At 68.9% G+C, this 230,686-nt stretch carries 215 protein-coding genes, 1 tRNA gene and 2 pseudogenes (2 of these 218 only partly in view); 110 read left to right on the top strand and 108 right to left on the bottom strand.

Annotation, left to right across the window (positions count from 1 at the left end):
- Together BOX37_RS12825 and BOX37_RS12820 are read left to right on the top strand one after the other, a co-directional pair.
- Positions 1–62 carry the final stretch of a YciI family protein gene (locus BOX37_RS12825; protein ID WP_071927849.1) on the top strand. The gene continues 652 nt to the left of window position 1, outside the view, so only the last 62 of its 714 coding nucleotides appear in the window; the start codon falls outside the window, past its left edge; the stop codon is at positions 60–62.
- Between the two features lie 2 nt (positions 63–64).
- Positions 65–1,300 (top strand): RNA polymerase sigma factor, encoded by a 1,236-nt coding sequence (locus tag BOX37_RS12820; RefSeq protein WP_071927848.1) that lies wholly within the window; start codon positions 65–67, stop codon positions 1,298–1,300.
- A gap of 51 nt (positions 1,301–1,351) precedes the next feature.
- On the opposite strand, the gene BOX37_RS12815 is transcribed toward BOX37_RS12820, so the two are convergent.
- Positions 1,352–2,065: a TetR/AcrR family transcriptional regulator gene (locus tag BOX37_RS12815; protein ID WP_240505327.1), complete on the bottom strand. Its 714-nt coding sequence runs from the start codon at positions 2,063–2,065 to the stop codon at positions 1,352–1,354.
- 152 nt (positions 2,066–2,217) lie between these two features.
- Between BOX37_RS12815 and BOX37_RS12810 the strand changes: the two genes are divergently transcribed.
- A complete protein-coding gene (locus BOX37_RS12810) occupies positions 2,218–3,633 on the top strand; it encodes a lipase family protein (RefSeq protein ID WP_084759582.1) in 1,416 nt (471 codons plus the stop codon).
- Positions 3,634–3,659: 26 nt separating this feature from the next.
- On the opposite strand, the gene BOX37_RS12805 is transcribed toward BOX37_RS12810, so the two are convergent.
- The 7 genes from BOX37_RS12805 to BOX37_RS12780 all read right to left on the bottom strand — a co-directional run bounded on the left by BOX37_RS12805 (position 3,660) and on the right by BOX37_RS12780 (position 8,505).
- The gene (locus BOX37_RS12805) at positions 3,660–4,220 is read right to left on the bottom strand and encodes a hypothetical protein (RefSeq protein ID WP_206045815.1); all 561 of its coding nucleotides are present in this window, start codon (positions 4,218–4,220) and stop codon (positions 3,660–3,662) included.
- A 27-nt stretch (positions 4,221–4,247) separates the two neighbouring features.
- Positions 4,248–4,397 (bottom strand): hypothetical protein, encoded by a 150-nt coding sequence (locus tag BOX37_RS34890; protein WP_206045814.1) that lies wholly within the window; start codon positions 4,395–4,397, stop codon positions 4,248–4,250.
- A gap of 60 nt (positions 4,398–4,457) precedes the next feature.
- Positions 4,458–4,946 (bottom strand): carboxymuconolactone decarboxylase family protein, encoded by a 489-nt coding sequence (locus BOX37_RS12800; protein WP_240505326.1) that lies wholly within the window; start codon positions 4,944–4,946, stop codon positions 4,458–4,460.
- Complete coding sequence (locus BOX37_RS12795; protein WP_071927846.1) at positions 4,943–6,217, bottom strand: glutaminase; 1,275 nt, start codon at positions 6,215–6,217, stop codon at positions 4,943–4,945. The genes BOX37_RS12800 and BOX37_RS12795 overlap by 4 nt, the downstream gene beginning before the upstream one ends.
- Before the next feature lie 162 nt (positions 6,218–6,379).
- Positions 6,380–7,036, bottom strand: a complete 657-nt coding sequence (locus tag BOX37_RS12790) for a GntR family transcriptional regulator (protein ID WP_071927845.1) — start codon at positions 7,034–7,036, stop codon at positions 6,380–6,382.
- On the bottom strand, positions 7,023–7,754 hold the full coding sequence (locus BOX37_RS12785; RefSeq protein WP_071927844.1) for a maleate cis-trans isomerase family protein: 732 nt from the start codon (positions 7,752–7,754) through the stop codon (positions 7,023–7,025). The genes BOX37_RS12790 and BOX37_RS12785 overlap by 14 nt, the downstream gene beginning before the upstream one ends.
- A 10-nt stretch (positions 7,755–7,764) precedes the next feature.
- On the bottom strand, positions 7,765–8,505 hold the full coding sequence (locus BOX37_RS12780) for a maleate cis-trans isomerase family protein (RefSeq protein WP_071927843.1): 741 nt from the start codon (positions 8,503–8,505) through the stop codon (positions 7,765–7,767).
- Positions 8,506–8,591: 86 nt separating this feature from the next.
- Here BOX37_RS12780 and BOX37_RS12775 point away from each other — a divergent pair, with 86 nt between their 5' ends.
- From BOX37_RS12775 to BOX37_RS12765, 3 genes are read left to right on the top strand one after another with little or no spacing between them, the layout of a single operon-like run.
- Positions 8,592–9,557: a D-2-hydroxyacid dehydrogenase gene (locus BOX37_RS12775; protein WP_071927842.1), complete on the top strand. Its 966-nt coding sequence runs from the start codon at positions 8,592–8,594 to the stop codon at positions 9,555–9,557.
- A gap of 12 nt (positions 9,558–9,569) precedes the next feature.
- Positions 9,570–10,970: an amidase gene (locus tag BOX37_RS12770; protein WP_071927841.1), complete on the top strand. Its 1,401-nt coding sequence runs from the start codon at positions 9,570–9,572 to the stop codon at positions 10,968–10,970.
- A gap of 42 nt (positions 10,971–11,012) precedes the next feature.
- Positions 11,013–11,354, top strand: coding sequence for a hypothetical protein (locus BOX37_RS12765; RefSeq protein WP_071927840.1), 342 nt, complete (start codon positions 11,013–11,015; stop codon positions 11,352–11,354).
- Between the two features lie 16 nt (positions 11,355–11,370).
- Here BOX37_RS12765 and BOX37_RS12760 read toward each other — a convergent pair whose 3' ends face one another.
- Complete coding sequence (locus BOX37_RS12760) at positions 11,371–11,568, bottom strand: hypothetical protein (protein WP_071927839.1); 198 nt, start codon at positions 11,566–11,568, stop codon at positions 11,371–11,373.
- An 18-nt stretch (positions 11,569–11,586) separates the two neighbouring features.
- Between BOX37_RS12760 and BOX37_RS12755 the strand changes: the two genes are divergently transcribed.
- Together BOX37_RS12755 and BOX37_RS12750 are read left to right on the top strand one after the other, a co-directional pair.
- Complete coding sequence (locus BOX37_RS12755; protein ID WP_206045813.1) at positions 11,587–12,243, top strand: hypothetical protein; 657 nt, start codon at positions 11,587–11,589, stop codon at positions 12,241–12,243.
- Between the two features lie 375 nt (positions 12,244–12,618).
- Complete coding sequence (locus BOX37_RS12750) at positions 12,619–13,557, top strand: hypothetical protein (protein WP_084759580.1); 939 nt, start codon at positions 12,619–12,621, stop codon at positions 13,555–13,557.
- 179 nt (positions 13,558–13,736) lie between these two features.
- Here BOX37_RS12750 and BOX37_RS12745 read toward each other — a convergent pair whose 3' ends face one another.
- Genes BOX37_RS12745 through BOX37_RS12735 form a run of 3 tightly spaced genes read right to left on the bottom strand, consistent with a single transcriptional unit; the run spans position 13,737 to position 16,234 of the window.
- Positions 13,737–14,396, bottom strand: coding sequence for an HD domain-containing protein (locus tag BOX37_RS12745; RefSeq protein WP_338039866.1), 660 nt, complete (start codon positions 14,394–14,396; stop codon positions 13,737–13,739).
- A 53-nt stretch (positions 14,397–14,449) separates the two neighbouring features.
- Positions 14,450–14,944 (bottom strand): DUF3830 family protein, encoded by a 495-nt coding sequence (locus tag BOX37_RS12740; RefSeq protein WP_071927837.1) that lies wholly within the window; start codon positions 14,942–14,944, stop codon positions 14,450–14,452.
- A 48-nt stretch (positions 14,945–14,992) separates the two neighbouring features.
- Positions 14,993–16,234, bottom strand: coding sequence for an aspartate aminotransferase family protein (locus BOX37_RS12735; RefSeq protein ID WP_071927836.1), 1,242 nt, complete (start codon positions 16,232–16,234; stop codon positions 14,993–14,995).
- A gap of 106 nt (positions 16,235–16,340) precedes the next feature.
- Between BOX37_RS12735 and BOX37_RS12730 the strand changes: the two genes are divergently transcribed.
- The 3 genes from BOX37_RS12730 (at position 16,341) to BOX37_RS12720 (ending at position 19,786) form a co-directional block, all read left to right on the top strand.
- Entirely contained in the window at positions 16,341–17,834 is a 1,494-nt protein-coding gene (locus BOX37_RS12730; RefSeq protein ID WP_206045811.1) for an NAD-dependent succinate-semialdehyde dehydrogenase, read from the top strand.
- Between the two features lie 9 nt (positions 17,835–17,843).
- Positions 17,844–18,917, top strand: coding sequence for a tartrate dehydrogenase (locus tag BOX37_RS12725; RefSeq protein WP_071927835.1), 1,074 nt, complete (start codon positions 17,844–17,846; stop codon positions 18,915–18,917).
- Positions 18,918–19,375: 458 nt separating this feature from the next.
- Entirely contained in the window at positions 19,376–19,786 is a 411-nt protein-coding gene (locus BOX37_RS12720; protein WP_071927834.1) for a hypothetical protein, read from the top strand.
- A 196-nt stretch (positions 19,787–19,982) separates the two neighbouring features.
- Here BOX37_RS12720 and BOX37_RS12715 read toward each other — a convergent pair whose 3' ends face one another.
- Positions 19,983–20,438, bottom strand: a complete 456-nt coding sequence (locus tag BOX37_RS12715; protein ID WP_071927833.1) for a response regulator — start codon at positions 20,436–20,438, stop codon at positions 19,983–19,985.
- 228 nt (positions 20,439–20,666) lie between these two features.
- Here BOX37_RS12715 and gdhA point away from each other — a divergent pair, with 228 nt between their 5' ends.
- Positions 20,667–22,016: an NADP-specific glutamate dehydrogenase gene (gene gdhA, locus BOX37_RS12710; protein WP_071927832.1), complete on the top strand. Its 1,350-nt coding sequence runs from the start codon at positions 20,667–20,669 to the stop codon at positions 22,014–22,016.
- A 21-nt stretch (positions 22,017–22,037) separates the two neighbouring features.
- Here gdhA and BOX37_RS12705 read toward each other — a convergent pair whose 3' ends face one another.
- Entirely contained in the window at positions 22,038–22,676 is a 639-nt protein-coding gene (locus BOX37_RS12705) for an alkaline phosphatase family protein (protein WP_071927831.1), read from the bottom strand.
- Between the two features lie 692 nt (positions 22,677–23,368).
- Between BOX37_RS12705 and BOX37_RS12700 the strand changes: the two genes are divergently transcribed.
- The 3 genes from BOX37_RS12700 (at position 23,369) to BOX37_RS12690 (ending at position 25,381) form a co-directional block, all read left to right on the top strand.
- Positions 23,369–24,154, top strand: coding sequence for a helix-turn-helix domain-containing protein (locus BOX37_RS12700; RefSeq protein ID WP_084759578.1), 786 nt, complete (start codon positions 23,369–23,371; stop codon positions 24,152–24,154).
- A 299-nt stretch (positions 24,155–24,453) separates the two neighbouring features.
- A complete protein-coding gene (locus BOX37_RS12695; protein WP_071927830.1) occupies positions 24,454–25,011 on the top strand; it encodes a flavodoxin domain-containing protein in 558 nt (185 codons plus the stop codon).
- A gap of 211 nt (positions 25,012–25,222) precedes the next feature.
- Positions 25,223–25,381 (top strand): hypothetical protein, encoded by a 159-nt coding sequence (locus tag BOX37_RS12690; protein WP_156910370.1) that lies wholly within the window; start codon positions 25,223–25,225, stop codon positions 25,379–25,381.
- A 469-nt stretch (positions 25,382–25,850) separates the two neighbouring features.
- Here the strand turns inward: BOX37_RS12690 and BOX37_RS12680 are convergent, their stop codons facing one another.
- Entirely contained in the window at positions 25,851–26,801 is a 951-nt protein-coding gene (locus BOX37_RS12680; protein ID WP_071927827.1) for an LLM class F420-dependent oxidoreductase, read from the bottom strand.
- Between the two features lie 341 nt (positions 26,802–27,142).
- On the bottom strand, positions 27,143–27,673 hold the full coding sequence (locus tag BOX37_RS12675) for an anthrone oxygenase family protein (RefSeq protein ID WP_071931440.1): 531 nt from the start codon (positions 27,671–27,673) through the stop codon (positions 27,143–27,145).
- Positions 27,674–27,797: 124 nt separating this feature from the next.
- On the opposite strand from BOX37_RS12675, the gene BOX37_RS12670 reads away from it, so the two are divergent.
- Positions 27,798–28,472 carry a TetR/AcrR family transcriptional regulator gene (locus tag BOX37_RS12670; protein WP_276207251.1) on the top strand — a complete coding sequence of 225 codons (675 nt, stop codon included), beginning with the start codon at positions 27,798–27,800 and terminating at the stop codon, positions 28,470–28,472.
- 512 nt (positions 28,473–28,984) lie between these two features.
- The gene (locus BOX37_RS12665; RefSeq protein ID WP_240505324.1) at positions 28,985–29,683 is read left to right on the top strand and encodes a histidine phosphatase family protein; all 699 of its coding nucleotides are present in this window, start codon (positions 28,985–28,987) and stop codon (positions 29,681–29,683) included.
- Positions 29,684–30,656: 973 nt separating this feature from the next.
- On the opposite strand, the gene BOX37_RS12660 is transcribed toward BOX37_RS12665, so the two are convergent.
- Positions 30,657–32,156: an alpha/beta hydrolase gene (locus BOX37_RS12660; RefSeq protein WP_071927825.1), complete on the bottom strand. Its 1,500-nt coding sequence runs from the start codon at positions 32,154–32,156 to the stop codon at positions 30,657–30,659.
- A 227-nt stretch (positions 32,157–32,383) separates the two neighbouring features.
- Between BOX37_RS12660 and BOX37_RS12655 the strand changes: the two genes are divergently transcribed.
- Complete coding sequence (locus BOX37_RS12655; protein WP_071927824.1) at positions 32,384–33,568, top strand: sensor histidine kinase; 1,185 nt, start codon at positions 32,384–32,386, stop codon at positions 33,566–33,568.
- Positions 33,569–34,246, top strand: coding sequence for a response regulator (locus BOX37_RS12650; RefSeq protein WP_071927823.1), 678 nt, complete (start codon positions 33,569–33,571; stop codon positions 34,244–34,246).
- Positions 34,247–34,636: 390 nt separating this feature from the next.
- Here the strand turns inward: BOX37_RS12650 and BOX37_RS12645 are convergent, their stop codons facing one another.
- The gene (locus BOX37_RS12645; RefSeq protein WP_071931436.1) at positions 34,637–35,779 is read right to left on the bottom strand and encodes an epoxide hydrolase family protein; all 1,143 of its coding nucleotides are present in this window, start codon (positions 35,777–35,779) and stop codon (positions 34,637–34,639) included.
- 63 nt (positions 35,780–35,842) lie between these two features.
- Here BOX37_RS12645 and BOX37_RS12640 point away from each other — a divergent pair, with 63 nt between their 5' ends.
- A complete protein-coding gene (locus tag BOX37_RS12640) occupies positions 35,843–36,814 on the top strand; it encodes a helix-turn-helix transcriptional regulator (RefSeq protein ID WP_071931435.1) in 972 nt (323 codons plus the stop codon).
- Between the two features lie 114 nt (positions 36,815–36,928).
- On the opposite strand, the gene BOX37_RS12635 is transcribed toward BOX37_RS12640, so the two are convergent.
- On the bottom strand, positions 36,929–37,231 hold the full coding sequence (locus BOX37_RS12635) for a hypothetical protein (protein ID WP_071927822.1): 303 nt from the start codon (positions 37,229–37,231) through the stop codon (positions 36,929–36,931).
- A 106-nt stretch (positions 37,232–37,337) separates the two neighbouring features.
- A complete protein-coding gene (locus BOX37_RS12630; protein WP_240505322.1) occupies positions 37,338–37,976 on the bottom strand; it encodes a transposase in 639 nt (212 codons plus the stop codon).
- A gap of 842 nt (positions 37,977–38,818) precedes the next feature.
- Here BOX37_RS12630 and BOX37_RS12620 point away from each other — a divergent pair.
- Positions 38,819–39,184, top strand: a complete 366-nt coding sequence (locus BOX37_RS12620) for a WS/DGAT domain-containing protein (protein ID WP_071927820.1) — start codon at positions 38,819–38,821, stop codon at positions 39,182–39,184.
- 89 nt (positions 39,185–39,273) lie between these two features.
- Here the strand turns inward: BOX37_RS12620 and BOX37_RS12615 are convergent, their stop codons facing one another.
- Both BOX37_RS12615 and BOX37_RS12610 read right to left on the bottom strand, forming a co-directional pair.
- Positions 39,274–39,723, bottom strand: a complete 450-nt coding sequence (locus tag BOX37_RS12615; RefSeq protein ID WP_240505321.1) for a hypothetical protein — start codon at positions 39,721–39,723, stop codon at positions 39,274–39,276.
- 121 nt (positions 39,724–39,844) lie between these two features.
- Positions 39,845–40,327 (bottom strand): nuclear transport factor 2 family protein, encoded by a 483-nt coding sequence (locus tag BOX37_RS12610; RefSeq protein ID WP_071927819.1) that lies wholly within the window; start codon positions 40,325–40,327, stop codon positions 39,845–39,847.
- 391 nt (positions 40,328–40,718) lie between these two features.
- Here BOX37_RS12610 and BOX37_RS33910 point away from each other — a divergent pair, with 391 nt between their 5' ends.
- The gene (locus BOX37_RS33910) at positions 40,719–40,868 is read left to right on the top strand and encodes a hypothetical protein (RefSeq protein WP_156910369.1); all 150 of its coding nucleotides are present in this window, start codon (positions 40,719–40,721) and stop codon (positions 40,866–40,868) included.
- Positions 40,869–40,922: 54 nt separating this feature from the next.
- On the opposite strand, the gene BOX37_RS12605 is transcribed toward BOX37_RS33910, so the two are convergent.
- The gene (locus BOX37_RS12605; RefSeq protein ID WP_071927818.1) at positions 40,923–41,885 is read right to left on the bottom strand and encodes a LysR family transcriptional regulator; all 963 of its coding nucleotides are present in this window, start codon (positions 41,883–41,885) and stop codon (positions 40,923–40,925) included.
- A gap of 148 nt (positions 41,886–42,033) precedes the next feature.
- Here BOX37_RS12605 and BOX37_RS12600 point away from each other — a divergent pair, with 148 nt between their 5' ends.
- A complete protein-coding gene (locus BOX37_RS12600) occupies positions 42,034–43,281 on the top strand; it encodes a glutamate dehydrogenase (RefSeq protein WP_206045809.1) in 1,248 nt (415 codons plus the stop codon).
- Positions 43,282–43,460: 179 nt separating this feature from the next.
- On the opposite strand, the gene BOX37_RS12595 is transcribed toward BOX37_RS12600, so the two are convergent.
- Both BOX37_RS12595 and BOX37_RS12590 read right to left on the bottom strand, forming a co-directional pair.
- Positions 43,461–43,545: transfer RNA gene (locus BOX37_RS12595), tRNA-Leu, on the bottom strand.
- A 103-nt stretch (positions 43,546–43,648) separates the two neighbouring features.
- Positions 43,649–44,926 carry a glycosyltransferase 87 family protein gene (locus BOX37_RS12590; RefSeq protein ID WP_167659925.1) on the bottom strand — a complete coding sequence of 426 codons (1,278 nt, stop codon included), beginning with the start codon at positions 44,924–44,926 and terminating at the stop codon, positions 43,649–43,651.
- Between the two features lie 413 nt (positions 44,927–45,339).
- On the opposite strand from BOX37_RS12590, the gene BOX37_RS33905 reads away from it, so the two are divergent.
- Positions 45,340–46,905: an SEL1-like repeat protein gene (locus BOX37_RS33905; RefSeq protein WP_156910368.1), complete on the top strand. Its 1,566-nt coding sequence runs from the start codon at positions 45,340–45,342 to the stop codon at positions 46,903–46,905.
- Here BOX37_RS33905 and thpD read toward each other — a convergent pair.
- From thpD to BOX37_RS12545, 5 genes are all read right to left on the bottom strand, one after another.
- Entirely contained in the window at positions 46,902–47,819 is a 918-nt protein-coding gene (thpD, locus tag BOX37_RS12565) for an ectoine hydroxylase (RefSeq protein WP_071927813.1), read from the bottom strand. The two genes, BOX37_RS33905 and thpD, sit on opposite strands and share 4 nt — an antisense overlap.
- Positions 47,812–48,213 carry an ectoine synthase gene (locus BOX37_RS12560; RefSeq protein ID WP_071927812.1) on the bottom strand — a complete coding sequence of 134 codons (402 nt, stop codon included), beginning with the start codon at positions 48,211–48,213 and terminating at the stop codon, positions 47,812–47,814. Before BOX37_RS12560 ends, thpD begins: the two co-directional genes overlap by 8 nt.
- Positions 48,210–49,478: a diaminobutyrate--2-oxoglutarate transaminase gene (ectB, locus tag BOX37_RS12555; RefSeq protein WP_084760799.1), complete on the bottom strand. Its 1,269-nt coding sequence runs from the start codon at positions 49,476–49,478 to the stop codon at positions 48,210–48,212. The genes BOX37_RS12560 and ectB overlap by 4 nt, the downstream gene beginning before the upstream one ends.
- The gene (gene ectA / locus BOX37_RS12550) at positions 49,478–50,029 is read right to left on the bottom strand and encodes a diaminobutyrate acetyltransferase (protein WP_084759575.1); all 552 of its coding nucleotides are present in this window, start codon (positions 50,027–50,029) and stop codon (positions 49,478–49,480) included. Before ectA ends, ectB begins: the two co-directional genes overlap by 1 nt.
- A 71-nt stretch (positions 50,030–50,100) precedes the next feature.
- A complete protein-coding gene (locus tag BOX37_RS12545; RefSeq protein ID WP_071927809.1) occupies positions 50,101–50,811 on the bottom strand; it encodes a response regulator transcription factor in 711 nt (236 codons plus the stop codon).
- 269 nt (positions 50,812–51,080) lie between these two features.
- Between BOX37_RS12545 and BOX37_RS12540 the strand changes: the two genes are divergently transcribed.
- Complete coding sequence (locus BOX37_RS12540) at positions 51,081–52,028, top strand: threonine/serine dehydratase (RefSeq protein WP_071927808.1); 948 nt, start codon at positions 51,081–51,083, stop codon at positions 52,026–52,028.
- Positions 52,029–52,050: 22 nt separating this feature from the next.
- On the opposite strand, the gene BOX37_RS12535 is transcribed toward BOX37_RS12540, so the two are convergent.
- The 9 genes from BOX37_RS12535 to BOX37_RS12495 all read right to left on the bottom strand — a co-directional run bounded on the left by BOX37_RS12535 (position 52,051) and on the right by BOX37_RS12495 (position 63,407).
- Positions 52,051–52,905, bottom strand: a complete 855-nt coding sequence (locus BOX37_RS12535; RefSeq protein ID WP_071927807.1) for an SDR family oxidoreductase — start codon at positions 52,903–52,905, stop codon at positions 52,051–52,053.
- Between the two features lie 34 nt (positions 52,906–52,939).
- Positions 52,940–53,614: an FHA domain-containing protein gene (locus tag BOX37_RS12530; protein WP_071927806.1), complete on the bottom strand. Its 675-nt coding sequence runs from the start codon at positions 53,612–53,614 to the stop codon at positions 52,940–52,942.
- A 1-nt stretch (position 53,615) separates the two neighbouring features.
- The gene (locus BOX37_RS12525; RefSeq protein ID WP_071927805.1) at positions 53,616–54,905 is read right to left on the bottom strand and encodes a VWA domain-containing protein; all 1,290 of its coding nucleotides are present in this window, start codon (positions 54,903–54,905) and stop codon (positions 53,616–53,618) included.
- Positions 54,902–55,834 carry a PP2C family protein-serine/threonine phosphatase gene (locus BOX37_RS12520; protein ID WP_084759573.1) on the bottom strand — a complete coding sequence of 311 codons (933 nt, stop codon included), beginning with the start codon at positions 55,832–55,834 and terminating at the stop codon, positions 54,902–54,904. Before BOX37_RS12520 ends, BOX37_RS12525 begins: the two co-directional genes overlap by 4 nt.
- Before the next feature lie 80 nt (positions 55,835–55,914).
- Positions 55,915–58,317, bottom strand: coding sequence for a serine/threonine-protein kinase (locus tag BOX37_RS12515; RefSeq protein WP_071927803.1), 2,403 nt, complete (start codon positions 58,315–58,317; stop codon positions 55,915–55,917).
- Entirely contained in the window at positions 58,314–59,486 is a 1,173-nt protein-coding gene (locus BOX37_RS12510) for a hypothetical protein (protein WP_071927802.1), read from the bottom strand. The genes BOX37_RS12515 and BOX37_RS12510 overlap by 4 nt, the downstream gene beginning before the upstream one ends.
- Entirely contained in the window at positions 59,483–60,463 is a 981-nt protein-coding gene (locus BOX37_RS12505; RefSeq protein WP_071927801.1) for a glutamate ABC transporter substrate-binding protein, read from the bottom strand. The genes BOX37_RS12510 and BOX37_RS12505 overlap by 4 nt, the downstream gene beginning before the upstream one ends.
- On the bottom strand, positions 60,460–61,731 hold the full coding sequence (locus tag BOX37_RS12500; RefSeq protein ID WP_240505320.1) for a hypothetical protein: 1,272 nt from the start codon (positions 61,729–61,731) through the stop codon (positions 60,460–60,462). The genes BOX37_RS12505 and BOX37_RS12500 overlap by 4 nt, the downstream gene beginning before the upstream one ends.
- Positions 61,732–61,907: 176 nt before the next feature.
- Positions 61,908–63,407 (bottom strand): flavin-containing monooxygenase, encoded by a 1,500-nt coding sequence (locus tag BOX37_RS12495; protein ID WP_071927800.1) that lies wholly within the window; start codon positions 63,405–63,407, stop codon positions 61,908–61,910.
- Between the two features lie 539 nt (positions 63,408–63,946).
- Between BOX37_RS12495 and BOX37_RS35255 the strand changes: the two genes are divergently transcribed.
- Positions 63,947–64,138: a hypothetical protein gene (locus BOX37_RS35255; protein WP_240505319.1), complete on the top strand. Its 192-nt coding sequence runs from the start codon at positions 63,947–63,949 to the stop codon at positions 64,136–64,138.
- A gap of 1 nt (position 64,139) precedes the next feature.
- Positions 64,140–64,721 (top strand): class I SAM-dependent methyltransferase, encoded by a 582-nt coding sequence (locus BOX37_RS12485; protein WP_071927799.1) that lies wholly within the window; start codon positions 64,140–64,142, stop codon positions 64,719–64,721.
- A 40-nt stretch (positions 64,722–64,761) separates the two neighbouring features.
- Here the strand turns inward: BOX37_RS12485 and BOX37_RS12480 are convergent, their stop codons facing one another.
- Together BOX37_RS12480 and BOX37_RS12475 are read right to left on the bottom strand one after the other, a co-directional pair.
- A complete protein-coding gene (locus tag BOX37_RS12480; RefSeq protein ID WP_071927798.1) occupies positions 64,762–65,013 on the bottom strand; it encodes a hypothetical protein in 252 nt (83 codons plus the stop codon).
- A gap of 16 nt (positions 65,014–65,029) precedes the next feature.
- Positions 65,030–66,094 (bottom strand): NAD-dependent epimerase/dehydratase family protein, encoded by a 1,065-nt coding sequence (locus BOX37_RS12475; protein ID WP_071927797.1) that lies wholly within the window; start codon positions 66,092–66,094, stop codon positions 65,030–65,032.
- 120 nt (positions 66,095–66,214) lie between these two features.
- Here BOX37_RS12475 and BOX37_RS12470 point away from each other — a divergent pair, with 120 nt between their 5' ends.
- The 11 genes from BOX37_RS12470 (at position 66,215) to BOX37_RS12420 (ending at position 76,125) form a co-directional block, all read left to right on the top strand.
- Positions 66,215–66,838 carry a TetR/AcrR family transcriptional regulator gene (locus BOX37_RS12470; protein ID WP_071927796.1) on the top strand — a complete coding sequence of 208 codons (624 nt, stop codon included), beginning with the start codon at positions 66,215–66,217 and terminating at the stop codon, positions 66,836–66,838.
- A gap of 98 nt (positions 66,839–66,936) precedes the next feature.
- Positions 66,937–67,254, top strand: coding sequence for a nuclear transport factor 2 family protein (locus tag BOX37_RS12465; protein ID WP_071927795.1), 318 nt, complete (start codon positions 66,937–66,939; stop codon positions 67,252–67,254).
- Positions 67,251–68,405, top strand: coding sequence for an alkaline phosphatase family protein (locus tag BOX37_RS12460; protein ID WP_084759572.1), 1,155 nt, complete (start codon positions 67,251–67,253; stop codon positions 68,403–68,405). Before BOX37_RS12465 ends, BOX37_RS12460 begins: the two co-directional genes overlap by 4 nt.
- Positions 68,406–68,472: 67 nt before the next feature.
- On the top strand, positions 68,473–68,793 hold the full coding sequence (locus tag BOX37_RS12455; protein WP_071927794.1) for a hypothetical protein: 321 nt from the start codon (positions 68,473–68,475) through the stop codon (positions 68,791–68,793).
- A 140-nt stretch (positions 68,794–68,933) separates the two neighbouring features.
- Positions 68,934–70,187, top strand: a complete 1,254-nt coding sequence (locus BOX37_RS12450) for a winged helix-turn-helix domain-containing protein (protein WP_071927793.1) — start codon at positions 68,934–68,936, stop codon at positions 70,185–70,187.
- Between the two features lie 87 nt (positions 70,188–70,274).
- Positions 70,275–71,792, top strand: coding sequence for an acetaldehyde dehydrogenase ExaC (gene exaC / locus BOX37_RS12445; RefSeq protein WP_071927792.1), 1,518 nt, complete (start codon positions 70,275–70,277; stop codon positions 71,790–71,792).
- A complete protein-coding gene (locus BOX37_RS12440) occupies positions 71,792–72,187 on the top strand; it encodes a DUF779 domain-containing protein (RefSeq protein ID WP_071927791.1) in 396 nt (131 codons plus the stop codon). Before exaC ends, BOX37_RS12440 begins: the two co-directional genes overlap by 1 nt.
- A gap of 214 nt (positions 72,188–72,401) precedes the next feature.
- On the top strand, positions 72,402–74,744 hold the full coding sequence (locus tag BOX37_RS12435; protein ID WP_071931426.1) for a sensor histidine kinase: 2,343 nt from the start codon (positions 72,402–72,404) through the stop codon (positions 74,742–74,744).
- A gap of 1 nt (position 74,745) precedes the next feature.
- The gene (locus BOX37_RS12430) at positions 74,746–75,153 is read left to right on the top strand and encodes a roadblock/LC7 domain-containing protein (RefSeq protein WP_071927790.1); all 408 of its coding nucleotides are present in this window, start codon (positions 74,746–74,748) and stop codon (positions 75,151–75,153) included.
- An 11-nt stretch (positions 75,154–75,164) separates the two neighbouring features.
- Positions 75,165–75,539, top strand: a complete 375-nt coding sequence (locus tag BOX37_RS12425) for a DUF742 domain-containing protein (protein ID WP_071927789.1) — start codon at positions 75,165–75,167, stop codon at positions 75,537–75,539.
- Positions 75,520–76,125: a GTP-binding protein gene (locus BOX37_RS12420; protein ID WP_071927788.1), complete on the top strand. Its 606-nt coding sequence runs from the start codon at positions 75,520–75,522 to the stop codon at positions 76,123–76,125. The genes BOX37_RS12425 and BOX37_RS12420 overlap by 20 nt, the downstream gene beginning before the upstream one ends.
- Positions 76,126–76,232: 107 nt before the next feature.
- Here BOX37_RS12420 and BOX37_RS12415 read toward each other — a convergent pair whose 3' ends face one another.
- Complete coding sequence (locus tag BOX37_RS12415; protein WP_206045808.1) at positions 76,233–76,739, bottom strand: hypothetical protein; 507 nt, start codon at positions 76,737–76,739, stop codon at positions 76,233–76,235.
- Positions 76,740–77,088: 349 nt separating this feature from the next.
- Between BOX37_RS12415 and BOX37_RS12410 the strand changes: the two genes are divergently transcribed.
- The 4 genes from BOX37_RS12410 (at position 77,089) to BOX37_RS12395 (ending at position 79,868) form a co-directional block, all read left to right on the top strand.
- Positions 77,089–77,403, top strand: coding sequence for a WXG100 family type VII secretion target (locus BOX37_RS12410; RefSeq protein WP_167659924.1), 315 nt, complete (start codon positions 77,089–77,091; stop codon positions 77,401–77,403).
- Positions 77,400–77,609, top strand: a complete 210-nt coding sequence (locus tag BOX37_RS12405; protein ID WP_084759569.1) for a hypothetical protein — start codon at positions 77,400–77,402, stop codon at positions 77,607–77,609. Before BOX37_RS12410 ends, BOX37_RS12405 begins: the two co-directional genes overlap by 4 nt.
- A 904-nt stretch (positions 77,610–78,513) precedes the next feature.
- Positions 78,514–79,389 (top strand): hypothetical protein, encoded by an 876-nt coding sequence (locus BOX37_RS12400; protein WP_071927787.1) that lies wholly within the window; start codon positions 78,514–78,516, stop codon positions 79,387–79,389.
- Positions 79,386–79,868 carry a hypothetical protein gene (locus BOX37_RS12395; RefSeq protein WP_071927786.1) on the top strand — a complete coding sequence of 161 codons (483 nt, stop codon included), beginning with the start codon at positions 79,386–79,388 and terminating at the stop codon, positions 79,866–79,868. The genes BOX37_RS12400 and BOX37_RS12395 overlap by 4 nt, the downstream gene beginning before the upstream one ends.
- Positions 79,869–79,899: 31 nt before the next feature.
- Here the strand turns inward: BOX37_RS12395 and BOX37_RS12390 are convergent, their stop codons facing one another.
- The 6 genes from BOX37_RS12390 to BOX37_RS12365 are packed head-to-tail and all read right to left on the bottom strand — an operon-like array spanning position 79,900 to position 83,960.
- Entirely contained in the window at positions 79,900–80,397 is a 498-nt protein-coding gene (locus tag BOX37_RS12390) for a hypothetical protein (protein WP_071927785.1), read from the bottom strand.
- Complete coding sequence (locus tag BOX37_RS12385) at positions 80,394–80,807, bottom strand: NUDIX hydrolase (RefSeq protein WP_071927784.1); 414 nt, start codon at positions 80,805–80,807, stop codon at positions 80,394–80,396. Before BOX37_RS12385 ends, BOX37_RS12390 begins: the two co-directional genes overlap by 4 nt.
- Positions 80,808–80,826: 19 nt before the next feature.
- Positions 80,827–81,306, bottom strand: a complete 480-nt coding sequence (locus tag BOX37_RS12380; protein WP_071927783.1) for a carboxymuconolactone decarboxylase family protein — start codon at positions 81,304–81,306, stop codon at positions 80,827–80,829.
- A complete protein-coding gene (locus tag BOX37_RS12375) occupies positions 81,303–82,382 on the bottom strand; it encodes an NAD(P)H-dependent amine dehydrogenase family protein (protein WP_071927782.1) in 1,080 nt (359 codons plus the stop codon). Before BOX37_RS12375 ends, BOX37_RS12380 begins: the two co-directional genes overlap by 4 nt.
- Before the next feature lie 60 nt (positions 82,383–82,442).
- Positions 82,443–83,555, bottom strand: a complete 1,113-nt coding sequence (locus tag BOX37_RS12370; RefSeq protein WP_071927781.1) for a winged helix DNA-binding domain-containing protein — start codon at positions 83,553–83,555, stop codon at positions 82,443–82,445.
- A 9-nt stretch (positions 83,556–83,564) separates the two neighbouring features.
- Positions 83,565–83,960, bottom strand: a complete 396-nt coding sequence (locus tag BOX37_RS12365; RefSeq protein ID WP_071931423.1) for a BlaI/MecI/CopY family transcriptional regulator — start codon at positions 83,958–83,960, stop codon at positions 83,565–83,567.
- Between the two features lie 170 nt (positions 83,961–84,130).
- Between BOX37_RS12365 and dinB the strand changes: the two genes are divergently transcribed.
- Together dinB and BOX37_RS12355 are read left to right on the top strand one after the other, a co-directional pair.
- The gene (gene dinB / locus BOX37_RS12360; RefSeq protein WP_071927780.1) at positions 84,131–85,366 is read left to right on the top strand and encodes a DNA polymerase IV; all 1,236 of its coding nucleotides are present in this window, start codon (positions 84,131–84,133) and stop codon (positions 85,364–85,366) included.
- Between the two features lie 117 nt (positions 85,367–85,483).
- Positions 85,484–85,837 carry a PLD nuclease N-terminal domain-containing protein gene (locus BOX37_RS12355; RefSeq protein WP_071927779.1) on the top strand — a complete coding sequence of 118 codons (354 nt, stop codon included), beginning with the start codon at positions 85,484–85,486 and terminating at the stop codon, positions 85,835–85,837.
- Here the strand turns inward: BOX37_RS12355 and BOX37_RS12350 are convergent, their stop codons facing one another.
- Genes BOX37_RS12350 through BOX37_RS12330 form a run of 5 tightly spaced genes read right to left on the bottom strand, consistent with a single transcriptional unit; the run spans position 85,838 to position 90,676 of the window.
- On the bottom strand, positions 85,838–86,716 hold the full coding sequence (locus BOX37_RS12350; protein ID WP_071927778.1) for a phosphoribulokinase: 879 nt from the start codon (positions 86,714–86,716) through the stop codon (positions 85,838–85,840).
- A gap of 8 nt (positions 86,717–86,724) precedes the next feature.
- Positions 86,725–87,813, bottom strand: a complete 1,089-nt coding sequence (locus BOX37_RS12345; protein WP_071927777.1) for a class 1 fructose-bisphosphatase — start codon at positions 87,811–87,813, stop codon at positions 86,725–86,727.
- The gene (locus tag BOX37_RS12340; RefSeq protein WP_071927776.1) at positions 87,798–88,811 is read right to left on the bottom strand and encodes an AAA family ATPase; all 1,014 of its coding nucleotides are present in this window, start codon (positions 88,809–88,811) and stop codon (positions 87,798–87,800) included. Before BOX37_RS12340 ends, BOX37_RS12345 begins: the two co-directional genes overlap by 16 nt.
- Positions 88,801–89,223: a ribulose bisphosphate carboxylase small subunit gene (locus BOX37_RS12335; protein ID WP_071927775.1), complete on the bottom strand. Its 423-nt coding sequence runs from the start codon at positions 89,221–89,223 to the stop codon at positions 88,801–88,803. The genes BOX37_RS12340 and BOX37_RS12335 overlap by 11 nt, the downstream gene beginning before the upstream one ends.
- Before the next feature lie 10 nt (positions 89,224–89,233).
- The gene (locus tag BOX37_RS12330; protein ID WP_071927774.1) at positions 89,234–90,676 is read right to left on the bottom strand and encodes a form I ribulose bisphosphate carboxylase large subunit; all 1,443 of its coding nucleotides are present in this window, start codon (positions 90,674–90,676) and stop codon (positions 89,234–89,236) included.
- A gap of 124 nt (positions 90,677–90,800) precedes the next feature.
- Between BOX37_RS12330 and BOX37_RS12325 the strand changes: the two genes are divergently transcribed.
- A complete protein-coding gene (locus BOX37_RS12325) occupies positions 90,801–91,679 on the top strand; it encodes a LysR family transcriptional regulator (protein WP_240505318.1) in 879 nt (292 codons plus the stop codon).
- 24 nt (positions 91,680–91,703) lie between these two features.
- Here the strand turns inward: BOX37_RS12325 and BOX37_RS12320 are convergent, their stop codons facing one another.
- Positions 91,704–92,291 (bottom strand): TIGR02452 family protein, encoded by a 588-nt coding sequence (locus BOX37_RS12320; RefSeq protein WP_084759568.1) that lies wholly within the window; start codon positions 92,289–92,291, stop codon positions 91,704–91,706.
- 315 nt (positions 92,292–92,606) lie between these two features.
- Between BOX37_RS12320 and BOX37_RS12315 the strand changes: the two genes are divergently transcribed.
- The 16 genes from BOX37_RS12315 (at position 92,607) to BOX37_RS12240 (ending at position 112,616) form a co-directional block, all read left to right on the top strand.
- On the top strand, positions 92,607–93,701 hold the full coding sequence (locus BOX37_RS12315) for a hypothetical protein (RefSeq protein WP_071927772.1): 1,095 nt from the start codon (positions 92,607–92,609) through the stop codon (positions 93,699–93,701).
- A gap of 230 nt (positions 93,702–93,931) precedes the next feature.
- The gene (locus BOX37_RS12310) at positions 93,932–94,333 is read left to right on the top strand and encodes an Rv3143 family two-component system response regulator (RefSeq protein WP_071927771.1); all 402 of its coding nucleotides are present in this window, start codon (positions 93,932–93,934) and stop codon (positions 94,331–94,333) included.
- Between the two features lie 372 nt (positions 94,334–94,705).
- On the top strand, positions 94,706–95,086 hold the full coding sequence (locus BOX37_RS12305; RefSeq protein WP_071927770.1) for an NADH-quinone oxidoreductase subunit A: 381 nt from the start codon (positions 94,706–94,708) through the stop codon (positions 95,084–95,086).
- A gap of 10 nt (positions 95,087–95,096) precedes the next feature.
- Positions 95,097–95,651, top strand: a complete 555-nt coding sequence (locus BOX37_RS12300; RefSeq protein WP_084759567.1) for a NuoB/complex I 20 kDa subunit family protein — start codon at positions 95,097–95,099, stop codon at positions 95,649–95,651.
- A complete protein-coding gene (locus BOX37_RS12295) occupies positions 95,648–96,403 on the top strand; it encodes an NADH-quinone oxidoreductase subunit C (RefSeq protein ID WP_071927768.1) in 756 nt (251 codons plus the stop codon). Before BOX37_RS12300 ends, BOX37_RS12295 begins: the two co-directional genes overlap by 4 nt.
- Positions 96,403–97,716, top strand: coding sequence for an NADH dehydrogenase (quinone) subunit D (gene nuoD / locus BOX37_RS12290; RefSeq protein ID WP_071927767.1), 1,314 nt, complete (start codon positions 96,403–96,405; stop codon positions 97,714–97,716). The genes BOX37_RS12295 and nuoD overlap by 1 nt, the downstream gene beginning before the upstream one ends.
- Positions 97,713–98,438 carry an NADH-quinone oxidoreductase subunit NuoE gene (gene nuoE / locus BOX37_RS12285; protein ID WP_071927766.1) on the top strand — a complete coding sequence of 242 codons (726 nt, stop codon included), beginning with the start codon at positions 97,713–97,715 and terminating at the stop codon, positions 98,436–98,438. The genes nuoD and nuoE overlap by 4 nt, the downstream gene beginning before the upstream one ends.
- The gene (gene nuoF, locus BOX37_RS12280) at positions 98,438–99,763 is read left to right on the top strand and encodes an NADH-quinone oxidoreductase subunit NuoF (RefSeq protein ID WP_071927765.1); all 1,326 of its coding nucleotides are present in this window, start codon (positions 98,438–98,440) and stop codon (positions 99,761–99,763) included. The genes nuoE and nuoF overlap by 1 nt, the downstream gene beginning before the upstream one ends.
- Positions 99,760–102,273 (top strand): NADH-quinone oxidoreductase subunit G, encoded by a 2,514-nt coding sequence (locus BOX37_RS12275; protein WP_084759566.1) that lies wholly within the window; start codon positions 99,760–99,762, stop codon positions 102,271–102,273. Before nuoF ends, BOX37_RS12275 begins: the two co-directional genes overlap by 4 nt.
- Complete coding sequence (nuoH, locus tag BOX37_RS12270) at positions 102,266–104,050, top strand: NADH-quinone oxidoreductase subunit NuoH (RefSeq protein WP_071927764.1); 1,785 nt, start codon at positions 102,266–102,268, stop codon at positions 104,048–104,050. Before BOX37_RS12275 ends, nuoH begins: the two co-directional genes overlap by 8 nt.
- Entirely contained in the window at positions 104,047–104,886 is an 840-nt protein-coding gene (locus BOX37_RS12265; protein ID WP_071927763.1) for an NADH-quinone oxidoreductase subunit J, read from the top strand. Before nuoH ends, BOX37_RS12265 begins: the two co-directional genes overlap by 4 nt.
- Complete coding sequence (gene nuoK, locus BOX37_RS12260; protein ID WP_071927762.1) at positions 104,883–105,182, top strand: NADH-quinone oxidoreductase subunit NuoK; 300 nt, start codon at positions 104,883–104,885, stop codon at positions 105,180–105,182. Before BOX37_RS12265 ends, nuoK begins: the two co-directional genes overlap by 4 nt.
- A gap of 1 nt (position 105,183) precedes the next feature.
- Positions 105,184–107,070 carry an NADH-quinone oxidoreductase subunit L gene (gene nuoL, locus BOX37_RS12255; RefSeq protein ID WP_071927761.1) on the top strand — a complete coding sequence of 629 codons (1,887 nt, stop codon included), beginning with the start codon at positions 105,184–105,186 and terminating at the stop codon, positions 107,068–107,070.
- The gene (locus tag BOX37_RS12250; RefSeq protein ID WP_071927760.1) at positions 107,067–108,689 is read left to right on the top strand and encodes an NADH-quinone oxidoreductase subunit M; all 1,623 of its coding nucleotides are present in this window, start codon (positions 107,067–107,069) and stop codon (positions 108,687–108,689) included. The genes nuoL and BOX37_RS12250 overlap by 4 nt, the downstream gene beginning before the upstream one ends.
- Positions 108,686–110,308 carry an NADH-quinone oxidoreductase subunit NuoN gene (gene nuoN, locus BOX37_RS12245; RefSeq protein WP_071927759.1) on the top strand — a complete coding sequence of 541 codons (1,623 nt, stop codon included), beginning with the start codon at positions 108,686–108,688 and terminating at the stop codon, positions 110,306–110,308. The genes BOX37_RS12250 and nuoN overlap by 4 nt, the downstream gene beginning before the upstream one ends.
- Positions 110,309–110,420: 112 nt before the next feature.
- On the top strand, positions 110,421–112,616 hold the full coding sequence (locus tag BOX37_RS12240) for a molybdopterin oxidoreductase family protein (protein ID WP_071927758.1): 2,196 nt from the start codon (positions 110,421–110,423) through the stop codon (positions 112,614–112,616).
- Positions 112,617–112,766: 150 nt separating this feature from the next.
- Here the strand turns inward: BOX37_RS12240 and BOX37_RS12235 are convergent, their stop codons facing one another.
- Positions 112,767–113,168, bottom strand: coding sequence for a PaaI family thioesterase (locus BOX37_RS12235; protein ID WP_071927757.1), 402 nt, complete (start codon positions 113,166–113,168; stop codon positions 112,767–112,769).
- 50 nt (positions 113,169–113,218) lie between these two features.
- Between BOX37_RS12235 and BOX37_RS12230 the strand changes: the two genes are divergently transcribed.
- Positions 113,219–116,509 carry a hypothetical protein gene (locus BOX37_RS12230; protein WP_156910367.1) on the top strand — a complete coding sequence of 1,097 codons (3,291 nt, stop codon included), beginning with the start codon at positions 113,219–113,221 and terminating at the stop codon, positions 116,507–116,509.
- 129 nt (positions 116,510–116,638) lie between these two features.
- Here BOX37_RS12230 and BOX37_RS12225 read toward each other — a convergent pair whose 3' ends face one another.
- Positions 116,639–117,241 (bottom strand): TetR/AcrR family transcriptional regulator, encoded by a 603-nt coding sequence (locus tag BOX37_RS12225; protein WP_240505317.1) that lies wholly within the window; start codon positions 117,239–117,241, stop codon positions 116,639–116,641.
- Between the two features lie 64 nt (positions 117,242–117,305).
- Between BOX37_RS12225 and BOX37_RS12220 the strand changes: the two genes are divergently transcribed.
- Positions 117,306–118,307: a saccharopine dehydrogenase gene (locus BOX37_RS12220; RefSeq protein WP_071927754.1), complete on the top strand. Its 1,002-nt coding sequence runs from the start codon at positions 117,306–117,308 to the stop codon at positions 118,305–118,307.
- Between the two features lie 6 nt (positions 118,308–118,313).
- Here BOX37_RS12220 and BOX37_RS12215 read toward each other — a convergent pair whose 3' ends face one another.
- A complete protein-coding gene (locus BOX37_RS12215) occupies positions 118,314–119,360 on the bottom strand; it encodes a fused (3R)-hydroxyacyl-ACP dehydratase subunits HadA/HadB (RefSeq protein ID WP_071927753.1) in 1,047 nt (348 codons plus the stop codon).
- A gap of 118 nt (positions 119,361–119,478) precedes the next feature.
- Here BOX37_RS12215 and BOX37_RS12210 point away from each other — a divergent pair, with 118 nt between their 5' ends.
- Together BOX37_RS12210 and katG are read left to right on the top strand one after the other, a co-directional pair.
- Positions 119,479–119,919 carry a Fur family transcriptional regulator gene (locus tag BOX37_RS12210; RefSeq protein WP_420811595.1) on the top strand — a complete coding sequence of 147 codons (441 nt, stop codon included), beginning with the start codon at positions 119,479–119,481 and terminating at the stop codon, positions 119,917–119,919.
- An 11-nt stretch (positions 119,920–119,930) separates the two neighbouring features.
- Positions 119,931–122,159, top strand: coding sequence for a catalase/peroxidase HPI (katG, locus tag BOX37_RS12205; RefSeq protein ID WP_071927752.1), 2,229 nt, complete (start codon positions 119,931–119,933; stop codon positions 122,157–122,159).
- A 147-nt stretch (positions 122,160–122,306) separates the two neighbouring features.
- Here the strand turns inward: katG and BOX37_RS35245 are convergent.
- Positions 122,307–122,486, bottom strand: a pseudogene (locus BOX37_RS35245) (nitroreductase/quinone reductase family protein); the annotation flags it as partial.
- 83 nt (positions 122,487–122,569) lie between these two features.
- Here BOX37_RS35245 and BOX37_RS12195 point away from each other — a divergent pair.
- Complete coding sequence (locus BOX37_RS12195; protein ID WP_084759564.1) at positions 122,570–123,385, top strand: metal-dependent hydrolase; 816 nt, start codon at positions 122,570–122,572, stop codon at positions 123,383–123,385.
- Here the strand turns inward: BOX37_RS12195 and rox are convergent.
- Positions 123,331–124,755, bottom strand: coding sequence for a rifampin monooxygenase (gene rox, locus BOX37_RS12190; RefSeq protein ID WP_071927751.1), 1,425 nt, complete (start codon positions 124,753–124,755; stop codon positions 123,331–123,333). The two genes, BOX37_RS12195 and rox, sit on opposite strands and share 55 nt — an antisense overlap.
- Positions 124,756–125,121: 366 nt before the next feature.
- On the opposite strand from rox, the gene BOX37_RS12185 reads away from it, so the two are divergent.
- Complete coding sequence (locus tag BOX37_RS12185; RefSeq protein WP_071927750.1) at positions 125,122–126,378, top strand: lipase family alpha/beta hydrolase; 1,257 nt, start codon at positions 125,122–125,124, stop codon at positions 126,376–126,378.
- Complete coding sequence (locus BOX37_RS12180) at positions 126,375–127,175, top strand: HugZ family pyridoxamine 5'-phosphate oxidase (protein ID WP_071931420.1); 801 nt, start codon at positions 126,375–126,377, stop codon at positions 127,173–127,175. Before BOX37_RS12185 ends, BOX37_RS12180 begins: the two co-directional genes overlap by 4 nt.
- 33 nt (positions 127,176–127,208) lie before the next feature.
- Here BOX37_RS12180 and BOX37_RS12175 read toward each other — a convergent pair whose 3' ends face one another.
- Both BOX37_RS12175 and BOX37_RS12170 read right to left on the bottom strand, forming a co-directional pair.
- Positions 127,209–127,559: a hypothetical protein gene (locus tag BOX37_RS12175; protein ID WP_071927749.1), complete on the bottom strand. Its 351-nt coding sequence runs from the start codon at positions 127,557–127,559 to the stop codon at positions 127,209–127,211.
- Between the two features lie 82 nt (positions 127,560–127,641).
- On the bottom strand, positions 127,642–128,226 hold the full coding sequence (locus BOX37_RS12170) for an HdeD family acid-resistance protein (protein WP_071927748.1): 585 nt from the start codon (positions 128,224–128,226) through the stop codon (positions 127,642–127,644).
- Between the two features lie 173 nt (positions 128,227–128,399).
- Here BOX37_RS12170 and BOX37_RS12165 point away from each other — a divergent pair, with 173 nt between their 5' ends.
- The gene (locus BOX37_RS12165) at positions 128,400–129,374 is read left to right on the top strand and encodes a glycosyltransferase family 9 protein (protein ID WP_071927747.1); all 975 of its coding nucleotides are present in this window, start codon (positions 128,400–128,402) and stop codon (positions 129,372–129,374) included.
- Here the strand turns inward: BOX37_RS12165 and BOX37_RS12160 are convergent.
- Positions 129,356–129,697 carry an ArsR/SmtB family transcription factor gene (locus BOX37_RS12160; protein ID WP_071927746.1) on the bottom strand — a complete coding sequence of 114 codons (342 nt, stop codon included), beginning with the start codon at positions 129,695–129,697 and terminating at the stop codon, positions 129,356–129,358. The genes BOX37_RS12165 and BOX37_RS12160 overlap by 19 nt on opposite strands.
- A 268-nt stretch (positions 129,698–129,965) precedes the next feature.
- On the opposite strand from BOX37_RS12160, the gene BOX37_RS33275 reads away from it, so the two are divergent.
- Positions 129,966–130,640 carry a M23 family metallopeptidase gene (locus BOX37_RS33275; RefSeq protein WP_240505315.1) on the top strand — a complete coding sequence of 225 codons (675 nt, stop codon included), beginning with the start codon at positions 129,966–129,968 and terminating at the stop codon, positions 130,638–130,640.
- Positions 130,641–130,643: 3 nt separating this feature from the next.
- Here the strand turns inward: BOX37_RS33275 and BOX37_RS12150 are convergent, their stop codons facing one another.
- A complete protein-coding gene (locus BOX37_RS12150; RefSeq protein WP_071927745.1) occupies positions 130,644–131,549 on the bottom strand; it encodes a LysR family transcriptional regulator in 906 nt (301 codons plus the stop codon).
- 89 nt (positions 131,550–131,638) lie between these two features.
- Between BOX37_RS12150 and mqo the strand changes: the two genes are divergently transcribed.
- From mqo to BOX37_RS12135, 3 genes are all read left to right on the top strand, one after another.
- Positions 131,639–133,093, top strand: a complete 1,455-nt coding sequence (gene mqo, locus BOX37_RS12145; protein ID WP_071927744.1) for a malate dehydrogenase (quinone) — start codon at positions 131,639–131,641, stop codon at positions 133,091–133,093.
- 49 nt (positions 133,094–133,142) lie between these two features.
- Complete coding sequence (locus BOX37_RS12140) at positions 133,143–133,982, top strand: SDR family oxidoreductase (RefSeq protein WP_420811621.1); 840 nt, start codon at positions 133,143–133,145, stop codon at positions 133,980–133,982.
- A gap of 112 nt (positions 133,983–134,094) precedes the next feature.
- Positions 134,095–135,159, top strand: coding sequence for a hypothetical protein (locus BOX37_RS12135; protein ID WP_071927742.1), 1,065 nt, complete (start codon positions 134,095–134,097; stop codon positions 135,157–135,159).
- 65 nt (positions 135,160–135,224) lie between these two features.
- Here BOX37_RS12135 and BOX37_RS12130 read toward each other — a convergent pair whose 3' ends face one another.
- Positions 135,225–135,551, bottom strand: coding sequence for a hypothetical protein (locus tag BOX37_RS12130; RefSeq protein ID WP_071927741.1), 327 nt, complete (start codon positions 135,549–135,551; stop codon positions 135,225–135,227).
- A 306-nt stretch (positions 135,552–135,857) separates the two neighbouring features.
- On the opposite strand from BOX37_RS12130, the gene BOX37_RS12125 reads away from it, so the two are divergent.
- Positions 135,858–136,193 (top strand): RNA polymerase-binding protein RbpA, encoded by a 336-nt coding sequence (locus BOX37_RS12125; protein WP_067453486.1) that lies wholly within the window; start codon positions 135,858–135,860, stop codon positions 136,191–136,193.
- A 65-nt stretch (positions 136,194–136,258) separates the two neighbouring features.
- Here the strand turns inward: BOX37_RS12125 and BOX37_RS12120 are convergent, their stop codons facing one another.
- The 9 genes from BOX37_RS12120 to BOX37_RS12080 all read right to left on the bottom strand — a co-directional run bounded on the left by BOX37_RS12120 (position 136,259) and on the right by BOX37_RS12080 (position 157,985).
- On the bottom strand, positions 136,259–137,059 hold the full coding sequence (locus BOX37_RS12120) for an ABC transporter permease (protein WP_071931419.1): 801 nt from the start codon (positions 137,057–137,059) through the stop codon (positions 136,259–136,261).
- An 86-nt stretch (positions 137,060–137,145) separates the two neighbouring features.
- Entirely contained in the window at positions 137,146–138,135 is a 990-nt protein-coding gene (locus BOX37_RS12115; protein WP_071927740.1) for an ATP-binding cassette domain-containing protein, read from the bottom strand.
- Positions 138,132–151,796: an amino acid adenylation domain-containing protein gene (locus BOX37_RS12110; protein ID WP_071927739.1), complete on the bottom strand. Its 13,665-nt coding sequence runs from the start codon at positions 151,794–151,796 to the stop codon at positions 138,132–138,134. Before BOX37_RS12110 ends, BOX37_RS12115 begins: the two co-directional genes overlap by 4 nt.
- Before the next feature lie 203 nt (positions 151,797–151,999).
- Positions 152,000–153,568 (bottom strand): apolipoprotein N-acyltransferase, encoded by a 1,569-nt coding sequence (lnt, locus tag BOX37_RS12105; RefSeq protein ID WP_071931418.1) that lies wholly within the window; start codon positions 153,566–153,568, stop codon positions 152,000–152,002.
- A gap of 130 nt (positions 153,569–153,698) precedes the next feature.
- The gene (locus BOX37_RS12100; RefSeq protein ID WP_084759560.1) at positions 153,699–155,291 is read right to left on the bottom strand and encodes an amidohydrolase; all 1,593 of its coding nucleotides are present in this window, start codon (positions 155,289–155,291) and stop codon (positions 153,699–153,701) included.
- A gap of 30 nt (positions 155,292–155,321) precedes the next feature.
- A complete protein-coding gene (locus tag BOX37_RS12095) occupies positions 155,322–155,525 on the bottom strand; it encodes a hypothetical protein (protein WP_071927736.1) in 204 nt (67 codons plus the stop codon).
- A 45-nt stretch (positions 155,526–155,570) separates the two neighbouring features.
- On the bottom strand, positions 155,571–156,062 hold the full coding sequence (locus BOX37_RS12090) for an FxsA family protein (protein ID WP_071927734.1): 492 nt from the start codon (positions 156,060–156,062) through the stop codon (positions 155,571–155,573).
- A 72-nt stretch (positions 156,063–156,134) separates the two neighbouring features.
- Complete coding sequence (locus tag BOX37_RS12085; RefSeq protein ID WP_071927733.1) at positions 156,135–156,794, bottom strand: response regulator; 660 nt, start codon at positions 156,792–156,794, stop codon at positions 156,135–156,137.
- 21 nt (positions 156,795–156,815) lie between these two features.
- Entirely contained in the window at positions 156,816–157,985 is a 1,170-nt protein-coding gene (locus BOX37_RS12080) for a sensor histidine kinase (protein WP_071927732.1), read from the bottom strand.
- A gap of 56 nt (positions 157,986–158,041) precedes the next feature.
- On the opposite strand from BOX37_RS12080, the gene BOX37_RS12075 reads away from it, so the two are divergent.
- Positions 158,042–158,809, top strand: a complete 768-nt coding sequence (locus BOX37_RS12075; protein WP_071927730.1) for a TSUP family transporter — start codon at positions 158,042–158,044, stop codon at positions 158,807–158,809.
- On the opposite strand, the gene BOX37_RS12070 is transcribed toward BOX37_RS12075, so the two are convergent.
- On the bottom strand, positions 158,806–159,456 hold the full coding sequence (locus BOX37_RS12070; protein ID WP_240505314.1) for a TetR/AcrR family transcriptional regulator: 651 nt from the start codon (positions 159,454–159,456) through the stop codon (positions 158,806–158,808). The genes BOX37_RS12075 and BOX37_RS12070 overlap by 4 nt on opposite strands.
- Before the next feature lie 179 nt (positions 159,457–159,635).
- On the opposite strand from BOX37_RS12070, the gene BOX37_RS12065 reads away from it, so the two are divergent.
- From BOX37_RS12065 to BOX37_RS12055, 3 genes are read left to right on the top strand one after another with little or no spacing between them, the layout of a single operon-like run.
- Positions 159,636–161,165 carry a TldD/PmbA family protein gene (locus tag BOX37_RS12065; RefSeq protein ID WP_071931416.1) on the top strand — a complete coding sequence of 510 codons (1,530 nt, stop codon included), beginning with the start codon at positions 159,636–159,638 and terminating at the stop codon, positions 161,163–161,165.
- 11 nt (positions 161,166–161,176) lie between these two features.
- Positions 161,177–162,556 carry a TldD/PmbA family protein gene (locus BOX37_RS12060; protein ID WP_071931415.1) on the top strand — a complete coding sequence of 460 codons (1,380 nt, stop codon included), beginning with the start codon at positions 161,177–161,179 and terminating at the stop codon, positions 162,554–162,556.
- Positions 162,557–162,599: 43 nt separating this feature from the next.
- On the top strand, positions 162,600–163,436 hold the full coding sequence (locus BOX37_RS12055) for an HAD family hydrolase (protein ID WP_071927729.1): 837 nt from the start codon (positions 162,600–162,602) through the stop codon (positions 163,434–163,436).
- A 260-nt stretch (positions 163,437–163,696) separates the two neighbouring features.
- Here BOX37_RS12055 and BOX37_RS12050 read toward each other — a convergent pair whose 3' ends face one another.
- Positions 163,697–164,851 (bottom strand): erythromycin esterase family protein, encoded by a 1,155-nt coding sequence (locus tag BOX37_RS12050; RefSeq protein WP_071927728.1) that lies wholly within the window; start codon positions 164,849–164,851, stop codon positions 163,697–163,699.
- A gap of 82 nt (positions 164,852–164,933) precedes the next feature.
- On the opposite strand from BOX37_RS12050, the gene BOX37_RS12045 reads away from it, so the two are divergent.
- Together BOX37_RS12045 and BOX37_RS12040 are read left to right on the top strand one after the other, a co-directional pair.
- Positions 164,934–165,746, top strand: coding sequence for a MerR family transcriptional regulator (locus tag BOX37_RS12045; protein WP_084759559.1), 813 nt, complete (start codon positions 164,934–164,936; stop codon positions 165,744–165,746).
- A gap of 139 nt (positions 165,747–165,885) precedes the next feature.
- On the top strand, positions 165,886–166,290 hold the full coding sequence (locus BOX37_RS12040; protein WP_071927727.1) for a VOC family protein: 405 nt from the start codon (positions 165,886–165,888) through the stop codon (positions 166,288–166,290).
- A 7-nt stretch (positions 166,291–166,297) separates the two neighbouring features.
- Here BOX37_RS12040 and BOX37_RS12035 read toward each other — a convergent pair whose 3' ends face one another.
- Together BOX37_RS12035 and BOX37_RS12030 are read right to left on the bottom strand one after the other, a co-directional pair.
- Positions 166,298–167,587 carry an acetyl-CoA C-acyltransferase gene (locus BOX37_RS12035; RefSeq protein ID WP_071927725.1) on the bottom strand — a complete coding sequence of 430 codons (1,290 nt, stop codon included), beginning with the start codon at positions 167,585–167,587 and terminating at the stop codon, positions 166,298–166,300.
- An 88-nt stretch (positions 167,588–167,675) separates the two neighbouring features.
- Complete coding sequence (locus BOX37_RS12030) at positions 167,676–168,056, bottom strand: PPOX class F420-dependent oxidoreductase (protein ID WP_071927724.1); 381 nt, start codon at positions 168,054–168,056, stop codon at positions 167,676–167,678.
- 120 nt (positions 168,057–168,176) lie between these two features.
- Between BOX37_RS12030 and BOX37_RS12025 the strand changes: the two genes are divergently transcribed.
- Both BOX37_RS12025 and BOX37_RS12020 read left to right on the top strand, forming a co-directional pair.
- A complete protein-coding gene (locus BOX37_RS12025) occupies positions 168,177–168,926 on the top strand; it encodes a VOC family protein (protein ID WP_071927722.1) in 750 nt (249 codons plus the stop codon).
- A gap of 213 nt (positions 168,927–169,139) precedes the next feature.
- On the top strand, positions 169,140–169,490 hold the full coding sequence (locus tag BOX37_RS12020; protein ID WP_084759557.1) for a 2-phosphosulfolactate phosphatase: 351 nt from the start codon (positions 169,140–169,142) through the stop codon (positions 169,488–169,490).
- Between the two features lie 112 nt (positions 169,491–169,602).
- Here the strand turns inward: BOX37_RS12020 and map are convergent, their stop codons facing one another.
- From map to BOX37_RS34885, 4 genes are all read right to left on the bottom strand, one after another.
- Positions 169,603–170,370: a type I methionyl aminopeptidase gene (gene map / locus BOX37_RS12015; protein ID WP_071927720.1), complete on the bottom strand. Its 768-nt coding sequence runs from the start codon at positions 170,368–170,370 to the stop codon at positions 169,603–169,605.
- Positions 170,371–170,435: 65 nt separating this feature from the next.
- Positions 170,436–171,245 (bottom strand): mycofactocin-coupled SDR family oxidoreductase, encoded by an 810-nt coding sequence (locus tag BOX37_RS12010; RefSeq protein ID WP_071927719.1) that lies wholly within the window; start codon positions 171,243–171,245, stop codon positions 170,436–170,438.
- 81 nt (positions 171,246–171,326) lie between these two features.
- Positions 171,327–171,806 carry a nuclear transport factor 2 family protein gene (locus tag BOX37_RS12005; protein WP_071927718.1) on the bottom strand — a complete coding sequence of 160 codons (480 nt, stop codon included), beginning with the start codon at positions 171,804–171,806 and terminating at the stop codon, positions 171,327–171,329.
- Between the two features lie 27 nt (positions 171,807–171,833).
- Positions 171,834–172,436, bottom strand: coding sequence for a hotdog family protein (locus tag BOX37_RS34885; RefSeq protein ID WP_206045806.1), 603 nt, complete (start codon positions 172,434–172,436; stop codon positions 171,834–171,836).
- A gap of 198 nt (positions 172,437–172,634) precedes the next feature.
- On the opposite strand from BOX37_RS34885, the gene BOX37_RS11995 reads away from it, so the two are divergent.
- The 6 genes from BOX37_RS11995 (at position 172,635) to BOX37_RS11970 (ending at position 178,894) form a co-directional block, all read left to right on the top strand.
- Positions 172,635–173,810, top strand: coding sequence for a 3-ketosteroid-9-alpha-monooxygenase, oxygenase component (locus BOX37_RS11995; protein WP_071931414.1), 1,176 nt, complete (start codon positions 172,635–172,637; stop codon positions 173,808–173,810).
- A gap of 33 nt (positions 173,811–173,843) precedes the next feature.
- Positions 173,844–175,022, top strand: coding sequence for an acyl-CoA dehydrogenase family protein (locus BOX37_RS11990; RefSeq protein ID WP_071927716.1), 1,179 nt, complete (start codon positions 173,844–173,846; stop codon positions 175,020–175,022).
- A gap of 25 nt (positions 175,023–175,047) precedes the next feature.
- Complete coding sequence (gene bphC / locus BOX37_RS11985) at positions 175,048–175,953, top strand: biphenyl-2,3-diol 1,2-dioxygenase (protein ID WP_071927715.1); 906 nt, start codon at positions 175,048–175,050, stop codon at positions 175,951–175,953.
- A 179-nt stretch (positions 175,954–176,132) separates the two neighbouring features.
- On the top strand, positions 176,133–176,990 hold the full coding sequence (locus BOX37_RS11980; protein ID WP_071931413.1) for an IclR family transcriptional regulator: 858 nt from the start codon (positions 176,133–176,135) through the stop codon (positions 176,988–176,990).
- A gap of 129 nt (positions 176,991–177,119) precedes the next feature.
- Positions 177,120–178,271, top strand: coding sequence for a threonine synthase (locus tag BOX37_RS11975; RefSeq protein ID WP_071927714.1), 1,152 nt, complete (start codon positions 177,120–177,122; stop codon positions 178,269–178,271).
- Positions 178,268–178,894: a helix-turn-helix transcriptional regulator gene (locus BOX37_RS11970; RefSeq protein ID WP_071927713.1), complete on the top strand. Its 627-nt coding sequence runs from the start codon at positions 178,268–178,270 to the stop codon at positions 178,892–178,894. Before BOX37_RS11975 ends, BOX37_RS11970 begins: the two co-directional genes overlap by 4 nt.
- Here the strand turns inward: BOX37_RS11970 and BOX37_RS11965 are convergent.
- Positions 178,882–179,517: a Dabb family protein gene (locus BOX37_RS11965; protein WP_071927712.1), complete on the bottom strand. Its 636-nt coding sequence runs from the start codon at positions 179,515–179,517 to the stop codon at positions 178,882–178,884. The two genes, BOX37_RS11970 and BOX37_RS11965, sit on opposite strands and share 13 nt — an antisense overlap.
- Positions 179,510–179,857, bottom strand: a complete 348-nt coding sequence (locus BOX37_RS33900; protein ID WP_071927711.1) for a hypothetical protein — start codon at positions 179,855–179,857, stop codon at positions 179,510–179,512. Before BOX37_RS33900 ends, BOX37_RS11965 begins: the two co-directional genes overlap by 8 nt.
- Positions 179,858–179,990: 133 nt before the next feature.
- On the opposite strand from BOX37_RS33900, the gene BOX37_RS11955 reads away from it, so the two are divergent.
- A complete protein-coding gene (locus BOX37_RS11955; protein ID WP_240505312.1) occupies positions 179,991–181,016 on the top strand; it encodes an alpha/beta hydrolase in 1,026 nt (341 codons plus the stop codon).
- Here BOX37_RS11955 and BOX37_RS11950 read toward each other — a convergent pair.
- The 3 genes from BOX37_RS11950 to BOX37_RS11940 are packed head-to-tail and all read right to left on the bottom strand — an operon-like array spanning position 180,949 to position 183,954.
- Entirely contained in the window at positions 180,949–181,749 is an 801-nt protein-coding gene (locus BOX37_RS11950; RefSeq protein ID WP_071927710.1) for an ABC transporter ATP-binding protein, read from the bottom strand. The genes BOX37_RS11955 and BOX37_RS11950 overlap by 68 nt on opposite strands.
- Positions 181,750–181,786: 37 nt before the next feature.
- Positions 181,787–182,881, bottom strand: coding sequence for a FecCD family ABC transporter permease (locus BOX37_RS11945; RefSeq protein ID WP_071927709.1), 1,095 nt, complete (start codon positions 182,879–182,881; stop codon positions 181,787–181,789).
- Positions 182,878–183,954 carry a FecCD family ABC transporter permease gene (locus tag BOX37_RS11940; protein WP_071927708.1) on the bottom strand — a complete coding sequence of 359 codons (1,077 nt, stop codon included), beginning with the start codon at positions 183,952–183,954 and terminating at the stop codon, positions 182,878–182,880. The genes BOX37_RS11945 and BOX37_RS11940 overlap by 4 nt, the downstream gene beginning before the upstream one ends.
- 66 nt (positions 183,955–184,020) lie before the next feature.
- Between BOX37_RS11940 and BOX37_RS11935 the strand changes: the two genes are divergently transcribed.
- Complete coding sequence (locus BOX37_RS11935; protein WP_240505311.1) at positions 184,021–184,956, top strand: ABC transporter substrate-binding protein; 936 nt, start codon at positions 184,021–184,023, stop codon at positions 184,954–184,956.
- A 35-nt stretch (positions 184,957–184,991) separates the two neighbouring features.
- Here the strand turns inward: BOX37_RS11935 and BOX37_RS11930 are convergent, their stop codons facing one another.
- Positions 184,992–185,681 carry a PadR family transcriptional regulator gene (locus BOX37_RS11930; RefSeq protein ID WP_071931410.1) on the bottom strand — a complete coding sequence of 230 codons (690 nt, stop codon included), beginning with the start codon at positions 185,679–185,681 and terminating at the stop codon, positions 184,992–184,994.
- Between the two features lie 106 nt (positions 185,682–185,787).
- Here BOX37_RS11930 and BOX37_RS11925 point away from each other — a divergent pair, with 106 nt between their 5' ends.
- Positions 185,788–186,294: a flavin reductase family protein gene (locus BOX37_RS11925; RefSeq protein ID WP_071927707.1), complete on the top strand. Its 507-nt coding sequence runs from the start codon at positions 185,788–185,790 to the stop codon at positions 186,292–186,294.
- 45 nt (positions 186,295–186,339) lie between these two features.
- Here the strand turns inward: BOX37_RS11925 and BOX37_RS11920 are convergent, their stop codons facing one another.
- Positions 186,340–187,962 (bottom strand): flavin-containing monooxygenase, encoded by a 1,623-nt coding sequence (locus BOX37_RS11920; RefSeq protein ID WP_071927706.1) that lies wholly within the window; start codon positions 187,960–187,962, stop codon positions 186,340–186,342.
- Between the two features lie 196 nt (positions 187,963–188,158).
- Between BOX37_RS11920 and BOX37_RS11915 the strand changes: the two genes are divergently transcribed.
- The 5 genes from BOX37_RS11915 (at position 188,159) to BOX37_RS11895 (ending at position 193,032) form a co-directional block, all read left to right on the top strand.
- Positions 188,159–189,694 carry an FAD-binding protein gene (locus tag BOX37_RS11915; RefSeq protein ID WP_071931409.1) on the top strand — a complete coding sequence of 512 codons (1,536 nt, stop codon included), beginning with the start codon at positions 188,159–188,161 and terminating at the stop codon, positions 189,692–189,694.
- 89 nt (positions 189,695–189,783) lie between these two features.
- Positions 189,784–190,155 carry a nuclear transport factor 2 family protein gene (locus BOX37_RS11910; protein WP_071927705.1) on the top strand — a complete coding sequence of 124 codons (372 nt, stop codon included), beginning with the start codon at positions 189,784–189,786 and terminating at the stop codon, positions 190,153–190,155.
- A gap of 7 nt (positions 190,156–190,162) precedes the next feature.
- On the top strand, positions 190,163–191,827 hold the full coding sequence (locus BOX37_RS11905; protein ID WP_071927704.1) for an FAD-binding protein: 1,665 nt from the start codon (positions 190,163–190,165) through the stop codon (positions 191,825–191,827).
- Positions 191,828–191,841: 14 nt separating this feature from the next.
- Positions 191,842–192,099, top strand: coding sequence for a hypothetical protein (locus tag BOX37_RS11900; protein WP_071927703.1), 258 nt, complete (start codon positions 191,842–191,844; stop codon positions 192,097–192,099).
- A 60-nt stretch (positions 192,100–192,159) separates the two neighbouring features.
- Positions 192,160–193,032, top strand: a complete 873-nt coding sequence (locus BOX37_RS11895) for an alpha/beta fold hydrolase (RefSeq protein WP_071927702.1) — start codon at positions 192,160–192,162, stop codon at positions 193,030–193,032.
- Positions 193,033–193,289: 257 nt separating this feature from the next.
- On the opposite strand, the gene BOX37_RS33265 is transcribed toward BOX37_RS11895, so the two are convergent.
- The 3 genes from BOX37_RS33265 to BOX37_RS11875 all read right to left on the bottom strand — a co-directional run bounded on the left by BOX37_RS33265 (position 193,290) and on the right by BOX37_RS11875 (position 195,409).
- A complete protein-coding gene (locus tag BOX37_RS33265) occupies positions 193,290–193,694 on the bottom strand; it encodes a Fic family protein (protein WP_338039865.1) in 405 nt (134 codons plus the stop codon).
- A gap of 88 nt (positions 193,695–193,782) precedes the next feature.
- Entirely contained in the window at positions 193,783–194,610 is an 828-nt protein-coding gene (locus BOX37_RS11880; RefSeq protein WP_071927699.1) for a mycofactocin-coupled SDR family oxidoreductase, read from the bottom strand.
- A 1-nt stretch (position 194,611) separates the two neighbouring features.
- Complete coding sequence (locus tag BOX37_RS11875; RefSeq protein ID WP_071927698.1) at positions 194,612–195,409, bottom strand: mycofactocin-coupled SDR family oxidoreductase; 798 nt, start codon at positions 195,407–195,409, stop codon at positions 194,612–194,614.
- Between the two features lie 164 nt (positions 195,410–195,573).
- On the opposite strand from BOX37_RS11875, the gene BOX37_RS11870 reads away from it, so the two are divergent.
- The 5 genes from BOX37_RS11870 to BOX37_RS11850 all read left to right on the top strand — a co-directional run bounded on the left by BOX37_RS11870 (position 195,574) and on the right by BOX37_RS11850 (position 200,061).
- Positions 195,574–196,614 carry a ferredoxin--NADP reductase gene (locus tag BOX37_RS11870; RefSeq protein ID WP_071927697.1) on the top strand — a complete coding sequence of 347 codons (1,041 nt, stop codon included), beginning with the start codon at positions 195,574–195,576 and terminating at the stop codon, positions 196,612–196,614.
- 101 nt (positions 196,615–196,715) lie between these two features.
- Complete coding sequence (locus BOX37_RS11865; protein WP_071927696.1) at positions 196,716–197,501, top strand: 2-keto-4-pentenoate hydratase; 786 nt, start codon at positions 196,716–196,718, stop codon at positions 197,499–197,501.
- 214 nt (positions 197,502–197,715) lie between these two features.
- A complete protein-coding gene (locus BOX37_RS11860) occupies positions 197,716–198,624 on the top strand; it encodes an acetaldehyde dehydrogenase (acetylating) (protein ID WP_071927695.1) in 909 nt (302 codons plus the stop codon).
- A gap of 13 nt (positions 198,625–198,637) precedes the next feature.
- Positions 198,638–199,660, top strand: a complete 1,023-nt coding sequence (gene dmpG / locus BOX37_RS11855; RefSeq protein WP_071927694.1) for a 4-hydroxy-2-oxovalerate aldolase — start codon at positions 198,638–198,640, stop codon at positions 199,658–199,660.
- A gap of 137 nt (positions 199,661–199,797) precedes the next feature.
- The gene (locus BOX37_RS11850) at positions 199,798–200,061 is read left to right on the top strand and encodes a helix-turn-helix domain-containing protein (protein ID WP_071927693.1); all 264 of its coding nucleotides are present in this window, start codon (positions 199,798–199,800) and stop codon (positions 200,059–200,061) included.
- A 17-nt stretch (positions 200,062–200,078) separates the two neighbouring features.
- Here the strand turns inward: BOX37_RS11850 and BOX37_RS11845 are convergent, their stop codons facing one another.
- On the bottom strand, positions 200,079–202,487 hold the full coding sequence (locus BOX37_RS11845; RefSeq protein WP_071927692.1) for an MFS transporter: 2,409 nt from the start codon (positions 202,485–202,487) through the stop codon (positions 200,079–200,081).
- 289 nt (positions 202,488–202,776) lie between these two features.
- Complete coding sequence (locus BOX37_RS11840) at positions 202,777–203,628, bottom strand: Sir2 family NAD-dependent protein deacetylase (RefSeq protein WP_071927691.1); 852 nt, start codon at positions 203,626–203,628, stop codon at positions 202,777–202,779.
- Positions 203,629–203,742: 114 nt separating this feature from the next.
- Here BOX37_RS11840 and BOX37_RS11835 point away from each other — a divergent pair, with 114 nt between their 5' ends.
- The gene (locus BOX37_RS11835; protein ID WP_071927690.1) at positions 203,743–204,198 is read left to right on the top strand and encodes a hypothetical protein; all 456 of its coding nucleotides are present in this window, start codon (positions 203,743–203,745) and stop codon (positions 204,196–204,198) included.
- A gap of 69 nt (positions 204,199–204,267) precedes the next feature.
- Here BOX37_RS11835 and BOX37_RS11830 read toward each other — a convergent pair whose 3' ends face one another.
- The gene (locus BOX37_RS11830; protein WP_071927689.1) at positions 204,268–204,774 is read right to left on the bottom strand and encodes a GNAT family N-acetyltransferase; all 507 of its coding nucleotides are present in this window, start codon (positions 204,772–204,774) and stop codon (positions 204,268–204,270) included.
- A 27-nt stretch (positions 204,775–204,801) separates the two neighbouring features.
- Positions 204,802–205,996 (bottom strand): annotated as a pseudogene (locus BOX37_RS11825) (IS110 family RNA-guided transposase).
- 307 nt (positions 205,997–206,303) lie between these two features.
- Between BOX37_RS11825 and BOX37_RS11820 the strand changes: the two are divergent.
- A complete protein-coding gene (locus BOX37_RS11820; protein ID WP_156910365.1) occupies positions 206,304–206,732 on the top strand; it encodes a hypothetical protein in 429 nt (142 codons plus the stop codon).
- Here BOX37_RS11820 and BOX37_RS11815 read toward each other — a convergent pair.
- The 4 genes from BOX37_RS11815 to BOX37_RS11800 form a co-directional block, all read right to left on the bottom strand.
- Positions 206,710–207,570 (bottom strand): acyl-CoA thioesterase domain-containing protein, encoded by an 861-nt coding sequence (locus BOX37_RS11815; RefSeq protein WP_071927687.1) that lies wholly within the window; start codon positions 207,568–207,570, stop codon positions 206,710–206,712. The genes BOX37_RS11820 and BOX37_RS11815 overlap by 23 nt on opposite strands.
- 63 nt (positions 207,571–207,633) lie before the next feature.
- Complete coding sequence (gene cobN / locus BOX37_RS11810) at positions 207,634–211,458, bottom strand: cobaltochelatase subunit CobN (protein ID WP_071927686.1); 3,825 nt, start codon at positions 211,456–211,458, stop codon at positions 207,634–207,636.
- Between the two features lie 312 nt (positions 211,459–211,770).
- Entirely contained in the window at positions 211,771–213,399 is a 1,629-nt protein-coding gene (locus tag BOX37_RS34880; RefSeq protein WP_071927685.1) for a MerR family transcriptional regulator, read from the bottom strand.
- A gap of 44 nt (positions 213,400–213,443) precedes the next feature.
- Positions 213,444–214,112 (bottom strand): hypothetical protein, encoded by a 669-nt coding sequence (locus tag BOX37_RS11800; RefSeq protein WP_071927684.1) that lies wholly within the window; start codon positions 214,110–214,112, stop codon positions 213,444–213,446.
- Between the two features lie 312 nt (positions 214,113–214,424).
- Here BOX37_RS11800 and cobG point away from each other — a divergent pair, with 312 nt between their 5' ends.
- On the top strand, positions 214,425–215,678 hold the full coding sequence (cobG, locus tag BOX37_RS11795) for a precorrin-3B synthase (RefSeq protein WP_071927683.1): 1,254 nt from the start codon (positions 214,425–214,427) through the stop codon (positions 215,676–215,678).
- Positions 215,679–215,809: 131 nt separating this feature from the next.
- On the opposite strand, the gene ddaH is transcribed toward cobG, so the two are convergent.
- Positions 215,810–216,721, bottom strand: coding sequence for a dimethylargininase (gene ddaH / locus BOX37_RS11790; RefSeq protein ID WP_071927682.1), 912 nt, complete (start codon positions 216,719–216,721; stop codon positions 215,810–215,812).
- Between the two features lie 136 nt (positions 216,722–216,857).
- Between ddaH and BOX37_RS11785 the strand changes: the two genes are divergently transcribed.
- The 4 genes from BOX37_RS11785 (at position 216,858) to BOX37_RS11770 (ending at position 220,279) form a co-directional block, all read left to right on the top strand.
- The gene (locus BOX37_RS11785) at positions 216,858–217,295 is read left to right on the top strand and encodes an Lrp/AsnC family transcriptional regulator (protein WP_071927681.1); all 438 of its coding nucleotides are present in this window, start codon (positions 216,858–216,860) and stop codon (positions 217,293–217,295) included.
- 45 nt (positions 217,296–217,340) lie between these two features.
- Positions 217,341–217,976, top strand: a complete 636-nt coding sequence (locus tag BOX37_RS11780) for a precorrin-8X methylmutase (protein WP_071927680.1) — start codon at positions 217,341–217,343, stop codon at positions 217,974–217,976.
- Positions 217,973–219,619 carry a precorrin-3B C(17)-methyltransferase gene (gene cobJ / locus BOX37_RS11775; RefSeq protein WP_071927679.1) on the top strand — a complete coding sequence of 549 codons (1,647 nt, stop codon included), beginning with the start codon at positions 217,973–217,975 and terminating at the stop codon, positions 219,617–219,619. The genes BOX37_RS11780 and cobJ overlap by 4 nt, the downstream gene beginning before the upstream one ends.
- A 99-nt stretch (positions 219,620–219,718) precedes the next feature.
- Positions 219,719–220,279 carry a PadR family transcriptional regulator gene (locus tag BOX37_RS11770; RefSeq protein ID WP_071927678.1) on the top strand — a complete coding sequence of 187 codons (561 nt, stop codon included), beginning with the start codon at positions 219,719–219,721 and terminating at the stop codon, positions 220,277–220,279.
- Here the strand turns inward: BOX37_RS11770 and BOX37_RS11765 are convergent.
- The 4 genes from BOX37_RS11765 to BOX37_RS11750 all read right to left on the bottom strand — a co-directional run bounded on the left by BOX37_RS11765 (position 220,262) and on the right by BOX37_RS11750 (position 223,773).
- Positions 220,262–221,014: a cobalt-precorrin-6A reductase gene (locus BOX37_RS11765; RefSeq protein ID WP_071931408.1), complete on the bottom strand. Its 753-nt coding sequence runs from the start codon at positions 221,012–221,014 to the stop codon at positions 220,262–220,264. The genes BOX37_RS11770 and BOX37_RS11765 overlap by 18 nt on opposite strands.
- Complete coding sequence (locus tag BOX37_RS11760) at positions 221,011–221,604, bottom strand: DUF8020 domain-containing protein (protein WP_071927677.1); 594 nt, start codon at positions 221,602–221,604, stop codon at positions 221,011–221,013. The genes BOX37_RS11765 and BOX37_RS11760 overlap by 4 nt, the downstream gene beginning before the upstream one ends.
- 187 nt (positions 221,605–221,791) lie before the next feature.
- Positions 221,792–223,045, bottom strand: coding sequence for a precorrin-6y C5,15-methyltransferase (decarboxylating) subunit CbiE (gene cbiE, locus BOX37_RS11755; protein ID WP_071927676.1), 1,254 nt, complete (start codon positions 223,043–223,045; stop codon positions 221,792–221,794).
- Positions 223,024–223,773 (bottom strand): decaprenylphospho-beta-D-erythro-pentofuranosid-2-ulose 2-reductase, encoded by a 750-nt coding sequence (locus BOX37_RS11750; RefSeq protein WP_071927675.1) that lies wholly within the window; start codon positions 223,771–223,773, stop codon positions 223,024–223,026. The genes cbiE and BOX37_RS11750 overlap by 22 nt, the downstream gene beginning before the upstream one ends.
- A gap of 301 nt (positions 223,774–224,074) precedes the next feature.
- Here BOX37_RS11750 and BOX37_RS11745 point away from each other — a divergent pair, with 301 nt between their 5' ends.
- On the top strand, positions 224,075–224,473 hold the full coding sequence (locus tag BOX37_RS11745; protein ID WP_071927674.1) for a TIGR03618 family F420-dependent PPOX class oxidoreductase: 399 nt from the start codon (positions 224,075–224,077) through the stop codon (positions 224,471–224,473).
- Between the two features lie 16 nt (positions 224,474–224,489).
- Here BOX37_RS11745 and BOX37_RS11740 read toward each other — a convergent pair whose 3' ends face one another.
- A complete protein-coding gene (locus BOX37_RS11740) occupies positions 224,490–225,617 on the bottom strand; it encodes a M24 family metallopeptidase (protein ID WP_071927673.1) in 1,128 nt (375 codons plus the stop codon).
- Between the two features lie 134 nt (positions 225,618–225,751).
- Here BOX37_RS11740 and BOX37_RS11735 point away from each other — a divergent pair, with 134 nt between their 5' ends.
- The gene (locus BOX37_RS11735; protein ID WP_071927672.1) at positions 225,752–226,726 is read left to right on the top strand and encodes a 5'-3' exonuclease; all 975 of its coding nucleotides are present in this window, start codon (positions 225,752–225,754) and stop codon (positions 226,724–226,726) included.
- Between the two features lie 56 nt (positions 226,727–226,782).
- Here the strand turns inward: BOX37_RS11735 and BOX37_RS11730 are convergent, their stop codons facing one another.
- The 3 genes from BOX37_RS11730 to tatC form a co-directional block, all read right to left on the bottom strand.
- Positions 226,783–227,541: a DUF4333 domain-containing protein gene (locus BOX37_RS11730; RefSeq protein ID WP_071927671.1), complete on the bottom strand. Its 759-nt coding sequence runs from the start codon at positions 227,539–227,541 to the stop codon at positions 226,783–226,785.
- 119 nt (positions 227,542–227,660) lie between these two features.
- On the bottom strand, positions 227,661–230,357 hold the full coding sequence (locus BOX37_RS11725) for a DEAD/DEAH box helicase (protein ID WP_071927670.1): 2,697 nt from the start codon (positions 230,355–230,357) through the stop codon (positions 227,661–227,663).
- 3 nt (positions 230,358–230,360) lie between these two features.
- On the bottom strand, positions 230,361–230,686 hold the final stretch of the coding sequence (gene tatC, locus BOX37_RS11720; RefSeq protein WP_071927669.1) for a twin-arginine translocase subunit TatC. It continues 628 nt past the right edge of the window; only the last 326 of its 954 coding nucleotides appear in the window; the start codon falls outside the window, past its right edge — the gene reads right to left on this strand; the stop codon is at positions 230,361–230,363.

Raw genomic sequence — 230,686 nt, 5'->3', positions numbered from 1 at the left:
CGATCCCGCTCGGGGACGGTGGGCGCGCCGAGGTGCGTCAGATCGTCGACCTGGACGCCTGAGCGTGCGCCACGGCTCGACCGCGACAATCGACGCGGTCTACCGCGCCGAGTTCGGGCGGGCCGTGGCGACGGTGGCGGCGCTGACCGGGGACATCGGACTCGCCGAGGACGCGGTGCAGGAGGCCTTCGCCGACGCGGTACGCACCTGGCCCGAACGCGGGTGGCCGACGAACCCGGGCGCGTGGATCACCACCGGCGCCCGCCATCGCGCCCTCGACCGGCTCCGGCGCGAATCGGCGAGGGCGGACAAGGAGCACGGCGCGGCACTGCTGCGCCCACCGGTCGAGGAGGCCGAGGTGTCCCCGGTGACCGACGACCAGTTGCGGATGATCTTCACCTGCTGCCATCCGGCGCTGTCACCGCCGTCCCAGGTGGCATTGACGCTGCGCCTGGTGTGCGGGCTGCGCACCGCTGAGATCGCACGTCTGTTCCTGCAACCGGAACACACTGTCGCGCAACGTCTCTCCCGAGCCAAGGCGAAGATCCGGCAGGCCGGCATCCCGCTGCGGGTGCCGCCGCCACACCTGCTGGCCGACCGTGTGCCGGTGGTGCTGGCGTGCGTGTACCTGGTGTTCACCGAAGGATATTCGGCGACCTCGGGCCAGGTCGCCGTTCGAGCCGAACTGTGTGACGAGGCGATCCGGCTCGGCAGACTGGTGTGTGGGCTGCTGCCCGGCGAATCGGAGGCGCGGGCCTTGCTCGCGCTGATGCTGTTGCAGGACAGCAGACGCGCCCAACGACTTTCCGATGACGAGGAGTTGGTACCCCTGGAAGACCAGGACCGCACACGGTGGAACCGCCCGGCCATCGCGGCCGGTCTGTCCTGCCTGAATGCGGCCACTGACGCAACCGGGCCGTACCTGGCGCAGGCTCGGATCGCCGCAGCACACGCGAGCGCGCCGAGCTGGTCCGAAACAGATTGGCACGCCGTGCTTTCCGGGTACGACGAACTACTCGAACACATCGAGTCGCCTGTGATTCGCGTGAACCGCGCCGTGGCCGTCGGTTTCGCGCACGGCTTCCCCGCTGGGCTCGCGGCCCTCGACGAAGTCGCTACCGATCCGCGCCTGGCCGGCACCCACTTGGTCAGCGCCACTCGCGCCGACCTGCTGCGTCGCGCTTGCCGCCCGCGCGAGGCAGCCGAACACTACCGGGCCGCGCTGGCGTCGGTCGGCAACGAGCAGGCGCGCCGCTTTCTGACGCGCCGCCTCACCGAGGTCGAGAACCGAATCCTCTGACGCTTGGCTCTGCGCGGGCCAAGACGACGACAGCTGATCGGTTCGATCGCATCACTGCTGTTCACCATTGGCCAGTGACGCCGAATAGACCGTCAGCATGTCCTCGATCAGGGTGAGCACCGCCTCGTCGACGCGCGGATTCGGAATGACCCCCCGGACGATCGCCTGGCCCGAGAACAGGTGCAGCACAAGGTAGAACAGGGGTTCTCGGATCGCTTCCGGGAACTGGCCGAGGACTTCGGTGCGCTCGACCTCGGCGACCATCGCGTCGTAGTAGTTACTGCCGGTGGCGGCGATCCGGTCTCGGAGCTCGGCATCCGAGCGCGCGGCCAGGTAGATCTCCCGCAGTGCGTGGGTGGTCGGTGAGAACTGTGCCTCACGCAGGTACCGGAGTGCGGCGCTGATGCCGTTCGCGTGCGTGTCCAGCTGGTCCATGAGCAGACCGAATCCGGCCAGCTGGCGAGCGAATATCTCCTCCGATGCCCGCACGACCAGATCCAGCCTGCTGTCGAACTGCCGAAACATCGCACCCACCGACAGTTCCGCGCGCCCACAGATTTCCTGCACGGTGGCCCGCTGGTAACCGACCTCGCCGATCGCCGCGATGGTGGCCTCCACCAGCTTGGCGACGGTCGCCGCACGACGCTCCTGCTGGGTGCGCCGCGGCCGGGCGTGCTCGGTGGAATGGGTCATGGCCGCGCCGTCGTCGAGGCGGCGGTCGTGCACACAGCCGTGCTCCTCGTTCTCTCGCTCATGACTACCCATCCTGCCGTGCCGTCACCTTTCCGGGTGGCACCGGTATGTGGTGATCGTTGACACAGTGATGTACCGCACTTTACAGTCAGTCCACAACTTAGGAAATAAACACTCTCTATCTAAGAATGGCGGGTGTCCCCAGCGCTGTGGAGGTACGAGAAATGACGAAGACCAGGGCAGGGGGCACCAGCAGGGTGTTCGCGCGGGCGTGTCTGGCGTTGACCGCCGGGCTCACCGTCGCGGTCTGTCCGGCCATTGCCGATCAGGCGGTCGCGGAACCGGTTCCGGTGGCGCCCGCGTTGCCGTTTCCGGTGCCGCCCGCGCCGCCGTTCCTGGATCCGGCGTTCTACAACCCGGACCCGGCCAGGGTCGACGCCGCACAACCCGGCGAAATCCTGGCGGCCCGCCAGGTGAACCTGGCCAATTTCTGGCTGATCCCGCTCAACACCCGGGCCTGGCAGGTGTCCTATCGCAGCAACAACACTCGTGACGAACCGATCCCCGCGGTCGCCACCATCATCGTCCCGCACCGCCCCGCGCCGACCGATGATCGCGGCCTGCTCGCCTTCCAATTCGCCGAGGACTCGCTGTCGATCAACTGCGCGCCCTCCTACGCCTTGCAGATGGGGACCCTGCCGAACCCGACGAACAGCGTGATCCCGCTGGAGTTCGTCGAGCTCCAGGCGATGCTGCAACTGGGTCACGCTGTGGTGGTGCCCGATCACCAGGGCCCCAACGCCGCCTACGCGGTCGGCCCACTCGGTGGCCGGATCACCCTGGACGCGATCCGCGCTGCCCAGAACTTCGAACCCGCCGAGCTCGGCCCGGACACCCGCACCGCCCTGTGGGGCTACTCCGGCGGCGCCATCCCCACCGCGCACGCCAACGAGCTGGCGCCGCGGTACGCGCCGGAACTACATCTGGTCGGCGCCGCGACCGGCGGGCTGCTCGCCGATATCCGGGCGGCCGTGGACTACAACAACGGCACCTCGACCTTCGCCGGCGCGGTGTTCGGCGGGTTGCTCGGCGTCGCCCGCGAGTACCCCGAGGTGGACCAGTTCATCGAGCGGTACATGAACCCGGTGGGCAAGGCGCTGCGGGTGGCACACGAGGAACAGTGCGTGGCACTGCAATTCGCGACGTTCCCGTTCCTGAACATCAAGGGCCTGTTCGACTACCCCGGTGATCCGCTGGGCGCGCCCGAGATGCAGCCCGTCCTGCGGGAACTCACCCTCGGCCATCGCGGGACACCCGCCGCACCGCTGTACATCTACCAGGCGCCCTTCGACGAGGCCATGCCGATCAACTCGGTGAACAAGCTCTACGACACCTACTGCAAGGATCCGAACGCCCAGGTCGCCTACACCCGTGACATCATCGCCGAACACGGCATCGCCGCCGTGGCGGGCGCCGGATCGACGGTGATGTGGCTCAACGACCGGCTCAACGGCATCCCCGCCGCACCCGGTTGCCACAACCGCGACGTCGCGAGCCAGATCCTCGACCCCGGCGCCTTCGACGCTTTCGTCAACGCGATCGGCCAGACCCTGGCATCGGCCCTGGGCATGCCGGTCTGAGCAAAGCCGCACCGTGTGCGGACGGGTCAGCGTCCGTTCCGGCGGAGCGTGGTCACCGCGCGGACGGTCGCGTAGCCACGCCACTCGAGTGCGGCGATCGCGGAGTAACTGGTGAAGTCGACAGCCCATCCGCCGTCGGGCTGTTGACCTCGCTCGAGTCGGTCGAGGTCGGTTTCGACGGCATCAGTGGTGAAGTAGTCGCGGATCGGGCGGCCGGGTTCGGGTGCGTAGTCCAGCAGGTGGATCGTCTCCCCTTCCGCGGCTCCCGTCACGGCGAGCGCTCCGTCGGCGGGAACGAACTGGGCCAGGTGATCGAGAAGCCGTCGAGCCCGCGGGTGGGTGCGGAGCCACTCGTCGGCTCGGGCGGCACGCATCGCCTGGGCGGTGACGGCGGCCGTGATCTGAAGTGAGGATTCGTTCGGGTCGGCCTGGGCCCAGAACGGTGCGCAGGCGGTCGGGTCGGCGATCGGCAACGCGAAAGGAAGCCCGCCGTCTTCGAGCGCGGTGTGCTGCAGCCAGGTCAGGAGCGGCGCGGCGCGGTCGGGGGCGGCGGTCCCGGCGTCGGCGATGGCTTCCCACGCGTGCAACGCACCGCTGGGCTGGCTCTCCGGAGCTCACAGGTCCGATTCCAGCCCCCACCCGTATCCGCCGTCCGGGTTCCGAAAGGCGCCGAGGCTACTGATGACGGCAGCGCGTGCCACGGGGTTGTCGGCGACTGCGACCTCGAAGCGGTGACGGTCGAGTGCACGGGTGTTCGCGGTCATGAACGCGCGATACCCGTACTCATCCGGTGGCCGGGGGCTCCCCCGCCGAAACCCAGTTGATCATCGGATGACCTTTCCTTCCGCATCGCGCGGACGCACCGGATGTCGGCTGAGGATCGAGACCCGGTTCAAGGCGTTGATCGTGATCGCCACCCATTCGGCGGCGACGAAGGTCTCCTCGCCGAGGACCACACGGGCGCCGAAGAGATCGGCCTCCGATTCCTCGGTGGTGGGCAGCGACGTGGCGGCCTCGGCCACCGCGAGCACCGCCTTGTCCCGATCGTCGAACACCGCGGTCTCCCGCCAGGCCGGCAGCAGATCGAGCTTCTGCTGCGGTATTCCGGCTTTCCTCGCCTCGCGCGAATGCAGATCCATGCAGAACGCACACCCGTTGAGCTGTGAGGTGCGCAGCTTGATCAACTCGGACTCCTGTGCCGAGAGCCCCCGGCGCAACACCGCCGCCCGGATCACCGAGGTGAACTCTTCCGCGGCCTGCCATGCCTCGGGCATGATCTTGTCCACGAACGGGCGCATCGAAACGCTGCTCATCGCACGAGTTCCGCGACGTCGTCCAGGACCGTGACCCGGCCACCATCTCCGGGATCCGGTTCGGGGACAACCGATTCCGGGTCGACGAGGTAGACCTCGTGGCCGTCGAGTGTGAGCCGACGCGCGACCTCCAGCAGCATGCGCCGCGCCACGTCGTCGATCGACGAGACCATCGTGAGGTCCACGACCACCGTGGGCTCCTCGGGCGCGGTGTCCACCAGCTCTCGAACGATTCGCTCGGCTGCGGCGAAACCGACCCCACCCTGCAGTTGCAGGACGCGGGTCGCCTCCGTTCCGGCGCCAACGACGTGGTTGGACCGCACGACCGCGCGCGCCGCGGGTGGGACCTCCATCACGTGCAGGCCCATGTCTGCGGAGAAGCGTTCGAACAGCGACACCCCACGCACGCTGTTCCCGTGGACGTCGAGGCGAGGCGAGAACGTGGCCATGCCGATCTGACCGGGCAGCGCACCGATCAGACCCCCGGCCACGCCGCTCTTGGCGGGGATGCCCACCTGGGTCGCCCAGTCGCCGGCCGCGTCATACATGCCGCAGGTGGCCATGACACTGAGCACCTGACGCACCACCGGTTCGCGAATCACCCGCTCACCCGAGACGGGATTCACCCCGCGGTTGGCCAACGTCGCGGCCATCATGGCCAGATCCCGCGCGGTGACGAGCACGGAACACTGGCGGATGTACCCGTCGACGACGGCTCTCGGGTCCTCGGTGAGGATGTCGTGGCTGCGGAGCATGTGCGCGATGGCGAGGTTGCGGTGTGCGTGCTCCATCTCCGACGCACACACCGCCTCGTCCACCCTCAGCCGACGACCGGCGAACGCCGAAAGTCCCTCGACCACCCGCGCCACGCGCTCTGCGGCATTCAGATCCGCCGCACCGGCCAGCGAGTGGGTGGTGATCGCGCCGGCGTTGATCATGGGGTTGCGGGGACGCCCGGTGTCGCGTTCGAGGGAGATCTCGTTGAACGCCTCACCGGACGGCTCGACACCGACTTTGGCCAGCACCGGGTCGAAGCCACGATCGGACAGCGCCAGTGCGTAGGTGAACGGCTTCGAGATCGACTGGATGGTGAACTCGGTGTCGATGTCTCCGGCACCATAGACCTCGCCGTCGACGGTGGCGAAGGCCGCGCCGAGCCGCTCGGGATCCGCCGCGGCGAGTTCGGGGATGTAACCCGCCAGCTCTCCGGAGGTATCCGACTCCACCGCCGCAAGGACCTCGGCCAGGTAGTCGGGAATCATTGATTGCATTCGTTGCTCTCCCTCGGTTGCCGATCGGCTCTCATGATCCACCCTGGGCAACACGGGTGACCACAGCGAGGTCGGCAGGTGTCGGACGGAACACACTGCCGTTCCTGGTCCACCTCGGCGTGGCAGACCCGTACCCGCCCCGTCGGGCGAGCACTGGGCCACCTAACGGCCGCGCAGGCGGCGCACCGCGTCGTCCATGTGCTCGACGAGCAGAGCACGGGCACGGTCCGGAGAACCACTGCCGATCGCTTCGTGCAACTCGACGTGTTCGCGCGCTTGTTCGCGCAGGTCTGGGTAGGTGGTTTGCAGCGCCCCGAGGCACATACGGGTTTCGATGAGCAGGGTGCGGGCGGCGCGGACCAGGCGAGGACTGTCGGCGGCGGCGACGAGGGATTCGTGGAAGGCCTGGTCGGCGTCGGAGACTCCGGTGGCGTCACCCGCTTCGGCCGTCACGCGCATGGCGGTGACGCTGGGTTGCAGCGCGGCGTAGGCGATCTCGCGACGACCATCGAGGATGAGTTCGAGTGCGCCGCCTTCCAGGGCGGTGCGGGCGCGGTAGATGTCGATGACATCGTCGGTGGTGAGTTCGATGACGAAGATGCCGCGGTTGCGGATGCTGAAGAGCAGCCCTTCCTGGACGAGGCGCTGCATGGCCTCGCGGACGGGTCCGCGCGAGACGCCGAAGCTGGTCGCCAGATCGGCCTCGCCGAGTTGGGCGCCGGGTGCCAGCGCACCGCGCATGATCGCCTCGCGCAGCCGGTCGGCGATCATCTCCGCGGTGGACTGCTGGTTGACCGGCTCGAAGTCAATGATCGACATGTCGGCTCTCCTGCGCGAACAACGCGCCGAGTTCGGGCGCGAACGGGGTCACCCCGGCCAGCCGCAGACCTTCCCAGATGGTGACCTGGTTCGCCGTGAGTACCGGCTTGCCGAGCGCGGCTTCGAGTTTCGGGAGCACTTCGAGAGTATGCATGGCGGTGTCGGGGATGAGCAGCGCTTGGGCATCGGCATGGTCGTTGGTGACTGCCAGAGTGAGAACCTGGTCGGGGGTGAGGGTGCCGACCTCGGCGGCGGTGTCGATACCGGCGCTCGACATCGACACCACCTCGATGCCCGCGTCGGCGAGGAAGTCGACGAACAACCGCGCGACGTCCTCGGGGTAACTCGCGACGACGGCGACACGCCGCACCCCGAGAGCCCGCGCCGCCTCGACGAAGGCGAAACTCGTGCTCGACGCGGGCACACCGGCCGCTTCGGCCAGGCTCTCGACCTGTCCGCGCGCCCCGTGCGGGCCATAGACGAAACTGCCCGAGGTGCAAGCCCAGACGACGGCGGCGGGTTCGTCGGGCGCGAGCAGTTCGGCGCCACGACGCAGTTTCTCGGGACTGCCGAGGTCGAGCAGTTCGGGGATCGCGTGCAGGTCGGTGCCGTAGATGTGCGCCACCGGCAGTGCGGCGCCGAGCAGGGCCGCGGCGCGCGGGTAGTCGTCCTCGGCCGCATGGTCGGGATAGATGAATCCTATTGTCGGACTGTGCATCTCACTCCATTCAGAAGACATCGAGGAGCCATTTCCCTGGCCCCATCATCGGCAGTTTCATTCGGCCGAGGCAGGCCCACATGGTCAGTTGGTTGGCAGTGAGGACGGGTTTGCCGAGCGCCTGTTCGAGGGGTTCGATCACGTCGTAGGTCGGCAGATTGGTGCAGCTGACGAAGATCGCTTCCGAGCGCGGGTCGTCGGCGCGCAGTATCCGTTCGGCGATGGTGCGGTAGTTGACCTTCCAGATGCCGCCGCCGAGCCCGAGGTGATCGGACCTGATCGTGGTGCAGCCGGCCTCGTCGAGGAACTCGCGCAGCTTGCCGGTGAGAATCTCGTCGTAGGGGGTGATGACCGACATGCGGGTGATGTTGAGGTGCTTGATCGCTTCCACCAGCGCGCCCGAGGTGGTCACCGCGTCGGGTGCCCCGGCCAGGCAGATCGTTTCCCGCAGTGACCGTTCGTAGGCGAGGCCGTTGATGAAACTGCCCGAAGTACACAGGTAGGCGACGACTTCCGGTTCCACGTGCAGCACGTCGTGGGTGGCCGCGGTCAGGTGCAGCGGGTTCGACACCAACTCGGCCATGGCCAGCGACACCGGCACGGGTTCATAGGGGGTGCGGGCCAGGTGCAGACTCACCTCGAGGGGCGCCCACCGCCACAGTTCCCGTTCCAGGGCGAGGTCGAACGGCGCGATCACGCCGATGCCTCGTTGGGCTACCGGCCCGTCGATGTCCGGGAAGCTGAACTCCACAGCGGCCCCTCTCGCGCTCAGCCGGGCGGACCTCCGAACACGATCGGATTGTTGACAATCATACGATCTGAACTTACGGTGTCAATGTGGAAAACGGGCCGATTGTCACCGTCCTACATCGTGACAGTGTGCCCGCATCGGACCTCATGGCCCCGGTCGCCCAGCGCGCCGCCGTGCGCTACACAGAGGCCGACGGGCTCGCCGATGCGCTGCGTGGCGCCGATGTGTTGTTCGTCTACGACTTCCAGACCCGCGCCGTACCGGGCGCCTGGCACGCCGCCGACCGGCTGCGCTGGTTGCACATGGGCGGCGTCGGCGTGGATCCGGTGATGTTCCCGGAGCTGCGCGCCTCCGAGGTGGTGGTCACCAACACCCGCAACGTGTTCGACTCCGCCATCGCCGAATATGTGCTCGGGCAGATCATCTCGTTCGCGAAGGATCTGCCGGGCTCGATCCGGTTGCAGCAGCGGCACGAGTGGCGCCACCGCGAATCCGAACGCGTGCACGGGGCGACGGCACTGATCGTCGGCACCGGCGCGATCGGGCGCACCATCGCACGACTGTTGCGCGCCGTGGGGATGACAGTGCGCGGGGTCGGGCGTCGCGCCCGCACCGGCGATCCCGATTTCGGCACCGTCAGCGACGATCTGCTCGCCGAACTGCCCGGCGCCGACTACGTGATCTCGATCGCGCCGCTCACCGCGCAGACCAGGCACATGTTCGACGCCGCCGCGTTCGCGGCGATGAAACCGCATGCCATGTTTGTCAACGTCGGGCGCGGGGAATCCGTGGTTACCGACGATCTCGTGTCCGCCCTCACCGACGGCTCGATCGCCGGGGCCGCGCTGGACGTGGTCGACCCGGAACCGCTACCTGTCGGTCACCCGCTGTGGGATCTGCCGAATGTGGTTCTCACACCACACAATTCGGGGGATTTCCGTGGCTGGCGCACCGAGATCGTGCGCACGTTCACCGAGAACTTCGGCAGGTGGACAGCGGGTCTGCCACTGGACAACGTTGTCGACAAAACGCTCGGGTACGTGCCCGGCTGAAGGAGCCCCGCCATGACACAGCCCGATCCCGGTCGCCCCACCGACCCCACCGCGATGACCGCGGTGCAATTGGTCTCGGCCTACGCGGCCGGGCTGCTCTCCCCCGTCGAGGCCACCCAAGCCTGCCTGGACGCCATCGCCGCCCGCGATAGCGCGCTCAACGCCTTCTGCCTGGTCGACCCCGATCGTGCGCTCGTGCAGGCCAAGGATTCCGAGGCGCGCTGGCAGTCGGGCAATCCGCGCGGCTTGCTCGACGGTGTGCCGATCTCGATCAAGGACATCTTTCTGACCGAAGGCTGGCCGACGCTGCGCGGCTCCACGTGCGTCGATGCGGGCGGGCCGTGGACGGTGGACAGTCCGGTCGCCGCCCGGCTGCGCGAGGACGGGATGGTGTTCGTCGGGAAGACGACCACCCCGGAGATCGCGTGGAAAGGCGTCACCGACAGCCCGCTCACCGGGATCACCCGCAATCCGGCCGATCCCACGACGACGGCAGGCGGTTCGTCCGGTGGCAGTGCGGCGGCGGTGGCGGGCGGGATGACGCCGGTGTCGGTCGGCACCGACGGCGGCGGCAGCATCCGGATTCCCGCTTCGTTCTGCGGCATCGTCGGCTTCAAACCGACGCACGGACGGGTACCGCTCTACCCGGCCAGCCCGTTCGGACCGCTCGCGCACGCCGGGCCGATGACGCGCACCGTCGAGGACGCGGCCCTGCTGATGGACATCCTCTCGCTGCCCGATCCGCGCGACCCGACCGCACTGGCGCCCACTTTCACGACGTTCCGCAGCCAGATGCAGCGGGATGTGCGCGGGCTGTCGGTCGGCTACTCCGCCACGCTCGGTTACGCGCGCGTCGATCCCGAGGTCGCCGCCATCGTCGAGGCCGCCGTCGGTCGGCTGGCCCAGGCCGATCTCACCATCGACGCCGTCGATCCCGGATTCGCCGATCCGCGTGCGGCATTCGAGACACTGTGGGCCGCGGGCGCGGCGACCATGCTGTCGAAGTTCCCGGCCGGGTCCCGCGAGCGGGTGGATCCCGGTCTGGCCGAGGTGTGGGCCCGCGGTGACTCCGTGAGCGCCATCGACTATCTCGATGCCCGCCACGTCGCCGCCGAAATGGGCATCACGATGGGCAACTTCCACATGGCTTACGACGTCCTGATCACCCCGACCATGCCGATCACCGCGTTCGAAGCCGGCCACGATGTGCCACCCGGCAGCGAGCTGACCGGCTGGCCCGACTGGACCCCGTTCACCTACCCGTTCAACATGACCCAACAGCCCGCCATCAGCATCCCGGTCGGCACGACGCGCGCCGGGCTGCCGGTCGGCTTGCAGATCGTTGGGCCGCGCCACTCCGACGACCTGATCCTCGCGGTCGCCCGGCACGCCGAGTTCGTGCTGAACAGCTGAAAAGGGTTCGCGCACACTTCTGTGGCTGCGTACGCTCCCCGCGTGACCGAGCAAGAGGCGCACGCCAGGTACCTCGACGATTCGAACGTGCTCGCCGCAATCGGTGCGTGGATTGCCCCTCGGGTCCAGCGGGTCTCCATTCGCCTGCCCATCGCGTTGGCCGAGGCAGCCGTCGCCGCCTGGAATCGCGACGAAACCGGTGAGACCGGTGAGGAAACCCCCGACCAATACGCCATACGAGACCGCGCCGCGGAGCTGGCCCTCATCGGGTTGGCGATCTCTGAACGCGGCCACCTCGACGGCGACGACGTGGTGGTGGTGGAGCTCCATCCCACATCCGTCGCGGCCGCGATACTCGCAGCGCAGTCACGAGACCATCAGTAATGGCGCACTCTTTCGTTCAGTAGTGCTCGCTGCCGTCGTCGACTGGCGTGGTGGAGTTCGGCCGGTTGGATTTGTCGCCGAGGCGCGCGTGCAGCCGCTCGCGGACCTGGTCCGGGGTGTATGCGCGACGTTTGCGTTCGGCCCGCACGATGACCACCCCGGTCGCCGCGACACCCGCGGTCCCGGCCAGACCCAATATCTTCCACCAGCGCATGCGCCTAGGCTAGTCGCTGTGCCAGACGAAACGCCGATAAGTATCGGCTTGGACGAAGCAGCAGAGCTGACGCGAACGGGGGATCTATGGTTGTTTCGCGGGCATTCTCGCGCCGATCGCGCGATCCGGGGATTGACCAACAGTCCGGTGAACCACGTCGGCATGGCAGTGGTCATCGATGACCTACCGGCGCTGATTTGGCATGCCGAGCTCGGTCGGGCACTACCGGATATCTGGTCGGGTAGCCACCATCGCGGAGCCCAGCTACACGACCTGCGGGCTGCGGTCATCCGGTGGAGCCAGGAGTACGGGCAACAGGCGTGGATGCGTCAGTTGGATCGGCCGGTGACCCGCGAGATGGAGGATGCAGCACTGCGGGTGGTGGCAAGGCTGGACGGTATGCCCTTCCCCTCCACCGGCGCGCTGGCGGGGCGCTGGTTGCTGGGCCGGGTGCCGGTACCGAAGCGGTCGAAACAGCGCGAATCCGAACAAGCCGGTCTGGAGAACGCCTACTGCGCGGAGATCGTCGCCATGACGTATGAGGCCATGGGCTTGTTGCCGAACAGACGTCCGAATTGGTATGACCCGGGCAGGTTTTGGAGTGGCGACAACCTGCGCTTGGCCGGCGGGTATCACCTCGGCGGGGAGATCACGGTGCACTTTCCCGAACACTGACCTCGGCGACTTCCGCCACGAGTGACACCTCATCGTGCACGGACCACGACCCATGGACGCGCCGTAGTGCCGATCTTCCGTGCATGGTTGTTCGATTGCCCGGGCAATCGAATTGTTCTATCCAATGGACGAATTCACTGCGGACACGCTGCGCACGCTCGTCACCGCAGGTGCCGGAACCTGCCCCTGACCGCTCGCATCGTGGTGGAGTCCGCCAGGTGCGGGGAGGCTGGAATCATGAGCCCGCGCTGGACGCCTCGCGCATGGATCGAACACATGGCCAACACACGCTCATGCCGCTGGTTGTGCGTCTGGTCGGCGCAATTCACTGTCAGCGGTTGCCGTGCGCGCCGGTGGTGGTGAAACCTCTCGGGAATGGAAGAACCGATCGAGCCTTCGGTGTTCGAAATGATCAGCAGGGTTGAACCTGAGCCGATCCGCGAGCATTGGGTGATTGTCGCGAACAGACGCTATCCGCCCAAGCAGGTGTATCAGCTGATCACCGGGTTGCCACGCTCGGCATATACGTCGCATCGTGCCCTCGCGGAGCTGCGCCGGTTGGGGCTGTCCACCAGCGTCTACACGCCGCCGCAGGCCGAGGGTGATCGGGCGGAATCCTCCGCCCGATCCGGTGGCATCGATGAATTGGCCGGGTCATTCGCGACGCTGTCGCGGTTTCTCGCCGACCACGACCTGACAGCGCACCTCGCTGCCGCGGAAGCTGATCTCCAGCATGCTGGATCTGAGGCGAGTCGTGACGTGACCACCAGGTACGGATTCAGCGACGACCTTCTTGACGCCGCGCTGGCTGTGCGCGCACACGTCGGGCGCCTCAACGACGTCATTCATGCGACCGTCATCGCACGCGTGCTACCCGCCATCTTGGAAGAAGGAGAGGCTGTCATCCGACGGCCCTCCCTGGGAGCGGGAAATGATCCGTCGCGGCCGTTCGATCTGGAAACAGATCGTCGGATCGCCGAGTTCAAAGTCGCGCAGTGGAAAGGGGCCGACACCATGCGCAAGCGAGGTGTCGTCTCCGACCTGGTCCACTTGGCACTCGATGAAAGTGGTCGGCGCGCTCAGCTTTTCGTCGTCGGTGCGTTGCCTGTCAAGTTTCTTACGGCCTCCAAGTCGACGATCGCGTGGGCGCTCGGCCGGTCGTCTCCGCACACCAGAGCCCGGTTCGAGCAACATTTCGGACCTGCGAGCGATTTCACCGTCGCGGATTTCGTTCGTGTTCACGGCCGACGCATCGAGCTGGTCGACCTGGCAGCACTCGTCCCGTCGTTGGCACTTCCGCCGGAGCTGATCTGACGGCACCAGCATCGCCAATGCCCCGTCACTGCACCGCACCCTGCCGCAGCCCGTAGAAGGTCTCAGGCTTGGTGCAACGACGACGTAGGCAGACCGGCGCAAGACGATATCCTGTACTGCCGATTATGTGTTGTCCGCCAGCTGCGCCACTCGCGAAGCCGAATCCCTGCCTGGATAGATCATGGAGCTGAAGGTAGCCAACACCGCGAACTTTGGCGATGGAGTTGGCGCTCTGCGGGATCCCAAGGGCCGCCGCACCAGCCGCCACCGCACTCCTCTGCCGACGAGGGCGCGCTGTGTGTGGCTATCCGCCGGTAGTCTGTCATAGGTTCCGGCTTGGCTGTCGTGATCGGGTAGGCGGCCTGGAAGGCCAATCGCTGATCGGCCTCGGCCGCGATCCTGTCGAGTTCTTCGTCGAGCATCATGAAGACCTGCCAGGGTTCTTGCCCGCTGACCGCGGCCACCCGCTCCACGATGAGCTGTTCGAGCTCGGGAACCCGCTTGGCCTTCCAGATCTTGTCGGCGAGACCGACAAGGAGGTCGTCCATGCCGATGTCGGGTTCGGTCCAGGCGGCATGGGTACGCGCGAACCGCGCAGCGCTGTCGTGCACTCCAAGGTCGAGCAGAAGTTGGTGCCCGTCGGCTTCGTGCGCTGAGCCCGGGCCGGACAGTTCGGCAGGGTGGAGGATCTTCCCGATGTCGTGGGTGGCCGCACCGAACAACACCGCATCGGCATCGAATTGCACTGTGTCGTAAGTGGTCTTCAGCCACTCGGCCAGCTGGCAGGCCACGTCATGAACCGCCCGCAAGTGTGCAGCCAGCCGCGGCGGGGCGTCCACCCGGCCGCTGACAACGCACTGGAAAGCCACGACCGGCGCATCTGGTTCCGGATTCACGCGCGGGCGAAGGACAGGGTCTCGCCCTCGACGCCGCTGAGCCACAGTCCGTTGCAGGCGGTGGCGAGGTCGGGTAAGCCATCTTCGATGGTGGCGAAGACGCTGCCGGGGACCCAGCCGAGGTCGCCGTTGATCAGGAGGTTGTTGCGGCCGTAGAACAGGGCCAGGTCGGTGGCGCCCTGGGCGTGGTGGGCGGCGGAACCGGGTTCGTAGCCGTAGGCGGGGTTGCCGATTTCCCAGGGTTCGAAGTCGAAGAGGCAGACGTCGCCGGGAATCGGTGTGACGGTGGGGTTTTCGCGATGTGGGGCCGCGGTGATGCGGGGTACCAGGGTGTAGACCTCGTTGCGGGCGTATTTGGCGTGGAAGGCGTCGCCCTCCTGTGGGAGCGCGTCCCAGACGGCGGCGCAGGTGAGCGGTGCTTCGTCGTCGAGGAGGCGGGCGCGGCAGGTGATGCCGGCTTTGGTGAGGGTGATGCTCATGTAGCGGGCCATCGGGTCCTGCTTCCTGTGCGGTGCGAGGGCGCGGGGTCGGTGCGAGCGCTACAGCTCGGCGAGGACTTCCGACCAGATCGCCAGCGCATCGTCTACTTGGGTATCGGTGACGATCAGCGGCGGGATCATCCGCACGACGTTCATGTGGGCACCGCAGGTGAGCAACAGCAGCCCCTTGTCGACGGCAGCCTTCTGGGCGGCCGTTGCCGTCGCGGTGTCGGGTTCACCGGTCGCCGTGGTGAATTCGGCTCCGACGAGCAGCCCGAGACCGCGAACATCCCCGATTGCCTTGGTGGCCAGCTGTTCGACGCCGCTGCGCAACTGCGCTCCGCGGACCGCCGCGTTGTCGACCAGGCCCTCGGCCTCGATGACGTCGAGTGTCGCCACGGCGGCGGCACAGGCCACGGCGTTGCCGCCGTAGGTGCCCCCTTGGGAGCCCGGCCAGGCCTTCGCCATCAGTTCCCGCGATGCCGCGATGCCCGACAGCGGGAACCCGCTGGCCAGACCTTTGGCGATGGTGATCACGTCGGGACGAACGTCGAAGTGCTGATGGCCGAAGAACTTTCCGGTGCGGCCGAAGCCGGTTTGGATCTCGTCGAAGACCAGCAGGATGCCATGCCGGTCGGCGCGTTCGCGCAGACCCTGGAAGAACCGGGTGTTGCCGGGGATGTAGCCGCCCTCCCCGAGCACCGGTTCGACGATGAACGCGGCGGTCTCCGCGGGCGAGGTCAGGGTGGCGAGCAGATAGTCGAGCTCGCGCAGCGCGAAGTCGGTGGCCTCGGCTTCGCTCCAGCCATAGCGGTAGGCGGTCGGGAACGGGGCCACGTGCACACCCGACATCAGCGGACTGAACCCCGCTGAGAACCGGGTCCCCGAGGTGGTCATGGTCGCGGCGGCGACGGTGCGGCCGTGAAAACCGCCGTGGAAGACGACCACATTCGGGCGCCCGGTGGCCTGGCGCACCAGGCGCAGTGCCGCCTCGACCGCCTCACTGCCGGAATTGGCGAAGAACAGCGTGTCCAGACCTTCGGGCAGTACGGCGCCGAGTCGCTCGGTGAGCTCGAGCAGCGGCTTGTGCATCACCGTCGTGTACTGGCCGTGGATCAGGCGGGCGACCTGGGCCTGAGCCGCCGCCACCACGGTGGGATGGCAGTGCCCGGTGCTGGTGACGCCGATCCCTGCGGTGAAATCCAGGTAGCGGCGACCGTCGGCGTCGTAGAGGTAGCAGCCCGCGCCGTGGTCGACCCGCACGGGCGTGGCCTGCTTCAGGATGGGAGACAGCTCGGTCATCAACGACTCCCCAGATTGTCCATTGTCGGATTGTTGACAATATGCATAACATGGCGGGAGGGGTCACAGCAATGGGTGATCCACCGCGTCGGGAGGCAGGCACCGCATGGACGAGTCCGGGGGCAGCGCACAACTGCTCGAGAACCTGAGCGCGGCCGAGCGAGCCGCCATCGACAGCGTCCCCACGGGGTTGTTCATCGGCGGCCGATGGCGCGACTCCCCCGCCGCACTGCCCGTCCTCGATCCCGCGACCGGTGCCCGGCTGTGCACGGTGGCGGACGCGACCGCCGCCGACGGACTCGACGCGCTCACCGCCGCGGCCGACGCCCAAGCGGACTGGGCGAACACCCCTCCACGCACGCGCAGCGACATTCTCCTGCGCGCCCACCACGCGCTGCTGGCCGACACCGAACGCCTCGCCCTGATCATGACGCTCGAGATGGGCAAGCCGCTGCCCGAGGCGCGTGGCGAGGTCGCCTATGCCGCGGAGTTCTTCCGCTGGTTCGCCGAGGAAGCCGTTCGGCTCGACGGCGGGTACATGCAGGCACCGACGGGCGGTTCACGTTTTCTGGTCACCAAGCAGCCGGTGGGGCCGAGCCTGCTCATCACGCCGTGGAACTTCCCGATGGCGATGGGCGCGCGCAAGATCGCGCCCGCGTTGGCCGCCGGATGCACCTGCGTCGTGAAACCGGCTGAGCAGACGCCACTTTCGATGCTCGCCCTCGCGGCAGTACTCGCCGAAGCGGGCGTTCCCGCCGGTGTGGTCAATGTGGTCACCACGGCTGACCCGGGCGCGGTCACGGCACCGATCATCGCCGATCCGCGCTCGCGCAAACTCTCCTTCACCGGGTCGACCGCCATCGGGAAGCTGCTGCTCGAACAGTGCGCTCGCACCGTCATGCGGACCTCCATGGAGCTCGGCGGCAACGCGCCGCTGCTGGTGTTCGACGACGCCGATCTCGACGACGCGGTCGAGGGCGCGCTCGCGGCCAAGATGCGCAACATCGGTCAGGCGTGCACGGCGGCGAACCGAATCCTGGTGCAGCGCGGGATCGCCGAGGAGTTCGCGCAGCGGCTGGCGGCGCGGATGGCGGCGCTGCCGATGGGTCGCGGCACCGAGGCGGGTGTCGTTGTCGGGCCGCTCATCGACGCCGACGCGGTGGCCAAGGTCGAGCATCTCGTGGCCGACGCACGACAGCGCGGCGCGACGGTGTTGCTCGGCGGCACGGCGATCGACGGTCCCGGAACGTTCTACCCCGCGACCGTGCTCACCGGTGTGCCCGACGACGCCGAGTTGTGCCACACCGAGATCTTCGGGCCCGTCGCCGCGATCGGCACCTTCGACACCGAGGACGAGGCGATCACCCGAGCCAACGACACCCCCTACGGACTGGTCGCCTACGTGTTCACCGAGAACCTGCGGCGCGGGCTACGCGTCTGTGAAGCGCTCGAGACCGGGATGGTCGGCCTCAACCAGGGCGTGGTCTCCAATCCGGCCGCGCCGTTCGGCGGGGTGAAGGAGTCCGGTCTCGGGCGCGAGGGCGGGTTCACCGGGATCGACGAATTCCTCGAGACCAAATACATCGGCGTCAAGGTTTAGGGAGACAGCGTGCGCACATACCGGATCGCGACCATTCCGGGCGATGGGATCGGCGTCGACGTGACCGCCGAGGCGGTCAAGGTGCTCGACCGAGTACTACCGGGAATCAGCTGGACCGAATTCGACTGGTCCTGTGAGAACTACCTGCGAACCGGCGCGATGATGCCACCGGACGGGCCCGAGCAGCTCGCCGGGTTCGACGCGATTCTCTTGGGTGCCGTCGGATTTCCGGGCGTGCCCGACCACATCTCCCTGTGGGGCTTGCTGATTCCGCTGCGCCGAGCTTTCGGGCAATACGTCAACCTGCGGCCGGTGCGGCTGCTGCCCGGCACGGAATCGGCCCTGCGCGACCGCACCGCCGACGACCTCGACATTCTCATCGTGCGCGAGAACTCCGAGGGTGAGTACTCCGAGATCGGCGGCATCCACAATCCAGGGCGGCCGGACGAATTCGTACTCCAGGAATCGGTGTTCACCCGCACCGGCTGTGAACGAATCATCCGCTATGCCTTCGACCGCGCCACGGAACGCTCGGGAAAGCTCTGCTCGGCGACGAAGTCGAACGGACTGATCCACTCGATGCCCTACTGGGACAGCGTCTTCGAACGCATCGCCGTGGAGTATCCGTCGGTGCAGACCCGGCAGATGCACGTCGACGCCCTCGCTGCCGAAATCGTGCTGCATCCCGACCGACTCGACGTGATCGTCGGCTCGAACCTGTTCGGCGACATCCTCTCCGATCTCGCCGCCGCCGTCACCGGCGGACTCGGCCTCGCACCCTCGGGCAACATCAACCCCGACGCGGACGCACCGTCGATGTTCGAGGCCGTCCACGGCAGCGCCCCCGACATCGCGGGCCTCGGCATCGCCAACCCGGTCGCCCAGATTCTCGCCGGCGCGATGCTGCTCTCCCACCTCGGCGAGGACACCGCGGCCACCGCCGTCGATCGGGCAGTCCGCGATGTCCTCGCCGCGGGCACCGTCCGCACCCCGGACCTCGGCGGCCCCGCAACCACCGCCGACCTGGGCACCGCCATCGCCGCCCGCGCCGCCGAACTCGCGCACACCCTCACCGAAGCGTGACCCGAATTCGCCGGACCCTTCGACGCCGCCGCTGGTGACGTCCAACGCCCGGACTCAGGCTTGGCCGAAGGCATCAGATCGCCGACGTGGGCCCGGACCTCGCTGACGTGCGCTGTCCGTGCCGGGCGCCGTGGCGCTGCCCTCGGCGTGTACGGATTCCGGCCTAGTGCGCGACGGCGGTCAGGAGTTCGGGGCCGTGCGCAACATCAGCAACTGACCTATCTCGGCCTTCACCGTCACCCGAGTGCCGAGTTGCGAATCTGCCGAGCCGCCATGGACCTGTCGGACGGATTCGCCATGGTGTATTCCCCTCGTGTTCTCGACGCTACCGATGCCCGGGTACCCGACCGACGGGTCTCTGAACCGTGAGCAATGGTACCGAGGGCGCTGATTGGTCACGCGAACCGCGGGAATACGCGCAACAGATCCAGTCGTCCAGCGCCGATCAAAGGAAATCCATGACACGCCAGCGCCATTCCCTTTCCGCCGCGTCCCGTCTCGCCGCACTCACCGCCCTCGCGGCGATCGGTGTGCTCTCGTGCGCCACCACCACCGATCCACAGGGGCCGGGCAAGGACCCCGGTCCGACCGAGGAACCGATGATCGGCACCGCCGCGGCGATCCAGCTGTGCGACATGCTGCGTGCCGATGTCGGCAACTGGGACCAGCAGAACACGACGTTGGCCAAGGCGACATTCAATGGCGTGGTCCATAACTGGGCCCTGCGCAACGGTGCGGTCAACGTTTCGGTTGCCCGGCATCGGCAGGTCGTCGACGCCGCGGCCGCGCAGCACTGCCCCGACGTGCGTGACCAGGTCACGCACGTGCTCGACATCCCGGATCTGGCCTCGGGACTGGCCGGGTTCTGACGGCCACGAACCAGCGAACCGCCGTCGGCGACCTCCGATGAATTCGAACACCTTTCATCCTCGCCATCGCCGCGGCGGGCCGCGCGCGGTGGTGCCCGACGTTTGACCGGCCCGCCGGAAGGCATTTCTGCAGCCACCGGACAGACCAATCGAACGCCAGGATCTGAGCAGCTGTCGCCGTCCACCGCAGGTCGTTTCACCGCCGAACCCACCGTGACCTACGACAGACCGAACCGCTGGCGGAGAACATCGCCCGACAGTTCACCCGCAACGCCACCCCGGTCGCGGCGGCATCGGGCCCGTGGCCGGAGACATCGCCGATGATGGCGTGCACCAGGCCGTTCGGATCCTGCATCACGTCGTAGAAGTCGCCGCCGAGCAACGACTCCACCCAACCTTTCACCAGGTAGTCCTGGGCTCCCGACGCCAATGCGGCGAGCCCGATGTGCTCCCGGTCGAAGACGGTCATCACCACGATCGCGACCCGGTCGTTGTCCTCGCGGATCCGTGCCAGCGCTTCGAGCCCGTTGGCATCGGTCAGGTGCAGGTCACACAGCACACAGTCGGGGACGTCGGTGCGCAGGAGCAGACCCGCTTCGGCCAGCGTGCGCACCCAGCCCAGTCGCGGGCTCGGAGTGAGGTCGACGCCCATGAAGCGACGGCAAGGCATCCGGTCTGGCGGACCGACAGCGCACGCAGGATCAGCCTGGGTCGTAGCGGGTACCGATGTGCGGTCCGGGGGACTCACTGCCGGCGCAGCTACCGTGTGAGGTGCGGCCGGGACTTCCCCAGGGTTGGCATCCCTGAAATGACGGTCCGTGCTCGGGTATCCGCAGGCGGGCAGGCCGCGGAGGCAACGACGACGACAAGGAGACTGCGAGTGGCCGTCCTGGACGCGAAACTGAGCGACATCTACGACGAAGTGTTGCGCCGCAACCCCGGGGAAACCGAGTTCCACCAGGCCGTCCACGAGGTCCTCGACAGCCTCGCCCCCGTCGTCGCCAAACACCCGCACTACGCCGACGCGGCGGTGATTCGCCGGTTGTGCGAGCCCGAACGCCAGATCATCTTCCGGGTTCCGTGGGTCGACGATTCCGGCGCGGTGCAGATCAATCGTGGCTTCCGGGTGGAGTTCAACTCCGCGCTCGGCCCCTACAAGGGCGGACTGCGCTTCCATCCTTCGGTGTACCTGGGCATCGTGAAATTCCTGGGGTTCGAGCAGATCTTCAAGAACGCGCTGACCGGGCTACCCATCGGTGGCGGCAAGGGCGGTTCGGATTTCGACCCGAAGGGCCGCTCCGACGGTGAGGTGATGCGGTTCTGTCAGGCGTTCATGACCGAGCTCTACCGGCATCTCGGCGAACACACCGACGTCCCCGCCGGTGACACCGGTGTGGGTGGCCGTGAGATCGGCTACCTGTTCGGCCAGTACAAGCGCATCACCAACCGATACGAGTCCGGTGTGCTCACCGGCAAGGGCCTGACCTGGGGCGGTTCGCAGGTGCGCAGGGAGGCCACCGGCTACGGCACGGTCTACTTCGTCAACGAGATCCTGGGCGCGGCGGGCCGTTCCTTGGAGGGCCAGCGGGTGGTGGTGTCGGGCTCGGGCAACGTCGCCATCTACGCGATCGAGAAGGTCCACGCGCTCGGCGGCACCGTGGTCGCGTGCTCGGATTCCAGCGGCTATGTCCTCGACGAGCAGGGCATCGATCTCGAGGTGCTCAAGGAGATCAAGGAGGTCCGGCGAGGTCGGATCGCCGACTACGCCGAGAACCGGACGGAGACCGCGCGGTATGTGGCGGGCCATTCGCTGTGGGAGGTGCCCTGCGACATCGCACTACCGTGCGCGACCCAGAACGAACTCGACGGTGTCGCCGCGGGCAAACTCGTCGCCAACGGCTGCCGGATCGTCGCCGAGGGCGCCAACATGCCGTGCACGCCGGACGCGGTGCGGCTGTTCGACGAGGCGGGGGTGACCTTCGCGCCCGGCAAGGCGGCCAACGCGGGCGGCGTGGCGACCAGTGCGCTGGAGATGCAACAGAACGCCTCCCGCGACTCGTGGAGCTTCGAGCACACCGAGGAGCGGCTCGCCGAGATCATGCGCGGCATCCACGACCGTTGCCTGGCCACCGCCGACGAATACGGTGCGCCGGGCAACTACGTGGCGGGCGCCAACATCGGCGGCTTCATCCAGGTCGCGGATGCGATGTTGGCCCTCGGCGTCATCTGAGCCGGACCACGGCGGTGCGCGTCATCTCCCGGACGAACCGCTCGCCGATCCACTCCCCAAGAGGCACAACGGATTCGCCACCATGGCCGCCTGTGCCGAACCTGACGAGGAACCGGTGATCCCGGAGTCGACCGGTGGCGTGTTCGGCACCGGTGCCGTCGGGTTGCCAGAGCCGCCCGTCACCATCGACGCGCCGTCGAGATTCGCGGGAGCCGAGACATCGAGCAGGTCGAGAACTGTCGGTGTGATGTCGGCGAGGGTGTATCCGTTGTTCTCCGTTCCCGCCGCGAACCCTGATCCGCGCGCGATGACGAAACTGGCTGTCTCGTAAGCGCTCTGCCCGACCAGGCCGTCCACTCGGCCGATGGCATCGCGATACGCCTGCGGCCAGATTCCGCGCAGCGTGTGGCCCACGATGTCCACCTGATCGAGGTGCGTGAACGGCAAATCGGTCCCCTCGGTGATGGCCGAGACAACCTGTGCGGTGGCATTGGCGTCGGCGGTGGTCTCACAGACGCCCGCACCGGTGGGATCGATCTGGGCGACGGTCACCCGGTCGGCCTGGGGGCTGCCGGTGCGCGCGATCATGCCGATCTTGTCCCAGGTCCCGATGGAGGCCGTCGACAACGACGGACGCGCCAGCTCCACCTGCGTGAACACCGTGGGATACTGCGCGAAAGGCCCTGCCTCGCAAGTGGACCCGTTGTCCTGCCACGCAGCAAATTGGACAATTGACCGACACAGTCCCGTTCACCGGGAAATCCTGGGATGCAGCTCGCTCATCAGTCAACCTCACGATAGGTGAACTTTTGCCGTTCGCCGTGGCACACGCGGTGGCGTGGCCGTCGCATCCATACTCTCGCGTGAGGATCGGTGGCGGTTGGAGGCGAAGGTACGCCGCCGAACGACCGAACTACTCTTCGATTCCTCCGCGCGGTCGAGCCAAACCCTGACACGCCCTGGCTCGCGCCCGCGGTCAGCGGCCGACATCGCGGCGCCGAATGCCTGCCTGAGCGACGCCGGTCAGGACAACCGTCACGGCGAGCCCGGCAATGGCGTTGACGTTGGCGGGATCGTGGGTCATGGTCCGATCGTCGCGCGGGTCCGGCCCGTCAGGGAGAGCCGAAGGTCACGCCACCGACCCCATTTCTCGTCAGGAAAGACGACAAGAGCGTCGAAGCCGGTGAAGCCGACGCTGTCCTGCGCCCGCCCCGGCACGAATACACCCCCCCAACCCCTCGCCTCTGTCCCCCGTCTTCGAGAAGTCGCCGATCGCGGATGACGACCACCGAGGCGCTGATCCGAATCACTGTTCGCGGCGCACCCGGCGACACGTCGATACCCTGGTACGGGTGAGCCACGACGTCCATCCGAAGATCCGCGGTTCCGCGCGGATGCCGACCGCGTGGGCACGGCCGGGGCACATCGGGTACGTCGGACCGGACCTGCGGCCCGATACGCACGCGCCGCCGGTCGCGATGCTCACCGTCGGCCTGGACGGGCCGCTGATCGTGCACACCGCCCGCGGTCTGATTCGCACCGGCAGCTCCTTCGCGCCAGCCCGCACTCCCCACCGTGTCGTTGCCACGCAGGGGTGGATTCTGGTGCTGTTCATCGACCCGTCGAGTGCGCCCGCGACCATGATCGCCGACGAGATGACCGCTGCGGAAGGCACTTTCGGCCTCAGCCACCGGCGCGAGCGCGAACTGGTCGAGCTGTGCGGCGAACCCGTCGTCGACCCTGATCTGCTCTACCATCGCGCGATCGCGGGCCCGCACCTCGGCACCGACGCACGCATCGCCAGGCTCACCGCCGCAATCCGCGACCAGCCCGCCAACGCTTTGCGCGCCGACCAGATCGCCGCGAACCTCGGCCTGTCCACCGGCCACTTCCTGCACCTGTTCACCCAACACTGCGGAACCACCTTCCGCGGCTACCAACGCTGGAACCGCATGGTCACCGCGATCACCAACGCCGTCAACGGCCACGACCTCACTCGCTCCGCCATCGACGCGGGCTTCGCCACCCCCTCCCACTTCAGCGAATCGTTCCGCGCCATGATCGGCCTGCCCGCCACCACAATGCTCGGAGCCGGCATCCACTTCGACCTCGGCAGCGGAATCGCCCAGCGCGGGTGAACGGCCCAGGACCGGCTCGGCGCGCATCGCGCCCTGCCACCGCTCGCCACAATCGTCAAACATCTCGAGATCCTTGCCGGGTAGTTCGGCCTACCGAAATCCCCGTTCCGCCGTACGAACGTCATGCCGGTGCGCTGCTACCGAATCCGCACCACCGGCTCTCAGTGGCAGGCCCCTCGCCGCGGTGGTGGAGGCGTTGCCGACCGTGGTCACGGTATGTCCCGGTGAGGCCCTTGGTCCTTCGATTGGAGGCATCCCGCCTCTGATCGGCGACCGTCGTCTCGAGCGACGCTGACACCATGACTACGAGTTCCTCGCCCCGTATCGCCGTCCTGTACGCCACCGCCCAGGGCTCGACCCGTGACATCGCGGAATTCCTCTGCGACAACCTGGTAGCACGCGGTGCCACAGCCGCACTGCACGACATCGCACACGCGCCCGATCTGTCCACCATCGACACCGTGGTCATCGGCAGCGCGATCCACGACATGGACCTGCTCCCCGAAGCCACCGCCTACCTTCGCCACAACCTGAACACGTTGGCGGGCAAGGACGTCTGGCTGTTCAGCGTCGGGCTCGGCCCGGCACTGCGCGGACCGCTCGGGCGCTGGGCGGGCCGTCAGGTCCCGCGCAAGATCGCCGCGGTGCTCGGCATGCTGCACCCACACGACTACATCCCCTTCGCCGGACGGTACGAACGCGAGGGCGTCTCGTGGCGAGCCAGGACCATGTACCGGATGCTCGGAGGGGCTCGCTACGGCGACCTGCGTGACTGGCAGGCCGTGCGCGAGTGGTCCACCAGAATCGGCGATGCCCTCGCGCTGCCGCACGCTCCGGCCAGTGTCGTCCAGCCCTGATACCGCGGTGAACCCCGCCGTTGATCTGTGGCATCGGCCACCTACCCCGCCGACCGGCGGGGTAGGGATCGTTATGGAGGATGCGCTGTGAAGAAGACAACGGCATTCGCGACAGGACTCGGCGCCGCTTTCGTCGGTCATGGGCTACCGATACCTGCTCCGCGAACGGTGCTTGAACTGGGGAGCGACACCGGAAGGAGCAACCCGCGAGATGCCCGGTGACGACCTCCTGCCCCGAGCCGACATCGTTTCCACTCGCGCCGTGACCATCGATGTCGACGCGGCCGCGATCTGGCCGTGGCTGGCCCAATTCGGTCCCGGCCGCGGCGGCGCCTACACCTACGACTGGATCGAAACCTCCTCGGACTGAACTTGCACAGTGCCGACGACATCATGCCCGAGTTCCAAAACCTCTCCGTCGGTGATACTTTCACGCTCGGCGACAATGGGCCGACCATGCGCGTGGCCATCCTCGACCCTGCTCGCGCACTGGTGTTCAACTCGACAGACGGCCATTGGATTTGGGCTTTCGCCCTGTACCCCGACGGCAACGGCACCCGACAGAACCAGCGCCCAATCTCCGCGTTCGTGTACGAAGCATCGACGACCGGGCCCGGGTGCTCATCGGTGATCTACCGAGCGGACACGGCGTGCTCGGTGTCCTCATCCAGGAGCCCCAGCCGATCCGGTTGTCGACGCTGACACCGGGCTGCGCACAACCGTCGCCTCGCCGGACCGGTCACCGTGCTGGCACCGCCGCTGTCCGACCACGTCGAAGCGGTCCTGCGCGAGGCGGTCAGCAACGTGGTCCGCCGCGGGTATGGCGCAACAGTCGCGCCTCAGCGGTGCACCAGCGGTCTCAGCGCCTTGCCTGCCAGTTCGAGGATGCCCGGCTCGTGACCGTTGGCGACCATGTTCACGATGATGCCGTCGACCCCGTGATCCAGGATGCGGCGCTGGACCTGCTCGGCCACGTCGTCGGGGGCGCCGGCGAACACACTGTCCGGCGAGATCACCACCACGAGATCCCGCTGCACGAACTCCCGCGCCAGCCTGCGCGCCCGGTCACCATCCTCGTCGACGACGACCACGGCTCGAACGCTGGTCTCCAGGGTCTGTGGGTCGCGCCCGGCCTCCTCACAGCGCTGGCGCAATGTGGTCAATTTGTGTGGCAGGTCGGTGGTGTGGCAGAGGATGTTCAGATGGTCCGCGTACCGCGCGGCCAGGCCGAAGGTTCTTTTCTCGCCTCCGCCGCCGAGCAGGATCGGCAGGTCGGCGCGCACCTGCGGCTCGTTGATCGCGTTCTCAGCGCGGTACCACTTGCCCTGGAAGGTTGGCCGTTGCCCGCGCAGCATCGGCGAGATGATCTGCAGGGCTTCGTCCAGCCGCTGGAACCGCTCGGTGAAGCTACCGTATTCGAAGCCGTAGCCGATGTGCTCCTGCTCGAACCAGCCCGCGCCGATGCCGAGGGCCGCGCGGCCGCCGCTGATCACGTCCAGCGTCGTGACGATCTTGGCCAGCAGCGCCGGATTTCGGTACGTGTTGCAGGTCATCAGGGTGGCCAGCTGGATTCGCTCGGTGACGGTGGCCAGCCCGGCCAGGGCAGTGTAGGCCTCGAGCATCCAGTCCTCGGGCTGCCCATAGACCTGATAGAAGTGGTCCATGAGGAGCACAGCGTCGAATCCGGCCGCCTCCGCCTCCTGCGCCTGCGCGATGACCTGCGGGAACAGCTCGCGCGGCGAGGCCGCGTAGCCGAAATAGGGCATCTGATATCCGAGACGAATACTCATGCCCCACGACCCTACGGACGTTTCCCTCGTCGACCGGGAGCGATAATCCCTGGCAATCAACCGGACGCCACAGGCAATGGCTCGGAAGTTCACCGCACTCTCCTACCCGCACGAGCGACGGCGGGTCGAGCGAACCATCACTCCATGAGCGCTGACTCGACTTCGGTGAGCGCCTCGAATGGGCCGTGCCGGTCTTGGACCAGCAGTTGCGATCGGCCACGCACAGCAGTCCAAGGCCTTCCGCGGTTCCTTCCCGTGTTCGGAGTCGAGCTCTGTCAATGCGATGTGGCGGTCGCGGTCGGCTTCGAAGTCCGCGATTGCCGGGAATGAGTCGGGTCGTCCTAGACTGCCGCATCGCGGTGCGCATCCGGTGTTGCGCTCGCACGGCTGTGCACGATCAGCGCGCGAATCATGCAGGCAAATGCCGCGATCGCGGCGAGCGTACGGTTCAGGTTCCAGGTATTCCAGTCGCCCTCATAGGCGGCGCGCACCGCGGCCGGGTCGGTGACAGCATCGGGATCACCTGCCGCGGCCAACTCCTCATTGAGCGGCACGCTGATCCCCATGGTGATCCCGAACGCGATCAGATACAGCACGAAACCAGCCACAGCCCACGGAAACACGCTACGAACCGACCGGTGCAACAGCACGAGCACGCTCGCCGCCGTGAGCAGGAGAGCCCCGAAGAAGCTGATCCCGAACCACGGGTTGCGCACGGTGGCATTGATCGACTGCATCGTGTCGATGAACGCCCGGTCCCCTACCAGATCCAAGCCCAGCATCACCGAACACGAATAGGTGTAGAAGAACCCGGCCATCAATCCGGTTGTCACCGTGGCGGTGCCGAGCAACCAGGTGCGCGTCAGCACCATCCGCCGGTCCACCCCCGTAGCCGCGGTCGCGGGGGCGGTCGGCGTTGTGACGAAGTGGGGCATGCTAACTCCGATATAATCGAACTAGAAGGTACGTTTAAAATCGTACGTACAGGTTCGATTAATGTCCAGGAGTCAATCTGTGACCTCGCCACCGCCGTCCACTGGTCGCAGACGTGGACGTCCCCGTTCAGGGGAGCAAGCCCATCGTCGAGGCGCGGCGCTGGACGCGGCCTTGGATTTGCTGATCGCTGACGGCGCGGACGGCACGACGATGCAGGCGGTGGCGACCCGTGTGGGCAGTTCGAAAGAGAGCCTCTACACCTGGTTCGGTAGTCGCCAAGGGCTACTGGCAGCCCTCATCGAACGACAATCCGACCGCACGAACACTGCGGTCGCCGCCGCGCTCGAACAAGCGGCCGACCCTCGTGAGACTCTGACCGGGATCGCCACCAATCTCCTGACTCTGCTGGTCGGGCGAGCATCGGTAGCGCTGAATCGAGCAGCGATGACCAATCCGGAACTCGCAGCCCTGCTCCTACAACACGGACGGCACACCACCGGGCCACTGGTCGAGCAGTATCTGACCCGCTTGATCCGAGAGGGCGTGCTGGCGGCCGAAGCCGATCCCGCCGAAACCTTCCAGCTCTTCTACGGTCTGGTAATCCGAGATTGGCAGATCCGGGTCCTCCTCGGCGAAGCCCCTCCGGACAGCCGACGAGTCGCGACCGAAGCTCGGACCGCAGTCGATCGTCTGTTCACCCTCGCTGCGGCCACCTCGGGCCTCGACCCCGGGTGATGGACACGTTTGACCCGCGTCCCGCGCTGATGATCACGTGAAGGCCTATCACTTCTGGGTTACTGAGCGCTCCGGCTCCCGCGCACGCCGCGAGGTCGCGGTCCGCCGGCCGATGATCGCCGCGCCGAGGCAGATGAACCCATGCGGTCGTCGTGCACGATCTGCCCGTCAAGCGTTGATTCCGGCAGACAGCACACTCGGTGGGCCGCGTTGTCGTCGGAGTTCGGGGCTCGCCTGACGGGATCGGCGGCACCGAAACGGCCGGGTGAGCGGGTCGCGTCAATCGGCATGCCGCTCGCACCTCCGCTACCGGTGGTTTCGCCTGCGCGCGGTCCAATGCGCGAAAGGTCCCGATGAATGGGATACCCCGCATTCGATTGGGGCAAATAACTGATTCTGTGAGACACGCCACCTCAAATTCCGGTTCTTCGGCATCCCTGAAGTGGCGTTCGCCACGATGAAAGGCATTCCCACCCATGCGAATCCGATCTCTTCGATTGTCCTTTACGGTGATGGCGGCCGCGGTCGCGGCCACCACCGCCACCACCGGCGTCGCGTCCGCCGATATCGACTTCGGAAGCTCCGGCAGCAGCTCCGGCGACATGGTCATCACCCTGGTGCGCCATGCCGAGTCCGCCGGCAACGCCTCCGGCCTGATCGACACCAAGGTGCCCGGACCCGACCTGACCTCCCGCGGCCGGACGCAAGCAGACAATCTGGCCATCCAGTTGGCCGACAAGAAGTACGACTGCGCCTTCGCGTCCAACATGGTGCGTACCGAGCAGACTGCGGCACCGACCGTCGCCGAGCAGGACCTGAGCCTCGACATTCAGCCCGGTTTCCGGGAGATCGAGGCAGGCGACTACGAGGGCACCCCGGAGGACCAGGCGCTGTCCGGATACCTACAGGCGCCGATCAAGTGGCTCTCCGGCGACCTGAACGCCCGGATTCCAGGCTCCATCGACGGCAACGAGTTCGACAGCCGCGTCGATCAGGCACTGCTCGATGTGCAGCGCCGCGGCTGCGCCAACCCGGTGATCTTCTCGCACGGCGGCACCATCATGTTCTGGTCGATGATGAACGCCGACAACGCCGACCCGAACAAACTCGGCACCGATCCGGTGCGCAACGGCGGCCGCGTCGTCCTCGAGGGCAGCCCGCAGAAGGGCTGGACGATCATCGAGTGGGTCGGCCACCCGGACCTGGGCTGATTCACCCTTCCGCGCCCCGGATGTCACCGACACATTCGATGGCACCGGGGCGCGGTTGTCTCTCAGCGAAGGGTCCACAGGACCCCAAACCCGACAACGCGGATCCTGAACGGCCCCAGTCACAACGAGATCCAGGCAGGGTCCGCCCGGCTGCGTCTACCCCACTGCCAAGACCGTCAGCACCGAAACTGCGACTGCGGCGGTCAGCACGAAAATACACAGACGAACTGGGAGTCCACGGCGATCGACTGCGTGGCGTTCCTTGTCGGCGAGCTCTTTCTCGACAATCAGCTGAGCAACAGCGCCGCCGAACAGCTCTCGGGACAGCATGTCAGGCGGACAGCACTACAGCGGCTTCGTTGGCGTTCCGTCCTGTTGACAATCTTCGAAACTGCATGTTCGATGCCCGGCATCCGAATCATCAATTCGAGCATCCCGAACCTGCGCTTCATGAACAGTCAATTGGACCGCGTGCGCGAGTTCCACTTCGGGACCGGATGGAGCAGGGAGAACCACAATGACCAGGCCCCTCGACGGCGTGCGAATTATCGACCTCACATCGAATTTCATGGGGCCGTTCGGCTCCCTGTTGCGATGATGGCACACGAGCGTCACACAGACCGCTCTGGCGTAGTGATCGGTGCGGCGAGGTGAGGATGACGGGCACCGTCGAGAGATGCGGCTCATAGCCGTGAGCATGTCCCGCGGTCGATGACTACTCGTCCAGCGCTGGACGGAGAATTGGGTTGCTCATGAACACATTCTTCCCGCGACCACGACGGGAGGTCCATCGACTTCCTGCCGAGCCAGGACTCACCCGCAGTATCAGGGTGACCCAGCTATCAGATGCGCTCCAATATTCCAGCAGCACTTGGCTACATTGCGAGGAATGCTGTTGTCCGGCAGCACGATCCGCCCCACGTGCTGTGGCCTGGCCCGCTGCGCTCATGCGGCGGCGTTCGTCACGCGCCTGCTAGCCCGCGCGGCAGGTCAGGTCATGTTCGGGCATGGTGCCGTTCACCAGGTAGCCGGTGACGACGTCGGAGGCGCAGGGGTTGGTGCCGAGAACATAGACCCCGTGCCCACTCCCGTCGACGGTGACCAACCGGGACCGCCCACCGAACTTCTCATCGAGCAGCTCGCCGCCGCGTAGCGGGGTGACCGGGTCGCGCTGATTCTGCACGATCAGCACATCGGCCGGTCCGGTGTCATCGATCCGCACCGGCGGCTCGGACGGCCCCAGCTTCCAGTAGGCGCAGGGCATGAGGTTCGAGGCGGCCGCGCCGTAGAGGGGGTACCGTTCCCGGTCCTCGGCGACAGCACGGTGGTAGGTCTGGATGTCCTCCGGCCATTCGGCATCGTTGCAGGTCACAGCCAGAAAAACCGACCAGGCGTTGTCGTTCGGCGAAGGTGCCCCGGTACCCGGCGGGCGGCCGCCCCCTGGCCCGGGACGTCCGGTTTCGAGCAGCGATTTCCAGCTCTCGGCCGCCGGCGCGTACAACGCCGGGCGATAGAGCGTGAAGAAGGTGCCGAACCGGAAGAGGCTGCCGTCCATCCCGTCCACCGGGTTCGCGTCGAGTCGCTCGGCGAGGGTGAAGTACGTCCGCCGCACCTCTTCCGGTGTGCCGCCCAGGCCGTAGGTGTCGTGGCGGCCGGCGGCCCATTCAGCGAAGTCGGGAAACGCCTCTTCCATTCCGCGTCCGTACCGGCGCATCCCATCGTGGTCGAGGTAGGTGTCGCCGATATTGCTGTCGAGCACGATGCGGTCGGCCTGCTGCGGGAACATCGAGGCATAGGCGGCGCCCAGCGCCGTACCGTAGGAGTAGCCGAGGAAGCTGACCTTGTCCTCACCCAGCGCCGCCCGGATCCGGTCCAGGTCACGGGCCATATTCGCCGTCGACACGTGCCGCAACCGGCCCTCGTGGTCGTTTGCCGCGCACTGCTCGGCGACTCCCTGGGCGACCGGTGCCCGCTCGGTGATCGCCGCATCGTTCACCGCATACGGCGGGATATTGCCGAAGTACGCCTGATCATCGGTGAACCCGCAGCTCACCGGTGTCGAATGCCCTACCCCGCGCGTATCCATCCCGATCACGTCATAGCTGTCCAGCACATCGGCGGGCAGTCCCTGAGCAGCCAGGAACTTGGGCTGATCCAACCCCGCACCACCCGGACCACCGGGATTGAGCAACAACACTCCGCGACGCTTGTCCTGGCTGTTGCTCGCCAGCCGGGAGATCATGATCTCGATTCGCGCGCCCTCGGGCTCGCGGTAATTCAAGGGCGCCGACACGGTGGCGCAGTGCAACCGAGCCGGCCCGTCCGCGGGATCTTCGACCCCCTCCGGACATGCGCCCCACCGCACCTGCACTGCAGGGTCTTCGGCCGGCTCCGCGGCCACGATGGGCGCCCCGGCCAGCGCTCCGGTGAGACCGAGCACCGCCAGCAGGCTCCGGGTCCGTTGTCGATTCATACGCTGCTACTCCCCGACGAAATGGCGCCTACCACGAGCGAACCGTCCGCTGGCGCTCGTGTCCGGCTGGTACATCAACGAGTCTGTCGAGCCCGCCCCGTCGGCACATCGCTCTGGTGGCGGCAATCGTGTTCGACAAAAGTCGAGGTGGCGATTCGACCCGGGTCGAGGCCACCTCAGCCGCTGGGTTGCTGCTTCCGGCCGGTCGGTGTCGCGATAATGGCCGGGTGGACACCGACGACGCCGCACGACTCGGGGCATGGCAGCAGACCTGGCGGCTGACGGCGGCCGCCGTACTCGGGCTGGCCTTCTGGTTCTCTGTCGCCGCGACGCTGCCGGCGGGCTGCGCGGCCGATACGTGTTCCTGGTTCGTCACCGGTGATCCGCTGATCGCACTCGGCTGCCTGACGGTGCTGCTGTGGCGGCGGCGGTACCCGTTCACCGTCGCCCTGGCAGTCGTGATCGCCTCGGCCGCGTCGGCGCTCGCCACCGGTGCCGCGCTGCTGGCACTGTGTTCGCTGGCCACTCGCCGCCGTCCGGTCGAGATCGGTGCGGTCGTGGTGGCGTATGTGACCGCGGCGCAGTTCGCCGAAGACCTCTACCGGATCGACACGCTGCCCGTCCCGATCTGGCTGCAACTCGCACTGCCGCTGGCGAGCGCGGGGATCGCAGTGGCGACGGGTGTGGCCATCGACGCCCGTCGCGTCGAAGTGCGATCGCTGCGGGACCGCGCCGCCAGCGCCGAACGCGAACAGGCCGCCCGGGCGGCGCAGGCACAAGCCACCGAACGCAACCGGATCGCCCGCGAAATGCACGATGTGCTCGCGCACCGGATATCGCTGGTCGCCATGCAAGCCGGCGTCCTGGATCACCGTGACGACCTCTCGACCGAGGAGAAGCGCACGCTGATCCGCGGGATCACCGACGGTTCCCGCCAAGCGCTGGAAGAACTGCGCGACGTCCTCGGCGTCCTTCGCGCCGACTCCAACCGCCCCGAACCACCACAACCCACCCTTGACCGGATCTCGGAGCTGGTGGCCGACGCCCGGTCATCGGGCCTGGACGTCACGCTCGCCACCACAGTGACCACTACCCCACCCGAGACCGTAGGACGGACCGGCTACCGGGTCATTCAGGAAGGGCTGACCAACGCCGCGAAACATGCCCCGGCTGCACAGGTCCACATCACCGTGGACGGGACGCCCGGCAGCCAACTGCAGGTCAGCGTCCGTAATTCGGCGGCCGCCACCGCCGTCGCGCTGCCACCGGCCTCGGGTTTCGGTCTCCTCGGCCTCGCCGAACGGATCACCCTCACCGGCGGGACTCTCGACCACCATCGCACATCCGACAACGGGTACGTTCTCACCGCGCACCTTCCCTGGCCGGAGGACGACCACGAGAAAAGAGCATGAGTGCACAGTGATCAGGAGACGGTGCGCGTTGTCATCGTCGACGACGACCAGCTGGTGCGGATGGCGCTACGACTCGTCATCGACGGCGAGCCGGATCTGACCGTCGTCGCGGAGGCCGCCGACGGGGACACCGCGATCGAGGTGGTCGACGAACAGCGACCGGACGTCGTGCTGATGGATGTGCGGATGCCCGGCCGCGACGGCGTCGAGACCACCCGGTACCTCAGCGCCGCACCGGCCGCGCCAGCGGTCCTCATGCTGACCACCTTCGACGCCGACGAGCTGGTACTCGGTGCTCTACGCGCCGGGGCGCTCGGCTTCGTTCTCAAGGACACCCCGCCCGCGCGGATCGCCGACGCGGTGCGCACCGTCGCGGCCGGCAACCCAGTTCTGTCCCCCACGGTCACGGCGCGGGTGATCGCCGCGGCCACCGGGCCGGGTTCCACCGAAGCCCGAAGCGCCTCTCGCGACGCCGCGCGGAAACGACTGGCGGCCCTGTCCGAACGCGAACTCGACACCGCGCGGGCCATCGCGGACGGGCTGGGCAACCCGGAGGTCGCCGCGCGATTACAGGTCACCGTCGCCACCGTCAAGGCGCACACCGGCAATTTGTTCACCAAGCTGGGCGTCGGCAATCGGGTACAGATCGCGCTATTGGTCCGCGACGCAGAACAATGACCCAGGCAGCCGGGCACTCGACATCTTTCGTGAAACACCAGTGGGACTTCGACACAGGCCCTGGTGTTCCGCGCCTGAACTCCGCTGTCCAACTGTGAGATTCGGTGGCGGTTGAGGCAACCGCCACCGAACTCGACCGCGAACCCATCCCTGCCCGTCCACGCATCGACCGGAACAGAACCGGCATCGTTGCGGCGACGGCCGGCAAGCCTCAACAGTCGAGCTGACGAATCCGCCCAGGGCAGAGCAACTCAGCGAGACCGGCCCTTCTTCGCACACCGGTCGAGGTGGTGTCGAATTCCGCGATCAGGGTCGGGCCGCGGGCGGCCCGACCGATGCCCGAACTCGCGATCGATGGACACCTGATGTCACGACCGGAACCACGCGAAATCAGGAAACGCTGCGGAAGAAGGTGTGGATGTCGTCCGCGAGCAGCTCCGTCTCCTCCATTGCGGGGAAGTGACCGCCCTCGGTGAACTCGCTCCAGTGTCCGATCGCCTTGTACGGGTCCATCGCGCGGCGCATGAGCGGATGGGTGTCGAACACGGCCCATCCCGACGGCACACCGGAGGCCATGAGCAAGTCGATCCCGGAGTGCTCGCCCTCGTAGTAGAACTGCGCGCTCGACTCGCCGCTGCGGGTGAACCAGTACAGGCTGATGTTGGTGAGGAGCTGGTCACGGTCGACCGACTCGTCCGGTGTCCGGTTGTCGCCGCTGGCCTTGGTCTTGAACTTCTCGGCGATCCACGCGAGCTGACCGACTGGCGAGTCGGTGAGCGCCGCGCCGATCGTGTCGGGACGGTGGTTCTGCATCTCGAGATACCCGCGATCGGCCGCATCCGCAATGCGCACCGCCTCGATCTGGACGACCTCGTCGTCGGACAGACCGTCGGGGTAAGGGAACTTGTCGCCGACCAACCCGAGCCACCGAGGGTCGCAGCCAATGTGTGTGCCGATGACGCGCTCCGGATAGAGCGCCGCCAAGCGCATGGCGACGCCCGAACCGATGTCGGTGCCGTGGGCCGCGAACCTTTCGTAGCCGAGACGGGTCATGATCTCGGCATATGCCTCCGTCGTCCGCGCCAGTTCCCAGCCGGTCCCTGACAGCGGGGTGGAGAACCCGAAGCCGGGCAGCGACGGAATGACCACATGGAACCTGTCGGTCAGTAGTGGGACGAGTCGCTGGTACTCGACGAACGAGCCCGGCCAGCCGTGGTTCAGGATCAGCGGGGCGGCTTCCGGGTTCCCTGATCGCGCGTGGACGACGTGGAACGTCTGACCGTCAACGACCGTCGTGAACTGTTCGTACTCGTTGAGCTTCGCCTCCTGCGCACGCCAGTCGAACCCGTCGCGCCAGTACTCGGCGAGTTCCTTCAGATACACCAGCGGGATGCCCCGGCTGAAGTCGGTGCGATCGTCTCGGCCCGGCACGGGGCTCGGCCAGCGCGTGTGTGTCAGCCGACTGCGAAGGTCGTCGACGTCGGCCTGCGGGATGTCGATGCGAAAGGGGGTGAGCGCGTTGTTCTCGGTCATGACATACACCTTCCCGGATAATGCGGCAGGTTAGCTTCCGCAATCAATGGAATGATCGAGAACATGTTGGAGACCTCGGCCCGCCTGCTCGAACTGCTGTCGTTGCTCCAGCTCGGGCGGGACCGGACGAGCTCCGAGCTCGCCGACCGTCTCGGTGTGAGCACGAGGACGGTGCGGGCCGACATCGGCAAGCTGCGCTCGCTGGGCTATCCCGTGGACGCACGCCCCGGCGTCGCGGGCGGGTACCGGCTGGCCGCCGGGGCGGCGATGCCGCCGCTGCTGCTCGACGACGACGAGGCCGTCGCCGTCGCCGTCGGACTCGGTGCGGTCGCGACCCACCGGCTCGGGGTCGAAGAGACATCGCTCACCGCGCTCGCGAAGTTGGAGCAAGTCCTGCCCGCTCGCCTGCGTCGGCGCGTCGAGGCGGTCCGCGAGGCGACGAGCGTCGTGCCAGGGGCACGACCGCCGCTCGACCTCTCCGTGCTCGGCGCGGTCGCCGCCGCGATCCGCGGCCATGAACGGCTCCGGTTCGGATACACCAAGCCCGGGGGCAGCGAAAGCACCCGCCACACCGAACCGCAACGGCTGGTGAGCTGGGGGCCGCTGTGGTACCTGCTGGCGTGGGATCTCGAGCGTGCGGACTGGCGGGTGTTCCGTGTCGACCGCATGGTCGCGCCCACACCGACGGGGGCGCGGTTCCGGCCGCGCGTGCTCCCGCGCGACGACGTCGTCGACTACGTCGTCAAACGTGTCAGCAAGGGGACCTGGAGGTACCGCGCCCGGGTCCTCGTGGCCGCTCCCGCCGCCGAGATCGCCGCGAAGATCCGCATCCCGGTCGATATCGAGGTGGTGAACGAGTCCACCTGCCGGGTAGAACTGGGTTCCGACGACCCGGACCGGCTCGCGCTGTGGTTGGCACAGCTCGACGTCGATATCGAGGTGATCGAGGGCGACGAGCTCGCCGTGGCGTTCGATCGTCTCGCGACGAGGTTCCGCCGGGCGGCGGGTGACGCATTCATCGACGGCAATGGCTAGTGCATCGGCAAGAGCCGCGAGTACTTCCGCCAGCTCGCCCGCGAGCGCGGGCTGTAGCAAGAGAGGGTGGCGTGACCCATCGAGGAGTTCATCGCGGCCCGACTCGGCGACTGATCAGTCGTCCGGATTGGCGGGCCTGCGCAGTTGGTCACCGAGTCCGCTGGTGCGGTTCTCGTATTCGCTGCGGCTGATCTCGCTGACCTCGAACCCTGGCGTGACTTCGAGGCCGTCGCGGTGGCGCCGGGTGCGTTCCCAGTGCGCGGCGACATATGCCGGGTCCTGAATCCGACGGTCGAACTCCGCGTGCAGCAGTCTGATCGCGTCCTGCCGGTCGGTGCCGACGACGAACCAGTCGTCGCCGGGGTAGTAGGCGCGCACCGTGCCGTCAGCCTGGTTCACGAACTGCGGATTCTGCATGACATGAACGACCGGGTCAGATCCTGCCTGCGGGTCCGGGTGCATAGAAGACCTCCCTCCGGCCGTTGTCGTGGTGGACGTAGCAGACCTCCGATGGTTCCAAGTGTCAAACAGCGGCGGGTTCCGGGGTGGTCGTCGCGGGCGGTCCGAAGGCTTTGACCGGGTCGAACTCCTGCCGATTCTCGAGGCAGTAGTAGAGCTGGCCGAGCATCTTGTTCACCAAGTGGCGCAGTGCGGCGGAGTGGCGGTCACCATGGGCGCGTCGCCGTAGATAGTGCTCTCGGGCCGGACCTGGATTGCTGCCAGCGGAGAATCCCCAAACCCAGCCCGCGGCGGCGAGGCGGTCGTTCTTGATCCGGCGGAAGGTGATCGAGATGCTGCGCCCGGAGGCGCGGGTAACCGGAGCTGTTCCGGCGTAGGCCTTCAGCGCGCGGGCGTCGGCGAACCGGGTGCGGTCGTCGCCGATCTCGGCCAGCACGCGCGCACCGGTGAGGTCGGCCAGGCCGGGGAAGCTGGTGATGATCGCGTGGTCGGGGTGTTTGCGGAACTCCTCGGCGGCAGCCTGCTCGAGGTCCTCGGCGCCGGCGCAGGCAGTGTCGAGGGTCGCGAGCAGCGCCAGGGCTTGTCGGCCCATGGCCTGCTCGACCAGCCCGAGCTGGCGCAGACCGGGGTGACGCAGCTTGGCGACGACGATGGCGATGTCGTGATGACCTTCGGCCCAGTCGATCCCGCAAAAGCGACTCATCTGCCCTCCAGTTTTTGGTTGTTTCCGCAGGTCACAAGACCCAGGCAAGAACGCGCGACGCCCTACTTACGAGCCTCTATGGGCTGGCCTCCGATGAGTTGTTCGCGCTCCCAGCGCACCCACACGACACCTGTCTTCCCCAGAGCTGCAAGCTCATGTTCAGCGAGGTGTTCGGTCGTGTGGGCGGGCTCGGACCACGATCAATGAAACCCCTGAAAGTGGCTGAGTAGCACTGAAATCGGCCCACCCAGCCACTTTCGGCCACCGACGCCCACCGTCTGCTACAAGGCCTCGCGGGCCAGATGTACTGAAGAGATCGTCAAGTGGCAGCTCAGAAGTGTGGTTCGGCCGTGAGACCGCGCGGCGCCTTTACCAAGGGTTCGAATCCCGAGTAGGTTTCATGCGTCGATCAACGCGGCCGAACCACCGAACAATCGGCGTCGGCACCCATCGCGCGCGGCCTTGCATCAGGCCTCGTCGGCCCGAATGGAGTCAGGCGTCAAGCAGTGCCGAAATCCGATCGTTACTAGCTAAGTAGATGTACTGCATACCAGGGTGACCGACGACAGGCCCTGTGTACATACAGTTCATGGTGGTGGCCGTAGCCGGGGCGGCCAGGACACCGATGGGCACGGCGACCAGGATCCCCGCAGCGGCGATCGTGGCCAGTTTTCGCACTCTCATTGTCACCCCCCAAGGACGAGAGTTTCGGTCGGACATTCGGTTTGGACGCAACACTTCGACGCCTGGTTCCCTCGACGTGGTCAACCACCCTCAACACGGGGATGTCGAGAACCCGAGGAACCCGACCCGCAGGCGCGGCTGGTGCGGATCAAGAGTCGATGGCCCGAACCAAGTCGACCATGGCCGAACTGACCCCACTGCAGATGCTCGGGCTGTCCGCGGTGAACGTCGCCGGGGTGGCGCTGCCGTCGGTGCCATGGAGGCAAGGCACGACACCGCCGTTCAATATCGTCATCTCGAATGTCCCGGGCGAGGAGAAGCCCCGGTACTGGGACGGAGTGCGGCTGGAGGCGGTCTATCCCGCATCGATCCCGCTCGACGGTCAGGCGCTCAACATCACCACCATCGGTTCCGGTGGGTCGATGCACTTCGGCATCGTGGGCTGCCGTCGCGCGGTGCCGCATCTGCAACGGCTCCTCGCCGGTCTCGAGGCGTCGCTGACCGAGCTCGAATCAGTCGGGTGACTCGGTCGGGTTCGGGCCCCGCCCTCTCCGAGAGGACGGGCCCGAGTATTCAGCGAGGCGACCTCGCGGCGGCTACGGCACCACCGTAGTCATCGGTCACCGACGAGGGCCGAGGCCAGATCATCGACCTCGAGCACTTCGAGTGCCTGCTGACGAACCTCAGGGCAGGTGCGTGTGGTGACGGTGTCGACGAGTGTCTTGTCACGAAGCACTTCGTCGTTGAGACCGTCGTTGCGCGCGGCCCAGTTCTGCACCGTGCCGTTGAAGGTGACCTTGGCGACGGTGGACCCCTGGTCACGCCAGTTGTCGATCTCGGGAGAGATCATGTCACACAGTTGCTGAGCGGCCTGCGGCGTGACCTTGTCCTCGTCGTTCTCGGCGGAGGTCGTCGGTGCCATCGTCGTCTGCGTGGCAGGCGGAACGGTCGTGGTCACCGATGCGGTATCGGCGTCGTTGTCGTCGGAACACCCCGTCAACAGCGCCCCCGCCATCAGCGCGGTCAGTGTCGAACCCACCAGAGCACGGCGAAACTGTGCCATCTCATCTCCTTACCGTAGAAGTCGAACGCTGCGCGCATACCCACGATCGCGTTCCCGAATCAGCGGAGAGTTCTTCGAGGTCGGCGTTTTCCGGCTACCAATTGCCCACTGCCCGAACCGATCAGTGCTCGAGGGACTGATCCCATCGATTGGCGATCAACTTGAAGCTCGGGATGTCTTCGAGCGAGGTGAAGGCCTCGTAGATGCGCTCGTACCGCGTCGAGGAGATCCGCCACTCTCCGTCGGCATCGCGACGGTAGGTGTCGAGATAGTATCCGGCGCCGCGGATCTGGACCTTGGCATCCGGAACGAGGACGGTGTCCTCGAACGCCCATGACCCCTTCGCGGTGTCGCCGTCGACCTCGATCTCGGGATGGCTGGCGATGTGGACCGTGACGATCCCCGGGCCGAGGTTCTGCTCCATGAACGCTACGACGTCAGCCCGGTTGTCGTAGTGCAGGGGCTCGCCCATGGCCTGGGTTCCGTAGCGCGCGGAGACATCGTCGGCGAGGCAGTCGGCGAACTCGTCCCAGAGCTTCAGATCGAGGGTGCGGAAGTAGCGGTGCTTGAGGCGCTTGAGCTCCTCGATCGCGGCAAGGTCCATAGCCAGATGGTAGAACGTGTTCTATATCTGGTCGGGTGCCTTGCCGACATTCGGTGCCAGGCATTGGTGATCGTGCCGTCCGCGCGTTTCCACCACGTCGTGGCCACCCCGGCGCACCAGACAGGCACGGGCCGAGCGACAGGTCGCGGCGAACAGGCTCGCGACCTTGGAGCGAACTACTGGTCAGCATCCGCGGCTGACCCGTCGAGACATTCGAGAGCTGGCCGAAGGTCTCGGCGGGATGCTCGCAGCCCTACGTCGAGCCGACCCGGACGACAAGAATGCGGATTAGAGCGCGCAGCCAGGAATCTGAGACGCCGGTGGCTTCGGCTGCCTACCGGGATTCAGTCTCGTCGCGCCACGGATCCAGGCCTACGGGGTGTCGATCTGGGTGCCCGAGCTCGGTAGCAGGTTCGATCCGAACAACGTCACCCACTCGATGATGATGAGCATGCTCGGCGGGCTCAGTGAGTCCGAACATCAGCATGTCCAGCAACGCACCCGCGCCAGCATGGTCGTCCCCCGTGTCGACCGGGACTGATCATCCATGCCAATCCACCGGACGTCACCCGGCAAATGACCCGGATGGGCGAGATCAGGTTTCGGTGGGCGGATCCGAGTCCCGGTGCATCGTGGGCCCGGTGCGGATGTCGGTGCCGAGGCCATTGTTCGCCGCGGCGGTCCGGATCGCCTCCACCACCAGGAGCAGCGCGGCACGGCCCGCCGAGTTGGTGCGGTAGGCCAGCGAAACCGTCCGGGTGAGGGCATCGCCGAGCGCGACGATGTCCACCCCGGGTGGGCGCAGCGCCAAACCCAGATCCGATACCAGCGTGACGCCGAGTCCAGCGGCGACCATCGCCATCGCGGTCGCCTGCTCCTCGAGCTCGTGGTCGATGCGCGGCCGGAGCCCGGCGGACTGGAACGCCAGCCGCGCCGCGTGCCCGAAGTGCGAGCGGGCGGGCGCGATGATCCACGGATGCTCGGACAACTCGGCAAGGGTCACACTGGCCGCGGGCACCGCGCCGGCGGGGACGGCGGCGTGGATCCGTTCGACACCGATGACCGCCCGCTCCAGGCCGCGGTCCCAGGTCATCGGATAGTTCGAGTAGTCGAGCACGAACGACAGGTCGAGCGTGCCGTCGAGGACCGCGGCGGCCGTCGACTCCGGCGCGAGTTCGGTGGTGCGCACCAGAATGCCCGGGTGCGCGGCGGCGAGGGTGGTGAGCGCGTCGGGCAGCAGACCCGACGCCACCGACGCCCACACCCCGGCGGTGATCTTCGCGGTCACCGATCCGCCCGCTTCCTCGAGCGCCTGGGTCGCGCGCTCGACCGCGGCCAAAATCTCCTCGGCGTGCTCGGCGAGCACGATCCCGAGATCGGTGAGCTGCACGCGACGCCCGCGGCGTTCGAACAGCCGGGTGCCCACGTCGCGTTCGAGTTGTGCGAGCTGTTGGGAGACCGCCGATGCGGTGTAGTGCAGACCGGCCGCAGCGGCCGTGATCGTGCCGCGCCGGTGCAGTTCGCGCAACATCCGCAGGCGGGCCAGAGACAGGTCCATGACACCGAGCGTAAGCGCTGTGCAGCAACCGTGAACGGTGCCGTGAACGAACGGTAAATAGACGCGCAGCCAGGGGCCGCGCAGGCTGGTGCCAACGGGACGACGAGGTCCGCCACGGACGATCACGACCACATGAGGAGGTGGCACCATGACGATGCTGAACCCGGGCACGGGTATGCCACAGATGACGTCTCCCACCGTTGCGACCACACCGGCGGCCCCTGCTCCCGCGATCCGTCGTTGCCAGCCGTACCTGCGGCTGCACTGGACGGATTCGCGCACCGACGCGGTGGGATACCTCGTCGTCCACACCCTGCGCGGTGGTCTCGCCACCGGTGGCACCCGGATGCGAGCCGGGTGCACCCTGGGTGAGGTCGAGGATCTGGCGCGCGGCATGGCGAACAAGACCGCCACTTTCGACCTGCCGATCGGTGGTGCCAAGGGCGGGATCGACTTCGATCCGAAGGATCCGCGTGCGGTGGAAGTGCTCGAGCGGTTCTGCGAGGCGATGCGCCCGTGGCTCGACACGCACTGGGTGACCGCGGAGGACCTCGGCGTTCCGCAGCACCTGATCGACCAGGTCTTCGAAAAGCTCGACCTGGACCAGAGCTACCACGCTGCGATCCGTCGCTCCGCCGATCCGGTGGCGACGCTGGCGCGGGTCCGCAACGGGCTCAACGCCGCCGTCGACGGCGGCTTCCTGCTCGGTGACGTCATCGGCGGGTTCGGTGTCGCGCACGCCTGTCTGGCCGCGGCGGTGCAGTGGGGGCTGGCACCTGCCGACACGACGATCGCGATCCAAGGCGTCGGCACCATGGGCGGGGCGGCGGCCTACTACCTGCACGAGGCCGGGATGAAGATCACCGCGGTGGCCGATGCCGCGGGCACCCTGTACCGCGCCGAGGGGCTCGACGTTCCGGCGCTGCTGGATCTGCGCGACGGCTACGGCGAGATCGACCGGTCCCGCCTGCCCGCGGGCATCGAGGAGATGCCGCGTGGCGCCGTGCTCTCCGCTGACGTCGATATCCTTGTGCCCGCGGCGATCTCGTACGCGATCACACCGGACAACTCCTACGACATCCGGGCTCACGTCATCGTCGAGGCCGCGAACGCCGCCACCACCCCGGAAGCCGAAGCCATGCTGGCCGCCCGCGGCGTCCCGGTACTGCCCGATTTCGTCGCCAACGCGGGCGCGGTGGCCTGGGCGTGGTGGCTGCTGCTCGGCGAAGTCGACGACTCCCCCGACACCTCCTTCGACCGCCTCCGCACGACCATGCACGACAAGGTCGCACAGTTGCTCACCGCATGGACCGAGGAACACATCACCCCCCGCGAGGTCGGCCACCGCTGGGCCGACGATCCGTCCCCGCTCACCGGACCGGTCGTCATTCCCTGAGAGCGGCGTGTCGACGCGGGGTTTCGGGACCCGCGAACACGATCTCGATCAACTGCTCGACATGTGAGTACTGCCGCAGGTCGAGTGGCGGGAGCGTGCGCGTGGAGTTGTGTCCACCGCCATGTGAAGACAACAGGGGCGCAACCTTGCGGTTACGCCCCTGACCTGCTGTTTTACTGTGTCCGGAGGGGGACTTGAACCCCCACGCCCTAATACGGGCACTAGCACCTCAAGCTAGCGCGTCTGCCATTCCGCCACCCGGACTTGCTGGTGTGCCAAAAGATTATCCGACGTGGTTCCGGAAACCAAATCGCCTAGTTGACCTGGAGTTTTGCCCACGGGGGGCGTCTGACCTCGGCGGTACCGATCATGCGACGCGCTGGTGCTCCCCGACCGCCACGGGATCGTCGACCGCGGAGGCCGAGGGCCGCTGCTTGCCGGTCACCAGGAACAGGACCACCAGGGCGACCGCGAGCCAGACATAGGTGTTCCCGAGGACATGCTCCCCCCAAGTCCATGACGTCTCGCGGTGTTCGCCGTCGGGCAGGAAACTGTGCGGTGCGATCACGAAGAAGGTGGCGACCACGAGAGCCGTGGCGTACCAGCCGCGGGCGCTGCGCCAGGGCAGCGTGTAGGCGTGGCAGACCATGGCCAGCAGGGCGGGGGCGATCCACACCCAGTGGTGCGACCAGGAGATGGGCGAGACGAGCAGGGTGAAGACCGCGTTGAGCGACAGCGCGATCACCGGGGTTTCGGCAGCCTTGCGCATGGCGAGGAACACCGGGACGAGCAGCCCGGCGCCCAGCACGAGCCACAGCGCGTCGAACGGCAGGCCGGTGATGCCCAGGCGGGCCATCACAGCCTGGATGGACTGGTTGGTGTGGAAGGCCGAGCCGCTGAGGCCGGAGACATTGCCGAGGCCGCCGAACCAGTACCGCATGGATTCGGTGGGCAGCAGGGCGAAGGCGAGGACCGTGGCGATCGTGCCGGTGGCCGCGGCGGTGGCGGCGGCCTTGTAGTCCTTGCGGACGAGGAAGTACAGCACGAACGCGGCCGGAGTCAGTTTGATCGCCGCGGCCAGGCCGACGAGCATGCCGCGGGGATAGCGGGTCTTCGGGAGCAGGCAGTCGGTGGCGACGAGGACCATCAGCAGCAGGTTCACCTGACCGAAGTCGATGGTCGAGCGCACCGGTTCCAGCAGCATCGCGACGGGCAGGGCGCACGCGGCCACCAGCAGCGCGGCCTGCTTGTTGTCGCGGTGGTAGCGGCGGGCCACCAGATACAGCGTCCAGGCGACGGCGGCGACCGATACCACGACGTAGAGGGTTTTCGCGGCACCCCAGGGCAACAGGGCGAAGGGGGCGAGCGCGGCCGCGGCGAAAGGTGGGTAGATGAACGGCAGGCCGATGCCCGCGGAGGTCTTGGGGAGCTGGCCGTAGAGGTCGGCGCCGTCGCGCATCGCCTCGATACCGAGGCGGTACACCTGTAAGTCGATGAAACCGCCGGAATAGCGTTCGAACGGCCACACCGGTAGCCACACGCAGAACACCGAAGCCATGGTGAGCAACACCGGCACCAGCCACCATGCTCGATTGATCGAGCGTGGAGAACGCTGCTGCACGGGGTGGGCGGTGTCACTACTCATCCGCGGCGACTATACCGACTCGGGCGAGTGCTCGCGGCACCGCCCGTTGTGGCGGGTGGCCCGCGCGATTGCCAGTGGGATGCCCGATCGGGCGTGGTCACGACGACGCGCACGCCGACCGCCGGGTTCACCGACCACCGACCGGTCTTGCCCACGGTTGGCTTCTCGAGCAGGAACTGTTCGGCCGGGTCGGTGCGAATCCGTCGCAGTGCGAGGGCGCTCCCGGCAATGTCGCGGTGAATACCGTTGCCGACCACCCTGATCCGAGGTCGAGGCCGAGTCGATGTGGTCGCCGCGACGTTGTGGTGAATCGGCGTACGCCGTAGGGTCGACGCGAGTACGGTGTAGCGCGCAACCGCGGGCTCGGGCAGGCACCGCGAGGGGGTCGAACGGCGGAAAGGGTGGGCTCACCGATGAATGATCCCGGCGCGCAACACCCTGGCGATCCCGTCCCGCTCGGTCAGCGCTATCTGGGCGCCGATCCGATCGACTGGTGTGGCGCCGCCGTGTATCCCATGTATACCGAGGCGTTGCCCGCCGGCACGACCGCGGTACACCTGCGCGCGCTGTCGGTGATGCCGCCCCCGGATGTGTCCGGGCTCGGCATCGGCCTGAGCGTGCAGGACGGGCACGTGAATCTGAACGGGCGATCGCTGGCCGGCGTGGACATCTGGTACGAGGCGCTCGTCGACGGCATCGACATCTCGGTGACGGCCGACACGCCCGACGCCCTGTTCACCCTCACCCCCGTCTGGGTCGCGGGCACGAGCGAACACCAGTCCTGGACCGGCAACTACGGCGTGGTGGTCGACCTGCTGCCCGACGGGGCCTCGACGCTGTGGTGTAGCACCGGCCCCGGCACCCCGGATTTCAACGAACTCGTCGTCGAACTGACCACCGGCCCCGCGCCGTCACCGAGCGATTCCCCGGTGCCGTCGACACCCGGGACACCTGCCCCCGTGGCCGCTCCACCCGCCACGCCCACCAGCCCGATGCCACCGGTCTCCGCCGAGCCCGCTTCCCACCTCGCGCCCGCTTCTTCGGCGACACCGTCCGCTTCCCCGACGCCGCCTGCCTCGGCCACACGAATAGCGTCGCTCACACCACCTTCCCCTTCTGCGCGCCCACCCCTGGCCGCACTGTCTCCGGGAACCGGGGCAGGCCCCTTGGCCGCACAGCGCGCCCAGGATGCTGCGCGGGCTCCGCGAGCCGCGCAGCCTGCCTCAGCCGCACGGCTTCCCTCGGATGCGCCGACTCCCCCGTTCGAGCCGACTTCCTTGGCTGCGTGGTCTTCCTCGGTCCAGCCGAACCCCATCGCCGCGACGACTCCCCTACCAGCGCGGACTTCCTCGACTACACCTGGGCCCCTCACCTCGACGGCTCCGGCGACAGCGCAGAGGTCCCCGAAGTCGGCTGCGCCCACCGCGCCGCCTGCGGTGGCCCTGTCCGCCGCAGTGATTCCGCACACGACGTCGGGCCCACCAGCAGCAGCGCCTGCTTCCGCTGTCACCGCGACGTCGCCAGCTGCACGGACGCCGCTGAGCGCGTCGTCTCCCCCGGCCGCGCCGACGACCTCACCTTCCCCCGCGCGCGAGGCTGTTGTCCGCGCCGAGGCATCGGGTCCCACGGGATCGCACACCGAAGAACCCGATCCCGCGATGTCGGCGGCGCTCGTCACTGCGCCGTTGACGCCGATCTCCACCGCTGTGGAGGCGGCGGCGCAGGTCAGCGCCGAGCAGGCGTTCAGCCGAGCGCTGCACGACCTCGGGACCGCCATGTACGCACGGGGGGAACAGGATTCGGCGCGGGCATTGTGGACGCAGGCAGCTGAGGCGGGGCACAGCGGGGCCGCCTATGACCTCGGGATGTTGTTGATGGCGGCCGGCGATCAGGTCGGCGCCGAGAACTGGCTGAAGGCCGCGGCCCGCGATGATGCGCGGGCCGCGGCCTCCCTCACCGAGCTGTCTCGGCGCCCTTAGGGCACCTGGTCCGCCAGCACCGACACCGTCTCCGGGGCGGCTTCGCGCACGGGCGTGAAGTCGCGGGCGGCGATGTGCTGCGGCCTGCGCTGGGGGGCCGCGAAGGGTTCCTCCAGCGCGTTCTCCACGCTGTTGAACACCAGGAAGATGTTCGAGCGCGGGTAGGGAGTGATGTTGTTCGACGAACCGTGCATCACATTCGAGTCGAACAGCAGCGCCGAGCCGGCCTGCCCGGTGAACTGGGTGATGCCGTAGCGCGCGGCGAGGAAGGTGATGTCGTCGGTGCTCGGCACCCCGAACCGCTGTTCGCGCAACGACTCCCGGTAGTGCCCGTCGGGTGTCTCACCCAGACAGGGCACGAAGGTGCGGTGCGAGCCGGGCATCAACATCAGACTGCCGTTGAACGGGAAGTTGTCGGTCAACGCGATCGACAGGCTCACCGCCCGCGGCGTCGGCATGCCGTCCTCGGCGTGCCAGGTCTCGAAGTCCGAATGCCAGGCGAACCCGCTCCCGCCGAAGCCGGGCATGTAGTTGACCCGGCTCTGATGCAGGTACACCGCCGAACCGAGAATCTGCTCGGCCAGGCCGACGATCCGTGATTCGGTCAGCAACTCGGCGATCGGCTTGCTGAGCTGATGCACCTGGAACACCGAGCGCACCTGCCCGGCCACCGGCTCCACGATCACCCGTTCGTCGCCGTAGAGCACCGGATCAGCCGCCAGGTGGCCGATCTCGGCGCCGAACGCGGCCACCTCGTCCGGGCTGAGCAGGTCGGGAATCGTGGCGAACCCGTTCGTCTCGAAACCGGCCAGCTCCGGCGAGGTCACCCGCCCCCACACCGTCGGATCGGTCCGCTCGATGTGCGGTGCGGGTTCGGACAACCGGGTCGGGTAGCCGTCGAACCGGTCAGACACTGGCGTCCTCCTCGATAATCAGCGGATACACCCCATTCTCGTCGTGTACCTCGCGGCCGGTGACCGGCGGATTGAACACACACAACATCCGTAGCCGGGTGCGGGCGGTCACCTGATGACGTTCGTTGCCGTCGAGCAGGTACATCGACCCGGGGCCCAGCGGATAGACGGTCTCGTTGTCGAGATCGTGCAGACTGCCCTCGCCCTCGACGAGCCAGACGGCCTCGACATGATTCTGGTAGTGGAATTCGTGGACGGTGCCTTCCTCGATGGTGGTCTCGTGAAAGGAGAACCCCACTCTATCCCCAGCCAGCACGATGCGCTTGCTGCGCCAGCCGGGGCCTGCCACATCACGATCGGTGTCGGTGATGTCGGCGGTGGTGCGCACGATCATGCGGCACCGCCACACACCGTATCAATGGAATCCGTCAGCACCGTCAGGCCCCGGTCGAGCTCGTCGCTGGTCAGCGTCAGCGGCGGCAGCAGCTTCACGACCTCGTCCATCGAGCCCGAGGTCTCCACCAGCAGGCCCTGTTCGAACGCGGTGCGGCACACCTTGACCGCCTGCGACGGATCGTCGAAGACGATGCCGTGCACCATGCCGCGGCCGCGGGTGGTGACCCCGGTGTGGCGCTCGGCGACGGCGGTCAGCTTGCGGCCGACGTAGTCACCGTTGGCGATGGTGTGCTGGGCCAGGCGGTCGTCGGACCAGTACTCGCGCAGCGCGGTGGTCGCGGTGACGAAGGCCGGATTGTTGCCGCGGAAGGTGCCGTTGTGCTCACCGGGCGCCCACTGGTCGTGCTCGGGCTTGAGCAGCACCAGCGCCATCGGCAGGCCGTAGCCGCCGATCGACTTGGACAGGGTGACGATGTCAGGGGTGATCCCGGCGATCTCGAAGGAGAAGAACGGACCGGTCCGGCCACAGCCCATCTGCACGTCGTCGACGATGAGCAGGATGTCGCGCGCGGCACACAGACCGGCCAGGTGACGCAGCCACTCGGCACGGGCCAGGTTGACACCGCCCTCGCCCTGCACGGTCTCCACGATCACCGCGGCGGGGCGATCGAAGCCCGAGGAGCTGTCGTCGAGCACCCGCTGCATCCAGCCGAAGTCCTCGATGGTGTTGTCGAAATAGCCGTCATAGGGCATGGGGGTGGCGTGCTCGAGCGGCACACCGGCGCCGGCCCGCTTGGCGGCGTTGCCGGTGACCGACAGCGCGCCAAGGGTCATGCCGTGGAAGGCGTTGGTGAAGCTCAGCACCGTCTTGCGGCCGGTCACCTTGCGGGCCAGCTTGAGGGCGGCCTCGACGGCGTTGGCACCGGTCGGGCCGGGGAACTGCACCTTGTAGTCGAACCCGCGCGGGGCCAGCAGCGTCTCGTGAATCGCCTCCAGCAGTTCGCGTTTGGCTACCGTCGACATGTCAAGGCCGTGGGTGATGCCGTCACTGGCGATGTAGTCGAGCAGCGCCCGCTTGAGCACGGGGTTGTTGTGCCCGTAGTTCAGCGCGCCGGCACCGGCGAAGAAGTCGAGGTAGTCGCGGCCCTGCTCGTCGCGCAGCCAGGCGCCCTGAGCGGTGGTGAAGACGGTCGGCCAGTCACGGCAGTATCCGCGCACATTCGATTCCATGGCCTCGAAAATGCTGGTGTCGGTGGTCGTGATCATCGTCGTTCCTCCTGGCGCTGAGCGGGTGAGATGACAAACAGCTGCTCGGCCTCGTGTGAATCGGGAAAATCGTTCTCTTCGAACAGAGAGACGATGCGCAAGTCCGCACCGCGCTCTCGGGCCACCGCGGAGAACAGCGCCTGAGAGGCGGTGTTTCCGGGTGAGATCGTGGTTTCCAGTGTGGTGATGTCCGCATCGGCTACCGAGTCGAGCAGCGCGTGCAGGATGCCACCGGCCAGACCCCGGCCGCGGAACTCCGCGTCGACGGCGATCTGCCAGACGAACAGCGTGTCCGGCGCCTCGGGGCGCACGTAGCCGATGACAAAACCCGCGGCGCGTCCGTCGATCTCGGCGATGAGCGAGGTGGCGGCGAAGTCGCGACACCACAGCAGGTAGGCGTAGCTCGAGTTGACGTCGAGCACCTGCGAGTCGCGGGCGATCCGCCACAACTGCGCTCCGTCGCCGAGGCGCGGGTGACGCAGTCTCGTTTCCGTGCCGGTTGCCACCGGAGTGGCGCCCGAATCGATGGGCATGGTTGGCGTTGGCATACATCTACAGTGTCTGCCCGACTTTGCGGTCTTTGTGTCGAGCTCTTTGCGGTTGTATGACGAATCGTTGACTACGACTGCGGATCGAGGCGGTAGCCGAGGCCGCGCACGGTGACCACGATGCGCGGGTCGGAGGGGTCGCGTTCGATCTTGGTGCGCAACCGGCGCACGTGGACGTCGACGATCCGCTCGTCCCCGAAAAAGCCCTGATCCCAGACTCTTTCGAGCAGCACGGAGCGACTGAGCACGCGCCCGGGCGTCTCGGCGAGTTCGCACAGCAACCGGAACTCGGTGACTGTGAGATGGACCTCCTCGGCGCCGCGACGCACCGCGCCGGCATCGGTGGCCAACACCAGCGGCGCCTCGGGATCGGCGTCGAGTACCGACTCGGGCGTGGTGTCGCGATCGGCGGTGATCCGCGCGCGGCGACGCAGTGCGCGCATCCGTGCGGTGATCTCCTTGATCTCGAACGGTTTGCTGACGAAGTCGTCGGCGCCCGCTTCCAGCGCCGCGACGACATCGTGGGTGTCGTAGCGGGTGCTGATCACGATGATCGGTACGTCGTGGTCGCGGCGGATCTCCCTGATGCAGTCGAAGCCATCGGTCTCGCCGCGCATCAGATCGACGATCATCAGGTCGGGCGGGCCGTCATTGCGCAGCCGAACCAGAGCGTCTTCCGGCACGCCCGCCTCGGCGACGGCGTACCCTTCGTCTTCCATGGCACGGCGCAGATCGCCGCGCATCTGGACGTCGTCGTCCACGATCATCAGGTTCGCACTCATGCCGGGACCTCGCCGTTGCTCGGCTCCCGCATGACCGCGACGGCGGCCGGATCGGCCTTCCGCTCGCTACGCTCGCTCATGTGCACATCCTTTGCTGACACGCCGGGGCGTGCGCCGGTACACCTGGGGGTTCGCGTCCCCATACCGACACGACGTCCCGCCTTCGAGCTTGTTACCGACCTGTTATGTACCCAGAAGGCGCCCGGCGTAAACCCGCCGTAACAATTCGCCCCCGGATAGCCCCCGAGTCCCGGTGGCATAGTCGAGGCGTGACACCGACCTACGACGACATCGAAGCCGCCGCCGCGCGGATCGACGGGCTGATCCGCCCGATCACCGTCGCACCCGCGACGACCGGGGAATATCCCCTCACCTTCGCGTTGGAATTCCTGCAGTTCACCGGGTCGTTCAAGGCGCGGGGCGCACAGAATTTCGTGCGCGCGCACGCGGCTGCGGGCACCCTGCCGACCGCAGGTGTGACGATCGCCTCAGGGGGCAATGCGGGGCTCGCGTGCGCCTGGGCAGCCCGTGCGGCGGGTGTGCCCGCGACAGTGTTCCTGCCCGACACCGCGCCGCCGGTGAAGATCCGACGACTCCGTGACTACGGCGCCGAGGTACGACTGATCGGTCCGGAGTACAAGCAGGCGCTCGCCGCCTGCCAGCAGTTCGCCGCGACCAGTGGCGCGCTGGCCGCGCACGCCTACGACCATCCGCTCATCGCCGCGGGCGCAGGCACCCTGATGCGCGAGATCCACGCGCGCGTGCCCGAGGTGGACACGGTGCTCGTCGCGGTCGGCGGCGGCGGACTGTTCACCGGGACAGCCGTCGCCGCACAGTATTTCGGTGTTCGCACGGTCGCCGTGGAACCGGAGAACTGCTGCTCGCTGAACGCGGCGCTCGCGGCGGGCCGGCCGGTGGAGGTCACCGTCGACTCGATCGCCGCGGATTCCCTCGGCGCGCCGAATGTCTCGGCGATGGCGCTGGCGGCCGCCCAGCACGAGAGTGTGCGCTCGCTCCTGGTGCCCGACGACGCGATCCGCCGTGCGCGCCGACAACTCTGGGACGAGCATCGGATCGCCGTCGAATACGGTGCGGCCACGGCCATGGCGGCCCTGCTCGACACCGATTCCGGTGCCGCCTACCGACCAGAGCCCGGTGAACGGGTCTGCGTGATCCTGTGCGGCGCCAATACCGATCCCGGCGATCTCGCGCGCTGACCGGGGCCGTTCGCCCGCCGACTCAGCGAACCAGGGCGTTCTTGGTGGCGTAGTTGGTCATGACGTTGTTGAGGCCGCGCATGACGAGGGTGTAGCCGTACGGGAAGTAGCGCTGGCCCCAGTGCGCGAGCTGGATGTCGCGGGAGGTGTAGACGTAGTAGCGGTTGCGCTCGACGCCCTTGACCACCGCGGTCGCGGCCTGTTCGGGCGTGACCGCGTGGCGCAGGAACAGCCGCATCGCCTTCTGCAGCGCCGCGGAGTCACGGTCGACCCCGGCGATGTCGAGACTGTCGACCATCGGGGTGGCCATCGCGCCGGGGCAGACCAGGCTGACGCCGATCTTGTGCCGGCGCAGATCGAAGCGCAGCACCTCCGAGACGCCACGCAGGCCGAACTTCGTGGCGCTGTAGGGAGCGTGCCAGGGTAGGCCGAACAGTCCGGCCGCCGAGGACACGTTCACCAGATGACCACCGCGGCCCGCGGCGATCATCGGCGGCAGGAACTCCTCGATGACGTGGATGGGGCCCATCAGGTTGATGTCGACGGTGCGCCGCCACTGCTGGTGGCTGAGCTTGTCGACGGTGCCCCAGGTGGCGATGCCGGCGACGTTCATGACGATGTCGACCTGACGGACGGCCTCGAAGGTGTGCGCGGCCAGGCCGACCACAGCGGAATGGTCGCTCACATCGGCGGCGTGGGCCAGGTGCACCTTCGCCCCCTCGGCACGCAGGGCCTCGGCGGTCTCGGTGAGCGCGTCGTCGGTGATGTCGGTGAGCACGAGGGCGGCGCCCTTGGCGGCGGCCGCGAACGCGGTGGCGCGGCCGAGGCCGCTGGCGGCGCCGGTGATCAGGCAGGTCTTCCCGTCGAACTTCGTCATGGTCCCGACCCTACGGTTCTGTGAACAGGTATGTCTATGATTCGGTGGCGATCGATGTGACGCTGATCGCGATGGTGGTCCAGCCTCCTACGTGGATCCGGCTGCCCTCGCCCACCGCTACCGCCACCTGCGGCGGGATCGGTGCCTCGGCGCCGTCCACGCTGGTCCCGTTGGTGGATCCGAGATCGGTGATGCTGAGCCCGCCACCGGGGTCCACCTGGATCATCGCATGCGCCCGTGAGACCCCGATGTCGACCGGGGCGATTCCCAGGTCGATCTCGGGCACGATGCCTTGCGAGGCGGAGCGCTTGCCGATCAGGAACTGACTGCCCCGCAGCACGATTCGGCGTTCAGGACAGAAGTCGGGGAAGGCGACGCGCTCGGCGTCGGGTCCTTTGCGTGCCTGGACGCGAGCGTAGAACTCGCGGTCGGCGAAGACGCGGGCGACCCAGACCGTGCCGGACACCGGCAGATCGGTCCGGGTGGCGCCGACCTGCCGCGGTGGTGGTTGTCCGTCGCCACCGGCCGGCGTGGGCAGGGCCGAGTCGTACCCGCACACCTCGCAGAACCGGCCACTGGTCGGGGTGGCGCACGACGGGCACAGGCGCAGCGCGGCGGGGTCCGATGCGGGGGCGGTGTCGAGCGCCGACCCGCAGACGTCGCAGTAGTCGGTCGACTGCGAGGGGTGTCCGTCCGCGCACATCGGCATGTCAGCCACCCTCCGGTCGGACCCGCGCCGTCTTGGTCGAGCGGATGTCGAGGGCCAGCTCGTCGGCAGCGGCGACCTGGCCGCGCAGTTTGACGGTGCCGTCGCCGTCGACCTCGACCACGCCGCGCAGCAGCTTGGCGGTGGATTCGTGCCCGGAGGCGGCCGCCAGTTCGACCGCACGGCGCAATTTGGCGGTGGCGGTGGTGAGATCACCGTTGCGGCGGGCGGCCAGGCCCTCCTGGACGGCCTGGGCGAGTTCGACCTGGCCGGTGTAGTGGGCGACGCGGGTGCTGATCCGGGTGGACAGCGAGGTGTCGGTGGTCCACACCGCCCGCACCAAGCCCTGGCCGAGGACCTCGTCGCCGGCCAGCACGCTGAGCCGGGCAGCAAGCTTCTCCCGCCCCGGAGCGGCCGGTTCCAGTTCGATCTGCAGATGGTATTCGCGTTCCTCGGCAGCCCAGGACGACAGCGGGTACTCCCCCACCTGTGCCCCGGTCTCGGCGCGCCGCCGGGTGAGCTCCTCGAGCACCGGCGAGACCTGTTTGACCATCCGCACCCGGGCGCCCGCGGGCGTCCAGACCCGCAGGGTCAGCTCCGGGATCACCCTGGCCGCCGACGAGCGCATCATGGCGGCGAAATCGCTGGCCAGGTCCTTGGGATCGGCGACCATGTCGGCGTCGCCGGACAGCTTGGCGGAGATCTTGTGCAGATCCGCGGCCGCCCAGTCCGCGCCGACGCCGCGACAGTCGCAGACGAACAGGCCCTCGGCGCGATCGAGTTCGGTGGCCAGTTGCTCCGGGGTCTCGTGTTCGTTCTTGCCATCGGTGAGCAGGATGGCGTGTGCCTGCGCGCCCGGATGAGCGAGGGCGACCTCGCGGGCCAGCGCGAGCCACGAACCCATCGCGGTGCCGCCGTCCGGACGCAGCTTGTCGAGGGCGCGCCGAGCCGCGACCCGATGGTCGCGGTCGGCAGGTGCCGACCGTTCACCGCTGGTGGGGTAGATCATCCGCGCCGATTCGGTGCCCTCGATGATCGCGAAGGCGGTGCCATCGGGGATCTCGTCGAGCGCGGTGCGGGTGGCGCCGAGCGCGTTCTCGAACTTGCGCTTGTTGCCCATCGACCCGGAGCAGTCGATGATCAAGATCTCGAGCCGGGGCGGCAGGGGGGCGATCGCGGCGAGCTCGGCTCCGGTGGTCACCGTGAGCACCGCGTCCACCACCCGCGCCCCTTCGGCGAGGAACTCGTTCTGGTCTACAGCGATCGAAATACCCGCGGTCTCAGCGGCACTCATGACACTCCTGGTTCAGGCGATACCGCGCCACGCACCGGGACCGGAGCCAGCGCGACCGTGATGTTGTCGCTGCCACCGCTGTTCAACGCGAAGTCGGCCAGCGCGCGGGCAGCGGCCTGCGGCGAGGTCTCGGCGGTGAAACCGGCGAGGGCGACAGCGTCGGGCAGATAGTTCCACAGCCCGTCGCTGCACAGCAGCAGTGTTCCCGGTTCGGCGACGATCATGTGCTGCAGACAGTGCGCCGACCACGGCTGCTCGCCACCGTCGGCGCCGAGCCAGCGCAACAGAGTGTGCGCGCGCGGATCGTGCATGGCCGCTTCCTCGTCGAGCGCGCCCGCGTCGACCAGAGCCTGGGCCCACGAGTCGTCCACGCTGAGTCGGCGTGAGGCGGTGGGATCGCCCGCGGCGAGCCAGAAGGCCCGGCTGTCACCGACATTGGCGATGGTGATCTCGGTGCCCTCGGCGGTCTCGCGCACGATCGCCGAGACGTAGGTGCACGACGGCGCGTATTCGGGGGTGCGGGACATGCCGCGCACCGCGGCCGTCGCCGCCGCCAATCCGGCCATCACGCTGTCTTGGGCGCAGTGGCCGTCGGCGAGGGCGGCCAGTACCGCGTCGACGCCGGTACGGACCGCGGTGCCGGAGGCGGCCTGCGGGTCCTGGGAGGTGGACACGCCGTCGCTCACCACGATCACCCTGGTGCCGTCGCCCTCGCGCACGGCGGCCGCGACGGCGTCCTCGTTGCGGGAGTGGCTGATCCCGCGATCGGTGAGGACATACACCGGGCCCAGATCGTCCTCGAAACGGTCCGGCACGGGCTTGGGACTGCCGCAGTGCGCGCACCACCCTGCCTCGTAACGCCGTTCACCGCAGGTCGAGCACTGCGGTACCGCGACCGGATCGTGCACGGGCACCGCCACTTTGCGCACGCCCAGCTCCCGCCCGCACCCCTCACAGAAGCGATGCTCCGACCGCGCCGATCCCCCGCAGTCGGGACACCCCGACGCGGTCACAGCGTGGTCCTCGGGCGAACCGCGTTCGCCTGATCCACCAGCAGGAACCGGGTCCACATGTCCTCCTCCTCGCGCGCCAATGTCCGCAAACATCGTTCCAACCCCGTTCGCACTCCCTGCTCGGTGAATTCCACATCCAACAGCTTGCCTGCCGCGCTCGGTCGCTGTCCCGACCGGATCCAGTTCAGCGCGGCCTCGAGCACATCCATCCGCACCCGCGCGCTGCGCGTGCGCGAGTCGAGGCGAAGGCGCTCCACCCGGTCACCCGCTTCACGCAGCAGCGCCTCGTCCAGGTCGGCCGGATCTCGGCGCGCCAGCAGCGTTTCCACCGCGGCGAGTCGGGCCTCGGTGAACATCGAGGAGGTGCGGTCGACCTGGTCGAGCACGGTGACCGCGCCGGCGCGGTCGCCCGTGCCGCGCCGCAGCCGAGCGGCGCCGAAGGCAGCCGAGAGGTAGGTGTGGTCGGTGCGCCACACCAGTTCGTAGAGCGCCAACGCGCGGTCGAGGTCGCCGCGCAGTGGCTCGGGTTCGGTCGCGCGCGCACCCAGCTCCAGTGCCGCGGCCAGGGCGAGTTTGGGGGCGGGTTCGCCGGGCAGCGCGGCGTAGACGGCCTCGAAATCGGCGGCGGCCGCAGCGTGGTCACCGGTGAGCAGCGCGGCCTGGGCGCGGTACCAGACGGGGCGCCAGTCGAATTCCAGATCCTCGTCCAATGCGCTGAGCCGGGTGCGGGCCGCCTCGGCGTTGCCCGCCTCGAGCTCGGCGCGCACGAGGCGCAGCGGGATCTCCACCGAGCGCTGGCCACCGGTGACAACAGCGCGCAGACCGGCGGTCAGCGCCTGTTCCAGTTCGGCGGGGGTGGCGGCGTCGGTGGTGGCCAGCAGCGCCGCCCCGCAGTCGCCCGGATCGACGAGCGGAGCGGGCAGTCCGGCGATCAGGGCGGCGGGTTCGGGTGCGGCGCTGTCGATGCCGAACACGGCGCGGGCGGGGCCGAAGGCGGTCGACATGCCGGGGCGCGGGACGCCGTCGCCGGTGGCGAGTACCTCGCGCAGGACCCCGGTGAGCTGGTCGGCCATCTCGCTCATCGAGCCGAAGCGGGCCAGCGGGTCGGGATCGGTGGCCCGCTGCAGGAACCGGTGCAGCGAATCGTGTTCGGCCAGCAGCGGTTCGTCCTCGGGGCCGGGCAGTGGGCCGAGTGTGCTGCCGACCGACGGCACCCGCATCATCAGCACAGCCAGTGTGCGGCCCGCGGTGTAGACCTCGGTGGCCACGGTGGGACCGGTCTCGGCGATCTCAGGTGCCTGGTAGCCGAGGGTGCCGTAGATCGGGCTGGTGCGGTCGTCCATCGCGATGACCGCACCGAGGTCGATCAGTTCCAGGCGTTCCTCGGTCTGCATCACGTTGTCGGGCTTGAAATCGCAGTAGGCCCAGCCGCGTGCGTGCAGATAACCGAGGGCGGGCAACATCTCCAGAACGTAGGCGATGGCCTGGGCCGGGGGCAGGTAGCTCTTGGTGGCGGCGCGGTGCGCGCGCAGGATCTGCTTGAGCGAGGTGCCGCCGACGTAGGCCATCACGATGTAGCCGACCGGGTCACCGTCGGCGTCGGCATGTTCGGTGAAGTTGTGGATCTTGACGATGTTGGGGTGGTCGACCTCGGCCAGGAATCGGCGCTCGGCCAGCGCGGCGGCCAGCGCGTCGCTGTCGCCGGTGTCGATCAGGCCCTTGAGCACCACCCAGCGTCGGTTGACCCGATGGTCGGTGGCCAGATAGATCCAGCCGAGGCCGCCGTGGGCCAGCGCACCGGCCACCTCGTATTGGCCGCCGACCAGATCGCCCGCGCGCAGACGGGGAACGAAAGAATAGCGGGTGCCGCAGTGCGGACAGAATCCGGCGCTGCGCCCCGGCACACCGTCGTGCGTGCGGCCGACCGGCTTGTCACAGCGGCCGCAGTAGCGATCGGTCTCGGGGACCTGCGGATCGACCAGGATGGCCGAGGACGGGTCGACGCGCGGCACCGGCGGCACCTCGACCAGACCGGCGCCGAGTCTGCCGCGGGCGGTCGAGCGCGCCGAGGCGGAGCGGTGCGTGCGTACCGACCGGCCGGAGGTGCGGCCGGTGGCGCTCACCGTCGGCGCCGAGGGGCTGTGGACGGTGACGATCGCCGGAGCGGTGCCGCAGGTGTCGCAGTAGCCGTCGACGATCGTTCCGGCACAGCCGGGTTCACCACAGGCACCGGGCGGAGGCGGCGGTACGCCGGTGCGCGGCTGCGCGGTGGTGCGCGACCTGCCCGTCGGCGCCGCGACCGGTTCGGGTGGTGCCACGCTCGCCACGGGGGCGGTGCCGCAGACAGCGCAGTAGCCGTCCTCGATGGCGCCCCCGCACCCTGCTTCCTGACACATCATGCCGTCCGCCCCGCTTTCTCCCCGATGATCGAACGATAGTCCGCGACCGCGCGGGTGATGGCGCCCAGATCGCAGGGAGTGCGACCGAGCAGGCCCGCGGCGATGCGGTCGGCGGCAAGGACATCGCGGTCCTCGGCCACACCGAGCCGAGAGGCCTTGGCGCGGTAGGAGGTGAGCCTGCCGCGGAGTTCGGCGCGCCGGTCCAGCAGTCCGCGCGCCAAGTCCTTACGCAGTGTTGCCTTGGCGAGGGCATCGGCGGTGCGCACACGCAGGGCGAACAGGTGCTCCACCGTCGGGCGGGTGGGTTCGGCGCCGAGGGTGTCGAGTTCGGTCCGCAGCCGGGTGGCCGGTTCGCCGCCCGCGGGCAGCGCGGCGGTGGCGATCTTGTGCTCGGCGGTCGCGGCGGTGTCGTCGGCGTCGCGCTGGAGTTCGTCGAGTTCGGTCAGGCGCGTGCGCACGGCCGTGACGGCGCCGGGCAGGTCGGCGGCGAGGGCGAGATGTTCGGCGTGGCGGTCGGATTCGGTGTCGATCAGCGCGGTGAGCGAGGCCAGTGCGGTCGTGATCTCGCCGTCGGCGAAGCCGAGCGGGTCGGTGCCCGCTCGGCGCAACAGCGCGGCAAGGGGTTCGGCCGCGGCGTCGAGGGCGCCGTGTGCCTGTTCGACCTGTTGTTGGAGCGGTGCGAGCGCGCCCAGCACCTGGCGGTCGACGGCCTCGACCTCGTCGGCGAACTGCGCGACGAAGCCGAACGCGCCGCGCATCCGGTCCAGGGTGTCGGCGATGCCGACCGTCACCACGGTCTCGCCGGGGCCGGTGAGGCCGCGCTGCGCCAGCGGAATCGGGATCCGGGCGACCTCGTGTGACCGTCCGCGCAGCAACTCGGTGAGCCGGGCGCGCGCTCGGTCGTCGAGTCGTCCGCGCCCACCCCGCACGGCCTCGGCTTCGCTCAGGATGGCGCGCACCCGGCCCAGCCCCTCCCAGAGTTCACCCAGTGCCTTGTCCACGGCCGCCCAGCGCCGGGCGGTCTCGCCTTCCGGCGCGTACTGGCGTACCAGCACGAGTCCCGGGTGGCGGTCCAGTTCCAGCAGTGTCGTGGTCACCTTGGTCAGTTCCGCTGTGCGCGCAGCCAGTTCACGATCGATCTCGACGACACCGAGAATCGGCCAGCTCATCCGACGTACCGGGGCTCGGGCGGACCGGGCGAGGGCCCCAGCGAGGACAGGTGCCGCTGGTAGATGCGCTGCCAGGTGCCATCGGTCCGCATCCGGTCGAGCACGCCGTTGACGAAGCGCACCAGCTCGTCGCTGCCTTTGGGCACGCCGACGGCGTACGCGCCGGTGCCGATCGGGTCACCGACCATCTCGAGATTCTGGTCTTGGGCCACCAGACCGGCCACGATCGGTTCGTCGCCGCTGATCGCGTCCACCGTGCCCTGCTGCAGGGCGACGAGGCAGTCGGTCCAGTTGGTCACGCCGAGCACCGAGGGCGGGGATGGCAGGTCGAGGTCGAACAGCGGGGCGGCGGCCGTGGTGCCCTTGGCCACGCACACCCGCTTGCCCGCCAGATCGGCGGCGGTGCTCATCCCGCCACCACGGGGGACCACGATGCGTTGCGCCGCACGGTAGTAGGCACTGGAGAAGTCGACCTCTCGGCGCCGCTCGCAGGTGGCCGAGAAGGTGCGCACGATCATGTCGACCTGCTTGTCCTGCAGGAGCGCGATCCGGTCGGCGGCGGTGACCGAGCGCAGTTCGATCCGGTCCGGATCACCGAACAGATCGCGCGCGACCTCGCGAGCCAGGTCGATGTCGAAGCCCTCGAGCAGGCCGGTGGACGGATTGCGGAAGCCGAACATGTAGGTGTTCTGGTCGACGCCGACCCGCAACCTGCCGTTGGCGACGATCGCGGCCATGGCCGACCCGGCGGGCATCGCGCCCGGTCGCGGCCGGGCGCCCGGCGACAGGGTGCCCTCGGTGTCGCAGACGCCAGAGCCCTGTTCGACGGGTGCCTCGGTGATCGCCTCGGCGCCGGGCAGCGGTGGCGCGAGGGCGGTGGCGGGGATGGTCGACGGTTCCGGTGCGTCGCCGCAGCCCGCGACCAGCACCGCGACCGCGGTCAGCGCCGTCACGAGCAGACTCCGGCGGGTGCTCACAGGAACTCCTTCAGTCGGGGCCACAGGCCGGTGACCACCGCACCCGCCGCGCCGAGCAGCAGGACCAGGACGCCGAAGGGGCTCAGGATCAACGCGTTTCCCGCGGCGTCGACACCGTCGCGCAGGTCGTCGCGCGCGTGGGCGAGCGCGTCGCGCAGTTCCTGGTCGAGCCGGGTGAAGCTGGTGGCCGAGCTCTCGGGGCCGGTACCGATCGCCTGTTCGACCGCACCCGCATAGTCGGCCTTCTCATAGGCGGTGCGCTGGGCGTTGTGGCCCGCGGTCCACCTCGCCAATGTCCGTCCGGGCTCGGAGTCGGCGATGCCCGCGGCGAGGAGCCGCTGTTCCAGCTCGCCGGTGTGGGTGCGGAACGCGGCCTCGGGCTCGGTGATGTCGCCGCGGGTGATCAGGGCGAGGGTTTCGTCGGTACGGGCCTGCTGGGCCAGGATGCGGGCACCGGCCAGGTTCTCCACCCTGGCGCCCGCGCCGGATTTCCCGGTGTCGAGCAACTGCGCGGCGGTCACGGTGGCACCGACCGTCCACAGCAGGGCCAGCAGAGTCGCCCCGGCGGCGACGGCGATCCCGGCGTTCACCAGCCGATTGGTGCGCCGCAGGAGCAGGACCGAGCCGACGCCGCAAGCGGCGAGGACGAGCAGCAGTCCCACGATCGTCGTCCACGGCAGCGCGCCGATGTCGCGCTGGTCCTCGCCAACAGCGGCGAAGCGGGCTTCGGTGAGTTGTTCGGCGTGCGGCAGCAGCGAGGTCTGCATCAGGTCCGAGGCCTGGCGCAGGTACGCGGAGCCGACCGGGTAGCCCTGGCGGTTGTTGGCACGCGCGGTCTCCACCAGGCCGGTGTAGGTGGGCAGGTCGGCGGCGATGCGGGCGACGATCGTTCTGGTCGTGGCGTCGGTGGCACCCGCGGTCGCTTCCGCCAGTGCGGCAGCGGCTTCGGCGAGTGCCTGCTCGTAGGTGTCACGGACCTGCGGTGATTCGATGCCGCCGGACAGGAATGCCGTCGCGGCACCGGCATCGGCCGCCGAGAGCGAGACGTAGAGGCTCTGCGCCGCGAAGGCCAGCGGTTCGGTGCGGTCGAGGACCTGCTCGGTACGGTCGATCTTCGCGCCGAGCTGTTGCCCGGCCGTCGACCCGGCGATCAGGCAGGCCAGTGCCGTGACCACGAACACCAGCCCGATCACACCCGGTGTCGTCGCGGCGAAGCGCCGCGACCACGTCCCCGCGACTCGGATGGTCGCCGGTAGGCGAACTCCCACACCGTCCTCCTCACATCTCCCAGGGCGGTGTCCTCGCTCGCGATCGTACGGTAGGCGCCGAGGGTTCGCCTAGATCACTTTCTCCTACGGCGACAACGACTTCCACGGTCGACGGCGGCGAATGACCGAGGGCCCGGCACACCATCTGGTGAGCCGGGCCCTCGGTCGGTGCTCGGTCAGGCGCCGAGGACCTTCTCGCCCGGTTCGACGGCGGTACCGGTCTTGCTGAACTGCAGGACACCGTCCTCGATGGGTGCCTTGTGCATGAGAGTGCGGTCCCGGTAGTAGTTGTTGACGAGCTTCCACGCGCCGCGGGCACCCTGGCGGGGCATCTCGCCGTCGCCGCGCTGGATGTAGCCGGAGGTGAGCGCGCCACCCATCAGCGACTCGTCGGCGTAGTCCTCGGGGTTGGCGTGCACCTCGAAGGTGGTGTAGCCGCGGTCGCGCATGATGTTGAGAACGCGGCACAGGTAGGCGGCGGCGAGGTCGGCCTTGAGCGTCCAGGACGCGTTGGTGTAGCCGATGATCATCAGGAAGTTCGGGATGTCGGAGTACAGCACGCTCTTGTAGGCGACCGTCTCGTTGATCTTCAGCGGCTCACCGTCGATGGTGACCTTCGCGCCACCCAGGATCTGCACGTTCAGGCCGGTGGCGGTGACGATGATGTCGGCCTCGAGCTCCTGGCCCGACTCGGTCAGGATGCCCTTCTCGGTGAACTTCGCGATGCGGTCGGTGACGATGTCGGCCTTGCCGCTCTTGAGGGCCTTGAACAGGTCGCCGTTGGGCACCACGCACAGCCGCTGATCCCACGGGTTGTAGGTGGGCGTGAAGTTGCGCATGTCGACGTTCTTGCCGACCTGCAGCCGCACCTGGGTCAGCATCAGCTTCTTGGCCAGCTCGGGGTTGGTGCGCGAGAGCTGGAAGCTGGCACGCTGCAGGGCGATGTTGCGGGCGCGGCCGATCTTGTAGGCGATCGCGTCGGGCACGCGGGTCTTCTTGAAACCGATGGCGACCGGATCGTCGGACGGCAGTGCCTGGATGTAGGTGGGCGAGCGCTGCAGCATGGTGATGTGCTCGACGTCATCGGCCATCGACGGGATCAGCGTGATCGCGGTGGCGCCGGAACCGATGACCACGACCTTCTTGCCCTGGTAGTCGAGGTTCTCGGGCCAGTGCTGCGGGTGCACGATCTGGCCCGTGAAGTTCTCCTGGCCGGGGAAATCGGGCTGGTAGCCCTGGTCATAGTTGTAGTAGCCGCTGGCGCCGACGACGAAGTTGGCGGTCCAGGTCTCGGTCTCGCCGGTGGCCTCGATCAGGGCCCGCACAGTCCACTGCGCGGCGGCGCGGTCGAAGTCGAGTTGCACGACCTTGCGGCCGAAGGTGATGTGGTCGGTGACGCCGTATTCCTTGGCGGTGTCTTCGACGTACTGGCGGATGCTGGCGCCGTCGGCGAGCACCTTGGTGCCGATCCAGGGCCGGAACCCGAAGCCGAAGGTGAGCATGTCCGAGTCGGAGCGGATGCCGGGGTACTTGAACAGGTCCCAGGTGCCGCCGATGTTCTCGCGGCGCTCCAGGATCGCGTAGCTGCGTCCGGTCTGCTCGCGAAGGAGGTGACAGGCCGTGCCGATTCCGGACAGGCCTGCGCCGATGATCAGTACGTCGACATGCCGCGTCATTGAGGAAACTCGTTTCGTAGGGTCACCGCCCGCGCCTCGTCGCCCGAGCATCCTTCGAGATTACGTGTTTCACCTGGTTACGTCTAGTTGGCTCGACCGTCGGCGCGGCCTGGCCTGGTCAGCCACTGCCTGGCGACGCAGAGGGCTGCCACCCCCAGCGCCGCTCCGGCGAGGAGTCTGCTGGGCGATGTCGCCGGCGGGGGCGAGCCGCGCGAGCGGCAGACCTACGCGATTTCCTGGACAATGCCGTGCGCTACCAGGCATCTCCCCAGGTGGGAGGCCCCTTTCGCGTTCAGGCTCCACCCCGCGAAGGCAGTTGCGGCGCAGTTGCATTCGCTGCCATTTCGGCAGTCCGTGCCGCTCTCCGCGCCGATTCGGCACGGAGTGCACGCGGGGTTCCACGTGAATCAGCGTGACATCGCAGGGGGGCCAACCGATCTCGGCGTCCGCGCCCGTGCGCCACACCGGGCACCGAAGCAGGCCGATGCGCTCGGTCTCGTGACCATCACGTCAAGGCGACCGGTGTCCTCGCCGTCGGGGTGACGACCGGGCCTTGCGACGCCGACGGCCTGCGCGCGGCAGGCGCCGACATCGTTCTCGACGACCTCACCGTTTTCGCCGACTGGCTCGCCGGGTACAGGGCCACGGCCAGCTGGCGCCGAAACCGCCTGCGGCTGGTGGGTTTCCGCGCGCCGCCCGGAACCCATTCGGCACGCGGCCCGTTGACCTGACATGCCGACGGACCCCTACTGGAACCACAACACCCACTACCATCCCTGGATCCTCGAGCAGGTGCCCGAACACGCCCGCACGGCACTCGACATCGGCTGTGGCGACGGCCTGCTCGCCCGCAAACTCGCCACCCGCTGCGACGCGGTGCTCGGCGTCGATCTCGACGGTCACGTCATCGCCGACGCCCCCGTCGCGCCGAATGTGCACCTGGAAAAGGCCGACTTCCGCGATCTCGACGACACATTCGATCTGGTCACCACCGTCGCGACCCTGCACCACGTCCCCCTCGGCGAGGGGATGGCAGCGCTGCGTGATCTGGTCGCCCCCGGTGGCACGCTCGTGGTGGTCGGCCTGTGGAAGATGCGCCCGGTCGACTACCTCACCTACCTACCCGCGCTACCGCTGATCTGGGCCAGAGACCGTCGCCACCGCCGTTGTCTCGGCGGTCCCGAGGTGAGCCTGCGCGCGCCGCGGGAGACCATCGCCGAGATCCGCGCCGCGGCCGCCGACCACCTACCCGGCGCCGTGGTGCGCCGCGGTCTGATGTGGCGCTACACCCTGCTCTGGCATCGCCCCCGCTGAACCCGAGGCGATGGCGCGATCCGCCGACGCGCGCCCGTGTTCAGGCCAGACCCGAGCAGACCAGGTGGGTGCCTGCGAGTGCGAGACCGGTCGCGGCGACGGCGACCGACAGGGCGGGAGCCGGTTCCCGCACGAGGCGGCGCGCTGCGCGCAGGATCGCGGCCAGCACGCGTTCCAGCTGATCGCCGAAGGACGCGCGCGGTGTGACGACATCGGCGTCGTCGGTCGTCGCACGCCGCAGGGCTCGGCGGATCACACCGGCGATGGCGAGTACGAGAGCGGTGACCAGCATCGTCTTCTCTCCTGCCTCAACGGGTTCCGGCCGAAGCCGTCGCGGGCGTGGATCCGGGACCGCCGGGCGCGGGCACGATGCCGAAAGCGATCAGGCTGTCGGCGGTGTCGCGGATGGTCTCCTCGATCGGGCGCATGGTCCAGCCCAGTTCGCGCCGTGCCTTCGCGGCGCTCACGTATTCGGCGCGGCCCAGCACGGGCACGGTCAGGCGCACACCCTTGTCGAACACCGCGACCACCCGGACGAGCCAATTCGGCAGCACCCTCGTCGGTACGCGAAATCCCCGGGGGTTGTAGTCGCGCGCCAGCGCCGCGGCCAGCTCCCCCATCCACAGCGGCTCGCCCGCGCAGATGTACCGATTACCCACCGCCGCGGGCACTTCCAGTGCCAACCGGTGCGCGACGGCCAGATCGCGGACATCGACCGTCGACCAGCCCGTGCGCACCGAACCGGGGACACCGCGTGAGAGCAGACGACGGAGGGGCTCGTGGGAGGTACTGGTCCGCGCCTCGAGCACCGGACCGAGGATCATTCCCGGATTGAGTGCGACCAGTTCCAGGTCACCCCCGTGTGATTCGACGAACTCCCACGCGGCCCGCTCGGCCAGGGTCTTGCTCTTCTGATAGGCCGGAACCCGCTCGACGACCGACCAGTCCGCCTCGGTACGCACCTCGTCGTTCGCGTGGCCATGGGCCACCGCGGCGATCGATGAGGTGAGCACCACCCGCCGCACCCCGGCCGCCGCCGCGGCGCGCAGCACCCGCACTGTCCCGTCGACCGCGGGTCCGATCAACGCCCGTTCGTCCTCGGGCGGGGTGTCGGGGAATGGCGAGGCGACGTGCAGCACGGCATCGCAGCCCGCCACGGCCTCGGCCCAGCCCGCGTCGGCGTCGAGGGCAGCGGCGACGAAGTCCAGCTCACCGCCGGTACGTCGAGCGAGTTCGGTCAGGTGCGCGCGTGCGGCGTGCGCGGTGAGGTCACGGACGGTGCCGCGCACGGCGTAACCGTGCTCGAGCAGTTCGGCGACGCAGTGCCCGGCGACGAATCCTGTCGCGCCGGTGACGAGTATCCGAGTGGTCATGGTGTTCACCCATTTCGTCGGCGGAGCCCGCCCATCTGAGCGGTGCTCAAATAATCTAAACACTGCATAGATCTTCTGTCCAGTGCCGATTTCGCGCGCCGGCTCGCTTACGCTCGGAGGGTGAAGCGCACCAGTTACCACCACGGCGACCTGCGGGCCACGCTGATGGACGCCTGCCTGCGCCTGATCGAGAGCGAGGGACTGGCCGCGGTGAGCCTGCGCCGCGTCGCCAGGGAAGCCGGGGTCAGCAGCGGCGCGCCGTATCACCACTTCGCCGACCGGGCCGCGCTGCTCTCGGCGCTGTCGGTCGACGGCTTCCAGCGGCTGGCCGCCGATCTCGCCGCCGCCAGGGCGGCGGCCGCCACACCGTTGGCCGCGCTCACCGACCTGGCCGCGGCCTATGTACGGTTCTCCCGCGACCACCCCGCGCAGTTCCGGCTCATGTTCCGGCCGGAGCTGTCCCAGCCCGAGAAGCACCCCGATGCCCACCTCGCGGGCGACGCGGCCTTCGAGGTGCTGGCCGAGTCCGTCGCCGAGTGCGTCGCGGACGGCGTGCTGCCCGCCGACCGCGCCGAGATCCTCGCCATCGCCTGGTGGGGACTGGCCCACGGTCTCGCCTCGCTGTGGCTGGACGGCCAACTCGACAAGCGCAGCGAGCAGATGGGCACCCACACGCCCGATCTCGTCGACGCGATCATGCGCGCGTTCACCGCGCTGATCACGCCCACGGCGGCGCCGGACTGACGCGCCCGTCGGTTTTCCCCCGAGCACGGGCCCGTCCTCCCCTACAGTGGGGTCGACCGCACTTGTCCGTTGCGTAGCGACCCGAGCAGGAGACCCGGATGTCTGCCACCGCGAAACTCGATCCCGTGGTCGAGGCGTTCGTCGACGCGCTCAACGCCCAGGACGCCGACCAGTTCTACGGCGTGCTCACCGAGGACGCGACCATGTCCGACGACGGGGTCGAACGCAATCTCGCACAGTGGACCGAGGCCGAGATCTTCAGCAGCAACGGACATCTGGACGTGGAGTCCGTCGACTCCGACGGCCTCGCTCTCACCGCCGATTACACCAACAGCCGCTGGGGCTCGATGCGCACGACCTGGCGGTTCGTCCTGCGCGACGGGCTGATCAGCCGATTCGAAACCGGACAGGCGTGAACGACGATCTTCTGCTGACCCCGCGTTACGGCGACGGTTCCCTCGCCGAACTGCTCCCCTCGGCGCTGGCCTGTCTCGGCGCCCCCGACGACACCGACCGGCTCGGTCTCGCGCTCGACGTCGACCACGTCTGCGTGCTGCTGGTCGACGGCCTCGGCGCGACGGCACTGGCCGCGCATCCCGACGCCGCGCCGTTCCTGTCGAGCCTGCCAGCGGGCTCGATGACCTCGGGGTTCCCGAGCACCACCGCGACGAGTTTGACCACCCTCGGCACCGGTCTGCCGCCCGGCGAGCACGGCATCATCGGCTATCTGACGCGCCTGCCCGAGCAGGAGCGGCTGTTCAACACGCTGCGCTGGCAGCTCAACGGCGAGGGCCCGAAGGTCGACCCGCTCACCGCGTTCCCGCCGGAACGAATCCAGCCCCGGCCCACCGTCTTCGAACGCGCGAAGGCGGCCGGGATCACCGCGGTCCAGGTGGCACCGGGCTATCAAGACGGATCGGGACTCACCAGGGCCGGCTGGCGCGGCGGCGGCTTCCGCCCCACCTTCTCGGTCGGCGACCTCGTCGACGGTGCCCTGCAGGCCCTCACCTCGGCGCCGAAAACGCTGATCTACACCTATCATTCCGAGCTCGACACCACCGGCCACGTGCGCGGCCCCGCGTCGCGGGCCTGGCGGTTCGAACTCGCCAACGTCGACCGCATCGCCGCCGAGCTGGCCGCCCGCCTGCCCGCGCGCTCGGCGCTGATCGTCACCGCCGATCACGGGATGGTCGAACTGGTCGACCGGATCGACTTCGACACCCACCCGCACCTGTCCGAGGGGGTCATCACCCTCGGCGGCGAACCACGCGCCCGCCACGTCTACACCGTCGACGGGGCCACCGCCGAGGTCGCCGACACCTGGCGGGGCGTGCTCGGGAACGACTTCCTGGTGCGCACCCGCGTCGAGGCCATCGCCGCGGGCTGGTTCGGTCCCCAGGTCAGCGACGAATCGGCCTACCGCATCGGCGATCTGGTCGTCGTCGCGCGTGGTGACGGCGGTGTCGTGCGCACCGGCGCCGAACCGCTGCAGTCGATGATGGTGGGCCACCACGGCTCACTCACCGCCGCCGAACTGCTGGTTCCGCTCCGAATCCACCGTGGCTGAGACCCACCGCTTAGGCTGTCAGCGACTCGATGCGCACGCGCGCACGGCGGAGACTCCAGGAGGAACCATGCACGCCACCACCCGAACCGGTGCCGTCGCGGTGGGCGTCGCGGTGCTGGCGGCACTGGCCAGCGGCTGCAGCGACATCGAGCAGGCGCTCAACCAGGGCGGCGACACCACCTGTCGCGACTACGTCACCCAGGAACCGGATACCAAGCGGGTCACCATCACCAAGGCGATCAAGCAGCAGACCGGCACCGACAACGAACCCGCGGGCACCATCGTCGACTCGATGATCGTCCAGGTCGACCTGCTGTGCGCCGGGCAGCGCAACGTCGACACCCCGATCAAGAACGCCGACATCGCCGGACTGTTCCTCAACAAGTAGCCGTCAAGGCGACGCGACACTGCATATCCCGGTGACCTGGGAGTTCTCGGTCAATCGACGCACACACCGACAGCGCAGCTGATAGACAGGAGACGCCACACCGGTCGCACGCGCACCGGTGCGTCGCCGACGAGCAGGGAGTGAACGTGGGCGCACACGACCACCCGATCGCCGGTCCACCGGGACCCGACCGGCTCTCGGATTATCGTGGCGCGCTGGAGAAGCAGTGGAACAAGCTGGCCGCGCCCTCTCGCCCGATGCGGTTGCCGCGCGACACCGGACCGGTACGCCAGGAGGTCGCCCGCTCCTGGCAGCGGTCCCTGCACACCGTCGACCCCGGCCAGACTGTCGCGCCCGGTTTCAACGACATCAGCGATCGCTGGTCGGAGTCGACGCTGCGCCGACCGGTCACCGAACTCGCGGGCCAATTGCGCGGTATCGCCGAGGAATCCGGCTATCTCGCTGTCGTCAGTGACGAATCGGGCACCATCTTGTGGACTGCGGGTGACCGCACCCTGCGACGTCAGGGCGAGGCGATGAACTTCGCCCCCGGCGGGGTGTGGGACGAGAGCCATATGGGCACCAACGGGCTGTCGCTGGCCCTGCACGACGACGAACCCGTCACGGTCTTCTCTGCCGAACACCTGGTCGCCGCCCTGCACGGCTGGGTCTGCTACTCCGCACCCATCCACGGCCCCGACGGCAGGCAAGTCGGTGTGCTGGACCTGTCCTCGGTCTGGGAACGCTCGCACCCGATGGTGATGACCTCGGTGCGCGCCCTGGTCACCGCGGTCGAAACGATGCTGCGCGCCGAGGCGCCCACCCCGGCGCCAGGTGTGCGGCTCGAATGCCTGGGCGCCGCACGGCTGTTGCGCGACGGCAGGCCCGTGCCGCTGCCCCCGCGTCAGCTCCAGATCCTGGCACTGCTGGCGTTGGAGCCCGAGGGCTACACCCCCGAGCAGCTGCACGCCGCGGTCTACGGCGACCGGGCCGTGTCATTGAACACGCTCAAAGCCGATGTCTCGCATCTGCGCCGGGCCACCCGCGGCGAGATCGCCAACCGGCGCTATGTGCTCACCGGTCCCGTGTCCTGCGACGCGGTCGATCTGCTGGCCGCCATCGAGGGCGGCGATCTCACGTCCGCGCTGTGGCTGTATCGCGGACCGCTGCTGCCCGGTTCGGATCTGCCCGGCGTCGAACAGTGGCGCGCGCACCTCGACGTCGGCCTCCGCAACGCGGTGCTGGCCAGCGATCGGCCCGAGCATGCCGTCGCGTTCGGCCAGCGCTGCCCCAGCGATGTCGCCATCCACGAACACGCCCTGCGCCTGCTGCCCCGCGACGACGTCCGCCGTGCCGTGGTGACGGCCCGTCTCTACACCGCGCGACAGGGCTGAGCTGGGCAAACACCCTCACCAACCTCGTACCAACCTTCGCCGACCATAGTGTGAGCCACCACGCAGAGGTCGCGAGGAGCGAGGCGCATGATCTACGGCAAGCCCGGATCGGATACCGGCATAGTCAGTTATGCCGCCCGATACGACAATTTCATCGGAGGTGAGTGGGCTGCCCCGGTCGAAGGCCGGTATTTCGACAACACCTCGCCGGTCGACGGCGAGACGTTCTGCGCGGTGGCCCGGTCCACCGCCGCCGATATCGACATGGCCCTCGAGGCGGCGCACCGCGCCACCGAACGCTGGGCCGCGACCTCGGTCGCCGAGCGGGCCGACATCCTGCTCAAGATCGCCGACCGGATCGAGAACAGTCTCGAACCACTGGCCGTGGCCGAGACCTGGGACAACGGCAAACCGGTGCGTGAGACCCTGGCCGCCGATCTGCCGCTGACCATCGACCACTTCCGCTACTTCGCCGGTGCTCTGCGCGCCCAGGAGGGGTCGATCTCGCAGATCGACGCCGACACGGTCGCCTATCACTTCCACGAACCGCTCGGGGTGGTCGGCCAGATCATCCCGTGGAACTTCCCGATCCTGATGGCCGCGTGGAAACTCGCGCCGGCGCTGGCGGCGGGCAACTGCGTGGTGATCAAGCCGGCCGAGCAGACACCGGCCTCGCTGCTGCTGGTGGTGGAGCTCATCGCGGATCTGTTGCCGCCCGGCGTGCTCAATGTGGTCAACGGATTCGGGGTCGAAGCGGGCAAACCGCTGGCACAGAGTCCCCGGGTGGCCAAGATCGCCTTCACCGGCGAGACAACCACCGGCCGGTTGGTCATGCAGTACGCCAGCGAGAACCTCATACCGGTCACGCTGGAGCTGGGCGGCAAGAGCCCCAACATCTTCCTGCCCGACATCATGGCCGCCGACGACGACCTGCTGGACAAGGCCGTCGAAGGCTTCGTGATGTTCGCCCTGAACCAGGGTGAGGTGTGCACGAGCCCGTCTCGCGCGCTGATCCACTCGTCGATCTACGACGAGTTCCTCGCCCGCTGCATCGCCCGCACCGAGGCCATCGTGTCCGGTCATCCGCTCGACACCGAGACGATGATCGGCGCGCAGGCCGGCAACGACCAATACGAGAAGATCCTGTCCTACTTGGACATCGGCAGAGCCGAAGGCGCCCGCGTGCTCACTGGAGGGGAAGCACGCAAGGTCGACGGCCTGCCCGGTGGGTACTACATCGAACCCACCGTCTTCGAGGGCGAGAACACGATGCGGATCTTCCAGGAGGAGATCTTCGGGCCGGTCGTCGCGGTGACCAGGTTCGATACCGTCGACGAGGCGATCCGCATCGCGAACGACACGCTCTACGGTCTCGGTGCGGGCGTATGGACCCGCGAGATGAACACCGCTCATCGACTCGGCCGTGGCCTCGAGGCGGGCCGGGTCTGGACAAACTGCTACCACGCCTATCCCGCGCACGCCGCGTTCGGCGGCTACAAGAGATCGGGATTCGGCCGGGAGAACCACGCCATGATGCTCGGGCATTACCAGCAGACCAAGAATCTGCTGGTCAGCTACTCGACGACGAAACTCGGGATGTTCTGATGCAGAACCGGATCCACCGTGTGGAGATCACCGAACGAGCCCAGACGCTGCTGCGCCGACTGATCGAGGACAACGGTCCGGTGCTGTTCCGTCAGGCCGACAATGCCACCGCACCGGTGTGCCTATCGGCCAGGCAGTTCCCGATCGAGCGGGCCGACGTGCTACTCGGCCGGCTGAGCTGGCACACCGAGTTCTGGATCAGCCCCGAACAATTCGAGTACTGGAAGGACACGCACCTCACCATCGACGTGGTGCGTGGCCAGGCCAGCGAGGAGTCTCTGGAAGCCGGCCAGGGTCAGCGCTTCGTCTTGCGCGCGCGACAACTGACCGCGGCGGAGAACGCGGCGCTGGCGGCCGCACCACCACCCCGAACGGGCGCCGACCGCACCCTGTAGCGGTGCCGAAAGAACCTGACCTGGCTGGACCTTCCCGGCACTGCCCGGTCACGGCGAGCCCCCGCCGACTGGGCCATCGCGGCTCAGCCGGCGGGGCGAGCTCGCCATTTCTGTGTCTGGCTATATATCAAACCCGTTCCAGCGCAAACCAAATCGCGTCTCGCTCAGCGAGACACGCACGACAACACTGCAACGATTCCGTTACGTTATGGCGATGTTCTTAGCGAGACTCGGTGTTCGCACCCGGATTCTGGCGATCGCTCTCATCCCCAGTCTGACCCTGGTGGTGGTCGGCGTCGGTACGGCGGGCTACCTGGTCGACGAGAGCAACAAGGCCAAGACCTGGGCGGCGGAGATGCAGGCGGCGGTGCCCTACACCCGCGAGCTGATCGAAGCGGTCCAATCCGAACGCCAGCTCACGCTGGCGCATCTGGCCGGTGACGAGACCGTGATGGCCGCGCTCCCGCCCGCGCGCGCCCGGCTCGACGCCGCCTTCCGCGGCCTGATCGAGATCTCCGAAGGCATTCGCCAGGTCGACGATTCCAACATCGGCGACGACAAGGGCGGATTCAACACCCTCGGCACGCATCTGGCCGGTGTCCGCGGTGGCGCCGACGCCGGAATGCTGCCGGCCTCCGACGCCTACACCTTCTACAACGCGATGCTCGACGTGTTCACCCAGGGCACCAAGGTCGCCGAGCGCGCCGCCCCCGACGCGGTCGTCGCCTCCGGCGTCGGCGAGGGCATGCGCCTACTCAACGCCGCCGAGGCGATGTCGCGCAGCAATGCCCTCGGTCTGGCGATGGTGTCCGCGGACGGCCCGACCACGATCCCGCTCGACGAGTTCATCCGCCAGAGCGGCTTCTACCGCACCGAGATCACGAATGTCTCCGCCGAACTCGACGAAGCCCAGCGCACCGGCATTCTCGCGCTGACCAGCTCGCCGATCTGGCAGCAGCTCGCCGACATGGAATCGGCGCTGGTCCAGCGCTTCGCCAGGCCCGCCTCCACCCAGACCACCGGGTCGACCAGCAGGACGACCACCACCACCACCGACGAGCTGCCGCTGTCGACGCCGGAGTGGCAGAGCGCCGCCGCCGAGGTCAACCGCGGCCTGCTCGACGCCTACGGTGCGCACAACCGCCACGTCCAGAAGCTGGCCCAGGACACCGCCCGGCAGGCCGAGGTGAACGCGGCGCTGGCCGGTGGTGGTGTTCTCGCGCTCAGTGTGCTGGTCTTCCTGGTCGCCGTGGTCCTGGCCAACCGGATCATCCGCCGGCTGCGCCGACTGCGGACCGAGACGCTCAAGCTCGCCGACGAGCAGCTGCCCGCCACCATGCGCGTGCTGCGTGAGGGCGGCGAGGTCGACCCCGCCGACACCACTCCGTCGCTGGACTTCGGCAAGGACGAAATCGGCCAGGTCGCCCAGGCTTTCGAACACGCCGCCTCGGCCGCGATCAAGGCCGCGGTCGACGAGGCCCGTACCCGCGAGGGTGTGCGCGCGGTGTTCCTCAACATCGCCCACCGCAGCCAGATCGTGGTGCACCGCCAGCTCGAGATCCTCGACGAGGCCGAGCGCCGCCAAGAGGATCCGGCGCTGCTCGAGACGCTGTTCCGACTCGACCACCTGGCCACCCGCGAACGCCGCAACGCCGAGAATCTGATCATCCTCGGCGGCGGCCGTCCCGGTCGCCAGTGGCGCAACCCGATTCCGGTGATGGACGTCGTACGCAGCGCCATCGGCGAGACGCTCGACTACGCCAGGGTGCGGGTCACCAAGCTGCCCGAGGTCAATGTCGTCGGCACCGTCGTGGCCGACCTCGTGCACCTGCTCGCCGAGCTCGTCGACAACGCCACCGCGTTCTCCCCGCCGCAGTCGCGGGTGGAGGCGGGCGGCAACATCGTCGGCAAGGGCGTGGTCATCGAGATCACCGACCAGGGCATGGGCATGAGCGACGAGGACCTGGCCCGCTACAACGACATGCTGGCCGATCCGCCGGACTTCGGTGTCGGCACGCTGTCCTCGGATTCGCGCCTCGGTCTGTTCGTGGTCGCGCGGCTGTCCACCGCGCACGGTGTGTCGGTGCGGCTGAGCGAATCCGACTACGGCGGCACCCGCGCCATCGTGCTGATCCCGCAGCAACTGCTCGCCGGCGACACCGATCCCGCGAACCTGCCGCCCGCGATGACCGGACCGATGCGCCGCGGGCTGCCCGTGCCGGCGGAGACCGCATCGGTCGCGGCCATCGAGTCGGCACCCGCCCCGGTGGCCACGCTGGTCGCCGATCCGATCCCGACCCCGCGTCCGGTGGCGCCCGCGCCCGAAGTGCCCACGATGCGCAAGCACGACACCGACGAGCGGCCCGCGCTGCCGCGCCGCAACCGGCAGACCAACCTCGCGCCCGAGCTCACCGAGCCCGCCGCCGAGGCACCAGCCACCTCGGAGCGACCCCGCTCGGCCGAGCAGGCGCGCGACATCATGTCCGCGATCGAGAACGGCACCCGGCAGGGTCGCAAACCACTGACCACATCGAATCAGGACGAACAGGAAGGCTGAGGTGAATACTTCGCACTCAGGCGATCTCAACTGGCTGCTCGACGATCTCGTCGATCGGCTGGCGGGGGTCCGCTACGCGGTCGTGCTGTCCACCGACGGGCTGCTGCTCGGACGGTCCTCGCAGATGAAGCGTGAGGATGCCGAGCACTTCGCCGCCATGTCGTCGACCCTCTACGGGCTGGCCCGCAGCGCGGGCAACCGGTTCGACGGCGGCGGCGTGCGCCAGGCGGTGATCGAACTCGATCGCGCGGTCCTGTTCGTCACCTCGGCGGGCGAGAACGCCTGCCTGGCACTGCAGGCCACCGAGTCGGCCAATCTCGGCATGGTCGCCTACGAAATGAATCTCACCGTGCAGCGGGTCGGCAGCTATCTGTCGACCGAACCGCGGCACGGCCTTGCGGAGCTATAGGAAGCGTCACCATGACTCGACTCGGCGATCCGTGGTTCGACGACGCGGCCGGACCTCTGGTCCGGCCGTACGCGGTGACCCGCGGGCGCACCATGGGCGCCGCGCACGACCTGGACATGCTCACGGTGGTGGTGGCGGTGCATCCCGCCCCCACCTTGCGGCGCCCGGAACCCGAGTACGCGACGATCGCACGGCTGTGCAAGCGTCCGCAGTCGGTGGCCGAGGTCTCGGCCGTGCTGAAACTTCCTCTGGCGGTGACCAAGATCCTCGTCGGTGATCTCATCGGCGAGGGCCACCTCATCTTCCGGGCTCCGGTACAGGCCGAGGCCGGTACCGGTGACCTCAACATATTGCGAGCGGTTCTGGATGGCATCCGAAAACTTTGACCCCACATCATCAGGCGGACAGCACCTCGCCGCCTCGGTGAAGATCCTCATCGCCGGCGGCTTCGGCGTCGGCAAGACCACCATGGTCTCCTCGATCAGCGAGATCGCGCCGCTGCGCACCGAGGAGCTGATCACCGAGGTCAGCACCGGTGTCGACGACCTGTCGGGGGTGGAGCAGAAGTCCACGACCACCGTCGCGCTGGACTTCGGCCGCATCACCATCGACCGGGACCTGGTGCTGTACCTGTTCGGCACCCCCGGCCAGGACCGCTTCTGGTTCCTGTGGGATGAACTGTGCCGTGGCGCCCTGGGCGCGATCGTGCTCGCCGACACCCGCCGCCTCAGCAATTCCTTTGCCGCCGTGGACTTCTTCGAGCGCCGCGACCTGCCCTTCCTGATCGCGGTGAACTGCTTCGACGGCGCCCCCCGCTACACCGTCGACGAGGTCCGCGACGCCCTCGACCTCGACCCCAACACCCCGGTGATCCTGTGCGACGCCCGCGACCGGCCCTCGGCGAAGGCCGTGCTCACCCACCTCGTCGAGTACCTCATCAACCGCGCCACCCGCACCCCGGTCACCACCTAGTTCCGATGTCGTGATGGCCGTGCCGAGTTTCTCGGTACGGCCATCGTCGGGTTCGCGGCTCGGCCGGGGGTCTCGCGCCCGGTGCCGAGGCACGGTGTCGGCATCCCTCAGCGACGACGAAGAGCATCGACCTCGTCCAGCAACTCCGGCACCGCCTTCCGGTGGATGCCGGACAGCGCGCGCCAGACACGCGCGGCCGGTCGGCGGTGATAGCGCACCGCCGTGACCATCGAGGCGTACTCGTCGTCGAGGTGCACCAGGATCTCCCCCGCGATCAGCCAACCGGTCGCCTCCACGCGAATCCAGCTCGGCGCCCGCTCGGCGATCCGCCAGCCCGCCACATGATCGGGTGCGCCCGGCGCCAGGCGCAAACCGAGGACCACCCGCCAGATGAATTGCCCCTTGGCGCCGGCGATGTCGTCGAGCGCGGTCCGCGCCCACCGCTCCGGCGACCAGGTCGCGGGTTCGACCGTCGCGAGCCGAAAGCAATCGACGTAGTCGGGATCGACCATGATGTGCGTGCGGATCTCGTCGGGCATCCGCCGTTCCGGGCTCTCGGTGGGCGACACCGCGGCCGGCGTCCGATCGTCGGGGAGATCCTGTCGGTCGTTCATCAGCTCGACTCCTCTTATACGGTTGCGTATATCCCGAGGATAGCTCGCATATACGGCGACGTATAGACCGGAGCCGTCTCAGCCATGAGGCTGTTGGTCACACCTCTGCCGAGTCGAGGTGTACAACCCGCGTCGGGGCACATTGCCGGATGGATCGATGCGTGAGGCAGGTCTTGGCTCGCGACACTGAGCGTCACCACCGACCCTGACGGAACAGGTAGTCCGGCAAGCTGATTCGATGCCCCACACGGCTTCGGCGGCCAGCGCTGAACCGATCGAGAGGGCTGGTCGGGTTGAGGTTGGATTGGTACTATCCGACTCGGTCGGCATCCTACCCCTGGGGGGGAATGTGAGCAGTAGCGTCTCGGTCATACCGGAAGATGTTCAGGAGATCGGCCGGATCGCCTACCGGGTGGCCACTGATCTGCAGTCCGGTGCCAGCGGGCTGGACACATCGGTTGCGCAGCTACTCGCCTCATGGACCGGTAGCGCCGCCGAGTCGTACCAGCGCGCATGGGGAGAGATGCAGACGGGCTCTCGCCGTGTCTGGGACGAACTTTTCGAACTCGCGGAGAAATTGGGCGTTACGTCCGAGAACTCCCAGGTGACCGACATGACGAATGCGGGCAATATTTCTTCACTCGATCTTCCCGACCTCGCATGAGCGAATCATTCAGCGTCGACCTCGACGACCTAGATGAAGTCACAGCCCGCATCCGTGGATATCAGGACTACCTGACCGATGCACTCGCCGAATTGCAGCAGCGAATCGGCGAACTCAACTCCTCATGGAGGGCCTGGCAGCAGCGGCATTCGCCGAAGCGCACCGCGACTGGGGTACCGCTGTGTCAGATATCGGCACCGCCTTGACCGATTTGGAGAAAGCCGCGAGATCCGCCCATGGCAGTTACTCAGACGCCGCTGATACCAATACCCGAATGTTCCAGCGACGAACGTAACTGTCGAATACGAACCGAAGAGCTGAACCATGACACCCATCAGGGTAGACCCGCAGATCTACTACGACGCGGCAAAAACCCTAGCCGCTGGCTTGACGGAACTACAAAACGGCGTTGCCGATGTCCTCAACCACAGATGGTGAACACCGAAGACATGGGGGAAACGACCAGGTGTCGACGGCCTGGAAAACCAAGTATCACAGTATGGCAGAATGCTTCACTGACACGGTTGTTGCATACGGTCGGGCGCTGCACACCGCGAGCAGGATGATGCACCTCGCTGGTTTCAACTGGCAAGTCTCCAACTATGGCGCCGATGTCAACTCGCGAACAGGTGAACGGCCGACTATGGGTCATAGTCCGTCCGAGTCCGGATGGACAAGAGAAAAGATCAGGATTCCCGACTCACTCCCAGCACCCTTCACAACACCTAATCGGGGACTCGCCAGTACACCAATTGAACTCCGAGACGACATACTCGCCGTATTTCGCAGCGCAGGTACGGATGTTACAGACGCCGATACAGATGCGCTGCAAAAATCAGCGGCTGCATGGCGCGCTTTCGCCGAGCACTCCGCTTGCGTTGATGCGCCAGGAGAACTTCAACAATTGACAAACTCTATAGGCTCACTCCAAGCGCCGAAAACGCAGGACGCAGTAGAAATTCTGGACACTATCAAGGCCGGGATTGTCGGCATACGATCCGCCGCTTATGGGTTTTCCTCCGGAGTTACCGACTTTTCGAGCACTTCACCGATTTTCGTTCAAAGTTGGCATCGACAACGCCCGGGGCGTTCCCTGACACCTTGGACGGGATGGCGGTTGCACCAGCCGGGGCCAGCGTTTCATCCGAGGCGGTGAATATCACCTTGTCGGTTGACTTCGATGCTTCCGAGATCAAAGGCGCGGCGACTACGCTCTCCCACTCGATCGCGGGACACCGACTCTACGAACTCGGTCGACGACCCTCATTTCCCGATACCGAACAGCTGTCCAGTATCAAGGCTACTTTGGAGGAGATCGCGAACTCCCCTATCGATGAAATAGCGAATCGCGGAAGCTGGAAGTCCGGACCAATCAAGTGCACACTCAATCCCGAGGGGCAACGCGATTACGGCAAGGCGAACGCCAACATGAGAGAATGGATCGACGACGCGGTGCGATACGGAAACGAGGCGGGCGTGGACCCTCGAGTAGTGCTGGCGATCGTGTATCAAGAGGGAGGAAATCGGGCCGAGAGCGCCCTCCAGGAGAGTGCGAGCTGGGGTTACGATGCTTTTCGCTATATCACAACGAAACCCCGTGAGCTAAAGGATGGCTATGGAAATTCTCTCGGGATCACGAATATGAAAGAAGAAACCTACAATCAGGTCAGGGAGAAATACCCCGAGGAGTTCGAGGGCAAGCAATGGGCACTCATAGCGGACGATGATTCGCTAGCCATCAAGGCCGCCGCATTCAATCTCAAGCGCGTACAGGATCTCTACACTGGGCGCGCAGTGGATTCATTCCGGGAGCAACATTCGCGGGACGAATTCATAGCTGCGGGGTATAACGCGGAGGGACACTTCAATAAGACGTACCTCAAACAAGGATATTTCGGCAATTCAGCCATTGATTACATCGATCGATTTGACGTCTCATTGAAGATCGCTTCGGATATGATCGATGGCGCGTACACATGCAAATGAGAAATACACACAAGACCGCCCTCTGGATAGTTTTCACTGGTCTTATTTTGGCGATTATCGGCGGCGCGCTGTACACCTATCTACAACAGTCCCCTCACCGTATAGCTATTCGACACTCCGAGGAAACAACGCTGATCGGCTACGCGCGTGTTCACTTCGACTCGGTATGCGGGAATACCGGGTGCTCGTACGAGACCTATTACCTGGTCGAGACCGGCGATGACTGGGTGCAGAAGATCTCCGGTCCTGGACTGTCCATGGGCGGACGCTATACGTTAGGCGGCCCGGAGCCATACAACTGGGGTGCCAGTGGGCGTTACGACGATGACTGCCATATGATCGCGCGGCCTCTCGATCCAGCGGTTGATCCATACGATCCAGCAAATTGGGATGTCGACGAGACGAGTTCGAAGGAGCTTCGTAGTGGAACTCTTACGGCCGTGAAGATGGTTTTCGGCTGCGGTGAGGATGATTCGTAGTGCGCGTTGATCGCGACGAAGATTTCTCGCGTCACAGCTGCTGGGTCCATGCCACGAAGAACACCGTCCCCAGTGCCGCGAACACCACGCCGACCGGTACCGTCCACCACGGTCCGACGTGACCAAGGACTTTCCTGGTCAACCGCAGCTGCAGCCGACCTGACCAGGCAACCAGCCCGAGTAGCGCGGGCGCGATCAGCAGGCCCAGCGCCGCGTGCACGAGCCAGGAACCCGCCAGCGTCGGTCCGCCCCAGGCGTTCTCGTAGCCACCGGAGACCAGTGGATAGGCCAGCCCGCGCACCAGGACGAGCGCGCTGAGCAGCACAAGGAACCAGCAGAGCAGGCCGATACCCGCCGAGAGCACCGAATGGATCAGGCAGCGCGGCAGCGACACATCGTGGGCGGTGACGGGTTCGCGCAGGAGTCGGCGCGGCACCCGCAACCGGGTGCGGACACGGGCGAAGGCCAGCGGCAGCGCGAGCAGGGCGAAGGCGACCGAGCGCCTGATCCCGCCGCGCGTGCCGCTCACCGGAGTGACCCGGCCGCGGCGAGATCGTCGAAGAGCAGTCGGTCCACCGGCGGTACCAGGTCGCGCTCGCCGAGTCCGAACCAGGCCAGGGCCTCGATTTCACTGCTGGCGGTGAGCACACCGCGGTACTCGGCGGTGTAACAGGCCATCCGGACGACGGTGTCGTGCCCGTCGGCGACCGGGGCCTCATAGGTGCCCACGTGCACGGCGCTGTCGGGTGCGAGTTCCACGGTCAACTCCTCGGCGATCTCACGCACCAGCGTTTGCACATCGGTCTCGGTTCCCTCACGCTTGCCACCCGGGATGAAGAAGGCGTCCTTGCCCCGGGGCCGCGCGCACAGGATGCGCCCGTTCTCGATCAGCACCCAGGCCACCGTGTCGATCAGCTGTCGCACCGAAGAGTCACCCACGGCCCGCAGCCTAGCGCGGTCAGTGGCCCGGCAGCACGCAGACGGTATCGAGGCCGAGCACCCGGTTGAGCCGCCCGAACGCCAGCCAGGACCCGATGCTCATGCTCAACTCGACCACCTCGGCCTGGGAGTAGTGCTCGAACATCCGGCTCCAGAACTCGTCGTCCAGTCCGTGGTGATCGGTCGCGTAGCGTTCGGCGTACTCGGCGGCGAGGCGTGCGCGTTCGTCGAACAGATCGGTGGTGCGCCAGTTCGTCACGGCGTCGGCGAATTCCGCCTCGACCTTCTGCCCGTCGCGCTCGGTACGCCAGTCCTGACAGAACAGGCACCCGTTGATCTGGGCGATCCGCAGCCGCGCGGCCTCGAACTCGCGCAGGCCGAGGGTGGAGTGCTCGTAGACCGACAGCGAGAATGCCGCGGCGGCCACGCCGATGCCGGGGACCATCTCGCCCCACACATAGCCGATCGGGTCCTTGCCCTCGGGAATGTCGATGATCATGGTTGCTTCCTTCCGAATTTGCCGACCGCGGCACGCAGCGGGACATCGAGTGCGTCGTAGAGTCCGGGCTCGGCCTCGACCAGCCAGTCGATGGCGTTCACCAATCGACCCACGGCCGTGGCGTTTCCGCCCGCGGAGCGGTTGCCGCCCTCGTCGGTGGACTCGACGCTCACCTCGATACGCGGTGTGCCCTCGATGATCACGCGATGCGCGCCCACACCGTCGGGCGGTGTCGGCCAGTCCGGCGCGCACCCGGGGTGGATTCGGGTGACGTGCTCGATCACGATGCGGGGTTCGCCGTCGACGATGCCCTGCACCTCGAACCGCACCGCACCCTGCGTGCCTGCCTCGAACTCGCCCATCTGCACCGTCTGCACGGTCGCATCGAGTGCTCGCCGGTCCACGGTCTCGCGGATCTCGTCGAGTTCGACGCCCAGCCCCTTGGCGATCAGGCGAATCTGCCCGCCCCACACCATGGTCGGCACCGAGGGCAGCAGCATCGGCGGCTGATAGTCCATCGGCTGCCCCATGCCGACCAGGTACCGTACCGAGTCGGGCTGGTCGTAGGTGGAGTAGTCGAAGATCTCCTGGCAGCGCACCACATCGATGGTGCTGCCGAGTCCGCTGATCAACAGCGGCAGCACATCGTTGCCCCAGCCGGGATCGACGCCGGAGACGAACAGCGACCCACCACCCTCGGCGATGGCGGCCAGCACCGGATCACGCATCTCGGCGGGGGCGTTGGTCGAGTCGTAGAGCGCGTAGAGGGCCGGGGTGACGACGACAGCGCCGACGGCGATCGCGCGCACGATGTCGGCGAGGGCCTCCTCGGGCCGGATCTCACCGGAGGCGGCGTAGACGACCGCGCCCGGCCGGGTGGCCAGCAGCGCGTCGATGTCGGCGATGGCCGCCACTCCCAGGTCGACATCGAGTCCGGCGAGCGCTCCCGCGTCCCGGCCGACCTTGTCGGGATTGTGAACCAGCACACCCGTGAGTTCCAGCGCCGGATGGGCAGCCACGGCACGGATGGCCGCGCGGCCTACATTGCCGGTGCCCCAGACGATCGTGGGGATCATCGACCGAGCCTAACAAGTGCTTGGTCAGGTGTCCGGAAATATCCGAGATCCCATGGCGGATCAGCCCGCGCGCACGGTGAGACCGCTCGCGCCGAGGGCTTCGGCCAGCCGATTCACCGCCGCTGTCAGGTCGCGTTTCGGAAATCGTCCGGCCGCGAACATCGACACGACGACCTCGTCCTCGACGCGTTCCCAGGTGCCCGCGATCCGGCCGTCGACGAGGACGAGCGGGGAGATCCACCCCGCCGCGCGGCTCACCTTCGCGCGGTGTTCGGCGGGCAGCAGGGCGGTGTCGGCGGTGCCGGGACCGAGGACATACTGGTCGAACGGGCCGAGCAGGTGGATCGCGGGGTCGAGGGTCGCCGCGGCGAGGTCGTCGGTGAATTCGGCGGGCATCCAGCCCGGCCTGCCGTCGACGGAGACCTCGGTCAGCTCGTCACCCAGCGCCGCGAACCAGCCGCGCACAACGGTCTTGCGCAGACTGTTGCGGCTGAGCCAGGCGTCGAAGACTTCGGGCGAGGCCGGGCCATAGGCGCCGAGGTAGGCGCGGAGCAGCGTCGGCGCCGCCGCGGCCGGTTCGGGAATGCCGGTCCAGCCGGGCACCACCTGCGCGGGGCCGGCGAAGGTGACCTTGGCGCCGCGGGCCGGGCCGTGACACAGCGCGCCCTGCCAGGCCAGCGGCTTGAGCACGGCACCCCAGCCCGAGCGCAACTGCTCGGCCAGGTGGCCGAAGCCGGGTTCGGCGAGTACCGCCTCGACCAGTTCGTCCCGGGTCAGCACCTGATCGGCGAGAACCGTCGACACCACCTCCACCAGCGCGGCCACCTGGTCCGGGGTCGCGCCGAAGCTTTTCTGCCAGGACGGCTTCTCCCAGGTCCGGGCAGAACCGATCAGCGACAGCGCCGCCGCGGCCTGCTCGGGCACCATCGCGTGCAAGGTCCCGCGCATCGCCCAGGTCTTCACCAGCGAGCCCGCTGCCAGCGCCTGGGCGACACCATCGGCGGTCGTCTCCCGACCGCGCACGGCGACAGCCGTTTCCGCGGCCGAGGTCACCTGCGCCTGGACTCCCGCCAGCCGCTCCGAGATCGCCACGACCCCGGCCGTGCTCGGTGCCGAGACGAGTTGCCTGTGCAACCGCCAGGCGAAGACCTGGTCCCAGCCGACATTCAGCACCGCACTCCCCTAGTTCTCCTCGCTGCGCCGCGTGGCGACCCGGCGCAGCGCCGCGCGCAGGCCCGCGAACTCGTCGGCGCTGATCCGGTCGACGAAGTGACTCAGCACCAGGTCGGAGCGGCCACCCACGCCGAGCGCCTCGTGCATGAGCCGGGCGCTGTGCTCCTCGCGGGTGACAGTCGGCCAGTAGCGGTAGGCGCGCCCTTCGCGTTCCCTGGCCAGCCAGCCCTTGCGGTGCAGGTTGTCCATGGTCGACATGACCGTCGTGTAGGCGATCTCGCGTTCGGCGGCGAGCTCGTCGAACAGTTCGCGGACCGTGGTCGTGTCGACGTCTCGATCCCAGATCCGATCCATCAGCACTGCCTCGAGATCCCCGAAACCACGCACCGCCGACCGACTCCTCATCACCGCATACCCGACAAACCGGCTTCACAGTACCGCTCCGACCCCGGCGAGAGGCTACTGCGCGGCAATCTCCGACAGGGGCGGTTGCGGCGCGCGGACTACGGGGGCACCTGGCTGTCGGAGGTGTTCGGGCACAGTCTCGCGTTCTCGTCGGACCCCGATGCGAACATATGTTCGTGTCCGATTCCGCCGTTCCTCGTCGCCCGCGCATCCAGACCCGCGCCGGGGCCTCGATCCTGCACGCCGACCTCGATTCGTTCTACGCCTCGGTCGAGCAGCGGGATCAGCCCTGGTTGCGCGGCAAGCCGGTGATCGTCGGCGGCGGGGTCGTGCTGGCGGCCAGCTACGAGGCCAAGGCGTTCGGCATCCGGACACCGATGAACGCGGGCCAGGCCCTGCGGTTGTGTCCGCACGCGGTGGTCGTGCCACCGCGCATGGCGGCCTATACCGAGGCCAGCAAGGCGGTGTTCGCGGTCTTCCACGACACCACGCCGGTGGTGGAGGGGATCTCGATCGACGAGGCGTTCCTCGATGTCGGCGGGTTGCGCCGGATCAGTGGCGAGCCGGTCGAGATCGCCCGCGCGCTGCGCACAGCGGTGCGCAGTCGCGTCGGTCTGCCGATCTCGGTCGGGGTGGCGCGCAACAAGTTCCTGGCCAAGGTCGCCTCAGCCGTCGCCAAGCCCGACGGGTTGCGGGTGGTGGAGCCGGGCCGGGAACTCGAATTCCTGCATCCGCTGCCGGTGGAGCGGCTGTGGGGAGTCGGCGCGGTCACCGCTGCCACCCTGCATGCCAACGGCATCACCCGGGTCGGGCAGCTGGCCGAACTCGGCGAGGCGCGACTGCGCGCGATTCTCGGTCCGGCCGCGGCCCGGCATCTTTTCGCATTGTCATGGGCGCGCGATCCGCGCCGAGTGGAGACGGGCAAACGTCGGCGCTCGATCGGCGCCCAGCGCGCCCTCGGCCGCCGTCCTCGCGAACCCGAGGAGATCGCCGCCTGTCTCGACGGCCTGACCGATCGGCTCGGTCGCCGCCTGCGTGCGGCGAACCGCGTGTGCCGCACGGTGATCCTGCGCCTGCGCTTCGACGATTTCACCCGTGCCACCCGCTCGCACACCCTGGTCGAAGCCACCGATGCCTCCACCGCGATCCGCCACGCCGCCCGCCTGCTGCTCGACACCGCACAACCGCTGATCACCGAACGCGGCATCACCCTCATCGGGCTGTCACTGACCAACCTCGACGACGCCGACACCATGCAGCTCACCCTGCCCCTGGAACCACGCGCCGAGAACACGCTCGACGCCACCCTCGACGACCTGCGCCGCCGCTTCGGCTCCGCGGCCGTCACCCGTGCGGCACTCCTGAACAGCGGCGAAGGTCTTTCGGTCCCGCTGCTCCCGGATTGACCGTGCCGCGTGGGCCGCACCAGCGGCGTTCGCCGCCGTCACCGACCACCACCGGCTACGTGAAAGGACCCAACGCATGGGATAGTTTGCCCGCGATCACCGAGGAGGAGCACCCGGATGCCCTACGCCGTCATCGGCTTTCTGACCCTGGCCCTGTGGGCGTACTGCCTGGTCGACATCGTCACCAGCCCCGAGGAGGGGATCCGGCACCTGCCCAAGATGGGGTGGCTGTTCGTCGTGGTGTTGGTGCCGACCATCGGCGCGCTGCTGTGGTTGTTCGCGGGCAGACCGGTCGAGGACCGGCGTCCCGCCTCGACCACCCGGTTCGGCGAATACGACCGGCCGCGCCGTCGGATGGCGACCAATCCCGACGACGACGAGGCATTCCTGCGCGGCCTGCGCGAACGCGCCGAACAGCAGCGACGCGAAGCCCGCAGGCAACAGCAACAGCACGAGCAGGACGACGCCTGATCACACGAATCGCTTGGGCCGCTTGTCCATCAGGCGCAGGATCAGCGGGGTGAAGATCAGCTGCATCGCCAGCTCCATCTTCCCGCCGGGCACCACGATGCAGTTGGGTCGCGACATGAACGAGTCGTGCAGCATCGACAGCAGGTACGGGAAGTCGATCACCTTCGGGTCGGCGAAGCGGATCACCACGAAACTCTCGTCGGCGGTCGGCACGCTGCGCGCGGTGAACGGGTTGGAGGTGTCCACCGTCGGCACCCGCTGGAAGTTGACGTAGGTCCGCGAGAACTGCGGACAGATGTACTTCACGTAGTCGGGCATGCGGCGCAGGATCGTATCGATCACCGCCTCACTGGAATACCCGCGATGGGTCTTGTCCCGGTACACCTTCTGGATCCACTCCAGGTTGATGATGGGCACCACCCCCACCAGCAGATCGGTGTACCGGGCGACATTCACCGCGTCGGTCACCGCGGCGCCGTGCAGCCCCTCGTAGAACAGCAGATCGCTGCCGGGCGCGAGATCCTGCCACGCGGTGAAGGTTCCGGCGGGCTGGCCGTAGGGTTTGGCCTCCTCGTCGTCGTGCAGATACCTGCGCACCTGCCCCACCCCCGACTCGCCGTACTCACGGAACAGCGACTCGAGTTCGGGCAGCAGATTCGCGTCCTCGCCGAAGTGCGAGAACGTCGTATCGCGCTGCTGTTCGGCCTCGGCCATCGCGAGCTTCATCTCCGCGCGGTCGTAGCGGTGGAACGAATCGCCCTCCACCACCACCGCGGTGATCCCCTCGCGCCGGAAGATCTCCTCGAAGGTCCGGGTGACGCTGGTCGTGCCGGCACCGGAGGACCCGGTGATCGCGACCACGGGATGCTTGACCGACATTTCGCCTCCTACTTGCGCTGGTCGTGCTTGGCGGGCCGCAGCAGCGATCGGGTGCCGAACAGCGAACTGTCGAAGCTGGGGCCCGCGTCCGGCTCACGGTGATAGCGCTCGACGCGCAGCACCTCGTTGCGGGAACCGAAGATGAACGGCACCCGCTGATGCACCTCGGCCGGCGGCACGAGCATCACCCGGTCGTGCCCGGTGGTCGCCGCGCCACCGGCCTGCTCGACGATGAACGCGATCGGATTCGCGCCGTAGAGCAGCGAAACCCGCCCCGGACGAGCCGGATTGCGGGTGTCGCGCGGATACAGGTACATCCCGCCCCTGGTCAGAATGTGGAAGGTGTCGGCCACCAGCGAGGCCACCCAGCGCATGTTGAAATCCCGCCCGCGCGGACCGTCGACGCCTTCCAGACACTCGTGCACATAACGGCGCACCGGCCGCTCCCAGAACCGTTCGTTGGCGGCGTTGATCGCGAAACCGGCGGTGTCGTCGGGAATCCGCATCCCCGGATGGGTCAGCACGAACGCGCCGATCTCGCGATCGAGAGTGAAGCCGTCGACGCCGCTGCCGGTGGTGAGCACCAGCATCGTGGCCGGACCGTAGAGGGTGAATCCGGCGCACACCTGTCGCACGCCAGGTTGCAGGAAGTCGGTGTCGGCGGGCTCGGCGGTGCCGTCGAGGACCTCCGGCGGCGCGCGCAGGATGCTGAAGATCGAACCGACGGGCAGGTTCACGTCGATATTGCTCGACCCGTCCAGCGCGTCGTAGGCCAGCAGGTACTTTCCGCGCCGCTGGGTGGCGGGCACGGGGGTCAGGCGCTGTTCGGACAGCAGACCCGACAGGTGCCCGGTCCACTGTGTCTGGCCGACCATGATCTCGTCGGTCAGGACGTCGAGCCGTCGGCTCACCGAGACCTGCTCGTTCTCGACCACACCGCGCGAGCCGATGATCGCCCCGCGCGTCACCTGGTTGGCGATGATCTTCGTGGCCGTGGCGACCACGTTGACCAACGCGGAGAACTCGCCCGAGGAGCCGGGATGGCGGTGTTCCTCCTCGATCGTGTAGCGGGTGAGGGTCTTCAATCCGTCCGGCATGGCGTCGCGCCCACCTCCTGGCCCGGTCCGTCGAACACGCTGCTGCCGTAGACATCTCGTTCGCTCAGCGTGATCAGGTCACTGCGCGAGAGCGGTCGGCGAGCCTCGACGAGCCGTTTGGCCTGGCGCAGGCGGCAGCGATCGATCGCATTGCGCACGCTGCGCGCGTTGGAGAAGCGCGGGCGGGTCATCCGCACCGTCAGGTACTCCTCGAACGCGGCGTGCGCGCCCTCGTCGAAGCGGAAGTTCTCCCCCGCCACCATCAATTCGGCGATGCCCATCAGTTCGTCGCAGGTGTAGTCGGCGAACTCGAGGTGGTGGGCGACCCGGGAGGACAGTCCGGGATTGGCGGAGAAGAACCGGTCCATCCGGTCGGGATAGCCGGCGAAGATCACGACCAGGTTCGCGCGCTCGTTCTCCATCTCCTGCAGCAGGATCTCGATCACCTCCTGCCCGTAGTCGCGTTCGTTCTCGGGCCGGAACAGGTAGTAGGCCTCGTCGATGAACAGCACCCCGCCCGCCGCCTTGGCGATGGCCTCCTTGGTCTTGGGCGCGGTGTGGCCGATGAACTGGCCGACCAGATCGTCGCGGGTCACGGTGTGCACCTTGGGTTTACGGATGTAGCCCAGCGCGTGCAGCATCTGCGCCATCCGCAGTGCCACCGTGGTCTTTCCGGTGCCGGGTCCACCGGTGAAGCTCATGTGCATGGTCGGCCGGGACGAGGTCAGCCCGAACCGGCGCCGGGCCCGATCGATCATCAGCAGTGCGGCGATCTCGCGGACCCGGACCTTCACATTCGCCAGGCCGATCAGCTCGGCGTCGAGCGCGGTCAGGGTCTCGGCCACGTCGTGTCCGGCCAGATCGAGGGACAGATCCAGCAGCGCGTCCTCGCTCAACAGTTCCTCGGGCGCCGGATCACCCGATGGCGGCGACGGCCGGGTATCGGTGACGCCCGGCCGTGCCAACCGGAATCCGTTGGCGGATCCCTCAGCCGCCATACCGCTGTCCCTGCGGACGTTCGGTGGCGTAGGACCGGACACTGTAGATCTGGCGACGATCCGGGCCCTCGGCCCTGGCCAGTTCGAACCCGGGTTCCTCAACGGGACGCTGGACCAGGAAGCTCAGTGCCGTGGTCTGTTTGGTGTAGGTCGCGTCGTAGGCGGTGACCCGCACGTAGTGCCGGGGGAAAGTCGCCCGGCAGGCGTTGATCTCGGCCAGCACCCCGTCGGGTTCGTCGAGATCGAACAGCGGCAAGCCCCACATCTCCCAATAGGTGTTGCGCGGATGCGGATCGTCGGTGTACTCGATCGACACCGGCCAGTTGTTGAGCAGGGCATAGCGCACCTGGGCGGCGATCTCGTCGTCGGTGAGTTCGGCCAGGTACGAGAACGTCCCGTGTCGCAGATACATGACTGGTCCCCTACAGGCTCGGCGTCGGCACCGCGTCGGGTGCGTCGGTGGACGTGTAATCGAAGGTGACATCGCCCCAGGTCGACAGCGCGACCTCGAGCGAGCGGCAGGCCGAGGCCGCCGTGCGCAGCACCTCGGGCCCCTCTTTGAGCAGGTCGCGACCCTCGTTGCGGGCCTTGACCACCGCTTCGAGCGCCACCCGGTTGGCTTCGGCGCCTGCCGCGATGCCGAGCGGGTGACCGATCGTGCCGCCGCCGAACTGCAGGATCACGTCGTCGCCGAAAAGGTCGAGCAGCTGATGCATCTGGCCCGCGTGGATGCCGCCGGAGGCCACCGGCATCACGCCGGGCAGGCTGGCCCATTCCTGATCGAAGAAGATGCCGTTGCCGAGATCGGCCGGAATCGAATTCTCGCGCAGGGTGTCGTAGAAGCCGCGGGTGGTCGCTGGATCGCCTTCCAATTTGCCCACCACGGTGCCCGCGTGCAGATGATCGACCCCGATCAGCCTGCACCACTTGGCCAGCACCCGGAAACTCACGCCGTGCGTCTTCTGCCGGGTGAAGGTCGAGTGGCCGGCCCGGTGCAGGTGCAGCAGCACGCCGTTACGCCGCGCCCACTTCGACATCGACTGCATCGCGGTGTAGCCGACGGTGAGGTCCATCATGATCACCACGGAGCCGATTTCCTTGGCGAACTCGGCCCGCTCGTACATGTCCTCCATGGACGCGGCGGTCACGTTGAGGTAGTGACCCTTGATCTCGCCGGTCTCGGCCATCGCCCTGTTCACGCCCTCCATCGCGAACAGGTACCGGTCGCGCCAGCGCATGAACGGCTGGGAGTTGATGTTCTCGTCGTCCTTGGTGAAGTCGAGACCGCCCTTGCACGCCTCGTAGATCACCCGGCCGTAATTGCGGGCGGACAAACCGAGTTTCGGTTTCACCGTCGCGCCGAGCAGCGGGCGACCGTATTTGTTGAGATATTCGCGTTCCATCACCGTGCCGTGCGGTGGGCCCTGGAAGGTCTTGACATAGGCCACCGGAATACGCATGTCCTCGAGCCGCAACGCGAGCAGCGGTTTGAAGCCGAAGACATTACCGATGATCGAGGAGGTGAGGTTGGTGATCGACCCCTCTTCGAAGAGATCGAGATCGTAGGCGATGTAGGCGAAGTACTCCCCCGGCCTGCCCGGCACCTCGTCGACCCGGTAACACTTGGCCTGGTACTTCGAGTGTGCGGTGAGCCGGTCGGTCCACACGACAGTCCATGTCGCCGTAGAGGATTCGCCCGCTACGGCCGCGGCGGCCTCGATCGGGTCGACGCCCTTCTGCGGAGTCACCCGGAACACCGCGAGCACATCGGTATCCGACGGGGTGTAGTCGGGTGCGTAATATCCCATCGACGCATACGACTGAACACCCGGATCCCAACGATCCCGTTCGGTTTCTTCCGTCATGGTTCCTCCTGTGGAATCCGGTGTACCCGTTGCGAATTCCAGGATGAGGGGCGTCGAGTCCACAAACAATGTGAATGTTTCTGGGAACGCTCAACCGAAACGTTGAGTTTGCTACCGTCTGGTAGTGGGCAGGGTGAGTGCGGGGCGGATGGAAACGTTCCTCGCCGTGGCCCGGCTGGGCAGTATTCGGGGTGCGGCGGCACGGTTGCACGTCACCGAGGCGGCGGTGTCCGCGGCGGTCGGCCATGTCGAGAAGCAGTTGGGCGCCAAGCTGATCGCGCGGTCCGGGCGCGGGATCGCGCTCACCGAGGCCGGCCGGGTCTACGCCGAATACTGTCGCGGGATCCTCGGACTGATGAAAGAGGCGCACGCCGCGGTGCGCCAGGCCGACGCGGGCCGACTACGCATCGGGGTCGTCGCGACGGCGGGCGAATCGGTGGTGCTGCGGCCGCTGGCCTCGTTCCGCCGCCGCTATCCCGCAGTGGAGTTGAGCCTGTCGATCCAGCCCCGCGACGTGCTGTTCGCCGAATTGCAGCACCATGAAACCGATCTCGTCATCGCGGGCCGGCCACCCCACGACGCGAAACTCGTCATCCAGGCCCGCCGCCCGAGCACCCTGGTCGTCGTCGGCACCGGCTCCCCCGACCCGCGTCACGCCACCTGGCTGCTGCGCGGCGCGGGCTCGGGCACCCGCGAAGCCACCTTCGCCCTGCTCGACCGTCTCCAGATCGACCCGCCCACCCTCACGTTGGGCTCGCACGGCGCCGTCATCGCCGCGGCCCGCGAGGGCCTCGGCGTCACCCTCATCCACTCCGATGCCGTCGGCGAACACCTCGAATCCGGCGCCCTGCACACCATCGACGTCCCCGGCACCCCCCTCGACCGCGCCTGGCACGCCGTCACCACCTCCACCCCGACCCCTGCCACCCGGCTGTTCCTGGCCCACCTCATCGACCCCGCCGAAACCGGCCCCGACGCTTTCCACGCCGCCATCGGTCCGTGACCGGCCATCGACTTCGACCCCCGCCTACCCGGTCGGTCCGAAGCGGGCCCGGAAGGCGGTTCGGTTGACCGAGACCGGATTGCGATCCCACACCGCGAACACCACCCGCTCGAACGCCGCTCCCCACCGATCCAGCGCGACACCGAAGGCGCCGGCGACCTCGGCCGGGTCGTTCGCGAAGACCCCACAGCCCCAGGCGCCCAGCACCAGGTCGCGCACCTGGTGCCGCGCGGCGGCCGCCAGCACGCGCTCCGCTCGCTGTGCCAGCACCTCGCGCACGTCCACGGTCGCCGACCGGCGGGCCAGTTCTCCCGCGTTCGGTGCGGGCGAGGTCAGGAACGTCACCGGAAAGGGTGGGGCGAGTTCCCCGCGGCCGTCGCGGATCACGGGTACGTCCGGCGACACGACGACTCGGTGGCTGTATCGCAGATCCGGTGAATTCCGGTGTGCGGCGTAGTAATCCGATGCCTCGACCAAACACGTGTACAGCAGCGCGTTGCGGCACAGATCCTCTTCCTGCGCCCGGGCGCCCCGCAGATACCCGCCGCCGGGGCTGCGCGCCGACGCGAAGTTGAGTACCCCCACACGCCCACCGTTCCCGGCATCATGCAGCCGTCTCGACGCCCCCGCCCGACCGTAAACGACCGGTCCCCGTCACACCACATGTTTTTGTCGTTTCGACAAGAACAGCTCCTGGTATCGCGATCGGACCCAGTCGACACCACTGGGTGAGGCTGCACAGACGATTTCACCACCGCGCGCCCGAGCGGCTCGGCGCCGACCCGGTCGGGTCGAGATCGCTGTCGGCGTGCGCGGGGTGTCCTGCTGCCGCAGCGGCTCGGTGGACGCTGCCGGAGACCATGGGTACGGTCGTCGGTGGGGGCGGGACCGTCGTCGGCATGGGAAATCGAAACCTAGGGGTGGGGTATGGCAACCGAAGTGACGCTGTCGGGGGATGCGCTCGTCTTGCCGGGTGGGGTGCGGGTGACGTTCGTGCGGACCTTGCGACTGCCCGAGAGCGGGACCTATCCGCTGCCGCCCGGGCTGGGGACGTTTCCGTTGCGGCGGGTTGCCGATCACCCCGACACCGTGCCCGGGGAATGGCGCAAGCGTGGGGGCGTGATGCTGCCCGTCTATCAGCGCGAGGCGATGTGGTTGCGATTCTCGGCGACCACGCCGACCGCACTGAAGGTTGCCGTGGGCAAGGTGTGCGCGGTGTCGGGAAAACCATGGAGCGACTCGCTCGGCAAAGAGCCGCAGAACTATCTCGCGCTGCCGGATCAGCCGTGGCTGGACGGCATCAACTCCGGTGACGGGACGGTGCGTCAGTTCGTCGCGGTACCACTCGGATTGGGCGCGACGGTCGAAGGTCAGGTGACCGGTTCCGAGCAGTGGGGTGGGGTGCAACTGGCCGCGCACGGACTCACCGAAGACGCCCGCGCGGTGTGGGATACCGAACAGGAGGCGCTGCGGCGCAGTCTGCGTCCCGCCGCCAACCCGGTCGGCTACGCGGTCCCGGAGGGCATGGTCGCCGGTGCGCCGATGGCGGTCAGCGCACCGTGGTCCGGTGCGCCCGCGGGTGCTCCCGCCGCCCCGGGCAGCCCCGCGCCCACCGGCGCGCCGCGCAAGAGCCGAGGGCGTTCGACCGCCCGATCGATGGGCATGGGCGCGGGCGGCACCATGCGCCAGGAGATCTACGCCGACCATCGCCCGATCGCGGACTATGGCCGCGAAGCCGACGGCCGTGTCTTCGTCCACCTCGCCTCGGCCGCCGAATGGCAGCAGATCACCGGTGAACCCGCACCGCCCACCCCGATCACCGCGCAGGCCTACACCCAGCACGGCCTGCCCTGGTTCGACTACTACGCCGCCGACGCCGAGGATTTGCCGCCCGCGGACGAGCTCGCCGCTGTCAGACCCACCGGCGACTGGCTCGCCGACGAACAACCGAACCCGCCCATCGAGGACTCGCTCCCGGTGATCCCCCTGGGCCACAAGACAATCAAGGACGGCGACTGGTAGCCCACCGCCACGGGCACCCGCTGCCGACCGGGCGCGGGCGCCCACCAGGTCACCACGTCACGAGCTGCCGGGCACCATCGCGCCGTCCAACCGTCCGCCACCGCAGTATCCGTCGCCACGTCGCGGCGCCCTGGGCATCACGACGTCGCGGACCGTCCTGTCGCGCAGCGAAACCGGCGGATCCCGCCAACCTGCCACGGTGCGGACCCACCCGGACGTACGATCCGAACGTGGCCGAATCGACTGGTTCCACCCCGCTGCGTGTACTGGTCTACAGCAACGATGCCGACACCAGGCAACAGGTGATCCTCGCGCTGGGCCGTAGGCCGCGCGCCGATCTCCCCGAACTCGACTTCTTCGAAGTGGCCACCGCGCCGGTGGTCATCGAGCAGATGGACGCCGGGGGGATCGATCTGGCGATCCTCGACGGCGAATCCGCGCCGACAGGCGGCCTCGGCATCGCCAAGCAACTCAAGGACGAGATCGAGCAATGTCCGCCGGTGGTCGTGCTCACCGGCCGCCCCGACGACGCCTGGCTGGCCAACTGGTCGCGCGCCGAAGCCGCCGTCTCGCACCCGATCGACCCCATGCAGCTGACCAACGCCGTCGCCGGCGTCCTGCTCGCCCGCTGATCATCGGCATCCGGGTATCGTCCCGAACCCGCGGATAGTCCGCGTCGCTGCCGCACGCCCGATCACCACTGGTGACACCAGGGGTTGCTGTCGGCATGCTCGCGGCGGATTACCCCCGTATCGCTCATGAATCGCGGTACCGATATCGATCAAATCCCGACTCGGAAACGCGCGGCGGACCCGCGCGACAGCGGTAGTCTGTGCCCTAGCTCACACGAGCACGGGAATTCGCATAACGCTCCGCCATCGCTGCACCAGCCCTGCGCGAGCCCCGGTTCGGCGGACAACGTTGTCGGCCCCGTCTCGCCAAGCTGCCGTCCGCGGCCAGGCCACACGGCCCGGCCTGCTCCAGCGAGGAGGGGAAGTGCAGTCGTGAATACCGAGGTGCCCGCACTCGTACTCGGCGCCATCGCCGCGGCGTTCGCGGTGTTCTCCGTCGCCATGGCGGCGCTGGTCGGCCCGAAGCGTTACAACCGGGCCAAACTCGAACCCTACGAATGCGGTATCGAACCGACCCCGCACGCCATCGCTGGGGGTCCGGGAAACGCAGGGGGGCAACGCTTTCCGGTCAAGTACTACCTGACGGCGATGCTGTTCATCATCTTCGACATCGAGATCGTGTTCCTCTACCCCTGGGCAGTGCATTTCGACGCGCTCGGTCTCTTCGGTCTCGCCGCGATGGCGCTGTTCATCGTCAATGTGTCGGTCGCCTACGCCTATGAATGGCGCCGCGGCGGCCTCAGCTGGGAATGAGTGGGAAATTATGGGTCTCGAAGAGAAACTGCCCAGCGGGTTCCTGCTGAGCACGGTCGAGGATTTCGCCGGTTACCTGCGGAAGGGCTCACTGTGGCCCGCCACGTTCGGGTTGGCCTGCTGCGCGATCGAGATGATGGCCACCGGCGCGGGACGATTCGACATCGCCCGCTTCGGCATGGAGGCGTTCCGCGCCTCCCCGCGCCAGGCCGATCTGATGATCGTGGCGGGCCGGGTGAGTCAGAAGATGGCCCCGGTGCTGCGTCAGGTCTACGACCAGATGACCGAGCCGAAATGGGTACTGGCCATGGGCGTCTGCGCGTCCTCGGGCGGAATGTTCAACAACTACGCCATCGTCCAGGGCGTTGACCACGTGGTCCCGGTCGACATCTACCTGCCCGGCTGCCCGCCGCGACCGGAGATGCTGCTCAACGCCATCCTGGCACTGCACGCGAAGATCGCCGAGACGCCGATGGGCGTCAACCGCGAGGAGGCGATCCGCGCCGCCGAGCAGGCCGCGCTCGCCAGCACGCCGACCATCCGGATGGAGGGCCTGCTGCGATGACCTTCGACTCCCCCGACAACCCCGACGACACCGCGGGACAGGATGTTCCGGAGGAGACTCCGGCCGCGCCGCAGCCGCCACCACCGCCCGAGGACGAGCTGATCGGCACCCGCCACGGCATGTTCGGCGTCAGCGGCACCGGGGACACCTCCGGCTACGGCGGTCTGGTCAAGCCGGTCACCCTCCCCGGCGGCACCCCGCCGCCCTACGGCAGCTGGTTCGACGGATTCGTCGGCGCCCTGCGGGCCGCGCTCATCCACCGCATCATCGCCTTCGACACCGTGATCGAGAAGATCGTCGTCTTCCGCGACGAACTCACCCTGCACGTGCGGCGCGAGCATCTCGTGGCCGTCGCGAGTGCCCTGCGCGACGAGAGCTCACTGCGTTTCGAACTGTGCCTTGGTGTGAACGGCGTGCACTACCCCGACGACGAAGGCCGCGAACTGCACGCGGTCTATCACCTGATGTCGATCACGCACAGCCGCCGGATCCGGGTGGAAGTGTCCGCGCCCGACGCCGATCCGCGGATTCCATCGCTGTTCTCGGTGTATCCGACCACCGACTGGCACGAGCGCGAGACCTACGACTTCTTCGGCATCGTCTTCGACGGGCACCCCTCCCTCACCCGCATCACGATGCCCGACGACTGGCGCGGGCACCCGCAACGCAAGGACTACCCGCTCGGCGGGATTCCGGTGGAGTACAAGGGCGCGCGGATACCGCCGCCCGACGAGCGGAGGACCTACAGCTGATGACCGACACCGATTTCCGCCGCGACGAGCCCCCCGTCGTCACTGTCGCAGGCCAGGACTGGGACCAGGTCAGCGAGGTGATCGAGGGTGCGGGTGAGGAACGCATCGTCGTCAACATGGGTCCGCAGCATCCGTCCACGCACGGCGTGCTGCGGCTGATCCTCGAGATCGAGGGCGAGACCGTCACCGAGGCCCGGTGCGGCATCGGCTATCTGCACACCGGCATCGAGAAGAACCTGGAATTCCGCAACTGGACCCAGGGCGTCACCTTCGTGACCCGGATGGACTACCTGTCCCCCTTCTTCAACGAGACCGCTTACTGCCTCGGCGTGGAGAAGCTGCTCGACATCACCGAACAGATCCCCGAGCGCGCCACCGTGATCCGGGTCCTGTTGATGGAGCTCAACCGGATCTCCTCGCACCTGGTGGCGCTGGCCACCGGGGGCATGGAACTGGGCGCGCTCACCCCGATGCTGTTCGGTTTCCGGGAACGCGAACTCATCCTCGACGTGTTCGAGGCCATCACCGGGCTGCGGATGAACCACGCGTTCATCCGTCCCGGCGGCATCGCCCAGGACCTGCCGGAGGACGGCGTCACCAAGGTCAGGGAGTTGCTCGACATCCTGCCGGGCCGACTGCGCGACATGGAGCACCTGCTCAGCGCCAATCCGATCTGGAAGAAGCGCACCCAGGACATCGGCTACCTCGATCTCACCGGCTGTATGGCGCTCGGCATCACCGGCCCGGTCCTGCGCGCCACCGGGTTGCCGCACGATCTGCGCAAGGCGGCGCCCTACTGCGGGTACGAGAACTACGAGTTCGACGTGCCGACCACCACCGGCTGCGACTGCTACGGCCGCTACTTCATCCGGGTCGCCGAGATGGGCGAGTCGATCAAGATCGTCGAACAGTGCCTCGACCGGTTGCGTCCGGGCCCGGTGATGATCGACGACAAGAAGATCGCCTGGCCCGCCGATCTGGAACTGGGTCCGGACGGGCTCGGCAACTCGCCCAAGCACATCGGCAAGATCATGGGCACGTCCATGGAATCGCTGATCCACCATTTCAAGCTGGTCACCGAGGGCATCCGGGTCCCCGCGGGGCAGGTGTACACGGCGGTGGAGTCCCCGCGCGGCGAACTGGGCGTGCACATGGTCAGCGACGGCAGCACCCGCCCGTACCGGGTGCACTACCGCGACCCCTCGTTCACCAACCTGCAGGCGGTGGCCGCGATGTGCGAGGGCGGCATGGTCGCCGATGTCATCGCCTCGGTCGCCAGCATCGACCCCGTGATGGGCGGAGTGGACCGATGACATCCGACAAGAACTCCAGCACAACCATTCTGCTCCAACTCAGCACCCGGCCCGAACCGTATCCGCCGCATGTGCGGCAGCGGCTCGAGCTGGACGCGAAGGAGATCATCGCCCGCTATCCGCAGTCCCGCTCGGCCCTGCTGCCGCTGCTGCACCTGGTGCAGGCCGAGGAGGGCTGTGTCACCGGCACCGGAATCGATTTCTGCGCCGAACATCTCGGCCTCACCGGTGCCGAGGTGACCGCCGTCGCCACCTTCTACTCGATGTACCGGCGCACCCCGACCGGCGACTACCACGTCGGAGTCTGCACGAACACCTTGTGCGCGGTGCTCGGCGGCGACGCGATCTACGAAGCGCTGCAACAACATCTGGGGGTCGGGCACGGCGAGACCACCGCCGACGGCGCGATCACCCTCGAACACGTCGAGTGCAATGCCGCCTGCGATTACGCGCCGGTGATGATGGTGAACTGGGAGTTCTTCGACAACCAGACCCCGGAATCGGCCCGCGCGATCACCGATGCCCTGCGGGCCGGGCATCAGGTGCGCCCGAGCCGTGGCGCGCCGCTGTGCACGTTCCGGGAGACCGCGCGCATCCTCGCGGGCTTCCCCGACGAACGCCCCGGCGCCAACGAGGGCGCGCCCGGCGCGGCCACCCTCGCGGGGCTGCACACCGCCGAAGGCATTGCCGCCGAGGGCGATCCCGCCGGACAGGGGGCATGATGACGACCCTGACCCCCGTCCTCAGTCAGCACTGGGACACTCCGCGATCCTGGACCATCGGTAGCTACCGCGCGAACGGCGGCTACGACGGACTGCGCGCCGCCCTGCGCCTCGCCCCCGACGAGGTGATCCAAACGGTCAAGGACGCCGGACTGCGCGGACGCGGCGGCGCGGGCTTCCCCACCGGGATGAAGTGGTCGTTCATTCCCCAGGGCCCCGGCCCGGACGGTACGACGAAACCGCACTATCTCGTGGTCAACGCCGACGAGTCCGAACCCGGTACCTGCAAAGACATTCCGCTCATGCTGGCCACCCCGCACACCCTGATCGAAGGGGTGGTGATCGCGGCCTACGCGATCCGCGCGGCGACCGCATTCATCTATGTCCGCGGTGAGGTGGTGCCGGTGCTGCGCAGGCTGCAAGCCGCCGTCGCCGAGGCGTACGAGGCGGGCTACCTGGGCCGCGATATCCTCGGCTCCGGCTTCGACCTGGAACTGATCGTGCACGCGGGCGCGGGCGCCTACATCTGCGGCGAGGAGACCGCGCTGCTGGATTCGCTCGAGGGCAGGCGTGGTCAGCCCCGGTTGCGGCCGCCGTTCCCCGCCGTGGCCGGCCTCTACGCGTGCCCGACGGTGGTCAACAATGTCGAATCCATTGCCAGCGTTCCGCTGATCCTGCGCAACGGCACCGACTGGTTCCGGTCGATGGGCAGCGAGAAGTCGCCGGGATTCACCCTGTACTCGCTGTCGGGGCATGTCGCCCGGCCCGGTCAGTACGAGGCGCCGCTGGGCATCACCCTGCGGGAACTGCTCGGGTACGCCGGGGGCGTGCGGGCCGGGCACACTCTCAAATTCTGGACGCCCGGCGGGTCGTCGACGCCGCTGTTCACCGCCGAGCATCTCGATGTCGCGCTCGACTACGAAGGTGTCGCGGCCGCGGGGTCGATGCTGGGCACCAAGGCATTGCAGATCTTCGACGAGACCACCTGTGTGGTGCGCGCGGTCCTGCGCTGGACGGAGTTCTACGCCCACGAGTCCTGCGGCAAGTGCACGCCGTGCCGCGAGGGCACCTACTGGCTCGTGCAGCTCCTGCGCGGACTCGAGGCGGGACAGGGGACCGAGGCAGACCTCGACAAACTCGCCGACATCGCCGACAACATCAACGGCAAATCGTTCTGCGCGCTCGGCGACGGCGCGGCCAGCCCGATCTTCTCCTCGCTGAAGTACTTCCGCGAGGAATACCTCGAGCATCAGCGCCGCGGCGGCTGCCCGTTCGACCCGGCCCGCGCCACGGTGTGGGCCTCGGCAGAGGAAGGGATCCAATGAACCCCGCATCGCCAAGCGATTCCGTGAGGGGCGGCGGTCGGGTGGCGGGTGGGCCGGCCATCGCGCCCGGCAACGGCAGCGACACCGTACCCGCCGACCTGGTGAGCGTCACCATCGACGACACCACGATCCAGGTGCCGGTCGGCACCCTGCTCATCCGCGCCGCCGAACTCATCGGCGTGCAGATCCCCCGCTTCTGCGACCACCCGCTGCTCGATCCGGTCGGCGCGTGCAGGCAGTGCCTCGTCGAGGTCGAGGGCCAGCGAAAGCCGGTCGCCTCCTGCACGATTCCGGTCACCGACGGGATGATCGTGCGGACCCAGCTCAGTTCCCCGGTGGCCGAGAAGGCCCAGCGCGGCGTGATGGAGCTGCTGTTGATCAACCATCCGCTGGACTGTCCGGTCTGCGACAAGGGCGGGGAATGCCCGCTGCAGAACCAGGCGATGTCGACCGGTAGCGCCGAGTCCCGCTTCGACGGCGAGAAGCGCACCTATCCGAAGCCCATCCCGCTGTCCACGGCGGTGCTGCTGGATCGGGAACGGTGCGTGCTGTGCGCCCGCTGCACCCGGTTCTCCCAGCAGGTGGCGGGCGATCCGTTCATCGAACTGATGGATCGCGGTGCGTTGCAACAGGTCGGTACCGCCCAGGCCGAGCCGCTGGACTCCTACTTCTCCGGCAACACCGTGCAGATCTGCCCCGTCGGCGCGCTCACCGGCACCTCCTACCGGTTCCGGGCCCGCCCCTTCGACCTGGTGTCGACACCGAGCGTGTGCGAGCATTGCGCCTCGGGCTGCGCGCAGCGCACCGATCATCGGCGCGGAAAAGTACTGCGCCGCTTGGCCGGTGACGATCCACAGGTCAACGAGGAATGGAACTGCGACAAGGGCCGCTGGGCCTTCGCCTACGCCACCGAACGCGACCGGCTCACCACCCCGATGGTGCGCGGCTGGGACGGCGTCCTCGCCCCCGCGTCCTGGCCCGAGGCGCTCGCCGCCGCGGCCACCGGTCTGCGGGCCGCGATCGGCAATGCCGGTGTCCTCGTCGGCGGCCGGGTCACCGAGGAAGACGCCTACGCCTACAGCAAGTTCGCCCGGATGGTGCTGGCCACCAACGACATCGACTTCCGCAGCCGGGTCCACTCCGACGAAGAGGCCAGGTTCCTCGCCGCCCGTATCGCCGGGCACGGCGTCGAGGTCGACTTCGCCGGGCTCGAGCGCGCCCCGATCGTCCTGCTGGCCGGGTTCGAACCGGAAGAGGAATCGCCGATCGTCTACCTGCGGCTGCGCAAGGCCGCGCGCGCCAAGGGGCTGCGGGTCGTGTCGTTGGCGCCGTTCGCCTCTCGCGGGCTGGAACGGATGTCGGGCACGCTGTTGCAGACGCTGCCCGGCGGCGAGGCCGATGTGCTCGATGCGATCCGGGCCGACGCGTCGGATGCCGCCGTCGAACTGCGCGCGCTGCTGCGGGCCCCGGACGCGGTGATCATGGTCGGTGAACGGCTCGCGGGCAGCGTGGGCGCGCTCTCGGCCGCCCTGCGCCTGTCCGATGCCACCGGCGCCCGGCTCGCCTGGGTACCACGGCGAGCGGGTGAACGCGGTGCGCTCGAGGCAGGCGCGCTGCCGGGTCTGCTGCCCGGCGGCAGGCCGGTGGTGGATCCTGCAGCGCGCCAACAGGTTCGGCATGTGTGGCGGTCCGACGAGCTGCCCGTCAGCCTCGGCCGCGACACCGCCGCGATCCTGGCGGGCGCCGTCGGCCTCGGCGCGCTGGTGATCGGCGGCGTCGATCCCGCCGACCTGCCCGACCCGGCGGCCGCGCTCGCCGCCATCGACGACGCCCGGTTCGTCGTCAGCCTCGAACAGCGCCACAGCGCGGTCACCGAACGCGCCGACGTGGTGTTCCCGGTCGCCACCGTGATCGAGAAGTCCGGCACCTTCCGCACCTGGGAGGGCAGGCCGCGCCCCTTCACCAGCGCGCCGCTGGACACCACCCGCCGTATCGCCGCCCCGCTCCCCGACCTGCGGGTGCTGCACTCGCTGGCCGCCGAGATGGACGTTCCGATCGAGCTGCCCGACGCCGCGGCCGCCCGCGCCGAACTCGACGCCCTCGGCGTCTGGTCCGGCGCACCGGTCGACGCCCCGGAGCTGTCCGGCCAGACCCTACCGGCCCCGGGCCCGGGCGACGCCGTCCTCGCGGGCTGGCGGATGCTGCTCGACGCGGGCCGCATGCAGGACGGCGAACCGAATCTCGCCGGTGTCGCCCGCCCGCCGGTCGCGCGCCTGTCCGCCGCCACCGCCGCCGAGATCGAGGCGGCCGAGGCCGATCACATCATCGTCTACACCGACCGCGGCGAGATCACGGTGCCGCTGATGATCACGGACCTGCCCGACCGGGTGGTGTGGCTGCCGCTGCACTCCCCCGGTTCGACGGTCGCCGCCGAACTCGGGGTCACGCCCGGCGCCGTGGTGCGCCTGCGCCGCGCCGACGACAGGATGAAGGAACACCGTCATGAGTGATCGTGTGCTGTACGTCGCGGCCGAGGGCGGAACGATCTTCGGCACCGACCCGATGTGGCTGGTGGTCGTCAAGGCACTGGGTGTGTTCGTCTACCTGATGCTGGTGCCGTTGATCGCGGTGTACGCCGAACGCAAGGTCGTCGCCTGGATGCAGATGCGCGTCGGCCCCAACCGGATCGGCCCGAAGGGCATGTTCCAGTCGATCGCCGACGGCGTGAAGATGGCGCTCAAGGAAGACATCATCCCGGCGATCGTGGACAAGCCGATCTTCGTGCTCGCCCCCATCATCTCGGTGATTCCGGCATTCATGGCGTTCGCGGTGATCCCGTTCGGGCCCGAGGTGTCGATCTTCGGGCACCAGACGGCACTGCAGCTCACCGACATGCCCGTGGCCGTGCTCTACATCCTCGCGATCACCTCCATCGGCGTGTACGGCATCGTGCTGGCCGGCTGGTCATCGGGCTCGACGTATCCGCTGCTCGGCGGCCTGCGCTCGACCGCGCAGGTGATCTCCTACGAGATCGCCATGGCGCTCACCTTCGCCACCGTGTTCCTGCTCTCGGGCAGCATGGCCACCTCCCAGATCGTGTCCGCGCAGGACGGCACCTGGTACGTCTTCCTGCTGCTGCCCTCGTTCCTCATCTACTGCGTGGCGATGGTCGGCGAAACCAACCGCGCCCCGTTCGACCTGCCCGAGGCCGAGGGCGAGCTGGTCGGTGGTTTCCACACCGAGTACTCCTCGCTCAAGTTCGCGATGTTCATGCTGGCCGAGTACGTCAACATGGCGACGGTGTCGGCGCTGGCGACCACGCTGTTCCTCGGCGGGTGGCGGGCGCCGTTCCCGATCAGCCTGTGGGAGGGCGCGAACTCCGGCTGGTGGCCGCTGTTGTGGTTCACCCTCAAGGTCTGGACGTTCCTGTTCGTCTTCGTCTGGCTGCGCGGCACCCTGCCCCGCCTGCGCTACGACCAGTTCATGAATCTCGGCTGGAAGCTGCTCATCCCCACGTCGCTGGTGTGGGTGATGATCGTGGCCGGTGCCCGGGTGCTCGACATCGAGGGCATCCCCGGCCAGACCCCGATCCTGGTCGGCGTCGGCCTGGTGATCACCGCGGCGATGATCGGTATGTTCCTGCGCGCCGGGCGGTCCGGTGGGCTGCCACCACTGCCGGAGGAACCGGCCACCTCACCGGTGTTCCTCGGGTTCCCGGTGCCGCCGATGCCACCTCGGCCCGTCGGCGAGCAGGCCGAGATCGGCTTGTTCGAACCGCTGGCCGGTTTCGCGGTCACCGCGGCCACGATGTTCAAGAAGCCCAACACCGAGTCCTATCCCGAACAGAAGGTGCCGACCGCGCCGCGCTACCACGGCCGCCACCAGCTCAACCGCTACGACGACGGCCTGGAGAAGTGCATCGGGTGCGAGCTGTGCGCCTGGGCCTGCCCGGCCGACGCCATCTTCGTCGAGGGCGCCGACAACACCGAGGACGAACGCTTCTCCCCCGGTGAGCGGTACGGCCGGGTGTATCAGATCAACTACCTGCGCTGCATCGGCTGCGGCCTGTGCATCGAGGCCTGCCCCACCCGTGCGCTGACGATGACCAACGAGTACGAGATGACCGACGACAACCGCGCCGATCTCATCTACGAGAAGGACCAGCTGCTGGCCCCGCTGCAGCCAGGTATGGCCGCCCCACCGCACGCCATGGCGCCCGGCACCGACGATGCCGACTACTACCTGGGCCGCGTCGGGGCCGCCCCGTCGGAAGAGGTGCTGCGATGACCGCCCTGCTGGCCGCCGAGATCGCCAACACCGCCACCGGCGAGGCGGTGCTGTTCTGGGTGCTCGCCCCGATCGCCGTCCTCGGCGCACTGGGCATGGTGACGGCGGCCAAGGCCGTGCACTCGGCACTGTGCCTGGCCGCCACCATGATCGCGCTCGCGGTGTTCTACATCGCCCAGGGCGCGCTGTTCCTCGGCGTCGTGCAGATCGTGGTCTACACCGGCGCGGTGATGATGCTGTTCCTGTTCGTGCTGATGCTCGTCGGCGTGGACTCGCCGGAGTCACTGCGCGAGACGTTGCGCGGGCAACGGATCGCCGCCGCGATCGTCGGGCTCGGCTTCGGGCTGCTGTTCATCGGCGGCATCGGCGCGGCCCTGCGCGACAGCGGAATCAGCTTCCCCGGAACCGGTTTCGGTGGCCGCGACGTGATCGGCGAACTCGCCGAACTGATCTTCCTGCGGTACGTGTGGGCCTTCGAACTCACCGGCGCCCTGCTGATCACCGCCACCATCGGTGCCATGGTGCTGGCCCACCGCGACCAGTTCACGCCCAAGCGCGGGCAGCGGGAGATGTCGCGCGACCGCTTCCGCACCGCGGGCGAACGCGCCACCCCGCTACCGACACCCGGCGTCTACGCCCGCCACAACGCCGTTGACAGCCCCGCGCAGCTCCCCGACGGCTCCTTCGCCGAACAGTCGGTGAGCACGATCCTGCGTCACCGCCGCAATCGAGCCCACACCGAAGCGCTGTTCTTGGCGGCCGACACCACGGGTTCTCGGCCTGGAGGCCTCGATTCTCCAGACGTCCGGCACGACGACGAGGAAGGCAACCGGTGAATCCCGAGAACTACCTGTTCCTGTCCGCGCTGCTGTTCACCATCGGCGCCGCGGGAGTCCTGCTGCGGCGCAACGCCATCGTGATGTTCATGTGCATCGAGTTGATGCTCAACGCGGTGAATCTGGCCTTCGTCACCTTCGCCCGGCTGCACAGCAATCTCGACGGTCAGGTCATCGCGTTCTTCACCATGGTGGTCGCCGCGGCCGAGGTCGTCGTCGGCCTCGCCATCATCATGACGATCTTCCGTGCCCGCCGGTCGACCTCGGTCGACGCCGCCAGTCTGCTGAGGTTCTGACATGGGTAGCGCGACGTTGTGGCTGCTGCCCGCCTTCCCGCTCGTCGGCGCGATCGTTGTGCTGCTGTTGGGGCGCCTCGCCGAGCGCTGGGGTCCGTATCTGGGCACCGCGGCCGCGGTGGGGGCCTTCGCCGTCGCCGTGGTCGCGTTCGTCGAGATGCTCGGTCGTCCCGACGCCGAGCGCGCCGTGCACGGGGAACTGTTCCAGTGGGTCCCGGTCGACGGCATGGCTGTCGGGTTCGGCCTGCAGCTCGATCAGCTCTCGATCTGCTTCGCCCTGCTCATCACCGGTGTCGGCTCGCTGATCCACGTCTACTCGCTCGGCTACATGCGTGACGACCCGGACCGGCGCCGATTCTTCGGCTACCTCAACCTGTTCCTGGCCGCCATGCTCGTGCTGGTCCTCGCCGACAACTTCCTGGTGCTCTACCTGGGCTGGGAAGGCGTGGGTCTGGCGTCCTACCTGCTGATCGGATTCTGGTACACCAAGCCCTCGGCGGCGACGGCGGCCAAGAAGGCGTTCATCGTCAACCGGGTCGGTGACATGGGCCTGGCCATCGCCATGATGACGATGTTCGCGGCCTTCGGCTCCTTCGACTTCCGCACCGTGTTCGCCGCGGCGCCCGGCGCCGACAACGGCACCCTCACCGCGATCGGGCTGCTGCTGTTGCTGGCCGCCTGTGGCAAGTCCGCGCAGGTGCCGCTGCAGTCCTGGCTCGGTGACGCGATGGAGGGCCCGACCCCGGTCTCGGCGCTCATCCACGCCGCCACCATGGTCACCGCGGGTGTGTACCTGATCGCCCGCGCGAACCCGATCTACGACCTCGCCCCCAACGCCAGGGGCGCGGTCCTGGCCGTCGGCGCGGTGACGCTGCTGTTCGGCGCGATCATCGGCTGCGCCAAGGACGACATCAAGAAGGCGCTGGCGGCCTCGACCATGAGCCAGATCGGCTACATGATCCTGGCCGTCGGCCTCGGCCCGGCCGGCTACGTGGTGGCGATCATGCATCTGCTCACCCACGGCTTCTTCAAGGCGGGCCTGTTCCTCGGCGCGGGCTCGGTGATGCACGCGATGAACGACGAGACCGACATGCGCCGCTACGGTGGTCTGCGCACGCTCATGCCGATCACCTTCATCACCTTCGGCCTCGGCTATCTGGCCATCATCGGGGTGCCGCCGCTGTCGGGCTTCTTCTCCAAGGACAAGATCATCGAGGCGGCCTTCGACTACGGCGGCGCCACCGGAATCCTGCTCGGCGGAGTCACCCTCCTCGGCGCGGGGCTGACCGCCTTCTACATGACCCGCGTCATGCTGATGACCTTCTTCGGCGAGCGCCGCTGGAAACCCGACACCCATCCGCACGAGGCACCGGCGGTGATGACGGGACCGATGATCCTGCTGGCGTTCGGTTCGGTGTTCGCGGGCGGCATCTTCGTCTGGGGTTCCTCGCTGCAGAACTGGCTCGCCCCCGTCGTCGGCTCCCATCACGGCGAACCCGTGATTCCCCCCGCGGTGGTCACCGGGATGGCGCTGACCGCGGTCGCGATCGGTGTCGCCGTGGCCTACCGCAAGTACGCCGAGACCCCCGTTCCCGACGTGGCGCCGGAGAAGGTCGGCGTGCTCACCACCGCGGCGCGCAAGGACCTCTACGGTGACGCGGTCAACGAGGGCGTGTTCGAACGTCCCGGTCGTCATCTCACCCGCGCGCTGGTGTTCCTCGACGCGCGCGGTGTCGACGGCGTCGTCAACGGAACGGCCGCCGGGATCGGCGGGCTCTCGGCCCGGATCCGGCGAGTACAGACCGGTTTCGTGCGCTCCTATGCCCTGTCCATGTTCACCGGCGCGGTCCTGGTGGCCGCTGCCCTGCTGGCGGTGAGGTTCTGGTGAACTCGTTTCCCTGGCTGACGACACTGTGGCTGGCCCCCGCGATCGGCGCGGGCCTGGTGCTCGCCGTTCCCGCTGGTCGTCGAAACCTGGCCCGGAGCTTGGCTTTCGCGGTCTCGATCGGCGTGCTCACACTGGCGGTCACGCTCACCATCCGGTTCCAGCCCGGCGGCGAGCAGTATCAGTTCGTCGAAGCGCACGAATGGATTCCGGCGTTCGGCGTGGGTTACACCCTCGGCCTGGACGGTATCGCCACCGCGCTCGTGCTGCTCACCGCCGTACTGATGCCACTGCTGATCCTGGCGGGCTGGAACGACGACACCGCGACCGGTGAGGGCCGCAAGACCACGCAGATCTACATGGCGTTGATGCTGCTGGTCGAGTCGATGGTGCTGATCTCGTTCCTGTCCCTAGACATCCTGCTGTTCTACATCTTCTTCGAAGCCATGCTCATCCCGATGTACTTCCTCATCGGCGGCTTCGGTTCCCGCACGGCCGATCTCGCGGTGCGCGCCCAGCGCTCGCGGGCCGCGGTGAAGTTCCTGCTGTACAACCTGTTCGGCGGCCTGATCATGCTCGCCGCGGTGATCGGGCTGTATGTGCTGACCGCGCAGGCGGGGCTGGGCGAAGGCTCGGCGGGCACCTTCGATCTGCGGATCGTGGTCGCGGCGGCCAACAACGGCGAGCTCGGCGGCAGCACCGCGGTGCTCAACGCGCTGTTCCTCGGGTTCATGTTCGCTTTCGCGGTGAAGGCGCCGCTGTGGCCGCTGCACACCTGGCTGCCCGACGCGGCGGTCTCGGCGACCCCGTCGAGCGCGGTGCTGATGATGGCGGTGGTCGACAAGGTCGGCACCTTCGGCATGCTGCGCTACTGTCTGCTGCTGTTCCCTCTGGCCTCGGACACCTTCGCGCCGTTGGTGATCACGCTCGCGGTGATCGGCGTGCTCTACGGCGCGCTGCTGGCCATCGGGCAGACCGATGTGATGCGCCTGATCGCCTACACCTCGATCTCGCACTTCGGATTCATCATCCTCGGCATCTTCGCCATGACCAGTCAGTCCCAGTCCGGTGCGGCGCTGTACATGGTGAACCACGGATTGTCCACGGCCGCGCTGTTCCTCATCGCCGGTTTCCTGGTCTCGCGGCGCGGGACCAGGCTCATCGCCGACTTCGGCGGGGTACAGAAGGTCGCGCCGGTGCTGGCCGGCACGTTCTTCATCGCGGGCCTTGCCACCTTGTCGCTACCGGGGCTCGCGCCGTTCGTCAGCGAATTCCTGGTCCTGGTCGGCACATTCAGCAAGTACAAGGTGGCGGCGGTATTCGCCACCGGCGCACTGGTGCTGGCCGCGATCTACATCCTGTGGCTGTACCAGCGGTTGATGACCGGTCCGCTGAAGAAGGGCAACGAGCACCTGCGTGATCTGGTCCCCCGCGAACTCGCCGTGGTGGTGCCGCTGCTGGTCGCGCTGCTGGTGCTCGGACTGTATCCGAAACCAGTGCTCGACCTGGTGAATCCAGCAGTGGGGCAGACCCTTTCGACGATCGGTAAGCAGGACCCCGCCCCGACCGTCCCCGCGCCCGAAGCCGGTGCGGCCACCACACCCGCAGGCGGCCACAAATGAGGACGGACTCCGTGACCATCACCCAGCTCGCGGCCACCCTGCCCGCGCCGAGCATCGAATATCACCTGCTCGCACCAATGTTGATCGTGTTCGCGGTCGGCGTGGTCGGGGTGCTGGTCGAGGCCTTCGTGCCCCGGGTGTACCGGTATCCGACGCACCTGGTGCTCGGGGTGGGCGGCGTCCTCGGCGCGCTCGTGTCCGTCATCCTGCTCGCCGGGTCCTCCGGGACCGCGGTGGCCGGAGCGGTCGCCGTCGACGGGGTCACGCTGTTCCTGCAGGGCACGATCCTGGTGGTCGCGCTGCTCGGACTGCTGCTGATCGCCGAGCGTGGCGCGGTGCCCAAGGCGCGCAGCGGTCCCGGGACGTGGAGCCGGGCCGCGGCCGTTCTGGACCGCGGGGTCGACGCGTTCACCCCGCAGGCATCCGCCGTGCCGGGCAGCGCGCACGAACTCGCCGCGGTGCGAGCGGGTGGGTCGACCACCGAGGTGTTCCCGCTGACCATGATCGCGGTGGGCGGTCTGCTGCTGTTCCCCGCGTCGAACGATCTGCTGACGATGTTCGTCGCGCTCGAGGTGCTCTCGCTGCCGCTGTATCTGCTGTGCGGGCTGGCCCGGCGCAGGCGGTTGCTCTCCCAGGAGGCGGCGCTCAAGTATTTCCTGCTCGGCGCGTTCTCCTCGGCGTTCTTCCTCTACGGCGTCGCTCTGCTCTACGGACAGACCGGCACCGTCTCGCTGCCCGGCATCGGCGCGGCGCTCGCCGGACAGTCCGAGAACGCGACGCTGGCTCTGCTCGGCATCGGCATGCTGGCCGTCGGCCTGCTGTTCAAGATCGGCGCGGTGCCGTTCCAGGCGTGGGTTCCCGATGTGTACCAGGGTGCGCCGACTCCGATCACCGCCTTCATGGCGGCCGCCACCAAGATCGCGGCGGTCGGCGCCACCATGCGCGTGTTGATGGTGGGTGTCGATGCGCTGCGGGATGATTGGCGTCCGGTTCTGGCCGCGGTCGCCGTCGCGACGATGGTGGTCGGCGCGGTCCTGGCGATCACCCAAACCGATGTCAAACGCATGCTCGCGTACTCCTCGATCGCGCACGCGGGCTTCCTGCTCGTCGGTGTGGTCGCCGCCGACGGCGCCGGGGTGGCGGCAGTGCTGTTCTATCTGCTGGCCTACGGGCTCGGCACGGTCGGCGCCTTCGCGGTGGTCAGTCTGGTACGCGACGCCTCCGGCGACGAGGCGACCGCCCTGTCGCAATGGGCGGGTCTGGGCCGCACCTCGCCGTGGCTGGCCTCGGTGTTCGCGCTGCTGCTGCTCTCCTTCGCCGGCCTGCCGCTGACCAGTGGTTTCGTCAGCAAGTTCGCGGTCTTCGCGGCGGCATCGGGGGCCGGCTACACCTCGCTGGTGATCGTCGGCGTGATCTGCAGCGCGATCGCCGCGTTCTTCTACGTCCGGGTGATCGTGCTGATGTTCTTCACCGATCCCCCGGCCGATGCCCCCATCGTCACCGCGCCGTTCGCCACCACGCTGGTGGTCACGTTCACCGCGGGCGCCACGCTGCTGCTCGGGCTGTTCCCGCAGCCGGTGCTCGATCTGGCCGAACGCGCCGCCCACTTCACCCGCTGACCGCCCGGATCACCGGTCCTGCGCGAAAAGATCCGACCGTAGGCGGATCTGCCGGGTGGTCTCGGCGGGTTAGCGTGAGAACGGCAGCGTTGCCCGAGGCGGGGAGAAGACGGTGGACGGTACGACGATCGCGCGGCAGTGCTCGCTGTGCGAAGCGCATTGCGGAATTCTGGTGACAGTCGAGGACTCGCGAGTCACTCGCATCGAGGGCAACCCCGACGATGTGCTGTCGAAGGGCTACATCTGCCCGAAGGCGACCGCGATGGGTGGCCTGCACCACGACCCGGACCGGCTGCGGACGCCGGTTCGACGTGTCGGTGACACCTTCGAACCCATCGGCTGGGACGAGGCGTTCCGCGAGATCGGACAGCGGTTGCGCGCGGTGCGGGCCGCACACGGCCCCAGCGCGATCGGGATGTACATGGGCAACCCGGCCGCGCACAGCTCCTCGGTGATGTACGGGGCGCTGCTGCGCGCGGCGCTGCTGACCCGCAATTTCTTCACCGCGTCTTCGATCGACCAGTTCCCGCAGGAGTTCGTCGCCTGGCGGATGTTCGGATCCAACGTCCTCATGCCGGTGACCGATATCGACCGCACCGATCGACTCGTGGTGCTCGGCGCCAATCCCGCGGTGTCCAACGGCTCGATCACCACGATGCCCGGTGCGAAGCAGCGCATCCGGGAGGTGCGCAAGCGAGGTGGCGCGGTCGTGGTGATCGATCCGCGGCGCACCGAAACCGCCCGGCTGGCCGACGAACACGTCGCGGTGCGGCCCGGCGGAGATGTGTATCTGCTGCTCGGGATGCTGCACGTGCTGCTCACCGAGGGACTGTGCGACGAGCGGGGGGTGCGCGCGCAATGCAGCGGCCTCGACGAGCTACGCGCCCTCGTCATCACCACGACACCGCAACGCATGGCGCCGCTGGCCGGGGTCGACGCCGAGACCATCGCACGCCTGGCCCGTGACCACGCGGCCGCGCCGTCGGCGGTGCTGTACGCCCGAATCGGTGTGTGCCAGCAGGTGACCGGCACGCTCACGCACTGGCTGGTGAACACGATCAACGCGGTGACCGGCAATCTCGATCGCGCGGGCGGGCAGATGTTCGCCAGCCCGGTCGTCGACGCCGCCCGGTACGCGAAGTACCTGCCGATGGGGCACGGGGCGTGGACCGATCGATCCGGGGAGCACAAGTCGTTCCGCACCGAACTGCCGGTCGCGGTGCTGGCCGAGGACATCCTCACCCCGGGACCGGGCCAGATCAGGGCGATGATCACCTATGCGGGCAACCCGGTGCTGTCCACGCCGCAGGCCGGGCGGCTCGACGACGCCCTGGCCTCGCTGGATTTCTATGTGGCCGTGGACATGTACGTCACCGAGACCACCCGCCACGCCGACATCATCCTGCCGCCCATCTCCTCGCTCGAACGCGAAGAACTGAATCTGCTCTTCCCGATCTTCAGTGTCCGCAACAACGCCCGCTACGACGCCCGGGTCTTCGAACCGCCCGCCGATGGGCTCGAGGACTGGCAGATCCTGGCCCGCCTGATCACCGAACTGGTGCCGTTGCCCGCCCGCCGGTTCACCGGACGCGCGCTCACCGGCGTGTTCGAACAGTTCAGTCCGCTGCGGTTGACCGCGGCCGCGGTGGCCGCCGGGCCCTACGGCGTGCTGCGCCGAGGCCGGAAGGGGTTGACACTGGGCAAGATTCGCGAGGCCGCGGGTGGTATCGACCTCGGCCCGCTGCAGCCCCGTCTCCCCGAGCTGATCGGCACTCCCGATCACAAGGTGCACCTGGTACCCACCGACTTCCTCGACGCGATCCGCGCCGTCATCGACGAGCCCACCGCCGCGCCCACTCCCGGCTACGACCTCCAGCTCATCGGCCGACGCCACCTGCGCAGCAACAACTCCTGGCTGCACAACATCCCGTCGATGGTGAAGGGCCGCGACCGCTGCACCGTCCTCATGCACCCCGACGACGCCGCCACCCGCGGCCTCATCGACGGCGACCGGGCAGCAGTCGGGTCCGTGACCGGGTCGATCGTGGTGCCCGTGGAGATCAGCGACGACATCCGCCCCGGCGTGGTCGCGATCCCACACGGATGGGGACACGCCGAACCCGGCGTCGGCTGGACCGTGGCGGCCGCACAGCCGGGCGTCAACGTGAACCTGCTCCACGACCCCGCCCTCACCGACCCGCTCTCCGGCGCGTCCGCGGTGAACAACACGTGGGTACGAGTGAGTCCCGCGCCGATCGAAACCCCCGACGCGACATCGCGATCCGAGGCTGTCACCGCACCACGGTGAACCAGCCGAGATGAGCGCCGCCCTTCTCGGCGCGGGTTCACCCACCGCGTCGACGGCGGATCGCCGATGCCGTGGTCAGCGGCCACCTCGATGGGCACGGCCGCCCCGGTGAGCGGCCTGGCACGACGATCCCGGCACGTCGAAGCGGTCCTAGAGCACCGCCTGCGTCTGGGTGACCTTCGCGACGAGCTTGTCCGCGTCGTCACGGATCTCGGTCTCCACCACGATGAAGCTGCGGCCCGCGTGCAGAGGCCGAGCAGTCGCCACCGCGTGGCCCGACCGCACGGCCCGCAGGAAGTTCGTCTTCGACTCGACCGTGGTGGTGCCCTGCTTGCCCTCGGGCAGGTTCAGGAACGCGCACATCGCGCCGGTCGCATCGGCCAGCGACATCAGGACACCGCCGTGCATCGCCCCGCCCAGCGTGCACAGACTCTCGTCCCACGCCAGCCTGCTGCGCACCAGTTCAGGCCCTTGCTGGAGTACTTCGACGCCGAGCTTCGCGGTGAACGGCATGGTGGTGTGGAACAGTCGCGTGCCTTCGGCATCGGTCATGCATCGAGCATGCCAGCCCCGTACGACACGAGACGACTACGGTGAACAGCGTGGGGAGAACATTGCTCGAGGACGTCGCGACGCTGTCGATACCGCAGCGGATGCGGAAGCTGGCGCTGACGGCGCGACGACTGGCGGGCACGCCGGAACTGGACCGGCTACTCGCCGAGGTCGCCGAGGACGGGCGGTACGGTCGCCACACCGCCATCCACCTGGCCATCGTCGGCGGCGCACCCGGCTACCCCCTGTCACACTTGGATTCGCCTGATCCAGAGACCGCCGGCTGGGCGCTGACGGCATCGATCCGGCTCGGCGCCGAACCCACGGTGGTCCTCGACCGCATCCCGGGCGCGTCGCAGCGCACGAGAAGTAACGTCTACCGGGCCCTCGGCAGCCGTCCACACGCGGAGCTCGCCGACGCCCTGCTCCCACTGGTACGAGCTCGATTCGGGGACACCGAGGCGGCACGGGTGTTGCCCTCGTGTTCGGCGGCGGTGGTCACCGAACGGCTGCCCGAGCTCGCCTACGCTCTGCCGAGCTGGGCGGCGCTGTGCCGCAGGCATATCGGTGTCGTCGTAGAGTTCGTGGAAGACCGCTCGACCACCGCGAGTCGCGCCGAATGGCGGGAACTGTGGTCAGCGCTGACCGCCCACCCGATCGCGGCGGCCGAATTCGACGCAGACCGGTTGCTCGCCCTGGCGGCGCACGCGGTCGACCATGTCTCGATCTGTGCCCTGAATCCGGTGGTCGGCGCGCTGGCACGACACGACCCGCGGGCGGTGTCCCGATTGATCCTGCACCCCAGCGGTCACGGGCGCAGCCTGGCGGGTCCCGCGTTGTGGCGGGCACTGCGCTCGCTGCCCGACGACGAACTGCGCGAGCTCTACCTCACCCTTCGAACACCGGCCAGACGGCGCTTCCTGCGCGTCTTCCCACCCTCGCGCCGGGCCGCGATGGCCGCCGCCGACCTGGCGCGCCCCGGGATCGCCCCGGCCGCCGTCGACCTCGGCGTGCTTGACGAACTACCGGGCCCCACCCGGTCCGCGCTGGCCCGCGACCTGCTCGCCCGGCCGGGTGGCGCCGATGTGCCCGAAGTCGCCGACCGGCTCTGCGCGCGACTGCCGTGGCCGGAGGCGAAACCGGTACTCGCCGTGGCGATCCGGCGCCCCACGGCCGATCAGCGAGCCTTGGCCTACCCACTGCTGGTCATCGCCGCCGTCGCCGGCCGCGATCCACTGGTCATCACCGACCTGCTCGGCATGCTGACTCGCCTACGCAATGAACAGGACCCGGTGCGCAGCGAGGCACTGCGCGCGGTCACCACCATCCCGATGTCGCTGCTGCGCGCGGAGCATCTTCCCGCGCTCGAGCAGCTCACCACCGACGCGCTCGAAGCCCGTGACCGCTCGTGGACGACCACCGACGCCGTCGGCACGCTCGCCCGCACGCTGCTCCTGCGCGGCAGCCGGTCGGACGAACCCGCGTTCACCGAGACCGCCCTGCGGATGATGACGCGCCACGCCGAACTGTCGACCACGTCGAGTCTGTACGGGTTGCACCGTGACCTGCCGCGTGGCGCCGAACATCGGATTTTCGCCGCACTGTCGCCCCGGCTCACCGCGGACGCGCAGCGTGATCGCTGGGAACTGTGCCTGAGCCTGGCCGAAGGTCTCGAACGCCGCGCCTACGGCATCCCCGGGTTGCAACGGTTGCTCGTGCGAGCCTGCGGCTCGTCGTCGGATTCGACCATCCGGCGCGCGGTGAGGCTGGCGCTGGACCCGCCCGCGCTGCGCGACGCCCATCTCGACGAGCTCCTCGCCGGGGATCGCTCGCTCATCACCCTGGCGCCCGTCCAGGCGCTGATCGGCACCCGCCGCACCGATCTGCTCGACACCTTGCTGAACACCAGGACACCGGGCCGGTTCCTGGCCAAGAAGGTGGTGTTCGTCCCGATGTTCGTCGGCGGTTTCCACCGCTGGTCGCCCCATCATGTCGACCGCTACGGCCAGCTGCTCGACGACTACGCCCGCGGCCCCAGGACAAGGCCGTTCGAACGCGCGGCTGCGGTCCGTCAGCTCGGTAGGCTGCCGGGCAGTTTCGACCGCTTGGCACGGTTCGTCGACAACAGTGAGCTCGTCGTCACCGAAGCCGCGCTCACCGCGCTCGGCGGCAGCGACGAACCCGAGCGGGCGATCGCCGTGCTGAGCGAGCATGTCGGTGATGACCGCGCGCGCGTGGCGGTCAGCGGTATCGCCCGGTGCGCGCGATCCGTCCCGCCCGACCGGTTGTCGACGGTCCTCGCGGCGCTGCTGGATTCGCGCAAGATCACCGCGGTCAAGGAGGGCATCCGGCTACTCGCCGCCCTGCACGCGCCCGACGCGGTGCCGATCATCGGCGAGCTGGCCACCCGGACCGACGCGCATCGCGACATTCGGCGCGCCGCCGTCTTCGCGACCCGGTATCTGCTCGACCACGACGAAGCGTGGAACCGGCTCGGCGCGGCCGCCGCCGACCCCGAGGTCGCGAGCGCGATCCTCGACATCGGCCCTGATCTGCTGCCGATTCCGCAGCGGCAACGCTTCGCGGCCTTCGTGCGTGACCTTGCCGCGCAGCCCGATCCGCGCCTGGCGCGACCGGCGCTCGACGCGCTGGCCAGGTGGCGACGCTGGGCGGCCCCGGGAACCGACGAGGTGATCGTCGACCAGCTCACCGACCTCGCCGCCATCGGATTGTGGCGCAGCGCCCTGAGCGCCCTGCTGTCCGGGGTCGAGGCGGGTGCCGATCTCGCGGCACTTCTCCTGTCCGTGGACCGCTTGCGTGCTGACGAGTTCGGCGCCGCGGACCGTGATCAGCCTGCGTGGCAACGCCTTTCCATCCTGCTGGTCCGGCTGGCCGCCACGGTTCGCGATCACGACGAGGCACTGCCCTGCGCCGCGCCCGTCGTCGCGTTGCTCGCCGACGATCCCCTGCGACACGACCAGGTCATCGACCTCACCCTCGCCACTGTGCGCTGGCACGACCCCGCCGACGCGGTCGCGGCGTTCGACCGGGTGGCACCGTACGCGACCGGGGCACTGGTCACCCGGCCCGCGCACCAGCTCACCCAGCGGCTGTCGCGACATCTCGACACCGCAGCGTCCGATGCGCTGCACGCGACCGCCACGGAACTCACCGCCCGGCCCACGGCGTCGACCGCACTGGCCGCACTGGCCCTCGTCGACCACGGCGGTCGAACGTTCGGCTGGACACCGGCCTGGACCGACCTCCTGATCAGCCTGCGCGCCCACCCCGATGTCGACGTCCGCCGCAGCGCCCACGCAGTGTTCACCACGGCGGAGTAGTACGTCCACGACCTCGAACCACCGGCCTCGGACGCTGCCGATGATCAGGAGCGGCTGGGCCGCCGTCGCCTCCCCGGCCCACCTTGCTCCGCGAGAGCGGCGGCGATGAGTTCGTCCTCGTGGCTTCGGTCAGTGGCTCCCCACGCCGACGCTGCCGACGATCAGGTCCGTCAAGGCCGCAGTCGCTTCCTCGGCCGAACTCGCTCCGCGATGGAGTTCGGCGGCCAGTGTCTCGGCGGCGCCGAGGATGCCGACGCAGCGCAGCCGCAATGCGGCGGTGGGCAGGGTCGAGTAAGGCTGGAGGGCGTCGGCCATCCAGTCGCGGTAGGTGTCGAGCATGTCCTGTTGGATTCGCTGGGCCTGCGGGTTGCCTTTGAGCGCAGCCGAGATCTCGTCGAATTCGGGGATGTCGGTGGCGCAGGCGAAGTACGCGGCGCTCATGACGTGGGCGATGTCGTCGACGGTGGGTGGGGCGTCGCGGACCGTCTGATGGGTGGCGAGGCGGTGACGTTCGTCGAGGCGGCGGTACAGGGCGAGCAGGAGGTCGGGGCGGGTCCCGAAGTGGTCGTAGACGATCGGTCTGCTCACACCGGCGGCCTCGGCGAGGGTGACCAGAGTCAGTCCGTCGGTGCCGTTTTCACGCACCAGCACCAGCGCGGTGTCGAGTAGCTGCTCGCGTCGTGCGGCTTTCGACATCCTCGATCGGGGCGGCATCGTCCTCCCTTGCGTCATACCCCCAGTTTAGCTACAAAGAGTAGGTTACAAATTGTAACTTAGCGGCGTGGAGGGAAGTCCCATGGAGAACGAGACATCTGTACTGATCTTGGGCGGTTCAGGGCAGGCCGGGTCGGACACCGCGGCCCTGCTGCGCCGATGGCATCCGACGCTGCCATTGACGATCGCGGGCCGCGATCTCGACCGCGCGCGGCGAGTCGCCGACGATCTCGGCCACGCGACGGCGGTATCGATCGACCTGACCCGACGCGACTTGGGACTCCCCGCCGCAGCAGCCCACTCGGCCGTGATCGCCACCCTCTGGGACAACCGTCTCAACGGGCTGCACTACGCGCAGGATCACGGCGTGCCGTATCTCAGCGTCTCCAGCGGATTGCTCGACATCGGGCCGGAAGTGATCGCGGGCGCCCAACGAGCAAGCGCCGCACCGATTCTGGTCGCCAGTCACTTTCTCGCCGGACTGGCCGTCTTGGCGGTCCTGGACGCGGCACAGGAGTTCGACCGCATCGACACCATCGGCATCGGGGCGATCCTGGACGAGAACGATACCGGCGGACCGGCGGGGATCGCCGATCTGGAGCGGTGGTCGACGGTCACCTCGGCGGGACTGGTCCGCCGCGATGACGTGTTCGTCTGGTTGACCGAGTCCGACGTGCGGGCGCCGGTGTCCGCGGTCGACGGGACCGTCTTCCCCGGCAACAGCATTGCGATTCCGGACGTGCCCAGTGTGGCGCTGGCCACCGGCGCGGCGAATGTCCGCTTCGACTTCGCGGTCGGTGAGACCCCGAGCCGACGCCGGGGTGAACCCGCCTCGATCGAGATCCGGATCGACCTCACCGGCACCAACCTGGCAGGCGACCCGCTCAGTACGAGCCGCTACCTCGTGCATCCGGCGGGACAGCGGCCGTTGACCGCTCTCGGTATCGCGCTGGGTGCCGAACGTCTGCTCGGTCTGCGTGGGACCGAGCCCGCGCCGGGTGTCCACACCCCGGAGTCCTTGGTGGATCCCGCGTACGCGGCCGTGCGGATGGCCGAGGCCGGGACCGTCATCGTCCCGGCCTGACCGGCATCAGCGGAAGCGCAGGCTCGCGGTCGCGAGGCCGAAGATCTTGCGACCGCCGGACTTGGCCACGATGGCGATCACCGCGGTACGGGTTTCCGGGTCGAGGGACTTCACGCGCCCGGAGTACTCGACCTGCCCACCGGTGCGGCCGACCACGGTAGGGGCCGACAGGCGCACGCCGTAGCGGGTGACCGCGCCGGGGTCGCCGGACCAAGTGGACAGGAAACCGGCGCCGAGGCCCATGGTGAGCATGCCGTGGGCGATGACATCGGGCAGGTCGGCCAGCTTCGCGATGCTCTCGTCCCAGTGGATCGGGTTGCCGTCACCGGAGACGCCCGCGTAGTTGACCAGATCGCCGCGCGAGACGCGCGCGTCACGCAGTGGGAGTTCGTCGCCGACGGTCAGCTCGTCGAACGAGAGCGTCGTGCCGGGGACGCGTGCGGCGCCTTCGACCGAGAGCTGGATCTCGCCTTCCGGGCGACGCGGCAGCTCGCCCGCCTCGGCCGGGGCGTCATCGGCGTCACGACCGCCGAACACCTTCACCCCGTGCACCATGACGTTCTCCACCGCGCGGGTGATCTCCGGGTCGATGCCGTCGTCCCCGGTGATGCCGACGACGGTGGTGTGCATGATGTGGACCGTCTCCCCCGACTCGTCGGCGAAGGTGTTGGTGACGGTGATCAGGTCCTTACCCGCGATCCGCCGCACCGAGGACAGTTCGACGTCGACCACGAGCCGGTCGCCCGCCACGATCGGCTTGTGCTGCTCGAAGACCTGCTCGGTCTGCACGAACATGTCGTAGCCGACCACCACCGATTCGAACAGCGTGCGATTGGCCGCCATGGCCGGGATCGAGACGAAGGTCAGCGGGGCGACCAGGCCCGAGTAGCCGAGCGCGGTCGCGGCGTCCTCGTCCCAGTGCGCGGGGTGGAAGTCCTGCACCGCGCGCGCGTACTCACGAACCTTCTCGCGGCCGACCTCATAGACGTCCTCGACCCGGTAGTAGTGCCCTACCTTCGACGCGACATCGGGGGCATCGACAACGGAAGTCACTTTTGATCACCTTCGATTCGAGGAACGGACACCCGGCAGGGTAGTCGACTCCCCGAGCCGACGCGCCAGATCTTCTTCGCGAAAACACTTCCACTCTTAACTTGAATGAGTCATAATTATGAATGTGTCAACTTCGGCGGATTTCGAACGGATGCTCCGTGAAGCCTCGCTGCGGGTCACCGCACCGCGCCTCGCGGTGCTGACCGCCGTGCACGAGCATCCGCACGCCGATACCGACACCATTCTGAGCCGAGTCAGGGAAACCCTCGGTGCGGTGAGTCATCAGGCCGTCTACGACGTCCTGCGTGCGCTCACCGCCGCCGGACTGCTCCGGCGGATCCAGCCGATGGGCACCGTCGCTCGATACGAGAGCCGTGTCGGTGACAACCATCATCACCTGGTGTGCCGATCCTGTGGGCTGATCGTCGATGTCGACTGCGCTGTCGGCGAGGCGCCCTGCCTGACCGCCATGGACGACTCCGGTTTCGTCGTCGACGAAGCCGAGGTCATCTACTGGGGCCACTGCCCGGACTGCTCGACGACACCACCACCCTCCTGAAAGGATTCACCGTGCCCGAGGAACACCCACCTATCGCGGAAGCCAACACGGAACCCGGTGAGAATGGTTGCCCCGTCATCTCGCATCGCCCCTACGCGTCCGCGGACGCCAGGGGCAGCAACCGCGACTGGTGGCCGAACCAGATCAATCTGAACATCCTGCAGAAGAACCAGCCCGTCGCCAATCCCTACGGCGCGGACTTCGACTACGCGGCCGAGTTCGCCACCCTCGATCTCGCCGAGGTCAAGCGCGACATCGAGCAGATCATGACCACCTCGCAGCCCTGGTGGCCTGCCGATTTCGGGCACTACGGTCCGCTGTTCATCCGGATGGCCTGGCACTCGGCGGGCACCTACCGTGTCGGTGACGGCCGTGGCGGCGCCGGGGCCGGCCTGCAGCGGTTCGCCCCGCTCAACAGCTGGCCCGACAACGCCAGCCTGGACAAGGCCCGCCGCCTGCTGTGGCCGGTCAAGAAGAAGTACGGCCGCAAGCTCTCGTGGGCCGACCTGATGGTCTACACCGGCAATGTCGCACTCGAGTCGATGGGCTTCGAGACCTTCGGTTTCGGCGGTGGCCGGGTGGACACGTGGGAGCCCGAGGAGGACGTGTACTGGGGCTCCGAGCGCACCTGGCTCGGCGACGAACGCTACACCGGTGAGCGCAACCTCGAGCGTCCGCTCGCCGCGGTCCAGATGGGCCTGATCTACGTCAATCCCGAAGGCCCCAACGGCAATCCGGATCCGATCGCCGCCGCCATCGACATCCGGGAGACCTTCGCCCGGATGGCGATGAACGACGAGGAGACCGCCGCGCTCATCGCGGGCGGGCACACCTTCGGCAAGACCCACGGCGCCGGTCCGGCCGATCAGGTCGGACCCGAGCCCGAGGCCGCTCCGCTGGAGGAGCAGGGCCTGGGCTGGAAGAGCTCCTTCGGTACCGGGGTCGGCGCGGACGCGATCACCAGTGGCCTGGAAGGCATCTGGAACAGCACCCCGATCACCTGGGACAACAACTTCCTCGAGACCCTCTACGGCTACGAGTGGGAGCTCACCCAGAGCCCCGCGGGCGCCCACCAGTGGATCCCGAAGGACGGCGCGGGCGCCGACACCGTGCCCGACCCGTTCGACCCGAACAAGAAGCGTCCCCCGGTCATGCTCACCACCGACCTGTCGCTGCGCTTCGACCCGATCTACGGCCCGATCACCCGCCGCTGGCTGGAGAACCCGGCCGAGTTCGCCGACGCGTTCGCCCGTGCCTGGCACAAGCTCACCCACCGCGACATGGGCCCGACCTCGCGCTACCTCGGCCCGCTGGTGCCGTCCGAGGAACTGCTGTGGCAGGACCCGATCCCCGCGCGGACCGGTCAGCTGATCGACGAGGCCGACATCGCGGCGCTCAAGGGCCAGATCCAGGCCGCGGGCCTGACCGTCGCCCAGCTGGTGACGACGACGTGGGCGGCGGCCTCGTCGTTCCGTGGCAGCGACAAGCGCGGCGGCGCCAACGGCGGGCGCATCCGACTGCAGCCGCAGGCGGGCTGGGAGGTCAACCAGCCCGATGAGCTCGCGCAGGTGATTCGGGTGCTCGAGGGCATCCAGGACACCTTCAACGCGGCGGGCGGCGCCACGGTGTCCTTCGCCGATCTCGTGGTTCTCGCCGGCGCGGTCGGCGTCGAACAGGCCGCCCAGGCCGCCGGTGTCCCGGTGACGGTGCCGTTCACCCCGGGTCGCACCGACGCCACCCAGGAGCAGACCGACATCGAGTCGTTCTCGGCGCTCGAGACCCCCGCCGACGGGTTCCGCAACTACCTCGCCAAGGACGCTCAGGTCCCGGCGGAGTACCTGCTCGTCGACAAGGCGAACCTGCTCACCCTCAGCGCGCCGGAGATGACCGTGCTGGTCGGTGGTCTGCGGGTGCTCGGCGCGAACTACAAGCAGTCCCCGCTGGGTGTGTTCACCGAGACGCCGGGCGCGCTGACGAACGACTACTTCGTCAACCTGCTCGACATGGGCACCGAGTGGGCGCCTTCGGCCGCCGACGACAACACCTATGAGGGCAAGGATCGCGCCACCGGGGCGATCAAGTGGACCGGTAGCCGGGTCGACCTGGTGTTCGGGTCGAACTCGCAGCTGCGGGCGGTCGCCGAGGCCTACGCGACCGACGACGCGAAGGAGAAGTTCGTGCACGACTTCGTCGCCGCGTGGACCAAGGTGAGCAACCTGGACCGGTTCGACCTGTCCTGATCTCTCCTGCGGTACCGAAACACCCTGCGACTTCGGGCTGAGTCGCAGGGTGTTTCGCTGACCCACCTCGGGGCAGCTCACCCGCCCCGGCAACCATTCCGCTCGAGCCCGCGACCAACTCGTGCGGTACACCGCGAAGACGGGGATCTCGCGACTGGTCTTCTCGCGGTACTCGGCGAAGCCGGGCAGCAGTTCGACCATCCGGTCGAACAGTGCGGTGCGCTCGGGGTCGTCGACGAGTTCGGCCTTCGCGGTATAGGTCTCACCAGGAACCTCCACGGTGAGCGCCGGATTCGCGATCAGGTTGTGGTCCCTTTCGCCAACCATCGCCGCGCACCGGACATGCCATCCGGCACTGGCTCCTTCCTCGGCATATGCGTCGAGGTGCTGACGTCCGCTAACGTCCAGGGGTGCTAGGACATTCACATGCGACCAGTGGGGCCCTGGCTTGGGCGGCGACTGCCGCGGCCATGCCACTGACGGTCGCCGCGTTTCCCCTGTTCGACAGCGACACAACGCGATTCGGCATCGCCGAGCTCATCATGGGCACGCTGCTCACCGCGGGCGCCGCGCTGTTGCCGGACGCGGATCATCCGAACGGGACCATCTCGCACGTGCTCGGCCCGGTGTCCCATCACCTGTGCCGCCTCATTTCCAAGCTCTCCGGCGGTCATCGCAACGGCACCCATTCGCTGCTGTTCGTCGTCGTCGCGGTCGTGGCCACCTGGGCCGGTGAGCACTTCCTCGGTCGGCCGTTCACGTTGGGTCTGGTGTTCTTCCTGCTCGCACTCGCCGTGCGGGCGCTGCACCTGTGTCCGCCCGGCAAGAACGTGCGCAGCTACGGCACGGTGATCGTGCTGGCCTCGGCGGGCACCTTCGCCGTCCACCACTGGATCGTCGACCGCCCCGCCTGGCTGCCGATCTGCGTCGGACTCGGCTGCCTGGCACACCTGATCGGCGACTGCCTCACCGAGCGTGGCTGCCGATTGTTCTGGCCGTTGCCGTTCCGCACCAGGGTGCCGGTGATCGACCGGACCGGGAACAAGGTGGAGACCTGGGTGATCTCGCCGCTGTTCGTACTCGGCGCGATGGCCGCGCTCTGGTACGCGATCAGCCAGCAGCAGATCGGAGCGAACCAGCCGCCCGCACCGATGGCGGGCGTGGCGTCGGCTCAGCCCACCGGTGAACCGAACCATTCCGACAGCGCGGCCGACAGCGCCCGCTGATCGTCCCCGGCCCACGCGACGTGCCCGTCCGGCCGCAGCAGGACCGCGGGCACGTCCAGCTCCGCGCTCACATCCACGACGTGGTCGACCCGATCCGCCCAGCCGTCCGCCGCGAACACACCGGTCCGGTCGAGCAGGAGTCCGCGGCCTGCCCTGGTCAGCTCGTACAGGCGCCCGCGCTTCAGCGTCACGTCACGCAGCCGGGTGCCGAGTAATGCGTGCCCGGTACCGAAGTCGTAGCGGATCGCCGTCGCGGTGATCTTCTCGGTGAGGTGACGGTTCACCTCCTCGAAGTCCATGAGTTCGGCGAGCAGCGTGCGCACGGCCCGCGCTCCCGGATCCAGTGCCATGAGCGATATTTGGGCGCGCGTGTTGACCAGGACATCGGCCGCCACCGGATGCCGCTCGTTGTGGTAGCTGTCCAGCAGTGACGCCGGCGCCCAGCCGTTGATCGCGGCGGCCAGCTTCCAGCCCAGGTTGAAGGCATCCTGGATGCCCAGGTTCAGGCCCTGGCCACCCGTCGGTGGGTGGACGTGGGCGGCGTCGCCCGCCAGGAACACCCGGCCGACGCGGTACCGCTCGGCCTGACGGGTCGCGTCACCGAACCGCGACAGCCAGCGCGGGGTGTGCGCGCCGAAGTCCGTGCCGCCGACGGCGATCAGCTGCTGCCTCAGCTCGTCCAGTGTCGGCGCGAGCGCACGGTCCTCGGCCACTCCGGCGGCGGGGACGATCACACGGTAGGTGCCGCCCGCCAGGGGCATCGCGCCGAAGCGCAGATGGGTCTTGCGGACCTCGGTCGTGACGGCGGTCAGCGTCTCCGGCGACGCGGTCAGTTCCACCTCGCCCAGCAGCGTCTCCACGGTGGCAGGCTCGCCGGGGAAGCCGACGCCGAGCAGCTTGCGTACGGCGCTGCGGCCACCGTCGGAACCGACGAGGTAGCGCGCCCGCAATTGGGTGCCGTCGGCCAGTTCGACATTCACACCGGCGTGATCCTGGTCCACCCCGACCACCTCGGCGCCACGCCGGATCTCGGCGCCGAGTTCGATGGCGTGCTCGGTCAGCAGCCGGTCGGTGACGGGCTGCGGGATGCCGAGCACGTATCCGTGCGCGGTGTCGAGGGTGGGCGCGGACTTGGGAATGGCGGCGAAGAATCCACCGACTTGGTGCCGGGTGCCCAGCGCGAGGAACCGTTCGAGCAGACCACGCTGGTCCATGATCTCGATGCTGCGCGCGTGCAGTCCGAGCGCGCGCACGACCTCGGTCGGCTCGGCCTCCTTCTCCAGCACCACCACGCCCACCCCGTGCAGGCGCAACTCGGCAGCGAGCATCAAGCCGGTGGGTCCGGCACCGGCGACGATCACATCAATCATGAGCAGACTCCACTGTTTCCGCAGGTAACGGGCTTCGGCCGATGATTGTGCGGCATCACCCGGGCCTTGCCGCAAGACCCGGGGTGCGCTATAAGTTGGAAGAGGCAAGGAGTGCGCGAACTCCTTGCCATTCCTGTTTCCACCCTCAGCTCCTCAGCCTTGGTCGGCGTAGCCGACCATGCGGCACTCAAGGGCGTCCCACATAGTTTGATGCGCATATCCAGGTACCTGAATGTAAAATGCCAGGCCTTCGCCTCTCGGCAGCCGACGGGGCGGCAGCACAAGAGAGTGCGTCCCCCATTGTGACAACGGAGGATCGCGACCCAACCCCACCGTATTTCAGTGCACAGTTGTACTCTCAAACTCGTGACCGAGCAGCTCCCCCAGTCCCAGGCCGAAGTACAGGCGCTCACGCGCCTGGCGGGCGACGAATTCGTCGGTGCGGTCGACGGGATCGCGGCCATCCACCGCGCCATTTCCGATCGGGTCTTCGCGGCGATGCGGGTCGGCGTGGGCGCCGCGGCCGACCCGGTGAAACTCGTGCACGACGCGATCACCGACGGGGTGTACGCGGTGGTCGGCGGGACCGGGTTCGTGGTGGGCGAGGTCGCCAGCGCGGTGCAGTTGCCCGGCGTCACCGCGCCCTCGCGCACCGTGTGGGGCGCGGGCGTCCTCGCCGCGATCCAGGGACTCATCGGGGACACACTCGAGGACGAGGCACCGATCCTGGCCTCCCCCATGACCTTTCGCGTCGACGGCGCACCGGTGCCGCCCGAACAGCTCGCCGCCCATGTCGCCGTACCGACCACCCGCTTGGTCGTGCAGTTGCACGGGCTCGTCGAGACCGAGCACGCCTGGCGTCTCGGCGGCCGCCCCACCTACGGCGAACGCCTCGAGGAGGAACTCGGCTACACGCCGGTCTACGTCCGCTTCAATTCCGGCCTGCACATCTCCGAGAACGGCGCCCAGCTACGGGCCCTGCTGGCACGCCTGGTCGCGAGCTGGCCGATGCCGGTCCACGAGATCTGCCTGATCGGGCATTCGATGGGCGGGCTGGTCGCGCGCAGCGCCTGCCATCAGGCCGAGGACGCGGGCGACGCGTGGGTGCGCGCGGTCCGGCAAGTGGTGTGCCTGGGGTCCCCGCATCTGGGCGCGCCGCTCGAGCAGTTCGTCCACCACGCCTCGGCCGTGCTCGACCTACTGCCCGAGACCCGTCCGCTGAGCGGACTGTTGCGCAGGCGCAGCGCGGGCATCCGGGATCTGCGACAGGGTTCGCTGGTCGACGAGGACTGGCGCGATCTCGACGTGAACGCCCTGCGCGCGCGAGCGGTGCGGGAGGTGCCGCTGATCGCCGGCGTCGACCACTACTTCGTCACCGCCACGATCACCCGCAGCCCGAAACACCCGCTCGGCATGGTCATCGGCGACGGCATGGTGCTCGGCGGCAGCGGGTCCGGTCGCGGGCGCGCCCGGCGCATCGGATTGGACGCCGTCGACGGGCTGCATGTCCCCGCCGCCAACCATTTCAGCCTGCTCAACCATGACGCCGTCTACGCGGCGTTGCGCGGCTGGTTGACGAGCGCACCCCGCAGAGCGGCCGCGGTGGATACCCTGTGGCCATGACTCTCGACCACGGCGACCCGGGCGACGCACCCGCCATTCCGCTGCCGACCGCTCCCCTGGCCAACGAGGCCAGCCCCTCGGCGGCCGAAGAGGCGCGAACGATCGCGGCGGCCACCAATATCGGCACCCTCGCGAGCCTCACCGCTGACGGCGCGCCGTGGGCCTCCTTCATCACCTACGGGCTGCTCGACGGCGCCCCCGTGCTGACCGTGTCGAAGCTGGCCGAGCACGGCCGCAATCTGGCCGGCGATCCGCGGGCGAGCATCGCGATCGTGACACCCGACATCCCGGCCGATCCGCTGGCCGGCACCCGGATCACCCTGGCCGGCGTGGTGGAACGCCCGACCGGCGCCGAGGCCGAGGCGGCACGGGCCGCGCACCTGGCCGCCGTGCCCGCAGCGCGGTACTACATCGACTACAACGACTTCACCCTCTGGGTGCTGCGCGTGCAGCGGGTGCGCTGGGTCGGCGGGTACGGGCGAATGGATTCGGCCTCGGCCGCGGAATACCTGGCCGCGCAACCGGATCCGATCGTCCCGCAGGCCGCCCCCGGCATCGCCCACCTCAACGCCGATCACGCCGAGGCGCTGCTGGCGATGGCCACGCACCTGGGTGGATTCCCCGATGCCACCGCCGCGACCTGCGAGCGGGCCGACCGCTACGGGCTGCAGTTGCGGGTCGAGACACCCCGCGGCGTGGCCCGCACCAGGGTCGGGTACGCGACACCGCTCTCGGAGATCAGCGATCTGCGCGCGGCGACGGTCGAATTGGCGCGACGGGCCCGCGCGACGAGCTGAACGAGCTCGACGTGGTGCGGTCCTGTGGAACCGTCAGTTCCAGAGGACCGCCACGAGCACGTTGACGATCGCGAGCCCACCGGCGGCGTCGGTCATCCAGTCGATCTGTTTGCCCCGCTTCGCATCGCCCCTGCCGATTTCGGCGAAGGCCGCGACGGCCACCGAGATGGCGAGTTTCACGGCCAGCTTGGTCGTATCGGGCTCCTTGCCGAGCGAGTCGATTCCCGAGGCGAGTCCGGCCAGGATCACCCCGGTGATCAGCTGGGCCCGCGCGCCCCACACCATCAGTTCCGACACCACCGGCCGCGCCGCGACATAGCCGCCGACGACCGCGGCCATGCCGAGCAGGTGGGTGACGACCACCAGGTTGTAAACGAATTCCATGGGTGCCGAGGGTAGTTCACCGAAAACGGCCGGCACCCGCAGGCACCGGCCGTCTTCCGACGATCTCTTCCCGTGTCGGGGACTACAGCGCCTGCTCATCCAACAGGTGCGAGTCCTTGCGGACGCCGAAGGCGGTGATGATCTCCATGACACCGATGACGATCAAGAAGATGCCGACCACCCAGATGAGGGTGGCCATGGAGCCGATCGGCCACACGATCAGTACGACCCCGGCGAGCGCGCTGACCAAGCCGTAGAACACCTGCCAGCCGCGCCCGGGCACGCTGTCCTCCGACAGCGCCGCGAACAGGACCGCGATGCCGCGGAACAGCCAGGCGATGCCGACGAAAAGGCCGAGCAGCACGATCGAGGTGATGTCGTCGCGGAAGCAGAAGACACCGATGATCAGCGACAGCACACCGCTGATGAAGGAGAGCACCCGAAAGCTGGTGCTCGGCAGATGGGTGAAGGCCGCGACGAGTTGGAAGATGCCGCTGACCACCATGTAGATGCCGAAAAGAATGCCCGCCACGAGCAGCGACGGACCGGGCCACACGAGCACGATGATGCCGAGGACCACCGCGAGGAGGCCGGTCACCAGGATTGTTTGCCAGGTCTTCTTGGCAAGAGCCGCAATTGGGCTCTCCAGCACGGTATTTGTCGTCATGACGAGATGTTATGCCGATACGCTCTGGTTTTCTCGATATTAGCTGGAGCCGTGATCGTGTCGCGATCACCCACGACGGGCCGAATGGGCGTCCGGGGTTCGCGGGGTGACGACCGCCACGCTTGCCGATGCGCGCACGTTTGGCCCGGTCTCGAGCCGGGTAGGAGAAGGGAGTGTCGGTTGTACTCGTGCTGCAAGCTCGGGGCCTCGGTGAACTACTCGCCGCGGTCCCGGCTCTGCGTGCTCTGCGCCGGGCCGAACCGCAGAGCCGGATCGTGCTGGCGGCGCCGCATCGACTGACCCAGATCGTCGATCTGATCTCTTCGGTCGACGAGCTGGTCGCCATCGCCGATCCGGCCGCCCTCATCTGGGACGGCCCGGCGCCCGAGCTGGCGGTGAATCTGCACGGGCCCGACGGCGCGAGCGCGCGCGCCCTCGCCGATACCGGCGCCGCCAGGATCATCGGCCACCGCGCGCCCGGACTGCCCAAGCTGGCCGGTCCCCGGTGGGATCCGGACGCCCATGTGGTGGACCGCTGGTGCAAGCTGCTCGAGTCCGAGGGCATCGCCGCCGATCGCCGCAACCTGGGCCTCGTCCCGCCGGTCGCCTCGATCAGCCGCCGCGACTGCGTGGTCGTGCACATCGGCGCGGGCGCGCCGGCCCGACGCTGGCCACCGGAACGATTCGCGGCCGTGGTGCGGCACCTGCTGGTACTCGGGCGTGACGTGGTGGTCACCGGAGATCCGTTCGAACGCGATATCGCGCGCCAGGTGGCCGCACAGGCGGGCCTGCCCGACGACCGGGTACTGGCGGGCAGGCAGAACCTCACCGACCTGGCGGCAACGGTCGCCGAGGCGGCACTGGTGATCAGCGGTGACACCGGCGTGGCCCATCTGGCGACAGCCTTCGGCACCCGCACGGTGGTGCTGTTCGGCCCGACGCCGCCGCGCCGGGGCGGACCGCCCGCGCACCTGCTCGGTAGGCACGCGGTGCTGTGGGCCGGACAGGTGGGCGATCCGGAGGGCCGCTCCCCCGACCCCGGCCTGTTGCGGATCGGGGTGCCCGAGGTGGTCGCCGCGGTGGACGCGCAGCTGGACAAGCAGGACTGGGCCGAGTCGTCGCGGACGCGCTATCGCCGGGTGGGTTGAGCGGGCGCATCGGGACCGGCCGCCGCGCGCAGGGCGGCGGCATGGGCGGCCAGCGCGCTGGGCCAGAACTTGTCGAGGTAGTCGCGGGCATCGTTGAGGCCGCGGGGGTCGAGTGAGTAGAGGTGCCGGTTGCCGTCGCGGCGCATGCTCACCAGGTGGGCTTCGCGCAGGACGCGCAGATGCTGGGAGGCCGCCGAGCTGGTGATGCCGGTGGCGGCGGCGAGGTCGGCCACCGAGCGTGGACCCTGCGGCAGCGACTCGAAAATCGCGCGCCGGGTGGGGTCGGACAGTGCCGTGATGGCTCGGACTCCGTTAGCGTCCACTGAATCAGTGTCCGCGAGAATCAGGGGTTCGGCAATGATCTTGAGTCCTCGGCATTTCGCCCGGTCGCTACAAGAATGCCAAGGATTCGTTAGACTATCGTTATAGATCAACTGGGGTTATAGCGCTTCGTGATCGCAACCACAGGATTCGCCGGGCAAGTCACGGTTTCGCTACGTTCGAGACATGTTCGTGACCAACCCGTTATCTGCTCGAGTCTCCGACGCCTTCGCTGGTCGTTGGGGAGGCGTTGTCGCGGGTGCGGTGGCTTTGTCCGCACTCGTGGGTACCTCCGTCGCCACCTTCGGTGAGCCCGGCAGCCCCGCTCCCACCACCATCGCCGCAGACGCCACCGAAGCCATCGGCACCGGCCAGTCGCCCTACCGCTTCACCGCCTACACCCCCGCCGAGGCCCAGGGCCCGCAGGGCGAGACCCCCGCGTCGGCGCCCATCCCATGGGAAGAGCACCGCGAGGCGGTGGCCCTCGAGCTGCCCGCGATGCCGTTCATCGCCCCGCCCCCGCCGCCGCGCCCGGAAACCGTTCGTCCGGTCAACGGCCGCTTGACCTCCTACTACGGCCCCCGCTGGGGTGCCGCGCACAACGGCATCGACTTCGGCGATCCGATCGGCGCGCCGGTCTTCGCCGTCACCGACGGTACCGTCATCGAGACCGGTCCGGCCAGCGGCTTCGGCCTGTGGGTCCGCGTCCAGCAGGACGATGGCACCATCGGCGTCTTCGGTCACGTCAACGAGATCCTGGTCCAGCCCGGTCAGCACGTGAACGCCGGTGATGTCATCGCGACCGTCGGCAATCGCGGCCAGTCGACCGGCCCCCACCTGCACTACGAGGTGCGCGTCCCGGACGGCTCGCAATACGGTGCCCCGATCGACCCGCACCCGTGGCTCGCCGCGCGCGGTATCCACCTCGGCGCCCCGCAGGCCTGATCCTCACCCACCGCTGATCCCCACCCGACGGGCGATCAGGAAGTCTCGAAGCCGCGCGACCGCGAGCGTCGACCCATGGTCTCCCGAGACCAGGCCGATCTCGCGGTCGCGTTCGCCATCGATGCGGACGACCGCCAGATCCGGCTGCGACACTTCGGCGGCGGGCAGGAGCGCGACGCCGAGTCCGAGCGCGACCAGGGCGCGCACGGTCTCGAACTCGGTGATCTCGAAGAGTACCCGTGGCATGAAACCGGCTGCGGCGCACCAACTGTCGAGCAGAGTCCGGAGCTGATAGCTGGGCGGGTTAGCGATGAAGGTCTCCTCGGCCAACTCCGCGAGATCCACGCGCGTGCGTCCGGCCAGCGGGTGCCCGCGAGCCACGTGCAACTCGATGCGCTGGCGTCCCAGCGCGACCGTCGGCAGATCGGCCGGGGGCGGGATCATCACGGCCAGATCGAGCCGACCCGTGCGCACCTGGTCGGCGAGTTCCTCGCCGTGCGCCTGCACCAAGTGCAGGCGGATCCGCGGTGCTCGCGTGTGGAACTGCGCCAGCAGCGCGGGGATGCTCACCGGACCGAGAGTGAGCGGGAAGCCGAAGCGGACGAGTCCGCTGTCGGGGTCGGCATCGGTGCGGACCCGGCGCACGGCGTCGTCGAGTGCGCGGACCAGCCCGCGCGTGCGTTCGTGGAGTTCGTGCCCCTGCGGGGTGAGGGCGACGCCACGCCCGATCGGCTGGAACAACCCCACCCCGAGCGTCTGCTCCAAGGTCTTGATCCGGCGGCTGAGTGAGGACTGCGGCATGCCTAGACGCTCGGCCGCCCTGGTGAAGTGCCCGGTCTCGGCCGCCGCGTCGAACGCGGCGAGCAGCGGAGCCAGCGCCTGAGCGCCCACCTCCACGTAATCATCCATATCCGGATCATATCCTCGCGATTCCGTATTGGACGGATCATTCTCGTCGGCGTGACGATGGCTGTACCACGCTCACGGAGGTTCTGACGATGCTCGACACGACCCGGACATCACGCGAAACCGGTTGCCCCGACGACATTCTCGATGCGGTCCTGATCGGCGGCGGCATCATGTCGGCCACGCTCGGCGCGCTGCTGAGCACCCTGGCACCGGACCGGTCCATTGCCCTGTTCGAACGACTCGGCGAACCGGCCGCCGAGAGCAGCCATCCCTGGAACAACGCCGGGACCGGGCATTCGGGGCTGTGCGAACCGAACTACATGCCCGACCCGGCCGACGGGACGAAGCCCGCCCGGATCGCCGATCAGTTCGCGCTCTCGCGCCGGTTCTGGTCGGCGCTCGCCCGGCGTGGCGACCTCGCCGAGCCCGACACCTTCCTCACACCCACGCCACATGTGACCGTGGTGTTCGGCGAGCGCGACATCGACTATCTACGCCGGCGCTACGCGACGCTGCGCGAACTCCCGGCGTTCGCCGGCATGGAGTACAGCGAGGACCGCGCGGTGATCGCGCGATGGGCGCCGCTGCTGGTGCGCGGCCGGGCCGACGGCGAGGCGATGGCGGCGACCTGGCATCGCGCGGGCACCGATGTCGACTTCGGCGCGCTGACCAGGTCACTGCTGTCGACGATGACCGCGGCGGGCAACCCTGTGCGCCTGCGTCGCGAGATCACCGGGCTCACCAGAGGCGGGGATGGCCTGTGGACCGTGCGTGGACGTGACCTCGACAGCGGCCGCGTGTTCCGGGTGCGCACCCGCTTCGTGTTCGTCGGGGCGGGCGGATATGCCTTGCGCCTCCTGCAACGGGCCGGCCTGCCCGAGGTGCGCGGGTACGGGGTGTTCCCGCTGGGTGCCCAGTTCCTGCGGACCGACAACCCCGAAGTGGTCGCCGAGCACACCGTCAAGGTCTACAGCCAGGCGACACTCGGCGCGCCGCCGATGTCGGTCCCGCACCTGGATCGCCGCGAGGTCGACGGTACGGCGGCACTGCTGTTCGGGCCGTACGCCACCTTCAGTACCCGGTTGCTGCGCCATGGTCGGCTCACCGATCTGTTCACCACGCTACGCCCGCACAATCTCGTGCCGATGCTCGCGGTCGGGGTGCGTAATCTCGACCTCGTGCGGTATCTGGTCTCCGAACTGCTGGCGTCGCGGCGGCGCAAGTTCGCCCAGTTACGGCGCTTCCATCCCACCGCCGATCCCGCCGACTGGACGTTGATCCAAGCCGGGCAGCGGGCTCAACTGGTGAAGCCGGTCGGCCGCTTCGGTGGTGTGCTCGAGTTCGGCACCGAGTTGGTGACCGGAGCGGACGGGACCGTCGCCGGATTGCTCGGCGCCTCGCCCGGTGCCTCGATCGCGCCGTCGATCATGCGGGATCTGCTCGATCGCTGCTTCCCCGGGCGGCGCGACGAGTGGGCGCCCCTGCTCGCCGAGTTGCTCCCCGAGACCGGGGAGACCACCCTTGACAGTAAATTGACACATTAGTAACTTACTAATAAGTAAATTGCCGACAGGAGACCTCGTGCTAGCGCGCATCGCCCAGTCCGTCATCCTCAGCCCGCCCGCGCTCCCCCGCGCCCTGGCCAGGTTCGTGCTCGGTGAGCGCCACGAGATCGCGGGCAAGACGGTACTGCTCACCGGCGCGTCCTCGGGGGTCGGCAAGGCCGCCGCGGCCGCGCTCGGCCGGGCGGGCGCCCGGGTGATCCTGGTCGCCCGCACCGCCGAGCCGCTGGCCGAGGTGCGCGACGCGGTAGTGGCCGAGGGCGGCGCCGCCGAGATGATCACCTGCGACCTGTCCGATCCGGACGACAACGACGCGCTGGTCAAGACCGTGCTCGACCGGTTCGGCACCGTCGACGTACTGGTGAACAACGCGGGCCGCTCCATCCGCAGGCGGGCCGCCGACGCCACCGACCGCTTCCACGACTACGAACGCACGATGGCGCTGAACTACTTCGGCGCGGCCCGGCTCACCATGGGTTTGCTGCCGTCGATGCTCGACGCGGGAGCGGGCCACGTCGTCAATGTCGCGACCTGGGGTGTGGCGGCGGGTTCGATGCCCAAGTTCACCGCCTACCACGCGTCCAAGGCCGCGCTCGCGGCATTCGGGCGCAGCCTCGGCGCGGAGACCCGCTCGCGCGGCGTGCATGTCACCACCGTCGGGTTCCCCCTGGTACGGACCGAGATGATCGCGCCCACCGGCGACTACGACGAGGCGGCGGCCCTGACCGCCGACCAGGCGGCGGACTGGATCCTGACCGCGATCCGAACCCGTCCGATCGAGCTCTACCCGCGCTACACCCGGGTACTGCAGGCGGTCGCCACTGTCTCACCGCGCGCGGTCGACGCCGTGATCTGGCGCCTGGGGATCTAAGGGTCGTCCCGCGCCCGGACCAGGGGTCGATCCCGCCCCGTACCCGAGTACGGGGTCGGAACCGTTCCGCGGCGGGACGTGCTGGGGCGCACCGGATTTCTACCTTCGGTACATGGCGACGATCGACCTCTCCCCTACACTGTCCCGCTTCCGATTCCCCACCGCGCCGCTGGGCGCGCGGGCCGAGCGCGCACCCTGGCACGGCCCGCTGCTGGTGAATTCCGCGCTGATGGCCACGCTCGTGGTGGTGTCGATCGTCGGCATGCTGGTCGACGACCGCATGCTGCTCGGCGAATCCGTGTGGCTCAAACCCGCCAAGTTCGGCCTCGCGTTCGGCCTGTACGGGGTGACGCTGGCGTGGATCCTGCGGCTTCCGCATCGCGGACGGCGCGCCACCTGGTGGCTGGGCACGGTGTTCGCCGTGACCGGGGTCCTCGATGTCGGTTTCATCGCCGTACAGGCCGCGCGCGGCACATTCAGTCACTTCAATACCGCGACCGATCCGGTCAACCAGATCGGCCAGCAGGTGTTCTCCGCCGGGGTGCCCGGTTTGCTTCTCGCCAATCTGGTTCTGGCGGTGATCATCTCGTGGCAGAAGCTGGCCGACCGACCGACCAGGATCGCGTTGAAGGCGGGACTGTGGCTCGCGGTGACGGGCATGATGCTCGGCTACCTGATGGGCTTCACCGGACCCCAGCTGGTGCGTCAGGCCGACGGCACCGTGGTCGGGCTGATGGCCGGGCACACCGTGCGTCCCGACGCCCCCGCCGACGCGGCCCGCGACGGTGTCGGCGCGATGCCGATCACCCACTGGAGCACCAGCGGCGGCGACCTGCGCGTTCCGCATTTCGTCGGCCTGCACGGCATCCAGGTGCTGTTGGTGCTCGCCGTGGTGCTGGTCGCGCTCGCACCCCGTTACCGCTGGCTGCGCGCCGAGTCCACCCGCGCCGCCCTGCTCGTGGTCGCCGTGCTCGGCTACTTCGGGCTGCTCACCCTGGTGCTCTGGCAAGCCCTGCGCGGGCAGCCTCTCACCAGCCCGGACTTCGCGACGGCCGGGGCAAGCACCGCACTCGCCCTGCTCGTCGCGGGCGGCGTCACCGTCGTCTACCTGCGAGCGCGCGAAGAACTGTCGAGCACCGAGCCGGCGATCGTCGAGAACCAGCTCCCGGCCGGGTGATCCGTGACCGTCGCCGGTCCCCGAGGGCCGCACCGCGATCGAATCGCGGTGCGGCCCTTCGGCTGTCAGCGGAGGCGTTCGGCCTCACGGGCCAACTGCAGCAGCGTCTCGCTCAACTGCGCCAGCTCCTCGGGCGCGGCACCCTCCGAGACGGCGGTCGCCACATCCTCGGCGGCACACCGCGCCGCGAACCACCGATCCGCCAGATCCGCGGCCTCCTGCGCCGAGAGCACCACCGCGTCCTCGGCGATCCCGGTCCCCTTGAGGCTCGACCGGTGTTCGTAGGCACGTTGGCGGCACGACTGGCGGCAATAGCGGCGACGGCGACCCGACTCGGAATCCACGATCTCCCGCCCGCACCACAGGCAGGACAGCAGGCGACTGCGCGACATGGTGCGCAACCCTATCGGCTCGGTGCCCGACGCGGCGGCCAGGTCTCGCTCAGCGGGCACGGCGGCGCGTCCGCGGGCGGCACCTCCGTTTCAGTGCCCGATCGGCAGCTTTACCGAAGCGACTACAATGGAACAGCTAAGACGTCCCGCGCGTTGTGAATGGTAGGACAACGATCAGTTCGCGGCCTGCCTCGATCTGGACTGACCGGAGGGTGCGACGAAGGAGTACCCGGCGGGAGGCAAGATCGAGGCCCGCCAGGGCCGCGAACACGCGCGCGCCCGCGCGCCAACAACACAGGAGCACACATGGCAGATCGCGTTCTCCGAGGCAGTCGGCTCGGAGCGGTGAGCTACGAGACCGATCGCGACCACGACCTGGCCCCGCGCCGGATCGCCCGCTACCGCACCGACAACGGTGAGGAGTTCGACGTCCCGTTCGCCGATGACGCGGAGATCCCCCCGACCTGGCTGTGCCGCAACGGTCAGGAGGGTCAGCTCATGGAGGGCACCTCGGTGGAGACCAAGAAGGTCAAGCCGCCGCGCACCCACTGGGACATGCTGCTGGAGCGTCGCAGCAAGGAAGAGCTCGAGGAGCTGCTCAAGGAGCGCCTCGACCTGCTCAAGACCCGCCGCCGCGGATAGGTACAGAGAATCGGTACGCCGAAGGCCGCTTCCCCACCGGGGAGGCGGCCTTCGGCGTTCATGACCTAATGGCTGGCGACCTTGCGGTACTGCAGTAGTGCCGCGGGCATCGCGATCGCCAGGATGGCCAGCGAGCAGAGGACGGCGTAGAGGATGCAGTTGTCGGCCGGCCAGCCGGTGGCGGGGGCGAAGCTCGGTGGTGAGTCGTTCTCGAACAGCTTGCGCCCGGCCGCCGAGACGGCGGTGATCGGATTCCATTCCGCGATCGTGCGCAGCGGGCCGGGCAGGGTCTGGGCGGAGATGAACGCCGAGGAGATGAACGACAGCGGGAACATCCAGATCAGGCCCGCGCTCTGGGCCACCTCCACGGTCGGCGAGATCAGCCCGGTGAGCGCGCCGACCCAGGACATGGCGAAGGCGAACAACAGGATGATCGCGAAGGCCAGCGCGGCGTCGGCGATGCTGCCGTTGATCCGCCACCCGACGATGTAGCCGCAGACGACCATCACACCGAGACTGACGATACTGACGACGAGGTCCGACAGCGTGCGCCCCATCAGCACCGCCAGGCGCGACATCGGCAGCGTGCGCATGCGGTCGATGATGCCCTTCTGCAGGTCACCGGCCAGGCCCACGGTGGTGAAAGCGGCGTTGAAGGCGACCGTCTGGGTGAAGATGCCCGCCAACAGGAACTCGCGGTACTGGTCACCACCCAGGGACGCACCGAAGATGTAGGCGAACAAGAACACGAACATCAGCGGCTGCACCGTGGCCGTGACCAGCAGCGTCGGCACCCGCACGATGGTCAGCAGGTTGCGATGGGCGACGATCGCGCTGTCGCGGATGAACCGGGCACGCGGCTGCATCTGTTCGGGTGCGGCCGGTCGCGGCGAACTCGACGGAATCGGCATTTCGCGGGTCTCGTAGTCGTCCGAGACGTCCGGGGCCACGCTCACGACAAGATCTCCTCTTGCACATCGTCGGTTTCCGGTTCGGCGGCCGGTTCGGCCGGGGTGCCGGTGAGGGAAAGGAACACGTCGTCGAGAGTGGGGCGCACGACGACCGCGTCGACGACGCAGACACCGGCGTCGTCGAGGCGGCGCAGGGCTTCGACCATGGTCCGCGAGCCGTTGCCGACCACCACCGACACCTCGTCGGAGCCGGGCTCGTGGATCGGTTCGCCGACACCGACCTGCTGCAGCACCGAGACCGCGGGCCACGGGCTCTGGCCCGCGGCCAACGTCACGGTGAGCCGGTCGCCGCCGATGGAGGTCTTGAGTTCGTCGGCCGAGCCGCGGGCGATGACGGTGCCCTTGTCGATGACGGTGATGCGGTCGGCGAGCAGGTCGGCCTCCTCGAGGTACTGGGTGGTGAGCAAGACGGTGGTCCCGTCGTCGACGAGGTCGCCGATCACCTTCCACATGTCGAGGCGCCCGCGCGGGTCGAGGCCGGTGGTCGGTTCGTCGAGCACCACCACCGGCGGTTTGGCCACCAGCGAACCGGCCAGGTCGAGGCGTCGGGCCATGCCACCGGAGTAGGTTCCGGCGCGACGGCCGGCGGCGTGGTCCAGACCGAGCGCGCTGAGCAGCTGCTCGGCCCGCTCGGCGGCCTGTTTGCGGGACATGCCGTACAGCCGCGCCACCATCCGCAGGTTCTCGTAGCCGGTGAGGTTCGCGTCGACGGCCGCGTACTGGCCAGACAACCCGATCCTGGTGCGCGCGGTGGCCGGGTCGGCCAGCACGTCGACCCCGGCGACGCGCACCGAGCCCGCGTCGGGCCGCAGCAGCGTGGTGACGATCCGCACCGTGGTGGTCTTGCCCGCGCCGTTGGGGCCCAGCAGGCCCAGAACGGTGCCCGCCGGGATTTCCAGGTCGATCTCTTTCAGCACGCGAACCTTGCCGTAACTCTTGGCGAGGCCGCGGACTTCTACCGCCAAACTCACGGACGCATCTCCTTCTGGCCACTGCCGCACACGGTGATCTCCGGGACGGCGTCGAGGTGGCGATGCAGCACGGGGCCGATCACCGCCAGCGATTCCGGGCTGGTCATCGCCGCGTGCCTGCAGGGCAGGTCGTGGTTGTGGATGTTGCCGGTGACGAACGGCTGCCAGGCCTCGGCGCACCGGCCGGGGTCGGCGGCGTTGATCTCGTCCGCCGCCGCGGTGAAGAACAGCAGGTCGCCGTCGAATCGGCGCGGCCGGAACCGGTTGGCCATCACCGTGCCGTCGGCGTAACCGGTGTAGAGGCGTTGCAGATTCTCGACCGAGAGCGCGGCGAACGGGCCCGGCTGGGCCCGCAGCAGATCCGCCGCTTCGCGCAGGTCGAGGTCGGCGGGCAGCGACGCGCTGTCGACGAGGTCGGCGCCGAACTCGCCGAGGATGTCGGCGACGCTGGGCATCGCGGTGTCGAGCCAACGGTCGCCGAGCTGGTAGCTGTCCAGCATGGCCAGCAGCGCGACGTCCTCGCCCAGTTCCTGCAGCTGCACCGCCACCTCCTGCGCGATGAGACCGCCGAGCGACCAGCCGAGCAGATGGTAGGGACCGTGCGGCTGGACCGACCTGATGTGGGCCACATAGTGTCCGGCGGCCTCGGGGATCGAGGTGAACCCCTCGTCGCCGGAGACGTGCGGCGCCTGCAGGCCGTACACCGGGCGCTGGGGCGCGAGGTGAGCGAGCAGACCCGCGTAGCACCAGGACAGTCCGATGGCGGGGTGCACGCAGAACAGCGGGGTGTCGTGCGGGCCGGTGGACGGGCGGATCGGCAGCACCGGCCCGGTCACCGCGGCGATGGCCGAGCCCGCGTCGGCGCCGTCGAGCCGAGTGGCCAGACCGGCCGGGGTGGCGTCGCCGAACATCAGCTGCACGGGCATCTCGTACCCCTGCTCGCGCATCGCCGCGACGACCTTGGTGGCCAGTAGCGAGTTGCCGCCGAGTTCGAAGAACCCGTCGTCGGCGCCGACCCGTTCCACCCCGAGGACCTCGGCGAAGACCGTGCACAACGCCACCTCGGCAGCGGTGATCGGCGCACGGAAGCCCTCCGACGCGCTGAACACCGGCTCGGGCAGCCGGGCCCGGTCCAGCTTGCCGACCGGGCTGAGCGGCACCTCGTCGAGCAGCATGATCGACTGCGGGACCATGTAGTTCGGCACATGGGCACCGACATGCTCGAGCAATTCGGGCACCGTCGGCGCGGTGCCCGCCCGCGCCTTGACATACGACACGAGCGCGGTGGCACCGGCCGGGGTGGTGTGCCCGATGGTGAGCGCGAACTCGACATCACCGTGACGGGCGAACGCCACATCGATCTCCCCGAGTTCGATGCGGAAACCGCGCACCTTCACCTGATGATCGGTGCGGCCGATGTATTCCACATCCAGCGCCGACTTCGCGCCATCGCGCCATCGCACCAGGTCGCCCGTGCGGTACATCCGTTCGCCCGGTGCGCCATAGGGATTGGCGACGAACCGCTGGGCGGTCAGGCCCGGCCGGTTGTGGTAGCCGCGGGCCAGCGCCGAACCGGCCAGCTGCAGTTCGCCGGTGACGCCGATCGGCGTGGGGTGCAGCCGACGGTCCAGGACCGTCGCCGCGACACCGCGGATCGGGCCGCCGATGGTGATCGGCCCACGCGGGCTCATCGCCTGCGGCATCAACGTGACGATGGTCGTCTCGGTGGGGCCGTAGACGTTGTAGAAGTTGCGACCGGGCGACCAGCGGGCCAGCAGGTCCGGCGGCAGTGCCTCGCCGCCGGTGAGCACGTGCGCGAGGGAGTTCACACCCGCCGGGTCGACGGTGCCGAGCGCGGCGGTGGTGATGAACGCGTGCGTGATCCGCTCCCGGATGAACACCTGGCGCAGGTCCTCGCCGCCGACGATCCCCGCCGGGGCGATCACCAGGGTCGCGGCGCCGCCGAGCGCGAACAGGATGTCGAGCTGGGCGGCATCGAAACTCGGGGTGGCGAAATGCAGGATCCGGCTGCCGGGGCGGACGTCGAATCGGTCGGCGGTCTCGGCGGCGAAGTTCGACAGGCCGCCGTGGGTGACCACCACGCCCTTCGGGGTGCCGGTCGAGCCGGAGGTGTAGACCACGTATGCCGGGTTGGCCAGGCGCAGTGGCCGGATCCGGTCGGCGTCGGTGATCGGCGCGTCGTCGGTTCCGAGCACGACAGCCCTGGTCTGCGGGTCGTCGAGGACCAACCAGCGGGTGTCGCCGGGCAGCCGATCACGGTGTGCGAGCAGGGTGAGGCCCAGTGCCGCACCGGAATCGGTGAGCATGTGGCTGATCCGCTGGGCGGGGTAGTTCGGGTCGACCGGCACGAACGCCGCGCCGGCCTTGGCGACGGCGAGCATGGTCGCCACCGATTCCACCGAGCGTGGAACTCCGAGCGCGACAAGACTTTCCGGTCCGATGCCGTGTCCGATGAGCACCCGGGCGAGCCGGTTGGTCCAGCGGTCGAGCGCGTCGTAGGTCACCACGGTGTCGCCCGCGCTGAGCGCGACCCCGTCGCGGGACCGGGCGACGGCGGCGGCGAACACGTCGGCCATGGTGACCGGGGTGTCCGCGCGAGAGCCGTGTACCGGAGCCAGCGCGGTCCACTCGACGGCGTCGAGCAGGGCCAGGTCACCGACCGCGGTGTTCGGGTCGGCGGCGACCGCGGTGAGCAACCGGACCAGCCGGTCGCCGAGCCTGCGCGCGGTGACCTCGTCGAACAGGTCGGCCGCGTAGTTCACCGACAGGTCGATGCCGTCACCGACGCGATCGGCGGTCTGGGTTTCGGTGAAGGTGAACTGCAGGTCGAACTTGGCGATCCCGGCGTCGGCGTCGACCGCCTCGATCCGCAGTCCGGGCAGTTCCAGCATCCGCACCGGGGTGTTGCGCACCGACAGCATCACCTGGAACAGCGGGTGATGTGCCTGCGAACGCGCGGGATTGAGCACCTCGACGAGCCGTTCGAAGGGCAGATCGGCATTGGCGAAGGCGTCGAGATCGCGATCGCGGACGGTGCGCAGCAGGTCGATGAACGCCCGCTCGTCGGCGACCTCGGTGCGCAGCACCATGGTGTTGACGAACATGCCGATCATCGCGTCGAGCGCGGGGTGGCCGCGGCCCGCGCTGGCGGTGCCGACGGCGATGTCGTCGGACCCGGTGACCCGGTGCAGCAGCACGGCCAGCGCCGCGTGCAGCACCATGAACATGCTGACGTTGTTGGCGGTGGCGATACCGCGCAGCGCGCGATGGGTGGCGGCATCGACCGCGCAGTCGACGGTGCCGCCGCGGTAGGAGGGCACCGGCGGGCGCGGCCGGTCCGCGGGGACCGACAGCAGTTCGGGCAGGCCGTCGAGCACCCCACGCCAATGCGCGAGTTGCTTGCTGATCAGCGAGTCCGGGTCCTCCTCGGTACCCAGCAGTTCCTGCTGCCACAGGGTGTAGTCGGCGTACTGGACCTCGGGGATCTGCTCACCGAAGGGCTCCCCCGCACGGATACCTCGGTAGGCGGCGGCAACCTCACCCGCCAAGGGCTCGAGCGACCAACCGTCCATCGCGATGTGATGCACGACGAGGACGAGCACGTGCTCCTTCGACCCCGCGACGGCCAGCTTGGCCTGGGCGGGTGCGGGACGGCCGGTGTGGTCGACGGTGATCAGCGCGGCCCGCAGCGGCACCGAGGCCGAGAGGTCGAAGCCGGGTGCGGCGAAGCGTCCGACCGCCGCCTCGACCTCGTGCGGTGCGGCCGTGGCGTGGAACAGGGTGACCGCGGCGATCGCGGGATCGAGTACCAGTTGCTCGGGCCCGTCCGAAGTCTCCGGGAACACCGTGCGCAGCGTCTCGTGCCGCCGCTGCACGGTGTGCAGGGCGGCGATGAGCGCATCGAGGTCGATGGTGCCGTGCAGGCGCAGCACCACGGGGATGTTGTAGGCGCCCGCCGACTGGCTCTCGCCCTCGGGGCCGGCGTTGAACCGGTTGAGGAACCACAGCCTGCGCTGCGCCGCGGACAACGGAATCCGTTCCGGCCGTTCTTGTTTCACCAACTCGGGACGGCTCTCGTCGCCGGAGGGTCCGGATTCGATGAGCGCGGCGAGTTCGGCGACGGTCGGTGCGGCGAACACGGTGCGCACCTCGAGCCGCACATTGCTGGCCGCCGCCAGACGCGCGACCAGCTGGGTGGCCAGCAGCGAGTTGCCGCCCACGTCGAAGAAGCTGTCGGTGGCCGAGACCTCGGTGGCGCCGACCAGCTCTTCGATCACCCGCGCGACCAGCCGCTCGGCCTCGGTGCGCGGTGCGCGGCCCGCGGTGGTGGTGAACTCCGGTTCCGGCAGCGCGGCACGGTCGAGCTTGCCGACCGGCGTGAGCGGCACCCGGTCGATCAGGTTGAGCGAAGCGGGCACCATGTGACCGGCCAGTCGCGCCGCTGCGTGGTTGCGCACCTCGGCCAGCTCGGCCGGGTCCGTGCCCTCGGCCAGCTGCACCCAGGCCACGATCCGGTCGTCGCCGGCGATCCGCCGTACCTCGGTGTGTGCGAAGCGGACCTCGGGGTGGCTGCCGAGCACGGCGCTGATCTCGCCGAGTTCGATCCGGAAGCCGCGCACCTTCACCTGGTGGTCGCTGCGGCCGAGGTAGTCCAGTTCGCCGGTGGGGGTCCAGCGCACCACGTCACCGGTGCGATACATCCGGCTGCCCGCCGGACCGTACGGGTCGGCGACGAACCGGCCCGCGGTCAGCGCGTAGCGCTGGTGGTAGCCCTGGGCGATGCCGGTGCCGCCGATGTAGAGCTCACCGGGGACGCCGCGCACGACCGGGCGGAGCCGCTCGTCGAGCACCAGCGCCCGGGAACCGCGCACCGGTGTGCCGATGGCGACCGGCACCCCCACCCGCAGTTCGGACATGGCGGCGATGACGGTGAATTCGGTGGGCCCGTAGGCGTTGACGAACCGGCGGCCCGGCGCCCAGTTCTCCACCAGATCGGGCGGGACGGCCTCGCCACCGGCCATCAGGCCGCGCAGGTGCGGCAGCGGCCAGCGCGTCGCGTCCACCGAGGCCAGCACGGCCGGGGTGAGGAAGGTGTGGGTGACCTGCTCGCGCTCGAGCAGCGCGCCCAGTTCGTCGCCGCCGTAGATGTCGATCGGGCCGATCACCATCTCGGCGCCGGAGTAGACGGCGAGCAGCATGTCCAGCACGGAGACGTCGAAGCTGGGCGTGGAGAAGAAGAAGGTCTTGGAGAAGCGGTCCAGCCCCATCCGCTCCTGCAGGTCGACGGCCAGGCTCACCAGGCCACTGTGGGTGACGGTGACGCCCTTGGGCAGGCCGGTCGAGCCGGAGGTGTAGATCTGATAGGCCAGGTCGGCGGGACGGATCGGGCGGACCCGCTGGGGGTCGGTGATCGGCGCGCCGCTGTAGCCCGCCAGCTCGGCGTGCAGTTCGGCGTCGTCCACCAGCATCCACTGGGTGTCGAGCCCGTCGGCGGCCTCGCGCAGCGCGTCCACGTCGGCGCGGGTGGTGAGGACGGCGCGGGCGCCGGAGTCGGTGAGCATGTGCCGCACCCGGTCGGCCGGGTACCGCGGATCGACGGGCACGAACGCGGCACCGCTGGATGCGACACCGAAGATCGCCAGTGCGCAGTCCAGCGACCGGGTCAAACCGACCGCGACCCGGTCACCGGTGCCGATGCCACGGGCGATGAGCGCCCGGCCGAGCCGATGCGCGCGCAGGGCCACCTCGGCGTAGTCGAGTTCACCCACCTCCCCCGCGACACTGCCACCGGCGAACCAGCGCAAGGCGGGCCGGTCGGGGAACTTGGTCGCGGCCCGCTCGACGATGTCGGACAGCACGACCGGCGCCACCGCGGTCGGCCCCTGTGCGGGTACCAGGGTGCGGTGTTCGGCCACGGTCAGCGGGTCGAGTTCACGGACCCGCTGACGCGGGTCGGCGGTCACCTGGGTGAGGATCCGCACGAACCGGGTGGCGATCGTCTCGATGGTGGCAGCGTCGAAGAGTTCTGCCGCGTAGACGAATTCGAACCGGTGATCGTCACCGTGGCCGGGTGCGACGCGCAGTTCGAGGTCGAACTTGGCACGGGCGATGTCGAGTTCCTCGGCCGCCAGCCGCAGGCCCGGCAGTTCCAGTTCCGGAGTGCGCTCGTCCTGCATGCTCAGCGCCACCTGGAACAGTGGATGCCGGTTGCTCGCCCTGCTGTCGCGGCCGAGCGCGTCGACGACCCGTTCGAACGGCAGGTCGGCATTGGCGAGCGCGGCCAGCTCGGTGTCGCGATCGGCGTGCAGCAATTCGACGAAGCCGCGGTCGGGGTCGACATCGGAGCGCAGAACCAGGGTGTTGACGAACATACCGACCAACTCGTCGAGCTGAATGTCGGTGCGTCCCGCCACCGGGGTGCCGATCGGGATGTCGCGACCGCCGGTCACGCTGCGCAGCAGCACGGCCAGCGCCGAACGCACCACCATGAACAGGCTGACCCCGGTGTCGGCGGCCAGCTCGGCCAGGGCATCCTGCAGCGGCGCGGAGACCTCGCATGCCACACTGCCCGCCGCACCGGTGGGCTCGGCCGGACGCGGCCGGTCGAACGGCAAGGGCAGTTCGTCGGGCAGTTCGGCCAGCGCCTCGCGCCAGTAGGCGACCTGGGTGGCGGCGATACTGTCCGGATCGTCTTCGGCGCCGAGGACGGCGCGCTGCCACAGGCTGAAATCGGCGTACTGCACGGGCAGCGGCTCGCGCACCGGTGCGCTGCCCGCGGCGCGGGCCACGTAGGCCAACGCCAGATCCCGGGTGAGCGGGCCGAGCGACCAGCCGTCAGCGGCGATGTGGTGCACGACCACGCCGAGCAGGTGCTCGTCGGACGCGGTGCGCTGCAAGGAGATGCGCAGTGGCGTCTGCGTGGTCAGGTCGAATCCCCGCCGGGCCAGCGCGGTGAGTTCCGCGCGCGCCTGCTCGGGATCGTTGTCGACGGCGGTGAGGACGGGCAGGGACCGATCCAGCGGCAACACCACCTGCTGGGCGCCGGAGAGGTCTTCGGGGAACACCGTGCGCAGGACCTCGTGCCGCTGCACCAGATCGGTGAGGGCGGCACGCAGCGCGGCTATGTCGAGATCTCCGCCGATTCGCAAGACGAATGCGATGTTGTAGGCGCTGGATTCGGGGGACAATCGATTGAGGAACCACAGCCGCTGCTGCGGCAGCGACAGTGGTATGCGTCCCGGGCGCGGGGTGTGTACCGCCAGCGCCACCCGCTGCGTCCGGGGCGCTTCCGTGATCAGCCCGGCGATGCCGGCCACGGTCGGCGCCTCGAAGATCTGCCGAACCGGCAGGTCCACCTCGAAGTCGGCGTGCAGCGCCGCCGCCAGCCGAGTGGCCAGCAGCGAGTTGCCGCCGATATCGAAGAAACTGTCCTCGGCACCGGGTACCGGGCGGCCGAGAATCTCGGTGAACACCGCGGCGACCCGCATCTCCAGGTGGGTGCGCGGCGCGCGGGAACCGCCGGTGGCCGCGAATTCCGGTGCGGGCAGTGCCTTTCGGTCCAGCTTGCCCGCCGGGGTCACCGGCATCCGGTCCAGCACCGCGAGCGCGGCGGGCACCATGTAGCCGGGCAGCCTGCCGCGCGCGGTGTCGAGCACCGCGGCCGGGTCGACCGGAGCGTCGACGGTGATGTAGGAAGCGAGTCGCTGCTGGCCCTGCTCGTCGACATGGACGACGGTCAATGCCGACCGCACACCCTGGTGTTCGCGCAGCACGTGGTCGATCTCGCGCAGTTCGACGCGGAATCCGCGGATCTTGATCTGGTCGTCGGCACGGCCGAGGAAGCGCAACCGGCCCGATGCGTCGGCGACGACGAGATCGCCGGTGCGGTACATCCGCTCGCCGATCCGGCCGTGCGGATTGGCGACGAACCGCTGTGCGGTGAGGGCGAGCTTGCCCAGGTAGCCACGGGCCAGACCCGGCCCGGAGACATACAGTTCACCCGGCGTGCCCGGCGGCGCCGGGTGCAGCCGGGCGTCGAGCACGAACAGCCGCATGCCACGCACGGGAGCACCGAGTGGCACCGGCTCGCCGGGCAACATCGGCGCGCTCGCGGTGACCGCGACGGTGGCTTCCGACGGGCCGTACATGTTGTGCATCCGGTGTGCGGTGGCCCAGGTGGCGACGAGTTCGTCGGAGCAGGCGTCGCCGCCGACGATGACCGTACCCAGCTCGGGCAGGTCGCCCGCGGGCACCGTGGCCAGCGCGGCCGGCGTGATGAAGGCGTGCGTGATCCGCTCCGTGCGCAGGAACGCGGCCAGTTCCGCGCCGCCGTACAGGTCCGCCGGTGCCACCACGATCGTCGCGCCCGCGGCGAAACCGAGCAGCAGTTCCAGGACCGAGGCGTCGAAGCTGGGCGAGGAGAAGTGCATGGTGCGCGCGCCGTCGGTGACCTTGAACAGCTGGGTCTGTTCGCTGGCCAGCGAGGCGATGCCCGCGTGGGTGACGACGACGGCCTTGGGCGTGCCGGTCGAGCCCGAGGTGTAGATCAGGTACGCGGGCTGACCCGCCCGCATCGGGTGCCTGCGGTCGAGATCCGAGAGTGGGGCGCCCGAGCGGACGGCGCAGTCGGCCTCGAAATCGGCGGTGCCGAACACCAGCCATTCCGGCGCTCGGCGATGCTTGCCCACGGTGGTCGGCAGCGCGGCGAGGTGCTCGGGCAAGGTGAGCCCGAGCACGGCACCGGAATCGCCGATCATGTGCGCGATCCGTTCGGCCGGATAGGCCGGGTCGACGGGTACGTACGCGGCACCGGACTTGGCGACCGCCCAGATCGCGATGATGGATTCCAGGCTGCGCGGCAGCGCGACGGCGACCACCGCTTCGGGACCGGCGCCATGCGCGATCAGGCTGCGCGCCAACCGGTTCGAGCGCTCGTCGAGTTCCCGGTAGGTGGTGTCGAGACCGAGGTAGCGCACGGCGACCGCATCGGGCAGGCGCTGGGCGGTCTCGCCGAGCAGCCGGGCGAGGGTGCCTGCCGGTTCGGCGGGTGCGCCCACAATCGGGACCAGCCGCGCGATCTCCCTGCGGTCGAGCAGTTCCAGGTCACCGGTGGGCGTCGAGGGCGCCGTCACCGCGGCGGCCAGCAGCGTGGTGAACCGGCGGGCGATCATCGCGACCGTGGCGCGGTCGAAGACATCGGTGGCGAAACCGAATTCGGCCTGCAGTGGCCCGCCGTCATGATTGTCGCGGACCTCGAGCTGCAGGTCGAACTTGGTGACGCCGGTGTCGATCGGCACCAGTTCGGCGGTGACGCCGGGCAGTTCGATCCGCAGGTCAGGGGTTCGGTCGTAGGACAGCATCACCTGGAACAGCGGGTGGCGCGAGGTCGAGCGCTCCGGGTTCACCAGCTCGACGAGCCGCTCGAACGGCACGTCGGGATTGGCGAAGGCATCCAGATCGGTTTCCCGGACCAGGTCGAGCATGCGGTCGAATCCGGCGCCCAGATCCACCTCGGTGCGCAAGACGAGGGTGTTGACGAACATGCCGACCAGCTCGTCGAGCGCCGGGTCCGAGCGTCCCGCGATCGGCGTTCCGATGGTGATGTCGGCGCTGGCGCACAGCCGGGCCAGCAGGGTGGCCAGTGCGGCATGCAGCACCATGAACATGCTGACCCCGCGGGCCGAGGCGAGTTCGCCTGCCGCGCGCCGGATCTCGGCGTCGATGGTGAACGTGACGGTGTCACCGCCGGTGGTGCGATGCAGCGGGCGCGGCCGATCCAGCGGCAGATCGAGCTGATCGGGCAGTCCGGCCAGCACGTCGCGCCAGTGGCCGAGCTGTTTGCCCAGCGGCGCCTCGGGATCGGTCTCCTCGCCGAGCAGTTCCCGCTGCCACAACGCGAAATCGGCGTACTGCACCGGCAGCGCGGCCCACTGCGGTGCCGCCCCGCCCGCGCGCGCCGAGACCGCGACCATCAGGTCCCTGGCCAGCGGTGCGACCGACCACCCGTCGCCGCTGATGTGGTGCAGTACCACCAACAGCAGGTGGTCGTCGACGCCGATCCGGTACAGCGCGACCCGCAGCGGGGTCTCGGTGCGCAGGTCGAAACCGCGGCCGGCCACCTCGGTGGCCAAGTCGGCGATATCGGCGGCGATCACGTCGACCGGTGCCAGTTCGGGCTCGACCGCGGCGGCGGGATGGATCAGCTGGTACGGGCCTTCCGGCCCGTCGGGGAAGCTGGTGCGCAGGCTCTCGTGCCGGTCGAGCACGTCCCGCAAGCCTGCCCGCAGCGCATCGAGGTCCAGGTGCCCGGTCAGGCGCAGCGCCAGCGGCATGTTGTAGGCCGCGGCGTGCTCGGCGAACCGGTTGAGAATCCACAGCCGCTGCTGGGCCAGCGACAGCGGCACCCGTTCGGGCCGCGCCACCGGAACCAGTTTGGGCGTGGAGGTTTCGGGCCGGTGGGTGCTGATGTAGGCCGCGAGCGCGGCGATGTCGGAGCATTCGAACAGGTCCCGGATGGAGATGTTGGCGTCCAGGGTGGTGTTGATCCGGGCCACCGCGCGAGCGGCGACCAGTGAGTTGCCACCGAGGTCGAAGAAGCTGTCCTCGATACCGATCGCGACGTCCAGCGCGAGGACCTCGGTGAAGATCTCGGCCAGCGCGCGTTCCACAGTGGTCTGGGGCGCGGCGGCACCGGTGGCCGGTCGCACGCTGACCTCGGGCGCGGGCAGCGCCTTCCGATCGACCTTGCCGTTGGCGCTCAGCGGCAGTTCGTCGAGCACGACCACCGCCGTCGGCACCATGTAGGACGGCAGGCTCCGGCGCAGGACCGACAGCAGGGCGGTGGCATCGGGTTCGGGCGCGCCGGGGACGGCGACGACGTAGGCGACCAGTTCGTCGTCCCCGATGCGACCCGACCTGGCCACACACACCGCGCGGGCGATGTCGTCCTGGGCGAGCAGTGCGGATTCGATCTCGCCGAGTTCGATCCGCAGACCGCGGATCTTGACCTGGAAGTCGGTGCGCCCCAGGTATTCCAGCACGCCGCCGTCGATCTGCCAGCGCGCGAGGTCGCCGGTGCGGTACATCCGCCGGCCCGGGGTGAACGGGTTGGCGACGAAACGGTCGGCGGTGAGGTCGGGGCGGTCGAGGTAGCCACGGGCCAGCTGCACACCGGCCAGATACAGCTCGCCGACGACGCCGGGCGGCACCGGGCGCAGCTGCGGGTCGAGTACATAGGTCTGGGTGTTCCACACCGGGGACCCGATCGGCACCGTGCTCACCTGTGCCGGGCACGGCCAATAGGTGACGTCGACCGCGGCCTCGGTGGGACCGTAGAGGTTGTGCAGATCGGGTCCACCGTCGGGCCCGTGCAGGGCCGCGTGGAAATCGGTGACGGTGGCGGCGGGCAGCGCCTCACCACTGCAGAACACCCGGCGCAGCCCCGCCCCGCCCCGCACGCGCGGATCGGTGACGAACAGCGACAGCATCGACGGCACGAAATGCGCTGTGGTGACGGCCTTCTCGGTGATGATCCGAGCCAGATAGGCGGGGTCGCGATGCCCATCGGGCGCGGCGACGACCAGGCGGGCGCCCACCTGCAGCGGCCAGAAGAACTCCCAGACCGACACGTCGAAGGTGGCCGGGGTCTTCTGCAGCACCGCGTCGGTGTGGTCGAGCGGGTACTCGGCCTGCATCCAGCGCAGCCGGTTCACGATCGCGGCATGGGTGACGCCCACGCCCTTGGGCCTACCGGTGGAGCCGGAGGTGAAAATGACATAGGCGAGTTGCTCGGGACGCAGTGGCGAGCGCCGGTCGGCGTCGGTGATCGGCGCCGAGTCGTGGCGGCTGACGTCGAGGGTGTCGAGGTCGACTCGCACGAGCCCGTCGGGCAGCCGCACACCGTCCCTGGCCGCGGTGAGCACGCATACCGGACGGGCCTGTGCGACAACGGCTTCCAGCCGGTCGACCGGATGTTCGGGGTCCAGCGGCAGGTAGGCCGCGCCGGTCGCGAGCACCGCGTACATGCCGACGACCAGTTCGACACCCCGGTGCAGGCACAGTCCGACCGTGGTCTCCGGTCCCGCACCGCGGGCGATGAGTTCTCGGGCGAGCTGGTTCACCCGGTCGTCGAGTTCGGCGTATCCGAGGGCGCGGTCTCCGAATTCGAGCGCGACGGCGTGCGGGCTGCGACGCGCCTGATCACCGAACAACGAGACCAGGGTGGCGGTGGGCACTGGCATCTCGGTGGCGTTCCACTCCCGCAGCACCCTGGCGCGCTCGGCGGTGGTGATGGCATTCACTTCGCGCGTGGGTGTGCGCGGATCGGCGGCCAGGAAGCGGGCGAGGAAGTCGAGGTAGCGACCGTGGTGGGCGGCGACCTCGGATTCACCGTAGAGCTTGGGATTGGCTTCGAAGTCGAGCTGGATGCGCCCGCCGTCACCGTTGTAGATGTTGATCGAGAGGTCTTCCACCGGCCCGGTCGCGAGCACGTGCAGTTGGCCGGCGATGTCATCGAACTTCAGCTCGTCGTGGAACAGCATGATGTTGACCATCGGCCCGAAGAAGCCGCGGGCGTCGCGCGAGTAGCCGCAGTCTCGGCGGATGTCGTCGGAGCGGTAGCGCTGGTGGCGCAGCGCGCCGGTGATCTGCAGTTCGGTCTGCCGCACGACGTCGGCGACGGTGGTCTGCTCGTCGAAACGCACTCGCAGCGGAACGACATTCGACACCACACCGGCCGAGCGGCGCAGCGCGACCGTGGTGCGCGCCGAAACCGGCAGGCTCAGAACAACATCCGCGTCACCGGTGACCGAACGGACATAGGCGGCCAGCGCGGCGACGATGAGCGCGGAATTGGCCGAGCCGTGCGTGGCGATCGCGTCGGTGAGCAGGGTGTCCAGCTCGGTGTCGAGGACCGCGGTGGCGCGGTGGCGGCCCGCGTCGTGGGTGTCGCCGGCAGCGGTCACCGAGGACAGCGTCATCGGCTCGCCGACCCCGGCGAGCTGTTCGAGCCAGTACTCGCGGTCGGCGCGGAACCGGCTGGATTCCCGGTAGCGCGATTCGTCGGCGTAGAGGTCGACGAGCGCGGCGGCGCGCGAGACCGACGGTTCGCGCTGCTGTCCGACGGCGGTGTAGATCTCGGCGGTGCGCGTGAGCGCGTTCATCGCGCCGTAACCGTCGATCACGATGTGGTGACCGCGCTGATACCAGAACCAGTCCTCGTCACCGACTCGCAACACGACATTGATGGTGAGCGGTTCGCGCTCCATGTCGATCGGGGTGCTGGCGTGGGTGTTCATCCAGCGCAGCGCCGCGGCGCGCGGATCGGCCTCGCCACGCAGGTCCAGCCGGACACAGCCCGGCCGCCACGACAGGTCGACCTGCTGATGGGGCACCCCGTCGATCTCGAGTAGGCGCACGTGTCCCACCTGGGATTCCGCACCGTAGCGCTCGGTCGCGTACAGCAGCCTGCCGACGTCGAGATCGCCGTGCAGCTCGACGTAATGAGCGATGGTGAACGGAATATCGGGCCGGATCCGTTGCGCGTACCACAGTGCTGTCTGACCGGGCGAGAGGGCGAACGGTTGGCCCGGGTCCTCGTCGGTGACGCATGAGCTGACGCGGTCGGTGGCCAATGAACTCATCAAGCACTCCGTTCTGCCTTGTGTCACGACTCTCCCCGAGCAGCGCCCGGGCACACGACGGCCCAGGGCGTGGCTTTCCACGCCCATGATTCGGAGTACTCCGGCAGCCGGATGGCTACCGATGTGGATTTATTTCGAGCTCAATGGATTACACCCCTGTAGCAGCTACTTTCGGCCGCTTCCCCCGGGTTGAAACAAACCGCTTATTCAGAATTGTCCGAACTCCGCACATCTTGCGTCGGATTCGCTCGGCGGCGCCGGTACAACACCAGTCCTACCCCGATCGCGGTCAGGATAACGGACGCCAGTTCCGGCGCGCCGCCGATTCGGGTCGCGATCGTCGTCGTGTCGCGCAACGGTAGCTGGGCGACCAGCGCCGCGGGCACCAATTGCTCACTGCGCTGTTCAATGGCACCATCGGCGGTGATGATCGCGCTGACTCCCGAGGTTGCTGCGACCACCAGCGCCCGCCCGTGCTCGACCGCGCGCACTCGCGACATGGCCAGTTGCTGATAGGTCATCTCGCTCTCGCCGAAGGTGGCGTTGTTGGTCGGCACGGTCAGCAGTCGCGCGCCCGCATCCAGCGATTCCCGGAATGCCCGATCGAAAGCGACCTCGTAACAGGTCGCCACACCGATCGGAATCCCCGCGGCCGTGACCGTGCCGTCACCATCGCCGGGCACGAAATATCCGGCGCGATCGGCATAGGAGGAGAACAAACGGAAGAAACCGCGCATCGGCAGATATTCACCGAATGGCTGCACGATCTTCTTGTCGTGTCGCTCCCCCGGCCCTTCGGCGCCGTTCCACACGATCACCGAGTTGGTGGTCGTGCGGTCACCGTTCACCAGGACCGCGCCGACGAGGATCGGCGCGTCGATCGCCACCGAGGCCCGGGTGATCGCCTCGGCCGCGTCGGCATTGCGCAGTGGGTCGATGTCGGAGGAGTTCTCCGGCCAGATCACGACGTCGGGGCGCTGTGCCTGGCCGCGGGTGACGGCATGGGCCAACTCCTCGGTGCGCCGGACGTGGTTGTCCAGCACGGCCCGCCGCTGAGCGTTGAAGTCCAGACCCAGCCGCGGCACGCTGCCCTGGATGGCGGCGACGGTGATCGTCTCCGCACCGGCGTCCGGGGCGGGCAGCGTCGGCCGGAGGATCACTCCGGCGAGTGGCATGATAGCCACGGTCACGAGCGCGAGAGCAAATCCGGTCCGCACGGCGCGACCGCTCGGGCGTGGCGCGGGGGTGCGGGCGAAAGCGTACGCGCGCAAGGCCACCGCGGCGAGACCGGTGCCGGTCAGCGCGACGGCGAAGCTGACCAGCGGGGCGCCACCGTAGGCCGCCAGTGGCAGATACCATCCGTCGGCCTGGCCGAAAGCGATACGGCCCCACGGGAATCCGCCGAAGGGGAAGTTCGATCGCGCCCATTCGGTGGCGGTCCAGGCCAGTGCCAGCCACACCGGCCAGCCCGGCAGCTCGCTCAACCATCGAGCCAGGACACCCCACAGGCCGAGGAAGGTCGCGCAGGCGAGCGAGAGCGCCAACCACGGCAGCGGGCCGACGTAGATCCCGGTCCACGGCAGCAGCGGGAGGAAGAACGCGAGACCACCGAGCAACCCGTAGCCGAACCCGCCGCGCAGTTTTCCGGGTCCGCGCACCGCAACGGTGAGCAGAGCCAAGGCCACCGGTGCGAGGAACCACCACGGGCGTGGCGGGAAGCTGGCGAACAGCAACAGCCCGCCCGTGACCGCGGCGAGCATTCGCAGGAGCATGCCGTTGATCGTCCCTCCGGTGGTCTCCGTGGCCGCGTCGTCCGACGTCGCCGATCGCGAGGGCGCGGGCGCGGGGTCGGTGGCGGGGTCGATCATGGTGTGTCGCTCCGTGATTCGTTGCTGATGCTGGTCAGGCCTGGTAGATCTCGACGCCGTCGCGGACCGTGCGCAGGCAGGTCGGCAGGTCGGCGTCCGGATCGAGCCGGGGCAGCCCTGGCACGCGCGAGCGCGGGTCGGTCGACCAGCGCTGCACGGTGTCGGCGGCCGCGGCGACCACGAGATCGCCGGCGTCCCAGACCGCGTACGAGGCGGGGGCGCCCGGCACCAGCGTGCCCGCCAGGCCGTCGCGCACCCCGCCCGCGCGCCAGGCGCCCCGGGTGGCGGCGGCGAAGGCAGCGCGCGGCGACAGGCCGTGACCGGCGGTGCGGTGGTGCACGGCCGCGCGGACCTGGACCCACGGGTTCGCGGTGGTGACCGGTGCGTCCGAGCCGATGGCCAACGAGATGCCCGCGGCGGCCATCGCCGCGAAGGGGTTGAGTCCGGCGGCACGTTCGGCGCCGAGGCGGGTGGCGTACATGCCGGCGGGCCCGCCCCAGGCCGCGTCGAAACCCGGCTGTACGGAGGCGATCGCGCCGACGGCGGCGAGTTGGGCGATCGCGGCGGCATCGGTCATCTCCGCGTGCTCGACGCGGTGGCCGCGCGCCGCGACCGCCGGACCGCCGAGTTCGGCGGCGACACGCGTGAATCCCTCGACCACCCGATCCATGGCGCCGTCGCCGATGGCGTGGAATCCGGCCTGGATCCCGGCTTCGGTACAGGCGCGCAGGTGGGCGGTGATGGTGTCGGTGTCGAGGAAGTCCTTGCCGTGGCCACCCGCGTCGGCGTAGGGCTCGCGCAGCAGCGCGGTGTGCGAGCCGAGCGAGCCGTCGACGAACAGGTCACCCCCGAGGGCGTGCACGCCGAGGTCGTCGACCAGCGCGCGGGCTTCTTCGGCGGTGCGCACCGCCTGACCCCAGTAGGCGCGCACCTGTACGCCGTGGTCGAAGGCGAGCAGTTCGCGCACGTCGTCGCGGCCGGAGATCTCGGGGCCCGCGCATTCGTGGACGGCGACGACGCCGTGCGCGGCGGCCGCGTCGAGGGCGGCGGTGCGGGCCCGATCCCGTTGCGCGCGACCGAGTTCGGCGAGGGCGACCGTGCGCACGCGGTGGTGGGCGTCGGCGCGCACCGGATCGCCGCGACGGTGGTCCGCGCCGAGGTCGCCCGCGGCGTCGAGCAGCGCCGAGGAAGCGACAGCCGAGTGGGCGTCGACCCGGACCAGGTAGACCAGGCGACCCGGCCCGGCGGCCTCGTCGAGTTCGGCGACGGTCGGTGGACGCTGGTCGGGCCAGGTGGTGTCGTCCCAGCCCTCACCGATGATCACCCCGTCGCGCTGGCGCGCGGCATGCGCGCGGACGGTGTCGAGCAGGTCGGCCAGTGATCGGGCGCCGCGCAGATCGAGGCCGGTCAGCTGCAGGCCCAGCGCGGTGACGTGCACGTGGGGGTCGACGAACGCCGGCGCGACGAAGGCGCCGCCGAGGTCGATGATCTCCGCGCCGGGATGCATGGCGCGGCCCGGGGCCTCGGCGCCCAGCCACACCACGGTGCCGTCGGTGACCGCCATCGCGGTCGCGTCCGGGGAGCTGGAACTGTAGAAACGTCCGCCGATCAGCAACTGGGTACTCACGATGCCCCAGTCTGCCGTATCGGCCGATTCTCAGGTCGGCAGGGACAGCACCGCGCGCACGTCGGCGTCGGCCAGCCCGGCTGGCTGGTGTCCGCCCGCTTCGACGGCGATCAGCTCCAGCCGCCACGCGGCGGCGGTGAAATCCGACATCGACTGTCCGGCAGCGGCGCTCGCCCTGCGCACCGCGTCGGCCAGTTCCTCGCTCACCGTGACGGTGATCTGCTCGGTGGCCATGCGGGCCACTGTAGACCTTCCGCCGCCTCGGGGCGGCATCTCGGGTCAGGCGGATCCGAGGGCCCGCGGACCACCGGTGTGGCCATCGTCATACCACTGTCCGACGACCACACCGTCGACCACATCACCCTCGGCGTCGACGACCACCCCGCGATACGGCGAGGGCGCGAACGAGGGCAGCGGACCGAAGCGGCGGGTGCCCAGCTTCTCGAGCACCGGGCGCAGCAGCGCGCGCGTGGGCGGGAACAGGGCCAGCAGGCCGATCACCCCGGTGACCAGGCCGGGCACGAACAGCAGGATCGAACCGGTGGCGACGATCAGCCCGTCGGCGACCGCGCTCTCCGCGCTCACCTCGCCCCGCGAGGCCCGCCGGAACCGTTCGAACACCCGCTTGCCCTGCGCGCCGAGGAGCAGCAGACCCACCCCGGACACCGCGACCAGCACCAGCAGCGCCCAGCCGACACCGATCAGCTGAGCGAGGCCGACGAGGGCGGCGATCTCGACGAGGAGGTAGAGCACGAACAACACAGCGGTCATGGCGATCCTTTCGGACGATCTACCTTCTCAACGCGCGAGCGGCCCGATTTTCTCCCGAGACCCCGCCCCTGCTCAGCCACCCGGCCGGACCAGCCCGGTCTCGTAGGCCAGTACCACCGCCTGCACCCGGTCTCGCAGTCCGAGTTTGGTGAGCACCCGGCCCACGTGGGTCTTCACCGTGGCCTCGGACAGGAACAGGGCGGCGGCGATCTCGGCATTGGAGCGCCCGGCCGCGATCTGCTCGAGCACTTCGCGTTCGCGGGCGGTGAGCACGTCGAGCACGCTCGGGTCGCGCAGGCTGGTCGGGTCTTCGGCGACGAGCCGGTCGAGCAGGCGCTTGGTGACCTTCGGCGAGACCACCGCGTCGCCCGCGGCGACGCTGCGGATGGCCGAGATCAGGTCCTCGGGCGGGGTGTCCTTGAGCAGGAAGCCGCTGGCTCCGGCGCGCAGGGCGCCGAGGGCGTGTTCGTCGAGGTCGAAGGTGGTCATCACGAGCACGCGCACACCGTCGCCCGCGGCCACGATCCGGTCGGTGGCCGTCACGCCGTCGACGACGGGCATGCGGACGTCCATCAGCACCACGTCCGGGCGCAGTTCGGCGGCGCGGCGCACCGCCTCCTCGCCGTTGCCCGCCTCGCCGACGACCTCGATGTCGGGGTGGGCGCCGAGCACCATCTTCAGCCCCATCCGCATGAGTTCCTGATCGTCCACCACGAGCACGCTGATCGGCATTCGCTCACCCTATCGGGCAGCTCAGTCGGATTCGGCACGCAGCGGGAGGGTGGCCCGCACCCGCCAGCGGCCGTCCTCGGTCCGGCCGGCGAACAGCGTGCCGCCGAGCACCGCGACGCGTTCGCGCATCCCGACCAAGCCCATCCCGGCGCCGGCGATCGCGGGATCGGACCGGATGGGGACACCGCCACTGTCGGTGATCTCGACGTGGATGTCGTCGCCGCGGCGGTGCACCCGGACCCAGGCCTTGGGCCCCGCACCCGCGTGCCGCAGCGTGTTGGTCAGCGATTCCTGCACGATCCGATGCACGCCGAGGCTCACCTCGGGGGTGATGTCGTCGAGTTGGCCGGTCAGTTCGAGGTCGACGGCCAGGCCTGCCTCCCGCATCATGTCCACGAGCTTGGCGATCCCGGCGGTGCCGTGCTGGGGCAGCAGTTCCGGTGCGTGCTCGATGCGCAGCAGCGCGACCGTGCGGCGTAGTTCGCGCAGCGCGTCGCGCCCGGTGCCCGCGATGGTGGCCAGCGCGCGTTCGGCGGTGTCGGGGTCCTGGCGCAGGGCGTAGTTCGCGCCGTCGGCCTGCACGATCATCACGCTCACCGCGTGCGCGACCACATCGTGTAGTTCGCGGGCGATGCGGGTGCGTTCGGCGGCGACCGCCTCGTGCGCGCGACGTTCCTTGTCGTAGTCGGCCACGGCGAGGCGCGCGGCGACCTCGGCGTCATAGGCGTGCCGGGCGCCGTTGAACTCGGCCAGCGTCCAGCACAGCGCGTAGATCACGCCGATGAGTACCAGATCTCCGCCGATGGGTTCCTGCAGCACCAGGGTGGAGACCGTGACGTCGACCCCGAGGAATACCAGGAAGATCAGGCCGTCGCGTCTGCCGACATAGGCGACCAGGGTGTAGAGCATCACCCCGAGGCCGATCAGCGCGACATGTCCGGACAGGTCGTCGCCGACCAGGTAGCCGAACACGGTGCACAACATCGACAGCACCAGCATCGTGCCCGCCATCGCGCGGGGATAGATCCGGCGCAGGATCAGCGGCAACGGCAGCAGGACCGAGAAGATCAGGTAGACGACCTTGTTCGGCGCACCGCCGACACCGAGCGCGTCGAGCACCAGCAGGACTGCCGCGAGGATGGAATCGGCGACGACGGGTCGTCCGCGTAACCACAGGCTGAACCGGCGCACCGGACCAGCCTAGGCCGCGGTTGGCATTCCGCACGCGATCTTGATTGCCTGGTCGGGTGCAACTCGGAGACTGGACGGTCCTGCTGGTGGCCGCCGCGGCGGCGGGCTGGGTCGACGCGGTGGTCGGCGGCGGCGGGCTGATCATCCTGCCGACGCTGTTCCTCGTCGCCCCCGGGATCGCCCCGCAGACCGCGCTCGGCACGAACAAGCTGGCCGCGCTGGCCGGGACGGCGACCGCGGTGGTGACGTTCGCGCGCCGGGTGCCGATGGAGTGGAAGGTGCTGCTGCCGGGTGCGGTGATCGCGGCCGTCACCGCCGCGTGCGGTGCGGCAGCGGTGTCGCTGATCGACCGCGATCTGTTCATCCCGCTGGTGATGGTGGTGCTCGTCGCGGTGGCGCTGGTGGTGACGCTACGGCCATCGATCGGGATGACGATGGCCACCCATCCGCCGACCCGGCGCAAGGTGATCCTGGTGGTCGCGCTGGCCGCAGGCCTGATCGGGCTCTACGACGGGTTGCTCGGGCCCGGCACCGGGACCTTTCTGATCATCGCCTTCGCCACCCTGCTCGGCACCGAGTTCGTGCGGGCGGCGGCGATGGCGAAGGTGATCAACTGCGGTTCGAATGTGGGTGCGCTGCTGTTCCTCGGCGTGACCGGGCACATCCTGTGGGGGCTCGGCGCGGGCATGGCGGTCGCGAATGTGGTGGGTGCGCTGGTCGGTTCGCGGATGGCGCTGGCCAAGGGCGCAGGGTTCGTGCGGGTGGTGCTGCTGGTCGTGGTGGTGGTGATGGTGATCCGGTTGGGCTGGCAGCAGTTCGGCTAGCGGACCGGTTCGGTCGTCGCGGTGGCGGCGAGCCAGGGTTGCAGGACCCGAGAGGTGGTCTCGTGGATTTTGCGGTGCAGGCGTTCGCCGTCGTCGATGCTGTGCTGGGGCTGCTGGAACAGCACCGTCAGCGCACCCGAGACCGCACCGACGACGGCGCCGACCAGTGCGGCGGCGCCGATCTCGTCGAGTTCGTGCGGGAACGCGGTGTGCAGTTGCCGGGCGATCTCGCGCTGGGCGACGAGCTGGGCGTGCGCGGCGCGACCGCTCACCGAGGGCACGGTGCGCGAGACCTGCGCGCGCAGGGCGGCCACCCGGGAACTCAGGTCGTCGACGAGGTGCTCGCCGGGACTGTCACCCGCGGCGCGCAGCGCGCGCAACAACACCTCGACGGGCCGCTCCCCCGGTCGCCGGGTGGCGATGGCGGCGACGGCCGCGCGCACCCGATCGTCGGTCTCGGGGAAGAGCAGTTCTTCCTTGCTGGCGAAGTAGTTGAAGAAGGTCCGGGTACCGACTTCGGCCTCGGCCGCGATATCGGCGACGGTCGTTTCCTCATAGCCACCGGCCTCGAACAATTCGACGGCGGCCAGGAGAATCGCACGACGGGTTCGTTCCCTTTTTCGATCGCGGAGCGCAGATGGCGGCACGGCGGGCACCCTACGGCATTCGCGGTGCCCTCGGCGGGAGGAAGTGGGGCTCCGCGCGTCACGGTGAGTGCCTGCCGGAACCGCGATTTCGCGCTCGACGGCACGAAATGTGCGCTGGTAGCGGGCACTTTCCGCGCCGGGGCTCCCGTGTGTCGGTGCCAGCGGCTAGCGTGGGTCCGGTGAGTACCACGACTTCCAGGGAAGTGGACGAAGAGTTCCGTGCGCTCGGCCTCGGCGCGCTCGCCGAGGCCGCGCTGTCGGCGGCCCACTCCGCGGGTGCCGAGCACGCCGATCTGCGGGTGCACCGCTTGGTCACCCAGTCGATCCGGTTGCGGGACGGGCGGGTCGAGGCGGTGACCGATTCGACCGAGCTGGGCTTGGCCGTGCGCGTGATCGTCGACGGCACCTGGGGTTTCGCCTCGCATGCCGCGTTGACGCCGCCCTCCGCCGCCGAGGTGGCCCGGCGCGCGGTCACCGTCGCCACCACGCTGCGCTCGTTGAACCGGGAGCGGGTCGAACTGGCCGCCGAACCCCGCTACGACGATGTCTCCTGGGTCTCGGCCTACGAGCTGGATCCGTTCACCGTGCCGACCGCCGACAAAGTGGCGCTGCTACAGGACTATTCGGAGCGGCTGTCCGCGGCCGACGGCGTCGATCACGTGACCGCCTCGGTGCTGCAGGTCAAGGAGCAGACTTTCTACGCCGACACCGCGGGCTCGTCGATCACCCAGCAGCGGGTGCGGCTGCATCCCCAATGGGAAGCGGTCACCGTGGATTCCGCGTCCGGGGTGTTCGAGACCATGCGCACCCTCGCCGCGCCCGCGGGTCGCGGCTGGGAGTACGTCACCGGCGCCGACGGAACCTGGGATTGGGCCACCGAACTCGCGCGGATCCCCGGCTGGCTGGCCGAGAAGGTGAAGGCGCCCAGCGTCGTCGCGGGCCCCACCGACCTGGTGATCGATCCGACGAACCTGTGGCTCACCATCCACGAGTCCATCGGCCACGCCACCGAATACGACCGCGCGATCGGCTACGAATCCGCCTACGCCGGTACCTCGTTCGCCACGCCCGACCAGCTCGGCACGCTGCGCTACGGCACCCCGATCATGCACGTCACCGGGGATCGCACCCAGGTCAACGGGCTGGCCACGGTCGGCTACGACGACGAGGGCGTGGCCGGTCAGCAGTGGGATCTGGTGCGCGACGGCGTACTGGTCGGCTACCAGCTCGACCGGGTCTTCGCCCCGCGCCTCGGCCTGGACCGGTCCAACGGGTGCTCCTACGCCGATTCCCCGCATCACGTACCGATCCAGCGGATGGCGAATGTGTCGCTACAACCGGATCCGGAACGCGACACCAGCACCGCTGACCTGATCTCGCGCGTCGAGGACGGCATCTACATCGTCGGCGACAAATCGTGGTCCATCGACATGCAGCGCTACAACTTCCAGTTCACCGGGCAGCGGTTCTTCCGAATCCGCAACGGGGAGTTGGCCGGTCAGCTCCGCGATGTGGCCTATCAGGCGACGACCACCGACTTCTGGGGATCGATGGAAGCGGTCGGCGGCCCGAGCACGTGGCAGCTCGGCGGCGCGTTCAACTGCGGCAAGGCACAGCCCGGTCAGGTGGCGGCGGTGAGTCACGGCTGCCCCTCGGTGCTGGTGCGCGGGGTCAATGTTCTCAACACCCGGACGGAGGGCGGGCAGTGAGCGGCGAGGGTGTGTTCCCCGCGGGCGCGGTGGTCGAGCGCGCGCTGGCGGTGTCCAGAGCCGACGAGGCGATCGTCATCGTCACCGACGCGCACGAGGCGTCGCTGCGATGGGCCGGGAATTCGATGACCACCAATGGTTCCTCGGTCTCGCGCGGCTGGGCGGTGATCTCGGTGTTGCGCGACGGCCCGCATGTCGCGCGGGTGGGCAGTATCAGTTCCACCAGTGTCGATCCGGCCGAGATCGAAGCGGTGGTGCGTGCCAGCGAGGAGGCCGCGCGCACGGCCACGCCCGCGCGCGACGCCATGCCGCTGCTCGAACCCACCGACGACGACACCGCCACCTGGGACCACGCGCCCGGTGCCACCGAGATCGACGTGTTCAGCGGCCTGGCCCGTGACCTGTCGACGGGTTTCGACGGCACCGACCGCCTCTACGGTTTCGCCCACCACCAGGTGCACACCACCTGGCTGGGCACCTCCACCGGGATCCGGCGCCGGTTCCGCCAACCCACCGGCTCGGTGGAGATCAACGGAAAGCGCGGCGAGGGCAAGGATCTGGCGAGTGCGTGGGTGGGCGTGGGCACCGCCGATTTCACCGATGTCGACACCCCCGGCCTGCTCGCCGAACTCGCACGCCGGCTCGGGTGGGCCCGGAACCGGGTCGAGTTGCCCGCGGGCCGCTACGAGACGCTGCTGCCGCCGTCCTCGGTGGCCGATCTGATGATCTATCTGGCCTGGACCATGGAGGGTCGTGGCGCGCACGAAGGCCACACCGCGTTCTCTCGCGCCGGCGGCACTCGCATCGGAGAGCGGCTCACCGACATTCCGCTGACGCTGTACTCGGACCCCGGTGCCAGTGGCCTCGAATACCGGCCGTTCGTGGCGACCCCGTCGTCGTCGGAATCGCTGTCGGTGTTCGACAACGGGCTGTCCGCGCAGCGGGTCGACTGGATCGGGTCGGGGGTGATCGAGTCGCTGGTCTACCCGCGCGCGACCGCCGCCGAATTCTCCGCGCCCGCCACCGTTCCCGGCGAGAATCTGCTGCTCACCGGTGGTAGCGATGCCTCGCTCGACGACATGATCGCGCGGACCGAACGCGGCCTGCTGCTCACCTGCCTCTGGTACATCCGCGAGGTCGACCCGGCCACCCTGCTGCTGACGGGGTTGACCCGCGACGGGGTGTACCTGGTCGAGAACGGCGAGGTGACCGGCGCGGTGAACAACTTCCGTTTCAACGAGAGCCCCCTCGACCTGTTGCGGCGTGTCTCGGAGGCCGGCGCCTCCCAGATCACCCTGCCCAGGGAGTGGAAGGACTGGTTCACCCGCACGTCCATGCCGCCGCTGCGGATCCCGGACTTCCACATGTCCTCGGTCAGCCAGGCGACCTGACCGGTCCGGCCGGGCCCACCCCCGGCCGTGGCAGCATGGTCGGGTGACTCGTATCCGGATGTTCGCCACCGATCTCGACGGCACGCTCCTGCGCTCCGATCGCACCATCTCGCCGCGCACCGCCGCGGCGATGGCGAGTGCGCGCCACGCCGGGGTCGAGGTCGTCTGGGCGACGGCGCGGGCCCGGCATTCGGTACACGAGCTGGCGCAGTCGTGCGGGTTCCAGGGAAGGGCGGTGTGCGCCAACGGGGCCGTGCTGCTCGACCTGGCCGACGGTACACCGGCCATCATCGACACCGTCTCGATCGAAGCGGAGCTGGCCGGTGCGGCCATGACCCAGATCCGCGACCTGATCCCCGGGGTCGTTTTCGCCAATGTCGGCGCGACCCAGTTCGTCGCCGAACCCGCCTACGCGGCCCTGTGCGCGTACACCGACCATCATCGCGACCCGCGCGCGATGGTGCTGTCGGAGACGCTGCCGATGCTGGTCGAGCCGATGGTGAAGATCGTCGCCCGGCATCCGGAGGTGACCGGCGCCGAGTTGTACCGGACGACGGCGGCCGTCGGCATCGGCGGTGTCGAGCTCACCCATTCCGGCGCGCCGTACATGGAGATCGCCGCCGCGGGTGTCTCCAAAGCCAGTGCGCTGGCCCGCTTGTGCGCCATCGACGGCATCGACCCGTCACAGGTGGCGGCCGCCGGTGACGCGATCAACGACATCGCCATGCTCACCTGGGCAGGCGCCGCACTCGTCCCGGCCAACGCCGGTCCCGACGTGCTCGCCCTCGCCGATCGCACCCTCCCCACCAACGACGAGGACGGCGTCGCCCACTACCTCGAGGAACTCGCGGCAGCCCACGCTGCGCGGGACTCGCTCTGACCCTGACCACCACGCCCCACGTGGAGTTGGTTGATCGATCACCAGGCTGTCAGGTGAGTGTCGGCCGAGACCGACCGCCACCAGAGCCTGGTGATCAGCCGCTCAGGTCACCGTCGCGTCGGCGGGTGCGAGCGGCTGGCCACATTCGCGGGCACCTGGGTGCCGGTGACCGAGGTCACGACGCCCGTCGCCCGGTGATCGATCGCCCGGGTGTCCGCGGTGGCGACGGGCACGTGCCGCGACCGGCGTACCTCACGTGCCTAGGCCAGGGTGGCCGCGGACGCGACGCCCGCGTTCAGGTGCAGGATCGCGTCGGCGCCGTCGACAGTGTCGGGGTCGAGGGGGAAGTAGCCCTGTTCCGGGGTGACATCGGTGCGGATGTGGGCGGCGGCGATGGCCTCGGCCGTGGTCAGGCCCCAGGTAGGGATGCGGCCCTGTAGTGCGTGTTCATAGGTACCCGGATCGGGATCGCCCAGTCCGATCGTGGGGCTGTTGCCCAGGCTGCCGAGGATGACGGTGTACTGATCGCCGAGCAATGTCCCGACGATCTCGCCCGCACCGGACCAGGTGAGGTCCATCGGGCCCATCCGCATATGGCTGGTGTTGCGGCGTAGGTGCAAGTTGTGAGCGAAGACCAGGGTCGGTCCGCGCCGGGCTTCCTCGGTGCGGATGTCGAGGAGATTCTGGGCCATCAGCGCGTCGCGGGTAGCCGAGAGTCGGCCCCACCGGTCCGCGTCCTCGAGGCGCTGCGCGGCCTGGCGGTGGTAGCGCAGGAGCCCCTGGGCGGTGGTGAGATGGGTTGCCGCCCTGCGCCACTCGGCGTGTGAGGTGGCGGCGATCCGTTCCGGTGCGCGGGTGTAGAGGGTGCCGAGCAGGTCGTCGGCGATGGCGCGCAGCTGATGGGCCTGCACGGTGTCGCCGATCGAGACGGCCGGGTCGAGGACCGCCTCGGTGCGGCTCCACTGCTCGTCCTCGCCGACGAGGTCCGTGACATCGAGGTCGAGATCCAGGTAGTCGCGGGCGCATTCGAGGTAGGGCCGGGGGCTGGGCACGCTCATGGTTTCCATCGCGCCGTCGAATCCGTGGAAGGCGACGCGGTCTTCGGGCGGCACCTGCTCATTGTGGGCGCGCATCCAGGCGACGAGCTGCCGGTTGGCCTCGAGGTCACCGAAACCGTGCGAGAAGCCGGTGTGCATCGCCTCGTCGAGGGAGCCGATGCCGACGCGAACGTAGTCCTCCACCACAAGTGCGGCGACCCGATCGGATTCCAGCGCGATCGACCGGAACCCCGCAGCGACCAGATCGGCGAACAATTCGTTGCGCACCGAGGCGAAGCCGGGTTCACGGTGTGTGGGCTCCCCCAGCGCCAGGAGTCCGCAGGACGAGGGGACGAAGTCGTGGATTTCTTGACTCATGTGTCTCAATCGTATCGTTGAAAGAACGGTTGAGACTTTGCCGACGATGAACAGCGAAAGGCAGGAGTAAAGTCTCCAATCAGTGAGCAACCTACGCCCCGCCGATCTCGCCCGTGAGCACGGCCTCTCACCCCAGGCGGTCCGCAACTACGAGCGCGACGGCTTCCTCCCTCCCGCCGAGCGCACCGCCAGCGGCTACCGGATCTACACCGAAGCGCACGCGGCCGCACTGCGCGCCTACCTCACCCTCGTCCCCGCGTACGGATACGCGGCTGCGGGCCAGATCATGCGCGCGGTCAACGACGACGATGCCGACAAGGCCCTCACGATCATCGACCGCGGCCACGGCCAACTGCTGCGCGACCGCGAAACCCTGCGAGCGGTGCGCGGCGCCGTCGAGCATGTGATCACCGAATCCGATACGCGCACCGAGCTTCCCGACGACACCAGAACCATCGGTGAACTCGCCCACCGCCTCGGCGTCACCCCCGCCACGCTGCGCGCCTGGGAACACGCCGGAATCCTGACCCCGGACCGCGATCCGGCCACCGGATACCGTCGCTACGACGCGACCGACCTCCGCGATGCCGACCTCGCCCACCTGCTCCGCCGCGGTGGCTACTCCCTCGACCACATCGCCGCGGTCCTCGCCCAGGTCAGATCCGCGGGCGGCACCGACGCGCTGGCCGCCGCCCTCGCCGACTGGCAGGAGCGCCTCACCACCCAGGGACTGACCATGCTCGCGGCCGCCGCCGCACTGAGCGCGTACACCACCCTGCACCGCACACCACCGGCAGGCCGGTCCACTCCGCGCCGTCACTCTGACGCCGACGCTGGTCTCAGCACCGACCCGCACCACCCACCTGCCGAACCCCTTCGACGCCGCCACCCCTGACCGCCGACTCCTGGCTCGCCGCCGCCCTGCGTGCGGGCACTGACCGCGCGCTCATGAGGCCACCACCGGCTCACGGCCCAGCGCGCCGCCGCACGGAGCCGATATCCCGGTGGTCCGACGCCGGTACGCTGGCCCCACGATGCCTGGCCTACTCGGAATCAACCATGTGACCCTCGCGACCACCGATCTCGACCGCCTCATCCTGTTCTATACCGAATTACTCGGCGCGACAGTCGCTTTCGAGCGGCCGGCAACCTCGGTCGACCCCCGCGTCGCCGTCGTCGACGTCGGCGGTGCGGACCATCTGATGCTCGTCGAGACACCGGCGGCTCCGGCCGACGACCTCGGCCCGCTCGGCCGCGCGCGATGGGGACTGCGCGTCACCACCTTCGAGCAGTTGTGCGAGGTCCGCGCCCGAATCCTGGCGGCGGGATCGACGGTCGGTCCGATCGACACGTTGCCGACGCAATGGACGATGACAGCGCACGATCCCGACGGCCGCCCGGTCGACATCCGAGCGCACCGCCCCCGCCCCGCCGCCTGACCCGGTCTCACACTCGCTCGAGCACCGCCGACGCCCCGATACCACCGGCCGCGCAAATGCCGAGCAGCGCAGTCTCTTTGCCGGTGCGAGCCAGCTCATTGGCCATGGTGGTGACCATGCGCGCACCGGTGGCACCGAACGGGTGGCCCAGCGAGATCGAGCCGCCGTGCACATTGAGCTTGTCGATGTCGACGGTGCCGACGGGTTCGTCGCGGTCGAGGCGGGTCTTGGCCCACTCGGCGCTCTCCAGCATCCGCAGCACCGAAAGGGTCTGCGCGGCAAAGGCTTCGTGGATGTCGATCAGGTCGATGTCGGCCAGGGTGAGCCCGGCCTTGTCGAGGGCGCGCGGCATCGAGATGGCCGGTCCGATGAGCACCTGATCGGCCGGATCGACACTGACGAAGCTCCACGAGCGGAACGCGGCCAGCGGGGCGAACCCGAGGGCACGCGCCTTCTCCTCGCTCATGAGCAGCACTGCCGACGCGCCATCGGTGAGCGGGCTGGCGTTGCCCGCGGTGACCGTGCCGCCCTTGGCGAACACCGGGGACAGGGTGGCGAGCTTGTCCACGCTGGTGTTCGCGCGGACCAGCCCGTCGGTCTCGACCCGCTTGCCCGAGGGGGTGGTGAGCGGCACGACCTCGTCGTCGAAACGGCCCGAGGCGATCGCGGCCGCGGCCCGATGGTGCGAGCGGGCGGCGAAGGCATCCTGGTCGGCGCGGCTGATGCCGTTGATCCTGGCCATCTTCTCCGCGGATTCACCCATCACCTCGCCGGTGGTGCGCTCGGAGATCTTGGGCTGACGCGGCAGGACGTCGGTGAACGGCGCGAGCTGGCGGACCACGTCGAGGTAGTCCTTGGGCTTGGGTTTGCCCAGCGCCACCGGCGCCACCGCGTGCACGACCTTCTGCGGCAGCTTGATCTCGGCATTGCTGGTGGAGTCGCTGCCACCGGCGATCATGATGTCGTATTCGCCACGCTCGATCGCGGCCGCCGCCGAGGTGACCGCCTGCAACCCGGACGCGCACGCCCGGGTCACGGTGTAGCCCTCGCAGCCGAAGTCCAGCTTCAGGTCCAGAGCGACCTCGCGGGCGATGTTGGGCGCGTGGCTGGGAAGTACGACCCCGCCCCAGACGATGGACTGGATCTCGCTCGGCGCGATCCCCGACCGCTCGATCAGGCCCCGGACCGCGGCACCCGCGAGGGCGATGCTGTCGAGACGGGTGAAGTCGGTGAACGCGCGCACGAACGGGGTCCGTGCACCCGCGACGATGACGGCTCGGTTGCGCTTCTCGGCCATGTGGATCCCTTCGGAAGTTCCGCCGAGCGCCCACTGTATCCGATACCAGCGGTTCTACATATAGCTTCGGGGAAACTTCCCGCCCTGGTCAGGCGGGGGTGATCTCGATGCCGATCGTGCCCTCCTTACCGCGGCGCAGGTTGGAGGCGAGGATCACCAGCGGGCCGGCCAGCCAGTACTTGCGGCGCAGCGCGGAGCGGACCTGCGCCGTCTCGGCGGCGTCGAGTATCCGCGCACTGCCCTGCACGACGGCACCGTGGGCCGCGCCGCGCGCGTTGCACGGCTGCACCGTCACCTCGGCATTGCGCCGGATTCGCTTGACCTTCCAGGAGTCGGTCACCGTCCAGACGTAGAGCTTGTCCTCGCGGGCGATCGCCCAGACCGGGGTACCCACCGGGGAGCCGTCCTTGCGGAAGGTGGTGAGCAGTACGTAGTTCGCGGTTTCCAGTTCACCGAGGCGGTTCGTCATGGCCGCCAGCCTAGTGCCGTCGATGCCGCCGGGTGCGGTCTCGAGCGGCGGCCATAGGCGCTCGAGCGGATTCGTCCCTACCCTCGGACCGGACCGACCCCTCGAGCTGGAAGGCCGATCATGAGTGATACCGCAGTGCCGGTGCTGTGGAGCGGCGACCTCACCACCACCCTCGCGTTCTATCGAGCGCTGGGCTACACCGTCACCTATGAGCAGACCCGCCCGTACGTGTACGGCGCGATCGAAAAGTACGGATGTGAACTGAATTTCGCGGCGCCGCCACCCGGGATCGACCTGCCCGCCGAGTACGGGGGCGCAATCCTGATGGTCGACGACGTCGCCGCCCGGCACGCCGAGTACACCACCGCCCTGCGCGCGCACTACGGCAAGGTTCCCGCCACGGGCCGTCCGCGAATCACCCGGTTCCGTACCGGCCAGACCCGGTTCTCCCTCATCGACCCGGACGGCAACACCGTCATCGTCATCCAGCGCGATGAGCCGGAGAACCTCGAGTACGGGGGTTCGCGCGCACTCACCGGACTGGCCCGGGTCCTGGACAACGCGCGCATCCTGCGCGATTTCAAGAACGACGACCGGGCCGCGACCCGCGTACTGGAAACCGGACTGCACCGCTTCGCCACCTCGGCATCCGCCCTCGAGCGGGCCCGCGCGTATGCCGCTCTGGCCGAGCTGGCCGTCGCCACGGACGATCCGGAGCGGTTGGCGCACTGGAAGTTCGAGCTCGATTCTGTCGAGCTGACCGAGGACGAACACGCCGCCCTCGCCGTCGATGCGACCGCGGCCGAACTGCTCACCGCCTGGCTGACCACCCGCGCGGTCGAGCCCGCGCCAGAACCCGACGCACGCTAGGCTGCACCCCGCGAGCCGAGGCGCGAACGTTCCGTCGGCCAAGGCGAATACATTGTCTCGCAACAGCACTCACCGCTAGCCACCACCCTGACTCGACTCGGGTCGGCGACCGTGGCGCGGTCCGCCCACAGGTCCCGCGCAGCGGACCGGCAGACCGAGGTCACCTGAGGAGGTTCGTGTGCGGTCCGTGACAGCGCTGTCGCCGACTGGCTACTGACTCGAGGGTGGGGCACGCCTACTCGGCCGATCGCCGTCATCGCCGCGGGTGAACAGTGGCCGGGCACCGACACCGTGCGGCCAGCCCTCGAGGACTGGCTCGGCGCGGGCGCGCTCACCGCGGCGCTGATCGACCGAGGACTCGACACACCATCGCCCGAAGCACAGGCCGCGGCAAGCACATTCAGGGCCCTACCGGATGTTCCCGCCCTCCTGCGCACCAGCGCATCCGGCCGGGAATTGATCTCGGGCGGATTCCCCGATGACGTCGCCCTCGCGATCGATCTCGACGCCGACAGCACAGTCCCCGTACTCGTGGACGGCGCTTTCACCGACCACAGCGGCTGAGGACCAACGCGGCGACCCCGCCCTCTCGCCCCCGCGACCGGCGCACCGTGGAGGTTGAGTCGCCCATGCTGTCACATCGAATCGATACACCCCGAATTCGGATCGGGACCGGTCAGACCGGCAGGGTGAGGACGCGGGGGCCGTCCTCGGTGACCGCGATCGTGTGTTCGCTGTGCGCGCACCGGGAGCCGTCGGCGGAGCGGATGGTCCAGCCGTCGGGGTCGGTGAAGACTTTGTCGGTGCCCGCCGCGAACCAGGGTTCGATGGCGACGGTGAGGCCGGGGCGCAGCCGGAAGCCGCGACCGGCCCGGCCGTCGTTGGGGATGTGCAGGTCCTCGTGCATGGTTCGGCCGATGCCGTGGCCGCCGAACTCGGTGTTGATCGGATAGCCGTAGCCGTGCGCGACCGCGGCGATCGCGGCGGAGATGTCACCGATCTTGTTGCCGGGCAGCGCGGTGGCGATCCCGGCGACGAGCGCCTCCTCGGTGGCCCGGATCAGCCGCTCGTCCTCGGGCGCGGCCGTTCCGACGACGAACGAGATCGCCGAGTCGGCGGACCAGCCGTCGATGGTGACGGCCAGGTCGGCGGTGAGCAGGTCACCGTCGCGCAGCAGGTAGTCGTGTGGAAGTCCGTGCAGGACGGCATCGTTGACCGCCAGGCACACGGTGTTGCGGAACGGGCCGCGCCCGAAGGAGGGCGAGTAGTCCCAGTAGCAGGAGACCGCACCACGCTCGCGGATCCGTTCGCGCACATACGCTTCCAGCTCCAGCAGGTTGACCCCGACCGCGGCCCGGTCGCGCACCCCGGCCAGCACGTCGGCCACGAACTCGCCGGTCACCCGCATGCGCTCGATCTCCGCGGGTGATTTCAGCTCCACCATCACGCCTCCACTCGGTATTTTCATACCAGCCTAGCGACGGCGGTATAAAAATACCAAGTGGCCGGTCAGCGGTTCAGGTTGCCCATGTCCACGGGGATCTGCGCACCGGTGACGTGCGTGGCCTCGTCCGAGCACAGCCACGCCACCGCCGCCGCGATATCGGTGGGCTCGGTCATGTAGGTGGGCAGCGAGTTCATGAAGATGGGCGCCAGCGTCGCGGCGTGCTTCTCGAACAGCGGGCCCATCTCGCTCATGACCATACCGGTGGCCACCCCCGCCGGGTGCACGGTGTTCACCCGGATCCGGTGCTCACCGAGCTCGTTGGCCATGGTCTTGGCCAGGCCGGTGATGGCGTGCTTGGTGGCCACGTAATGGCCGGTGAACGGCGTGCCCTTGAGCCCGGACACGGAGCTGATGAACACCATCGCGCCCCCGGTCCCCTGCTCGATCAGGTGCGGAATCGCGGCCTTCGCGGTGTGGAACACCCCGGTCAGGTTCACATCGAGGGTTTCCTGCCACTGTTCGAGGGTGATCTCCCAGGACATCGCGGCCGAGCAGATGCCCGCGTTCGCGACGACGACATCGAGGCGGCCCAGCTCGGCGATCCCCGCCGCCAGCGCCGCCGACAGCCCGTCGAAATCGCGCACGTCGGCCTTGCTCGCGACGATCCGGCGGCCGGTCGCCTCGACCAGCTTCACCGTCTCGGCCAGGTCGTCCTCGGTGGCACCCGGGTAGCTGGTGCTGGCGAAGTCGGTGCACGCGTCGATCGCGATGATGTCGGCGCCCTCCTCGGCGAAGCGGATCGCCTCGGCCCGGCCCTGACCACGGGCCGCGCCCGTGATGAAGACGACCTTGTCCTCGTAGCGTCGTGTCATGTGTTACCTCCGAACATCGTTGTCCTCTGTGAACAGCTCACCATCGCCGAGGGCGGCGCGGTGGGAAATCGGCGGACCGGCTCAGCCCTGCACCACGCGGCAGTCAGGCCCCAGGGGGCGGGTGAGCGCCCACAGACGCACGAACGTGCACTTCGCGATCTTCCAGCGACCGTCCTCGACCACGTACTCGTCGGTGTACTCCCCGGTCGCGACCGTCTCGGTGCGCTCGATCAGGTTCAGCTGGCGGAAGCGCAGCGTCCAGCGGCCGCCGGCGGTGCCGTCGTCACGCACAGTGATGTCAGGGTGCACACCGTGGTGCATGTCGAGGATCGCGTGTGCGCCGTCGACCTGGCTCAGGGCGATCGAGGCGAAGACCGCGGCCATGCCGTCGGCGTCGAGCGCACCCAGTTCGCCGTAGTCGAGCTCGGCGCCCGCGGTGCTGAAGCATTCACGAAACCCCTTGGGGTCCTTGGCATCACAGGCGCGGAAGTAGCGGTGCTTGAGCGCGGTGATCGCGGCGACGGCTTCCAGCCGCGCGAGGCGATCGGCGGTATCTGACATGGATCGTTCCTGTTCGTCGATGGCCGGTCAGTCGCGGGCGAAACTGGCCCAGGCCCGCACGACGACCGCGCCCGTCGAGTCGGCGCCGGCCAGGGTGACATCCACGCGCGCTTCGCCGTCCTGCAGGTAGTGCTGGGTGAGGTGCCCCGAGCAGGTCACAGTCTCACCCGGCGCGAGTGCGCGCACGATCCTGGTCCGGAAGCGACGGATGTTCTCGGCGCCCAGCCAGTCGGTGGCGTAAGCCGCCAGCTGGGCCGCCGCGTGGGCCGAGAGCGGTTCGACGACAGCGTGTTCCGAGGACACGATCGGTGTGGCGGCGGCCCAGGATTCGGCGACGAGCCCGCCGGTGCGGTCGAAGTAGCGGGTCAGCGACTCGGGCGCGTCGAGGTCGCGAACCGCGGTCAGCCGGTCCCCTGCCCGCGGCGGCCTCCCGAAGAATCGGTGGTCGGTCTCGGCCCGGTCACCGGCGCCGAAGGCGTCGGCGGGCAGGAAAGTCGGGGGCACCACCGGATGCTCGGCCGTGCGGTAGGCAGGGTCGGCCGACCGCACGGCGGCGGCGAACAGGCGGATGGCGTCGGTGTCCAAGTCGATCTGGATCGGCTGACCGATCACCGCGGCGGCGTTGCCCACGATCGATCCTCTCGTCGGTGTTCCGCCACGGTAGATCCGGTCGCCGAAGGTGACCGGCGCCTCTCCCACTGATCGGGACATCGGCGTGCCGGGACACAAACCTGTCCGCTGACCGGGACGGCACGGTCGCGGCGGCGCCCCTACGGGGACACCATCGGCCCAGCTCATCCCCACTCCGCCCGATACATGGAGGTTTCGATGCCGGAGAACCCGCCGAACGGCCGAACACAGCTCGACGCGACCGAGTACCGCCAGATCGAGGCCGCCGCGGCACCGACCAGGTTCGCTCGCGGTTGGCACTGCCTGGGCCTGCTCGCCACGTTCCGCGACGGCAACCCACACGAGGTCAAGGCCTTCGGCACCACACTGGTGGTGTTCCGGTCCGAGACCGACGGCGCCCTGCACGTGCTCGACGGCTTCTGCCGCCACATGGGCGGCAACCTCGCCCACGGCACCGTCAAAGGCGATTCGATCGCCTGCCCGTTCCACGACTGGCGCTGGGGCGGCAACGGCAAATGCACCGGAATCCCGTACGCGCGCCGGGTTCCGCCGCTGGCCAGGACCCGATCGTGGCCGACGCTGGAACGCAACGGCCAGCTCTACGTCTGGCACGACCCGCAGGGCAGCAAACCCACCGATGAGGTCACGATTCCCGAGATCGAGGGCTACGGCACCGCCGAGTGGACCGACTGGACCTGGAATTCGATGCTGATCGAGGGCTCGCACTGTCGCGAGATCGTCGACAACGTGGTGGACATGGCGCACTTCTTCTACGTGCACTACGCCTTCCCGCGCTACTTCAAGAACGTCTTCGAGGGCCCGGTCGCCACCCAGTACATGCGCTCGACTCCGCGCCACGACATCGAGGTCGGCACCAGCTACGACGACCCGAACTCCACCTTGCGGTCGGACGCTTCGTATTTCGGTCCTTCTTACATGATCGACTGGCTCTGGAGCGAGGCCAACGGCATGACGATCGAGACGGTACTGATCAACTGCCACTACCCGGTCTCGGACAACTCCTTCGTGCTGCAGTACGGCGCGATGGTGAAGAAGCCGCAGGGCATGTCCGACGCCGATGCCGAGGCGATGGCCGCGCAGTTCGCCCGCGGCGTGGAGATCGGCTTCGAGCAGGACGTGGCGATCTGGAAGAACAAGGCGCCCATCGACAATCCACTGCTGTCGGAGGAAGACGGGCCGGTCTATCAGCTGCGCCGCTGGTACAAGCAGTTCTACGTCGACATCGACGACGTCACCGAGGACATGACCAAGCGCTTCGAGTTCGAGATCGACACCGAGCGCGCCGTCACCAGCTGGGAAGCCGAGGTGGCCGACAACATCGCCCGCGGCGCGATCCTCGACACCACCGCCTGACTCGGGCACCCCTCTAGAGAAAGCACCAACCCGATGACCAACGTGCTCGACAACATCATGGCGATCGCCGACCGACTGCGCGAGCAGAGCCCCGAGGCCGAACGCCTCGGCCAACTCCCCGACGCCACCGCGAAGATGCTGAAGACGGCAGGACCGATCCGGCTGCTCCAGCCCAAGAAGTACGGCGGATTCGAGGCCCACCCGCGCGAATTCGCCGAGGCGGTGATGACCGCGGCCTCCCTCGACCCGGCCACCGGCTGGATCTGCGGCATCGTCGGCGTGCACCCGTGGCAGCTGGCCTTCGCCGATCCGAAGGTGCAGCAGGAGGTGTGGGGCGCCGACAACGACACCTGGATGGCCTCGCCCTACGCCCCGACCGGTATCGCCCGCCCGGTCGAGGGCGGCTACATCTTCAACGGCCGCTGGCAGTTCAGCTCCGGCACCGACCACTGCGACTGGATCTTCCTCGGCGCCATGCTCGGTGACGCCGAGGGCGCGATGGCGCTGCCGCCGACCATGCTGCACATGATCCTGCCGCGCAGCGACTACGAGATTGTCGAAGACTCGTGGAATGTGGTGGGGCTCAAGGGGACCGGGTCCAAGGACATCATCGTCAAGGACGCGTTCGTGCCGTCCTACCGGGTGATGAACGGCGATCACGTCATCGACGGCACCGCGCAACGCGAGTACGGCGTCACCGAGACGCTCTACAAGATGCCGTGGTCGACGATGTTCCCGCTGGGCATCAGCGCCGCCGTGATCGGCATCGCCGAGGGCGCGTTGGCCGCGCACCTGGACTACCAGCGCGAGCGAGTCGGCGCGCAGGGCACCGCGATCAAGGACGATCCGTATGTGCTGTTCGCCATCGGCGAGGCCGCCGCCGACATCAACGCCGCGCGGCAGGAACTGCTGGCCAATGTGGACCGGGTGTGGAATCTGGTCGAGGCGGGCCGCGAGGTCGACTTCGCCGATCGGGCGGCGGGCCGGCGTACCCAGGTCCGCGCGGCGTGGCGGGCGGTGATGGCGGTGGATCAGATCTTCGCCCGCTCCGGCGGCAACGCGCTGCGCATGGACAAGCCACTGCAGCGTTTCTGGCGCGACGCGCACGCGGGCCTCAATCACGCCATCCACGTACCGAGCACGGTCTACCACGCCTCGGCGCTCAGCTCGCTGGGCATCGATCCGGCCGCCAACCTGCGCTCGATGATCTGACCGATCAGCAAGAAGGACAAGAGAAATGACTGATATCAAGGGCCTCGGCTACGTCAAGATCCAGACCGCCGACATGGACCGGTGGCGACAGTTCGCCTTCGACGTCCTGGGTTTCGCGCAGGGCAGCGGGCCGGACGAGAACGCACTGTATCTGCGGATGGACGAGCGCGCCGCCCGGATGATCGTGGTGCCGGGTGAGACCGACGGTGTGGTGACCATCGGCTGGGAGGTGCGTGACCACGCGGCCCTGGTGCGGGTGCGCGACGCGGTGACCGCGGCCGGAGTCGCGGTGAAGCCGCTGTCGGTGGCGGAGGCCGACGCCCGGCGAGTCGAGGAGGTCATCACCTTCGAAGACCCGACCGGCGCCACGCTCGAGGTGTTCCACGGCGCGGTGCTCGACCACAGCCCGGTGGTGACTCCGTTCGGCGCGAAGTTCGTCACCGGTGCGCAGGGCCTCGGCCATGTCGTGCTGCCCGCCATGGACCTGGGCGGCACGTTCGAGTTCTACACCGAGGTGCTCGGGTTCCTGCCGCGCGGCGCGTTCCGCATCCCCGCGCCCCCGGAGTTCGGTCCGATGCGGGTCCGGTTCCTCGGGGTGAACGAACGGCATCACAGCCTGGCGCTGTGCCCGGCGCCGCACGGTGGCGCGCCCGGGCTGGTGCACATCATGGTGGAGGTCGATACGCTCGATGCCGTCGGCCAGGCGCTCGACCGGGTGGGCAGGGACGGGTTCTCGGTGTCCTCGACGCTGGGCAGGCACACCAACGACAAGATGGTCTCGTTCTACGTCCGTGCGCCCGGTGGCTGGGACATCGAGTTCGGCACCGAAGGCATGCGGGTCGACGAGCGGTACTACACCGCCGAGGAGATCACCGCCGACAGCTACTGGGGCCACGACTGGTCCGGCAGCGAGCCGCTCGCGGCCATGTAACCGGCCCCGAGGCCACCGGCGCCCCCGGTCCGAGCTCACCGCTCGGACCGGGGGCTTTGTCGTTTCGGGCCGCTTTCTCGATTCATGTGACAACCGACACAACGGATGGTATCAATAGGTATATGCCTAATCGAAATATGCGAGTGGGCATCAGCTCGAAGATCCGAATGGAGAGCTCCATGGTCATCCAGGCCGAGGCCACCACGCCGAGCGCGATTCTCGATCGCGCGTCCCTTCTGCTCGACGCCTTCGACGGCCCCGGCAGGCTCACGCTCGCCCAGATCGTGCGCCGCACCGGACTACCCCGGTCCTCGGCACACCGCATGCTGGAGCGGCTCGTCCAGCTGCGCTGGCTACGCCGGGAAGGCCGTGACTACGAGCTCGGCATCCGGCTGATGGAGCTCGGCTCGCTGGCGGTACACCAGGATCGACTGCACCGCGCGGCCATGCCGTTCCTGCACGAACTGCACCGGGTGACCGGGTTCGTGGTGCATCTGGCCGTCCTGGACGGGCCCGATGTGGTGTACCTGGACAAGATCGCCGGTGACCTGGCGGTGGCGGTGCCCACCCGTGTGGGCGGGCGGCGTCCGGCGCACTGTACGGCGGTCGGCAAGGCGATCCTGGCCTACTCCGACGAGCGCCGCGTCGCCGAGGTCGTCACCGGCCAGGCCGGCACCCGCACCCGCTATTCGATCAGCACGCGCGCCCAGCTCGACGCCGAGCTGAACAAGGTGCGAGCACACGGCATCGCCGTCGAGCGCGAAGAGTCCCTCCCCGGCTTCGGCTGCATCGCCGCCCCCATCGGCGACCTCGGCGAATCCGCCGTGGCCGCGGTCTCGGTCTGCGGCCCGGTCGACCGCATGCTCTTCGATCACCGCCTCACCGCCCCCATCCGCACCACCGCCCTCAACATCTGGCGCCACGTCGACGACGGCCGCGTCCGCGTCCATCCGACCCTCCAGCAACATCCACGCCCGCTGGGCGTGGGCCCCGCGAGCCGCATGGATGCCGACCGGCGGGCACCCCGCTACGCCTGATCACCGGGTCGCGCCTCCTCCGCCATACTTGGATCAGCGATACATATTTGGACTATTGGTCTACTCTGGCTCATGGCGGTGCAGTCCACTCATCCCCCGCACCGGCCGGAAGGGTGGAGAAACGCCGCCATGGCACACACCGCAGTCACCTCCGACGCGTTCCTGTACGACCGGTCCGGTCACCGCTACGGCCTCGCGGACCCGCGCTGGCGTGGTGCGGACGGCACCGCACTCACGATGAGCGCGCTGCCGGGCATCACGGCCGATCGGATCGTCACGTCGGAACGGTCACTGTGGCGCTATCAGGCGGTGATCCCGGTCGACGCGCGCCACCGGGTGAGCCTCGGCGAAGGCTGCACCCCCATGGTGCCGGTGGACTGGGCCGGTCGGCGCGTGCACTTCAAGCTCGAATGGTTCAACCCCACCTCGAGTTTCAAGGATCGCGGGGTCGCGGTGATGGTCTCGCACCTGCGCGGCAGAGGCGCCGAGTATGTGCTCGAGGACAGTTCCGGCAACGGCGGCTCCGCGGTCGCGGCCTACTGCGCGGCCGCCGGGATCCGAGCCAAGATCCTGGTGCCCGCGCTGACCTCGGCCGCGAAGATTCTGCAGGCGCGCGCCCATGGCGCCCAGATCGAGCTGATCACCGGCACCCGCGATGAGGTGGCGCGGGAGGCGATTCGACAATCCGCGCAGATCACCTACGCCAGCCACAACTGGCACCCGTTCTTCCTGCAGGGCATCAAGACCGTGGCCTACGAGATGTGGGAGGACCTCGGGTTCCGCGCTCCCGACAACGTCGTTGTCGTCGCCGGCGCAGGCAGCAATGTCCTCGGGTGCGACATCGCGTTCGGCGAATTGCTCGCGGCGGGCCAGATCGCGCACCGGCCGCGGCTGTTCGTCGGTCAGCCCGAGCACTGGGCGACCATCGCCGACACGGTCAACGGTCTCGACCCGGCCGATCGCGGGCCGCGCGTCTCCACGATCGCCGAGGGTGCCGCCATCGCCGACCCGGTCCGCCTGCCCGAGGTGGTCGAGGCGATCCGTCGCTCCGGTGGCGCGGCGGTCGCCGTCTCCGAGGCCGAGATCCACGCGGCGGCGCGGCGGCTCGCTTCGCGCGGTCTCTACGCCGAGCCCACCAGTTGCGTCGCCGCCGCGGCGCTGGACCACTTCATCACCGAAGGCACCATCGGTGTCGGCGAGACCACCGTCGTGGTGCTCACCGGCGCGGGGACCAAGTCGACGGAGACGATGGCAGAGATCTTCGCGGAGATCCGGGCGTGAGCGCCGAGGACGAGCACCTGCTGGTCGAGGCGGAGAAGATCGCGCACGCGATCGGACGGATGTTTCCCGGGCTGTGCGAGGTGGTGCTGCACGATCTGCGCACGCCGGAGCACGCTGTCCGCGCCATCGAGAACAACCTGTCCGGCCGACAGGTGGGCGACTCGGCCACCGAGCTCGGGTTGGCCCGCATCGCCGACCCGGACTACCCGAGCGTGCTCCAGAACTACCCGAACCGATTCCCCGACGGGCGACCGGTCAAGAGCACGTCGATCGGGATCAAGAACCGGCAGGGACGCTACATCGCGGCGCTGTGCCTCAATCTCGACGTCTCGTCGTTGTCACCGTTGACACTGACCCTGGCCAACCTCGTCGCCACCGAGGTCACCCACCACGGCGAAGTCATCGAGACGCTGCGCGACCGCACCGTCCGCGAGCTGCGCGAAACCGTCGAGACCTTCGCCGCGGCCCGCTCCCACACCCCGCGCAGCCTGTCCCGCGAGGCCAAACGCGAACTGGTCGGGCAACTGCGCCGCGGCGGCTTCTTCGACTCCCCCGGCTCGGCGCAATCCATCGCCGACCTCCTCGGAATCTCCCGCGCCAGCGTCTACAACTACGCCAAGTAGGTCGGCTCGTTCGCGCAGAAGCTGTGGCAGACACGGTCGTGGACGATGACTTGCGGGCATTCGGGGTCGAACCAGCGGTCGACGTGGGCCCAGTGCACCGGGTGCATGAGGTAGGGACCGGTGAGGCCGGTGAGATCGGTGAATTCCTGCGCCCAGACGTGGGTCCAGGGCGAGGTTCCGATGGCGCGGGTCACCCGGCTCAACTGCCAGGAGCGGATGGTGTCGATGTAGCGGGGCATGCGCAGCAGGTCGGCTTCGAAGCGTTCGACCGTGGACTGGGGGGTGTGGGGGTCGACCCGCAAGAGAAGGACCCGATGGACCGAGCCGGACCCACGCGGCTCGGCGAATCCGCCGACGCCCGCGCAATACTCGGCGCCGTCGACGTGTGCCACCGCGGCGGCGGCCAGCACGGCGTCCAGCTGTGGGACCCCGATGCCGGCGTGATCGTCGAATCGCAGGTGCACCAGGATGTCTCCGCCGTTGCGGACGCCGGGCAGAGTGGGCTGGATCAGGACCCGGCGGTCCGGTCCGGCTGTCGCGGTGCGCAGGCGCGTGATCAGGTGGTCACGTGCGGTGGCGTCAACCGTGGGGAAAAGATGCAGCAGGCGAACGACTTCACACATCGCCGAGCCGATCCACGTCGGCGACCGCGGCGGCGGTGGAGCGGGTTCGTTCGACGATGAGCCCGGCCACCTCGGCCCACCACTGTCGCACCGCCGGATCGGGCCTGCCCTGCCACGTCATCGCCCACCACCCCTCGGCGCCGTCGAGGATCCAGGTCGCGATCACCGTGTTCGATTCGTCCGGGAACCAGACCGGTGGACTCACGACGATCCGTTCCAGGGTCATCCCACGCGCCCGCGCGCCCGGGGCGTACTCGCGCAGATAGGAATCGACGAATTCCCGCGCCCGACCGGGCGCGGTGACAACGGTGTCGATCACGTAGACCTTCGTGGCGTCCATTCGCCGACCGTAGGAGTCTGTCCGGACGAGCGGGTGGCGGCCGTCCGCCCAGCGGGAGAACGCAGTAGCGAGCGTGTGGGACGAACCTACCGTGAATCCGATGCTCGACCACGAGCCGTACCAAGGAGGGCCAGTGACCGTCCCACGTTTCCCGACCACCGGGCCCGGTGCCGTGCCCGACCCGCAGGTGGCGGCCATGCTCGCCGCGCTCGATGACGGATTCCCCGATGTCGCGTCGATGCCCGCCGCCGACGTCCGTGCCGCGATCCGAGCCAGACGCTCGACACCGCAACGTCTTCCGGATCTGCGCGAGGCACGTGAGGTCACCATCGCCGGGCCGGGCGGTGACCTGGGCCTGCGTGTCTACCGCCCGCACCACGTCGAGTCCCCGCTCCCGGTGATCGTGTTCGCCCACGGCGGTGGATTCGTGTTCTGCGATCTCGACAGCCATGACGAGTTCTGCCGCTCGATGGCGGTGGGTGTGGGTGCGGTCGTGGTCGCGGTGGACTATCGGCTCGCCCCCGAACATCCCGGTCCCGCCGCGCACGAGGACGTGCTGGCCGCGCTGCACTGGACGGCGGCGCACATCGGCGTCCACGGCGGGGATCCGACGCGGATCGCACTAGCGGGTGACAGCGCGGGCGGTAACCTCGCGGCGACCGTGGCCCTCGCGGTCCGGGACCGGGGCGGCCCGCCGATCGCCGCGCAGGTACTGATCTATCCGGTGATCGACGACGACTTCGACACCGAGTCCTATCGCCGCTTCGGCACCGGCCACTACAACACCACCAGCGCCATGCGCTGGTACTGGCAGCAGTACGCCCCGCACGGCACCGACGACGTGCGGCTGGTGCCGACCCGCGCCGCCACACTGACCAAGCTGCCACCCGCGGTGGTCATCACCGCCGAACTCGACCCGCCGTGCGCGGCCGGTGACGCCTACGCGCGCCGCCTGGCCGCCGATGGCGTCCCGGTCCGGCACCGCCGCTACGACGGGCTGTTCCACGGCTTCCTCACCATCCCCACGCTGACCGCGACACTTGCCGCGCGCACCGAGATCTGGGCGATGATCCGCGATGTGCTCGACCCGGCTACGGCCGGTCGACGTTGCGGCGACCCGGCACGATCATCGGTGAGCCCGTCAGCGGATCGTCGATGACGATGCAGTCCAGATCGAACACCTCGCGCACGAGTTCGGGGGTGACGAGCTCACCGGGACTGCCCTGCCCGATGATGCGCCCGTCGCGCATGGCGATCAGATCGGTCGCGTAGCGGCAGGCCAGGTTCAGATCGTGCAGCACGGCCACGACGGTCCGGCCGTGCTCGCGATGCAGGCGCTCGCACAGGTCGAGGACATCGATCTGGTGACTGATGTCGAGGTAGGTGGTCGGCTCGTCGAGCAGCACGATCGAGGTCGCCTGGGCGAGCACCATGGCGATCCAGACCCGTTGCCGCTGACCACCGGACAGTTCGTCGACCCGGCGGTGGCGCAGTTCGGTGGTCCCGGTGGCGGCGAGCGCCTCGGCGACGGCGGCGGCGTCCTCGTCGGACCACTGCCGCAGCAGACCCTGGTGCGGGTAGCGGCCGCGCGCCACCAGATCGCCGACGACGATGCCGTCCGGTGACCCCGGTGTCTGCGGCAGCAGGCTCAGCCGACGCGCGGTCTCCTTGGTCGAGTACCCGTGGATCGCATTGCCGTCCAGGATCACCGAACCCGAACTCGGGCGCAGAATCCGGCCCAGTGCCGCCAGCAGCGTCGACTTGCCGCAGGCATTGGGCCCGATGATCACGGTGAACCGGCCGTCCGGGACGGCGATGTCGACCTCGTGCAGGACCGCGCGCTCACCGTAGGACACGCGCACCGACTCGCCGCGCAGCCGCGCCTGCGTCACGGTCGAATCGGCGGATTCCGCAGTCGGAGTGGTTGTTTCAGACACGGTGACGAAGACCCTCTCGTACCAGCAGCCAGATGAGGAAGATCCCGCCGATGCTCACGGTGATGACGCCGACGGGCACCGGGGCGGGGAAGGCGTGTTCGGCCACCAGGTCGCTGACGCCGAGCAGGAGCGCGCCGGTGCACGCGGCGGCGAAGATCCCGGCGCCGGGCGTTCGGGTGATGCCGCGCGCGATGTGCGGTGCGGCCAGCGCGATGAACGAGATCGGGCCCGCGGCCGAGACCGACAGCCCGACCAGGACCGTGGCGCCGAGCAGCAGACCCATCCGCGCCCGCCCACTGCGCACGCCCAACGTCGTCGCCACGGTGTCACCGAGGTCGAGGGCGTGGAAGGAGCGATTCAGCAGGACGATCAGCGGCGCCACGATCGCCAGGCCGGCGGAAACGGTCAGCACGTGCCCCCAGCCGCGGCCGCTGAGCGAACCGATCAGCCACGCGTTCGCGACCGCCGCCGACGGCAGGAACGCCCGGCTCAGGACATAGGCGGTCACCGAGCTCGACAGCGCGCCCAACGCGATGCCGACCAAGACCAGCCGGGTGCCGCGCAGCCCCCCGATCAGGGTGAGCACACCGATGATCGCGAAGGTGGCCAGCGCGCCGACCGCGGCACCGACCGCGCCCATCGTCAGGGTGCCGCCGAACGAGATCAGCACGATCACCGCGCCCGCGGCCGAGCCGCTGGTGAACCCGATGATGTCCGGACTGGCCAGCGGATTGTGGTAGAGCCGCTGGAAGATCGCGCCCGCCGCGGCCAGACCACCACCCACCCCGACGGCGACCAGGACTCGGGGCAGTCGGCGATCGAAGACGAAGAACCGGTCGAGCCTGCGCTGCGGTTGGCCGGTCATGGTGTCCCACAGCGCGGTCGGGCCGATGGTGTACTCCCCCACCATGAGCGAGACCAGCACCATCACCACGACCAGGGCCGCCAGGATCGCGGTGACCACCGTGGCGCGCCGGTCGAAGCGCATCGTGGACCGACCGACCCGCAACACCACATCGCTGGCGGTGACGCCGGTCTTGGTCAGGCGCCGTGAGCCGGGCCCGCCCAGTGGCGTGGTGACGGTCATGATCCCGCCCCCATCCGGCGGCTCCAGACGATGAGCGCGATGAGCGCCGGGCTGCCGACGAAGGCCGTCATCACCCCGACCGGCACCGGCTCGCCACCGCCGATCAGCCGGCCGAGCACATCCGCGCCGAGCAGCAGCGACGGCGCCAGCAACATCGACAGCGGCACCAGCACCCGGTGATCGGAGCCGACCAGGTATTGCGCGATGTGATAGACGAGCAGGCCGACGAACGCGATCGGTCCCGCCAGCGCGGTGGCCGCGCCACACAGAATCGTCACCACGACGAAGCCGAGCAGCCGCACCCGGCCCAGGTTCACCCCGAGTCCCGCCGCCGTCCGATCGCCGAGGCTCAGCGCGTTGAGTGCCCGGCACAGGGCGAGGGCGAGCAGCGCGGCGCCGAGCACGTACGGCAGCAGCGGGATCACGTCGGCGAGATCGCGCGCGGCCAGTGAACCGATCCGCCAGAACCGGAAGGAGTCGAGCACGCTCTCATCGATGAAGACCAGCAGCTGGGTGACCCCGGACAGCACCGCCGCCAACGCCACCCCCGAGAGCGCCAGCCGCAACGGCGACGCGGTCGCCTGCCCGATCATCGACAGCAGGTAGACGATCACCGCGGCCGAGCCCGCACCGGCGAAGGCGAACCAGGTGTAGCCGGTGACGCCCATCCCGCCGGTGATGGTGAGACCGATGACCACACCGAGCGCCGCGCCCGCGTTGACGCCGAGCAGGCCGGGGTCGGCGATGGGATTGCGGGTGAGCGCGCCGATGACCACACCGGCCGCGCCGAGACAGACCCCACAGACCAGCCCGACCACCGTGCGGCTCAACCGCCAATCCCCGATGATCACGCGCACACTGGCATCGCCCTGCCCGAACAGCGCGGCGAGGACCTCGCCCATCGGGATCGACTTGGCACCGATCGCCAGGCTGGCCACACAGACACCGAACAGGACGATCGCCGCGATCAGCAGGACCGCACCACCGCGAGCGAGCAGTCCGAGTCCGGCGCCGTCGGTCTCGGGTGGGGAAGAGCCGTGTTCCGTGGACACGGCGGCACGACTCGAAGACACCGGCGGACTGTACCGGCCCCAGCAAGGGTAGGGCAACCTTGGTTAGGTTCGGCTAAGGTGCACCCCGTGAAGACCGAGAACAGAAGAAGACACCGGCTGACCGTGGCGCTCGGCGCGGCCATGGCCGCGATGGGGCTGGTCCTGACCGGCTGCGGTTCGGCAGATTCCGAGGTTGCCGACGGGCACGTGGTGCAGCACGCGATGGGCGAGACGACCGTGCCCGCGCAACCGCAGCGCATCATCGTGCTGGACTCCCCGCACCTCGACGCGCTCGTCTCGCTCGGCGTCACGCCGATCGCGATCACCGAGCGCGCGATGGGCTACGGCCCGCCGAAGTACCTGGCCGACAAGCTCGGTGGTGTCGCGACCGTCGGCACGATCCAGGAACCCGATCTGGACGCGATCGCCAATCTGGAACCCGATCTGATCATCGGCGCCAAGATCCGCCACGAGCCGCTCTACACCCAGCTCGACAGCATCGCCCCGACCGTGTTCTCGGAGACCTCGGGCACCAACTGGCACGATCAGGCCCGGCTGACCGCCGACGCGGTGGGCAAGACCGACGAGATGGAGCAGCTGCTCACCCAGCTCGACACCCGGGCCAAGGCCGTCGGCCGGCAGATCGGGGCACCGGACAAGACCGTGTCCATGGTCCGGTTCACCGAGGACCGCTTCCGCCTCTACGGCCCGGAGACCTTCTCGGGTTCGCTGCTCGCCCAGCTCGGGTTCACCCATCCCGCGCGCGAGTGGAACCAGTATTCGATGGCCGAGCTCGATCCCGAGCAGTACGAGCAGATCAACGGCGACATCGTGTTCCACGCCGACTACAACGGCTCCACGGCGGGCACGACCAAGAGCCGGGTCTCGGCACTGTGGGGCTCGCTGCCCGCGGTGGCGGCGGGCCAGGCCTACGAGGTGGCCGACGACACCTGGATGCTCGGCATCGGCGTGCTCGGCGCGAACGAGATCATCGACGACATCGAGCGCCTGACCGCCAAGTGAGGCCACGGTGGGGGCGCCTGGTGCGCCCCCACCGGTCAGTCGACCGTGTCGTGTTCCCATTCCTCGTCGCGCACGCGCTGCTCGATCTCGCGCCAGCGGCCCGGGGTCGGATGCGGATATTCGGCGCGGTCGTCGTGTTCGGCGGTGGCGAGCAAGATGGCCGCCTCGTCGATCTCGTCGATGAGCTGCTGGGCGAGTTCGCGTTCGGCGGCGTAGTGGCGCTGGGCCCACTGCAGCACGATCTGTGAATAGGCCCAGCCCGGTTCGGCTTTCGCCGCCTCGGCGTCGACGGCGGCGCGTTGTTCGAGCTGATCGACGTCGGCGATGTGGTCGCGCAGGATCTGCTTGAGCCGCTCCGGTGACCCGAGGTGACCGAACATCACCCGCACCAGCACATGGTGCTTGAGCACCGACGGATCCACGGGCGCCTTGTTCCACCACGTGGTGACCGCGACCCGACCGGAATCGGTGATCCGGTACAGCCTGCGCCCGCGCATGGCGTTGTCGCTGTCGAGGCGCGAGGTGGCGAAGCCGTGCTGCTCGAGCTTCTTCAGTTCGGCGTAGATCTGGCTGTAGGACGGGGTCCAGTAGAAGTAGCGCAGACTCCAGTCGGCCCACTTCTTCAGGTCGTAGCCGGAGACCTCTTCTTCATACGAGAGCATGGCGAGCACCGCCCAGCTGGTCGGCGGCAGGTTGGGCACGCCGGGGTCGGAGTCGCTGGTCACCATCGGTGCATGCTACCAACCGGGGAGGTCGCCTCGGCGGGGTCGACAACCGCTCACCGGGAGAACATCTTGAGCGGGTCACCGCCGGCGACGGAGGGTGGGAGCCATGAATGCAGACAACCTTGTCATCGACGCCGGTGTCCCCGGCCCGGCCGAGCTGCGCAGGGTGCTCGGCCACTTCGCGACCGGTGTCGCGGTGATCGCCGCCCACGACGGGACCCGACCGCTGGGCTTCACCTGCCAGTCGGTGGTGTCGGTGTCGCTGGATCCGCCCTATGTCTCCTTCTGTCCGGCCAAGACCTCGACGAGCTGGCCGCTGCTGCGCCGGGCCGGGGCACTGTGCATCAACATCCTCGCCGAGGAGCAGCGCGAGATGTGCCGTGGGTTCGCGGTGAGCGGGGGCGACAAGTTCGCCGGGGTCGAGTGGGACCGGGCAGGCAACGGCGCGCCCGCCCTGCGCGGGGCGCTGGCCCAGATCGAGGCCACCGTGGAGCTCGAGCACGACGCGGGCGATCACACGGTGGTCCTGGCCCGGATCGGAGCGCTGCGCGCCGCCGAGAGCGGGCGGCCGCTGCTGTTCTATCGGGGCGAGTTCGGCGGATTCTCCGCGTGAGGGCGGCGGCGGGGTGCTCGTCGTCGGACCACCCCGCCGTCGGCGTCACGCCTCGATGACGTCGAAGCCCTTGTACTGCGCGGCCGCGACCTCGGCGATGATCTGGCCGTACACGCCGAAGCCGCCGACGAAGGGCATGAACACTCGCGGCCTGCCCGCGATGTTGGCGCCGAGGTACCACGAGTTCGCCTGGGTCATCAGGGTTCCCGCCGCCCGGGCCGCGCATTCGTCGACCCAGGCCGCGACCGCGTCGGCGCGCGCTTCCAGCGCCACCGCTGCCCTGGTTTCGAGGAAACCGATGGCCTCGGCCACCCAGTCGACGTGCAGTTCGGAGTGCAGCACCATGTTGGCCAGCACCGAGGGACTACCGGGACCGGTGAGATTGAACAGGTTCGGGAAGCCCGTCATCCCCAGTCCCAGATAGGTTTTCGGCCCTTCATGCCATGCCTCGTTCAGAGTCCGGCTGTCGCGCCCGACGATGTTCATCCGCGCCACCGAACCGGTCATCGCGTCGAAGCCGGTGGCGAGCACCAGGGTGTCGATCGGATAGTGCGCGGCGGTGGTGTGCACGCCCTCGGCGTCGATGCGGGCGATGGGCGTGGTCTTCAGGTCGACGAGCTCGACATTGTCGCGGTTGTAGGTCTGGTAGTAGTTCGTGTCGGTGCAGATGCGTTTGGTGCCGATCGGGTGATCGCCCGGGACGAGCAGGTCGGCCACTCGCGGATCGTCGATCACGGCGCGCACCTTCTCCTCCCAGAACAGCCGCGCGGTGTCATTGGCGGCCGGGTCGGTCAGCTGATCGGGGAAGGTCTTGCTGAACAGCACTCCGCCCAGCGCCCAACGCTTCTCGTAGGCGGCCCGCCGCTCCTGCTCGCTGACCGCGAGGGCCGGTTCGGGGTGCGCCTGGTGCGGTGAGCCGCCGCCGCTGGCCATCGACAATTGCCGCCGCCGCGCGTAGTCGGCCTTCTGCGCCCGCCGGTCCTGCTCAGTCAACAGCGTATTTCCCGCGGGCACACTGTAATTGGCGGTGCGCTGGAAGACGTGCAGCCGCTGTGCCTGTTCGGCCAGGCACGGGATCGCCTGAATCCCGGAGGATCCGGTGCCGATGACACCGACCCGCTCGCCGGTCAGATCGACTCCGTCGTGCGGCCAGTGCGAGGTGTGCAGCACCCGGCCGGCGAACGTGTCGAGACCCTCGATCGCCGGGGTGTTCGCGTTCGACAGTGGGCCGGTGGCCAGCACGACGAACCGGGCCGTCAGCGCGCGCCCGGTGTCGGTGTCGACCTGCCAGCGCAGGGTCTGCTCGTCGAGCACGACATCGGTGACGCGCGTGCCGAATTCGATGTCGCGGCGCAGGTCGAAGCGGTCGGCGACGTGTTCGAGATAGGCCAGGATCTCGGGTTGGGCGGCGTACTTCTCGCTCCAGTCCCATTCCTGCTGCAGCGCCTCGTCGAACGAGTACGAGTAGTCGACGCTCTCGACGTCGCAGCGCGCGCCAGGATAGCGGTTCCAGTACCAGACCCCGCCCACCCCGTCGCCGGCCTCGAGCACGCGCACGGTGAGCCCCCGGCTCCGGAACTTGTGCAGGGCGTACAGGCCCGCGATGCCCGCGCCGACGACGACCACGTCGACCTCGGCCGGGCCCTGTGCTGGTGACGATGGCTTCACTGTGCCTACCTTTCGATGGAGACGGTTCTCCGCGGCGACGCTAGGGACGCGCGCGCTGTTCGAGCAGGTGGCCCTCCCGCTGACCGGCACGTTCGCCGAAGCTGTTGCCCTCCCGGTGATCGGGACGATCCGCACCGCGCCCGTGCCCGGCGGGCCTACCGTCGTGCTCATCGCGGGGTGGTACCGGAAGGAGACAGTGGTGGACTGGAACGACGAGGTGGATGTGTTGGTCGCGGGTTCGGGCGGTGGCCTGGCCGGTGCCTACACCGCCGCCCGCGAAGGGCTCAGCGTCGCCGTCGTCGAGGCGACCGACAAGTTCGGTGGCACGACGGCGTACTCGGGCGGCGGCGGGGTCTGGTTCCCGGTCAACCCGGTGCTCGAGCGCGCAGGCACCGACGACACCATCGAGGACGCGCTCACCTACTACCGCGCCGTCGTCGGCGACCGCACGCCCGACGAATTGCAGCAGACCTATGTCCGGCGGGGCCGCGACCTCATCGAATACCTCGAAGCCGACGACCACTTCGCGTTCCAGATGCTGCCGTGGCCGGACTACTTCGGGAAGGCGCCCAAGGCTCGGCTCGACGGTCAGCGCCACATCATGCCGGTGCCGCTGCAGGCCGCCGAACTGGGCGCCCTGCGCGACTCGCTGCGCGGCCCGCTCGACACCGACCGGCTCGGCGCGCCGCTGCCGGAGTTGCTCATCGGCGGGCAGGCCCTGATCGGACGTCTGCTGTGGGCGCTGTCGACCTACCCGCACGCCCGGCTGTACCTGGATTCGCCGCTGGTGGAGCTGGTGCTGGAGGACGATGTGGTGACCGGCGCGATCGTCGAACGCTACGGCGAGCGGGTCGCGATCCGCGCGCGACGCGGCGTGGTGCTCGCGGCGGGCGGTTTCGAACAGAACCAGCAGCTGCGCGAGCACTACGGTGTGCCGGGACTGGCGCGAGACACCATGGGGCCCTGGGGAAATCAGGGGCGGGCGCATCAGGCCGGGATCGCGGCGGGTGCCGACACCGACCTGATGGATCAGGCGTGGTGGTCACCGGGGCTGACCCACCCGGACGGGCGGTCGGCGTTCGCGCTGTGGTTCACCGGTGGGATCTTCGTCGACCAGCGGGGCAAGCGGTTCGTGAACGAGTCCGCGCCTTACGACCGGCTCGGGCGCGAGATCATCCAGCGGCTCGACGAGGGCGCGCTGAACCTGCCGTATTGGATGATCTACGACGACAAAGAAGGCGAGGTGCCGCCGATCAAGGCCACCAACGTGTCCATGGTCGAGACCGAGAAGTACGTCGCCGCCGGGCTGTGGCACACCGCCGACACCCTGCCCGAACTCGCCGCGAAGATCGGGGTACCGGCGGAGAATCTCGTGGCCACCGTCGACCGGTTCAACGCGCACGTCGCCACCGGCGTCGACCCCGATTTCGGGCGTGGCGACGAAGCCTACGACCGAGCCTTCTCCGGCGGTGAGCCGCCGCTGGTGACCATCGACAAGGGCCCTTACCACGCGGCGGCGTTCGGGATCTCGGATCTGGGCACCAAGGGCGGACTGCGTACCGACAGCGCCGCGCGGGTCCTCGGTCGCGACGACGAGCCGATCGGCGGGCTCTACGCCGCGGGCAACACCATGGCCGCGGTCAGCGGCACCGTCTACCCCGGCGGCGGCAATCCCATCGGCGCCTCCATGCTGTTCAGCCACCTGGCTGTGCTCGACATGCTCGGCACCTGAGACCTTCCTCCCGCTGGCCGGGAGAACCGGTCCGACGCGGCCACCGGCCGTGGTTCGGTGCACCAAACCCCTCATTCCAGGAGCAACACATGGCATCAGCAGACGACATCCGAGACACCGTGCGGCGGTATGTGGAGGCGGTCGGCAGCGGCACCGCCGCCGACATCGTCGCCCTCTACCGCGAGGACGCGACGGTCGAGGATCCCGTCGGTTCCGAGCCCCATGTCGGCCATGCCGCCATCCGGAAGTTCTACGACGTGATCGAACCGCTGGAGCGATCGAGCGAGCTGTTCACCGTGCGCGTCGCGGGCGACAGCGCGGCGTTCAGTTTCCGGATCGTCACCCGGTTCGGGGAGCAGAGCTTCACCCTCGATCCGATCGATGTGATGACCTTCGACGAGAACGGGCTGATCAGCAGCATGCGCGCGTTCTGGTCCCCCGACGACATGGTGACCGGCTGAGGCGACGATGACTGCACCTGAACAACAATCCTGGGACCACGAGGTCGGCTTCCTGGTCGTCGGCAGCGGCGCCGGTGGTCTCACCGGCGCGCTCGCCGCCGCCGACCGCGGGCTCGACACCCTGGTCATCGACAAGGCGTCGGTCTACGGCGGCAGCACCGCGCTCTCCGGCGGCGGCATCTGGGTCCCCAACAACCCGACCCTGCTGCACGCCGGGCTCGGCGATTCCCGCGCCGATGTGCGCGCCTACCTCGACGCGGTCGTCGGTGACCGGGTGCCCTCGGCCAACATCGACCGGTTCATCGACGAGGGCCCGCGGATGCTCGAGTTCCTCGAGACCAGCCCGCACCTGCGATTCCAGTGGTGCACCGGCTATTCCGACTATCATCCCGAGGCGCCCGGCGGACGTCCGGCAGGCCGATCCATCGAGCCGTTGCCGGTGGATCTGAAGCAGCTCGGCGACGACGAGGAACTGTTGCGGCCCGCCGCGCTCGCGACGCCGCCCGGCCTGTTCATCACCTCCAAGGACTTCGTCCAGCTCAACATGGTGACCCGCACCTGGAAGGCGCGCTGGACGGCGCTGCTGACCGGGCTGCGGGCAGTCAAGGCGATCGTGTTGCGCAGGCACATGGACACCCTCGGCCGGGCGTTGATCGCCCGCTTGCGGCTGGCCTTGCGCGATGCCGGTGTCCCACTGTGGCTCGACACCCCGCTGCGCTCGCTGATCACCGACGACACGGGCGCGGTGCTCGGCGTGGTGGCCGAACGCGACGGCCGCGAGATCCGGATCCGGGCGCGCCAAGGCGTGCTGCTGGCGACCGGCGGCTTCGAACACAACCAGGCCATGCGCAAGCGCTACCTGCCCGAGGGCGGCCGCGACAACTTCAGCGCCGCCTCCACCGACAACACCGGCGACGGCATCGTGGCCGGTGAGCAGGTCGGCGCCGCGGTCGATCTCATGGACGACGCGTGGTGGATGCCCTCGTTCCAGCGGCCCGGCGGCCTCAACCAGGTGCTGGTGTCGGAGCGCTCGATCCCGCGCTCGATCATCGTCGACGGCGCGGGCAGGCGGTTCACCAACGAGGCGTCACCGTATGTGACCTTCGTGCACGCCCAGCTCGCGGGCAGCCACGATCCGGCCTGGCTGATCTTCGACACGAAGGCCAAGGGCCGCTATCCGATCGGCGGCATCGTGCCCGGGCAGAAGTTCCCGGCCTCGTGGCTGGAGACGGGCCTGATCCGCACGGCGCCGACCGTCGCCGAACTGGCCGCGGCGATCGATGTCCCCGTCGCCGCGCTGGGTGCGACGGTGCAGCGCTACAACGAGTTCGCGCGCGACGGCCGGGACGAGGATTTCGATCGCGGGATCAGCGCCTATGACAACTACTACGGCGACCCGACGCTGCCGCAACCCGCGCTCGACGTGCTCGACAAGGGCCCGTACTACGCGTTGCGCGTGCGCATCGGCGATCTCGGCACCAAGGGCGGTCTGGTCTACAACGACAACGCCCAGGTGTTGCGGGCCGACGGCAGCGTCATCGCCGGGCTCTACGCCACCGGCAACACCGCGGCCGCGGTCATGGGCAACGACTACGCGGGCGCCGGCGCGACGATCGGTCCCGCCATGGTGTTCGGCTATGTCGGCGCGCGTCACGCCGCGGGCGAACGCTGAGAGTGAGGACGACCATGCAGCCGATCCAGTGCGGTACCTGCGGGAACAAGGTTCTCGCCGAGAAGTTCAGTCCGAGCCACACCAGCGTGCAGTGGCTCGACGACGCCGAGTCCGCGTGCCCGGAGTTCGCCCGCCGGGCCGCGCTCGGCGAGCACAGCAGCTGGATCCCCACCTGTCCGGCACTGCGCGATTCCATCGAAAAGGCCGTGCTGGAAGGCGAATTGGCGACCGATCAGCTGCGCCACGAGCCGGTCCCCGGCCGGCTCGGCTGAAGCATCGAAACAAGGAGAACTCATGAACGAACGCGACGACCTGGGCGTGGTGGCGCCCTGATGGACCTCGACTACGACCACACCCTGCGCGAGATCCGCACGGACGCAGGCGTTCTGCGCTACCACGAAGCGGGCGACGGTCCGCCGCTGCTGCTCCTGCACGGGTCCGGGCCTGGTGTCACCGGCTGGCGCAACTTCCGCGGCAATCTCGCGACCTTCGCCGACCGGTTCCGCTGCCTGATCCTGGAGTTCCCCGGTTTCGGTGTGAGCGAGGACTTCGGCGGTCACCCGATGGTCACCGCCCTGGACGCGGTCGGTCGCTTCGTCGACGCGCTGGATCTGGAACGCGTCGACATCATCGGCAACTCGATGGGCGGCGGGGTCGCGCTCAATTACGCGATCGCGCAGCCGGATCGGGTCGGCAAGCTGGTGACCATCGGCGGTATCGGCCGCAACATCTTCAGCCCCGGCCCTGGTGAGGGCATCAAGCTGCTGCAGGAGTTCACCGAGGAACCCACCCGCGAGCGGCTGATCCAGTGGCTGCATTCGATGGTGTTCGACCCGGCCATGGTCACCGAGGAGCTCATCGAGGAACGCTGGACCCAGGCCACCGACCCGGCCACCCTCGATTCCGCCCGCCGGATGTACAGCAAGGCCGCGTTCGGTGCGATGGTCCGAGCCATGGAAGCCTCCGACGCACCCCCACCCTGGGCGATGCTGCACAAAGTCAAGGCCCCCACCCTGATCACCTGGGGCCGCGACGACCGGGTGAGCCCGCTGGACATGGCCCTCATCCCGATGCGCACCATCCCCCGCGCCGAACTGCACGTGTTCCCGAACTGCGGACACTGGGCGATGATCGAACGCAAGGCCGAATTCGAATCGGCCGTCCTGGCTTTCCTCACCCGCGAGGACCCCGCGCGAGGGGTATGAACCTCCCCGTATCCGTGCTGCGCGGGCCGTCGTGATCCGGTGGCCCGCGCATTGTCGTTCCGGCGGCACCGCAGTGGATCAGCGCTGGGTGATGTCGCGCTCTGGCACGGAATTCCCGCTGGTTGCGATCAGTTCGTATGACGTACTTCGCCCGCTCGAATCGGAGCGTCGTAGTGCGCCGAGGTCGATGAGTTCGTTGATGTCGCGGAGGGCGGAGGCCTGAGAGGTTTTGGTGATGATCGCCCATTCGCGGCTGGTCAGTTTTCCGTCGAAGCCGTCCAGGAGCCGGCTGAGCATGTCGATCTGGCGGGGTTCATCGCTGTCGCGTGCCAGGTCCGCCAGAAGCTCGCTTTTGCTAGTGCCGCGTCGATGGCGGTGTCGGCGTTGATGATCGACTGGTGTAGCGCGTCGAGGAACCAGAGCAGCCAGTCGGTGACATCGAGGTTGCCTCGTTGGGTGCGCCCGAGGATGGCGTAGTAGTTCTCGAGGTCGCGCTGGATCTGAGCGGACAGGCTGTAGAAGCGGCGGTGGCTGTGCTCGGATCGGGCCAGGGCCAGATCGCCGAGGGCGCGGGCGATTCTGCCGTTGCCATCGTCGAATGGGTGGATTGCCACGAACCACAGGTGTGCCAGGCCCGCTTTCAGTACCGCGGGTTCGGGGATCGCGGCATTGGCCGATGGACCGAATGCGTCGGACCCGTGCGCAGGCTGCTGCGGGGGCCGCAGGCGCGGGCGCCCCGCAGCGCCTGGTTCAGCGCTGGGTGCTGCCCGCGTCGACCGGCAAGGTCACCGCGGTGATGTAGCGGGCCTCGTCCGAGGCCAGGAACAGGGCGGCGTTGGCGATGTCGACCGGTTCGACCCACGGGATGGGGAGCATGTTCATCGTCACGGCCGCCTCGGCGAATTCCGCACGGGTCGGCTTCTCCAGGTCGGGGCGGAACTTCTGGCGCACCATGTCGTTCTGGATCATCAGGGTGTCGACATTGGTGGGGTGGACCGAGTTCACCCGGATGTGGTGCGGGGCGAGTTCTTGGGCCAGGGAGCGCATCAGGCCGACCACACCGTGTTTGGCGGCGGTGTAGTGGGCGACGCCGACGAGGCCGCGCAGGCCCGCGATCGAGCTGGTCAGGATCATCGACCCGCTCCCACGCTCGATCAGGTGCGGCGTGGCGGCCTTGCAGGTCTGCCAGACGCCGGTGAGGTTGATGTCGATCATCGTCTGCCACTGCTGCTCGGTCAGGTCCAGTGCGCCCGCGCTCGAGGTGATTCCCGCGGTGGCGCAGACGATGTCGAGACCGCCGAGTTCCTTGACGCCCGCGTCGACCGCGGCACGGAGGACGGTGCCGTCGCGCACGTCCACGATGTCGGCGACGATCCGCGCGCCGGTCGCCTCGACCGCGCGGACGGTCTCGTCGAGGTCCTCGCGGCTCGCCGGCGGGGTCACCACGGTGTCGACCGGGCCGCAGAGGTCGACGGCGATGATGTCGGCGCCCTCCTGCGCCAAGCGGATCGCCTGGGCGCGGCCGATGCCGCGGGCGGCGCCGGTGATCAGCGCTACTTTGCCGGAAACACGTCCCATGTCACACCTTCTGAATCAGTCCGGCATCCACCACGAGCTGGGTTCCCGTCACGAAACGGGACTCGTCGGATGCGAGGAAGAGCACGGCATTGCTCACGTCGACCGGTTCCACCCACGGCACCGGGAGCAGAGTGCGGCGTTGCAGTGCCTCGGCGGCGTCGTCACGCGTCGGGTTCGGCAGGTCGGGGCGGAGTTTGGCGTAGACGGCGTCGTTGAGGATCATCGGCGTTGCCACCGAACCGGGGTGCACGGTGTTCACCCGGATCCCGCGTTCCCCCAGCTCGTTGGCCAGGGTGCGGGCCAGGCCGACCACGGCGTGCTTGCTCGCCGAGTAGTGCGCGGCGGTGGCCGCACCGGTCAGGCCGTTGGTGGAGCTCACGATCACGATCGATCCGCCGTCGACCAGGGCGGGCGCCCCGGCGCGCACGGTGTGCCAGACACCGGTCAGGTTGATGTCGACGGTGCGCTGCCAGGCCTGGTCTGCCATCTCCCAGGAGGGGCCGAGGTCGGTGTAGATGCCCGCGTTGGCCACGATCACGTCGAGGCGGCCGAACGCGCGCATGCCCGCGGCGACGGCGGCGTCCAGCGAATCCTGGTCGCGCACATCGGCGATGCCGGTGACGCACCGGGTGCCCGCCGCCTCGACCGCCGCGGCGGTGGCCGCGAGTTCGTCGCTGGCGGTGGCGATGTCGAGTGCGATGATGTCGGCGCCTTCCTCGGCCAGCCGGCGACAGTGGGCCCGGCCCATGCCGCCGGCCGCGCCGGTGACCAGCGCGACGCTGTTCTGCATACGTTTCATCGGCCCGAGGCTAGGGTCGGCACCTGCCGCATCCGCCCTGGTCGTCCCGGTCAGCGGGCAGTGCGCGGCGGCCTCCCGGCCATCGGGATCGATCGGCGCCACCGCGTGGCCGCGCTGCCACCGTTACCCACGTTTCGCACCGGAGGCGTGATCGGAGGACGGCAGTGACGAAGACGAAGGGTGATCGGCCGCGAGTGGTGACGCTGCGGGTGTCGGCGGTGATCGAGGAGACGGCGGACGCGCGCTCGCTGGTGTTCGACCTGCCCGACGACGACCGCTTCGCCTACCGGCCCGGCCAGTTCCTGACCTTGCGGATTCCCGGCGGACCGACGGGCGCGGTGGCCCGCTGCTATTCGCTGGCCAGTTCGCCCGACACCGGCGAACCACCGAAGGTGACGGTGAAGCGCACTGTGGGCGGCTACGGCTCGAATTGGTTGTGCGACAACATCGCTGTCGGCGACACCGTGGACGTGCTGCCACCGCTGGGCACCTTCACTCCCGCGTCCCTCGACACCGATCTGCTGCTGTGGGCGGCGGGCAGCGGGATCACGCCGGTGATGTCGATCCTGCGCTCGGCGCTGGTGCGGGCCGAGGGCCGGGTGGTCCTGTATTACGCCAATCGCGATCAGGAGTCGGTGATCTTCGCCGATGAACTGCGCGAGTTGGCCGACCGCTATCCCGACCGGCTCACCGTCACCCACTGGCTGGAGTCGCTGCAGGGCTTGCCGACCGGTGCGCGCCTGGCCGAATTCGCCGCTTCCTACCGGGAATACGAGTCGTTCGTCTGCGGGCCCGGCCCGTTCATGACTGCGGTGACAACCGCGTTGGCGGGGGCGGGCTGGCCACGCGACCGGGTGACCACCGAGGTGTTCACCTCCCTGTCGGGCGATCCGTTCGCCGCGCCCGAACCGATCGCGGCGGCGGAGTCGGCCGACGCGGCCCGCGTGGAGGTGGAGCTCGACGGCGAAGTACACGCCCTGGCCTGGCCGCGCTCCCGGACGCTGGTCGACGTGCTGCTGGCCGACGGCATCGATGTGCCGTACTCGTGCCGGGAGGGCGAATGCGGTTCGTGCGCCTGCACAGTCGTCGACGGCGAGGTCGGCATGGACAACACCGGTGTGCTCGACCAAGAGGACATCGACGCCGGGTACACCCTCGCCTGCCAGGCCCGCCCGCGCACCGACACGATCCGCATCCGCTTCTGATGTGTGCGGATTTGCTTCCATCCAGCGGGAAGGCGCCGAACGGACGCGGCCCCGGCGCACCACGATGGGATCGTCATCGCCAGCACAAGAATGGAGCCGACATGCTGACCCCCACCGTGCGCACCGCACTCGCCGACGAACTGGCGCGGGCCGAGCAGGATCGGGTGGCTGTGGGCCCGCTCGTCGACCGGTATCCCGACATCGATGTCGTCGATGCCTACGAGATCCAGCTGCTCAACATCCAGCGCCGGGTGCGTTCCGGGGCCGAGGTCGTCGGGCACAAGGTCGGGCTGTCGTCGAAGGCGATGCAGCAGATGATGGGTGTCGACGAACCCGACTACGGGCACCTGCTCGCGGACATGGCGGTCTTCGAGGACGTTCCGGTCGAGACCTCTCGTTTCCTGCTGCCGCGGGTGGAGGTCGAGGTCGGTTTCGTCCTCGGCGCCGATCTGCCCGGTGAGGACTGCACCGAGGCCGATGTGCTGGCCGCGACGGTGGCCTACGCGCCATCGATCGAGTTGATCGATTCCCGGATCACCGACTGGCAGATCGGGTTGTGCGACACCATTTCCGACAATGCGTCCTCGGCCGGGTATGTCCTCGGTCGCGCACGCGTCGCGCCCACCGACATCGACATCACCGCCATCGACGCGGTGCTCACCCGCAACGGTGAGGTCGTGGCCGACGGGTGCAGTGACGCCGTCCTCGGCGACCCGGTGATCGCGGTGGCCTGGCTGGCGCGCAAGGTCGCCTCCTTCGGAGTCCGGTTGAAAGCCGGGGACATCGTGCTGCCCGGTTCGTGTACTCGCGCCATCGATGCCCGTCCCGGGGACGTTTTCCATGCCGAGTTCTCCGGACTCGGATCCGTCCGGCTGAGCTTCGCCTGAACCGATTCCGGCAGTGAGTTTCGCGCAGTGAAACGACCCCCGTCGCGACCCCGGACCACTCCACCCGCACCGGAATCGGTGACGTGGAGGACGCGCACGCCCATTTTGCACAGCTTCATCGGTGACAACGAAGTCTCCCGTGATCCCCGGGTTCGGCTCGGGCACTCCGCGACACTGCCGACTCGACCCATCCCCACCAACCAGGAGGCCAACCGTGTCCAACGGGACCGTCACCGCCGCGATCGTCGGATCCGGCAACATCAGCACCGACCTGCTCTACAAACTCCTGCGCACCGACACCATCACCCCCCGCTGGATGATCGGCATCGACCCCGACAGCGAAGGACTCGAACGCGCCCGCGGACTCGGGCTGGAAACCTCCGCCGACGGCGTCGACTGGCTACTGGCCCAAGACGAGAAACCCGACGTGGTGTTCGAAGCGACCTCGGCCTACGTCCACCGCGCCGCCGCACCCCGCTACGCCGAACTCGGCATCCGCGCCGTCGACCTCACCCCCGCCGCGGTCGGGCCCGCGGTCGTGCCACCGGTGAACCTGGCCTCGCTGATCGACGCCCCGAACGTCAACATGATCACCTGCGGTGGACAAGCCACCATCCCGATCGTCGCCGCAGTCTCCCGCGTCGTCCCGGTCCCGTACGCCGAGATCGTCGCCTCGGTGTCCTCGGTCTCGGCCGGCCCAGGCACCCGCGCCAACATCGACGAGTTCACCAAGACCACCAGCAAGGGTGTCGAAACCATCGGCGGCGCCGCTCGCGGCAAGGCCATCATCATCTTGAACCCCGCCGAACCACCGATGATCATGCGCGACACCATCTTCTGCGCCATCCCCGACGACGCCGACCACGATGCGATCACCGACTCCATCCACCGCATGGTCGCCGACATCCAACAGTATGTTCCCGGCTACCGGTTGCTCAACGAACCCCAGTTCGACGAACCCTCCGTGGTCTCCGGTGGTTTGGCCAAGGTCTCGGTGTTCGTCGAGGTCGAAGGCGCCGGTGACTTCCTACCGCCGTATGCGGGCAACCTCGACATCATGACCGCCGCGGCGACCAAGGTCGGCGAGGTCATCGCCGGTCAAATCCGCTCGGCTCGGGTGTAAGGAGCTTCCCATCATGGTCTTCTCAGCAGATCTCGACGTCCGCGTCACCGACACCTCCCTACGCGACGGCTCCCACCACAAACGCCACCAATTCACCACCACCGAAGTCCGCGACATCGTCGCCGCCCTCGACGGCGCCGGAGTCCCGGTCATCGAAGTCACCCACGGCGACGGCCTGGGCGGGTCCTCGTTCAACTACGGGTTCTCCAAAACCCCCGAACAAGAACTCATCACCATCGCCGCCCAAACAGCCAAACAAGCCAAAATCGCCTTCCTCATGCTCCCCGGTGTGGCTGTGAAGGAAGACATCAAGATCTCCCAGGACAACGGCGCGTCCATCTGCCGGGTCGCGACCCACTGCACCGAAGCCGACGTCTCGGTCCAGCACTTCGGCTACGCCCGCGACCTCGGCCTGGAAACCGTCGGGTTCCTCATGATGTCGCACACCCAACCCCCCGAAACACTGGCCCGACAAGCCCGCATCATGGCCGATGCCGGCTGCCAATGCGTCTACATCGTCGACTCCGCCGGCGCGCTGGTGTTGGACCAGGTCGCCGACCGCGTCGCCGCCCTGGTCACCGAACTCGGCACTGACGCCCAGGTCGGGTTCCACGGCCACGAAAACCTCGGCCTGGCCGTCGCGAACTCGATCTACGCGGTTCGCGCGGGCGCCACCCAGATCGATGGTTCGGCACGCCGCTTCGGCGCCGGTGCCGGAAACACCCCCGTCGAAGCGTTCATCGGCGTCGCCGACAAACTCGGCATCGCCACGGGTGTCGATTTCTTCGCCATCGCCGACGCCGCCGAAGACGTCGTCCGCCCCGCCATGCCCACCGAATGTCTCCTGGACCGCCAAGCTCTCATGATGGGCTACGCCGGGGTCTACTCCAGCTTCCTCAAACACGCCGAACGCCAAGCCGAACGCTACGGCGTCTCGGCCGCGGAAATGCTGGTCCGGGCGGGCAAACGCAAACTCGTCGGCGGCCAGGAAGACCAACTCATCGACATCGCCCTCGAACTCCAACGCGCCCGCTGATCTCGGACAGACGATCACCAGGATCTGGTGGCGGCATCGACCCGAGAGCCGCGTGCCACCAGATCCTGGTGATCGAACGTCCAGAGCGTAACCGGGGCGCTGGCCAGTGCCGGGGGCGAGCACATACCATCGGGCGTATGGTTCGTCTTCCGCTCAGTCCGGAGCAGGTAGAGGCAGGCCGCCGATTGGGGCGTCGTCTGCGGACGGCGCGTGGCGAGCGGGACCTGGGCGAGGTCGCCCAGGGCGCGGGGATCTCCCCGGAAACGCTGCGCAAGATCGAGTCGGGACGGATGCCCTCCCCCGCGTTCGGCACCGTCGTCGGCTTGGCCGAGGCACTCGGGATCCCACTGGCCGAACTCGCCGACGTCTACCGCGCCGAGCGGGTCGCCGAGTCCGCCTGACGGAGCAGTGACCGCTCTCAGCGGCGGTGCAGCGATTCCTCGTTGTCGTAGCCGAGGGTCACATCGTGGGTGATCTCGCCGCGGGTCACCGACACCTGACTCGACACCGGCGGGTAGCCGCGCGCGACCACCGTGTACTCGCCTTCCGGTAGGTCAGGGACCAGGTAGTGGCCCTTCTCGTCGGTGCGGGCGGTGGCCGCGGGGTCGCCGCCGGAGTCGAGGACGGTGATCTGGATGTCGGCGACGGGGCGGTCGCCGTCGACCCAGGCAGAGCCGACCAGGATCGCCATCGGTTCCAGGTCGATGTCGCGGTGTAGTGAGCCCGTCTCGGGCACGGTGAGCGCGACCGCGGCCGGGCGCATGTGGTCGGCGACCGCGACCAGGGTGTAGGTGCCGCTCACGACATCGCGGCACACGTAGGCGCCGTCCTCGCCGGTGATCGCCGCGCCGACCACATCGCCCTCGGGATCGGTGAGGGTCACCGTCGCACCCCACAATGGTTCGCCGCGGCGCGCCGAGCGCACGATCCCGGTGAGTTCCCCGGCGCCGGTGAGCATCAAGTCGACGTGCTGGGCGCGCTCCCCCATCGACACGCTCACCGCCTCGGGCTGATGGCCCACCGCGGCGGCGATCAGCACGTAGTTGCCCGGTTCCGGCGCCTCGATCACGTAGGCGCCGTCGGCGTCGCCGTTGCCGCGCGCCACCTGGTGGCCGTGCTGGTCGATCAGGGTCAGGATGGCGGCGGGCACGGGGCGCGCGTCGTCGCGGCGCAGCAGGCCCGCGATCACCCGGCCGGTGGCGGCGGGCCGCAGCTGTCCGGCCATCTCGTGCGCGTCGTGCAGGCTCACATCGCGCAGCAGGGCGCCGTCGGTGATCTCCTCGGGCGCCGGATCCTCCCGCAGCGGAATCTCTTTCATGAACACCAGCACCACACACGCGACAACGGCGAGATCCGCGGCGAGCAGGAACACGTCCTGGATGGCGCCGGTGAAACCCTCCAGGATCGGAATCCGCAGTTCGTCGGGCAGCGCGGCGATACCGCTGGTGTCGCTCTGCAAGGCGGCGAGCTGGTCGGCGTCGAGACCGGGCGGCAGGGTCCCGCCGAAGGCGCCGAGGATCTGCCCGGGCAGCCGGTCGAACAGAACGGTCAGGAACACCGCGACGCCCAGGGTGCCGCCGAGCTGACGGAAGAAGGTCGCGGCCGCGGTGGAGACACCCATCTCGGTGCGGCCGACGGCGTTCTGCGCGGCGATGATCAGCGTCTGCATACAGCCGCCGAGACCGAAACCCATGATCGCGCTGTAGGCCAGTGGCTGCCACAGCGGACCGTCGTAGCCGACCCGCGAGAACAGCGCGCAGCCGACCGCCAGGATCAACGCGCCCAGGACCGGCAGCACCTTGTAACGCCCGCTGGCCTTGGTGATCAGCCCCGACAGTTGCGCGCCGACCATGATGCCCAGCACCAGCGGCAACATCAGCAGTCCGGCTTCGGTCGGTGAGAAACCACGCACCACCTGCAGATACTGCGGCACCATCATGATCGCGCCGAACATGGCGACGCCGACGAGGAATCCGCCGAGGATCGCGATGCTGAAGGTGGAACTGCGGAACAGTCGCAGCGGGATCAGCGCCGCGTCCTTCATCAGGTACTCCACGACCAGGAACGCCAGCAGTCCCGCCGCACCGATTCCGTAGCAGAGCACCGCGTTCGGCGAGGTCCAGCCCCACACCCGCCCCTGCTCGGCCACGATCAGCAACGGCACGACGCCGACGACGAGGGTGAACGCGCCGAACCAGTCGATCCGGCTGGGTTGACGCACATGCTTGACGTCGAGCACCTTCGCCACGACGAGAAAGGCCAGGACTCCCACCGGCACATTCACCAGGAACACCCACCGCCAGCCCTCGATCCCGCCGAGCGAGTCGTAGTCGGCCAGGAAGCCGCCGACCACCGGGCCGAGCACCGTGGCGATGCCGAACACCATCAGGAAATAGCCCTGGTAGCGCACCCTCTCGCGGGCGGGCACGATGTCGCCGACGATGGTGAACGCCAAGGCCATCAGCCCGCCCGCGCCCAGCCCCTGAAACGCGCGGAAGGCCGCCAGTTCGTACATCGTGGTCGCGAAGCAGCAGGCCGCCGAGCCGAGGACGAACAGGGTGATGGCGAGCAGATAGAACGGTTTGCGGCCGTAGATGTCGGCGAGTTTGCCGTAGAGCGGGGTGGTGACGGTGGCGGTGATCAGGTAAGCCGTTGTCGCCCAAGCCTGTTCGTCGAACCCGTCGAGACTGTTCGCGATCCGCACGATCGCGACGCTGACGATGTTCTGGTCGAGCGCGGCGAGGAACACCCCCAATAGCAAGCCGGACAGAATGGTGAGGGTCTGGCGGTGCGTGAGGCGTGGTTCGACAACGGCGGTATCGGTCATGGAAAAGCCCTGGTTCTGATCGGCTGGCAAAGTGGGTGTCGATCATTCGGCCCACACGAGGGCCGACAACCCCGCTGCGAGGAAACTTTGCGCGGCGGGTGGAACTCTTCATGCGCTGGTGCGCCGAGCTTACCCACGTCGAATCCGCCACCCTCATCGAGGGATCAAGTGACCGATCATTTCCCGCCGGAATCGGGCGAATCGACGGTCGGGGCTGCCGAATGTGGAGACGAACTCGAGCCCCGTTCCAACCCTGGGGCCGAGGACGATCAGCTGTCGGACGCGGTCGTCACCGGACCGGGACGAGCCGATCGGCCAAGGCGCACAACGCTTCCGAGCAACCGGCGTCGATCCGCAGCGTGGCGGACCGGTCACCGCGCGTGGGACCGCGGTTCACGATCACGACCGGGATGCCGTTGCGCGCGGCGCGGCGCACGAACCGCAGCCCCGACATCACTGTCAGCGAGGACCCGGCGACCAGCAGTGCCTGCGCGTCGTCGACGAGATCGAAGGCCGCGACCACCCGGTCGGGCGGGACGTTCTCGCCGAAGTAGACGATGTCGGGTTTGAGCATGCCCCCGCAGTGCGCGCAGTCGACCATGCGGAAGCGGCTGGTGTCGGTGACCACGGCGTCAGCGTCCGGGGCGACCTCGATCCCGGTCGCCGAGACATCGTCGGCGAAGCCGGGATTCGCGGCTTCGAGGCGGTGCGCGAGGGTCATCCGGGAGATCAGGGTGGGGCAACGCAGGCAGCGGACCCGCGCATAGGTGCCGTGCAGGTCGATCACCCGGCGCGCGCCCGCCTTGGTGTGCAGCAGGTCGACATTCTGGGTGATCACGCCCGAGACCACCCCGCCGCGCTCCAGCCGGGCGATCGCACGGTGCCCCGGATTGGGCCGGGCGGCGTCCATGCGGCGCCAGCCCAGATGATTGCGCGCCCAATAGCGCTGGCGGAACACCGGATCACCGACGAACTGCTGGTAGGTCATCGGCGTGCGCGGCGGCGAATCGGGACCGCGGTAGTCGGGGATGCCGCTGTCGGTACTCAGACCCGCGCCGGAGACCACCACGACGCGACGCCCGGCCAGCAGGTCGGCCGCGCGCGCCACCGCGGCAGTGTCGACCAGGGCGTAATCGGGCATGAATCCACTCTACGAGCCGGTGGGGCGAGTGAACACGCCGCGCCGAGTTGCACCGTGTCGACCTCCGGCGACATGATGGCTCATCCCGCCCGGTCCGATCGCCAGAGGAATCCTGTGTCCGACACCGACGAGCACGGCCGCACCGCGCTCAATGCCGCGGTCGACGCGACCATCGTCGCCGTCCGCCGGATGTTCTACGTCCTCGGCGACGACATCGACCGCACCGAGGGCCCGATCGAGTTCACCTTCCACACCGGGGCGACCCTGCTGCTCGACGCCGGTGTCGACGGCACCGAACTGCGCATCGGCGCGGCACCGTGGCGCGACCCGTTCGAACCGCTGGTCGACCCGGTCAATATCGAATACGTCGCCATCTCGGGCAAGTACACCGCCTTCGACGTCACCGACGAGCCGCCGTATGACCGCCTGCTGGGACGTCGGGTCGACGCCGTCTCCGTGGTCCCCCTCCCCGACGGCCGACCTCGCGCGGCGACGCTATATCTCGGCGAAGCCCTGGTCAAGGCCGAATCGATCGCCGACGAACTCATCGTCACCCTGGCACCTGCCTGAGCGAACACCCATCGTCCGGGGGGTGTCCCTATGGTTTTCGTCAACCGTGTGAGGGGCAGCGCTTGAACATCAGTTGCTCGGTCGAGGGAGTGTGATCCAGTAGCGTTGCGCGGGGCCGAGGTCGGTGTCGCAAACCCCTTCGAAGACTCCGCCCAAGCTCTGGATCGTTTTCGCGGAGGCGACGTTGTCGACGGCGCAGACGAGCAGAACGCGTTCCATGCCGAGTTGGCGGGCTCGGTCGAGCATGCGTCCAAGCGCCCAGCTGGCCAGCCCGCGTCGGCGCGCGGTCGGGCGGATGCCGAAGCCGATGTGGCCAGCCCAGCGCACATACTCATCGAGATCGTGACGTAGCGCGATCCCGCCCAGGACCCGCTGGTCATCAACAATCCACCGGTAGGTGGTCTGCGTCGACTCGTCGAGCAGTCGCCCCACCCAGGCCGCGAATCCGGCCGGTGAGTCGACTTCATCGGCTGGTGTCAGCCCGAACCCGTCTTCATGAGGGCCTGCGCCCCACTCGGCATGTGCTTCGAGCCAGGCGCGATGCAGTTGTGTGGTTGGCGCGATGAGGTCGAGCACTGTGCGACTGTAGCGAGACAGCCGAGTTCAGGCAGCCCGATTCAGGGGGTCGCGGTAGTGCTCCTTGTGTTTGAGCATGGCGTAGAGAACGTCGCAGCGGGCGCCTGGCCAGGCAGATGAGAGCGGCGTTGTGCTTCTTGCCCTCGGCGCGTTTGCGGTCGTAGTAGGTGCGCGAGGCCGGATCGTGCAGGGCGGCGAACGCGGACAAGAACAACGCCCGTTTGAGCTTGTGGTTGCCGGATCGGGAGGGGAATTCGCTACGGATCGAGCTGCCTGATCGGTGGGTGATCGGGGCGATGCCGGCGTAGGAGGCGAGGTGGCCGGCGGAGGCGAATGCGGTGCCGTCGCCGACTTCGAGCAGGATGCGGGCTCCGGTCCTGACTCCGATGCCCGGCATCGAGGTCAGGACCTGGGAAAGAGGGTGATCGGCCAGCATCTCCTCGATATCGACCGCCATATGTTTCCGTTGCAGCAGAACAGTTTTCAACGAGTCCGCGAGCTTCGGCAGAACTGTCTCGGCGGCGTGAGAGCCGGGAACGACGACAGTTTGGGCAGGCAACGCGGCCAGGGTTTCCTCGACCAACCGAGCGCCCATCCGGGGCGCGTGTTTGACCGCGATGGTGGTGAGTTTGCGTCGGCCGGCGGCCCGGATGCCTTCGGGACCGCTGCAACGAGACAAGATTTCCAACACGGCCGGATGGGCGATGCGGGGTCCGAGAACGCGTTCGAGGGCGGGGTGGATGCTGGTGAGCAGGCCGCGGATGCGGTTGCTGGTGCGGGTCGCTTCTCCGGTCAGGTCGTCGTCGAATCCGACGAGAACACCGAGCTCGGTGAGGGTTTCGTCGCCGGTGTCGACCTGGCGCAGGGTGTGCGGCATGGTGCGGGCGGCGTCGGCGATGATGTGTGCATCGCGGGCATCGGTGTTGGACTGACCGGGGTAGAGGTCGGCGATGCGGCGCATAGAGAGCCCGGACAGGTAGGCGATGTCGTGGCCGCAGGCCCGAGCGACGGTGACCGGTAGGGCGCCGATGGTGTTGGGTTGGTCGACCACGATCAACAGTCGTCCCCGGGCGGCGAGCTGGTCAAACACGGCCCAGAGCCGGGCTTCGTCGTTGGGCAGCGCTTTGTCGAAGAGTCGTTTGCCGTTCGGGTCGAGTCCGACTGCGTGGTGCTCGCCTTTGCCGACGTCGATGCCGCAGAACACGGCATATGCCTGTGTCACTTGATGTTTCCTCGTCAGGTTCGAAAACGCTGGTGGAAACGGTCGCCGATCGAAGCGTCAACGCCCGGCACCCACGTTACGAAGAGACCTGTACAGCGGCCCTGTCCCCATTGGCGGTCTGTCGACGCTATCGGTGCCCGGCGACACCACCCCCCGGATCATGCGTTCGACTGGGGGAAGTAATCATACCGGGTCCGGCGACCGTGGGCCTGGTCTCAGGCCCACGAACAAGGCAACGGGGTGGGCCGCATGACGATGCTCCGTCTCGTCGCGGCCTGCTCGACCGGAGCGTCGACCAGGACACGGCGTGGCGAACCACGGACCGCACCGACTACTCGAGGCAGCATGGGGCGCGGCGGCGTGGGATCGAGGGAAGGTGTGGTGGGTGCGGGCAGTGGTGGCGGGTCGGGGCCGGTGGGGTTCGGGGTGGGGGGTGTCGGCGGGGTTGTTCGTCGCGGTGTTCGTGCTGGTGCCGGCGACTTTCGCGGTGCAGGACGCCTGGCAGGTGCCGGTGCCGCGGCCGATCGCCTTCGCGAAGCTCGAACCGATCGCGACCTCGTACTGGGTCAGCTGGGGGCTGACCCTGGCCGCCCTGCTCACCCCGGCACTCCTGCTGGCCCTGCTCCCACCGGCCCGGCTCCTCGCCCTCGGCTATCTGCTGACCACCTCGGCGATGGGTGTGCTGCTGTGCGGGACGACGGTGGGGCTGGCGTTCAGCGGCCTCGATCCGGCGTGACGGCGAGCTCGGCCACCACGTCGGTCAACTTGTCGATGACCGTGCCGCTGATCTGGCGATGCGCGTTGGCCAGGGCCGTGGTCGTGCAGATGCCGAAGGCACCCTCGGTGTCATAGAGCACCGCGGCACCCGCGGCGATGCCGTCGTCGCTGAGGTGACTTTCGGCCTCGACGCCCATGTCGGTCCCGATCGGCATACGCGAGAAGGTGATCGAGACGTCGGTGTTGATGAACCCGATGCCCTCGGTGCCCCAGTTGGTGACCAGACTGGTCTGCTCGCCGGTCATCGCGGCGTAGCAGAACGGCGAGGCGGGTTCGCCGTCGACGACGGGGATGTTGCGCACCCACTTGCGTTTGCGGGTGTCGTTCTGGTGTTCGGTCATCTTCGGCGACCAGCCCTCGGCATGGCCGTCGCTGCCGAACAGGTGCAGGGTCTCGTCGATGGTGGCCAGCGCGCTCGGCGGCGGCAGCGGCCGGTCCCGATCGGGCCGCCACACTTCACCCGGCGGCTGGGTCGAGCGCTTCAGCAGCAGCGCGCTCCCCCGAGCAACCACCGCGCCGTCGGCGTGCAATTCGATCGCGACCGCGCGGACCCGCTTGCCGTCCCGGATCACCTCGCTGTGCACGGTCAGCGGCACCGCGGGCACCGCCCGGTGCAGGTCGACGGTCAACCGCGCCGGGACGAACTCGTCGGTGCAGTAGCGCGTCTCCACCTCGCGCGCCATCAACCCGCACACCGGCGGCCCGGACAGGGTGGCGCGCGCCCACAGACTCAGCGAGAACGGGGTCGGTACGAAAACGTCGTCGGACCGGGTGAAATACGCCGGGGTGGAGCTCATGTTCGACCCTTTCTTACGCTGTCAACCCGTTCACAGTAGAACGGGTTCCAGCGCCTCGGCAAGCTACTCCAGTTCGCCCTCGGTCTCGAGGTAGACCTGGCGCAGCTTGTCCAGGGTCTCCTGCTCGGGGTGCTCCCACAGCTTGCGCTCGGCCGCCTCGAGCAGACGCTCGGCGATGCCGTGCAGGGCCCACGGGTTGGACTGCTCCATGAACTTGCGGTTCACGTCGTCGAACACGTAGCTCTCGCTGAGCTTCTCGTACATCCAGTCGGCGACCACATTGGTGGTGGCGTCGTAGCCGAACAGGTAGTCGACGGTGGCGGCCATCTCGAAGGCACCCTTGTAGCCGTGGCGGCGCATCGCCTCGAGCCAGCGCGGGTTCACCACCCGGGCACGGAAGACGCGGGCGGTCTCCTCCGAGAGTGTGCGGGTGCGCACGGCGTCGGGGCGGGTGGAGTCGCCGATGTAGGCCTCGGGGTTCTTGCCGGTCAGCGCGCGGACCGTGGCGACCATGCCGCCGTGGTACTGGAAGTAGTCATCGGAGTCGGCGATGTCGTGTTCGCGGGTGTCGGTGTTCTTGGCGGCCACGGCGATGCGCTTGTAGGCGGTGCGCATGTCGTCGGCGGCGGGAGCGCCGTCGAGGTCGCGACCGTAGGCGTAGCCACCCCAGGTGGTGTAGACCTGCGCGAGGTCGTCGTCGGTGCGCCAGCTCTTGGAGTCGATGAGCTGGAGCAGGCCCGCGCCGTAGGTGCCGGGCTTGGAGCCGAAGATGCGAGTGGTGGCGCGGCGGGTGTCGCCGTGTTCGGCCAGGTCCGACTGGGAGTGGGCGCGAACGTAATTCGACTCGGCGGGCTCGTCGAGGTCGGCGACCAGGCGCACGGCGTCGTCGAGCAGTGCCAGGACGTGTGGGAACGCATCGCGGAAGAAACCGGAGATGCGGACGGTGACGTCGATGCGCGGGCGGGCGAGTTCGTCCAGCGAGATCACCTCGAGGGAGGTGACGCGGCGACTGGCCTCGTCCCACACCGGGCGCACGCCGAGCAGCGCGAATACTTCGGCGATGTCGTCGCCGGAAGTGCGCATGGCCGAGGTGCCCCACACCGACAGGCCCACCGACTTCGGGTATTCACCGTGGTCGGCCAGGTAGCGGGCCACCAGCGATTCGGCCATCGCCTGGCCGGTTTCCCATGCCAGGCGCGAGGGGACGGCCTTGGGGTCGACGGAGTAGAAGTTCCGGCCGGTGGGCAGCACGTTGATCAGGCCGCGCAGGGGGGACCCACTGGGGCCGGCCGGGATGAAACCGCCGCTGAGGGCGTGCAGGACGCGGGCGATCTCGATGCTCGTCTCGCGCAGGCGGGGAACGACTTCGGTGGCGGCGAAGCGCAAGACGGTCTTTACCGCTGCCAGGCGCCCACTCACCGCGACACTGCCTGTCGGCGGGGTGGCGCTGAGTTCTGTCACCCTGCTGGAATCCGCCGGGGTCGCGGCAACGTCGCCCGACTCGTCCGCGGCCGCACCGACCACGGTCAGGGAGCCTGCAATGGTCGTTTCGGAAGCGTCGACTGCGCTCGTCGCGACTGTGACACCCGTCGACGCGGTCGCGGGGGTAGACGAATCGTCTACTCCGCCAGCGAGAATCGCGGTGGCGTAATCGTCGACCAGCGTGTCGACCGCGTCCGCCGACCAGTCCGTCGCCTGCAGGGCACCGAGCAGTTCGCGGGCACGCGCTTCCACCACGTCGACGCGGTCACGGGATTCGTCACCGGCTTCGCTGAGGCCCAACGCTTCGCGCAGGCCGGGGACGTTCTGTTCGCCGCCCCACAGCTGGCGGGCACGCAGCATGGCCAGCACCAGGTCGAGTTCCATCTCGTGCTCGGGGGCCTGGCCGAGGATGTGCAGACCGTCGCGGATCTGTACGTCCTTGATCTCGCACAGCCAGCCGTCGACGTGCAAGAGCATGTCGTCGAAGACATCTTCCTCTGGGCGCTCGGCGAGCCCGAGGTCGTGGTCCATCTTGGCGGCGCGCATCAGCGTCCAGATCTGCTGACGGATGGCGGGCAGCTTGGCCGGGTCGAGGGCGGAGATGTTGGCGTGCTCGTCGAGCAGTTGCTCGAGGCGGGAGATGTCGCCATAGGTCTCGGCGCGCGCCATCGGCGGGATGAGGTGGTCGACGAGGGTGGCGTGGGCGCGGCGCTTGGCCTGGGTGCCCTCGCCGGGATCGTTGACCAGGAAGGGGTAGATCAGCGGCAGGTCGCCCAGCGCCGCGTCGGTGCCGCAGGAGGCGGACATGCCGAGGGTCTTGCCGGGCAGCCATTCCAGGTTGCCGTGCTTGCCCAGGTGCACCATCGCGTCGGCGCCGAAACCATCGGGCGCGGACAGCCAGCGGTAGGCGGCGAGGTAGTGGTGGCTCGGCGGCAGATCGGGGTCGTGGTAGATGGCGACGGGGTTCTCGCCGAAGCCGCGGGGCGGCTGCACCATCAGCACCACGTTGCCGAAACGCAGTGCCGCGATGACGATCTCGCCCTTGGGGTCGGCCGACCGGTCGACGTAGAGCTCGCCGGGCGGCGGGCCCCACGCCTCGTTGACGGCCTCGCGCAGATCCTCGGGCAGCGACTCGAACCAGCGGGTGTAGGTGGCGGCACCGATCCGGATCGGATTGCCTTCGAGTTGTTCGGCACTGAGCCAGTCCGGGTCCTGGCCACCCGCGGCGATCAGGGCGTGGATCAGCGCGTCGCCGTCGCCTTCCTCGAGGCCGGGAATCTCGCCGGTCTCGCCGAGATCGTAACCGGCGCTGCGTAGTTCGGTGAGCAGGCGGATGGCGCTGGCGGGGGTGTCGAGGCCGACGGCATTGCCGATACGGGCGTGCTTGGTCGGGTAGGCGGACAACATGATCGCGATCCGCTTGTCCGCGGCCGGGATGTGACGCAGGCGGGCGTGGCGCACCGCGATACCGGCGACCCGGGCCGCGCGTTCGGGATCGGGGACGTAGGCGGACAGACCGTCGGCGTCGAATTCCTTGAACGAGAACGGCACGGTGATGATGCGGCCGTCGAATTCGGGCACCGCGACCTGGGTGGCCACGTCGAGCGGGGACAGGCCGTCGTCGTTGGCCTCCCACTGCGCGCGGCCGCTGGTCAGGCACAGGCCCTGCAGAATCGGCACGTCCAGGGCGGCCAGCGCGGCCACGTCCCAGGCTTCGTCGTCACCACCGGCCGACGCGGTGGCGGGCTTGCTGCCGCCCGCCGCGAGGACGGTCACCACGAGGGCGTCGGCGCGTCCGAGCAGGGTGAGCAGTTCGGGTTCGGCGGTGCGCAGCGAGGCCGCGTACACCGGCAGCGCCCGCGCGCCTTTGGCCTCGATCGCCGTGCACAGGGCGTCGATGTAGGCGGTGTTGCCCGCGAGATGCTGGGCGCGGTAGTAGACCACGGCGACCGTCGGGGCGTGCGGTTCGAGGATGCGCGCGGTGCGTTCGAGTTCACCCCAGGTCGGCAGCTGCACGGGTGGATCGAAGCCGTGGCCGGTGAGCAGGACCGTGTCGGAGAGGAAGTTGTGCAGCTGGCGCAGGTTCTCGGCGCCGCCGGCGGCCAGGTAGTTGTGCGCGTCGGCCGCCACGCCCACCGGCACGGTCGAGCACTCCATCAGCTCGGCGTCGGGCGCGATCTCGCCGCCCAGCGCCACCATCGGCACCCCACTCGCGCGGATCGCGTCCAGGCCCTCTTCCCAGGCGCGCTTGCCGCCGAGAATGCGCACGATCACCAGGTCAGCGCCGTCGAGCAGGCCGGGCAGGTCGTCCACCAGCAGCCGGGCCGGGTTGCCCCACCGGTACTCGGCGCCGCTCGCGCGCGCGCTCAGCAGATCGGTGTCGGAGGTGGACAGCAGCAGGATCACAGGGTGAGGCCTTCCTCGGGTGACGCGCCCATGGGTGGGTGGGTGGTGCTCGCCGGAGAGGGTCTGGCTGTTCACAGTGGCGCGACCGCACCGGATTTCCACCGGTTTCCTCGTCACCCGCCGAGCAACCCGATCGTACTGACCCCCTCCCCCCAGCAACTTTCCCGCCCCACCTCGCGGACTGGACACGTGATCACCACGCTCCGGCGGCGGCATCGGCCCGGAAGCCGCCCGCCACCAGAGCGTGGTGATCTTGATCAGGGGGTGGGGCGTGTGTGGTGTCGTCCACCTCAGCGAGGGCGTCGGCGGTGGCTACCGAGCCGGCTCCTCGGTCGATTCGGGGCGGCACGGCATGGCGAGGGTGAACAGGTCGCCGTCATCGGCGGAGCGGATGCGGGCAGGGAGGTCCGGGGCGATGAGGTCGAGCATCACGTCGGGACCGACCGCTGTGGCGACCGCGGGATACAGAGCGGTGACGGCGAAGTGGATCGTGACCGAGGGTCCGGTGATGGTCGCGGAGAGTGTGCGACCGGTGGTTGTGTGCGACTGGGCGAAAGTCGTGAGAGTCGAGCGATCCGGGAAGCAGTCGGCGAGGGTCACCGTGTGCGGCGGGGTCAGGTGCAGGACGATGACGGGTGAGCCGGACTCCTCGAGTGCGGCGAGGAAGCTTGCCCGGGCAAGCACCACGCGGGTGCGCGCCGGGGGTAGTGCGGCGAGCATCGCACGGTAGTCGGGGAACACCTCGGTCGAGCGGTGGCATCGGCGGCGATCTGATTCGTGGACACTGATCATGCGATCCCGCGGAGCGGGGTTGACCGTCCGGGTCCTCGCGGCCGGATCGCCGACACGGACAGAATCGGGAGCAGCCCGATCGAGCCGATCAGCTGGATCGGAATCGGTTGTGGCGGAATATGGTTCGCGATCAGCCGAGCCGACAGCGGTGGGACCCACGACACCGACTGGTGCTGCGGCCACGAATTCGACGTCTAGGCGACCGGGGTGGATCGCAACGGAATGCCGGCGACGCAGCCACGACAGGATCGAACGTAGCTCGACGGCGTCGACGGTGGCCGTCCACGGGACCGCGGGCGAACATGTGGGCCGCAGGGTTCGGGTGGCGAGGCGGATGCGGTCCGTGGCGGTGAGCGTCAGCCCGTCGTCGCCGGCCTCGATCAGGACGGTGTCGAGCACCGGCCACTGCGGATCGGTGACGGTCGCCGTCGCCACCTGGTCGACCGCGGCCGCGAGCAGTGGACCACTCACCCACACCACGGCGTCGTCCGCGGACACCCGGCCCACATCCGCCGCCGACGCCGCCACGTCTGCGACGGCCTCGGCACCCGATACGCGACCCACGTGCGCCGAGCCCAGCGCCCGCGTATCGGCCTCGCCACCCAGTGCGCGACCCACCGGCGCCGAGCCCGGTACCTGTGCGTCGGCGCCCGGCACACGGCCCTTGTCCACCGCCGGGCCGGCCGAATGCGCATCGGCATCACATCGGGCCGCGAGAGCGGTTCCAGGGGAAGCGATCTCGGTGCGAGAGGGCGCTGGTTCGGCGTTCGGGGAGGTCTGCGCGGACCCGGCCGCCTCGCCGATCATGGTCACGTGCAGGGCATTCCGGGCGGCGGTGGCGGCGATGCGGACCTCGCGCAGGCGCTGGTCCAGGTCGGTGAGGTGGGCGTCGAGGAGTGCGGCGGCGCGGGTGGGGCCGGGTTCGGCGAGGACGGCGGCGACCGCGGGCAGCGGCATGTCGACGGCGCGGAGGTGGCGGATGAGGCGGGCGGTGTCGGTCTGGTCGTGGGTGTAGTAGCGGTAGCCGGTCGACTCGTCGACGACCGCGGGGACGAGGACTCCGGCGTCGGCGTAGAAGCGCAACGCGCTCGCGCTCAGACCGCACGAGCGGGCGAATTCGCCGATGGTGATCAGTTCGGTTTCGGGCACCGGGCGATCATCGGGGTTCGAGCGAGTCGAAGGTCAAGCCCGCGTCAATCGGTGCTGGTTCCGGCGGCGAGCATCTCCGGGGAGCCGGTGCCGAGGTTGCGGTAGACGTTGGCGACCACCATCTGCCCGAGCGCGTTGTTGCCGACGCCGCCGATGACCGCGCCGATGCCGGCCGGAATCAGCGTGCCGAACAGCAGCAGGGTGCGTTTGACCAGGTAGTTGACCAGGAACCGCTTGGCCGGGGAGTCCGGCATGCTGGCCAGGCCGGGAATGTGGTCGGTGACGACCGAGAGCCACTGCCCGGTCTTGTGACCGGCGGTCTCGTCGAGCAGCTTCGTGCCCGTCTCGCCGAGCACCACCTTCGACACCAGGTGTGCCAGGCGCGGGTCGTCGGGATCGAGCCGGTAGGCCTGGGCCGCGCCGACCGCCAGCACCGAGGACGCCTCCAGGAACACCACCGTGTCGACGCCGGTCGCACCGAGACCGATCAAGGTCCCCACTCCCGGCACAGCCGCGGTGAGTCCCACCGTGACGCCGCTGGCGGTGACGATCACCCGGTACTGGCGGGTGAGCCGCTGCATGATCTCCACCGGGGTGTCCTGCGGATGCCGACGCTCCAGCCAGTCGACATACCGGCCCACCACCGGCGCCTGCGCGTGCGCGACCCGGTCGAGTGCGGGAACGAGACGCTTGTCCACGAATGCACGCAGCATGCGGCGACCTCCTGTCGACGATCCTCCTGGCGGATTCACCCACCCTAGGCGACGGCACCCGCGCGATCGAGGCCGCCGCGCGAGTCGAGACTCGACACAGCATCGATATCGGCCCTCGTCGACGACGGTCGGTCGAGCGTGCGCCGCCATCGTCCGCCTTGCTCGACAGCGGCCGGCCTGCCGGGTGTCGTCGGCCATGTGCACGGACGCGCCCGGTGCTCCCGCGGGTGTGCGAACGCCGGGTTCGCGGTGTCGGGCCGGCCGAATGCCGGTGCGGGGTGGAACGGCCGTGGGTCGTAGGCTGGACAGATCATGACCAGGAGTACTCCCGACGCGTGTCCAGGGGTTCTGCGGCTGCATCAGGCGGCCGACGGGCCGTTGGCGCGGATCCGTGTCCCGGGTGGCCGGTTGACCCCGGCGCAGGTGCAGGCGCTCGCCGACGCTGCCCGGGACCTGGGCAACGGCAACCTCGAGCTGACCTCGCGCGGCAACATCCAGCTGCGGCAGGTGCGCGACGCCTCCGAGCTCGCCGGGCGACTGGAGGTGGCGGGATTGTTGCCCAGCGACACCCATGAGCGGGTGCGCAACATCGTCGCCTCCCCGCTGTCGGGCCGGGTCGGCGGGTGGGCCGACGTGCACGGGCTCGCGGACGACCTCGACGTCGGGCTGCGGGCCGATCCCCGGCTCGCAGCCCTGCCAGGGCGGGTGTTGTTCACCCTCGACGACGGTCGCGGCGACGTGAGCACCCTGCGCGGCGACATCGGCGTCCAAGCCGTCGCCGCCGACACCTTCGCGCTGCTGCTGGCCGGGACCGACACCGGGCTGCGGGTCACGGCGGGCGAGGCGGTCGAGGTGATGCTCGACGCCGCACGTGGGTTCCTCGACCTGCGCGGGAGCGGCGAGGCCGGGCAGTGGCGGCTGCACGAGATTCCCGGCGGTGCGGAGCGCGTCGTCGAAGCACTCGACCGCTCCCCCGCGAGTTCGCCGCTGGAACTCGGTGCCACACACGACATCCCGATCGGTTGGCTCGACCAGGACGATGGCCTGGTCAGCCTCGGGGCGGCCGTGCCACTGGGAACGCTGCCCGCCCGCACGGCCGAATTCCTCGCCGCCATCGACCATCCCGTCTTCGTCACCCCCTGGCGCAGTGTGGTGATCACCGACCTCGCCGAAGGCCCGGCCGAGACGGTCGTCCGCGTGCTCGCCCCGATGGGCTTGATCTTCGACGCGCACTCGCCGTGGCTGCGGGTGAGCGCCTGCGCCGGGCGCCCCGGCTGCGCCAAGTCGCGCACCGATGTGCGCGCCGACGCCGCGGCGGCGATCGAGTCGCAGCGTGTGCTCGGCATGGCGCTGGACCCCCCACCGGCCGGTGACGACAGCAGCACCACAGCCGACGGCAGCCGCTCCGACACTCCTTCCACCACTGCGGAGACCGTCGCCGCCGAGGACGTCCGAGTGCTCGGTCGACAGCACTGGTCCGGCTGCGATCGTCGCTGCGGACGACCGACCGGCCCGGTCACCGACGTCGTGGCCACCGCCCACGGCTACCGCATCGAAGCCCCCTAGGCGGTTTCCCGGCCCCGGTCCCGCACGCCGACGCCCGCGGCGGTCACCGACTCCGATCTGCCGCGTCCGCTGACCTTCGGGGCGGTGACCCTCCCCCTGAACACCGCACCCGCCGGGGTGCGGGACCTGCACTACGGCGCCTCGGCTGCCCAGGACGCCGTTCGGCCCGCCACCGAACCGCTTTCCCCGGTGCTCGTGTCGCGGTGGTGCAGCTCGAGCACGCAGCACTTCACCCCGCCGCCGCCCTTGCGCAACTCGGACATGTCGACCGGCACCGGCGCGAACCCGCGGGCCCGCAGCGCGGCGATCAGTCCGGTGGCGCCGGGGTCCAGGAACACGTGGTGACCGTCGCTGACACCGTTGAGGCCGAACGAGAGCGCATCGGCTTCCCCGGCCAGGATCGCGTCCGGGTAGAGCGCGGACAGAACGTCGCGAGCCGCCGGGCCGAAGGCGTCCGGGTAGTAGGCGATGGTGGTGTCGTCGAGGACCATCAACGCGGTGTCGAGGTGGTAGAAGCGCGGGTCGACCAGTTCCAGGGAGACCACCGGCAGGTCGAAGTACTGTTCGACCTCGGCGTGTGCCGACAGCGAGCAGCGGAACCCGACCCCGGCGAGAATGCGCTGCCCCGCGAAGGCGAAATCGCCCTCCCCCTCGTTGGTTTCGGCGGCCGGGGCGAGCGCGCGCAGTTCGCGAGCGGCGAACCAGCGGTGGAAGGCGGGTCCCTCCGCGGCGCGCTCGGGGTGGGCGAAGCGCGCCGAGAGCGCGTGCCCGCCGATCACGATGCCGCTGTTGGCGGCGAAGACCATGTCGGGCAGACCGGGTTCGCCGGGCACCGTCTCCACCGAGTGCCCGTGCTCCTCGAGCACCGCGCGCAGGATCTCCCACTGGGCCAGCGCGCGCGGCCGGTCGACCGGGGCGTCCGGGTCCATCCACGGATTGATCGCGTAGCTGACCTCGAAATGCTCCGGCCTGCACATGACATAGCGGCGCGGACGGGCGACCCGTGCGGGCGCTGGTACGCGGAGAGGGGCGGCGGCGGTCATCGTGACTCCCGGTGGCAGCGCGGATCGAACGGTTGCTACGACGGTAAATGTCGGCTCATTGCACGGGGAACACCGATCTGTTGCGCATATCGATGGAAGAATAGGCAATCATTGCGTCACGGCAGCCGGGAGCAACATGGACGACATCGATCGGCGGATTCTGGGCGAACTACTCACCCACGCCCGCGCCTCGTTCCAGGACATCGGCTCGGTGGTCGGGCTGTCCGCGCCCGCGGTGAAGCGACGGGTGGACAAGATGGTCGCTTCCGGGCAGATCACCGGGTTCACCGCCCAGGTCAATCCGGCGGCGCTGGGCTGGACGACCGAGGCGTATGTGGAGGTGTACTACCGCGACAACATCTCCCCGGCCGAACTGCGCCGGACGCTGGAACCGATTCCGCAGATCGTCGGGGTGTGGACGATCGCGGGTGAGGCCGACGCGCTGGTGCACGTGATGGCCACCGACATGGCCGAGATCGAGGTGACCGTGGAGCGGATCAGGGAGAACGCGCGGGTCGGGCGCACCCGCAGTTCGCTGGTGATGTCGCGCATCCTCGAACGCCCGCGCACGTGAGTACCGACCGAGGCCGCGCGCGACCCAGGTTCTAGGGTTGTGCCCATGTCCGACGTGCGTACCAGCTACCTCACCGACGGGGCCGAGATCTATCGGCGCTCGTTCGCGACGATCCGCGACGAGGCCGATCTCGCCGGTTTCCCCGCCGATGTCGAGCGGGTGGCGGTGCGGATGATCCACGGCTGCGGCCAGGTCGACCTGGCCGCCGACATCGCCTACTCCCCCGGTGTGGTCGCCGCCGCGCGCGCCGCGCTGCGGGCGGGCAAGCCGATCCTGTGCGACGCGAACATGGTCGCCTCCGGGGTCACCCGCAAGCGGCTGCCCGCCGACAACGCGGTGCTGTGCGCTCTCACCGACCAGCGCGTCCCCGAACTGGCCGCGCGACTGGGCAACACCCGCTCGGTGGCGGCGCTGGAACTGCTGCGTGATCAGCTCGACGGCGCGGTCGTGGCGATCGGCAACGCGCCCACCGCGCTGTTCCACCTGCTCGACATGCTCGACGCGGGCGCGCCGAAACCCGCCGCCATCATCGGGATCCCGGTCGGTTTCATCGGCGCGGCCGAGTCCAAGCAGGCGCTGATCGACTTCGGCGGGGTCGAGTACCTCACGGTGCGCGGCAGGCGCGGCGGCAGCGCGATCACCGCCTCGGCCTTGAACGCGATGGCGAGCGAACAGGAATGAGCGAGATCAGCACCGGCACGCTGTGGGGCATCGGCCTCGGACCGGGCGACCCGGAACTGGTCACGGTGAAGGCGGCCCGGCTCATCGCCGCCGCCGATGTGGTCGCCTTCCACAGCGCCCGGCACGGCCGCAGCATCTCGCGCGCCATCGCGGAGCCGTACCTGCGGGACGGCCAGATCGAAGAACACCTGGTCTACCCGGTGACCGTCGAGACCACCGATCACCCCGGCGGCTACCAGGGCGCGATCGACGAGTTCTACGAGCAGGCCGCCGCCCGGCTGGCCGAGCACCTGGCCGCCGGACGCGATGTCGCTCTGCTCGCCGCCGGTGACCCGCTGTTCTACAGCTCCTACATGCACATGCACCGTCGCCTGGCCGACCGTTTCGAGACCGGGATCGTCCCCGGCATCACCTCGGTCAGCGCGGCCTCGGCGGCCCTCGGCACCCCCCTGGTGGAAGGCGAGCAGGTGCTGACGGTGTTGCCCGGCACCATGCCCGTCGACGAGCTCACCGAGCGCCTGCGCCACACCGACGCTGCCGCCATCATGAAACTGGGTCGCACCTTTCCCGGTGTGCGCCAGGCACTCTCGGACTCCGGCCGCCTCGCCGACGCCTACTACGTGGAGCGCGCGAGCAGCACTCGCGAGCGAGTCCTCGCCGCCGCCGATGTCGACGACGCCGACGTGCCCTACTTCGCGATCACCCTCGTACCGGGTCCGACGCCGACCACGCCGATTCCGGCGCGTAGTGCCGTCACACGGACCATCGACACTCGTGCCGCAGACTCGACAGTGGCGGCGGAACCCTCGGCACTCCTCGGCACAACGGCCGTGCGCACCTCATCCCACGTCGGCGGCGCCGCGAACGAAGCCTCCACCGCATCGCAGGACACCCCCGGCGAAGTCGTCGTCGTGGGCCTCGGCCCGGGTGACACCGCGTGGACCACTCCACAGGTCACCGAAGCTCTCGCCGAGGCGACCGATCTCGTCGGTTACACCACCTACATCAATCGCGTCCCCGAGCGCGCCGATCAGCGCAGGCACGCCAGCGACAACAAGGTCGAGTCCGAGCGGGCCGCGATGGCGTTGGATCTGGCCAAGCGGGGCGCGAAGGTCGCGGTCGTGTCCTCCGGGGATCCCGGCGTGTTCGCCATGGCCGCGGCGGTGCTGGAAGTCTCGGCCGAGCCGCAGTTCAAGGATGTCGCGGTGCGGGTGCTGCCCGGGCTGACCGCGGCCAACGCCGTGGCCAGCCGGGTCGGCGCGCCGCTGGGCCACGACTACGCGATGATCTCGCTCTCGGATCGACTCAAGCCGTGGGATGTTGTCGCGCGACGCCTTTCGGCCGTGGCGGCAGCCGACATGGCCATCGCGATCTACAACCCGGCCTCCTCCCGCCGCCGCTGGCAGGTCGGGGCGATGCGCGATGTCCTGCTCGAGCACCGCGCCCCCGACACCCCGGTGGTGCTCGGCCGGGACGTGGGTGGCCCGACCGAATCGGTGCGGGTGGTCACCCTCGGCGAGCTCGACCCGGACGCGGTGGACATGCGTACCCTGCTCATCATCGGCGCCTCCACCACCACCGCCTTCGACACCCCGACGGGCACCAGGGTGTACACCGCGCGCCGGTACGGCACCGGGGAATAGCGGCTTCCGGCGAACACGCCGCAACCCAGTCAGTCTTGGTGGACCGTACGCCCAGGCGTAACATTCCACTGAGGAATGTAGTTCGAAGGGAGTTGACCGTTGACCGACACCGCGACTCGACGCCGCCCGCTGAACTCCACCGCGGCCTCACTACTGGGCTTTCTGCACGAGGGTCCGAAGTCGGGCTGGGACCTGGCCACCCAGGCCCAGCAACGCGTGGGCGACTTCTGGACCATCACCCAGAGCCAGGTCTATCGCGAGCTGACGAGCATGGACACCGCGGGCCTGGTGACCAAGGGCGAGCGCGGCGCCAGGGAGCGCACGCCCTACCGGATCACCGAGAGCGGACGCGAGGCGTTCGCCGAGTGGATCGCTCGCGACCCCGGCGCCGAGACGATCCGGGTCCCGCTGCTGCTCACGCTGTCGTTCGGTGAGCATCTCGAACCGGCCCACCGGGACCGGATCATCGCCGCCAACAAGAACATCCACCAGGATCGGCTCGATCGCTATCTCGACGAGGACGAGACGGCCCTGGCACCACACCAGCGCGCCACCCTCGAATTCGGCATCGCCTACGAACGCGCGGTCCTGCACTGGTTCGACCAGCTGCCGTCGATCCTCACTCCGCGAGTCGACCCCGGCTCAGCGCACGTGCTCTGAGGCGACCTCGCGCAACCACTCGACCGCGTCCGGGACGGCGTCCACCGCACGCGCGCCCGCGGGCAGCGGTGGCCGGTCGACCATGATGACCGGCAGTCCCGCGGTGCGCGCGGCGAGGATCTTGGCCTCGGTCTGTTCGCCACCGCTGTTCTTGGTGACCAGCACCCCGATGCGGTGGCGCGACATCAGCACGAGTTCCTCGTCGACGGTGAACGGCCCGCGCGCCAACAGCAGTTTGTAGCGCGGCGGCAGCGGTGCCGAGGGCGCGTCGATCGAGCGGATGACGAAGCGATGCCGGACACAGCCGGCGAACGCGCCGACACCCTGGCGGCCGATGGTCAGCAGGACCGGCTCGTCGTGCCCCGGCAGTGCCGCGACGGCCGCGGTCAGATCGGGCACCCGGGTCCACAGATCCCCGCGACGCTGCTCCCACTCCGGGCGCCGCAGATGCAGCGCGGGGATGTCGAGTTCGCGTGTGGCGGTGGCCGCATGGGTGCTGACCTGCGCCGCGAAGGGATGGGTCGCGTCCACGACGGCGTCGACAGCGTTCTCGCGCAGGTAGGTTCGGAGGCCCTCGACACCACCGAACCCGCCCACACGGACCGCACCGACCGGCAGCCGCGGGTTGGCGACCCGTCCGGCCAGCGACGACACGATGTCGAGTCCGCGCTCACTGGAGGCGATCCGGGCCAGCTCCCGGGCTTCGCTCGTGCCGCCGAGGATCAGGACTCTCAGGGCTGCCCGCTGAAGTAGGCCTGACCCGCGTCGATGAGCGAAGGGCCACCGGCGATGAGCAGACCGATCACGCCACCGATGATGGCGCCCGGGATGATGGTGACGATGCCGATCGCGCCGAGCAGCGCGCCGATGACCGCGCCGACCAGCGCGCCGGTGGAGGCCCGCTGCAGTTCGGCGGCGAACCACTGCTGGGAGCTGATGTCCTTGGCGGTGACCGACTTCGGGGTCAGCGTCAGGGTCGAACCGTCGGCCTCGACGACCGCGGCGATCTCGGTGGTGGCACCGTCGACCTGGCCCGACAGCGGGACCAGCGCGATGACCTCGCCCGCCTCGTTCTTCAGCGTCACCGACTTCTGATCGGCATCGAGGCTGAACGCGCCACCGGTGACCGTGGTGAGGACCGATTTACCCGCGTCGACGATCTGCGCGCGGTAGGTCACGCCGCGGTCGGCGCCCTGCACCGAGGGCGCGGCCTGCTCCTGCACGGCGGGGGCCGGGGCGGCGGGCTCGGCGGCTACGGGCGCGGCGGCGATGCCGGTCGCGGCGATGGCCAGCACCGCGGGGGCGGTGAACTTCGAGTACTTCATGGAACTCCCCATCATGGAAAACCGAACCGAGTGAGGATTTACCCGGAACGGCCACGACCCTACCCCCGAGCCAAGCGTTCTACACGTTCGGTTCGTAACTTGCAGGATGCGACGATCTGGCGCGAACCGTGGTGTCGTGATCTGCACGTGATCTGACCGTGATCGGTGCGGATAGGGTCGCGAACCGTCAACCAGCTGGTTTTCCGACGATCCACTGGGCAACGGGCAGGTGCGGACGCCAGGCCGTGAACCCGCCGAGCGGCTCGCCCCGATAGATCTGAAACTTCCGCAACGCTCCGCCGAAGGTCGCGAACCAGTCGAGCAGCAGCGCTTCCGATTCCGCCGTCACCGCATTGGCCACCAATCGGCCGCCGGGGCGCAGCCGCTGCCAGCATTCGGCGAACAGTTCGTCCTGGGTGAGTCCGCCGCCGAGAAATATCGCGTCCGGTGCGGATAGTTCCATCTGGGCTAACTCCGAGCGCACTTCGCCGAGAATCGATATTCCGGGGACACCCAGTGCGGCGGCATTGGCCGCGATCTGTTCGCGGCGCGCGGGCAATCGTTCGAAGGTGACCGCGCGGCATCGCGGATGGGTGCGGCACCATTCGATGGCGATACTGCCCGAACCGCCACCGACATCCCACAGCGTTTCCCCCGGTGCGGGCGCGAGGGCAGTGACGGTGAGGGCGCGAACCTCGGCCTTGGTGAGCTGGCCGTCGCCGGTGAAGGCGGTGTCGGCCAAACCGGGCAGGCGGGTGTCGCGACGGGCGCCGGGGAGGGCCCGGCAGTCGAGGGCGATGAGGTTGAGCGGGTCGCCCGGCGGGTGGAGCCATTGCGCCGCGGTGCCGGTGAGGATCCGTTCGTCGGGGCCGCCCAGTTGTTCGAGAACGGTCATCACCGACGGACCGAAACCCTTGTCACGCAGCAATTCCGCGAGGCGCTGTGGAGTGGACTCGTCTTCGCTGAGCACGAGAACGCGGTGGTTTTCGGACAATTCGGGCAGCACGGTGGGCAATGGCCGGGCAACCACACTCACCACCGGGATCTCGGCGAGCGGCCAGCCGAGCCGGGCACAGGCCAGCGACGCCGAGGACGGTTGCGGAAACACCCGCAGTGCGCTCGCGCCGAAGCGCCGGGCCAGGGTCGCACCGATGCCGTAGAACATGGGGTCACCGCTGGCGAGTACGCCGATACGCCGATCGGCGTTGCGGGCGAACAGTTCCGCCAGGGCCGGCAGGAGCGGAGTCGGCCACGGCACCTGTTCCGCCGTTCCCGGCGGCAGCAGGGCCAGCTGACGCGGTGACCCGAACACCACCTCGCAGGCGAGGACCGCCGCGCGGGCCTTCTCCCCCAGCCCCGACCACCCCTCGGCGCCGATCCCCGCGACGACGATCGGCTGACCTGACCAGGCCGGCGCGCTCACCGCGGCATCCGCCGCCAGATCGACTGCGGCAGCAGCCGCATCACGAAGAACATCACCGCGAGACGCCCCGGCACCGCGACCCGGGTCGCACCCTTGCGCAGGCCGCGCACGACGGCCTCGGCGACCTGATCGGGAGTGCTCGACATCGGCGCCGGGTCCATGCCGGTGGTCATCCGGCCGATCACGAAGCCAGGGCGGACCAGCAGAAGTTGGACGCCCGTACCGTGCAGCGCGTCGCCGAGGCCGCTGGCGAAGCCGTCGAGGCCCGCTTTGGCAGATCCGTAGACATAGTTCGCCCGACGCACCCGAACGCCCGCGATGGAGCTGAACACGACGATCTGCCCGCTGCCCTGGGCCCGCAGCACAGTGGCCAGGGTGGTGAGCACGCTGACCTGGGCGACGAAGTCGGTGTGCACCACGGCCACCGCGTGCGCCGGGTCCTGTTCGGCACGAGCCTGATCCCCGAGAACGCCGAAGGCGAGCACAGCGGTCCCGATCGACCCGTGCTCGGCGACGATCTTCTCCAGCAACCGAGCATGGATCGCGGTGTCGTCGGCATCGAACTCGACCGTGTGCACGGCACTCGCTCCGGCCGCCCGCACCTGCTCCACCTCGGGCCCCAACGCATCGGCCCGGCGCGCCGCCAGAATCACCACCCGCCCCGAGGCCAACCTGCGCGCCACTTCCAGCCCGATCTCGCTGCGCCCACCGAGGACCAGCACCGGCCCGCTCGTCTGCTCACCCATGGGCCCAGTCTGTCATCTCGACAGCCGACCACCGGAGCCCGCCGCCGCCACGCCCGGTTCCGAGCAGAGTCGCACCGCGAGTCACTCGACATGGCGCAGACCACCGGAATCGCGCGCAACGGCCGCCCGAGAATGCTGATCAACCGCGCGCGCGACGAGGATGTGCGTTGCGCGACACTGGACAGCCCACCCATGGTGTCACCGCGTCGGGGAACGCGCTGCCTGCCGACGCGGGATCCACCGCCCGCGCGGGTCGAAACCCGCGTCGACTGCCCGAGTCGAACCCGGCTACCGTCAAGCCATGCCGACCACCACCGCGCAGCTCTCGCCCGCCGCCCAGGACTTCGTCACCGAGCGGCACCTGGCCACCCTCACCACACTGCGTGCCAACGGCACACCGCACGTGGTGGCGGTCGGCTTCACCTGGGACCCCGACAGCGGCATCGCCCGAGTCATCACCGACGGCGCCTCGGTGAAAGCACGCAATGCGGCACGCGGCGGCTACGCGGCGGTCAGCCAGGTCGACGGACCCCGCTGGCTCACCCTGGAAGGCCCGGCGACGGTGCTCACCGACAGCGCCGACGTCGCCGAGGCCGTACGCCGCTACACCGAGCGCTACCGGGTACCCCGGGTGAACCCGACACGAGTGGTCGTCGCGATCCAGGTCCGCCGGGTGCTCTCGTCCGGCACGCTGAAATAGCCGGTGCGCGAACCGCTCACAGCTCGGTGAGCCCGTGTGGTCGCTGGTTCATCGACTCCACACCGTCGGCGGTGACCACCACGATGTCCTCGATGCGCGCGCCCCACTTGCCACGGAAGTAGATCCCCGGCTCGATGCTGAACGCCATGCCCGGCGCGAGCACGAGGTCGTTGCCCGCCACGATGTAGGGCTCCTCGTGCACCGACAGGCCGATCCCGTGCCCGGTGCGGTGCACGAAGGCGTCGCCGAGGCCCGCCTCGACGAGCGGGGTCCGTGCGGCGGCATCGATCGACTCGGCCGTCACGCCGGGCCGCACCGCCGCGACCGCCGCCGCCTGGGCGGCCTCCAACATCGCCACCTGGTCGGCGACCTGTTTGCTCGGCTTGCCCAGGACATAGGTGCGGGTCGAGTCGGAGTAGTAGCCGGGCTCGACCGGGCCGCCGATGTCGATGACGACGACATCGCCCTTCTCGATCGTGCGCTCGGAGACCTCGTGGTGCGGGTCGGCGCCGTGTGGGCCGCTGCCGACGATGACGAACGCGGCCTCGGTGTGGCCCTCCTCGACGATCGCGGCGGTGATGTCGGCGGCCACTTCGGCCTCGGTCCGACCCGGCCGCAGGAACTCACCCATCCGAGCGTGCACCCGGTCGATCGCCGCACCCGCCCGACGTAGTGCCGCGACCTCGGCCTCGTCCTTGATCATCCGCGACGCGCGCAGCACCGGCGTCGCCGAAGCGGGCAGGCCGGTGGTCGACTCGGCGAGCGGGATCAGGTGCAGGGCGGGCATGGCATCGGCGACGGCGATGCGGGAACCGGCGTGCAGCGTCGAGCGCACCAGCTGATAGGGATCGACGCCGTCGACCCAGTCCAGCACCTTCAGCCCGAGTTCCTCGGTGGCCGACGCCGCCAGCGAGGCCAGCTCGAGTTTCGGGATCACCACCGAGGGCGTCGCCCCGTCGGAGGTGATCACCAGGCAGGTGAGCCGTTCGAAGGATTGGGCCTTCGACCCGATCAGATATTCCAGATCGGGGCCCGGCGTGATGAGCAGGGCGTCCAGATGCGCCCCGCGCATCGACTCCACCGCCCGCTCCAGCCGCTGACCGTAGATGTCCGCCGCGAACCTTGCCTGCGTGTGCGCGCTCATAGGTTTCGACGTTACCCGTCACCCACCGGCCGACGCAGTATCGGCGACCGGAGCGGAACCCGATCGTGGCGCACCGTCGCCACGCCGGAACCCGTCACGGGCGCCCGAGCACGCGTTCGGGGCACAATCACCCCGTGACCGTTGACCAGACCCCCCGCGGCCCCCTGCTCATCCTCGACGGCGCCAGCCTCTGGTTCCGCGCCTACTACGCGATCCCCGACAAACTGCGGGGCGCCGACGGGCGTTCGGTGAACGCGGTGCGCGGATTCACCGACATGGTGGCCTCGCTGATCACCAAGCACCGGCCGAGCAGGCTCGTCGTCGGCCTCGACCTGGACTGGCGCCCGCCGTTCCGGGTGGCGCTGGTGCCCTCGTACAAGGCGCACCGGCTCGACACCAGCGACGCGGCCGCGCCCGGCGCCGAAGAGGTGCCCGACACGCTCACCCCGCAGGTCGAGATGATCCTCGAAGTGCTCGCCGCGGCGGGCATCGCCACCGGCGGCGCCGAAGGCCTCGAGGCCGACGACGTGCTGGGCACTCTCGCCAGCCGGGAACGCACCGATCCGGTGATCGTCGTCAGCGGCGACCGTGACCTGCTGCAACTGGTGCGCGACGACCCGGCGCCGCCGGTGCGGGTGCTCTACGCGGGCCGTGGCCTGGCCAAGGCCGAACTGTTCGGACCGGCCGAGGTGTCGGCGAAATACGGAGTGCCAGAACAGAACGCGGGCCCCGCCTATGCCGACATGGCGACCCTGCGCGGCGACGCCTCCGACGGACTGCCCGGGGTGGCCGGGATCGGCGACAAGTCCGCCGCACAACTCATCTCGAAGTTCGGTTCGCTCGACGCGTTGATGGTCGCGGTCGCCGATCCGGACTCCGGGCTGGCCAAGGGTGTCCGCGCGAAACTCGTCGCGGCGCAGGACTACCTGAAGGTCGCCGCGCCGGTGGTCCAGGTGGTGCGCGACGCCGAGGTCGTCCTGTCAGGTCCGGACACCCTGCCCGCCACCCCGGCCGACCCGCAACGCCTGCTCGCGCTGGCCGCCGCCTACAACGCCGAGAGCCCGATCACCCGCCTGGTCACCGCGCTGACGGCGGTCCACACCGGGTGAACCGGACCGGGCCGCCCGCGCGAACGCGGACGGCCCGGAAATCGCGGTACGACAGCCTAGTTCGGGCGGCCGACCTCGTAGGTCCCGTCGTCCTTGGTGACCTTGATGGTGACCTGCTTGTCTTCGCCGCTGACCTTCAGATCGCAGGTGAAAGTCGCGTCGACCTTCACCTCCTGACCGGAGGGGCAGCTCACGTCGGAGACGTCGGCGATGCCGTAGGACTCCACCAACACCCGCGAAACGCCGTCCTGCACGGCGGACTGGTCGAGCTCGTCGGAGGCGAACAGGACGAGCAGCAGGCCGATGATCGCGGCGACCACGAGCACACCGGCCACGACGAGGCCGATCACCAGGCCTTTGCCCTTACCGCCGGACGGCTGCGGCTGCAGCTGCTGACCCCACTGCTGCTGCGGCTGCTGTCCCCATTGCTGCTGCGGCGGCTGGCCACCCCACTGCTGCTGGGCATTCGCACCCTGGGCATTCCAGTCCTGCGGCGGCGGCTGGGTCTGACCCCACTGCTGCTGCGGTCCGGTGGGCTGCGGCGGCACGCCCTGCGGCGGCTGCTGGCCCCACTGCGGCTGCTGTCCGGGCTGCTGCGGCTGTCCCCACTGCTGCGGCGGCTGCTGCGCGTTCGGATCACCCCAGTGCTGGGTGGGCTGAGCCTGCTGCGGCGGCTGGCCCCCTTGTGGCGGCTGCGCCGCACCTCCCCAGTGCTGCGTGGGACCGGCGCCGCCGGCCCCCTGCTGACCTCCCCAGTGTTGGGTGGGATCGTTGCTTCCCTCCCCTGGGCCGTTCGGTCCGTACGGGCCGCTCATCCACTCGCCTCCACTCGCATCGTTGTACATACGGTAGCCCCCCGCGCCAGGCCAGCCGCTTTCGCACGACTCCGCCATCACGGTCGGTACGCGAAGAAATCAAATCACAGACGTATCGACTACGCGGCGTCCACCGCAACGACACCCCGCCGAACCGCGCGCACCGCCTTGGCCGCGGTGGCCGCGATCTCGGTGTCGTCGGCGGTGTTGTGGATCTGGTCGAGCAGATCGATCACCTGCCTGCACCAGCGCACGAAATCGCCCGCCGACAGCGGCGTTCCCTGGTCGCCGCTGGCCAGCAACGACTCGGCCAATGCGTCGCCGCGCGCCCATTTGTAGACGCCGGTGACGAAGCCGAGATCGGGTTCGCGCGTCGGTGGCAGCTTGTGCCGCGACTCGTCGGCCCGCAGCTGGCTCCACACATCGAGGGTGGCGCCGATCGCCCGGCGGATCGGTTCGGTCGGACCCGCGGCGGTGAGATAGCCACCCTCCTGGCGCGACTCGTAGACCAGCGCGGAGACCACCCCGGCGAGCTCGGCCGGGCCGAGACCGCGCCACAGTCCTTGACGCAGGCATTCGGCGACGACGAGATCGCTCTCCGCGTAGATCCGCGCCAGCCGCCTGCCGTCGATGGTCACCTCGCCGTGTTCGACGAAGCCGCGTTCCTCGAGCAGACCGACGATCCGGTCGAAGGTGCGCGCGAGCGAATTCGTCGTCGCGGCAACCTTCTGGCGCATCGTCTCGGTTTCGCGGGCCAGCCTGCTGTACCGCTCACCGGTGCGGCTGAGCTGTTCGCGGTCGGGGCGGCTGTGCGCGGGATGGGAACGCAGACTACGGCGCAGCGTCGCGAGTTGGCGATCCTCGCCCCCGCGCGTGTGGTCGTTGCGCCGACGCCGGCCGGGGGCCGAGATACCGGTGCCGCGCAGCGCCGAGGCCAGATCGCGGCGGATGCGCGCGGTGCGGTGGTCGACCCGGCGCGGCAGGCGCATGTGCCCGAGTGCTTCGGCGGGCGTCGGGAAATCAGCGGCCGACACCCGGCCTGCCCAGTGGTCCTCGGTGAGCACCAGTGGCCGCGGATCGCCCGGCGTCTGGTCGGGTTCCAGGATGACCGCCAGACCGGCGCGCCGACCCGACGGGATCGCCACCACGTCACCGCGGCGCAACTCGATCAGAGCCTTGACCGCGGCACCGCGCCGATCGGCCCGGCCCTGCTGCTGGATCTCGCGCTCGCGCTGCTTGATCCGCTCCCGCAGCGACAGGTACTCCATGAAGCCACCGTCGACCCCGCCGAGCTGGCTCTCCAGCTTGCGCATCGCGCCCTCGTTGCGCTCGATGCCGCGCACCAGCCCGACCACCGAGCGGTCGGCCTGGAATTGGGCGAAGGACCGTTCCAGCAGCGCCCTGGCCTCCTGCGCGCCCAACCGGTCGATCAGGTTGATCGACATGTTGTAGCCGGGCCGGAACGAGCTGCGCAACGGATAGGTGCGGGTGGAGGCCAGGCCGGCGACCGCACTGGTGTCGACCTCGGGCTGCCACAGCACCACCGCGTGACCCTCGACATCGATGCCACGGCGGCCGGCCCGCCCGGTGAGCTGGGTGTACTCCCCCGGGGTCAGCTCGGCGTGCGATTCACCGTTGAACTTCACCAGGCGTTCGAGCACCACTGTGCGCGCGGGCATGTTGATGCCGAGGGCGAGGGTCTCGGTGGCGAACACGGCGCGGACGAAGCCTTTGACGAACAGTTCCTCGACCGTGTGCCGGAACGCGGGCAGCATTCCCGCATGGTGAGCGGCCAGACCGCGTCGCAGGGCGTCGCGCCACTCCCAGTAGCCGAGCACTTCCAGATCGCCCTTGGGCAGATCGCCGGTGTGCTTCTCGACGATCGCGTCGATCTGCTCGGCGTCACCGGGCCTGCTCAAGTCCAGCCGGGCCCGCAGACACTGGGCCAGGGCGCCGTCGCAGCCCGCGCGGCTGAAGATGAAGGTGATCGCGGGCAGCAGCCCTTCCTCATCGAGGCGGGCCAGCACCTCCGGGCGCGGCAGCGGGCGGAAGTTGCCGCGGGCGCCGCGGCCACGGGGGCCGCCGTAACCGTGCATCCGGTCGGCGGACTCGCGCTGACGGATGAAGCGCACGAGGTCTTCGTCGACGAGCACCTTCTGATCACTGGACTTGGTGTCGAACAGGTCGAACATCCGGCGCCCGACCATCACGTGCTGCCAGAGCGGGACCGGCCGGGTCTCGTCGACCACCACGGCGGTGTCGCCGCGCACGGTCTCCATCCACGCGCCGAACTCCTCGGCATTGGACACCGTCGCCGACAAGCTCACCAGCCGCACGTCCGGCGGCAGGTGCAGGATCACTTCCTCCCAGACCGCGCCGCGGAACCGGTCGGCCAGGTAGTGCACCTCGTCCATCACCACATACGACAGGCCGTCGAGTGAATCCGAGGACGCGTAGAGCATGTTGCGCAGCACTTCGGTGGTCATCACGACCACGGGGGCGCCGGGATTGATCGACTGGTCACCGGTGAGCAGTCCCACGCCGGCGCGGCCGTACCGGGCTGTCAGGTCGGCGAACTTCTGGTTCGACAGCGCCTTGATGGGCGTGGTGTAGAAGCACTTTCCGCCCGAGGCCAGCGCCATGTGCACGGCGAACTCACCGACGATGGTCTTGCCCGCGCCCGTCGGCGCGCAGACGAGCACGCTGTGCCCCGCTTCCAGGGACGCGCACGCGGTGCGCTGGAAGGGGTCGAGCTCGAAGGAGATTTCGCTGGCGAACTGCGCCAACTCGGTGGCCCCGGCGGGAGAATCGGTCACCCGTCAGAGCGTATCGGAGTAGTCCGACACGGGGCGCGTGGTTTTCTGCGGGTCGGCGACCGAATCGGCCGGGGCGACCGGGTCCGGGGTGTCCAGCGGCGAGGCTTCCTCGTCGTCGAGGGTGCCCCAGCCGGAGTCGGCCTCGCGGCGGGCCCGGCGGGCATCGTTGAACCTGGCGAACTGCACGGCCATCTCGAACAGCAGGGTCAACGCGAACGCCAACGCCAACATCGAGAACGGATCCTGCGGTGTCACGATCGCGGCGAAGACGAACAGGCCGAAGACGATGCCGCGCCGCCACGCCTTGAGCTTGACGTAGGGAAGGACAC

It is taken from the genome of Nocardia mangyaensis (assembly GCF_001886715.1).
In the GTDB taxonomy this organism is placed as follows: Bacteria; Actinomycetota; Actinomycetes; order Mycobacteriales; family Mycobacteriaceae; genus Nocardia; species Nocardia mangyaensis.
This window is presented reverse-complemented; position numbering and strand designations above follow the sequence as displayed.

Bases quoted from the DNA above. Each gene is read 5' to 3' on its own strand.
- BOX37_RS12220 (WP_071927754.1), top strand. From the start codon at position 117,306: ATGGAGAACGAGACATCTGTACTGATCTTGGGCGGTTCAGGGCAGGCC.
- BOX37_RS12335 (WP_071927775.1), bottom strand. From the start codon at position 89,223: ATGTATCTGCGACACGGGACGTTCTCGTACCTGGCCGAACTCACCGAC.
- BOX37_RS12560 (WP_071927812.1), bottom strand. From the start codon at position 48,213: ATGATCGTGCGCACCACCGCCGACATCACCGACACCGATCGTGATGTG.
- BOX37_RS11840 (WP_071927691.1), bottom strand. From the start codon at position 203,628: ATGCCCGATTACGCCCTGGTCGACACTGCCGCGGTGGCGCGCGCGGCC.
- BOX37_RS11815 (WP_071927687.1), bottom strand. From the start codon at position 207,570: ATGAGCTCCACCCCGGCGTATTTCACCCGGTCCGACGACGTTTTCGTA.
- BOX37_RS34890 (WP_206045814.1), bottom strand. From the start codon at position 4,397: ATGACCGCGAACACCCGTGCACTCGACCGTCACCGCTTCGAGGTCGCA.
- BOX37_RS11965 (WP_071927712.1), bottom strand. From the start codon at position 179,517: ATGTGTGAAGTCGTTCGCCTGCTGCATCTTTTCCCCACGGTTGACGCC.
- BOX37_RS12095 (WP_071927736.1), bottom strand. From the start codon at position 155,525: ATGGCCACCGAGCAGATCACCGTCACGGTGAGCGAGGAACTGGCCGAC.
- BOX37_RS12750 (WP_084759580.1), top strand. From the start codon at position 12,619: ATGGAAGAACCGATCGAGCCTTCGGTGTTCGAAATGATCAGCAGGGTT.
- BOX37_RS12795 (WP_071927846.1), bottom strand. From the start codon at position 6,217: ATGCAATCAATGATTCCCGACTACCTGGCCGAGGTCCTTGCGGCGGTG.
- BOX37_RS11945 (WP_071927709.1), bottom strand. From the start codon at position 182,881: ATGACCGTCACCACGCCACTGGGCGGGCCCGGCTCACGGCGCCTGACC.
- nuoH (WP_071927764.1), top strand. From the start codon at position 102,266: ATGAGTGATCGTGTGCTGTACGTCGCGGCCGAGGGCGGAACGATCTTC.
- BOX37_RS12180 (WP_071931420.1), top strand. From the start codon at position 126,375: ATGACTCTCGACCACGGCGACCCGGGCGACGCACCCGCCATTCCGCTG.
- BOX37_RS11895 (WP_071927702.1), top strand. From the start codon at position 192,160: ATGGACCTCGACTACGACCACACCCTGCGCGAGATCCGCACGGACGCA.
- BOX37_RS12510 (WP_071927802.1), bottom strand. From the start codon at position 59,486: ATGAGCTGGCCGATTCTCGGTGTCGTCGAGATCGATCGTGAACTGGCT.
- BOX37_RS12785 (WP_071927844.1), bottom strand. From the start codon at position 7,754: ATGCACAGTCCGACAATAGGATTCATCTATCCCGACCATGCGGCCGAG.
- exaC (WP_071927792.1), top strand. From the start codon at position 70,275: ATGATCTACGGCAAGCCCGGATCGGATACCGGCATAGTCAGTTATGCC.
- BOX37_RS11975 (WP_071927714.1), top strand. From the start codon at position 177,120: ATGGCACACACCGCAGTCACCTCCGACGCGTTCCTGTACGACCGGTCC.
- BOX37_RS11785 (WP_071927681.1), top strand. From the start codon at position 216,858: ATGGACGACATCGATCGGCGGATTCTGGGCGAACTACTCACCCACGCC.
- dinB (WP_071927780.1), top strand. From the start codon at position 84,131: ATGTTCGTGTCCGATTCCGCCGTTCCTCGTCGCCCGCGCATCCAGACC.
- ddaH (WP_071927682.1), bottom strand. From the start codon at position 216,721: ATGACCGCCGCCGCCCCTCTCCGCGTACCAGCGCCCGCACGGGTCGCC.
- BOX37_RS12810 (WP_084759582.1), top strand. From the start codon at position 2,218: ATGACGAAGACCAGGGCAGGGGGCACCAGCAGGGTGTTCGCGCGGGCG.
- BOX37_RS12640 (WP_071931435.1), top strand. From the start codon at position 35,843: ATGTTGGAGACCTCGGCCCGCCTGCTCGAACTGCTGTCGTTGCTCCAG.
- BOX37_RS12515 (WP_071927803.1), bottom strand. From the start codon at position 58,317: ATGATGTGTCAGGAAGCAGGGTGCGGGGGCGCCATCGAGGACGGCTAC.
- BOX37_RS12480 (WP_071927798.1), bottom strand. From the start codon at position 65,013: ATGCTGGTCACCGCTCTCGTACTCGCCATCGCCGGTGTGATCCGCCGA.
- BOX37_RS12355 (WP_071927779.1), top strand. From the start codon at position 85,484: ATGCCCTACGCCGTCATCGGCTTTCTGACCCTGGCCCTGTGGGCGTAC.
- BOX37_RS12740 (WP_071927837.1), bottom strand. From the start codon at position 14,944: ATGGCCCGCTACATGAGCATCACCCTCACCAAAGCCGGCATCACCTGC.
- BOX37_RS12330 (WP_071927774.1), bottom strand. From the start codon at position 90,676: ATGACGGAAGAAACCGAACGGGATCGTTGGGATCCGGGTGTTCAGTCG.
- BOX37_RS33905 (WP_156910368.1), top strand. From the start codon at position 45,340: ATGAATGATCCCGGCGCGCAACACCCTGGCGATCCCGTCCCGCTCGGT.
- BOX37_RS11865 (WP_071927696.1), top strand. From the start codon at position 196,716: ATGCTGACCCCCACCGTGCGCACCGCACTCGCCGACGAACTGGCGCGG.
- BOX37_RS12235 (WP_071927757.1), bottom strand. From the start codon at position 113,168: ATGACCGATGCCGAAGGCACGCGACTGTTCCACACCACCATGCCGTTC.
- rox (WP_071927751.1), bottom strand. From the start codon at position 124,755: ATGATTGATGTGATCGTCGCCGGTGCCGGACCCACCGGCTTGATGCTC.
- BOX37_RS11750 (WP_071927675.1), bottom strand. From the start codon at position 223,773: ATGGGTGAGCAGACGAGCGGGCCGGTGCTGGTCCTCGGTGGGCGCAGC.
- BOX37_RS12415 (WP_206045808.1), bottom strand. From the start codon at position 76,739: ATGAACGACCGACAGGATCTCCCCGACGATCGGACGCCGGCCGCGGTG.
- BOX37_RS12405 (WP_084759569.1), top strand. From the start codon at position 77,400: ATGAGCGAATCATTCAGCGTCGACCTCGACGACCTAGATGAAGTCACA.
- BOX37_RS11905 (WP_071927704.1), top strand. From the start codon at position 190,163: ATGACTGCACCTGAACAACAATCCTGGGACCACGAGGTCGGCTTCCTG.
- BOX37_RS11780 (WP_071927680.1), top strand. From the start codon at position 217,341: ATGTCCGACGTGCGTACCAGCTACCTCACCGACGGGGCCGAGATCTAT.
- BOX37_RS12475 (WP_071927797.1), bottom strand. From the start codon at position 66,094: ATGACCACTCGGATACTCGTCACCGGCGCGACAGGATTCGTCGCCGGG.
- BOX37_RS12465 (WP_071927795.1), top strand. From the start codon at position 66,937: ATGTCTGCCACCGCGAAACTCGATCCCGTGGTCGAGGCGTTCGTCGAC.
- ectA (WP_084759575.1), bottom strand. From the start codon at position 50,029: ATGCCAACGCCAACCATGCCCATCGATTCGGGCGCCACTCCGGTGGCA.
- BOX37_RS12815 (WP_240505327.1), bottom strand. From the start codon at position 2,065: ATGGGTAGTCATGAGCGAGAGAACGAGGAGCACGGCTGTGTGCACGAC.
- BOX37_RS12760 (WP_071927839.1), bottom strand. From the start codon at position 11,568: ATGCGCTGGTGGAAGATATTGGGTCTGGCCGGGACCGCGGGTGTCGCG.
- nuoN (WP_071927759.1), top strand. From the start codon at position 108,686: ATGAGGACGGACTCCGTGACCATCACCCAGCTCGCGGCCACCCTGCCC.
- BOX37_RS12800 (WP_240505326.1), bottom strand. From the start codon at position 4,946: ATGAGCAGCGTTTCGATGCGCCCGTTCGTGGACAAGATCATGCCCGAG.
- BOX37_RS12680 (WP_071927827.1), bottom strand. From the start codon at position 26,801: ATGAGTATTCGTCTCGGATATCAGATGCCCTATTTCGGCTACGCGGCC.
- bphC (WP_071927715.1), top strand. From the start codon at position 175,048: ATGACTGATATCAAGGGCCTCGGCTACGTCAAGATCCAGACCGCCGAC.
- BOX37_RS12790 (WP_071927845.1), bottom strand. From the start codon at position 7,036: ATGTCGATCATTGACTTCGAGCCGGTCAACCAGCAGTCCACCGCGGAG.
- cobJ (WP_071927679.1), top strand. From the start codon at position 217,973: ATGAGCGAGATCAGCACCGGCACGCTGTGGGGCATCGGCCTCGGACCG.
- BOX37_RS12400 (WP_071927787.1), top strand. From the start codon at position 78,514: ATGGCGGTTGCACCAGCCGGGGCCAGCGTTTCATCCGAGGCGGTGAAT.
- BOX37_RS12535 (WP_071927807.1), bottom strand. From the start codon at position 52,905: ATGACGAAGTTCGACGGGAAGACCTGCCTGATCACCGGCGCCGCCAGC.
- lnt (WP_071931418.1), bottom strand. From the start codon at position 153,568: ATGCTCCTGCGAATGCTCGCCGCGGTCACGGGCGGGCTGTTGCTGTTC.
- BOX37_RS12615 (WP_240505321.1), bottom strand. From the start codon at position 39,723: ATGGCACAGTTTCGCCGTGCTCTGGTGGGTTCGACACTGACCGCGCTG.
- nuoF (WP_071927765.1), top strand. From the start codon at position 98,438: ATGACGACCCTGACCCCCGTCCTCAGTCAGCACTGGGACACTCCGCGA.
- BOX37_RS12350 (WP_071927778.1), bottom strand. From the start codon at position 86,716: ATGTCGGTCAAGCATCCCGTGGTCGCGATCACCGGGTCCTCCGGTGCC.
- BOX37_RS12695 (WP_071927830.1), top strand. From the start codon at position 24,454: ATGACTACGAGTTCCTCGCCCCGTATCGCCGTCCTGTACGCCACCGCC.
- BOX37_RS12340 (WP_071927776.1), bottom strand. From the start codon at position 88,811: ATGGCGGCTGAGGGATCCGCCAACGGATTCCGGTTGGCACGGCCGGGC.
- BOX37_RS12435 (WP_071931426.1), top strand. From the start codon at position 72,402: ATGTTCTTAGCGAGACTCGGTGTTCGCACCCGGATTCTGGCGATCGCT.
- BOX37_RS12010 (WP_071927719.1), bottom strand. From the start codon at position 171,245: ATGACACGACGCTACGAGGACAAGGTCGTCTTCATCACGGGCGCGGCC.
- BOX37_RS12715 (WP_071927833.1), bottom strand. From the start codon at position 20,438: ATGGGCGTCGACCTCACTCCGAGCCCGCGACTGGGCTGGGTGCGCACG.
- BOX37_RS12295 (WP_071927768.1), top strand. From the start codon at position 95,648: ATGACCTTCGACTCCCCCGACAACCCCGACGACACCGCGGGACAGGAT.
- BOX37_RS12440 (WP_071927791.1), top strand. From the start codon at position 71,792: ATGCAGAACCGGATCCACCGTGTGGAGATCACCGAACGAGCCCAGACG.
- BOX37_RS12275 (WP_084759566.1), top strand. From the start codon at position 99,760: ATGAACCCCGCATCGCCAAGCGATTCCGTGAGGGGCGGCGGTCGGGTG.
- BOX37_RS12455 (WP_071927794.1), top strand. From the start codon at position 68,473: ATGCACGCCACCACCCGAACCGGTGCCGTCGCGGTGGGCGTCGCGGTG.
- BOX37_RS12315 (WP_071927772.1), top strand. From the start codon at position 92,607: ATGGCAACCGAAGTGACGCTGTCGGGGGATGCGCTCGTCTTGCCGGGT.
- BOX37_RS12485 (WP_071927799.1), top strand. From the start codon at position 64,140: ATGCCGACGGACCCCTACTGGAACCACAACACCCACTACCATCCCTGG.
- nuoE (WP_071927766.1), top strand. From the start codon at position 97,713: ATGACATCCGACAAGAACTCCAGCACAACCATTCTGCTCCAACTCAGC.
- BOX37_RS11900 (WP_071927703.1), top strand. From the start codon at position 191,842: ATGCAGCCGATCCAGTGCGGTACCTGCGGGAACAAGGTTCTCGCCGAG.
- BOX37_RS12040 (WP_071927727.1), top strand. From the start codon at position 165,886: ATGCCTGGCCTACTCGGAATCAACCATGTGACCCTCGCGACCACCGAT.
- BOX37_RS12035 (WP_071927725.1), bottom strand. From the start codon at position 167,587: ATGGCCGAGAAGCGCAACCGAGCCGTCATCGTCGCGGGTGCACGGACC.
- nuoD (WP_071927767.1), top strand. From the start codon at position 96,403: ATGACCGACACCGATTTCCGCCGCGACGAGCCCCCCGTCGTCACTGTC.
- BOX37_RS12005 (WP_071927718.1), bottom strand. From the start codon at position 171,806: ATGTCAGATACCGCCGATCGCCTCGCGCGGCTGGAAGCCGTCGCCGCG.
- BOX37_RS12635 (WP_071927822.1), bottom strand. From the start codon at position 37,231: ATGCAGAATCCGCAGTTCGTGAACCAGGCTGACGGCACGGTGCGCGCC.
- BOX37_RS12670 (WP_276207251.1), top strand. From the start codon at position 27,798: ATGTCCAGGAGTCAATCTGTGACCTCGCCACCGCCGTCCACTGGTCGC.
- BOX37_RS11730 (WP_071927671.1), bottom strand. From the start codon at position 227,541: ATGAGCGGCCCGTACGGACCGAACGGCCCAGGGGAGGGAAGCAACGAT.
- BOX37_RS12425 (WP_071927789.1), top strand. From the start codon at position 75,165: ATGACTCGACTCGGCGATCCGTGGTTCGACGACGCGGCCGGACCTCTG.
- BOX37_RS11800 (WP_071927684.1), bottom strand. From the start codon at position 214,112: ATGCTGCGTGCATTCGTGGACAAGCGTCTCGTTCCCGCACTCGACCGG.
- BOX37_RS12545 (WP_071927809.1), bottom strand. From the start codon at position 50,811: ATGAGTGCGAACCTGATGATCGTGGACGACGACGTCCAGATGCGCGGC.
- mqo (WP_071927744.1), top strand. From the start codon at position 131,639: ATGCTCGACACGACCCGGACATCACGCGAAACCGGTTGCCCCGACGAC.
- BOX37_RS12090 (WP_071927734.1), bottom strand. From the start codon at position 156,062: ATGACCGCTGTGTTGTTCGTGCTCTACCTCCTCGTCGAGATCGCCGCC.
- BOX37_RS12375 (WP_071927782.1), bottom strand. From the start codon at position 82,382: ATGATCCCCACGATCGTCTGGGGCACCGGCAATGTAGGCCGCGCGGCC.
- BOX37_RS12690 (WP_156910370.1), top strand. From the start codon at position 25,223: ATGCCCGGTGACGACCTCCTGCCCCGAGCCGACATCGTTTCCACTCGC.
- BOX37_RS12530 (WP_071927806.1), bottom strand. From the start codon at position 53,614: ATGCCGATGTGCGCGGACGGACACCCCTCGCAGTCGACCGACTACTGC.
- dmpG (WP_071927694.1), top strand. From the start codon at position 198,638: ATGGTCTTCTCAGCAGATCTCGACGTCCGCGTCACCGACACCTCCCTA.
- nuoL (WP_071927761.1), top strand. From the start codon at position 105,184: ATGGGTAGCGCGACGTTGTGGCTGCTGCCCGCCTTCCCGCTCGTCGGC.
- BOX37_RS12665 (WP_240505324.1), top strand. From the start codon at position 28,985: ATGGCGGCCGCGGTCGCGGCCACCACCGCCACCACCGGCGTCGCGTCC.
- BOX37_RS12125 (WP_067453486.1), top strand. From the start codon at position 135,858: ATGGCAGATCGCGTTCTCCGAGGCAGTCGGCTCGGAGCGGTGAGCTAC.
- BOX37_RS12720 (WP_071927834.1), top strand. From the start codon at position 19,376: ATGACACGCCAGCGCCATTCCCTTTCCGCCGCGTCCCGTCTCGCCGCA.
- BOX37_RS12050 (WP_071927728.1), bottom strand. From the start codon at position 164,851: ATGAGTCAAGAAATCCACGACTTCGTCCCCTCGTCCTGCGGACTCCTG.
- BOX37_RS12675 (WP_071931440.1), bottom strand. From the start codon at position 27,673: ATGGTGCTGACGCGCACCTGGTTGCTCGGCACCGCCACGGTGACAACC.
- BOX37_RS11980 (WP_071931413.1), top strand. From the start codon at position 176,133: ATGGTCATCCAGGCCGAGGCCACCACGCCGAGCGCGATTCTCGATCGC.
- BOX37_RS12110 (WP_071927739.1), bottom strand. From the start codon at position 151,796: ATGAGTTCATTGGCCACCGACCGCGTCAGCTCATGCGTCACCGACGAG.
- cobG (WP_071927683.1), top strand. From the start codon at position 214,425: ATGACCAGGAGTACTCCCGACGCGTGTCCAGGGGTTCTGCGGCTGCAT.
- BOX37_RS11995 (WP_071931414.1), top strand. From the start codon at position 172,635: ATGCCGGAGAACCCGCCGAACGGCCGAACACAGCTCGACGCGACCGAG.
- BOX37_RS11910 (WP_071927705.1), top strand. From the start codon at position 189,784: ATGGCATCAGCAGACGACATCCGAGACACCGTGCGGCGGTATGTGGAG.
- BOX37_RS12735 (WP_071927836.1), bottom strand. From the start codon at position 16,234: ATGACCGAGCTGTCTCCCATCCTGAAGCAGGCCACGCCCGTGCGGGTC.
- BOX37_RS11880 (WP_071927699.1), bottom strand. From the start codon at position 194,610: ATGGGACGTGTTTCCGGCAAAGTAGCGCTGATCACCGGCGCCGCCCGC.
- map (WP_071927720.1), bottom strand. From the start codon at position 170,370: ATGGTGGAGCTGAAATCACCCGCGGAGATCGAGCGCATGCGGGTGACC.
- BOX37_RS11740 (WP_071927673.1), bottom strand. From the start codon at position 225,617: ATGAGCGCGCACACGCAGGCAAGGTTCGCGGCGGACATCTACGGTCAG.
- BOX37_RS12025 (WP_071927722.1), top strand. From the start codon at position 168,177: ATGAGTGATACCGCAGTGCCGGTGCTGTGGAGCGGCGACCTCACCACC.
- BOX37_RS12135 (WP_071927742.1), top strand. From the start codon at position 134,095: ATGGCGACGATCGACCTCTCCCCTACACTGTCCCGCTTCCGATTCCCC.
- BOX37_RS12620 (WP_071927820.1), top strand. From the start codon at position 38,819: ATGGCCCGAACCAAGTCGACCATGGCCGAACTGACCCCACTGCAGATG.
- BOX37_RS12085 (WP_071927733.1), bottom strand. From the start codon at position 156,794: ATGCCGATCAGCGTGCTCGTGGTGGACGATCAGGAACTCATGCGGATG.
- BOX37_RS12610 (WP_071927819.1), bottom strand. From the start codon at position 40,327: ATGGACCTTGCCGCGATCGAGGAGCTCAAGCGCCTCAAGCACCGCTAC.
- BOX37_RS12130 (WP_071927741.1), bottom strand. From the start codon at position 135,551: ATGTCGCGCAGTCGCCTGCTGTCCTGCCTGTGGTGCGGGCGGGAGATC.
- BOX37_RS12600 (WP_206045809.1), top strand. From the start codon at position 42,034: ATGACGATGCTGAACCCGGGCACGGGTATGCCACAGATGACGTCTCCC.
- BOX37_RS12730 (WP_206045811.1), top strand. From the start codon at position 16,341: ATGGACGAGTCCGGGGGCAGCGCACAACTGCTCGAGAACCTGAGCGCG.
- BOX37_RS12345 (WP_071927777.1), bottom strand. From the start codon at position 87,813: ATGCCGGACGGATTGAAGACCCTCACCCGCTACACGATCGAGGAGGAA.
- BOX37_RS12030 (WP_071927724.1), bottom strand. From the start codon at position 168,056: ATGACGAACCGCCTCGGTGAACTGGAAACCGCGAACTACGTACTGCTC.
- BOX37_RS33900 (WP_071927711.1), bottom strand. From the start codon at position 179,857: ATGGACGCCACGAAGGTCTACGTGATCGACACCGTTGTCACCGCGCCC.
- BOX37_RS12175 (WP_071927749.1), bottom strand. From the start codon at position 127,559: ATGGAATTCGTTTACAACCTGGTGGTCGTCACCCACCTGCTCGGCATG.
- BOX37_RS12300 (WP_084759567.1), top strand. From the start codon at position 95,097: ATGGGTCTCGAAGAGAAACTGCCCAGCGGGTTCCTGCTGAGCACGGTC.
- BOX37_RS12150 (WP_071927745.1), bottom strand. From the start codon at position 131,549: ATGGATGATTACGTGGAGGTGGGCGCTCAGGCGCTGGCTCCGCTGCTC.
- BOX37_RS12225 (WP_240505317.1), bottom strand. From the start codon at position 117,241: ATGACGCAAGGGAGGACGATGCCGCCCCGATCGAGGATGTCGAAAGCC.
- BOX37_RS12170 (WP_071927748.1), bottom strand. From the start codon at position 128,226: ATGACGACAAATACCGTGCTGGAGAGCCCAATTGCGGCTCTTGCCAAG.
- BOX37_RS12365 (WP_071931423.1), bottom strand. From the start codon at position 83,960: ATGAGGAGTCGGTCGGCGGTGCGTGGTTTCGGGGATCTCGAGGCAGTG.
- BOX37_RS12265 (WP_071927763.1), top strand. From the start codon at position 104,047: ATGACCGCCCTGCTGGCCGCCGAGATCGCCAACACCGCCACCGGCGAG.
- BOX37_RS12395 (WP_071927786.1), top strand. From the start codon at position 79,386: ATGAGAAATACACACAAGACCGCCCTCTGGATAGTTTTCACTGGTCTT.
- BOX37_RS12660 (WP_071927825.1), bottom strand. From the start codon at position 32,156: ATGAATCGACAACGGACCCGGAGCCTGCTGGCGGTGCTCGGTCTCACC.
- BOX37_RS12495 (WP_071927800.1), bottom strand. From the start codon at position 63,407: ATGACGCGGCATGTCGACGTACTGATCATCGGCGCAGGCCTGTCCGGA.
- BOX37_RS11760 (WP_071927677.1), bottom strand. From the start codon at position 221,604: ATGAAGTACTCGAAGTTCACCGCCCCCGCGGTGCTGGCCATCGCCGCG.
- BOX37_RS11850 (WP_071927693.1), top strand. From the start codon at position 199,798: ATGGTTCGTCTTCCGCTCAGTCCGGAGCAGGTAGAGGCAGGCCGCCGA.
- BOX37_RS12645 (WP_071931436.1), bottom strand. From the start codon at position 35,779: ATGACCGAGAACAACGCGCTCACCCCCTTTCGCATCGACATCCCGCAG.
- BOX37_RS12525 (WP_071927805.1), bottom strand. From the start codon at position 54,905: ATGAGTGCCGCTGAGACCGCGGGTATTTCGATCGCTGTAGACCAGAAC.
- BOX37_RS12605 (WP_071927818.1), bottom strand. From the start codon at position 41,885: ATGGACCTGTCTCTGGCCCGCCTGCGGATGTTGCGCGAACTGCACCGG.
- BOX37_RS12380 (WP_071927783.1), bottom strand. From the start codon at position 81,306: ATGATCATCGACATTCCCGAGGGCAAGGACCCGATCGGCTATGTGTGG.
- BOX37_RS12120 (WP_071931419.1), bottom strand. From the start codon at position 137,059: ATGCAGCCGCGTGCCCGGTTCATCCGCGACAGCGCGATCGTCGCCCAT.
- BOX37_RS12210 (WP_420811595.1), top strand. From the start codon at position 119,479: ATGAATGTGTCAACTTCGGCGGATTTCGAACGGATGCTCCGTGAAGCC.
- BOX37_RS12590 (WP_167659925.1), bottom strand. From the start codon at position 44,926: ATGAGTAGTGACACCGCCCACCCCGTGCAGCAGCGTTCTCCACGCTCG.
- BOX37_RS12420 (WP_071927788.1), top strand. From the start codon at position 75,520: ATGGCATCCGAAAACTTTGACCCCACATCATCAGGCGGACAGCACCTC.
- BOX37_RS11925 (WP_071927707.1), top strand. From the start codon at position 185,788: ATGAATGCAGACAACCTTGTCATCGACGCCGGTGTCCCCGGCCCGGCC.
- BOX37_RS12630 (WP_240505322.1), bottom strand. From the start codon at position 37,976: ATGAGTCGCTTTTGCGGGATCGACTGGGCCGAAGGTCATCACGACATC.
- BOX37_RS12770 (WP_071927841.1), top strand. From the start codon at position 9,570: ATGACACAGCCCGATCCCGGTCGCCCCACCGACCCCACCGCGATGACC.
- BOX37_RS11990 (WP_071927716.1), top strand. From the start codon at position 173,844: ATGACCAACGTGCTCGACAACATCATGGCGATCGCCGACCGACTGCGC.
- BOX37_RS11875 (WP_071927698.1), bottom strand. From the start codon at position 195,409: ATGAAACGTATGCAGAACAGCGTCGCGCTGGTCACCGGCGCGGCCGGC.
- BOX37_RS11745 (WP_071927674.1), top strand. From the start codon at position 224,075: ATGCCGACCACCACCGCGCAGCTCTCGCCCGCCGCCCAGGACTTCGTC.
- BOX37_RS11845 (WP_071927692.1), bottom strand. From the start codon at position 202,487: ATGACCGATACCGCCGTTGTCGAACCACGCCTCACGCACCGCCAGACC.